The following is a 227,783-nucleotide window of genomic DNA, read 5'->3' as shown; positions in this document are numbered from 1 at the left end:
CGGGCGGCGCGAAATCTCGGATAAGTGGCTTGGGGTAGGGGTGCCCGCGCCCTACCCCAGGGTGCCGCCCACGCCCCCCACCTCCCGTACCCCCTGCATGAGTACCACCTAACAGCACGACATGACACAACGATCAAGAAAAGAACTTTAACTTCATCACTTTGAAGTCACAAAAACTCTCTTCAATCGTTCGAGGCTCACCAGGCTGAGAGCCCCTTAATGCATGGGGATGCAGATGGTCAGGAATGGGGGGAGGGGGTCCCCAAGATCATTGTGAAAACGACCCGACCCGACCTCGACCGCGTTTTTTCCCGCGCAACGAAAAAAGCTGGGATGGCTGCGTCCCTGGAGCCCTGGCCGGGTGGTCAAGACATCGTGCCGTCGTCGTCCAAGGCGGTCTGGGCTGCCTCAATGAACGCATCTACTGCCATATCCAGCTTTTGTAAGCGATCATTGGCGTGCTGAAACGCTGTCCTCAGAAAATCAACCCTATAGGGTGTGCCGACAATTGACGCCAATGAAGTGGCTAGCGCAAAAGAGTGGTTGCAGACTCTTCTGGCGGTTGTTGTTACATCTTTCGGGCCAGCGAGTTGGACCTTCGTTAGGGTTTTCATGACGTTGTTGTGGAGTCTGTAGCAATCCCCCAATAGGGAAGTGGTATCTCTGACGCCTGACGATTGGAAGTGTCGGCCCAGTTCATCTCCATCCTCTGGAGGGTCTTCCTCGAACAAGGGCGCGGCGTGCGCCATCTGCTCCCCGACCGTCGCTATGAACTCCTCATAGACTGTGTGCCGCGCATCTCGACGTTGCCGCCGATGCTCGCCTCGCGCCGCGATCTTCGCCTGCTCGCGTGCCGACCATCCGGTGGCGAACGCTGCCCCGGTCGTCGCGACCGCCCCCGCCAGCGCACCCAGTACTGCTGCCAACCCTGCATCCATGGAGGGGAGTTTGGCATCTAGGCAACTGCCAGGACCTCAGTCCAGGGCGTCGAGAGCGGCAGCAATCAGGGAACGTGCCGCAGCGCCCCGGACGGCGCTTGCCGACAGCCGATCAAAGGCGCGCGCATACAGAGTCACGGTGCTGGGCCGCACGTGCGTCGCGGCAGCGTCCAGGGAGTCGGCGTGCACTCGCGCGTCGTCGAAGACGGTGAACGTCGCCATGGGCCAGATGCCCCGCTCAGCCGCGAAGGGGATTACGCCGAGGGAGACGGACGGCAGCGCCATCACCGAGAGCAGGTGACCAAGCTGCGCGGCCATGGTTTCGGCGTCGCCGATCCGATGGCGGAGCACCGACTCTTCGAGGACGATCGCGAATCGGTGGTCGCCCTGGTGGATCACCGAGTTGCGGCGCATGCGAGCCTCCACGGCCTCTGTGACGTCGTCCGGCGTTCCCCGGAAGGTTGCGATGGACTTCAGGAGCGCCGTGGCGTATCCGGGCGTCTGGAGGAAGCCGGGGACGACGTCGGAGCAGTAGACGCGGAACTGACGGGTGCGCTCGTAGAGGTTCGCGCCGGACTCCTGCAAGCGGCGTAGGCCGGTGCGCTGGAGACGGCGCCACTCGACGTACATCTCCGCCGACTGGCGGTTCGCGGCAATCAGGTCTGGCGCCTGGTCGAATGCTTCGCACGCCTCGCACCACGCACGGATGTCCTCGTCGGATGGTGGTGTTCGGGCATTCTCGATGCGACCGGACTTCGACTCGTGCCAAGAACACCGGGCGGCCAGCTCACGTTTCGTGAGTCCAGCGTCCAGGCGGATCTCCCGCAAACGCGCGGCGAGTGCTTCGCGAGCCCGTTGGACGCTGGACGAGGGGTGTGGAGACATGAACTGGCCCTGGTGGTGCGTTAGTTCTCGGCGCCGGCGTTGCCAACGTCGTACACCTCGTGGGGTGTTGCGCGTTCCCATGCGGCTTCGAACGCGGCCGACAGGTGCTTGATCAGCGCAGGGTCCTCGGTGAACTCGTCCTCAACCACTGCGCCTGCACCGTCGAAGTGGTGCACGCGCGCCAAGCGATTCTCGAAGATCCAGAAGTCGTTGCCAGGAAGACACAAGTCGGTTGTCCGTCGCCGGGACAGCCAGCGCACGTCCTCACCGGCCTCGATCAGCTCGCGGGTCACGTAGTGCTCCCAGCGGATGTACTCGCTCACGGGCTCGGAGACCACCCGCGCCCGACGGATCACGACTCCTCGGTCGACGGTGTCGGCGATCGTCTGGAGGTAGGAGTCCCACCAGGAGTCGCGGTCCTCCCAGTTGATCCGCTCCCCACGCCTCCACGCTTCGAAGCGATCGGTCGGCGCGTAGCTATCCCTCAGCTCCAGATGTACGGCGGAGTGCTCGCAGCGGGCCAACAGCTCAGCGAAGCTGGGATTGCTCGACGGCATCGCATGCCTCCCTGATCAGCGGGATCATCCGTGCGGGAAGCCTGATGATCGCCTCGGTTTCCGGCACGGGACCGTTCGCGGGGCTGGACCCCTCGCAGGCGGTCTGTGTGGCCGCGTCCGGCTTCCATCCCTGCAACAAGATCTCCTGTGCTTCCGCGTCGGCCCACACCGTAGGGCAGTGGTCGCGGTCGGTGTCGGGGTCGATGCCCACGAACTGTACAGACATGCCGGGCTCCCTCGTCTGGGCACTTGCTCGGACTTGCACGAGCATCGCTGAACAGGTCAGAGAGCGTCAACAGTGCTATGTGGCCGCCGAATTGGCATGCAAGTTGATGCAAGTTCGTTGAGCCGTGCTCCCCGCCGTTCCTAGCGTCGCTGAACACGGAGCACAGCCAAGTCGGGGAGACACGATGGCAGTCACAAAACACAAGAGCACGCAGGAAGCACCAGTTGTGCTGCCGGTTGGTCTGACCGCATGGCTCCTGGACTGTGCCCCTGTGAGGGACTGCGAGACCTGCCAGTCCGAGTGGCAGCGCCTTCGCGCCGCGAAGGACCGGGGCGACATTACGCAGGCGAGCAAGCACGCAAGCAGGGTCCGCGACCATGCCGGGGGCGGGCACTGATGCCAATGGACATGCAGACCTACCGTGACGGCCGTAAGGCGGCCACGGACGCGGCGGAGGCCATCCGCGAGGCCCTGGCAGGGCTCGGCCTCCCCGAAAGCGTCTGGGGCAGCGTGCGCCCGATGGTGACCCACAGCGGCAAGCCGTACGTGCACCTCGGCATGGTGCGCGCGGACGTGGCCGAGCGGATGGCAGAGGCCATGCAGGCTCCGGCCGAGGCCGTTGAGTAGACGTGGCTCCGGACCAACTCCGTTTGTCAGTACGGGATGCCACAATCCTGTCATGGGCGAAGAGCTGCGTTCATTGGACGACATTCTGGAGAGTCCGAACCTGCCGGACGAGGAGTTCCATCGCATCCGCTGCGAGAAGGTACTCGGCACCACAGCGATCCTCTTGCATCAGCAGGGAACCACCCGCTCAGCCGAGTTGGCTGACATGCTCCTTGAGGTCACGTCCCTAGACCTCGACTACCAGGGCTCTGACTGGAACGTCCCCCAGTTCGCTGCCTACCTCGAAGTTGAGCCCCATCTCAGGTCGCGGTTCACCGACGACATCATCAGGGACATCTCCAAGGTCATGGATGACGCGGTGGCCAAGGACCCGTTCGCTATCCAGTCGCTTGAAGTGCGAGCGCTGGTGCCACGCATCGGCGCGGACTGGAGGCAGCAGCTCAAGGCCGCCAATGGTCAGCAACCGACCAATCAGGCCCGTCGCGTGCGGCTGGAGCCTCAGCATCCGACCGAAGATGGCCTTCACTTCACCAATGAGTGGGAGTGGAGGGTGTACAGGGTGCTGAAGGAGCGGCAGGCGGCTCTGCCAGACAATGACACGATCGGCATCCTCCCGCTCCCCGCGATGAAGGTCCTCAAGCCCGCCTGCGTCGAACCCGACTTCCTGATCACCTACCGTGGGCGGGCTGGGATCATCGAGGTGGACGGCCCTTACCACAAGGGCATGCGCTCGGATGATCACAGCCGGGAGCGGCTGTTGCGTAACGCGGGCATCAAGCAGATCGACCGCATCGACGTACGGGACACCACCAAGAAGGAGGACGTCGAGAAGTTTGTGATCGACTTCCTGAAGCACCTGGCGGGATGAAGCCGCTCAGCTGTGCCAGGGGTCGCCGACAAGCGTGCGTGTGACCGACGTGCGGGTCGATGCGGCGAGCCAGCCGCCACAGCCCCGCGTTCTCTGCGGGTCATGCTGATCACTTCTCCGAGGGTCGCCCCCTGCGCTTGTCACCCAACCGTACGCGCACTGAGCCCCGAAAGCCGCTGGTCGCAGGCTTGAAACTGGATCACGTCGGCGACGGGGCTTGAGTGCCGTGCAAGCTTGGCCAGCACCTTGTGAGGCGGGCCAGGAGACGCCAAGGATCTTCCAGCCGTCCTTGGCGGTGTGTGCCCTGAAAGTGCCCTGGGGCACCTGGTGCCGAGCTATCTGCCCAGGTCAGACTGCTTGCGAGTCCACTTTGCCTCGTACTGCATGCCCGGCGGGATCTTCGCCACCGACTTGGCGAGCATCGGCTTCACGGGCGGCATCACCGGAAGGTCCATGGTCCGATTCTGCTCGCATACGGCTGCCACCGCCCGGTGTGCGCGGCATGCCCGGTGCGCCTACCGTGGCTCGCATGGGCGAAGCGGTGGAACTGGAGGCGGGCGGCAGGACCGTGCGCCTCTCCAACCCGGGCAAGATCTTCTTCCCGGAGCGCGGCTTCACCAAGCTGGACCTCGCCCAGTACTACGTCGCCGTCGGCCCCGGCATCCTGCGCGCCCTGCGCGACCGCCCCACCACCCTGGAGCGCTACCCGGACGGCGTCACCGGCGAGTGGTTCTTCCAGAAACGGGCCCCCAAGAACATGCCCGACTGGATCCCCACCGCCCACATCACCTTCCCCAGCGGCCGCAGCGCCGACGAGATGTGCCCGACCGAGGAGGCCGCCGTCCTGTGGGCCGCCCAGTACGGCACGCTCACCTTCCACCCCTGGCCGGTGCGCCGCGACGACGTCGACCGCCCCGACGAACTCCGTATCGACCTCGACCCACAGCCCGGCACCGACTTCGACGACGCCGTCCGCGCCGCCCACGAACTGCGCGCCGTACTCGACGAGTTCGGCGGCCTGCGGGGCTGGCCCAAGACCTCCGGCGGCCGGGGCCTGCACGTCTTCGTGCCGATCGAGCCGCGCTGGACCTTCACCCAGGTCCGGCGCGCCGCCATCGCGGTGGGCCGGGAGCTGGAACGCCGGATGCCGGAGCAGGTCACGATCAAGTGGTGGAAGGAGGAGCGGGGCGAACGCATCTTCATCGACTACAACCAGACGGCCCGAGACCGCACCATCGCCTCCGCCTACTCGGTACGCCCCCGCCCGCACGCCCCGGTCTCCGCACCCCTGCGCTGGGACGAGGTCGGCGCGGTCCATCCCCAGGACTTCGACATCGCCACCATGCCGGCCCGCTTCGCCGAACTCGGCGACGTGCACGCCGACATGGACGACCACCGCTTCTCCCTGGACGCCCTCCTGGAACTGGCAAACAAGGACGAACGCGACCACGGGCTGGGCGATCTGCCATACCCGCCCGAGTACCCGAAGATGCCGGGCGAGCCCAAGCGGGTGCAGCCGAGCCGGGCCAAGAAGGCGGCGCCCCCCGAGGGGAAGGAAGGGGAGACGCCGCCCGAACCTACAGTTCCTTGATCCGGATGTCCCGGTACGAGATCACATCCGTCGTGCCGTGCACCTGGAGCCCGATGTAGCCGGAGGCGAACCGGCGCCCGTCCGTGCCCGGGTCGTCCGAGCGGGGCGGGACGAAGTCCTGGCCGCCGACGTTGTCGAACTCGTTGATCAGCACACCGTTGCGGTAGACCGAGTAGAGCTGGTCGACCACACGGATCTCGTAGTCGTTCCAGGTGCCCTTCTGCGTCACGCCCGCGCCGGCCAGGCCCACGCGGTCGAAGCCGTAGACCGAGCCCGTCTTGTACATGTCGCCGTCGGGCCGGTCGAGCACCTGCACCTCGTGCCCGTACTTGATGGCGACCCACTCCGGCCGGGACTCCTCGGGGTGGTCGTGGACCCACGGGAAGCGGACGAACACACCGGAGTTGGCGTTGCCGGTGCCCGGAGCGTCGTCGCGCCACTGGAGCTTGAGCGAGAAGTCGCCGTACTTCCGCTCGGGGAACCACAGCATGCCCAGCCCCGCCTTGCTGGTGCCGCTTGTGATCGAGCCGTCGCCGTTCGGCGCGAACGAACCGCCGCCCACGTGTTGCCACTTGGCGAACGACTCCGCGCTGCCGTCGAGGATCGTGCGGTAGCCCTCGGTCTGGCCGGGCCTGCCGATCCCGGACTGGCGGGCGGCCTTGCGGATGGCGTTGTACTCGCGCTGGTCGACGACCCCTTCCTGGAGAAGCCGGTCCAGGACCGTGGTCACGTGCTTGAGGAACAGCGCGTGGGACGTCCACTCCTTCTCGTCCTCGATCAGCTCGTTGATCCGGCACCGGCTGTTGGTGAGCCGGTTGGGGACACCCGAGTCGACCGTGCCGACGATCACCGTCAACCGTTCGTCGAATTCAGGGCAGTTGGGCGCCGGAACCTGGCTGGACACCACGGTGAACGTCACCGTGCGGGCCGTGGCGGTGTTGCCCGCCTTGTCGGTCGCCCGGTAGGCGAGGGTGTGCGTGCCGGCGCGGTCGACGAGCACCGGGGCGGTGTACGCCAGGTACGGCCCGCCGTCGATCGAGTACTCGATCCGGTCGACGCCCGAGCCGTGATGCTCGTCGGTCGCCGTGACGGTCACCTTGGCGTTGCCGACGTACGCCCCGGACGAGTTCTTCGTGCCCTCGACGGTCACACCGGTCACCGGCGCGGTGGTGTCCGGCTGGGGCGCCGCCACGACCGTGAACTGCACGCTCTTCTCGGCCGCGACGTTCCCCGCCTTGTCGGCGGCCCGGTAGCGCACCGTATGGGCCCCGACGTCGTGCACCATCACGGGCGCGGTGTACGGCTGCCACGCGCCGGAGCCGATCGCGTACTCGATGGTGTTGACGCCGGAACCCGTGTCGGAGGCGGACACCGTGACCGTCGCCATGTCGATGTACGTCCCGTCGGGGTTCTGCTCACCGCTGACCGTCGCCGACGTCTCCGGTGGGGTCGTGTCGTCGCTCTGCGGCGCGACCACCGTGAAGGTGACGCTCTTCTCCGCCGAGACGTTCCCCGCTTTGTCCAAGGCGCGATAGCGGATCTTGTGATCGCCGACCTGGTCGACCACGACCGGGGTGGTGTACGGCTGCCAGGCGCCCGCGTCGCCGACCGCGTACTCGACGCGGTCGACCCCGGAACCGCCCTCGTTGTCGGTGGCGTGGATCGCCACGCTCGCCGAACCGACGTACTGCCCCTGCGTGTTCTGCGTCCCGCTGACGTGCGCCGACGCCTCGGGTGCCGTGGTGTCCTCGCCGCCGCCCTCGGTCACCACCAGGATGCCCTGCATCTGGCCGTGCCCGGGGATCGTGCAGTAGTAGCGGTAGCGGCCGGGGGTGAGCGTGACCTCGGCGGTGTGTCGGCCGCCCTGGTCGTCGTTCGGGTTGGCGAGGATGTTGAGCTGGACGTCGTTGTTGAACTCGGGGTCGGAGGTGTCGAACGTCAACGTGTGCGGCATGCCGGTGGTGTTGCCGGTCGCCGTACTGTTCTCGAAGACGATCGTCGTCGTACCGGCGACCGCGGTCACGGGCGCCGACGTGTACTTGCTGATGTCGTCACCGGCGGTCCAGGTGAGCACCTGCGCCGCCGCGGCCGTCCCGGACGGGGTATCCGGCTGCCCGACCGCGGGCGTGGACTGCAGGCCCAGCATCACGAGCAACACGCCCAACAGGGCCGCCCAGACTCTTCGTCGAGGTGGTCTGCTGCGCATCACTGGGCTCCCCTCGCCAGCTGGTCGGCGGCCGGCGTGGGCCCGCCACCGGTGTAAGTGACCCGCCACAGCGCCGACTTGGCGTCCGAGGTGAAGAAGCCCCGGCCGTAGTCGAGCACATACAGCGCGCCGTCCGGACCGAACTTCCAGTCCATGAGGTTCTTGATGCCGTCGTTGCCGATCGGCACGATCTTCTTCAGTGACTCGGAGTGGACCGGCAGACCGCCGTCTCCGTGCGTCTTCGGGTCGGTGATCACCGCGTTGCGCGGCTGGTCGGCGTCGTAGAAGTCGCCGACGAACCACTTGCCGTCCCAGTAGGCCGGCCACTTGGTCCCGCTGGTGCTCGCCGCGTCGTACCGGTACACCGGCCCGTTCATCGCGGCCTGGCCGCCGCCCTTGAGCCACGGCAGCCCGAACGTGCCCTCCTCCTGCTTGTACGACGGCACACCGTTCGCGTCGCGCGGGAAGTCCGGGGCGCCGCCCTGGGGCGAGTACCAGATGTTGTTGCCGGTGACCGGCGGGAGGTTGACGAGGCCGTCGTTGTTCGGCGACTCGTTCTTCGGGTGGTCGCAGTCGTACCAGCCCAGCGGCTTCGTCGGGTCGGGCAGATTACGGTCCCGGTAGGGCTGCTTGTTGCCCATGCAGTACGGCCAGCCCCGGTTGCTCGCCTTGGTGATGACGGCGAACGTGTCGTACTTCGCCGGCCCCCAGGTCGTGGACGGCGCCGAGGCGTCCGGGCCGACCCAGCCCGCGTACAGGATGTCCGTCTTCTTGTCGACGAAGATCCGCGCCGGGTTCCTGACACCCATCACATAGATCTCGCCACGCGTCTTCCCGCCGCCCTCGTCGGTCTCCCGCCCCGTGAAGAGGTTGCCCTCGGGGAGTGTGTACGTCCCGTCCGGCTCCGGGTGGATGCGCAGGATCTTGCCGTTGAGGTTGTTGGTGTTGCCGGAGGTGCGCCGCGCGTCGGCGAAGGACACGCCCTTGTAGTTGGGCTCGGGGTTGTTGCCCGAGTAACCGTCGCTGAAGCGGCTGGAGTTGTTGTCGCCGGTCGCGATGTACAGGTTGCCCTTGGAGTCCCAGGCCATCCCGCCGCCCGCGTGGCAGCAACTGTGGATCTGCACCGGCCACTTGAGCAGCACCTTCTCACTGCTCAGGTCCAGCTTGTTCGTGGCCAGGTCGAGCGTGAAGCGGGAGACGCGCCGCTCGGCCATCCTGGTGTCGCGGTTGATCTGCGAATGCGGCGTGTAGTGGAGATACACCCAGCCGTTGTCCTCGAAGCGCGGGTCCAGCTCGATGCCGAGGAGGCCCTCCTCGACCTTGATCAGCTCATCCCCGCCGCCCTTGTTGCCGAAGACCGTCAACGCCCCGGCCAGTGTGACCTTCTTGGTCTTCGGGTCGTAGACATGGATCTCGCCCTTGCCCTTGCCGATGTCCGGGTTGTTCCAGTCGGTGACCACGGGCTGGGAGGAGTCGGCGCCGCCCCGGCCGATGTAGAGCACACGCCCGTCAGGGGCCGTGACCAGGCCGTGCGGCTCGCCGATCTGGTCGTTCTGCCCGGGCTGGTTGGGCTGGGTGAGACGCTCGGCCTTGTAGTTGCCGGTGATGGTGGCCTTGCAGTCGGCCTGCACGAGTCGGGTCGTCCAGAGCAGGGCGCCGCGCAGATGCGTACGGAAGTCGCTCTCGTCGTACGACGACACCGTGCCGCCCATGCCGGTGTAGAAGGAGCGGCCGCCGTCGTAGTCGCGGCACCAACTCACGGGATGATCCCAGCCGTTGGCGCTGGTACCCGGTTGGTAGCTCGACTCCCGTACCCGGGCGACGGTGTGCACCTGGCCGGACGGGTTCTTGGACCAGTTCAGCCACTTGTCCGGCCGTTTCCACTGCACCGGCAGTTCCTTGGCGGCCGGGTGCTGCCGGTCGCCGACCTCGACGACCGCCCGCTGTACCGCCGTCGGGCTCCCGGCCGCGGGGCGAGCGCCGACGAGGCCGGTGAACCAGTCCGAGTACGGCTCGGCGCGGGCCGCGTCATGGACGCCGACGAAACCGCCGCCGGCCTCCATGTAGGCCTCCAGGCCCGCCTCCTGCTCCGGGTCGAGGACGTCGCCGCCGCCGGTGAGGAAGACGAGGGAGTTGAATCGGCCCAGCTTGGTCTCATCGGTGAAGACCGAGGCGTCGTCGGTGGCCTCGACCTTGAAGCGCTGGCCGGCCGGGCCCGACAGGCCGATCTTCTCGATCGCCTCGATGCCGGCGTTCACCAGGGGCGACTCGTCGCCGGCGGCCGCGGACCCGTAGAAGATCAGCACACGCACATTGGCGCCGCCCGGGGGCGACTTGATGGACATCGTTGTCAGGGATGGTTCGGGGGCCGGGCGTGCGTCGGCCGCCGGGGCGGACATCAGTCCGGCCGCGACGATCCCGGCGGTCACGGTGGCCACCCAGGTCCGTCTTCTCGTGCTCAACCCTCGTAAGTGCATGGGCACCTCCACGGTCACAGCAACAGCGACAAGGAAGCTAGACCCCTTTGAACGACTCGCCAATACCTATGACCGGACTGGGACCAACTTTGTCCTGAGTGTGGATAAACGAGTGGGCGGCCGGTACCGTCTCACCGGTTCATCCCCGTAATTTCCGTACCGCCGTGGGGAGTTCGGCATGGACAGACGCAGCTACAACAGGCGTACCTTCAACAGACGTGTACTGCTGGGTGGCGCGACCGTCGCGACATCGTTGTCCTTGACCTCCGTACCCGAGGCCGTGAGCGCCGACACGCCGGCGAGGACCGCCCCGGCCGGCGGCGAGGTCAGGCACCTCAAGCTGTACGCCGAGAAGCTCGCCGACGGGCAGATGGGCTACGGCCTGGAGAAGGGCAAGGCGACCGTTCCCGGCCCGCTGATCGAGCTCAACGAGGGCGACACCCTGCACGTCGAGTTCGAGAACACGATGGACGTACCGGTGAGCCTGCACGTCCACGGCCTCGACTACGAGATCACCAGCGACGGCACGAAGCTGAACAGGAGCGACGTCGAGCCCGGCGGCACCCGCACCTACACCTGGCGCACCCACGCCCCCGGCCGCCGCAAGGACGGCACCTGGCGGGCGGGCAGCGCCGGCTACTGGCACTACCACGACCACGTCGTCGGCACGGAACACGGCACGGGCGGCATCCGCAAGGGCCTGTACGGGCCGGTGATCGTCCGGCGCAAGGGCGACATCCTCCCGGACGCGACCCACACGGTCGTCTTCAACGACATGCTCATCAACAACAAGCCGGCGCACAGCGGACCCGACTTCGAGGCCACGGTGGGCGACCGCGTCGAGTTCGTGGTGATCACGCACGGCGAGTACTACCACACCTTCCACATGCACGGTCACCGCTGGGCGGACAACCGCACGGGCATGCTGACCGGGCCCGACGACCCGAGCCAGGTCATCGACAACAAGATCGTCGGCCCGGCTGACTCGTTCGGCTTCCAGGTGATCGCGGGGGAGGGGGTCGGGGCGGGCGCGTGGATGTACCACTGCCATGTGCAGAGCCACTCGGACATGGGGATGGTGGGGTTGTTCCTGGTGAAGAAGGCGGACGGGACGATTCCCGGGTACGACCCGCACGAGCACTGACGGATCATGGACGGGTGACTCTTGTTCTGACGCGCAGTGACCTGGAAGCGGTGCTGGTCCCACGGGCCTGCCTCGACGCGCTGCGGGAGGGCTTCCTGCGCGCGCCGGACGCCGCCGTTGCGGGGCAGCGGGTGCGGACCGACCTGCCGTTCCCCGGAACGGCCACCGCCCTGATCCCCGGCGTACTGCCGGGCATCGAGGCCTACACCGTGAAGGTCAACGCCAAGTTCCCCGGCGCGCGGCCCGCCCTGCGCGGCGTGATCTGTCTGCACAGCGGGCGGGACGGGGAGTTGCTGGCCCTGCTGGACTCGGCCACGGTGACGGCATGGCGTACGGGGCTGGCGGCGGCGTTGGGGACACATGCGCTGGCCGGTCCGGGAGAGGTCCTCGGGGTGATCGGCGCGGGGGCTCAGGCCGAGCTGATGGTGCGGGGGCTGGCGGAGCTGCGGTCGTATCGCGACCTCGTCGTCCATGACACGGATGCCGATCGGGCCGAGGCGTTCTGCGGGCGGCACGCGGGCCGGGCGGTCGCCTCGGCACAGGAGGTCGCGGCGGCCGCCGACGCCGTACTGCTGGCGACCTGGGCTCGGTCGCCGTTGCTGCGGCTGGCGGACACACGGGAGGGCCAGCACTTCACGAGCCTGGGGGCGGATGAACCGGGCAAGCAGGAGCTGTCCGCAGATCTCCTGCGCGCCGCGCTGCTCGTCGTGGACGACCGTGAACTCGCCGCCGACGTGGGCGCGTTGGCGGCGGCCGACCTTCCGCCGACCGCCGCCGACGCCACGCTCACGGACGTGCTGCGGGGTGGGCGTCCGGGACGCGAGAGCGCCGAGGCCCGAACCGTCTACGCGCCGGTCGGGTTGCCGTGGCAGGACCTGGCGCTGACTTGGGCGGCCTATCGGGCGGCGGCGGGGGCGGGCTTGGGGCGAGGGGTGGATCTGCTGGCGTGACAAGCCGGTCGCCCTTGCCTCTCGCTCAGCAGACGTCGAGTGCGACCCAGTCCAGGCCGCAACCCTCCCGCACGTAGAGCCGCGGGCCGCGGGAGACCAAGCGACGGCGACCCGGCACGCAGCCGTCCGGACGGGTCAGTCCGCGCCTGCGCGACGGTCTCGGCTTTCGCGAGCTCGAGAGCGCTCTCACGCCCTCGATCGGCTCGGGGCTATCCTGATCCGCAACCGCCCAGGAGGAGCCGCGCAGTGACCGAGACCGCCCCGCGTCCCACTCTGGAAGCCGTGGCCGCACGTGCCGGGGTCTCGCGGGCCACCGTGTCACGGGTCGTCAACGGCGGGGACGGGGTGCGGGAGCCGCTCGTCGCGCGGGTGCGCAAGGCGGTGGAGGAACTCGGGTACGTGCCCAACCAGGCCGCCCGCAGCCTGGTGACCCGGCGGCACGACGCCGTCGCCGTCGTCGTGGCCGAACCGGAGACCCGCGTCTTCGCCGACCCCTTCTTCGCGCTGCAACTGCGCGGCATCAGCAAGGAGTTGACCGCCCACGACAACCAGCTGGTGCTGCTGCTGACCGAGGGCCGGGACGATCATGCCCGCGTCGGCCGCTACCTCGCCGGCGGGCACGTCGACGGCGCGCTCGTGTTCTCCCTGCACCTCGACGACCCGCTGCCCGAACTGATCCAACGCGCCGGAGTGCCCACCGTGTTCGGCGGACGGCCCGGCTGGAGCGGCGACCGGCGGGGCGTGGTGTACGTCGACAGCGACAACCGGGGCGGCGCGCGTGACGCCGTACGGCATCTCGTCGGCCTCGGCCGCAGCCGTATCGCGCACATCGCCGGCGCCCTCGACCAGACGTCGGCGGTGGACCGGCTCGACGGATACCGGGATGTCATGGTCGACGCCGATCCCCGGCTCATCGTCGAGGGTGACTTCACGCCCGCCGGCGGCGAACGGGCGATGCGCGAGCTGCTCGCACGCTGCCCCGACCTGGACGCCGTGTTCGCCGGCAACGATCTCACCGCGTCGGGGGCGCTGCGGGTGTTGCGCGAGTCGGGGCGGCGGGTGCCGGAGGATGTCGCCGTGGTCGGGTTCGACGACATGCTGCCGGTAGCGGAGCAGACCGACCCGCCGCTCACGACGGTCCGTCAGGACATCGAGGAGATGGGCCGGCTGATGGCGCTGCTGCTGCTGCGAGGGCTCGACCGGCACGCCGCCCAACAGGGCATCGGCCCGGCGCCGTCCAGCGTGGTACTGCCCACCACGCTGGTCCGGCGCGCTTCGGCCTAGGCCTGTCGTCAAATTCCCGCCTGCCCGGCGACGCCTGGCACGGGCACCCCCATCGAGGGCGGCTCCGGCGCCTTGCGATCGCACGCACCAGACGCCGCCGGGCCCGCCCTTCGGGCGGACGACGGGAATTTGACGACAGGGCCTGGTCGGCTCAGGGCGTGGACGCGCGCCGAACCCCTGCGTCGGTTCGGCCGCCGCGCAGTTCCAGCCGTTCCCCTGGGAACCGTTCGCGAAAGCCGCGATCGTGCGAGACCGCGACCACCGCACCCGGGTACGCCGCGAGCGCCGACTCCAGGTCCTCGACCAGGTCGAGCGCGACGTGGTTGGTCGGCTCGTCGAGTACGAGGAGGTCAGCGGGCCGGGTCACCAGGCGCGCGATCTGCAGCCGCCGCTGCTGGCCGGCGGACAGCACCGCGACCGGGACGTGCAGGTCCTCCTCGCGGAACAGGCCCAGCGTCAGCAACTGTTCCGCGTACTCGTCCGGCGGACCGGGTCGCCCGGCCGCGAAGGCGGCGAGCAGTGGCAGGCGCGTGGAGCGCGCGGGCAGTTCCTGCGGCAGGTAGCCGATCCGGGCCGGACGGCGCACCGCGCCCGCGTCCGGCTCCAGGTCACCGGCCAGGACCCGCAGCAGCGTCGTCTTGCCGGCCCCGTTCTCCCCCGTGACCAGCAGCCGCTGCCCGGGTGTGACGGCCAGCGTCCCCTCCAGCCGCAGCCGCTCGCCGACCGCCACGGCGTCGAGTTCGGCGAGCGGGCGGTCGACGGGATGCCCGCCGTCCGCGGTCGGCAGTGCCGCCGTGAACCGCAGGGGCTGTGGCGGCGCCGCCACCGGGTTGCGCCGCAGCTGGGCCAGCCGCTCCCGGACCGCGCGTACCTGCCCGCCGAGCTTCGCCTCGTGCGGGCGACGGTGCTTGCCGAAGCCCTGCCGTGGGTCCCGGCCGGTGGTGGCCAGCCGCTTCCCGGCGGCGTCGAGCAACTCCTCGGTACGGGCGACCTCCTCGAGCCAGTCCGCGTGTTCCTGCTCCGCGCGGCGTCGGGCGGCAGCCTTCGCGGCCCGGTAGCCGGCCCAGCCGTCGCCGTACCGGTGCACGGTGCGCGCGTCGCGGTCGACTTCGAGGATCGTGGTGGCGACGCGCTCCAGGAATCCGCGGTCGTGCGTGACCGCGACGACGGTGCCGCGGTGCGCGCGCAGATGATTTTCGAGCCAGCGCACGGCCGCCGCGTCGAGATGGTTCGTCGGCTCGTCGAGCAGCAGCAGTTCGGGGGCGGCGGCGAGCACGCAGGCGAGCGCGAGCCGTGACTGCTCGCCCCCGGAGAGCGAGCCGAGCACACGGTCGCGGGTGATGCCGGCGAGCCCGAGCCCGTGCATCGCGGCGTCGACACGGGCGTCCGCCTGGTAACCGCCGCGTTCCTGGTAAGCGATCAACAGCTCGCCGTACGCGGCGAGTTCGTCCTCCGAGGCATCGCCGAGGCGTTCCTCCGCGGTGCGCAGCCGGCGCTCCATGTCGCGCAGGTCGGCGAGGGCGAGGTCGACTGCGTCCCGCACGGTGCGGTCCGGGGCGAGGTCGAGGGTCTGGGCGAGGTGGCCGGTGCCGCCGGGAAAATCGACGGTGAGTTCGCCGGCGTCCGGCGTCTCGACGGCCGCGAGCAGGCGCAGCAGGGTGGACTTGCCGGAGCCGTTCTCACCGATGACGGCGGCCTTCTCGCCCGGGCGGACGGTGAAGGAGACGTGGTCGAGGACGAGCCGGGTGCCGTAGGACTTGGTGACGCCCTTGACGGACAGCTGCGCCACGGCGGCGGGCACGGAGGTATGGGCGCGTTCGCGCATGTGACTTTCCCTGAGAGTACGAAGGATCCACGGGCAGCGAAGACGGCGGCGTCGGCCGTGCCCGGACTCAGAGGAAGTAGTGGAAAGTCACGCGACCACCGTAGCAGAACGGTACGTCTCGTCTCTAGTCGTGCGCCCCGTTCGTTCAGCCCTGCGCCGGTGCGCTCCGGATCACCGCGAAGCGTGCCCCGTACGGGTCGGCGAGCTTGGCGATGCGGCCGACGTCCGGCAGGTCAGTGGCGGGCATCCGGACCGTGCCGCCCAGCTCCCGCGCCTTGGCCACCGTGGCGTCCGTGTCGGTGACCTCGAAGTACGGCAGCCAGTACGCGGGGCCCTGCGCCTCCGCCGGGTCGTCGGACTTGTCGACGACCCCGCCGAACATGGCGTCCTCCCCGGCGCCTCCGGGGCTGAACGTCGTGTACGTGCCGCCGTAGAAGTCGAGGGCGAACGTCTCCATGCCCAGCGTCGCGTTGTAGAAGCCCGCCGCGGCCGGCACGTCCGTGGTGTACAGCTCCAGCCAGCACAGCGAGCCGGGTTCCTGGACGACGTCGAGCCCCTTGTTGGTGCCGGGCTGCCACAGGCCGAAGGGTACGCCCGCCTTGTCGGCGAGGATGGCCATGCGGCCCAGGTCCATCACGTCCATGGGCTGCAGCCTCACCGAGCCGTGCGCCTGCTCGGCCGCCTTCGCCGTGGCGTCGGTGTCCGGTGTCTGGAAGTACACGGTCCAGGACGGCGGACCCTGCTCCTCGGTGGTCTGCATACCGCCGGCCACCGTCCTGCCGTCGAGCTGGAAGAGGCCGTAACCGCCGGTCTCGGGCCCGCCCGGCTCGAACCGCCAGCCGAACAGGCCGCCGTAGAAGGCGGTGGCGCCCTCGATGTCCGGTGTGCCGAGGTCGATCCAGTTCGGCGCGCCGGTGACGTAACGGGTGGTGAGCATCATCGCCCTCCTCGGAAGGGTCCCGTTGTCTGCTCTGCCGAGTCTTGCACCGCCCACTGACAATCGCTGCCGGAACCGCGCGGCCGGTGGAGGCGAAGACCGCGGTCACCCTCGGTGGCCGGCGCGGGTCTCCCCGATTTCAACCTTTCCCGCGCGCCGCCGTGCGTGGCACCTTGCGCGGGGGGACCATCGAGTCGGCCGGAGGCCCTGCGGGCGCGGCGTTGATCCCGCGTTGATCGAACGTTTTTCGCCCACCGGCACGATCCTGCCCATGCACATCGACACGATCACAACGATCACCTCGCCCGACCTGGCCTGGCAGCAGGAGGCGTTGTGCGCACAGACCGGGGCGGACTTCTTCTTCCCCGAGCCGGGCAGCTCCGTGCGAGAGGCGAAGCGGATCTGCGGCATGTGCCCGATCCGCTCCGCCTGCCTGGAGTACGCGCTGGACAACGACGAACGCTTCGGCGTCTGGGGCGGCCTCTCGGAGAAGGAGCGCCTGGAACTCAGGCGCACGTCACGCTGAGAAGCTGTGTCACATCTTCACTGTGAGTAGTTCGGGCTCGCATCGGCAGCCCAAGCCTCCCTCCGGATGTTGGGGGAGATCGGACCAGTGCCCCGCGGTCGCAAGCTCCTGCCCGATCTGCCGCCTCACGTCGGCCGCCGCGGCAGTCGAGCCGAGCACGCTGTCAGCTAGGTTGCAGAGCCCCTGCACCGAGTCGTGGTCGTCGAAGGCCAGACCGAAGGTCTCCAACAATCCGCAGCCGTAGCTCGGTGAAGCGCTCCGGGATTGGCGGAGGCTCCGGACTGCCCCGAGTTGGGTGGTGTCGAGCTACTTGGTTTCACGCTACCGGTGGGGTGCGGAGTTCGTACTCCACGGGGCTGAGCATGCCCAGCGCAGAGTGCCTGCGCCGCTGGTGGATTCAGCGCGCCCCCAGCACTTACGAGCTGCCCGGCAGACCCGACTACGCCGAGGTGACCAGCTCGTGCTGTTCCCTGGCGCTCAAGACTGCCGAGCAGGCGACGAACAGGCCGGCTTGGCCACCATCAGTAAGGGCGCCCGATGCCGTCAGTACGGCCGCTGAGTGGCCCCATGAAGTGCCCGTGCCCAGTCGGAGCTGTTCCAGGCTCTGCAGGAGGAGGCGTCCCGCACTGGCAACACGCCGCCTATGACGGCGACTTTGACCCCCTTGGACATGGTCCCCTCCACGTTTCGTCCACCGCACTGTAGGTGGCGTGAAGGATACCTGCGGTAGTTGTCTGCTTTTGTTGTCCGAATGAGTGACCGATTCTTGGCCGAACAGGGACATGGCGCCCTCTCCTGTCAAGTCCCGGAATGCAGTGCCGTGACGTGCGTCGACAGCCGGGGCGCAATTGAGGGACGGGTTCCACGAACGTGTGGGTCCCGCTCTCACTGAGGTCAGGAGTGGACGAGATGCCGAGTAACACCGAGCGGCCCTGGGTCCGGCGTGTGGTGCCGTCGGCCCTGCGTCAGCGCGTCGCAGCCCGCGCGTCGCTGCTATGGCTGATCACGACTGCCGCCTTCTTCGCGGTCTGCCTCACGTCGTTCCTGGTGTGGGCTGCGGACGACGGTGCCGTCACCGTCACTCCCAACAGGGGCGGCGGGGCGCATCAGAGTGCGCCACCTGATGATGCGGTGGATGAGGCGCCGGCTGAGGAGGAGCCGGTTGAGGAGGCGCCGGCTGAGGAGGCCCCGGCTGAGGAGGAGCCGGCTGAGGAGGTCCCGGCTGAAGGGGAGGGAGAGCTGGATACGGAGGCGTCGGCCGAGGAGAGCGCGCCGGCCGAGCCCAGCGTCCTGCCGATCGTGATCTCCGGGGCGTCCGGCTTCGGCGGGCTGCTCAGCGGTGTCGCGGCGATGATCACTGTGCGGCAGGCCTCCGACAAGGGAAGGCGGCAGTCGGCCCCGGATCAGCGACGGCCGCTGACAGCCGACGACGACTGTGACGGCGCGGCGGCAGCCGAGCCGGCACGGCGCGTCTGCCCGGCTACACCCACGCATCGAGCCACATCCGCGACCGCCAGTCGTCGACCGGGATCGCCGTGCCCGTGTGGATCGGCCAGAAGTAGATGAAGTTCCAGGCGATCAGCAGCACCAGTACGCCCGCACCCGCGGCCCCCACCACCCGCCTGGTGTCGTCGGCGCCCGGGCGGCCGATGATCGCGCCGAGGAGCATGGCCACGGCGAGGCAGAGGAAGGGGAGGAAGACGACGGCGTAGAAGAAGACAGTGCGTTCCTGGTAGAGGAACCAGGGGAGGTAGCCCGCCGCCACGCCGCAGGCGATCGCGCCGGCGCGCCATCTGAACCGCCATGGCCCGTGCGGGCGCCCCGGAGCCCACCGGCCCTGGGCGCCCGCAGCCACCCGGTCGGGGGAACCGCCGGTCAGCCCGCGGCCCGGGCCGCCATCCGGGCCTTGCGGGCCGCCAGCTTCTCGTCGAACTTCAGGGCCTCGGCGTCCAGCCCGCCCATGAAGAGCCCCAGCTCCTCCTGAGCCTTCTGCCCCTCCGGCCCGAGGCCGTCGATCTCCATGACCTTCAGGAAGCGCAGGACGGGCTGCAGGACGTCGTCGTGGTGGATGCGCATGTTGTAGACCTCGCCGATGGCCATCTGGGCGGCGGCGCGCTCGAAGCCGGGGATGCCGTGGCCGGGCATGCGGAAGTTGACCACCACGTCCCGGACCGCCTGCATGGTGAGGTCGGGGGCGAGCTCGAACGCGGCCTTCAGCAGGTTCCGGTAGAAGATCATGTGCAGGTTCTCGTCGGTCGCGATGCGCGCCAGCATGCGGTCGCAGATCGGGTCGCCGGACTGGTGGCCGGTGTTGCGGTGCGAGATGCGGGTCGCGAGCTCCTGGAAGGCGACGTAGGCGACCGAGTGCAGCATGGAGTGCCGGTTGTCCGACTCGAAACCCTCACTCATGTGGGCCATGCGGAACTGCTCGAGCTTGTCCGGGTCCACCGCGCGCGAGGTGAGCAGGTAGTCGCGCATCACGATGCCGTGCCGGCCCTCCTCCGCGGTCCAGCGGTGCACCCAGGTGCCCCAGGCGCCGTCACGGCCGAAGAGCGAGGCGATCTCGTGGTGGTAGCTGGGGAGGTTGTCCTCGGTCAGCAGGTTCACCACCAGCGCGATGCGGCCGATCTCGGTGACCTTCGAGTGCTCCTTCTCCCAGGCCTCGCCGTCCTCGAAGAAGCCGGGGAAGTTGCGGCCGTCCGTCCACGGCACGTACTCGTGCGGCATCCAGTCCTTGGCGACCTTCAGATGCCGGTTCAGTTCCGTCTCGACCACTTCCTCCAGCGCGTACAGCAGTCGGGCGTCGGTCCAGGCGGAGGACGGGCTGCCGAGGTGAGGGGAAGTGATCGTCACGGGAACTCCAGGGGGACGTACAACAAGGCAGGGTGACCGGCGAGCGGTTGCCGGAACCTACGGCATCGTAGGCTACGTATCCGTAGGTTACGAAGCCGTAGGTTAAGAGTGATGTAAAGACCGCTGATCAGCCGCCGTTCCGTCGCGCGTCGACCGGCATGCGAAAAAGCCCCGGGACCCGCAGGTCCCGGGGCTGGAAGAGTGTTGCGCTCAGGTGGTCAGGCGTACAGCTCCCGCATCCGGACCGAGAGACATGTCACACATCCTTCGAGCTTCTCGAACTCGCTGATGTCGACCAGGACGGGCTCATGGCCGAGGTCGGCGAGCAGCTCCGCCGTCTTCGGCGCGCTCGCGGCCATGAGCAGCTTCTCGCCGCCGAGCAGCACCACATGCGCCCCCGACTCCTCCGGCACCGGAAGGAAGCGCGGGAACAGCGAGGGGGCGTCCAGCTGCGGGATACGGCCCAGAATCGTTCCGTCGGGCAGCGCCGTGATCGCCGACTTCAGGTGCAGCACCTTGCTCACCGGCACGGCGACGACCCGCGCCCCCAGCGGCTCGAAGGCGGCCCGCAGTTGCTGGACGCCGGCCGCGTTGGTACGGCCGCCCCGGCCGACGTAGATCGTGTCGCCGACCTTGAGCACGTCGCCGCCGTCCAGCGTGCCCGGCTCCCAGATCCAGTTCACCGAGCAGCCGAGCGAGGCCACGGCCTCCTCGACGCCCTCGGTCTCGTCGCGCCGGGACTCGGCGCCGGGCCGGGTGATCAGCGCGACGTTGCGGTACATGACGACCGTGTCCTCGACGAACACCGAGTCGGGGCAGTCATCGGCCGGGTCCACCTCGATGGTCTCCCAGCCGTGCGTACGCAGTGCCTCGACGTACGCCTCCCATTGCTCGACCGCGAGATCGGCATCGACCTTCTCCCGCTCGATGTGCGTCACCAGCCCCTCGGCGAGGCGCGGGCTCGGGCGGCGGACGAGGGCCTTCTTGCTGGGCACGACGGGATCTCCGGATCGGTGGCAGGTTTCGGTGCCCCTGATGCATGGGGCACCGGTCCGCCATCATGCAGGTGTTACCCGCCCGTACAAAACCCTCGTGGTCAGGCTGTGGCCCTCCTGAGATACGTGGCGGTGAAGGAGTCGCGGGCCGCCAGCAGTTCCCTCGGTGTCCCTTCGAAGATCACCTGACCCCCGTCCCGGCCTCCGTCCGGCCCCAGGTCGATGATCCAGTCGGCGTGCGCCACCACGTCCAGGTTGTGCTCGACCACCACCACCGTGTTGCCCGCGTCGACCAGCCGGTCCAGCAGTCCGAGCAGCCCGTCGACGTCCGACATGTGCAGCCCGGTCGTCAGTTCGTCGAGGACGTACACCGCTCCGGTGCGGTGCAGCCGGGTCGCCAGCTTGATGCGCTGACGCTCACCGCCGGAGAGGGTGGAGAGGGGCTGCCCGAGCGTGAGGTACGTCAGCCCCACGTCCCGCAGGGCGCGCAGGCGCCGTCGTACGCCAGGGTCCTGGAAGAACTCCAGCGCCTGGCCGGCCGTCATCTCCAGTACGTCCGCGACGGAGTTGCCGTCGACGGTCAGCCGCAGCACCTCGTCCTTGAAGCGCCGCCCCTCGCAGTCGTGGCAGGTCGTGGTGACCGGGTCCATGAAGGCGAGGTCGGTGTAGATGATCCCGCGCCCCTCGCAGGTGCCGCACGCGCCCGAGGAGTTGAAGCTGAACAATCCCGGTTCGGTGCCCGTCTCGCGCGCGAAGATCTTCCGCACCGTGTCCATGACTCCCAGATATGTCGCCGGAGTCGACCGTGCCGAGATCCCGATCGACGACTGGTCCACGACGACGGCGTCGGCGTGAGCGGCGGTGAACTCCTTGACCAGCGTGCTCTTCCCGGACCCGGCGACCCCGGTGACCACGGTGAGCACCCCGGTCGGGAACTGGACCGTCACGTCCCGCAGATTGTGCCGGTCGGCCCCCTTCACCCAGAGCCCACCGCTCGCCGTCCGTACGTCCGCCTTGATCGCCGTACGACGGCCCAGGCACCGCCCGGTCACCGTCCCCGACCGGGCCAGCTCGCCCGGCGTCCCCTCGAACACCACCCGCCCGCCGCCCGCGCCGGCCGCCGGCCCCATGTCGACGACGTGGTCGGCGAGCGCGATGACGTCCGGGTCGTGCTCGACCACCAGCACGGTGTTGCCCTTGTCGCGCAGCCGCAGCAGCAGTTCGCCGAGGCGGCCGACGTCACGTGGGTGCAGTCCGACGCTGGGCTCGTCGAAGATGTACGTCATGCCGGTGAGGCTGGAGCCCAGGTGCCGTACGGTCTTCAGGCGCTGCCCCTCGCCGCCGGAGAGCGTGGACGTCTCGCGGTCGAGGCTGAGATAGCCGAGGCCGATGGCGTCGATGCGTTCGAGGGCGGTGACGGCGGCCCGGGCGATCGGTCCGGCGACCGGGTCGTCGACGTCCTTCAGTACGGCGATGAGATCCGTGACCTGCATACGCGCGCAGTCGGCGATGCTCAGGCCGCTGATGCGGGTCGCGAGCGCCGCCGCGTTGAGGCGGGCACCGTCGCAGGCCGGGCAGGTGCCCTCCGCCAGGAACTCGCGCACCAGATCGCGCGTCTTCTGGCTCATGGCCGACAGGTCCCGCTTCAGGTACAGCCGCTCGAAGCGGGTGGCGAGGCCCTCGTAGTCGGTGGTCCAGGTGCCGCCGGAGCCTTCCACGGTGACCTTGCTGCCGATGCGGCCGTGCATCAGGAACTCCCGTTCGGCGGCCGTGAAGAGGCGGACGGGCTTGTCCGGGTCGAGGTCGGCGCTGTTGGTGTACGCCTGCCCCTGCCAGGTGCCCGCGGCGAACGGCGGGAAGCGGACCGCCCCGTCGGCCAGCGAGCGGTCCGGGTCGAGGATGCGGTCCCAGTCCGGCCGTACCGTCCGGCCCAGGCCGTCGCACTCGGGGCACATGCCGGAGGGGTCGTTGAACGAGTACGCGGTCGCCGGCCCGGCGCTCGGGGTGCCGTGCCGGGAGAACAGCACCCTGATCACCGAGTAGATGTCGGTCATCGTGCCGACCGTGGACCGGGAGTGACCCCCGATCGGCCGCTGGTCGACGACGATCGCGGGGGAGAGGTCCGCCAGCTCCTCCGCGTGCGGGCGCTCGTACTTGGGCAGCCGGTTGCGCACGAACCACGTGAAGGTCTCGTTCAGCTGGCGCTGCGACTCCGCCGCGATCGTGTCGAAGACGATCGACGACTTCCCCGATCCCGAAACGCCGGTGAACACGGTCAGCCGGCCTTTCGGGATGCGGAGGGTGACGTCCTTGAGGTTGTTCTCCCTGGCTCCGGTGATGGTGATGAACTCGGGTGTGAAAGCGGCCATGCCCTCGAAGCTAGGCGGAATACCCGACAGCTTCTGGCGTGATTTCCTTGAGTTCTCCCTCCTCCACCATCAGCCAGCGCGTGATGCCGATCGACTCGAGGAACGGCAGGTCGTGGCTGGCCACGATCAGCGCCCCCTCGTACGACTCCAGGGCCGTGGTGAGCTGCCGTACGCTCGCCATGTCCAGGTTGTTCGTCGGTTCGTCCAGCATCAGCAGCTGCGGCGCGGGCTCCGCCAGCATCAGCGCGGCCAGTGCGGCCCGGAAGCGTTCGCCGCCGGACAGCGTCGCCGCCTTCTGGTCGGCGCGGGCGCCCCGGAACAGGAAGCGGGCCAGCCGCGCCCGGATCCGGTTGTTGGTGGCGTCCGGCGCGAACCGGGCCACGTTCTCGGCGACCGACAGCTCGCCGTCGAGGACGTCCAGCCGCTGCGGCAGGAACCGGAGCGGCACATGTGCCGTCGCCTCACCCGCCACCGGCGCCAGCTCCCCGGCGATGGTCCGCAGCAGCGTCGTCTTGCCCGATCCGTTGCGCCCGATCAGCGCGATCCGCTCCGGACCGTGCAGATCGAAGCCACCGGTCACGCGCGCGCCGTACACGAGCTCCAGATCGCGCAGGGTGAGCACGCCGCGGCCCGGCGGTACGGCGGTGTACGGCAGCTCGACGTGGATCTCGTCGTCGTCCCGTACGGCCTCCACCGCCTCGTCGAGCCGCTCCTTGGCCTCGGCGAGCTTCTCCTCGTGCATGATCCGGTGCTTGCCGGCGGACTCCTGCGCCGCCCGCTTGCGCGCACCCATCACGATCTTCGGCTCGCGCTTCTGGTCCCACATCTTCTGCCCGTACCGCTTGCGGCGGGCCAACTTGACCTGGGCGTCGACCAGTTCACGTTTCTGCTTCTTCAGGTCCGCCTCGGCGACCCGCACCATCCGCTCGGCCGCCTCCTGCTCGACGGCCAACGCCTCCTCGTAGGCCGAGTAGTTGCCGCCGTACCAGGTGATCTCCCCGGAGCGCAGATCGGCGATCTGGTCGACGAGGTCGAGGAGTTCACGGTCGTGGCTGACCACCACCATCACCCCCGGCCAGGACTCGACGGCCGCGTACAGCCGCCTGCGGGCGTACAGGTCGAGGTTGTTGGTGGGCTCGTCGAGCAGCAGGACGTCCGGGCGGCGCAGCAGCAGCGCGGCCAGGCGCAGCAGCACCGACTCGCCCCCCGACACCTCGCCGATCGTGCGGTCCAACTCGACGTGCCCGAGCCCGAGTTCGCCGAGGGTGGCGAGGGCGCGCTCCTCCACGTCCCAGTCGTCGCCGACGGTCTCGAAGTGCTCCTCGGCCACGTCGCCCGCCTCGATGGCGTGCAGCGCTGCCCGCCGGTCGGCGATGCCGAGGGCCTCGTCGACCTTCAGTGCGGTGTCGAGCGTGACGTTCTGCGGGAGATAGCCGACCTCACCCGCGACACGCGCGCTGCCGTCGGCCGGGGTGAGCTCACCGGCGATGAGCTTCAACAGGGTTGATTTTCCCGACCCGTTGACGCCGACGAGCCCGGTCCTGCCGGGGCCGAACGCGACATCGAGACCCTCGAAGACGGCGGTGCCGTCGGGCCAGGAGAAGGAAAGAGAGGTGCAGCTGATGGAAGTAGGCATGAGGGCGCCTCCGCGGTTGCTCGAAGTGATCAAGGGCAAACGCGTATCGAGACACCGGCGACCTACGGGCGGTGAGAGGCCCTGGGCATGAGAAATGCCCTGTTCCGTGAGGACGGCTCGAACGCCGAGGTCGCACGTTGCGCACACACCTCAGGTGTGACGCGGTGTCTCAGGACCTCAGACGAGCAACGTCCTTCTCCAATCGACGGCAACAGGACGTTGAACACCGTAGGAGGGGGCCAGGACGGTGTCAACGTAATTAATTCCGGGCGCGATCGGGTGGGGTGGGCGGAACGCCTCAGCAGGCGTCCCGCATCAGCTCCGCGAGGTCACGGTCCAGGTCGAGCTGGAGGTGCTCCAGGCCGAGGGGCACCAGCTCGCTGGTGGACTGCAGGAAGCGGCGCACCTCGTTCGTGCGGATGTGCACGACCGCGGTGCCTTCGGGAGCGTGGAACTCCAGGACCGTACGGTCGAAGCCGTACGGCCGCACCCGGACGTCGCCGTGACCCTCGGGTCCCTCCAGCCCGGCCAGGAGCAGCTCGCGACTGAAGGTCCAGCACACCTCCACGCCCTCCAGGGTGGCCGGGGCCGGGAAGGTCATGCGGACGGCGAACGGGTCGCGTCGGTCGTAGCGAAGGGTCGCCGGAATGCTCGGCATCCGCGGCGCGGCGGCGACGAGGCGGGCCTCAACGGGCTGCTCGATGACGGTGGACAACGCCTTGCTCCCTTGTGACGGCTGGACGAACATCCGGGCGTACGAGACCGGGCACTGGTAGAGACGACGGAATCAGCCAATCCGTGCACACGAATGTCGAGTGACCTGTGTCACCGTCGTCATGCATGGGAGTGGGGTGTTCGCCCTTCCGTGACGGGAAAGTCGCGTGTGATCTCCTGCGATCTCCTGTGACACCGTGGGGTTGGCATGGCCATCTGGACGACACCGTGGCGGTGGACTAGCTTCGCCCGCCATGAGGCGTTCGGGGAGCACGCGACGGTTGGGGATCGGTTTTCGGACAGCGGCCGCGGGGGTGGCGTGCGGGGCGGCGCTCGCCGCGCTGACGGTCGTACCCGCGCAGGCGCACGAGCCGGAACGCCGGGCGCCGCACTGGGAACTCAAGGACAGCGGCATGCCCGAGGTGCGGTTCCGAGGGCTGTCCGCGGTGAGCCGCGACACCGCCTGGCTGGCCGGGACCGCGGGCACCGTCCTGCGCACCACCGACGGCGGCGCGACCTGGCGGAACGTATCGCCGCCCGGCGCCGCCGAGCTGCAGTTCCGGGATGTCGAGGCCTTCGACTCGCGACGCGCCGTGGTGCTGGCCATCGGGGAGGGCGAGGCGTCCCGGGTGTACCGCACCGACGATGGCGGCGCGACCTGGACCGAGTCCTTCCGCAACACCGACGCGCGGGCCTTCTACGACTGCATGACCTTCTTCGACCGCCGCCACGGCCTGGCGATGAGCGACCCGGTCGACGGCCGGTTCCGCATCCTGTCGACCAGCGACGGCGGCCGTTCCTGGAACGTGCTGCCCAGCGACGGGATGCCCGCCGCACTGGAGGGCGAGGCCGGCTTCGCCGCGAGCGGGCAGTGCCTGGTCGCCTCCGGGCCGAAGGACGTCTGGCTGGCCACCGGCGGGGCCGCACGCGCGCGTGTGCTGCACTCCGCCGACCGAGGACTGACCTGGACGGCCACCGACACGTCGGTCCCCGCGGGCGACCCGGCCCGCGGCGTGTTCGCCCTCGCCTTCCGCGACCGCACGCACGGCCTCGCGGTCGGCGGCGACTACCGCCCCGAGCAGACCTCGCCGCGGGCTGCCGCGCGTACCGGCGACGGGGGCGCCACATGGCGGCCCGCCGCGACACCGGTGAACGCCTATCGCTCCGGCGTCGCCTGGCTTCCGCACAGCCGCACCTCCGCACTGGCGGTCGGCCCGACCGGCACCGACCTCACCACCGACGGCGGCCGCACCTGGCGGACCGTCGACACCGGCTCGTACGACACCGTGGACTGCACGCCGGACCTGGGCTGCTGGGCGGCGGGGGAGAAGGGCCGGGTCGCGCGGCTGGAGAGGTGAACCGGAATGTGGGTACTCGGACGCCGACTGCGAGAGGAGTGACTCACATGCCAGCCGGTTCGAGCTCGAAGCGGGAACGCCAGTACGAGCACATCAAGAAGAGCGCCCAGGACCGGGGCGAGAGCACCTCGCGCGCCAAGGAGATCGCGGCGCGGACGGTGAACAAGGAGCGCGCCCGCTCCGGTGAGTCGAAGACGGCCAGCCGCACGTCCACGCAGGACATGTCGTCCGGCAAGCGGGGCGGCCAGCGGTCCGGCAAGGGCTCCCAGGGCCCCACTTACGACCAGCTCTACGAGGAGGCCAAGCGGCGCAACATCCACGGCCGTTCGGACATGAACAAGAGCCAGCTCAAGCAGGCGCTGGGCGGGAAGTGACCGATCGGCTCAGCCGAGCGTCTCGCGGTACCGCTCCAGCGCCGGAGCCGTCTTCGTGGCGGCGAACTCGGTGATGCGGTACGCGCAGACCCCGGCGCCGACGAACGGATCGGTCGCGGTGATCGCCTCGATCCGAGCCCGGTCCCCCGCGACGGCGATGATGACCCCGCCGTCGCGGGGGTTCTTGCGTCCGGACGCGAGGAAGGTCCCGTTCTCGTACTGCTCGTCGAGCCACGCCACATGCGCCTCCAGCACGGCGTCGACGTCCTCGATCGGTGCGGTGTAGGTCAACTCCAGTACGAACATGATCGCGAGCCTACCCCTGGGCCCGCGGCGGCCGGCCCCGGCCCCGTACGCTCGTGCCCACCATGACGACCGTACGCATTCCCGCGGGCTGGCCCGCGACCGAGGAAGAGGCCCGCGCCGTCCAGGACGAACTGCGGGAGCGGGTGGTGCTCGACGAGGAGGGGCCGCCGCCCGGAGCGGGGCACGTGACCGGTGTGGACGTGGCGTACGACGACGAGCGGAACCTCGTCGCGGCCGCGGCGGTCGTCCTCGACGCGGCGACCCTGGACGTCGTCGCCGAGGGCACTGCGGTCGGCCGGATCTCCTTCCCGTACGTGCCCGGGCTGCTCGCGTTCCGCGAGATCCCCACGGTGCTGGCCGCCCTCGACGCCCTGCCCTGCCCACCCGGCCTGGTCGTCTGCGACGGCTACGGCCTCGCCCACCCCCGCCGCTTCGGCCTCGCCAGCCACCTCGGCGTCCTCACCGGCCTCCCGACGATCGGCGTCGCCAAGAACCCGTTCACCTTCACCTACGACGACCCGGACGCACCGCGCGGCTCCTCCGCCCCGCTGATGGCGGACGACGAGGAGGTCGGCCGGGCCCTGCGCACCCGCGACGCCGTCAAGCCGGTCTTCGTCTCGGTCGGCCACCGAATGACCCTCGACAACGCCTGCGCCCACGTCCTCGCCCTGACGCCGGACTACCGGCTGCCGGAGACGACACGCCGGGCGGACGCCTTGTGCCGGAAGGTGCTGAAGGAGGCTGCTCGTCCGAGGCCGGAACGCGCCGCCCGAGCGGCGGCTGACCCCACTCGGACGTGGGGGCGGTCCCTGTTCGAGCGCCAGCCCCTGCCCGTGAGTTGGGCGGGGCGGGTGCTCGCGGCAGCAGCGGAGGGCCTGGGCCGGACCCCGGAGATCGACGCCGCGGTGGAACTGGCGGGCGACCGAGACCGGTGGAGCCGGGGCAGGGAAGTGTTCGAGCTGGTCCGCGCGCGAGGGCTCGCGGCCTGGGAGCACCCGACGGACCAACAGCGGCTGCTGGTCCGTCTCGCGGAGCTGGTCGGCAAGGTCGCCCACAATGAGGCAGGGCCCTGTCCCTTCTTCGACCATCACGCGGGCTGGCAGATCGGCCCCATCGCCGTGCACCTCGCCACCTGCGCGCCCGATCCGTCCGTACGGGACCGGATCGCGGAGGCGCTGGGGGAGTGGCCTACGACCGACGAGGCCGACTGAGTACGTCCTCTGAGTACCTGTACGGATGTCGCCCACTGCGGCGCTCGGCAGGCTGGGCCCCATGACGACGCACCGTGCCCCGAAGCCCCTTGCCGATCCCAACCGTCCCGTCGAGCGTGCCGTGACGGCCGCGCTGGTTCTCGCCACGCTGGCCGGGCTGGGCTGGATCGTCGGGATGATCTACACCATCGCCGGATGGCCGCTCTAGGGTCGGGTAGCCGGGCCGGCGGCTGGCGCAGAATCGGTTCAGCGAGTGGCGGCCACCCGGAAGGTGATGCCCGCTGCGCGCAGTCGCTCGATCAGCGCGTCCCCCATCGCGACCGCCGTCGTGACCTGCCCGGCCGTGGGCGGCAGTTCGTCGAAGGCGAGGGACAGGGCCGACTCCGCGAACATCTTCGCCGTCTCGCCGTAGCCGGGGTCACCGCCCGCGACCTCGGTGAACACACGCCGGCCGCCGCCCTCGCTGACGAAGCGGACCGAGAACCAGCTCTTCGCGCGCTTCTCGGGGCCCGGCCCCTCACCGGGCTTGAGCCGGTCGGACAGCCAGCGCCGGGCGGGCGGCAGTTGGGCGGCCGTGAAGAGCGCGCTCATCGCCGCGACACCGCCGAGCGCGACGGGCAGATGCCGTACGGCGGCGTAGTGGCGGTAGCGGAAGTCGGGGCCGTAGCGCTCGAGGGCCCGCGCGGAGCGCTTGACGATCTGCGGGTCGATCGTCGGCAGCGGCACCGCCCAGGCGCCGATCTCCTTGGCGAACCGGGGAGTGCCCGTCGGTGCCAGCGCCCGGCGCCCCATCAGGCGCGGCTCGTGCCGGGCCCGGTCGCGTGCGGCGGCCAGCATCTGGCGCCCGCGCGAGAACTGGTTGAGCGCCGACGCGAACGTGCCGCCCGAGAAGGTGGCGTCGGCGGTCACGAACCCGTCCACCGTGAGCGGCACGCCCTGCGGCAACTGCTGGACCGTGAAGTACGCGCCCAGGTCGTGCGGGACGGAGTCGAAGCCGCAGGCGTGCACCAGCCGCGCGCCCGTCTCACGCGCGCGTGCGTCGTGCAGGACGTACGTCCGGTCCACGAACTCCGGCTCACCGGACAGGTCCAGATAGTCGGCGCCGGTGTCCGCGCAGGCGGCGACCAGGTCCCCGCCGTACGTCACATAGGGGCCCACCGTCGTGGCCACCACGCGGGCGTGCTCGGCGAGTCGGCGCATGGAGGCCGGATCGGCGACGTCCGCCTCCAGCACCCCGATTCCCTCGCCGCCCGGCAGCGACTCGCGCAGCCGCTCCAGCTTCGCCCCGCTGCGGCCGGCGATCGCCCAGCGCAGCCCCTCGGGTGCCTGCGCGGCGAGGTACTCCGCGGTGAGTGTCCCGACGAAGCCCGTCGCTCCGAAGAGCACGATGTCGTACGGACGGTCCGTCCTGCTCGGCCTGCTCATGACACCCCTCGGTTCCGCACCACGCGCCGTTGTCGGTGGCCGAGGCTAGCGTGAGGTGTGCGGAGCCCGACGACGAGCCCGGAGGTAAGCGGTGGCCGTGCCCAGGAATGCCCTGAAGAAGTGGGAGAAAGTGCGCGCGTTCGCGCTCGGGCTGCCCGGAGCCACCGAGGAGTTCCCGTGGGGCGAGACGGTCGCGAAGGTCAACAAGAAGGTGTTCGTCTTCCTCGGCGTGGACGACGGCAGCTACCCGCTGGGCATCACGTTGAAGCTCAAGGACGAGTCCGCGCACGCCCACGCCCTGACCTGCCCGGGCGCCGAGCCCGCCGGATACGGCCTGGGCAAGTCGGGCTGGGTGAGCATCCCGCTGGAGCAGAAGGGCGCGCCCGCGGCGGAGCTGCTGTGCGACTGGGTGGAGGAGAGCTACCGCACGATCGCGCCGAAACGGCTGATAGTGGAGCTGGACGGGCGCTGACAGCGCCGGGGCGGGTTCGCGGCCGGGCTTGCAGCGGGTAACTTCCTAAGCGCTTGCTCTTGTGTCCGGTGAGGCATCTTCTTAGCATCACTGGTGTTACAGCAGTTGTGTCACACCCCTGGGGGCAGGATGGCGACGACGCCAGGACAGGGCCCGCTCACCGGCGTGCGCGTGGTCGAGCTGGCCGGTATCGGACCGGGCCCGTTCGCGGCCATGCTCCTCGCCGACCTGGGGGCCGACGTCGTCCGCGTGGACCGGCCCGGCGGCACCGGACTCGCCATCGACACCGAATACGACATCACCAACCGCAACAAGCGCTCGGTGGTCATCGACCTGAAGTCTCCCGACGGCGCGGCCCGCGTCCTCGACCTCGCCGCACGCGCCGACATCCTCATCGAGGGCTACCGGCCCGGCGTCGCCGAGCGCCTCGGTGTCGGACCCGAGGCCTGCCACGCCCGCAACCCCGGGCTGGTCTACGGCCGCATGACCGGCTGGGGCCAGGAGGGGCCGCTCGCCCACCGGGCCGGCCACGACATCGCCTACATCGCCCTCACCGGCACCCTCGGCATGATCGGCAGCCCCGACGAACCGCCCGCCGTCCCCGCCAACCTGGTCGGCGACTACGCGGGCGGCTCCCTCTACCTCGTCGTCGGCGTCCTCGCCGCCCTCCACCACGCCCGCGCGACCGGCACCGGCCAGGTCGTCGACGCCGCCATCGTCGACGGCGCCTCCCACCTCGCCGCGATGATCCACGGCATGCTCGCCGCCGGCGGCTGGCAGGACCGGCGCGGCGCCAACCTGCTGGACGGTGGCTGCCCGTACTACGGCACCTATGAGACGGCCGACGGGAAGTACATGGCGGTCGGCGCGCTGGAACCGCAGTTCTACGCGGAGTTCCTGGAACTGCTCGACCTCCCGGAGTACGCGTCCGCCCGCAAGGACTGGACCCGCTGGAGCGAGCTGCGCGAAGCGGTGGCGGCCCGCTTCAAGTCCCGGACCAGGGACGAGTGGACGGCCGTCTTCGAGGGCTCCGACGCGTGCGTGGCCCCCGTGCTCTCCCTGCGCGAGGCCCCGCGGCACCCGCACCTCGCCGCCCGCGGCACCTTCACCGACCACGGCGGCATCACCCAGCCCGCGCCCGCACCGCGCTTCACCGCGACCCCGACGGCCGTGCGCAGCGGCCCTGCCCAGCCGGGCGCACACACCACCGACGTGGCCCGCGACTGGGACGTACCCGATCTCCTGAAGGGCCCCGACACGGTCGGCCCCGCGACGAAGGGCCTGGCATGAAACGGCAGATCTTCGCCCCCGAGCACGACGCGTTCCGCGAGACGGTGCGCAGCTTCCTGGCCAGGGAGGTGCTGCCGTACTACGAGCAGTGGGAGAAGGACGGCATCGTCTCCCGCGACGCCTGGCGCGCGGCCGGCAAGCAGGGCCTGCTCGGCTTCGCCGTGCCCGAGGAGCACGGAGGCGGCGGCACCCCCGACTTCCGTTACAGCGCCGTCCTCGCCGAGGAGTTCACGCGCGCGGGCGTACCCGGCCTCGCCCTCGGCCTGCACAACGACATCATCGGCCCGTACCTCACCTCGCTCGCCACCGACGAGCAGAAGCGCCGCTGGCTGCCCGGCTTCTGCGACGGCACGCTCATCACGGCGATCGCCATGACCGAGCCCGGCGCCGGCTCCGACCTCCAGGGCATCCGCACCCACGCCGAGGACCGCGGCGACCACTGGGTGCTCAACGGCTCCAAGACGTTCATCTCCAACGGCATCCTCGCCGACCTGGTGATCGTCGTCGCGAAGACGACACCCGAGGGCGGCGAGCACGGGCTGTCCCTGCTCGTCGTCGAGCGCGGCATGGACGGCTTCGAGCGCGGCCGCAACCTCGACAAGATCGGCCAGAAGGCGCAGGACACGGCCGAGCTGTTCTTCCACGACGTACGCGTGCCCAAGGACAACCTCCTCGGCGACCTCGACGGCGCCTTCGTCCACCTGATGACGAACCTCGCCCAGGAGCGCCTGAGCATCGCCGTCTCCGCGATCGCCGCCGCGGAACACCTGCTGGAGATCACCACCGAGTACGTCAAGGAGCGCGAGGCCTTCGGGCGGCCGCTCGCCACCAAGCAGCACATCCGGTTCGAGATAGCCGAGATGGCCACCGAGTGCGCCGTCACCCGTACCTTCCTCGACCGCTGCGTCGAGGATCACTCGAACGGGCAGCTCGACGCCGTCCACGCCTCGATGGCCAAATGGTGGGCGACCGAGCTGCAGAAGCGGGTCGCCGACCGCTGCCTGCAACTGCACGGCGGCTACGGCTACATGAGCGAATTCCCGGTCGCCCGTGCCTTCACCGACGGCCGTATCCAGACCATCTACGGCGGGACGACCGAGATCATGAAGGAGATCATCGGCCGTTCCCTGCTCGGCTGACGCCCTCCCGCCCGGCCGAGGCCCTGCTGCCGGGCCGACCCTCACCCCGAAAGGCTTCCCAGTGAGCACCGAAGCGTATGTGTACGACGCGATCCGCACCCCGCGCGGCCGCGGCAAGGCGAACGGCGCCCTGCACGGCACCAAGCCCATCGACCTGGTCGTCGGCCTCATCCACGAGATCCGCGACCGCTTCCCGAACCTCGACCCGGCCGCCGTCGACGACATCGTGCTCGGCGTCGTCGGCCCGGTCGGCGACCAGGGCTCCGACATCGCGCGCATCGCCGCCATCGCCGCCGGGCTGCCGGACACGGTGGCGGGCGTGCAGGAGAACCGCTTCTGCGCCTCGGGTCTGGAGGCCGTGAACATGGCCGCCGCCAAGGTCCGTTCGGGCTTCGAGGACCTCGTCCTCGCGGGCGGCGTGGAGTCCATGTCCCGGGTGCCGATGGCCTCGGACGGCGGCGCCTGGTTCAACGACCCGATGACCAACCTCGCGGTCAACTTCGTGCCGCAGGGCATCGGCGCCGACCTGATCGCCACGATCGAGGGCTTCTCGCGCCGGGACGTCGACGAGTACGCGGCGCTGTCCCAGGAGCGGGCGGCGACGGCCTGGAAGGAGGGCCGCTTCGACCGCTCCGTCGTCCCCGTCAAGGACCGCAGCGGCCTGGTCGTCCTCGACCACGACGAGCACATGCGTCCGGGCACCACCGCCGACTCGCTCGGCAAGCTGAAGCCGTCCTTCGCGGACATCGGCGACCTGGGCGGCTTCGACGCCGTGGCGCTGCAGAAGTACCACTGGGTCGAGAAGATCGACCACGTCCACCACGCGGGCAACTCCTCCGGCATCGTCGACGGCGCCTCGCTGGTCGCCATCGGCAACCAGGAGGTCGGCGAGCGCTACGGCCTCACCCCGCGCGCCCGCATCATCTCCGCCGCCGTCTCCGGCTCCGAGCCCACCATCATGCTCACCGGCCCCGCGCCCGCCACCCGCAAGGCGCTCGCCAAGGCCGGGCTGACCATCGACGACATCGACCTCGTCGAGATCAACGAGGCGTTCGCGGCGGTCGTCCTGCGCTTCGTACGGGACATGGGCCTGTCCCTGGACAAGGTCAACGTCAACGGTGGCGCCATCGCCCTCGGCCACCCCCTCGGCGCGACCGGCGCGATGATCCTCGGCTCGCTCGTCGACGAGCTGGAGCGCCAGGACAAGCGGTACGGCCTCGCCACGCTGTGCGTGGGCGGCGGCATGGGCATCGCCACCATCGTCGAGCGCATCTGACCCCCCTCCCGACGGATCACACGGAGCACCTCCACATGAGCACTCAGTCCACCACCATCCGCTGGGAGCAGGACCGCGAGGGCATCGTCACGCTCGTCCTCGACGACCCCAACCAGTCCGCGAACACCATGAACCAGGCGTTCCGCGACTCCCTCGCCGTGATCACCGACCGGCTGGAGGCGGAGAAGGACACCATCCGCGGTGTCATCATCACCTCCGCCAAGAAGACCTTCTTCGCGGGCGGCGACCTGCGCGACCTGATCCGGGTCACCCCGGAGACCGCGCAGGAGCTGTTCGACGGCGGCATGGCCATCAAGCGCAACCTGCGCCGCATCGAGACCCTGGGCAAGCCGGTCGTCGCCGCGATGAACGGCGCGGCCCTCGGCGGCGGTTACGAGATCGCGCTCGCCTGCCACCACCGCATCGCCCTCGACGCGCCCGGCTCCAAGATCGGCTGCCCCGAGGTCACCCTCGGCCTGCTCCCGGGCGGTGGCGGCGTCGTACGCACCGTCCGCCTCCTCGGCATCGCCGACGCCCTGCTGAAGGTCCTGCTCCAGGGCACGCAGTACAACCCGCGGCGCGCCCTGCAGAACGGCCTGGTCGACGACGTGGTCGCCACCCAGGAGGAACTGCTCGCCAAGGCCCGCGCCTTCATCGAGGCGAACCCCGAGTCGCAGCAGCCCTGGGACAGGCCGGGCTACAAGATCCCCGGCGGCACCCCCGCCAACCCCAAGTTCGCGGCGAACCTGCCCGCCTTCCCGGCCAACCTGCGCAAGCAGACGAACGGCGCGCCCTACCCGGCCCCGCGCAACATCCTCGCGGCCGCCGTCGAGGGCGCCCAGGTCGACTTCGAGACGGCGCAGGTCATCGAGGCCCGCTACTTCGTGGAGCTGGCGGCGGCGCAGACGTCCAAGAACATGATCCAGGCGTTCTTCTTCGACCTCCAGGCCGTCAACTCGGGCGCCAACCGGCCCAAGGGCATCGAACCGCGCAAGGTCCGCAAGGTCGCCGTGCTGGGTGCCGGGATGATGGGCGCGGGCATCGCCTACTCGTGCGCACGCGCCGGCATCGAGGTCGTCCTGAAGGACGTGTCGCTCGAAGCCGCCGTCAAGGGCAAGGGCTACTCGGAGAAGCTGTGCGCCAAGGCGGTCTCCCGGGGCCGTACGACACAGGAGAAGGCCGACGCGCTGCTGGCGCGCATCACGCCGACCGCCGACCCGCAGGACGTGGCCGGCTGTGACGCGGTCATCGAGGCGGTCTTCGAGAACCCCGAGCTCAAGCACAAGGTCTTCCAGGAGATCCAGAACATCGTCGAGCCGGACGCGCTGCTGTGCTCCAACACCTCGACGCTCCCGATCACCGCCCTCGCCGAAGGCGTGGACCGCCAGGCCGACTTCATCGGGCTGCACTTCTTCTCGCCCGTCGACAAGATGCCGCTCGTCGAGATCATCAAGGGCGAGCGGACGGGCGAGGAGGCGCTGGCCCGCGCCTTCGACCTGGTCCGGCAGATCAACAAGACGCCGATCGTGGTGAACGACTCGCGCGGCTTCTTCACCTCTCGGGTGATCGGCCACTTCATCAACGAGGGCGTGGCGATGGTCGGCGAGGGCATCGAGCCGGCGTCGGTCGAACAGGCGGCGGCGCAGGCGGGCTACCCCGCCAAGGTCCTCTCCCTGATGGACGAGCTGACGCTCACGCTGCCGCGCAAGATCCGCAACGAATCCAAGCGGGCCGTGGAGGAGGCGGGCGGCACCTGGACGTCGCACCCCGCCGAGGCCGTGATCGACCGCATGGTCGACGAGTTCGACCGTCCCGGCCGCAGCGGTGGCGCGGGCTTCTACGAGTACGGCGAGGACGGCAAGCGGGCCGGTCTGTGGCCGGGGCTGCGCGAGCACTTCACGCGCCCGGGGGCCGAGATCCCCTTCCGGGACATGCAGGAACGCATGCTCTTCTCCGAGGCCCTGGACACGGTCCGGCTCCTGGAGGAGGGCGTCCTGACGTCGGTCGCCGACGCCAACATCGGCTCGATCTTCGGCATCGGGTTCCCCGGGTGGACGGGTGGTGTGCTCCAGTACATCAACGGCTATGAGGGTGGGGTCGCCGGGTTCGTGGCGCGGGCGCGGGAGTTGGCGGAGAAGTACGGGGAGCGGTTCACGCCGCCGGCGCTGCTGGTGGAGAAGGGGGAGAAGGGGGAGCGCTTCGGGGACGCGTGACAGCGGGCGAGGGCGAGGGTTTCGCCCCCGCCAGGGGGGCTATGCCTCCTGCGTCCCCGCCCCTCGGACGCCGGAGGGCTGACTTGCTCAGCCCTCCGGCGTAGCACCACCGAACTCCCTTCCCTGGCCGCCCTGTCTGAGGTCGACGACGCCTCCGAGTACGTCCTCGGCGTCCACGAGGCGTCGTGCTCTCCACGGCCGACGGCCACGCGCACCGCACCGGCCCCCCGCCGGGGTGAAGGCGGCCTACGACACCCAGCACGCCCGCAGGACCGGTGTTCCGCTCCGCCCCGGGGACCTGCTCGGCGAGGACACCGACGAGGGGTCAGCAGCGACCGATGTCTTCAGGCAGGCGCTGCCCGGCCGGAGGGCGCGTCCGGCGCAGGCGCCAGGTTACGGGTGTGGAAGCTGTATCGGGCCAGATCGCCGCACCAGCGCCGGTAGTGCCCGACGGCGAGGGGGATGGCCTGTTCGGCCTCGAGTTTCCGCAGAACGGCCGGAAGTGCCTGTGCCAGACGCTCGTACGCAGGATGGCCTGCGGCGTCGTCCTCCAGGAGAGCGGTGAGCGGAAGGCCGTCGCCGGGGCAGGCCAGCAGGCGCCGGAAGAGTTCCTCCGCCGCGCGCGGGTCGCCCGCCAGCACGGCGAGGAGGATCTGCACGGCCTGGTACGGAGCAGGCCCGGAGCTGCTGGCGAAGGCCGGCAGGTCGGTGGCGGGGATACCGATGCGGACGAGCCGGTAGAGGTTCACCAGCCGCTTGGCGGCCCGCGGGGTCGGCAGCAACGCTCCGAGCTGGGCCATGAATGCGACTTCCCCCGCTCCGATGCGCAGCCCTTGGGGCAGCAGGTCCGCGTGCTCGGTGCGCTCCGCGGGTTGCGACCCTGTGGCGGGACCGCGCATGGCGATCGGCTCGGAGGTACTGGAGACCGTAGAAGGTGTGGTGCCACCGTCCGCCTCGGGCCGCGGCGATGTGCCGGCCTCGTCCAGCGCGCGCTCCTCGACGGGCGGGGACGCCTCGGTGAACGGACGCCCGGCCTCGGCGACATGCGGGTCCGGCAAGAGTGAGCGCAGGTATCGGCCCATCGTCTGGGGCGGCGGCGGAGTCAGGGCGTACGGGATCTGGAAGATCTTGTCAAGGTAGTCCACCGCGGTCGCCAGCCCCCCGACGTCCGGCGCGGTGTCAGCGGCATTGGTGTTCTCATGCTGGAAGAGGGCGTTGTGGTGATGGCGCAGCGAGTGGATCAGCCAGCGCGCGTCAACGGCGACGACCACGACGAACAGATCGAGGCCGAGCATCAGGTGCACGGCCTGGAGCACCTCGACGACACGGTCGGGCGGGCAGCGGTCGAGGTCGTCGACGTACAGGACGATGCGCTCCAGCGGCGGCGGGGAGCCGGCCTTCTCCGCCCGCCACTGGACGCGGGCGTCCTCGAGGTCGCGGCCGAGTTGCAGCAGATCGGCGTGAGCCTGGCCCAGCACACCCCGGTAAGGCTGATAGGCGGTGCCGTCAGCGCGTTCCTGGAGGAACTGGCCGAGTCGTGCGGCGGCGTCGACGAGGGCCAGCCTCTCCCGCAGTCCGCTGATCTCGGCCCGGAGAGCACGCTGCTGCGCGGCCAGCTCGCCGTACCGGCGTTCGGTGAAGCCGAGGAGCCCCTGCTGCGCCATGCGCAACTTCTGCAGCAAGGGGCGCAGCGGGGCGGCCGCCACGGCGATGGCCAGCAGACTGGTGAGCCATGCGGTGAGCGTGCCGCGCAGCAACCAGGCGCCGGTCGCGACCCCGGCCAGTACCAGCCACAGCGCCAGCACGCGCCGGCTGAACCGCAGGTCGTCGGCCGACTGGAGCAAGGTGGCCCGCAGCACCCGGTACGTCCTGATCGGCGACCCGAGTGCCGCGAACCGTCCCGGGGCGGGCGCCGCGTCGTCAGCGGTCGTCAGCCGTTCGGAGACCTGTCGTTCGGCCTCCTCCCGCTGGTTCAGCTTCTCGCGCAGCAATTCGCGGTCCCGCCTGGCCTGCTCGGGATCCGGAGCGGGGTTCGGTGCGTCGCCCGTGTCGTCGCCGGCGAGCGCGGTGAACAGGTGCGTGATCAGCCCGGTCCACACGTTTGTGTCGCTGTAGTGCCAGGCGTTGAACCGTACCTGCCGTACGGAGGAGACGAACGCACTCCGGCCCGGCCGCTCGCTCGACAGCTGTGCCAGCAGGTCGACCTGACGTTCGACCTGAAGCATCACGCTGGACTTGCCGGCGCCCCAGTTGCCGATGAGAGCGATGGAGAGCGGCGGACGCGTCTCGGCGGCGGCGATCAGCTCGGCGAGCACCTCCACGTCGCGGACCACGCCCAGGCGGTCCTCAGAGCTCGGGCCGTCGCCGTGGACACCGGCCAGGGGCCTGGTTCCGATCCGCGTGGTGAAGAAACCCGAGCCGTCGTCGGCCGGGTCCGAGTGACGCAGGAAGTAGTCGATGATCCGGTCCCGTACCCGCTCCAGTCGAGCCGCATCGACGACATCGTCGGCAACGGTGGTGGCGTAGTGACGGATCAGGTCGTGCATCTGCCACTGATCGTGTTGCGAGGTGTCTTCGATGAGGTGGGTTACGGACAGCTGCTCGAGGAGGTGTCGCACGCTGGGCACGTCGGTGTCCAGGCCGGCGGCGACGGCCGCGGTGGAAAACCTCCGGCCGACCGTCAGGGCGAGCATGACCAGCAACTGGGCCTGTTCCGGGGGGAGATGGCGGAAGGACAGCTCGATCGCGGCTGCGACGCTCCTCTCGCCGTCGTCGAGACGGTCCGTGCGGTCGTGCAAGCGGTCGGCCTCTGCTGCCAGCTCCTGCGCCACCCGCGCCAGGTCCAACGACGGATTTGTGGTCAGGCGTGCGGCGATGACAGCCAGGGCGAGGGGTAGGCCGCCCGTCCTCTCCACGATGATTTCGGCCGCCCGGAGGTCTTGGGCCACGCGGACGTCGCCCGGATGCGCCCTACGGACCGCCGCGTCCAGGAGTTGGATCCCTTCCTCGGTCGCCAGTGTGCCCAGGCTGATGGTGCGTGCCATGAGGGAGGGCAGGCGATGCCGTGAAGTGATCACGATCCGATGCCGCGGGTCGGCGGGCAGCAGTGGGCGCACCTGCTCGGCGTCGGCGGCGTTGTCGACCATCAGCAGGAGTGCCTCCCGCATGCCGGACAGCGCCGTGCGGTACAGGGCTGCCCGGCTGTCCACGTCGATCGGGATGTGCTCCGAGGGCACGCCCACGGACAGGAGGGCCGACGCCAGGGCCTCGGCGGGTGCGACAGGCTCGGTCCGGTCGTATCCGTGCAGGTCCAGATAGATGGTTCCGCCGGGGAACCAGCCCCGCTGCACGGCCTCATGGGCCGCTTGCAGGACCACTGCACTCTTGCCCACCCCGGCCATGCCTGTCACCAGGACGGGCGGGGGTACATGTTCGTGATCATCGGATGGCGCGAGCTGTGTCAGGAGGTCGTCCAGCTCACGACGTCGCCCTGTGAACGCCCCGATGTGACGAGGCAACTGGTGCGGCACCGTGAACGGCAGGGGAGGAGAGGCGAAGGTTACCTGGACACTGTCGCCGCTGATCGCCGTCACCGAGTGCGAACCACTGGCCACTGCCGAGCCGTGATCACCCGTGATCGCCTGAGAATCCCTCGTGGCCATGCGCCCTCGCCCCCGCCCTACGCAATCCCCTCGGCGAGGAGCGTAGGGCACAGGGCACACAGTCGGTTCCCTGTTGTGGAATGAGCGTGCGCAGCCGTCGACGGCGGCAGTTCGATTCGCCCCGCCTTCTCACTGCACCCACAAGCGGCCACCTCCACCCCATGACGGGCAGTCAGGCCACGAGGGCGGTCCTTGCGCGAGGGGTGCTGGTCCTCTGTGCCCGCGGCGACTACCGAATCGGGCTCGGCCCCGGGTGGGGCCGTGTCGTCAACACCGTCTCGGCGGCCATGTTCACCGCGCCGCCCACGATGGCTCCACTTGTCATGCGGTTCGGTCTTCCTCCGAAGCGGACCCGCCATCCTCCGAACCGGATCCGTAACCCTCCGACATGCCGCCGAGCCACTCCCGCAGATCCTCGCGCAGCGACCGCTGAAACGTCGTCAGCAGGGCCTGCACCACCACGGGTTGCATGTACGCGGAGAGTGACTTCACGTCCTGCGCCGCGCGCTCGTACACCTCGCCGCGGAAGAGCTGCGACAGTTCGTGCGCGGCGGCGCGTGAGTGCTCGATGAGTACATTGCGCGCCGCGAGGATCGCCTCGTGCGACAGCGGTACGTCCAACAGCCCCACCCCGAGCCGCAGCAGCCCAAGATCGACGCGGTACGCACTGTCGCCCGCCTCGACGACCCCCATCGCGGCCAGCCGCTCCACGTCGTCGTCGCCGAGCGCCCGCCCGGCCCGCCGCTCCAGCTCCGCCCGGGTCACCGTCTCGACGGCGTCCGGCGCCCAGGAGGCCACCACCGCCCGGTGAATGGCGAGGTCATGGGCGTCCAGGTCGGGCGGCAGCTGCTGCAGGTACCGCTCGATGGCCGCCAGGGTCATGCCCTGCTGCTGCAGCTCCTCGATGAGCGCCAGCCGGGCCAGGTGCTCGCGCCCGTAGTGCCCCACCCTGCGTGGACCGATCACCGGAGGCGGCAGCAGCCCCTTGGTGCCGTAGAACCGCACCGTGCGGACCGTCACACCCGCGCGCGCGGCCAGCTCATCGATCGTGAGGGTCGGTTCCTCGGTGCCGGTCGTCATGTGCAGCAGTATCGCTGTCTCACCAGTGCTGTGACACCTCCCGCGACCGGCGTGACAGCCGTGTGAGAAGTAACGCTCTGTGACGTACGCCACCGCGTGAGCCGCGCCCGCTGGGGGAAGGTGGCCCCTTGGTCTGTGCCTTTACGGAAGGCGCGGGCCATACGTACGTCCGGACACCCGAGCGCAATCCGCTCGGGCGCACCAGAGAGTGGTACCACCCGTGAGCAAGGACGCCGTGAACACGGCCGTGGCCGCACCCCACAACGACGCGGCCCAGGTGCCCGCGGACGCGGGCGACGCCGGTTACAGCAAGGACCTCAAGGCCCGCCACGTCAACATGATCGCCATCGGCGGGGCCATCGGCACCGGCCTCTTCCTCGGAGCGGGTGGCCGCCTCCACAACGCGGGCCCGGCCCTCGCCCTCGCGTACCTCGTCTGCGGCGTCTTCGCCTTCTTCGTGGTCCGGGCGCTGGGCGAGCTGGTCCTGTACCGCCCGTCCTCCGGCTCGTTCGTGTCGTACGCGCGCGAGTTCCTCGGTGAGAAGGGCGCCTACGTCGCGGGCTGGATGTACTTCCTGAACTGGTCGACGACCGGTATCGCCGACATCACGGCGATCGCGCTCTACACGCACTACTGGAGCCTGTTCACCGACATCCCGCAGTGGGTGCTGGCCCTGATCGCGCTGGCCGTGGTCCTCGCGGTCAACCTGATCTCGGTGAAGATCTTCGGCGAGATGGAGTTCTGGTTCGCGATCATCAAGGTCGCCACGCTGGTCGCCTTCATGTTCGTCGGCATCTTCCTGCTCGCCACGCAGCACGAGGTGGGCGGCCAGACCCCGGGCCTGAGCGTCGTCACCGACAACGGCGGCGTCTTCCCGCACGGCCTCATGCCCGTCGTCCTCGTCATGCAGGGCGTGATCTTCGCGTACGCCGCCCTGGAGCTGGTCGGCGTGGCCGCGGGCGAGACCGCGGAGCCGGAGAAGATCGTCCCGCGCGCGGTGAACTCGATCATGTGGCGCGTGGGCCTCTTCTACGTCGGCTCCGTCGTCCTGCTCGCCCTGCTGCTCCCCGGCTCGGTCTACTCGGCCGACGAGAGCCCCTTCGTCACGGTCCTGTCGAAGATCGGCGTCGAGGGTGCCGGTGACGTGATGAACCTGGTGGTGCTGACGGCCGCGATGTCGTCCCTGAACTCCGGTCTGTACTCCACGGGCCGCATCCTGCGCTCGATGGCGATGGCGGGCTCGGCCCCGAAGTTCACGGCCCGCATGAACCGCAGCCAGGTCCCCTACGGCGGCATCCTGCTCACCTGCGCGGTGTGCGTGCTCGGCGTCGGCCTGAACTACCTCATGCCCAGCCAGGCCTTCGAGATCGTGCTGAACGTCGCCTCCCTCGGCATCATCTCGACCTGGGTGATCATCATGGTCTGCCACCTGATCTTCGTCCGCCGCGCCAAGGCGGGCCTGCTGGCCCGGCCCTCCTTCCGCCTCCCCGGCAGCCCGGTCACGGAGATCGCCACGATCGTCTTCCTGCTGGCCTGCCTGGGCATGATGTGGAACGACCCCGAGGTCGGCCGCAAGACGCTGCTGCTGATCCCGGTGATCGCCGTGATGCTGGTCGGCGGCTGGTACGGGATCCGGCGCCGGGTCGCGAAGGCGGAGGACCAGGAGCTGGCCCAGCTCACGAAGTAGGTTCTGCGGGGCGAGCTCCCGCAGAAATCAGCGGCCGTTGTCAGTGGCGGCCTCTACGGTGGCGTCATGTCGGAGATCACTTACATTCGGGGTGACGCCACCGTTCCGTCGGTGAAGGGCGTCAAGGTGATCGCCCATGTCTGCAACGACATCGGGGGATGGGGGAAGGGCTTCGTCCTGGCCATATCGCGCCGCTGGCCCGAGCCGGAGAAGTCCTACCGCGCATGGCACCGCAAGCGAGCCTCGAACGACTTCGGGCTGGGCGCGGTCCAGTTCGTCCAGGTCGAGCCGTACGTCTGGGTGGCCAACATGGTCGGGCAACGCGGCACCCGCACCGGCAGCAAGGGCGTGCCCGTGCGCTACGAGGCGATCGACGCGGCGCTGGAGCGGCTCGGCGAGAAGGCGGTCGAGCTCGGCGCCTCCGTGCACATGCCACGGATAGGGTGTGGGCTGGCCGGGGGCAAGTGGTCCCGCGTCGAGCCGCTGATCATCGAGCGGCTGGTGCGGCGAGGGATCGCCGTCACCGTCTACGACCACGGGGAGGGCGGGAGTTGAGCCGCGACATCGACGTGCTCGTGCTGGGCGGTGCCGGGGTGGACACCATCGTGTACGTCCCCGCGCTGCCGCTTCCGTACGCCGACAGCTACATGATCGACTCGGGCATCCGCACCCGCGCCGGGCAGACCGGGGACTTCGTCGCCGTCGGCCTGAGCGCCCTGGGTCTGCGCACCCACCATGTCGACTTCCTCGGCGACGACCCCGAGGGCGACCTCGTCCGTGCCCTGCACGACGAGCACGGCATCGGCCTCACGGCCGTACCACAGCCGGCGGGCACCAAGCGCGCGGTCAACCTCGTCGGTCCCGACGGTCGCCGGCTGTCCCTGTACGACACGAGCCGCTCCCACCCCGACGACCGCTTCCCGGAGGCCACGGTGCGCGCCCTGGCGGAGGCGAGCCGCCACGTCCACGTCACCATCACCCAGCCCTGCGCCCACTCCCTGCCGCTACTGCGCGAGTCGGGCGCGACGCTGTCCACCGACCTGCACGACTGGGACGGCGAAAACCCGTACCACGAGCCGTTCGCGCAGGCCGCTGATGTCGTCTTCCTGTCCGCTGTCGCCCTGGCCGACCCCGAGCGGACGATGCGCCGGATCGCCGATCGTGGCCGGGCTGAGGTGGTTGTGGCCACAGCGGGTGCGAAGGGCGCATACGTACTGGCCGACGACGAGGTGACCCGCGTACCCGCCGTGACGCCGCCCGCGCCGGTGGTGGACTCCAACGGCGCGGGCGACGCCTTCGCCGCCGCGTTCCTCTATGCCTGGTTGAACCGCGAGACCCCCCGGCGCAGCGCCCTGTACGGCGCGGTGGCCGGTGCCCACGCGTGCACCGTGCCGTCGACGGAGACGGACGCGATAGGGCGCAACGAACTAATGGAGCGCACCGCAACGCCCTGAAGGGGCGCGGGGCTGTGTCGATATGCGGCTCCGCCGCGTGGGCGCGATCAACCACAACGCACCCGCAGACGCCCGACAACGTGACGCGGCACATCCACAGACGCACTCAGTGCCCGTGCTCGTGCACCTCATTGGTCGCAGCGATCTTCTTCCAAGACTTCGGCTGCCCAGGAACCCCGGCCACCTCACCGACCGACGCCGCCCGAGCCGCGGCAGCCCCCGGCTTCGACGGCTGGAACAGCCACGTATCGAACAGCGCAGCCAGCCGCTTCCCGGACACCTCCTCGGCGTACCGCTGGAAGTCGGCCACCGACGCGTTGCCATAGGCGTACTTCTGCGTCCAGCCCTTGAGGATCGCGAAGAACGCCTCGTCCCCGATCTCGTTGCGCAGCGCCTGCAGGGTCAACGCCCCCCGGTCGTAGACCGCGATGTGGAACTGGTTCTGCGGACCGGGGTCCCCGGGCTTGACCGTCCAGAACCGGTCGTCGGCCGCGCGCGAGGCGTACACGTAGTCGGCGATCTCCTGCGTCGTCCCCTCGCCCTCGTGCTCCGACCACAGCCACTGCGCGTACCGGGCGAAGCCCTCGTTGATCCAGATGTCCTTCCAGTCCTTCACGGACACCAGGTCGCCGTACCACTGATGGGCCAGCTCATGGACGACGACGGACGTGTTCGAACCGTTGGCGAAGTTCGCCGGGCTGTAGAATGGCCGGGTCTGCGTCTCCAGCGCGTACCCGGTGTCGGTGTTCGGCACATACCCGCCGAGCGCGTTGTACGGATACGGCCCGAAGTACTCGCTCAGCCAGTCGGCGATCTCCCCGGTCCGCTCGATGCTCGCCCGCGCCGCGCCGGAGTGCTCGCCCAGGTCCTTGCTGTAGGCGTTGATGACCGGAATACCGCTCTCGCTCGTCCCCGTGGTCACGTCGAACCTGCCCACCGCGAGCGTGGCGAGATATGTCGCCTGCGGCTTGTCGGAGCGCCAGTTGTAGCGGGTCCAGCCCAGCCGTGAACTCGTCGACCGCAAGGTGCCGTTGGAGATGGCCTGTGTGCCGTCCGGGACCAGCACCGAGACGTCGTACGTCGCCTTGTCGAGCGGGTGGTCGTTGCTGGGGAACCACCACCAGGCGGCCTCGGGCTCGTTCGCCCCGACACCGCCGTCCGGCGTACGGTGCCAGCTGGTGAAGCCGTACGCCTCCTTCGAGGACGGCACCCCTCGGTAGCGCACCACCACGGTGATGTCCGTGCCCTTGGCCAGCGGCTTCTTCGGCGTGATCTCCAGCTCGTGCTCGCCCGACGTCGCGAACGACGCCTTCGCGCCGTTGACCCGGACCTCGCTGACGTCCAGCAGAAAGTCCAGATTGAAGCGGGACAGATCCTGCGTGGTCTTCGCCAGCAGGGTCGCCGTACCCTCCAACTCGTCCGTGGCCGGCTGGTACTTCAGCCGCAGGTCGTAGTGGGAGACGTCGTATCCGCCGTTGCCGTAGGCCGGGTAGTAGGGGTCGCCGATGCCCGGAGCGCCGGGGACGCTGCTCGCGGCCGACGCCGGGATCACCAGCATCAAAGAGGCGGCTGCGAGCGCGCCCGGCGCCATGATTCTGCGGTGCACGAAAGCTCCAAGTCGTAGGGGCCCGAAGTCTGTCCGGAGCCTATTCACCACCTGTGCCCCCGGTGTGTCCATGACCACCGCTGTCACACGATCGCCATTCGGCCGACATGAGCCGACCCGCCTCAGGGGCGTTTATCGGCCACGCGGGTCTCATGTGTCATCAGCCGCCCTCTTCTGCACGGGAGTTGACCGATGTAACGTCCGCGCATGCCGAAACGCATGCGCTTCACGATCTGGAGACCGCTCGCGACGGCGGCCGCAGGCGCCCTGCTGGCCGCGTTCCTCTCACCCGCGACGGCACAAGCCGACCCGCGGGAGAGCAGGCCCGTCCACTCGTACGAGAACGCCATCCGCGAGGCCGTATGGGTGGACACCGGACTCGACCACGACCGCGACGGAAGGAACGACCGCGTCGCCGTCGACATCGTCCGGCCCCGCGAAGCGGCCGCGCAGGGCCGCAAGGTGCCCGTCATCATGGACGCCAGCCCGTACTACTCCTGCTGCGGGCGCGGCAACGAGAGCCAGAAGAAGACGTACGACGCGAGCGGCAACGTCGTCCAGATGCCGCTGTTCTACGACAACTACTTCGTGCCCCGCGGCTACGCCGTCGTCGGCGTCGACCTCGCCGGCACCAACCGCTCCGACGGCTGCGTGGACGTCGGGGGCCGCTCCGACATCCTCTCCGCGAAGGCCGTCGTCGACTGGCTGAACGGCCGAGCGAAGGCGTACACGACCCGCACCGGCACCACCAAGGCCACAGCGGCGTGGACCAACGGCCGCACCGGAATGATCGGCAAGAGCTGGGACGGCACCATCGCCAACGGCGTCGCCGCCACCGGGGTCGAGGGCCTGAAGACCATCGTGCCGATCAGCGCGATCTCCTCCTGGTACGACTACTACTTCCAGCAGGGCGCCCCGCTGTACGACTCCGGCCCCGACTGGCTGTCCAACTACGTCGACAGCCCCGACGCCCGCGCCAAGTGCGGCGCCGTCCAGCAGATGCTCGTCGACGGGGCCCCGCGCACCGGCGACTGGACGCCGCTGTGGAGCGAACGCGACTACGTGAAGGACGCGCGCAAGGTCAGGGCGAGCGTGTTCCTGATCCACGGCATGCAGGACCTCAACGTCCGTATGAAGCACGTCGGCCAGTGGTGGGACGCGCTCGCGACGAACGGCGTCGAGCGCAAGATATGGCTCTCCCAGACCGGCCACGTGGACCCGTTCGACTTCCGTCGCGCCGAATGGGTGGACACCCTGCACCGCTGGTTCGACCACGAACTCCTCGGCTACGACAACGGCATCGACCGCGAGCCGATGGCCGACATCGAGCGTCACCCCGACCAGTGGGTCACCTCCAAGGTCTGGCCGCCGCGCGGCACCGACACGACCACCCTGCGCCCGGCCAAGGGCACCCAGGCCGGCGTCGGCACCCTCGGCCTGCGCAAGGGCAAGGGCACCGAGACCTTCACCGACGACCCGCAGCACAGCGAGACCGACTGGGCCGCCCACATCGACCGGCCCACCCCCGACAAGGCCGGCTTCGTGACCAAGCCGCTCACCCGCGACCTGCGCCTGTCCGGCCCCTCCGAGGTCACCGTCACCGCGACCCCGACCACCTCGACCGCCCATCTGTCCGCCGTCCTGGTCGACCTCGGCCCCGACACCATCCGCGACTACGCGACGAGCGGCGAGGGCATCACCACGCTCACCGACCGCACCTGCTGGGGCGTCAGCACCACCGGCGACAGCGCCTGCTTCAGGGAGACCAAGGCCAAGACCGCCGACGTCGACTACACGGTCGTCAGCCGCGGCTGGGCCGACCTGGGCAATTACGCCTCGGACCTGAAGGGCGAACCGCTCACCCCGGGTAAGGCGTACACGATCACCCTCGACCTCGCGGCCACCGACCACGTGGTCCCGGCCGGACACCGCCTCGCCCTGATCGTCGCGGGCACGGACAAGGACCTGATCGATCCTCCTTCGACCACACCGACCCTCACCCTCGACCTCGCCCGCACCAAGGCCCGCCTCCCGCTCGTCGGCGGCGCCCAAGCCTTCGCACGCGCCACGGCGGGCTCCGTAGCCGCCGCCCCCGAGGCCACGCCTCTGGACGGCCTGACCGCACCCCGCACCATCCACCGCATCCCGGAGGGAGGCCAGTGACCGGCATCCGAGCCCTCACCCTGACCGCGGCGGCCCTCGCCGCATCCCTGGTCGGCGTACCGGCCCACGCCGCCGACTCCCCGCCCCGCACCGGCTTCGAACAGTCGAACGGCGCCAGATGGACCGGGGAGTCCGAGGAGCGGGCCTTCCTCACGGCCGTCGACAAGGCGAGCGACCGCGTCTCCGTCGCCCGCATCGGCACGACGAAACAGGGCCGCCCGCTCCAACTGGTCCGCATCGGCACCAGCCCCACCCCGAACAAGGTGCTGCTCATCTGCAGCCAGCACGGTGACGAACCCTCCGGCCGCGAGGCATGCCTGTCCACCATCCGTGACCTGGCCTACGCGACGGACCGGCAGACCCGGCGCTTCCTGGAGCGCACCACCCTGCTGGTCGTGCCCACCGCCAACCCCGACGGCCGGGTCGCCGACACCCGCGGCAACAGCGACGGCGTGGACATCAACCGCGACCACCTCGCGCTCCGGACCGCCGAGGGCCGGGCCATGGCCGCGGTCATCCGCGACCAACGCCCCGACGTGGTCTACGACCTGCACGAGTACGGCGCCACACCCCCGTACTACGACAAGGACCTGTTCGACCTGTGGCCGCGCAACCTCAACACCGACGCGCACGTCCACGACGAGGCCGAGGCCCTGTCGGAGTCGTACGTACGCCCCGCCGCCTCGGGCGCCGGCTACTCGACCGGCACCTACGGCATCTGGACCGACCCGGTCACCGGCGAACCGATCAAGCAGGTCGCCGGCGACGGCCAGGAACGCATCCTGCGGAACATGTCCGGCGTCAAGCATTCGGTCGGCCTGCTGATCGAGAGCCGGGTCGACCCTCTCACGGACGCGGAGAAGGCCGACGAGGCCCTCAACAACCGGCGCCGGGTGAGCTCCCAACTCGCCGCCCTCGACGGCCTGTTCGACTTCACGGACGCCCGTCGCGGCCAGGTCGAGGCGGCGACCGGTAGGGCCCGGGTGGCGGGCTACGCCGACACCGGGCCCGTGTACCTCGGTGGTGCCGACAACGACCCGGCCGAACCGGCCGAGGTGATTGCGGACCCGCCCTGCGGCTACCGGCTCACCGCCGACCAGTACGCGGAGGTGCAGGACGAACTCGCCCTGCACGGAGTGAAGACACGCGACACCTACGTCCCGCTCCGCCAGTCGCTGCGCGCCCTCGTCCCGCTGCTCCTCGACGAGCGCGCGCCGTACCACCTCACAGCCGCTGAGCCCGACACCGACTGCTGAAGCGGCTGCGATCGGCGGGATCTGTGGTAGGTCCTGGGAAACGACGTGGAGACCGGCGTATCCACCGTTTCCAGGGGAAGGTGCCGCAGATGACCGAGGATCTGAAGAACAGGGGCGGCCGGGGAGGCCCGCCGGACGTTTCCGGCCGCCCCACGGAACTGGTGGTGTTCGGCGTCACCGCCGCCATCACCGTGGCTTTCGTAATCTGGGGCTGGGCGGCCACGGACTCGCTGGAGAGCGTGTCCACGAAGATGCTCAACGGCCTGATCCACAACGGCGGCTGGGCCTTCATGCTGGCCGCCTCGTGCTTCGTGGTCTTCGCGCTGTGGCTCGCTGTCAGCCGCTACGGCCGCATCCACCTCGGCGCCGAGGGCGAGAAGCCGGAGTTCCGCACGGTCTCCTGGGTCGCGATGATGTTCAGCGCCGGCATGGGTATCGGCCTGATGTTCTACGGCGTCAGCGAGCCGCTCGCGCACTACACGACCCCACCACCGGGCACCGCCCCCGCCAACTCCGGCGAGCGCATGGAGACGGCGATGGCCACCACCCTCTTCCACTGGACGCTGCACCCCTGGGCGATCTACGCCGTGGTCGGACTGGGCATCGCCTACAGCACCTACCGCAAACGCCGGCGCCAGACCATCAGCGCGGTCTTCACCCCGTTGATCGGGGAGAAGCACGCGAACGGGGCCGGGGGCCGGGTGATCGACATCCTCGCGATCATCGCCACCGTCTTCGGCTCCGCGGCCTCCCTGGGCCTCGGCGCGCTCCAGATCGGCTCCGGCTTCCAGGAACTGGACTGGATGGACGACGTGAGCGAGGGCCTGCTCGTCGCCATCATCGCCGTCCTGACCCTGGCCTTCGTCGCCTCGGCCGTCTCCGGCATCGAGCGGGGCATCCAATGGCTGTCCAACACCAACATGGTGCTGGCCCTGATCCTCGCCCTCTTCGTGTTCATCGCGGGCCCCACGATCATCGTGCTCGACCTGCTGCCCACGTCGATCTTCGCCTACCTCGGCGACCTGCCACAGCTCGCCGGCCGCACCGAGGCCAGCGGCGGCGAGGGCGTCGCGGACTGGCTCGGCAGCTGGACGGTCTTCTACTGGGCCTGGTGGATCTCCTGGACGCCCTTCGTGGGCATGTTCATCGCCCGGATCAGCCGGGGCCGCACCATCCGGCAGTTCGTCGGCGGCGTCATCCTCGTGCCCAGCACGGTCAGCCTCGTCTGGTTCGCGATCTTCGGCGGTACGGCGATGAAGGTGAAGGAGGGCGGCGGGCTCGGCGGTGAGGAAACACCCGAGGGCCAGCTCTTCGGCCTCCTCCAGGAGTTCCCCATCGCGACCGTCACCAGCCTGCTCGTGATGATCCTGGTCGGCATCTTCTTCGTCTCCGGAGCCGACGCCGCCTCCATCGTGATGGGCACGCTCTCCCAGCGGGGCTCCCTGGAACCCGGCCGCTTCGTCGTCGTGTTCTGGGGTGTGGTGACCGGGGCCGTCGCCGCCATCATGCTGCTCGTCGGCAGCGGGCAGGGCGATGCGCTCACCGGCCTGCAGAACCTCACGATCCTGGCCGCCGCGCCGTTCGTCCTCGTGATGATCGGCATGTGTGTCGCCCTCATGCGCGATCTGCGCCGGGACCCGGTCACCGTGCGCGGCGAGATGGCCTCCGAGGCCGTCGAACTCGCGGTGATCGAGGGCCACAAGAGATACGACGGCGAGTTCGAGATCCAGGTCGGCCCGGGGCCCGGAACGGGAGCGGAGGGCGACCCGCTGGGCCACGACCACGACTGAACCGGCGCAGGCACGGCCTCGGCCACCTGTTCGTCCCCCATGCCGGACGTAGCGGAATATGTCATGCCGCGCTCATATCGGCCCCGTCCTGGGGATACTCACAGCATGTCTGCCGAGTACGCGACCTTCGGCCTGGCACCGGCGATGCGTGCCGGTGGCGTCCTCGCCAACGGTGACTTCCAGGTGCACCGGGACTTCGTGGACTTCATAGTCGACGGACGCCCGCTGCTGTTCCAGCTCTCCGACCTCGACGCCGTCTCCCCACTCGCCTCCGACGTCCCACCCGCCATCTTCACCGCACAGGTCCGCAGCCTGCTCCTGGAGGCGGAGGCCCCGCTTCCAGGCAGCCGGTATGTCATCTACGGCTGCCCCGAGTGCGCGGACCTCGCCTGCGGCGCCGTCACCGCGGTCATCGACAAGGACGGCGACGACTACATCTGGCGGGACTTCGCCTGGCAGACCGACGAACACGCCGACCTGGAGCTCAACGGCTACCACGGCATCGGACCCTTCCGCTTCCGGGGCGCCGACTACCGCGCGGCCCTCGGCTCCCTGCTCGACCACGACACCGAGGCGCCACGCCGCCGGGTGCTCCTCATCGGCGCCCGCGTCGCCCTCCTCGCCAAGCTCGCCGCCGCTCTGCGCACCATCGGGATCGGCGCGGACATCACCCATGACGTGGGCGGCGTCCCCGCCGACGAACTGCGCGGCTACGGTGCCGTCGCCTTCGGGCGCGCGGTGGGCGAGGAGCAGCGTGCCGCCGTACGCCGCACCTTCGCGGACGCCGGAGTCGACGTGGCCTACGTCGACGGCCTCGCGCCCATCGTGCCGTTGCTGGTCGCGCAGATCGAACACGCCCTGGACCGCAGCCCGGTCGAACAGCGCCGGCTGACCCGTCTGGTGGCCGCCGACGGCGAGGCGGGCATCGAGGTCACCTCACCCTGCCGGGTCCGCCTGACCGCGTACCGCCTCGACCGCCTCTACCGCACCCACACCCACGAGGTGTTCGACGGCATCCTGGAGGCGGGCCGCCATCGCATAGCGCTGGACGCGAAGGCGGTGAAGGGGGAGTCGTTCGTGGTGGCGCGGACGTCGGGGAGCGTGTTGGTGGAGGCGGTTGCGCTCCGCTAGGAGTGCCGCGACGAGGTGGGTGCCGCTGGGTTTCGGCGGTCGTCTGCGGGTGCGTTGTGGCTGGTCGAGCCCACGCGGCGGAGCCGCATATCGACACAGCCCCGCGCCCCCTTCAGGGGCGTTGCCCTCCCTGGCGATCTTGCGCGCCGGAAAACACCGACGCGTTCCGTGCGTGCCGGCCACTAGGATCGCCCCCTGTGACTGCCACCCTCGTCGTCAAGAACCTCGCCGCCGGTCATGGCGACCGTTCCCTGTTCAGTGGGCTCGATCTCGTTGTCGCGCCCGGAGACGTGATCGGCCTGGTCGGGGCCAACGGCGCGGGCAAGTCCACGCTGCTCCGGCTGCTCGCCGGGCTGCTCGCACCGGAGGAGGGCGAGCTGCGGCTGTCCCCGCCGGCCGCGACCGTCGGTCACCTTCCGCAGGAGCCGGAGCGGCGCGTCGGCGAGACCGTACGGCAGTTCCTGGCCCGCCGTACCGGAGTCGCCGAGGCCCAGCGCGCGATGGACGAGGCGACTCAGGCCCTCGTCGACGGGGCGCCGGGCGCGGACGACGCGTACGCCACGAGCCTGGAGCGCTGGCTGGACCTGGGCGGCGCCGACCTCGACGAGCGGGCGGAGGAGGTCGCCGACTCGCTGGGCCTGGCGGTGGACCTGGACCAGCCGATGACGTCCCTGTCGGGTGGCCAGGCCGCCCGCGCGGGGCTGGCCTCGCTCCTGTTGTCCCGCTACGACGTCTTCCTGCTGGACGAGCCGACGAACGATCTCGACCTCGACGGCCTGGAGCGCCTGGAGCGCTTTGTCAGCGGCCTGCGCGCCGGCACGGTCGTCGTCAGCCACGACCGCGAGTTCCTCGCCCGCACGGTCACCAAGGTCCTCGAACTCGACCTCGCCCAGGGGCAGATCAACCTCTACGGCGGCGGCTACGAGGCCTACCTCGAGGAGCGCGAGGTCGCCCGCCGACACGCCCGCGACGACTACGAGGAGTACGCCGACAAGAAGGCCGCCCTCCAGGACCGGGCCCAGATGCAGCGCTCCTGGATGGACAAGGGCGTCAAGAACGCCCGGCGCAAGGCGGGCAACGACAACGACAAGATCGGCCGCAAGTTCCGCAGCGAGGCCAGCGAGAAGCAGGCCGCGAAGGCCCGCCAGACCCAGCGGATGATCGAGCGCCTGGACGTCGTCGAGGAGCCGCGCAAGGAGTGGGAGCTGCGCATGGAGATCGCGTCGGCGCCCCGCTCGGGCGCGGTGGTGGCGACCCTGCGGGACGCCGAGGTGGGCCGCGGCGACTTCACCCTCGGCCCGGTGTCCCTGCAGATCGACTGGGCGGACCGGGTGGCGGTCACCGGCGCGAACGGCGCGGGCAAGTCGACGCTGCTGGGCGCCCTGCTGGGCCGTATCCCCCTGACGGCGGGCCAGGCGACGCTCGGCTCCGGCGTCCTGGTCGGCGAGGTCGACCAGGCCCGCAAGCTGTTCCACGGCGAGGAGTCGCTACTGGACGCCTTCTGCGCCGCGGTCCCGGACACCGAACCGGTCGAAGTACGCACCCTCCTGGCCAAGTTCGGGCTGAAGACCGACCACGTCCTGCGCTCGGCGGCCACCCTCTCCCCGGGCGAACGCACCCGCGCCGCCCTCGCCCTCCTCCAGGGCCGGGGCGTCAACCTGCTGGTCCTGGACGAGCCCACCAACCACCTCGACCTGCCTGCCATCGAGCAACTGGAGTCGGCCCTGGACGCCTACGAGGGCACGCTGCTCCTGGTCACCCACGACCGGCGCATGCTCGACGCGGTCCACGTCACCCGCCGCCTGGAGGTCGCCGACGGCAAGGTGACGGAGCGCTGAGGTGGCCGAACGCCGAGGAGTTCGGACGCCGAGTTGCCGAACGCCAGGGCGCGTGCGTCAGTGCCCGCGGCGCAGCAGCGCGCAGACGAAGTTCTCCTGCACGGCGCGCAGCTTCCGCAGCAGATCGGCATTCATGGCCTCGGTGATCTGGGTGGTCACCGAGAACGTCAGCGACCGGCGCCCGTCCGGCGTGGCGGCGATCAGCTGCGTGTAGCCGAGCGTGTTGCCGGTGTGCCCCAGCACCACACCGCACCGGGTCGTGTACCGGAAGAGGGCGAGGCCCGCGTCGTTGCGGCCCGGCCCGGCGGGCTCGGACGCCGCCCCGGGAATCCAGCGGCGCTGCTCCCGCACGAGATGGTGGCCGTACAGCCGGCCGCCGACGTAGCCGCGGACGAAGCGCGTCATGTCGATGGGCGTGGAGACGACGCCGCCCGACGCCCAGACCCCGGACATGCCGAGGACCTCGCTCACGTCCTCCGGCGGCGCGGGCGGGCTCACGTCGTAGCCGTGCAGGTAGGGCACCGGCATCAGATGGCCCTGCGGCAGGCTGGTGCGGAACAGTCCCAGTGGCCGGTACACCAGCTCGTCCAGGAGCCGTTCGTATCGGACGCCGGTCGCCGCCTCCGCCATCAGGGCGACGGCGATGTTGTCCGAGTTGGAGTACTGGTAGCGGGTGCCGGGCCGGAACAGCAGCGGCCGGTCGGCGACGTAGTCGAGCAGCCGGCGGGAGTCGAAGCGGTGCCGGGGATTCGCCTGCAGGGTCCGCGCGAACGCCGGGGCGCGCGAGTAGTCGGGCAGGCCACTGGTGTGGTTCAGCAACTGGCGCAGCGTCACGGAGCCCCAGGCCCGGGGCAGGCGCGGCAGCCGTTCACGCACGGTGTCGTCGAGACGCAGGTAGCGGCGGTCGACGAGGGACAACGCCACCGCGCCGCTGAACGCCTTGGCCGCACTGGCGATGCGCATGTGGTCTCCGGCTTCGGGTCTGCGCCCGGTGGCCAGGTTCGCGACGCCGGCCCGGACGACCCGGCTGCCCCGGCCGTCGCGGAGGACGGCGATGGCGCCGGGCGGGCCGCCCGGCGTGCGGACCAGGTCGTCCAGCTGCTGCTGGAGCGTGTCGTGAGGGTGCGGTCCGGGCCGCTGGGCGGCGCCCGCTCCGACAGAGGACAGCAGCACCAGACAGACGGTGATGAGGGACGCCGCCGCGAGGCGGGGGCCGAGTGGCGAACGGCGGCGAGGCGGTACGGGGGTCGGCATCGGCTCTCCCTGGGCGGGCGGCGGGCACACTAGTGGTCCGTCCAGCCATTCCCGCCCGGATCCCGGCAGCCGCGCCCGCTACTGCACATGGCCCAAGGCCGCGCCCTCAGGATCGGCCGAACCGCGTCGCCATCCCCGGGTAGTCCATGACGAATCCGTCGCCGTCGAAGGTGATGTCGCTGCGGAAGTCGCCGGAGACGAAGCGAACACGGCCCTGCCCCAGGTGCGTGTAGGTCTGCCGCGACGGCAGCACCGTCAGGTCCGGCACCGACACCCACGCCATCAGGAACTTCCGCTCCCCCGGCGACAGATGGAGTCCATGCCGCAGCACCGGCATGGTGTTGGTGAGGGGGCACAGGCCCAGGTCGCAGTCGAGGGCACCCTCGACGTCGGGCAGACGCTCACCGTTCGCCGTCCACCGGCCCGCACCGTCATGCCGTAGCTCGAGCGTGCGCACGCCGTCCGCGGACTCGGCGGTGACCCGCAGCCGACGCGTCACGAAGCCGTCGGCCGTGTCGAGTTCGTACGAGATCCAGTACGGCTGTGGCGATGTCCCGACCGCCCGGCCGCGGGTCCGCAGGGCGTCGGCGCCGAGCTCGGCCCATGCGGTCTCCAGGCCGTTGCTCGCGGACACCTCCCAGGTGATGACACGTGACGTCGCCATGTCGTCACCCTACGGGCGAACCGGCCCGAACCCTCCATGTGTATCCGGAGAGGCCGGGCCCGCGTGTCGCGTCGGCGCATGCCCGACGTATTCCGGCTCCGTGCTTGACCGGCGTTACTCCGTTCAGCGCTTGCCTCGCCTACGTCGGCTCAGCGCTTGCCCTGCTTCGGGTCGAGCAGACCCGCGCGGCGCAGTGCGTCCGCCATCGCGCTGTTGGCCGGGGGAGGCGCCTGGCGCGAGCCACCGCCGCCACCGCCGCCGCGTCCCTGTCGCTGCTGAGGCGGACGCCCGCCCCGCTGCCGGCGCTCGCCGCCGCCCCCGCCCTGCTGCTGCCCCTGCGGGGCCGCCTCGTCGTCGAGCCGCAGCGTCAGGGAGATCCGCTTGCGCGGGATGTCGACGTCGAGGACCTTCACCTTGACGATGTCACCGGGCTTCACCACGTCCCGGGGGTCCTTGACGAACGTCTTCGACAGCGCGGAGACGTGCGCCAGACCGTCCTGGTGGACACCGATGTCGATGAATGCCCCGAAGGCCGCCACGTTCGTCACGACGCCTTCCAGGACCATCCCGGACGACAGGTCGGAGATCTTCTCGACGCCCTCCTTGAAGGTGGCCGTCCTGAAGGCGGGACGCGGGTCGCGCCCGGGCTTCTCCAGCTCCTTGAGGATGTCCGTCACGGTCGGCAGACCGAACGTCTCGTCCACGAAGTCGGTCGGCTTCAGCGACCGCAGCACGCCCGTGTTGCCGATGAGCGAGGCCACCTCCTGGCCGGAGGTCTTCACCATGCGCCGGACGACCGGGTACGCCTCGGGGTGCACGCTGGAGGCGTCCAGCGGGTCGTCGCCGCCGCGGATGCGCAGGAAGCCCGCGCACTGCTCGTACGCCTTCGGGCCGAGCCGCGCCACGCCCTTCAGCTGGGTGCGCGACTTGAAGGGGCCGTTCGCGTCCCGGTGCGCCACGATGTTCTCGGCCAGCCCGGAGGTGATGCCGGAGACCCGGGCGAGCAGAGGCGCCGACGCCGTGTTGACGTCCACGCCCACGCCGTTCACACAGTCCTCGACCACCGCGTCCAGCGAGCGCGACAGCTTCACCTCGGACAGGTCGTGCTGGTACTGGCCGACGCCGATCGACTTCGGGTCGATCTTCACCAGCTCGGCCAGCGGGTCCTGCAGGCGGCGGGCGATCGACACCGCGCCGCGCAGCGACACGTCCATGTCGGGCAGCTCCTGCGAGGCGAACGCCGAGGCCGAGTACACCGAGGCGCCGGCCTCGGACACCATCACCTTGGTGAGCTTCAACTCGGGGTGCTTGGTGATGAGTTCACCGGCGAGCTTGTCGGTCTCGCGGGAGGCGGTGCCGTTGCCGATCGCGACCAGCTCCACCGCGTGCTCCTTCGCCAGCCGGGCCAGCTTGGCGATCGCCTCGTCCCACTTGTTCGCCGGGACGTGCGGGTAGATGACGTCGGTCGCGACGACCTTGCCGGTCGCGTCGACCACGGCCACCTTCACGCCCGTACGGAAACCCGGGTCCAGGCCCAGCGTCGCGCGCGTGCCGGCCGGGGCGGCGAGCAGCAGGTCGCGGAGGTTGGCCGCGAAGACGCCCACGGCCTCGTCCTCGGCGGCCGTGCGCAGGCGCAGCCGCAGGTCGATGCCGAGGTGGACGAGGATGCGGGTGCGCCAGGCCCAGCGGACCGTGTCCGTCAGCCACTTGTCGGCGGGACGGCCGCGGTCGGTGATCCCGAACCTGCCGGCGACGATCCCCTCGTACGAGGAGGGACCGTCCGTGGGCTCCTCCGGCTCCAGGACGAGGTCGAGGACCTCCTCCTTCTCGCCGCGGAGCATCGCCAGGATGCGGTGCGAGGGAAGCTCCGTGAACGGCTCGGCGAAGTCGAAGTAGTCGGCGAACTTCGCGCCCGCCTCCTCCTTGCCCTCCCGCACCTTGGCGGCCAGCCGCCCGCGCACCCACATGCGCTCGCGCAGCTCGCCGATCAGGTCGGCGTCCTCCGAGAACCGCTCGGTGAGGATCGCGCGGGCGCCGTCCAGCGCGGCCTGCGGATCGGCCACGCCCTTGTCGGCGTCGACGAAGGCGGCGGCAGCGGCGAGGGGCTCGACGCTCGGGTCGCCGAGCAGCCCCTCGGCGAGCGGCTCGAGACCGGCCTCGCGGGCGATCTGCGCCTTCGTCCTGCGCTTGGGCTTGTACGGCAGGTAGATGTCCTCCAGCCGCGCCTTGGTCTCGGCGCCGCGGATCTGCGCCTCCAGCTCCTCGGTCAGCTTGCCCTGCTCGCGCACCGAGTCGAGGATCGCCGTCCGCCGCTCCTCCAGCTCCCGCAGATAGCGCAGCCGTTCCTCGATCGTGCGCAACTGCGCGTCGTCGAGCATCTCGGTCGCTTCCTTGCGGTAGCGGGCGATGAAAGGCACCGTCGAACCGCCGTCGAGCAGCTCCACGGCAGCCTTCACCTGCCGCTCCCGTACGCCGAGCTCCGCGGCGATCCTGCCTTCGATGGACCCTACGAGGGGTGTCGTCACGATCCCGTCCCGCTTTCTCACTGAGGTTGCGCGGCAATTGTGGCAGGTGACACCGACAACCGGGGATCAGGGCGGCAACGCGGCCGGTCGCGGCGGGTCGGAATCAGACCCTGCGGCTGCGTGTGCTGCCGGAAGCGCCCCCGAAGAGCCGCGCGAGGGCCCGGAACGGCAAGGTCACGACGGTGGCGATGGCGCCGCCTATCTGGCGCAGAACATCTGCGATCGCTCGAAGCACGGTGGTTCACCTGTCCTTTCCCGGCCCCGATGGCCGGCCGAGGACCGGGTACCGCGGCTGAGGCCCGCCATGCAGCACGGGCCCTGTGCGCGCGTTCGGCGTGCGGCTCAGCCCTTGCCGATCAGATCCGCCGGAAACGCCCCCGCCATCGCGGCCGCCCGCGCGAACCCCGCGCCGAGCTCCGTCAGGCGTGCCACTCCCTCCGCCCCCAAGTGCTCGTACGGTGCCCGGTCGAGGCGGTCCGTCTCGGACTCGATCTCCTGGCGCAGGGCGACCCCGTCCGGCGTCAGCTCGCCCGCGCCGTCGAGAAGCCCCCGCTCGCGCAGTCGTGCGGACGCCGCGTCCCAGTCCTCCTGAGTCCAGCCACGCGTGGCGCACACCCACTTCGGCGTCATGCCCTTGCCGGTCGCGGTGTGGGTCACCACCGCCTCCAGGCCGTCGAGCCCCGCCGCCATGAGTACGGCGAGATGGCCGTCACCCCGGTGCTCGCGCAGCAGGGTGGCGGCGTGGAAGCAGGCGAGGTGCGGTTCCTCGGGGACCGGCAGGTCCGCGTGCGCCGAGTACAGGGGCCGCGCGCTGCGGGAACAGGCCTTGGTGGCGCGCAGCGCGAGCCGTGCGGCCTCCGCCATCTCCGCAGAGGTCACCGCCTCCTCGCCGAGCAGCCGCCGCAGCGTCGCGTCGACCGCACGCGCGCGTGCCGCCAGTACGTCCTCGGGGGAGGCGATCGCCCAGACCGCGGGTATGTGCCGGGCCACCAGGTCGTGCTTGTAGTTGTAGAACGTCGCCGTCACCGCACCCGCACCGACCGGCCCCAGCGCGGCCGCCCGCACCGCGAAGTTGACGGCCCTGGGATGGGTGACGCCGAGTGCGGCGAGTTCCGTGCCCAGCTCCGGGGCGAAGTAGGACGTCGCGTGCAGGGTGTTCAACACGCTCTGGCAGCGTCGGCCGGCACGGGACTCAAGGGCGGCAGTAGTCATGGCCCGGAGATTACCAACCGCTTGGTACGCCCTCCACGCGCGCGTGAAGCATGGCAGGAAAGGTGGGGGACACGTCATTGCGGCTGTCCGGACGGCACACGAAGAATCGGTGCCATGGCGCCGCGAACCGTTCTCTTCCTGCTCTTCGACGACGTGCAGAGCCTCGATGTCACCGGGCCGTTGGAGGTCTTCATGGGGGCCGAGACGCACACGCCGGGCACGTATCGCATCCGCACGGCTTCCCCGGACGGCGGTCCGGTCCGCACGTCCGGCGGCCTCACCGTCGTACCGGATCACGCCCTCGCCGACGCTCCCGACCCGCACACCCTCGTCGTCCCCGGCGGCAAGGGCACCCGCTGCCCGCAACCCGCCCTGACCGACTGGCTGCGTGGCCACGGCCCCCGTGCCGAGCGCCTGGTCTCCGTCTGCACCGGTGCGATCCTGCTCGCCGAGGCGGGTCTGCTCGACGGTCGCCGGGCCACGACCCACTGGGCGTACTGCGACAAGCTCGCCCGCGACCACCCGGCCGTCGACGTCGACCCGGACCCGATCTACGTACGCGACGGACATGTCGCCACTTCCGCCGGCGTGACCTCGGGCATCGACCTCGCCCTCGCCCTCGTCGAGGAGGACCTGGGCCGGGACGTCGCCCTCGGCATCGCCCGCCACCTGGTCGTCTTCCTGCGCCGGCCCGGAAACCAGGCCCAGTTCAGCGCCCAGCTCGCCGCCCAGACCGCGCGCCGCGAGCCCCTCAGGGAGGTCCAGCGCTGGATCACCGAACACCCCGACGCCGACCTCACGGTCGAGGCGCTGGCCGCCCGCGCGAGCCTGTCCCCGCGCCACTTCGCCCGCGCGTTCCAGCACGAGACCGGCATGACTCCGGGCCGGTACGTCGACCGGGTCCGCCTCGAACACGCCCGCCGCCTCCTGGAGGACACGCGCGACGGCGTCGAGGAGATCTCCCGCGCCTGTGGCTACGGCACCCCCGAGGCCATGCGGCGCGCCTTCGTCAAAAGCCTCGGGACGGCCCCGGTCGAGTACCGCCGCCGCTTCCGCCCCGTGGTCGTCCAGTGAGCCCGACGAGAACCGGGCCGAAGCCCGCCGGAAAGGGAAACCCGATGCAGATCGCGATGGTCCTGTACGACCGCTTCACCGCACTCGACATAGTGGGGCCCTACGAGGTCCTGAGCCGTCTCCCGGACGCGCGCGTCGACTTCGTCGCCGACCGGGCGGGCCCGGTACGCGCCGACACGGGGTTCCTCGGCCTCACCGCGGACAAGGCCCTGGCCGATGTGCCGTACCCGGATGTCGTGGTGGTGCCGGGCGGGCCCGGAACCTTCGCCGAGATCGAGAACGAGGCCCTCCTGGACTGGCTCAGGACCGCAGACGCCACAAGCACCTGGACGACCTCCGTCTGCAGCGGCTCGCTGCTCCTCGCCGCCGCGGGCCTGCTCGACGGCTGCCGTGCCACCTCGCACTGGCTCACCCTCGACTTCCTGCCGCAGTACGGCGCCGAGCCCACGGGTGAGCGGGTGGTGCCCGACGGGAAGTACATCACCGCGGCCGGTGTCTCCTCCGGCATCGACATGGGCCTGACCCTGGTCGGGAAGATCGCCGGTGACGAACACGCCCAGGCCGTACAGCTGTTGATCGAGTACGACCCGCAGCCGCCCTACGACGCCGGCTCCCCGCGGAAGGCCCCCGCCCACCTCGTCGAGGAGTTCCGCACGAACAGCCGCTTCAGTCTGACGTAGTCCAGGTGAAGCGCGGCTGCCTGCGCTCCAGGAACGCGGCGACGCCCTCCGCGGTGTCGCCGCTTGCGCGTGCCTGCTCCGCCCAGTGCTCGTCGCGGTCGGTGCGCCCGTTCGCGAACTCCTTCGCCGCGGCCTGCGTCAGCTGGGAGCGTGACACCAGGATCCGGGTGAACTCCGTGACCCGCTTGCCGAGTTCACCCTCGGGCAGCACCTCGTCCACCAAGCCGGTCCGCAGGGCCCGCCCCGCGTCGATCAACTCGCCCGAGAACAGCAGGAACTTGGCGGTGGCCGGTCCCACCAGCGACACCAACCGCCGCGTGGAGGACGCCGGATACACGATTCCCAGCTTCGCCGGCGTCACACCGAACAGCGACCCCTCCTCGGCGAACCGCAGATCACACGCCGCCGCCAGCTGCGACCCGCCGCCCACACAGTGCCCGCGGATCGCCGCCAGCGTCGGCTTCGGGAAGCCGGCCAGTGCCTCCTCCGCCGCCACGGCCAGATCCTGAGCCTCCTTGGACGACCCCCTGAGCGTGGAGATGTCGGCGCCCGCGCAGAAGGTCCCGCCCTCGCCGGCCAGCACCAGCGCCCGCACGGCAGGGTCGGCGGCCAGTGTGCCGAGCAGCGGCGGCAGTGCCCGCCACATCGCGGCCGTCATCGCGTTGCGCTTGGCCGGATGGTGGATGACGACGGTGGCGACCGAGTCGGTGACGCTGTGCAGCAGCTGGGGCTCCATGCGGCGGATGCTATCCGCTCGCGCCGAACGGCCGACGAGGAAGGCCGACGTCAAACCCGTACAACCCGAAGAGTTGCCCAAGTCGGCACGAGCGGGACAGGAGTGGTCCCACAACTGACCGTGTCATACGCCAACGATCAGAATCGTTCGATACCTGCTGACTTGTGTTCAGGTCGACGGTCCGGACCTGCGCGTTACCAACACTCGACGTGTGGTGACAATCGAGCGCGAGGGTGGCGACCGGACGATGGAGAACCATGGGCGCGGGTCCGGCCCACGCCCAGCAGGCGGCGCGGACGAGCCCCTCGGTCAGCGCCCGCCGAATCCCCTGCCGTACGAAGGCGTCTGGCGGTTCACCGCCCCCGCCGTCGAGGCCTCGGTCCCACAGGCGCGGCACGCCGTACGGGACCTGCTGTACCGCCAGGGCGTGCCGGTATCGGACGACCTGGTCCAGGGACTGCTGCTGATCGTTTCGGAGCTGGTCACGAACGCCGTCCGGCACGCGGCGCTACTTTCGCCGATGCTCGCCGTGGAGGTCGCCGTCGGCGCCGAGTGGCTCCGGGTGTCAGTGGAGGACAACCACCCCTACCGCCCGACCGCCCTGGAGGCGGACCACGGCCAGACCGGCGGCCGCGGCCTGCTCCTGGTGCGCGAGGTCACGCGGGAGGCGGGCGGCGTGTGCGACGTCGAGCACACGGCGAGCGGCGGCAAGGTGATCTGGGCCGCCGTCCCGCTGAAACCCGTGGTGCGCATGCCCTAGGTCGGCCGTTCGGAGCGCCCCGGCGTCGCGGGCCGCTCCGGCTGATCGGGTCCCGGCTCGTCACCAGCCGGCCGACGGGCCCGTCAGTTCCCTGATCGCGGGGCGGGCCGCGTCGAGCACGGTCATGAACCAGGACGAGAAGGTGTCCTTCGCATGGCGCTCCGCCAGCTCCGCCGACGTCACGAAGGCGGTCTCGCCGACCTCCTGCGGGTCGGGCCGCAGCGGGGACTGCACCATGCCGACGAACAGGTGGTTGTACTCCTGCTCCACCAGGCCCGAGTCCGGGTCCGGGTGGTTGTAGCGGACCGTGCCGGCCTCGGCGAGCAGTGACGGGGAGACGCCGAGCTCCTCGTACGTCCGCCGGGCCGCGGCCGCGAAGGGGGCTTCGCCGGGGTAGGGGTGACCGCAGCAGGTGTTGGACCACACGCCGGGGGAGTGGTACTTGGCGAGCGCCCGCTGCTGGAGCAGCAGCCGGCCGTGCTCGTCGAAGAGGAACACGGAGAAGGCGCGGTGCAGCTGCCCCGGCGGCTGATGGGCGGCGAGCTTCTCCGCGGTGCCGATCGTCACACCGTTCTCGTCGACCAGTTCCAGCAAAATCGCGTCTGCGGCGCCGTTCGACGGACTGTGCGTCGTGGTCGCAGGTGTGATCGGCATACCCATCCTTCGCTTCGGTCTTGCGCCCCAAGTGTGCCGTACGAATCCGGCACTCCCGGCAGTTGATCGTGCCCGGCGCGGCGGGCACGGAACCGTCAGCGGTGGCGCTGTGAGGGTGAGGACGCGGCCGACCACCGGATCGCTGCATTCCGCCCGTACTGGCGTTTTGTCGGACCGTACGGTTGTTTCAGTGACAGAGCCGGGCCTCGTGCTGGGCGTGACCGCTCGGCTCCAGCTGGAAGGTGCAGTGCTCCACGTCGAAGTGGTGGCCCAGACACCCCTGCAGCTCGTGCAGCATCTTCTCGTGGCCGATCGCGTTCAGGACGTCGGAGCGCACCACCACATGGGCCGACAGCACCGGCATGCCGGAGGTGATCGTCCAGGCGTGCAGGTCGTGGACGTCCTCGACGCCGTCCAGGGCGAGTATGTGAGCCCGCACCTCAGCCATGTCGACGTCCTTGGGGGCCGACTCCAGCAGCACGTCGAGGGTCTCGCGCAGCAGCTTGAAGGTGCGCGGCACGATCATCAGGCCGATGACCAGCGACGCGATCGGGTCGGCGGCCTGCCAGCCGGTGGCCAGGATCACCGCCGCCGAGATCAGCACCGCGAGCGAGCCCAGCGCGTCCGCGGCCACCTCGAGGAAGGCGCCGCGCACGTTCAGGCTCTCCTTCTGGCCGCGCATCAGCAGCGACAGCGAGATCATGTTCGCGACCAGGCCGATCGCGCCGAACACGATCATCAGGCCGCCCTCGGTGGCCGCGGGCGTGAGGAACCGCTGGATCGCCTCGTACAGGACATAGCCGCCGACGCCGAGCAGGAGCAGACAGTTGGCGAGGGCGGCGAGGATCTCCGCGCGGGCGTAGCCGAAGGTGCGTTTGTCGCTCGGCGGGCGGTTCGCGAAGTGGATGGCCAGCAGGGCCATGCCGAGGCCCAGCGCGTCCGTCGCCATGTGGGCCGCGTCCGCGATCAGGGCGAGCGAGTCGGCGACCACGCCACCGATGATCTCGACCACCATGACGCCGAGCGTGATCGACAGTGCGACGCGCAGTCTCCCGCGGTACGCGGCGGCCGCCGTGCCGCTCGTCGGCACATGCGAGTGCCCGTGATCGTGCCCAGCCCCCATGGGAAGAGCCGCCCTTCTGTGGTCCTTGGACGATCGGAAATTCGGTCCGGGATCACAGTGAACTACGGGTGGGGGGTATCGGGCAACGCGGCACTGAACACCGTTGTCATGTGCCCTGACCTGCGGAAACGATCCGCAGGTCAGGGCTTTGCGTATGATCGGACGCTTCGCGCGTGATCAGCCGCTCGATCGGCCGCCGTGATGCAGCAGCCACCCCCGCCACGCCGACTCGACCATCTCGCGCACCCCGCGCCGAGCCGCCCAGCCGAGTTCCTCGGCGGCGAGCGCGGCCGATGCGACCGCGCGCGGGGCGTCCCCGGGGCGCCGGGCCTCCACGACGGCCGCTCGCCGGTCGCCCGTCACCTCGCCGATCACGGTGATCAGCTCGCGGACGGAGACGCCCTCCCCGCGACCGATGTTGACCGTCAGATCCGTCGGATCACCGCTCGGGTCCGCCTCGGTGAGCCGCCGGGCCGCCGCCAGGTGCGCCTCGGCGAGGTCGGCCACATGGATGTAGTCGCGGATGCACGTACCGTCCGGCGTCGGATAGTCGTCGCCGAAGATCCGCGGGGCCTCGTCGCGGGTGAGCCGGTCGAAGACCATGGGGACGATGTTGAAGACGCCCGTGTCGGCCAGTTCGGGCGCGGCGGCGCCCGCGACGTTGAAATAGCGCAGGCACACCGTCGAGATGCCGTGCGCCCGGCCCGCCGCCCGCACCAGCCACTCCCCGGCGAGCTTGGTCTCGCCGTACGGGTTCACCGGTGCGCACGGTGTGTCCTCCGTGATGAGATCCACATCCGGGTTGCCGTAGACGGCGGCGGACGACGAGAACAGGAACCGCTTGACCCCGGCCTCGGCGACCGCCTCCAGGAGCGTGGCCAGGCCGCCCACGTTCTCCCGGTAGTAGCGCGTCGGCTGCGCCACCGACTCACCGACCTGCTTGCGCGCGGCGAGATGCACCACACCCGTCACCGCGTGCTCGGTGCACACCCGCTTCAGCAGGTCACCGTCCAGCGCCGAGCCCTCGACGAGCTCGACCTCCGCCGGCAGCCGCGCGGGAAACCCGGCCGAGAGATCGTCCAGTACGAGGACCCGCTCCCCGGCGTCGGTCATGGCCCGCGCCACATGTGCCCCGATGTAGCCGGCTCCGCCTGTGATCAGCCATGTCATGGTCGCCCACCCTATGCCGAAGCACCTTGGGTGCCTGCGGTGTCCCTGATGTCCCGGTCTGTCGGTGCGGGTTTGTGGGCGGGACCGGGGATCCCCGATGATGATCGCGGCAAAGCTCAGGGCAAACCACGTTGATCGCTCCGCCAAACGGCCGGTGAACGTTGGCTTCCAATCATCCGATAGCCTCTGCCGACACGCCGCCCGGCCCCCGCCAACGGGCGCCGCCACCCACGTACACGACCGGCGCGGACACGCCGGCACCCAGGGAGTGACTTCGGTTGTCGACCGCCATCCTCACCGGTCAGCCGGTCCCCGGATCGTCGATCGAGGGCGATCTGCGGTCCCTCGGCTACGACGTGCGGGTCGCCGCCGACCCGGCCGACGCCGAGACGCTCCTCGCCCAGGTGCCCGGTGATCAGCGCGTCGCCGTCGTCGACGCCCGCTTCGTCGGCCACCTGCACGCGCTGCGCCTCGGTCTCACCGACCCCCGCTTCCCGCTCGCCGCGATCGCGGGCGCCGTGACGGCCCAGCCCGCCGGCCGCCAGGCCCTGACCCGCGCGATGGCCCGCGAGACCTCCGCGGGGGGCGGTACGGCGCTCGCCGTCGACAGCCTCGCCGACCGCGTCGTCACCGCCCTCACCGACGATGGCACCGAGGTGCACCGCCCCGAGCTCGGCAGCCTGGTCGCCGCCGTCCCGGCCGACCCGCAGGCCCGCAACGAGGCACGGCAGGCCGTAGCCGCCGTCGACGACGAGGCCGTACGCCTCAAGTCGGCCGTGAAGGCCCGCGACGGCTTCTTCACCACCTTCTTCATCAGCCCGTACTCCCGCTACATCGCCCGCTGGTGCGCCCACCGGGGCCTGACCCCCAACCAGGTCACCACCGCCTCCCTGCTCACCGCCCTCATCGCGGCGGGCTGCGCGGCCACCGGCACCCGAGGCGGGTTCATCGCGGCCGGCCTGCTGCTGATCTTCTCGTTCGTGCTGGACTGCACCGACGGCCAGCTCGCCCGCTACTCCCTGCAGTACTCCACGCTCGGCGCCTGGCTGGACGCCACCTTCGACCGGGCCAAGGAGTACGCCTACTACGCGGGCCTCGCCCTGGGAGCCGCCCGTGGCGGCGAGGACGTGTGGGCCCTCGCCCTCGGCGCGATGGTCCTGCAGACCTGCCGGCACGTCGTGGACTTCTCCTTCAACGAGGCCAACCACGACGCCACCGCCAACACCAGCCCCACGGCCGCCCTCTCCGGCAAGCTCGACAGCGTCGGCTGGACGGTGTGGGTGCGCCGGATGATCGTGCTGCCCATCGGTGAGCGCTGGGCGATGATCGCGATCCTGACGGCGGCCACGACCCCGCGCATCACCTTCTACGCGCTGCTCATCGGCTGCGCCTTCGCCGCCACGTACACGACGGCGGGCCGTGTGCTGCGCTCGCTGACCCGCAAGGCCCGCCGCACCGACCGGGCGGCGACCGCGCTGGCCGACCTCGCGGACTCCGGGCCGCTCGCGCAGGGCTTCGCGGAGGCGCTGAAGAACCCCGCGCGGCGACTGCCCGGCTTCGCCGTCCCCGCCGTTGCCCTGCTCGGCGGCATCGCGCTCGTCGCCACGGCCGCACTCACCGACTTCGGCGGACCCTGGACCGTTCTCGCCGCGCTCGTGTACGCCGTGACCTCGGGCCTCGCCGTCGCCCGGCCCCTCAAGGGCGCCCTCGACTGGCTGGTTCCGCCGTTCTTCCGGGCGGCCGAATACGGCGCCGTCCTCGCGCTCGCAGTCAAAGCCGAGGTAAACGGAGCCCTTCCTGCGGCTTTCGGCCTGGTGGCCGCCGTCGCCTACCATCACTACGACACGGTGTACCGCATCCGCGGCAACGCCGGGGCGCCGCCGGCCTGGCTGGTGCGCGCCATCGGGGGGCACGAGGGACGGACGCTGCTCGTCACCGTCTTCGCCGCGGCGCTCTCCGCCGCGCAGTTCAAGGTCGCGCTCACGGCCCTCGCCGTGGCGGTGGCCCTCGTGGTGCTCGTCGAGAGCGTCCGTTTCTGGGTGTCCTCCGGGGCGCCCGCCGTACACGATGAAGGAGAACCCGCATGATCGGCCTCGTGCTGGCGGCCGGCGCCGGACGGCGTCTGCGCCCCTACACCGACAGCCTGCCCAAGGCTCTGGTGCCAGTGGGGCCCGCGGGTATAGAGGGCGAACCCACGGTTCTCGACCTCACCCTCGGCAACTTCGCCGAGATCGGGCTGACCGAGGTCGCGGTCATCGTCGGCTACCGCAAGGAGGCCGTGTACGCGCGCAAGGAGGCCCTCGAGCGGAAGTACGGCCTCAAGCTCACCCTCATCGACAACGACAAGGCCGAGGAGTGGAACAACGCCTACTCCCTGTGGTGCGGCCGTGACGCCCTCAAGGACGGCGTGATCCTCGCCAACGGCGACACCGTGCACCCGGTCTCCGTGGAGAAGACGCTGCTCGCCGCCCGCGGCGACGGCAAGAAGATCATCCTCGCCCTGGACACGGTCAAGGACCTGGCCGACGAGGAGATGAAGGTCGTCGTCGACCCCGAGCAGGGCATGACGAAGATCACCAAGCTGATGGACCCCGCCGAGGCCACCGGCGAGTACATCGGCGTCACCCTCATCGAGGGCGACGCCGCGCCCGAGCTGGCCGACGCCCTGAGGGCCGTGTGGGAGACCGACCCGCAGCAGTTCTACGAGCACGGCTACCAGGAGCTCGTGAACCGCGGCTTCCGCATCGACGTGGCGCCGATCGGCGACGTCAAGTGGGTGGAGATCGACAACCACGACGATCTCGCCCGCGGACGGGAGATCGCATGCCAGTACTGACCCGGCTGATCCCCTCGCCGGTCGTCGTCGACATCCGCCCGGGTGCCCTCGACGACCTGACCGGCGTACTCGCCGACGAGCGCATCTCGCACTCCGGCAAGCTGGCCGTCGCCGTCAGCAACGGTTCCGGCTCCAGGCTCAAGGAGCGGCTCGCTCCCGCGTTGCCCGGCGCCACCTGGTACGAGGTCGGCGGCGGCACCCTCGACGACGCGGTCCGGCTGGCCGGTGACATAAAGGCCGGCCACTACGACGCCGTCGTCGGGCTCGGCGGTGGCAAGATCATCGACTGCGCCAAGTTCGCCGCGGCGCGGGTCGGCCTGCCCCTGGTCGCCGTACCGACGAACCTCGCGCACGACGGCCTGTGCTCGCCGGTCGCCACCCTCGACAACGACGCCGGGCGCGGCTCCTACGGTGTGCCGAACCCGATCGCGGTCGTGATCGACCTCGACGTCATCCACGAGGCCCCGGCACGCTTCGTGCGCGCCGGCATCGGCGACGCCATCTCCAACATCTCCGCGATCGCGGACTGGGAGCTCGCCAACCGCGTCAACGGCGAGAAGATCGACGGCCTCGCCGCCGCGATCGCCCGGCAGGCGGGCGAGGCGGTGCTGCGGCACCCCGGCGGCATAGGGGACACCGGCTTCCTGCAGGTGCTGGCCGAGGCGCTGGTGCTCAGCGGTATCGCCATGTCGGTGTCGGGCGACTCCCGCCCCTCCTCCGGCGCGTGCCACGAGATCAACCACGCCTTCGACCTGCTGTACCCGAGGCGCGCCGCCGCCCATGGCGAGCAGTGCGGCCTTGGCGCGGCGTTCGCGATGTACCTGCGCGGAGCCCACGAGGAGTCGGCCTACATGGCCGAGGTGCTGCGTCGGCACGGGCTGCCGGTACTGCCGGAGGAGATCGGCTTCACGGACGACGAGTTCGTGCGCGCCGTGCACTTCGCCCCTCAGACCCGGCCCGGCCGCTACACGATCCTCGAACACCTCGACCTGACCACCGACCAGATCAAGGACATCTACGCCGACTATGTCAAGGCCATCGGTAGCTGAACTCCGCCCCGTCGTTCACCCCGCGGGGGTGAAGGACCGGCGCAGCGGTGAGCACTGGATGGGACGCCTCTACATGCGCGAGGTGTCCCTGCGGGTCGACCGCTACCTGGTGAACACCAGGGTCACGCCCAACCAGCTCACGTACCTGATGACCGTCTTCGGTGTGCTCGCGGCCCCTGCCCTGCTGGTGCCGGGGATCGCGGGTGCCGTGCTCGGCGTGGTGTGCGTCCAGCTGTATCTGCTGCTGGACTGCGTCGACGGCGAGATCGCGCGCTGGAAGAAGCAGTACTCGCTGAACGGCGTCTACCTGGACCGCGTCGGCGCCTACCTCACCGACGCCGCCGTGCTCGTCGGCTTCGGCCTGCGCGCCGCCGACCTGTGGGGCAGCGGCCGTATCGACTGGCTGTGGGCCTTCCTCGGGACGCTGGCCGCTCTCGGCGCCATCCTGATCAAGGCCGAGACCGACCTGGTCGGCGTCGCCCGGCACCAGGCCGGGAAGCCGCCGGTCAAGGAAGCCGCCTCCGAGATGCGCACCTCCGGCATGGCGCTGGCCCGCAAGGCCGCCGCCGCCCTCAAGTTCCACCGGCTGATCCTCGGCATCGAGGCGTCCCTGCTGATCCTGGCCCTGGCGATCGCCGACCAGATGCGCGGCGACCTGTTCTTCTCCCGGCTCGGCGTCGCGGTGCTGGCCGGCATCGCGCTGCTCCAGACCCTGCTGCACCTCGTCTCCATCCTGGCCTCGAGCAGGCTGAAGTGAGCGGCATGGGCAAGTCACCGGCATCCTCACCGAAGGTCGGCGCGGTCGTCATCACCATGGGTAACCGCCCCGACGAGCTGCGTGCCCTCCTCGACTCGGTCGCCAAGCAGGACGGCGAGCCGGTCGAGGTGGTCGTGGTCGGCAACGGCTCCCCGGTCCCGGACGTCCCCGAGGGCGTCCGCACGATCGAGCTGCCCGAGAACCTCGGCATCCCCGGCGGCCGCAACGTAGGCATAGAGGCCTTCGGCCCCAGCGGCCGGGACGTCGACATACTGCTGTTCCTCGACGACGACGGCCTCCTCGCCCACCACGACACCGCCGAGCTGTGCCGCGAGGCTTTCGAAGCCGACCAGAAGCTCGGCATCATCAGCTTCCGCATCGCCGACCCGGACACCGGTGTCACCCAGCGCCGCCACGTTCCCCGACTGCGCGCCTCGGACCCGATGCGCTCGTCCCGGGTCACCACCTTCCTCGGCGGCGCCAACGCCGTCCGCACTCAGGTCTTCGCCGAAGTCGGCGGACTGCCGGACGAGTTCTTCTACGCCCATGAGGAAACCGACCTGGCATGGCGGGCCCTCGACTCGGGCTGGATGATCGACTACCGGTCCGACATGGTGCTGTACCACCCCACGACCGCGCCCTCGCGGCACGCGGTCTACCACCGCATGGTCGCCCGCAACCGAGTCTGGCTCGCCCGCCGCAACCTCCCCGCCCCCCTCGTCCCGGTCTATCTGGGCGTCTGGATGCTGCTCACCCTCGCCCGCCGGCCCTCCCGCCCCGCCCTTCGGGCATGGTTCGGAGGTTTCCGGGAAGGCTGGACCTCCCCGTGCGGTCCCCGCAGGCCCATGAAGTGGCGTACGGTGTGGCGGCTGACTCGACTGGGCCGACCTCCCGTCATCTGACAAGCTCGGTCCTGAGAGCCCCCGGGCTGCAACCCGGCCCCAGGTTCATGCCATGCCCGCACAGGCTGCGCATCTCGAAGACGAAAGTTTCAACTGGTGAGTGAGACAACGCACGACGGAGGAGTCGCGGTGAGCGCGCCTCCGTCGCCCGACGAGGGACTCACGGCGGCCCAGCTCGCCGCCAAGTACGGGCTGGCCGTCAGCGGCGCCCGTCCCTCGCTGTTCGAGTACATCCGCCAGCTCTGGGACCGGCGGCACTTCATCCTCGCGTTCTCGCGGGCGAAGCTGACCGCCCAGTACAGCCAGGCGAAGCTCGGGCAGCTCTGGCAGGTGGCCACCCCGCTGCTCAACGCGGCCGTGTACTTCTTCATCTTCGGCCTGATCCTCGAGGCCGACCGGGGCATGAACCGCGAGGTGTACGTCCCGTTCCTGGTCACGGGCGTCTTCGTGTTCACCTTCACCCAGAGCTCGGTGATGGCCGGCGTCCGCGCGATCTCCGGCAACCTCGGCCTGGTCCGCGCCCTGCACTTCCCGCGCGCCTCACTGCCGATCTCCTTCGCGCTGCAGCAGCTCCAGCAGCTGCTGTACTCGATGATCGTGCTGTTCGCCGTGGCACTGATCTTCGGCAGCTACCCGGCCATGTCCTGGCTGCTGATCGTCCCCGTGCTGGTCCTGCAGTTCTTCTTCAACACCGGCCTGGCGATGATCATGGCCCGGGCGGGCGCCAAGACGCCGGACCTCGCGCAGCTCATGCCGTTCGTGATGCGTACGTGGATGTACGCGTCCGGCGTGATGTTCTCCATCCCGGTCATGCTCAAGGACAAGCCGGCGTGGATCGCCGACGTCCTGCAGTGGAACCCGGCCGCGGTCTACATGGACCTGATGCGCTTCGCGCTCATCGACGGCTACGGCTCCTCGAACCTCCCCGACCACGTCTGGGCGGTCGCGCTCGGCTGGGCCGTGCTGTTCGCGGCGGGCGGCTTCGTGTACTTCTGGAAGGCGGAGGAGAGGTACGGCCGTGGCTGAGCAGAACACCGACGCGCGCATTCCCACCGTCATCGCGGACGAGCTGCACATCGTCTACCGCGTCAACGGCGCCAAGACCGGCAAGGGCAGCGCCACCGCCGCCCTCAGCCGCATCCTCAAGCGGGGCGAGGAACGCGGGGTCCGCAAGGTGCACGCCGTCCGCGGGGTCTCCTTCGTCGCCTACCGCGGCGAGGCCATCGGCCTGATCGGCTCCAACGGCTCCGGCAAGTCCACCCTGCTGCGGGCCATCGCCGGTCTGCTCCCGCCGGAGAAGGGCAAGGTCTACACCGACGGCCAGCCCTCACTGCTGGGCGTGAACGCGGCGCTGATGAACGACCTGACCGGCGAGCGCAACGTCATATTGGGCGGGCTCGCCATGGGGATGTCCCGCGAGCAGATCAAGGAGCGCTACCAGGGGATCGTCGACTTCTCGGGCATCAACGAGAAGGGCGACTTCATCACCCTGCCGATGCGCACGTACTCCTCCGGCATGGCGGCCCGGCTGCGCTTCTCCATCGCCGCCGCCAAGGACCACGACGTCCTCATGATCGACGAGGCGCTGGCCACCGGCGACCGCAAGTTCCAGAAGCGCTCCGAGGAACGCATCCGCGAGCTGCGCAAGGAAGCCGGCACCGTGTTCCTCGTCAGTCACAACAACAAGTCGATCCGAGACACCTGCAACCGCGTCCTGTGGCTGGAACGTGGCGAGCTGCGCATGGACGGACCGACGGACGAGGTCCTCAAGGAGTACGAGAAGTTCACGGGCAAGTAGTCCACCCGGACATGGGCCGTCCGGCCCAGCACGCTTCCCCGGGCCCCGCCGGAACTGCCCCGGCGGGGCCCCGCGTCTGCAAAGGAAACGTCAACTCCGGTCGGTTTGAGGAATCTTGGCGCCAATCGGTGTGTTGTTGTGATGCGCAGGACACCCCCACAGGCCCGGCCTCGTTGTACAACGTAAGCTGTACCGGTACCGAAACGCGGCAAGTAGGGCGATAAGGAACGCCACCTTCCCTGGGGCCGCGGTGCGGGCGGCTGGGCGGCGTGTCCGAAATAGTATGCATTGGGTCGGCGGTGTAGAACGGGAGATGTGACGGCAATGGCTATGGAAACTCCCCAGGTCAACGCAGTAGCCTGTGCCGTCCCCGCCCCGGGCAGTCAACGGTGACGGGACCGGCCGGGGGCGCGGGTGACCCGGAGCGCGGCACGCTCGACAAGGCCGCCGCGGAGAACTTCCCCGTCGCGCCGTTCTTCCTGCCCAGGGCCTGGCGCGCCGACCTCATGGCCGTCTACGGCTTCGCCCGCCTCGTCGACGACATCGGTGACGGCGATCTCGCCCCCGGCGGCGCCGACGCCCGGCTGCTCGGCGTGTCGGCCGCGGACGCCGAGGACCGCCTGGTCCTGCTCGATGCCTTCGAGGCCGACCTGCGCCGGGTCTTCGACGGCACCCCGCGCCACCCGCTGCTCCGCCGCCTGCAGCCGACCGTCCGCCGCCGCTCGCTGACCCCCGAGCCCTTCCTCGGCCTGATCGCCGCCAACCGCCAGGACCAGCTCGTCGGGCGGTACGAGACCTACGACGATCTCCTTGCCTACTGCGAACTGTCCGCCAACCCCGTCGGCCGTCTCGTCCTCGCCGTCACCGGCACCGAGACCCCCGAGCGGATCCGCCGCTCCGACGCGGTGTGCACGGCACTTCAGATCGTCGAGCACCTTCAGGACATCGCCGAGGACCTCGGCCGTGACCGGATCTATCTGCCGGCCCAGGACATGAAGCGCTTTCACGTCCAGGAAACCGATCTGTCGGTGAAAACAGCGGGCGCATCGGTGCGCGCGCTGGTTGCATATGAAGCCGAACGTGCCCAAAGCCTCCTGAATGAAGGCACCCCCCTGGTGGGTAGCGTCCACGGCAGGCTCAAGCTGCTGCTCGCGGGTTTCGTGGCGGGGGGAAGGGCGGCGATCCGCGCGATCGCCGCCGCCGAATACGACGTACTTCCCGGCCCGCCCAAGGCGAGCAAGCTCCAACTGCTGCGCGAGGTGGGCGTGACTCTGCGAGGAGAGGGGTGATCCGGACCGTGGAGTCTGCACCACACGTGTCCGCACCGGTACTCGCCGCCTACAGCTACTGCGAGGCCGTCACCGGACGGCAGGCCCGTAACTTCGCCTACGGCATCCGCCTGCTGCCCACGCCCAAGCGCCGCGCGATGTCCGCGTTGTACGCGTTCTCGCGCCGCGTCGACGACATCGGCGACGGCGCGCTGACCGGCGAGGTCAAGGCCGCCAGACTCGAGGAAACCCGGGAGCTGCTGACCCGGGTCCGCGACCGGGCGGTCGACGAGGACGACATCGACCCCGTGGCCGTGGCCCTCGCCCACGCCGCCGGCACCTTCCCCATCCCGCTCGGCGGACTGGACGAGCTCATCGACGGTGTCCTGATGGACGTGCGCGGGGAGACCTACGAGACCTGGGACGATCTGAAGGTCTACTGCCGCTGTGTCGCCGGCGCCATCGGGCGCCTCTCGCTCGGTGTGTTCGGCACGGAACCGGGGGCGCGCGGCGCCGAGCGCGCGCCGGAGTATGCCGACACGCTCGGGCTCGCGCTGCAACTCACCAACATCCTGCGGGACGTCCGCGAGGACGCCGAGGGCGGGCGCGTCTATCTGCCCTCCGACGACCTCGCCAAATTCGGCTGCTCGTCAGGATTCAGCGGGCCGACACCACCGGAGGGCTCCGACTTCGCGGGCCTCGTGCACTTCGAAGTGCGTCGGGCCCGCGCCCTTTTCGCCGAGGGCTACCGGCTGCTCCCGATGCTCGACCGGCGCAGCGGTGCCTGTGTCGCCGCCATGGCCGGCATCTACCGCCGCCTCCTCGACCGCATCGAGCGCGACCCGGCGGCCGTGCTGCGCGGCCGGGTCTCCCTGCCCGGGCGCGAGAAGGCCTACGTCGCCGTGCGCGGTCTGAGCGGTCTGGACGCCCGGCATGCCGGCCGTCGTACCGTCAGGAGGCGCGCCTGATGGACATTCCGGTCCAAGGTGATGCCACCGGCGAAAAGTGGCGGGCAACCCTCCGCTGCCGGGCCGCGTCCCTGACTGAGACGGCCGGCCGTGCGGCGTTCGAGCACCGGCACCGCGGTCGCGCAGGGGAGGGTGCACGATGACCGACGGCATGCGGCCCGAAGAGTCGCTCGCGGACATCCCCGGACGCTCCGGGACCGCCGTCGTGGTCGGCGGCGGGCTCGCCGGCATCACCGCCGCGCTCGCGCTCGCCGACGCCGGGGTGCGCGTCACCCTGATCGAGGGTCGCCCGCGGCTTGGTGGCCTGGCCTTCTCCTTCCAGCGCGGCGAACTCACCGTCGACAACGGACAGCACGTGTACCTGCGCTGCTGCACCGCCTACCGCTGGTTCCTCGACCGCATCGAGGGGACGTCGCTGGCACCGTTGCAGGATCGCCTCGACGTGCCCGTGCTCGACCTGGCGCGGCCCGAGGGCCGACGGCTCGGCAGACTGCGGCGCGACGCGCTGCCCGTACCCCTGCACCTGGGCCGGAGCCTGGCGACGTACCCGCATCTGTCACTCGCCGAGCGTGCCAAGGTCGGTCGTGCCGCGCTCGCGCTCCAGGGGCTCGACCTCGCCGATCCGACCCTGGACACGCAGGACTTCGGCAGCTGGCTGACCACGCACGGTCAGTCGGCGCGTGCCATCGAGGCCCTGTGGGACCTGGTCGGGGTCGCCACCCTCAACGCGGTCGCGGGCGACGCCTCGCTGGGGCTCGCCGCGATGGTGTTCAAGACCGGTCTGCTGTCCGACCCGGGCGCGGCCGACATCGGCTGGGCGCGCGTCCCGCTGGGCGAACTGCACGACCGGCTGGCCCGCAAGGCGCTCGACTCGGCGGGCGTTCGTATCGAGGTCCGTACACGCGTCACCTCCATCTCCACTGACGAGAACGGACGTTGGAGCGTCCAGGTTCCCGGCGAGACGCTTCAGGCGGACGCCGTCGTGCTCGCCGTGGCGCAGCGCGAGGCGTACGACCTGCTGCCCGAGGGTGCGCTCGACGCGCCGGAGCAGCTCCTCGAGATCGGTACCGCGCCGATCCTCAACGTCCATGTCGTGTACGACCGCAAGGTCCTCAGCCGTCCGTTCTTCGCGGCCCTCGGCACCCCCGTGCAGTGGGTCTTCGACCGGACCGAGGCCTCCGGCCTGCGGGACGGCCAGTACCTCGCCCTGTCCCAGTCGGCGGCGCAGGACGAGATCGACGAACCCGTCGCCGAGCTGCGCGAGCGCTATCTGCCCGAACTGGAACGGCTGTTGCCCAGGGCACGCGGCGCGCAGGTGAGGGATTTCTTCGTGACCAGGGAGCGCACCGCGACGTTCGCCCCCACCCCCGGCGTCGGGCGGCTGCGGCCCGGCGCCCGTACCAAGGCCCCCGGCCTCTACCTGGCCGGAGCGTGGACCGCCACAGGGTGGCCCGCGACCATGGAGAGTGCGGTCCGCAGTGGCGTGAGTGCGGCGGGCGCCGCGCTGAGCGCCCTGGGCCGGCCCCGCCCGAGTCACCTCTTCGACGTGGAAGAGGCGGCCTGATGATCCATCAGCTCGGCGCGGCAGACCCCCGCACCCCCGGTACCGCAACAAGAGGAGAGACTGTGCCCACTGTGCCCCCGGCCGAGAAGGCCGCTCGAGAGACCGCGGTGGACGTGACCGCGCTCCTGGAGCGCGGTAGGACCCTGGCCACCCCGGTACTGCGGGCGGCGATCGACCGCCTGGCCCCTCCCATGGACACCGTTTCCGCCTACCACTTCGGCTGGATCGACGCCGACGGCAACCCCACGGCCGGCGACGGCGGCAAGGCCGTACGCCCCGCCCTCGCGGTGCTCTCCGCCGAGGTCACCGGCGCCGCGCCCGAGGTCGGCATCCCCGGTGCCGTCGCCGTCGAGCTGGTCCACAACTTCTCGTTGCTGCACGACGACCTGATGGACGGCGACGAACAGCGCCGCCACCGCGACACGGTCTGGAAGGTGCACGGCCCCGCCCAGGCCATCCTCGTCGGTGACGCTCTGTTCGCCCTGGCCAACGAGGTCCTGCTCGAACTCGGCACCGTCGAGGCCGGCCGCGCCACCCGCCGGCTGACCACCGCCACCCGGGCCCTGATCGACGGTCAGGCGCAGGACATCTCCTACGAGCACCGCGACCGGGTCAGCGTCGAGGAGTGCCTGGAGATGGAAGGCAACAAGACCGGTGCCCTGCTCGCCTGCGCCAGCTCCATCGGCGCGGTGCTCGGCGGCGCGGACGAGCGTACCGCCGACACCCTGGAGAAGTACGGCTACCACCTGGGCCTCGCCTTCCAGGCCGTCGACGACCTGCTCGGCATCTGGGGCGACCCGGTCTCCACCGGCAAGCAGACCTGGAGCGACCTGCGCCAGCGCAAGAAGTCCCTGCCGGTCGTGGCCGCCCTCGCGGCGGGCGGTTCCGCCTCCGAGCGGCTCGGCGAGATCCTCGCCGCCGACGCCAAGAGCAGCGACTTCGAGAACTTCTCCGAGGAGGAGTTCGCGGCCCGCGCCGCCCTCATCGAAGAGGCGGGCGGCCGTGAGTGGACCGCCGAAGAGGCGCGCCGTCAGCACGCCATCGCCGTCGAGGCCCTCGACGCCGTCGACATGCCCGAGCAGGTGCGGGACCGGTTCACGGCACTCGCCGACTTCGTCGTCGTACGAAAGAGATGATCCCCACCGGGCGAAAAGAGATGATCAGTATCGGTCGAATAGCCCTCGCGTAGTCGCCGGCCGGTGCCGCTGGAAGAAGTGCACCGGCCGACGGCGGACCCACAGCAGACGCACTACCTGTAGCACTGCACGAAGGGGAAGCCATGACAGCGACGACCGACGGAAGCGCCGGGGCACTGCCGCCCCGGGCAGCCGCGGCCAGCGACACCGACAGCGAAACCCCCGTGGCGGCCGGGGTTCACGAGGCCGCCGAACGCGCGGTACGGCGCGCCACCGACTTCCTGCTGGCGAAGCAGGACGCCCAGGGCTGGTGGAAGGGCGACCTCGAGACGAACGTCACGATGGACGCCGAAGACCTGCTGCTCCGTCAGTTCCTGGGGATCCGGGACGAGAAGACCACGCGGGCCGCCGCGCTCTTCATCCGCGGCGAGCAGCGCGAGGACGGCACCTGGGCCACCTTCTACGGCGGGCCCGGCGAACTCTCCACCACCGTCGAGGCGTACGTCGCCCTCCGCCTGGCCGGCGACGCGCCGGACGCCCCGCACATGGCCAAGGCCTCCGCCTGGATCCGCAAGCAGGGCGGCATCGCCGCATCCCGGGTCTTCACCCGGATCTGGCTGGCCCTGTTCGGCTGGTGGAAGTGGGAGGACCTGCCCGAACTCCCGCCGGAGCTCATCTACTTCCCCAAGTGGTTCCCGCTCAACATCTACGACTTCGGTTGCTGGGCCCGGCAGACCATCGTCCCGCTGACGATCGTCTCCGCGAAGCGCCCGGTACGGCCCGCGCCCTTCCCACTCGACGAACTGCACACCGACCCGGCCCAGCCGAACCCGCCCAAGCCCCTCGCTCCGGCGGCCAGTTGGGACGGTGCCTTCCAGCGGCTGGACAAGGCGCTGCACCGGCTGCGCAAGGTCGCTCCCCGCAAGCTGCGCAGAGCCGCCATGAACAGCGCGGCCCGCTGGATCATCGAGCGGCAGGAGAACGACGGCTGCTGGGGAGGCATCCAGCCGCCGGCCGTGTACTCGATCATCGCCCTCCACCTGCTCGGCTACGACCTCGAACACCCCGTCATGCGCGAGGGACTGGCGTCGCTGGACCGTTTCGCCGTGTGGCGTGAGGACGGGGCCCGGATGATCGAGGCGTGCCAGTCGCCGGTCTGGGACACGTGCCTGGCGACCATCGCGCTGATCGACGCGGGCGTGCCCGCCGACCATCCGCAGCTCGTCAGGGCCGCGGACTGGATGCTGGGAGAGGAGATCGTCCGGCCCGGCGACTGGACGGTCAAGCGCCCCCAACTGCCGCCCGGCGGCTGGGCGTTCGAGTTCCACAACGACAACTACCCTGACATCGACGACACCGCCGAGGTGGTCCTCGCACTGCGCCGCGTCGAGCACCACGACCCGGAGCGGGTGGAGAAGGCGATCGGTCGGGGCGTGCGCTGGAACCTCGGGATGCAGTCGAGGAACGGGGCCTGGGGCGCCTTCGACGTCGACAACACCAGCCCCTTCCCCAACCGGCTGCCGTTCTGCGACTTCGGCGAGGTCATCGACCCACCGTCGGCCGACGTCACCGCGCACGTCGTCGAGATGCTCGCGGTCGAGGGCCTGGCCCACGACCCGCGCACCCGGCGCGGCATCCAGTGGCTGCTCGCCGAGCAGGAGCCGGACGGCTCGTGGTTCGGACGCTGGGGCGTGAACTACGTCTACGGCACCGGATCGGTCGTACCCGCCCTCGTGGCCGCCGGTGTCCCGGGCTCGCACCCGGCGATCCGCCGTGCCGTCACCTGGCTGGAGTCCGTGCAGAACGACGACGGCGGCTGGGGCGAGGACCTGCGCTCCTACAAGTACGTCAAGGAGTGGAGCGGCAAGGGCGCCTCGACCGCCTCGCAGACCGCGTGGGCGCTGATGGCGCTGCTGGCCGCGGGAGAGAAGGACTCCAAGGCCGTCGAGCGCGGCGTCGAGTGGCTCGCGGTCACCCAGCGGGAGGACGGCTCCTGGGACGAGCCGTACTTCACCGGCACCGGGTTCCCCTGGGACTTCTCGATCAACTACCACCTCTACCGGCAGGTCTTCCCCCTCACCGCGCTCGGCCGGTACGTGCACGGCGAGCCCTTCGCCGAGCTGGCCGTGAAGAGCGGGGCGCCCGGGAAACCGCTGGCCGAGGCCAAGGGGGGCTGATGAGCCCACAGCCCGCTCCGGCCCCGCTGCTGATCGCCTGCGCGCTCGGCATTGAGCAGCTCGCGCTGCGCACGGGTGAGCGGGGCGGGGCCGGCGGGCCGGTCACCGTGCTCCGTACGGGCATGGGGCCCCGGGCGGCTGAACGCTCCGTCACCCGGATGCTGGCCGACCCGGCCCTCAGCGGGGCCGCCGTGCTCGCCACGGGCTTCTGCGCCGGGCTCGCTCCCGGGATGCACCCCGGTGATCTGGTGGTCGCCGAGGAGACCCGGGATCCGGCGGGAACCATTCCGTGCACCGGGACCGACCTACTCGTCAAAGAGCTTGTGCGGACCGTTCCCGGCCGCACCGTCCACACCGGACCACTCACCGGCTCCGATCACGTCATCCGTGGTCAGGAACGGTCCGACCTGCTCTCGACCGGCGCTATCGCGGTCGACATGGAGTCGGCGGCCACACTCCTGAGCGCCGTACGCACGGGCGAGCGCCCGGTTGCGGCCGTCCGGGTGGTCGTGGACGCTCCAGAACATGAACTCGTCCGGATCGGCACGTTGCGCGGTGGAATATCTGCTTTCCGCGTCCTTCGTTCCGTCCTGCCCGCTTTCTATGAATGGCACCGTTCTTTGCTGCTCCCCAGGAGGTGAGCCAGATGGCCATGCCGCTGCGTCAGTCCATCAAGGTCGCTACTTACTTGGCCGAACAGAAGCTCCGCAGGCGGGACAAGTTTCCCCTCATCGTCGAGCTGGAACCGCTCTATGCCTGCAACCTCAAGTGCGAGGGCTGCGGCAAGATCCAGCATCCCGCCGGAGTGCTGAAGCAGCGGATGCCCGTCGCTCAGGCCGTGGGAGCGGTGCTCGAATCCGGTGCGCCGATGGTGTCCATCGCTGGCGGCGAGCCCCTGATGCATCCTCAGATCGACGAGATCGTGCGCCAGTTGGTGGCCAGGCGGAAGTACGTCTTCCTGTGCACCAACGCCATGCTGCTGCGCAAGAAGATGGACAAGTTCAAGCCCTCGCCGTACTTCGCGTTCGCCGTGCACATCGACGGGCTGCGCGAGCGCCACGACGAGTCGGTGGCGAAGGAGGGGGTGTTCGACGAGGCGGTGGAGGCCATCAAGGAGGCCAAGAGGCGCGGCTTCCGGGTCACCACCAACTCGACCTTCTTCAACACCGACACCCCGCAGACCATCGTCGAGGTCCTCAACTACCTCAACGACGACCTCAAGGTCGACGAGATGATGATCTCGCCCGCCTACGCCTACGAGAAGGCCCCCGACCAGGAGCACTTCCTCGGCGTGGAGCAGACCCGCGAACTGTTCAGGAAGGCCTTCGCGGGCGGCAACCGGCGCCGCTGGCGGCTGAACCACTCGCCGCTGTTCCTCGACTTCCTCGAGGGCAAGGTGGACTTCCCGTGCACCGCGTGGGCGATCCCGAACTACTCCCTGTTCGGCTGGCAGCGCCCCTGCTACCTGATGGCCGACGGGTACGTCCCCACGTACCGCGAGCTCATCGAGGAGACCGACTGGGACAAGTACGGCCGCGGCAAGGACCCGCGCTGCGCCAACTGCATGGCGCACTGCGGCTACGAGCCCACCGCGGTCCTGGCCACCATGGGCTCGCTCAAGGAGTCGCTGCGCGCGATGCGCGAGACGGTCTCCGGAAACCGGGAGTGACACGATGACCGCCATCCCCTTGGGTGTCCCCGAGGTACCGGTCCGGCCGGTCGCCGAGCGGCGTGAGTCGCGGCGGATCCAGGTCGGTCCGGTGGCGGTCGGGGGCGGTGCCCCGGTGTCGGTGCAGTCGATGACGACGACCCGTACGTCCGACATCGGTGCCACCCTCCAGCAGATCGCCGAGCTGACGGCGTCCGGCTGCCAGATCGTGCGCGTGGCCTGCCCGACGCAGGACGACGCCGACGCCCTCGCGACCATCGCCCGCAAGTCCCAGATCCCGGTGATCGCGGACATCCACTTCCAGCCGAAGTACGTGTTCGCCGCCATCGAGGCGGGCTGTGCGGCCGTACGGGTGAACCCCGGCAACATCAAACAGTTCGACGACAAGGTCAAGGAGATCGCGCGGGCCGCCAAGGACCACGGCACGCCGATCCGCATCGGCGTCAACGCCGGCTCGCTCGACAAGCGGCTGCTGCGCAAGTACGGCAAGGCCACGCCGGAGGCGCTCGTGGAGAGCGCGCTGTGGGAGGCGTCGCTGTTCGAGGAGCACGATTTCCGGGACATCAAGATCTCGGTGAAGCACAACGACCCGGTCGTGATGATCGAGGCGTACCAGCAGCTCGCGGCCCAGTGCGACTACCCGCTGCACCTCGGGGTCACCGAGGCCGGTCCCGCCTTCCAGGGCACGATCAAGTCGGCCGTCGCCTTCGGCGCCCTGCTGTCGCGGGGGATCGGCGACACGATCCGGGTGTCCCTGAGCGCCCCGCCCGCCGAGGAGGTCAAGGTCGGCATCCAGATCCTGGAGTCGCTGAACCTCAGGCAGCGGCGCCTGGAGATCGTCTCCTGCCCGTCGTGCGGCCGCGCGCAGGTCGACGTCTACAAGCTGGCCGACGAGGTGACCGCCGGCCTGGAGGGCATGGAAGTGCCCTTGCGGGTAGCCGTCATGGGCTGTGTGGTCAACGGCCCGGGCGAGGCACGGGAGGCGGACCTCGGGGTCGCCTCCGGAAACGGCAAGGGGCAGATCTTCGTCAAGGGCGAGGTCATCAAGACCGTCCCCGAGTCCAGGATCGTCGAGACCCTGATCGAAGAGGCGATGAAGATCGCCGAGCAGATGGAACAGGACGGGGCCGCATCGGGCGCCCCCACCGTCACGGGGAAACCAGCAGTGACGGTGAGTTGAAGCAAGGCACGGACCGAGAGGGGGCCCGAGCGTGACGATTCTGGAGAGCATCCGGGGACCACGCGACCTGAAGGCGCTGTCCGAGGCGGAACTCGATGATCTGTCCCATGAAATCCGGGAGTTCCTGGTGCACGCGGTCGCCAGGACCGGCGGACACCTCGGGCCCAACCTGGGGGTGGTGGAACTCTCCATCGCGCTCCACCGGGTCTTCGAGTCACCGGTCGACCGCATTGTCTGGGACACCGGTCACCAGAGCTACGTACACAAGCTTTTGACGGGACGTCAGGACTTCTCCAAGCTGCGCGGCAAGGGCGGCCTGTCCGGCTACCCCTCGCGCGAGGAGTCCGAGCACGACATCGTCGAGAACAGCCACGCCTCCACCGCGCTCGGCTGGGCCGACGGGCTCGCCAAGGCCCGTCAGGTGCAGGGGGAGAAGGGGCACGTCGTCGCGGTGATCGGCGACGGGGCGCTGACCGGTGGCATGGCCTGGGAGGCGCTGAACAACATCGCGGCCGCCAAGGACCGGCCGCTGATCATCGTCGTCAACGACAACGAACGGTCGTACGCCCCGACCATCGGCGGCCTCGCCAACCATCTGGCCACCCTGCGCACGACCGACAGCTACGAGAGGGTCCTGGCCTGGGGGAAGGACGTACTGCTCAGGACCCCGCTGGTGGGCAACACGATCTACGAGTCCCTGCACGGGGCGAAGAAGGGGTTCAAGGACGCCTTCGCACCGCAGGGCATGTTCGAGGACCTAGGACTGAAGTACGTCGGACCGATCGACGGACACGACATCGGTGCCGTCGAGTCCGCGCTCAGGCGGGCCAAGCGCTTCCACGGGCCCGTGCTGATCCACTGCCTCACGGAGAAGGGACGCGGCTACGAACCCGCCCTCGCCCACGAGGAGGACCACTTCCACACCGTCGGCGTGATGGACCCGCTGACCTGCGAGCCGCTCGCGCCGTCGGGCGGGCCGTCCTGGACCTCGGTGTTCGGTGACGAGATCGTGCGGATCGGTCAGGAGCGGGAGGACGTCGTGGCGATCACGGCGGCCATGCTGCACCCCGTCGGGCTCGGCAAGTTCGCGGAGCGGTTCCCGGACCGGGTGTGGGACGTCGGGATCGCCGAGCAGCACGCGGCCGTGTCGGCGGCCGGGCTGGCGACCGGGGGGCTGCATCCCGTCGTCGCCGTCTACGCCACGTTCCTCAACCGTGCCTTCGACCAGCTGCTGATGGACGTCGCCCTGCACCGGTGCGGGGTGACCTTCGTGCTGGACCGGGCCGGCGTCACGGGCGCCGACGGGCCCTCCCACAACGGCATGTGGGACATGTCGATCCTGCAGGTCGTGCCCGGCCTGCGGATCGCCGCGCCGCGCGACGCCGACCAGTTGCGGGCGCAACTGCGCGAGGCCGTGGCCGTGGACGACGCGCCGACGCTCGTACGGTTCCCGAAGGAGTCGGTCGGGCCGTCGATCCCGGCGGTCGACCGAGTGGGCGGCCTGGACGTGCTGCACCGGGACGAGGACGAGCCGGACGTCCTCCTCGTCGCCGTCGGCGTGATGGCGCCGGTGTGCCTCCAGGCCGCCGATCTCCTGCGGGCGCGCGGCATCAACTGCACCGTCGTCGACCCGCGTTGGGTCAAGCCGGTCGACCCCGCGCTGGCCCCCCTCGCCGCACAGCACCGGCTGGTGGCCGTCGTCGAGGACAACAGCCGCTCGTCCGGGGTCGGCGCCGCCGTGGCACTGGCACTGAACGACGCCGAAGTCGATGTACCCGTACGGCGGTTCGGTATCCCGGAGCAGTTCCTCGCGCATGCCAAGCGGGGCGAGGTGCTCGCCGACATCGGGCTCACGCCCGTGGAGATCGCCGGTCGGATCAGCGCGAGCCTCGCCCTCAAGGAGGCCGAGGACACCCTGGCCGGCCCGGACCGGGGCGAGGGCGGCCATGACGGCCGTACCGTCGTGCCAGTCAAGGAGAAAGCCGAATGACCACGGAGTTCGACCTCGGCCACCTCCTCGCCGAGCGCGGAGCCGAGCGCTACGAGTTGCACGGCAGGCACCTCAACCACCAGCTCCCGCGCATGCTGCACACCATCGGCTTCGACAAGGTCTACGAGCGGGCCGAGGGCGCGTACTTCTGGGACGCGGACGGTGACGACTACCTGGACATGCTCGCCGGGTTCGGGGTGATGGGACTGGGGCGCCACCACCCCGTCGTCCGCAAGGCGCTGCACGACGTCCTCGACGCCGGCCTCGCCGACCTCACCCGCTTCGACTGCCAGCCGCTGCCCGGGCTGCTGGCCGAGAAGCTGCTCGCGCACAGTCCGCACCTGGACCGGGTGTTCTTCGCCAACAGCGGGACGGAGGCGGTGGAGACCGCGCTGAAGTTCGCGCGGTTCGTCACCGGCAAGCCGCGGATCCTGTACTGCGACCACGCCTTCCACGGGCTGACCACGGGCTCGCTGTCGGTGAACGGCGAGTCCGGCTTCCGGGACGGCTTCGCGCCCTTGCTGCCGGACACGGCCGTACCCCTGGGTGATGTCGACGTCCTCGCGCGGGAGTTGAAGAAGGGAGATGTGGCGGCGCTCATCGTCGAGCCGATCCAGGGCAAGGGCGTGCACGAGGCCCCGCCCGGCTACCTGCGGGCCGCCCAGGAACTGCTGCACAGGCACAAGGCGCTGCTCATCGCCGACGAGGTGCAGACGGGACTGGGCCGGACCGGCGACTTCTACGCCTACCAGCACGAGGACGGTGTCGGGCCGGACCTGGTGTGCGTGGCCAAGGCCCTCTCGGGTGGCTATGTGCCGGTCGGGGCCACCCTCGGCAAGGACTGGATCTTCAAGAAGGTCTACTCGTCCATGGACCGCGTCCTGGTCCATTCGGCGAGCTTCGGATCCAACGCGCAGGCCATGGCGGCCGGGCTCGCGGTCCTGTCCGTCATCGAGAACGAGCAGATCGTCGCGAACGCGCGCGCTACCGGGGAGCAGCTGAGGTCCCGGCTCGCGGCGCTGATCGACAAGTACGAGCTCCTCGCCGACGTCCGCGGCCGGGGCCTGATGATCGGCATCGAGTTCGGCAGGCCCGACTCGCTGAAGCTGCGGAGCCGTTGGGCCATGCTGCAGGCCGCGCGCAAGGGCCTGTTCGCGCAGATGGTCGTCGTACCGCTGCTGCGGCGGCACCGCATCCTCACCCAGGTCTCCGGCGACCACCTGGAGGTGATCAAGCTGATCCCCCCGCTGATCATCGGTGAGCGGGAGGTGGACCGGTTCGTCGACGCCTTCACGGAGGTGATGGACGACGCGCACAGTGGGGGCGGGCTGATGTGGGACTTCGGCAAGACATTGATCAAGCAGGCGGTTGCCAACCGGTGAGGGTATGAGGTTCCTGATGCCGGGCCGGTCGAGAGGCTTTTGCCTCTGAGGCAAGAAATTTGCCGCAGGGGCAAGCCTCCGGCTGAATTGAGCGCATGAGCTCTCCCGAGAACGAGCCCGAGGGCGATTCGACGGCGCCGGGCGAGGCCCTGCCCGTCGTCGCGCCTCAGCTCCGGGCCCTGCGCCGCCGGGCGGCACTCACCCTGGAGGCCGCGGCCCGCGCCGCCGGACTGTCGCCCGCCCACCTCTCCCGGCTGGAGACCGGGCAACGCCAGCCCTCACTGCCGATGCTGCTCGCACTCGCGCGCATCTACGGTACGACCGTCTCGGAGCTGCTCGGCGAGACGGTCGCAGACCGGGACGCCATCGTGCGGGCCGTCGACATGGAGCCGACAGCGGCCGGCGGCTGGACGTACTGGCAGGCGGGCGCTCCCGGGCGCGGGATGCAGGCCCTGCGCGTCCATGTGCCGTACGGATCGCAGGGCGACATCGTGCGCGTGCACCCCGGCGAGGAATGGCTCCACGTCCTCAAGGGGCGGCTGCGGCTGACCCTCGGGGACACCGCGCACCGGCTCGAGCCCGGCGACAGCGCGCACTTCGACTCGCTCACCCCGCACCGCATCGCCGCCCAGGACCAGGACGGGGTCGAGCTTCTCTTCGTCCACACCCTGCTGCAGAGCCCCACGGCCACCCTGTGCCTGGGCCCCACCCCTGGAGAGACGCCATGAGCGACATGGAGGAGAAGTTCCCGCGCGCCCTGTGGGTGCGGCTCATCATCTACATCGCGGTGGGTCATGTCTTCGCGGCCTTCATCTACCTGCTGTTCGAGGCCGGAGCGACGTAGGCGCGGGAGCAGGGCACAGGGCGGGAGGGTCGTCGAGGCCGGGAGGGCACGGTGGCCGGCGTCAGTCGAGCAGCCGCTCCCGCAGTCGCTCCCGGGCCTCCGGGGTGATCCCCAGCCCCTGCTCCAGGTAGGCGTCGACGCCGCCCCATGTCTCCTCGATGGTCTCGAAGGCCGCCGTCAGATATTCGGCGCGCGCGTCGAACAGTGGGTTCAGCAGCTCCATGACCTCGGGGGAGTAGGCCGCGGCGTCGCTGCCGCTGCGGCGCACCTTGTAGCGGCGGTGCTTGGCGTTGGACTCCAGGTAGTCGGCGACGATCGCTTCGCGCTCGACGCCGAGGGCGAGCAGCGTCACGGCGATGGACAGGCCGGCCCGGTCCTTGCCGGCCGCGCAGTGCATCAGGGCGGGGACGCTGTCCTCCGCGAGCGCGTGCAGCACCTGGGAGTGCTCGGCGGTGCGCTCCTTGATGATCGTGCGATACGAGGCGATCATCCGGTTCGCGGCCTTGCCGTCGGCGAGGATCTCCCGCAGCTGGTCGATGTTGCCGTCGCGGACCATCTTCCAGAATTCCGCGCCGTCCGCCGGATCGCTCAGCGGCAGGTTCACATTGCGCACCCCCGTCAGCTCGACGTCCGGCCCTTCGAGCTTCTGGTCGGCCGCGTTGCGGAAGTCGAAGATCGTGTGCAGGCCCAGGGAGCCGAGGAAGGCGGCGTCCTCCTCGGTCGCGTGCGCCAGGTGGCCGCTGCGGAACAGCACTCCGTATCGCACCCGCCGTCCGTCCACGGTCGGCAGGCCGCCCACGTCGCGGAAGTTGCGGACTCCGGCCAGCTCGGGCTCGGTCGACGGGATCTGCTGCGTCACGGGGGCTCCTCCCGGTCGGCCCCGCCGACGCGGCTCGGCGGTGCGGCCGACGGGGTGCGCTCTCGACCATACGACATGGATTCCTGGGGCAATGAGTTGTCCACAGGGCGTTGCAGCGGAGCCCCTCGACCTTGATGATGTTGGTGCTTGAGTGGACCTGTTCGAATATGTGAGGGCCTGATGCTGGAAATCTCCGACCGTGGACGCACCTGGGTTCTTTCCGGGCCGACCAGCAGTTACGCCCTCCATCTGACGGAGGCCGACGAACTGCTGCACCTGCACTGGGGCCCGCGGATCGCGCTCGCCGACGCCGAGGAGCTGGCCGCGCGCCCGCTCGCGGACTTCCGGGGCTTCGAGTCGCAACTCGACGGACGCGAGGAGTACCCGGTCGAGGGCGGTCCCCGTTTCGTGCGGCCGGCCCTGTCCGTGCGCACCGACGAACGGCGCGGCACCGAGTGGACCTTCGAGGCGTACGAGACCGACGGCGCGGAGGGCTCCGAGGGTGCGGAGCTGCGGCTGCGGTTCCGGGACGGCGGGCTGGGCATCACGCTGCACTACCGGATGCGCGACGACGTGGTGGAGCGCTGGGTGACCCTCGACAACCAGGGGCCCGACCTGGAGCTGCTGCGCGCCGACTCCGCGACCTGGACCCTGCCCGACCGCGAGGACTGGCGGCTGTCCCAGCTGCATGGGCGGTGGGCAGCGGAGTCCCGGCTGACGCGGTCGTCCCTCACCTACGGTGAGAAGGTCATCGGCAGCCGCCGCGGCCACACCGGGCACCCCCTCCTGCCATGGGTCGCGCTCGACACCGACGCCGGCGAGGAGCACGGCGAGGTCTACGGCTGCGCCCTCGGCTGGTCGGGCTCCTGGCGGATCTCGGTGGCCCAACTGCCGGACGCGCGCGTGCAGATCACCGGCGGGGTCGGATACGACGACTCGGGTCTGCTGCGGCTGGCGGCGGGGGAGTCGTTCGTGACGCCCGTCTTCGCCGGGCTGTGGAGCGACGGCGGCTTCGGGGGCGCGAGCCGTGCCTGGCACGCCTACCAGCGCGCCCATGTCATCCCCGACGCCGATCAGGACCGGCCGGTTCTCTTCAACTCCTGGGAGGCGACGGAGTTCGACATCTCCGAGGAGCAGCAGGGCACCCTCGCGCGACGGGCCGCCGCGATCGGCGTCGAGCTGTTCGTCGTCGACGACGGCTGGTTCGGGGCGCGCACCAGCGACCGCGCCGGGCTCGGCGACTGGACGCCCAACCCGGACCGCTTCCCGTCCGGCCTCAAGCCCCTCGCCGACTACGTGCACGCCCTCGGCATGCAGTTCGGCATCTGGGTCGAGCCGGAAATGGTCAATCCGGACAGCGAGCTCTACCGGGCCCACCCGGACTGGGTGCAGTATCAGACCGGACGAAAGCGGACGGAGTTCCGCAATCAGCTCGTATTGAACCTCGCGCGCGAAGACGTCCAGGAATACCTCTGGAACCGGCTCGACGAGCTCCTCTCCAGCGCTCCCGTCGACTATGTGAAGTGGGATTTCAACCGCTGCTTCAGCGACGCGGGCTGGCCCGGTGAGCCGTACCCGCAGCGGCTCTGGGTCGACCACGTCCGCGCCTTCTACGCCCTGTTGGACCGGCTCCGGGCCGCCCACCCGGGCGTCGCCTTCGAGTCCTGCTCGGGCGGGGGTGGCCGGATCGACCTCGGCGTGCTGAGTCGTACGGACCAGGTGTGGACGTCCGACAACACCGACCCGCTCGACCGGCTCGCCATCCAGCACGGCTTCAGTCAGATCCATCCGGCGCGGGTCATGGCCGCCTGGGTCACCGACAGCCCGAACAACCAGCTCAACGGCCGGGTCAGCTCGCTGCGGTTCCGCTTCGTGAGCGCCATGGCCGGGGTGCTCGGCGTCGGCGGAGACCTCACGCGGTGGACCGAGGAGGAGCTCGCCGAGGCGCGGGAGTGGGTGGAGGTCTACAAGGGGATCCGGCCCGTCGTGCAGCGTGGGGACCTCTACCGGCTGCGGCCCCCGCGCGGCGGGCTCAGCGCGGTGCAGTACGTGCTCGGGGCCGAGACGGTCGTCCTCGCCTGGCTCCAGGCGCAGAGCTACGGCGAGGCCGTACCGGCGCTGCGACTGCGCGGACTCGACCCGACAGCGTCGTACGAATGCCTCGAAACGGGCGAAGTGCACCGAGGTGCCGTATTGCTGCATCACGGACTGCGCACCGGCCTGCGCGGCGACCTCGATGCGGCAGTTATCCGTCTGCGTCGCATCTAGGGGTTCTGTCCGAATTGGCGCCTTCATTCCAACTCGCTCTGGCGTAAAGGAAGCTGGAGCGGAGTCACGTGAGGAGCGTCATATTCGTGACCGTGCGTCGCCCGTCATGTTCATGTAATTCACGTGCTTTTCAAGGGGTTTTGAGTCGGGCGACGTACCCATAATTCACGCAGGGTGACCGAGAATTCCCACAAGGGATCAACAGGAACGCATTCGGACGGAACCTCTCACTTGTTCCCGTGCGTCTTCCTCGCTTACGTTCGCCACCAATCCGGACGGACGCCGAATCCTGCCGCCGACCGGAGCCCGCACCGACTCACCCGACCATGGCAGGAGCGGGGGACCCACAGGTACAACGCCTGTTCCGGTCTCCGGAACAGGCTTGGGGTAAAGCCGCGTTTCAGCGCGGCCGGGCATCTCCAGCCCGCACCCGACAGCTCACCTCGCAGGCGCCGGAGAGGAATTCGCCATGCCCGCGAAGGGTAAGCACCGCCGCCCGAAGTCCCTGCGCTTCACCCGCTCCATAGCCGTCGCCGGAACCGGCGGAGCCGCTCTCGCCCTCCCGCTCATCGGGGCCACCGGCGCCCATGCCGCTCCCGCGCAGTCCGTTTCGGAAAAGGCCGTTCAGGCTCTTCCGGTCGCCGAGAAGAAGGCGGCCGAGAAGAAGGCCGCAGAGAAGAAGGACGCGGCTCAGAAGACGGATGTGCGGACCTATTCGGTGAGGGTCGGCGACTACCTTTCGAAGATCGCCGACGAGCAGAACGTCAGCGGTGGCTGGAAGAAGCTCTACGCCGACAACCGCGAGGTCGTCGGCTCGGACCCGTCGCTCATCCACCCCGGTCTGAAGCTCACGATCGGTGGCAAGAAGGCCGCGACGAGCACCCCCAAGACGTCGCCCTCTTCCTCGTCTTCCTCCTCGTCGCCCTCGAAGTCGTCGGATTCATCGGATTCTTCCGCCTCGAAGTCCTCCGCGACCAAGACGACCAAGGCTGCCCAGAGCGCCGAGACCACCAGCACCGCCAGTGGCTTCAGTGCCCCGCTGTCCTCGGCCGCCGTCGGCACCGCCTACAAGGTGGCGGGCAGCATGTGGTCCAGCGGCTACCACACCGGCGTCGACTTCTCCGCTCCGACCGGCACCTCGCTGAAGGCCGTCGGCGCGGGCACCGTGGTCTCCGCGGGCTGGGGCGGCGCGTACGGCAACCAGGTCGTCATCCAGCTCGCCGACGGCTATTACGCCCAGTACGCCCACCTGTCCTCGCTCTCCGTCTCGGCCGGCCAGACCGTGACCGCGGGCCAGCAGATCGGCCTCTCCGGCGCGACCGGCAATGTGACCGGCCCGCACCTGCACTTCGAGATCCGCACCACGCCGGACTACGGCTCGGACGTGGACCCGGTCGCCTACCTCCGCTCCAAGGGTGTCGCCATCGGTTGATCCCCCGCCGACCTCCCCCACTCTCGGTTTCGCTCGAGCGGGGGTACCCCCACCACCTGACACGCTGCCGAAGGCCGGACCCCGATCCCCGGGTCCGGCCTTCGGTGTGTTCCGGCTCGACAGGTCGTGATCGCCGCATTGCGGTCCTGTGGCGGGCGCGGCGAGAGGGTCGACGGAGAGGGAGGGGGAGGGGCACAGTGATCTACGCACCGCTGCAAGCGCTTTCCCTTGCCTCCCGGAAGGAGCCGTCCCTCGTGACGACCACGCGTAGAGCCGTCGGAGCCCTGGCCGTTGGCGCCACCGTAGCCGCCCTTGCCCCCGCGGGCACCGCCGCCGCGGCCCCGCGCCGTCGCAGGCTGATCGCCCACGACAACTTCCGTCATGGTCTCGGCCGGTGGGCCGTGGAACTGGAGAAGGGCGGCACCGTCACCGCCTCGCGCGGGGCCCTGGAGGTCGACGTGCCCGCGGGTGCGACGATCTGGTTCAGGAAGCGGCTGGAAGGCCCGTACGCCATCGAGTACACGGCCACGCCCATATCGGCAGGCGGCGCCAACGACCGCGTCTCCGACCTCAACAACTTCTGGAACGCCACCGACGTCCGTTGCCCGGACGACCTGTTCGCGACACGGCGAGGCGGGGCGCTGGCGGAGTACGACTACCTCAAGACGTACTACGTCGGCTACGGAGCCAACACGAACACCACCACACGGCTGCGCAGATACGTAGGTGAGGCCGGGGTCCGTCCGCTGGTCCACGACTACACCGAGCCGCTGCTCGTGGCGAACGAGCCCCACCGGGTCCGGATCGTCTCCGACGGCCCGACCGTGCGGTGGTGGAACAACGGGCGGCTCGTCTTCGACTTCACCGACCCGGAGCCGTACGACGGTGGGCACTTCGCCTTCCGGACGACCTGGAGCCACTTCCGGTTCAGCGAGTTCCGGGTGTGGCGGTTGAGCCCACAACACCCCTGATCAGAGGCTTATTCCAGATTTGGTCAACACTTGGGGAGTGGCTTATCTCACCGCCCGTCAACCCTTCCCTACGGTCGCGTAGGTCACATTCGAAGGTGAATCATGCCGGTGTGACAGGCGATTCGAAGAGTGACAGCAGATCAGTGATCGGGTCGTACGTCGCGGTGGGGGACAGCTTCACCGAGGGCGTCGGCGACCCCGGCCCCGACGGGGCGTTCGTCGGCTGGGCCGACCGCTTCGCGGTCCTGCTCGCGGACCGGCGGCCCGAGGGCCACTTCGACTACACCAACCTCGCCGTGCGCGGCAAACTGCTCGACCAGATCGTCGAGGACCAGCTCCCGAAAGCCGTGGAACTGGCCCCGGACCTGGTCTCGTTCTGCGCGGGCGGCAACGACATCATCCGGCCAGGCACCGACCCCGACGAGGTGGCCGAGCGCTTCGAGCGGGCGATCGTCCAGCTCACCTCCGCGGTCGGCACCGTCATGGTGACGACCGGCTTCGACACCCGTGGCGTGCCCGTGCTGAAGCATCTGCGCGGCAAGATCGCCACCTACAACGGCCATGTGCGGGCCATCGCCGACCGGTACGGCTGCCCGGTGCTCGACCTGTGGTCCCTGAAGACCATCCAGGACCGCCGGGCCTGGGACGACGACCGGCTCCACCTGTCTCCCGAGGGGCACACGCGCGTGGCGCTCCGCGCGGGCCAGGTCCTCGGTCTGGAGGTGCCGGCCGACCCGGACCAGCCCTGGCCGCCGCTCCCGCCCCGCGGCACCCTCGAGATCCGCCGGGACGACGTCCACTGGGCCCGTGAGTACCTGGTGCCGTGGATCGGTCGGCGCCTGCGCGGCGAGTCGTCGGGGGACCACGTGACGGCCAAGGGCGCGCTGTCGCCGGACGACATCAAGTCGCGGATCGAATGGGTGGCTTGAGGCCGGTGCCTTGAGGTCGGTGCCTGGAGGCTGTGCGTCAGCGGTGTGGGCCGTGCCCTCTTAGAGGGGGCGCGGCCCACGCGGCTGTCATGGGACGGTCCACGCGGCCGTCATGGGCGGGAAGGACCGACCGCTCGGCGTGCGGTCACCTCACCGCGCCGACGCGGTCAACGCCTCCCGCTCCAGCCCCAGTTCCCTGGCGAGCGTCTCGTCCACCCACTGCTGGGCACGCGCGCGTGACACCGCGCCGGGGTACGAGGTCAGCTGCACGGCGAGCCCGTCGAGGAGCGCCGTCAGGCGCAGGGCGGTGCCGGTGGGGTCCGGGCAGCGGAACTCGTTCGCGGCCACGCCCTCCGCTATGACCTCGGCGATGGCAGCCTTCCACTGCCGGTCGAGGTCCCGTGTGACCTCCCGCAGCGCGGGCTCGCGCAGCGCCGCCGCCCAGCCCTCGATCCACAGCCGCCAGCCCTTGGCCTGTCCGGTCGGCGCGTACCAGCGCACGGCGGCCCGCAGCCGTCGTAGCGCCGTCGTACGCCGGCCGAGAATCCTGCGCAGATGTCCCAGGTCGCCCTCGGCCGCATGGGCGAAGGCGGCGGCGACCAGTTTCTCCTTGGTGGCGAAGTGATAGAGCACCAGCGCGTTGCTCACCCCGAGCGCCGAGGCCACGTCGGCGATCCTGACCGCCGCCACGCCCCGTGCCTCTATCTGCTCGACGGCGGCCCGCAGCAACTCCTCACGCCGCTCCGCCACGCTCAACCGCACTCTTGTCACTCCGTCACCCTAAGGCCTCGGCACAGGCCGTTTCCTGGCCGCGGACAGGGCGGAGCCCCCTCCGTCAGCCGTCAGCCGTCAGCCGTCAGCCGTCATCCGACAGTCGTCACCGATGCCGGCCGAACCGCCCGCCGTCACCGATGCCGACCGAACCGCTCGGCGATCACCGGCAGCCGCTCCGCCGCGATGGCGTGCGCGGCGGCGCGGGGCGTCGTCCCGTCGGCCTCGGCGCGGGTCAGAGTGAGGTCGATCAGAGCGCGCATCGAGCGTCGCGTGTGGGCGAAGGCCTCGTCCGCGTCGGCGTCGATGTCGCCGAACAGCGTCCACCACCACCAGGCGTTCGTAGCCGAGTTGACCACGACGTCGGGCAGTACGGTGACGCCCCGCGCGGCCAGCAGATCCTCCGCCTCGGGCCGTACGGGCATGTTCGCCGCCTCGGCGATCCATCGGGCGGTGATCCGTTCCTGGTTCGTGCCGTCGATCGCGTACGAGACGGCCGCCGGCACCAGTACCTCCGCCTCGGTCGCCAGCCAGGCGTCGCCCGGCAGTTCGCGGTCGCCGGGGCGCAGCGCCGCGCGGTCGACCGTGCCGTACGCGTCGCGTGCCGCGAGCAGGGCATCGACGTCGAGGCCCGCCGGGTTGGCGATCGTGCCCTTGATGTCGGCGACCGCTACGACTGTCAGCCCCGCGCGCGCGAGGAAGCGCGCCGTGGCGCCGCCCATGGTCCCGAGGCCCTGCACGGCGACGCGCGTCCTCCAGTACGGCACACCGGCCCGGTCCAGCGCGGTGAGCACCGACTCGGCGACCCCGCATCCGCCGACGAGCTCGTCGAGCCCGATGCCGTCCACTTCGACCGCGAACGCGTCCGCGAGCCGCCGCCTGGCGCCGGCCTCGTCGTCGAGCAGCGGATACACGGCCTGGATGGACGAGAGGAGCCCCGCCTCGGCCGCCGCCCGGTCGACCACGTCCTTGGTGAGGCCGAGGTCCTCGCCCGTGGTCCAGAAGCTCTCGATGTACGGCCGCATGATCCGCAGGTAGCGCACCAGGAGCCCGTAGGCCTCCGGATCCCGCGGATCGCAGTCGATGCCCCCCTTGGCACCGCCCAGGGGCACGTACCGCGCCTCGGGGTCGTAGTGCAGGGCTTCCTTCATGCTCATGCCGCGGGCTAGCCCGGTGACCTCGTCCAGGGTGCAGCCCGGCCGCATCCGCAGCCCACCGCTGGACACGCCGCGCACCAGCCGGTCGACGACCAGGAAGCCCTGGCGGCCGGTGACGTGGTCGGTCCAGGTGAGCGACAGGAGTGGGATGGTCATGGGCTCTCCGGTGGGGGCGTGGGGGCCGCGTGCCGTGCACGGTTACTGAACGATGGGTCAGTATCAGAGGAGGGGTGGGGACATGTCAATGTACTGAATGGATCTGCAACGGCGGGCAGTTCGCGGAAACACGGGGGTCGTCGTCCGGAGGCATCCGAAGCGTCACCCGGGCGCAGTGGGAGACGTCTTCCGTGGCTCCGGGGAACTCATCGGGGCCGCCCGGGGTTGTCAGAGGTGCCGACCATAATGGGAGGCCTTACCGACTCCACCTGGAGGTAACCGTGGCCGGTTTCCGTTTCCCGAGCTCAGGGCTGCGCGCCCTGCGGCCCGAGGCCTTCGGCGTGGATCCGAGTGGTGAGCGCATGGCGCGTATCCGCAGATCGCCGCACTTCAGGGACGGGGTGTTCCAGAACCCCGGGGGCACCGCCCGGACCCGGCCCTCCGGGTCCATGCTGGAGTTCGCCAAGGTCTTCTTCGACAAGGACTCCCGGCCCCGCCGTGCGCCGAAGGGCAGCGTGCCGCTTCACCCCACCACATACGCCGACCTGGCCAAGCCGCCCGCCGGCGGGCTGCGCCTGACCTGGCTGGGGCACTCCAGCATCCTGGCGGAGATCGACGGCCGCCGGGTGCTCTTCGATCCCGTGTGGGGCGAGCGCTGCTCCCCGTTCCCCTTCGCCGGGCCCAAGCGGCTGCATCCCGTGCCGCTGCCGCTCGCCGCGCTCGGCCCGGTCGACGTCGTGGTCATCTCGCACGACCACTACGACCATCTCGACATGCCCACGATCAAGGCACTGGCCGGCACGGACACCGTTTTCGCCGTGCCGCTCGGCGTCGGCGCCCACCTCGAACACTGGGGCGTGTCCGCCGACCGGCTGCGCGAGCTGGACTGGCACGAGACCACGAAGATCGGCGGGCTCACCCTGACCGCCACCCCGGCCCGCCACTTCTGCGGCCGCGGACTGCGCAACACGCAGCACACCCTCTGGGCGTCCTGGGTCGTCGCCTCGGCGGAGCACCGGATCTACCACAGCGGTGACACCGGCTATTTCGAGGGCTTCAAGGACATCGGCGCCGACCACGGCCCGTTCGACGCCACGATGATCCAGGTCGGCGCCTATGCGGACTTCTGGCCCGACATCCACATGACACCGGACGAGGGCGTGCGGGCCCACCTCGACCTGCAGAACGGGGATCCGGCCGTGGGTGTCCTGCTGCCGATCCACTGGGGGACCTTCAACCTCGCCCCGCACCCGTGGGCGGAGCCGGGCGAGTGGATGATGCGGGCCACGCACAAGGCCGGGGTCACCTTGGCGGCTCCACTCTGCGGCGAGCCCTTCGAGCCTGCGTCGGTGTCGTCCGTGACGCCGTGGTGGCGTGAGGCCGCCGAGGCGCCCGCCGAGGGGTGGCCGACTTGGCCGCCGGTCGCGTCGGTCGCTGATGACACGGTGGTCGCCTAGAGGGACTTGATCTCGCGGCGGATCCGCAGCACCAGGGAACGCTGCGGGCGTTCGTCGGCTCCACCCGCCCTTCGGGACTGTTCACGCCGGTCGTACGGGAGCTCGCCGGGGCGCACTTGGAGTCATGTGCGCCCTCACGGCCGGTGACGTGCCGGGGGATGGAGACTGCGGCTTCGAGGTGCTGAATCGTCCTGTCAGGGGCGTTCGCGGACCGGGAAACGGGACGTCCGCTTGGGGCTGGGCGCATCGGGTGCCCCGCCCCTGACTTTTCTTCGTGACCACTTCTGACCAGGTCCGATCGTTCGAGTGCTCCATGTGGGCGAACGGTGGAGCTGGTTATCGGTCTGTCGTACGAGGGCTCATACCAGAGCGGGACGCTGCCTGCGGGACTTTGTCAACTGCCCACCGCACATGATGCGGAGGCGACTACTGTGAGTGTCCGTCGGGCGACACGGAGCCGAAATGTGTTGGGCTCTGTCGACCGACATCGCGATGGCGCATGCCCCGGGCCGCGCAGACCGCGCGTACACCCCCAGGCCCCGACCGACGGACCAGTACGAGGACCCCGATGTCTCAACTCCGCGCCCCGGCCACACGCGCAGACCGCCGTGAGGGCGGGCGGCACGGGCGCCCGGCCGCCCGCACCGCACCAGCGCTGCCCGAGACCCATTTAAGGCCCCAACTACTGCGTCTGGCCGTGCTGCCGCCCGTCGCGGTGGCCCTCAGTGCCTGCGCGGCCGTGCTGTTCGTCGTGCGCACCACCGGAGCACGGCCGGGCCTCACCCTGTGGGGCGTCCTGACCGGCGCGATCTCGGTGACCCTCGTCGGCATCCTGATCGCCGCCGTGGCCGCCAACCGCACCGCCAGGTCCGTGAGCGAGCGCATCGACGCCCTGCGCCGCAGCAGCGCGCGCGGCGAGGCCGACCTGCGGGCCCTGGTCGAGGCCCTGCGGCGCGGCGACGGCCCGCCTAAACGCAAGTCACGCAGCGGTGCGCCCGAGGGCGCCGACGATTTCGAACTGCTCGCCGCCGACCTGGCCCGCGCCCACGACGGGGCCGTCACCGCCGTCGTCCAGGCCTCCCAGCTCTCCAGCCAGGCGGGCAGCGAACAGAAGCTCGAGGTCTTCGTCAACCTCGCCCGGCGCCTTCAGTCACTCGTGCACCGCGAGATCTCGATCCTCGACGAGCTGGAGAACGAGATCGAGGACCCCGATCTGCTCAAGGGGCTCTTCCATGTGGACCATCTCGCCACCCGGATCCGCCGCCACGCCGAGAACCTCGCCGTGCTCGGCGGCGCCGTCTCCCGCCGGCAGTGGAGCAACCCGGTCTCCATGACCGAGGTGCTGCGCTCCGCCATCGCGGAGGTCGAGCAGTACTCACGGGTCAAGCTCGTGCCGCCCACCGACGGCACCCTGCGCGGGCACGCCGTCGCCGACGTCATCCACCTGCTGGCGGAACTCGTCGAGAACGCCACGGTGTTCTCCGCCCCGCACACCCAGGTGCTCCTTCGCGCCAACCTCGTGACCTCGGGCCTCGCCGTCGAGGTCGAGGACCGAGGGCTCGGCATGCCCGTCGCCGAGCAGAACCGTATGAACGCCCTGCTCGCCGACCCCGACCAGGTCAACGTCGCCAGCCTGCTGGCGGACGGGCGCATCGGCCTGTTCGTGGTCTCTCAGCTCGCCAAGCGGCACGGCATCCATGTGCGGCTCCAGACCAACATCTACGGCGGTGTCCAGGCCGTACTCGTCGTGCCGCAGGGGCTGTTGGGGACGGAGCCGTGGACGGGCGCCCCGGGCGGCGCGGGACGGGCGCCGGAGTCCCAGGGGCCGCAAGCGGCGGCGGGTACGGCCGTACCACCGCAGACCTCCTCGCAGGTCCGTCCGCAGCAGGCGCCGGTGCCGCCTCAGCAGCATCGGCAGCCCACGTCGACCGCCTCGGCGGGCGGGCAGCGGGGTGCGGCCGCAGCGGCGCCTGGTTCGCCTCGCCCACCGCGGCCGCAGACCGGAGGCAGGGGCGCCGCCGCATCGAGGCCCAGCGGCAACGGAACGGCACCGTTGCCGGTACGCGGTGCCGACGACGGGCGCGCCAACCCGGCGGACGCCGTGCCCGGCATCAGGCCCGGCGAGCGGCGGATCGTCGCGGAGAACACGGTCACGCCGCCGACTCCGCGCACCGGCACAGTCCGCGGCACCATGGGAAAGCCCCAACTACCCCGGCGCCGCGCCCAGGAGCACATCGCGCCTCAACTCCGGGACGCCCCCGCACCGCGCCAGGAACCCGACCACCTCGCCGGGCATGACCCGGGGCTCATGGCGGCGTTCCAGCGGGGCATCGGGCTTGCCGAGACGCAGCAGACCATGGAAGCGGCGCGCATGGACGCGACGCACATGGACGCCGGACAGCGGGAGGCCGGGCACCTGGACACTGGGCGCACGGATGCGGGGCGCACGGACGCCGGGCGCGCGGATGCCGTCCCTGTGGATACAGGGCCCATGGATGTCGGACATATGGACTCTGAGCACATGGGTGGCGGCCATATGGCCGGAGGGTCTCCGGAGTCGGGGCACAGGGAACCCGGACGTGTGGGTCCGGGGCACCTGGGCGGCGCGCACGTGGATGCCGGGCACATGGGCGTGGACCACATGGGCGTGGATCACATGGCCGTGGACCACATGGACACCCCGCACACATCGTCCGGCCACATGACGTACCCGGTGTCCGGCCACACGACCTCGAGCCACGCGGCCTCGGACCACATGGGCTTGGGCCACACGGACAAGGGCCACGGAGACCCCGGCTCCATGGACTCGGCCCGCACCCCCACCACGCCGACCACCACCGCGTATCCGACGATCTCCTCCTACACCCCCCAACCGCTCACGACCTCGGAGACAGCGTCGCGCACCCCGGATCCGACGCGTCCGGACCCCACCCCCGAGCCCACCCGCCTGGAGTCCGTACGCCCGGCATCGATCCGGCTGGAACCGACGAACCTCGACACAGGGCTCCCGCAGCCCACACGTCTGCGCCCGTCGTCCCTGGACGCGCTCCACACGGACGTGACCCCCCTGCCCACCCGGCCCCACATGGACGCAACACCCATGGACCCGGCCCATATGACCGAGACGCACCCCGGGTCCGCGCCCGGCACCGACCACACAACCCGGCACGACGGGAGCGCACCGGCCGGATGACCACGCCCCTGACCAGCTCGAAGTCCGCCTGGGAGGCCACCCCCACCCCCAGCGCTCCCGCAGACCTTCGTACCTCAAGGAGTCGATCCATCATGGCGAGCGAAGCGCCGACCGCTCATGTGTCCGATCTCGACTGGCTGATGAGCGGCCTCGTGCAGCGCGTACCGCACACGACCAGTGCGGTGCTCCTGTCCTGCGACGGGCTCGTGAAGTCGGTTCACGGCCTCGACCCGGACAGCGCCGACCACATGGCCGCCCTGGCCTCCGGCCTGTACTCCCTCGGCCGCAGCGCCGGCGTCCGCTTCGGCGACGGCGGGGACGTGCGCCAGGTCGTCGTCGAGCTCGACTCGACGCTGCTGTTCGTGACCACGGCCGGTTCGGGCACGTGCCTCGCCGTGCTGGCCGGCCGTGAGGCCGACGCGGCGGTGCTGGGCTACGAGATGGCCATGCTCGTCAAGAGTGTCCGCCCGTACCTGGTCACCGCACCCCGCCAGCACTCCGTCGAACCCCCGGCGATGAGGCCTTGAACGTGACGGCGGCCGGCGACGGGCCCTGGCTCGACGACGCGGCCGGACGGCTGGTGCGCCCTTTCACGGTCAGCAACGGCCGTACCAGGCCCACCATCGCGCTCGACCTCATGTCGCAGGTGATGGCCACCGGGGCGACCCCCTTCGGCTATCTCGGCCCCGAGCACGAGCAGGCGCTCGACCTGTGCCGTGCCCCCGTCTCGGTCGCCGAGGTCGCGGCCCACCTGAAGCTGCCGGCGGCGGTCACCAAGGTGCTGCTGTCGGACCTCGTCGACGGCGGGGCGCTCACCACCAAGCCCCCCGAGTTCCACCACAACCCGACTGACCGGGCTCTTCTGGAGGCAGTGCTCGATGGACTACGACGACAGCTCTGACCCCTTCCCCACCGCACTGAAGATCTTGGTGGCGGGAGGGTTCGGGGTCGGCAAGACGACCTTCGTGGGCGCGGTGAGCGAGATCGCGCCGCTCAGCACGGAGGAACTGCTCACCACGGTCAGCGCCGCGACCGACAGCCTCGAAGGCGTCGAGAACAAGGTCGAGACGACGGTGGCCATGGACTTCGGCCGCATCACACTCGACCCGGAACACGTCCTGTACCTGTTCGGCACGCCCGGACAGGAACGGTTCTGGTTCATGTGGGACGAACTCTCCGAGGGCGCGCTCGGCGCGGTCATCCTCGCCGACACCCGGCGGCTGGAGGACTGCTTCGCTGCCGTCGACTTCTTCGAACAGCGGGGCCTCGGTTTCATCGTCGCGATCAACGAGTTCGACGGTGCCTACCGGTACGACCCGGAGGAGGTCCGTGCCGCCATCGACCTCGACCCGGAGATCCCCGTCGTCCGCTGTGACGCCCGGATCTCCAGCTCCGGCGTGCAGACCCTGCTGACTCTCGTACGGCACCTCATCGCCCACACGCCGGCACCCGCGCCGAGCCACGGCGCACACATGTGACACCCGCACACACCAGGACGGAGCCGCATATGACTCACGCCCACAGCGACGGATTCCGCGCATGAGCTATGGCCCACCCCGCCCGGTCGCCCGCCTGCTGCTCACCCCCGAGGACAAGGAGGCCCCCGCCCGTGCAGGGCGACTGCTCCGACTGGGTCTGGGAGAACAACCGGACCCGGCCCTCGACGTCTTCGCGGATCATCTAGCCGGGCTCACCGGGGCGCCGTACGCCATGGTCAACTTCATCGGCGAGAACCGGCAGTTCTTCGCCGGCCTGCATGTGCGGCAGGCAGTGAGCCTGCAGCGCGCCGGTGAATCCAAGCCCCAGCTGGGCCGTCACATGGCGCGAGACCATGGGTTCTGCCCCCATGTGGTCGTCCGACACAAGGCGCTGGTGCTGGAGGATGTCCGCGACTATCCACGGTTCGCGGGGAACCCGATCGTCGACGAGTTCGGCATCCGCTCCTATCTGGGCGCCCCGCTCATCGACTCCACGGGGATGGCGCTGGGCACGGTGTGTGTCGTCGACGTGGAGCCGCGGCCGTGGGGGAGGGCCGGACTGGAGACGATCAAGGCCTCGGCGGCGGAACTGGTGGTGCGGCTTGAGCGGCGGGCGGCGGACGGGCTGCCGCTGTGAGTGTCAAGGTCCATGGGTAGCAGCGGAAGGGACACCATGACCGACCTGCGTCTCGGCGCCCTCGGCTTCGGCCTGCGCGGCTCCCTCGCCCGCACCGCACACCGCCCCGGCCGTGGCTCCCGAGTGACCGTCGTCGCCGACCCCGACCCGGCACGGCGGGACGATGCCGAGGCCCTTGTCCCCGGCGTGCGCACGGTCGACGACCACCGCAAGGTGATCGAGGACCGGGACGTGGACGCCGTGCTCGTCCTGACGCCGGATCACACCCACGCCGACATCGCCTGCGAGGTCCTCCGCGCGTGCAAGCCCGTCTTCGTCGAGAAGCCGCTGGACATCACCGTCGAGCGCTGCGACCGCATCCTGCGCACGGCACGAGAGACCGGCACCCGCCTCTACGTCGGTCACAACATGCGGCACATGCCGGTCGTCCGGCTGATGCGCGACATCGTCGCGCGCGGCGAGATCGGCGAGGTCAAGACGGTCTGGGTACGCCACTTCGTCGGCTACGGCGGCGACTGGTACTTCAAGGACTGGCACGCCGAACGCCGTTGCACCACGGGCCTGTTGCTGCAGAAGGGTGCGCACGACATCGACGTGGTGCACTGGCTCGCGGGCGGGTACACGCGCCGGGTGCAGGCGTTCGGCGATCTCATGGTGTACGGCGACAGCCCGCACCGACGGGCACCGGGCGAACCCAAGGCCGCCGACTGGTACACGAAGGACGGCCATTGGCCGCCGCGCACCCAGCGGGCGCTCAATCCAGTGATCGACGTCGAGGATGTGTCGCTGGTCAACATGTGCCTGGACAACGGGGTGTTGGCCGCCTACCAGCAGTGCCATTTCACCCCCGACTACTGGCGCAACTACACCGTCATCGGTGACGCGGGCCGTCTGGAGAACTTCGGGGACGGGCCCGGGGCGGTGGTGCGGGTGTGGAACTCGCGGCGCTCCGTGCATCGTGGACGGGCCGACGCGGAGTACTCGTTGCCGGATGCGGCGGACGACGCCGGGCACGGCGGCGCGGATCCGCTGGTCATCGCCGAGTTCCTGCGGTTCGTACGGGAGGGAGGGCGGACCGACACCTCGCCGGTGGCCGCGCGGATGGCGGTGGCGGCCGGGTTCGGGGCGACCGAGTCGCTGCGCGCGGGCGGTGTCGTCCATGAGGTGCCACCGCTCGATCCCGCGCTGATCGCGTACTTCGAATGCGGGCAGGGGGCGCCCGGGCCGAGGGCGTGAAGGAAAGCTGTGGCGCCGCTTAAGAAAACCTCGATGGACCAGGGCGGCGCCGTACGGCAGATTGCTACGCGATTCCACCCCTCTTCCCGGCCGCGGGTTTCCTCGGCATGCCCGCGGCCGGGACTCACCCTCAGGAGCCGTAGCGTTGAAAGCGCTGGTCAAGGAGAAGGCGGAGCCCGGGCTGTGGCTCGCGGACGTCCCGGAGCCGGCCGTCGGGCCGGGCGACGTGCTGATCAAGGTGCTGCGCACCGGCATCTGCGGCACCGATCTGCACATCCGGTCCTGGGACGGCTGGGCGCAGCAGGCGATCAGCACCCCGCTCGTGCTCGGGCACGAGTTCGTCGGCGAGGTCGTGGAGACCGGCCGGGACGTCGCGGACATCAAGCCGGGCGACCGGGTCAGCGGCGAGGGCCATCTGGTGTGCGGCAAGTGCCGTAACTGCCTGGCCGGACGGCGCCATCTGTGCCGTGCCACGGTGGGTCTCGGCGTCGGACGCGACGGTGCCTTCGCCGAGTACGTCGCGCTGCCCGCCGCCAATGTGTGGGTGCATCGCGTGCCCGTCGACCTCGACGTCGCCGCGATCTTCGACCCGTTCGGCAACGCCGTGCACACCGCGCTGTCGTTCCCGCTGGTCGGCGAGGACGTCCTGATCACCGGTGCCGGCCCGATCGGCCTGATGGCGGCGGCCGTGGCCCGGCACGCGGGGGCGCGCAACGTCGTGATCACCGATGTCAGCGAGGAGCGGCTGGAGCTGGCCCGCAAGATCGGCGTGAGCCTCGCGCTGAACGTGTCGCGGGCGAGTATCGCCGACGGGCAGCGCGAACTCGGCCTGCGCGAGGGCTTCGACATCGGTCTGGAGATGTCCGGCCGTCCCGAGGCCATGCGCGACATGATCGCCAACATGACGCACGGCGGCCGTATCGCCATGCTCGGCCTGCCCGCGCAGGAGTTCCCGGTCGACTGGGCCCGCATCGTCACCTCGATGATCACCATCAAGGGCATCTACGGCCGTGAGATGTTCGAGACCTGGTACGCGATGTCCGTGCTGCTCGAAGGCGGCCTCGACCTCGCGCCCGTGATCACCGGCCGGTACGGCTACCGCGACTTCGAGGCGGCGTTCGCCGACGCGGCGAGCGGCCGCGGCGGCAAGGTCATCCTCGACTGGACCGCGTGACTCCCTCAACCGCAAGCACCTTCAGGAGCCTTGACATGTTCGACTCCGTGCGCGACGACCTGCGCGCCACCCTCGACGAGATCCGCGCCGCCGGCCTGCACAAGCCCGAGCGCGTCATCGACACGCCACAGTCCGCGACCGTCAACGTCAGCGCGGGCGGCCGCCCCGGCGAGGTCCTCAACTTCTGCGCCAACAACTACCTCGGCCTCGCCGACCACCCCGAGGTGATCGCCGCCGCCCACCAGGCGCTGGACCGCTGGGGCTACGGCATGGCATCGGTCCGCTTCATCTGCGGCACGCAGGAGGTCCACAAGGAGCTGGAGGCCCGCCTGTCGGCGTTCCTCGGCCAGGAGGACACGATCCTGTACTCCTCCTGCTTCGACGCCAACGGCGGCGTCTTCGAGACGCTGCTCGGCCCGGAGGACGCGGTGATCTCCGACGCCCTCAACCACGCGTCGATCATCGACGGCATCCGCCTGTCCAAGGCCCGTCGCTTCCGGTACGCCAACCGGGATCTGGCCGATCTGGAAAGCCAGTTGAAGGAGGCCCAGTCGGCCAGGCGTCGGCTGATCGTCACGGACGGCGTCTTCTCCATGGACGGCTATGTGGCCCCGCTGCGGGAGATCTGCGACCTCGCCGACCGCTACGACGCCATGGTCATGGTCGACGACTCGCACGCCGTCGGCTTCGTCGGCCCCGGCGGCCGCGGCACCCCCGAGCTGCACGGCGTGATGGACCGCGTCGACATCATCACCGGCACCCTGGGCAAGGCCCTCGGCGGCGCCTCCGGCGGCTACGTCGCAGCCCGCGCCGAGATCGTCGCCCTGCTGCGCCAGCGCTCGCGGCCGTACCTCTTCTCCAACACCCTGGCCCCGGTGATCGCGGCGGCCTCCCTCAAGGTCCTCGACCTGCTGGAGTCGGCCGACGACCTGCGCGTCCGGCTGGCCGAGAACACGGCGCTGTTCCGTCGCCGGATGACCGAGGAGGGCTTCGAGATCCTCCCCGGCGACCACGCCATCGCGCCCGTGATGATCGGCGACGCCGCGAGGGCGGGCCGGCTGGCGGAGCTGCTGCTGGAGCGGGGTGTGTATGTGATCGGCTTCTCCTACCCGGTGGTGCCGCAGGGCCAGGCCCGGATCCGAGTCCAGCTGTCCGCCGCGCACTCCACGGACGACGTCAACCGCGCTGTGGACGCCTTCGTGGACGCTCGGGCGGAGCTGGAGGGCTGAGCCGGAGCCCACGGGGCATTTGAGACAATCGATCGCATGATCGAAGCGCGGCGGCTCCACATCCTCCGTGCGGTGGCCGACCACCGCACGGTGACGGCGGCTGCCGCCGCGCTGTACCTGACTCCCTCCGCGGTCTCCCAGCAGCTCGCGGCGCTGGAGCAGGAGACCGGTCACCGCCTGGTCGAGCGCAGCGCCAAGGGCGTACGGCTGACCCCGGCCGGCGAGATCCTGCTCAGCCACACCAACGCGGTCCTGGCCCAGCTGGAGCGGGCGGAGGCGGAGCTGGCGGCATACAGCTCCGGGGCGGCCGGCACGGTCACGGTCGCCTCCTTCGCGACCGGTATCGCCCAGGTCGTCGCCCCCGCGGTGGCCCGCCTCGCCGAGTCGGCGCCGGGTATCCGCATCCGGGTCCAGGACGCGGAGGGTGACGCGAGCCTGCCGATGGTGCTGGACCGGCAGGTGGACGTGGCGGTCGCCGTCGAGTACCGCGGGGCGCCGTCGGCCGACGATCCGCGTCTGACCCACGTACCGCTGTACGCCGAGCCCTTCGACGCGGTCGTCCCCGTCACCCACCGCCTGGCCGACACCGCCGAGGTCCCCCTCGCCGACCTGGCCAAGGACTCCTGGATCGGCCCGTACCCCGGCAACCCCTGTCATGACGTGGTCGTCCTGGCCTGCGAGAACGCCGGCTTCCAGCCCCGCCTCGAACACTCCTCGGACGATTTCCGTGCGGTCGTCGCCCTCGCCTCGGCCGACGCCGGCGTGGCACTCGTACCGCGCTCGGCGCTGCGGGGCATGGACCTCACAGGCGTCGTCGTACGGCCCGTGGACGGCGTGGCGCCCACGCGGCGGGTCTTCGCGGCCGTACGGAGAGGTGCGGAGGAGCATCCGCTGATCAGGCCGGTGCTGGAGGCGCTCGGGGAGGCGGCGGGGGAGTGAGCCGCCCGTAACACGGGCGTTTCATATATGGGATAGAGTCCCGGATATGAAACGCAAGAGTTCGGGCGGTGTCGAGGCCCCGGACCCGGTCGACGCCCGACTCGGCACCCGTCTGGCCGAGCTGCGGGCCGAACGCGGCTGGTCCCTCGGGGAGTTGGCGGACCGCAGCGGTGTGAGCCGCTCGACCCTCTCCCGGGCCGAGCGGGCGGAGATCAGCCCCACCGCCTCGCTGCTCAACCGCCTCTGCCATGTCTACGGCCGGACCATGTCCCAACTGCTCAGCGAGGTCGAGTCCGAGCCCGTGCTGCTGGTGCGGGCCGCGGATCAGCCGGTGTGGGAGGACCGTGACTCGGGGTTCGTACGGCGATCCGTGTCGCCGCCGCACACCGGGCTGCGCGGCGAGATCGTCGAGGGGCGACTCACCGCGGGCGCCGACATCGCCTACGACCGGCCGCCCGTGCCGGGGTTGGAGCAGCACATCTGGGTGCTGGAAGGGGAGCTCGACGTGACGGTGCAGGAGGTCGAGCACCATCTCGCTGCCGGGGACTGTCTGCGGATGCGGGTGTGGGGAGCGACGCGGTTCCGGTGCGCGGGGCCCGAGGCGGTGCGGTATGCGCTGGCGGTGGTGCTGCCGTGATCGTGACACGCCTGGATGAAACCCAACTGCGGGACAGGGTAGAAGAGTTGGCCGAGCTGTTGGTGGACACCGTGGAGGACGGTGCCTCCGTCGGATTCCTCGCACCCCTCGACCGTACGGCGGCCATCGCCTGGTGGGAGGAGCGCGCGGCCGCCGTGGCGGCCGGGCAGTTGGAGGTGTGGGCGGCCTGTGCGGGGGAGCGGACGGTCGGCACGGTCAGCCTGGCGTTCCCCGACAAACCCAACAGCCGCCACCGGGCCGAGCTCGTCAAGCTGATGGTGCACCGGGAGGCGCGGGGGCGTGGCCTCGGCCGCAGACTGCTCACGACCGCGGAAACGGCGGCGATCCGCGCGGGCGTCACCCTCCTTCACCTGGACACCGAGACCGACAGCCTCGCCGAGCGGCTCTACGCCTCCGCCGGGTGGACCCGGGCCGGGGTGATCCCCGACTTCGCGGCGAGCCCGGCCGGGGTTCTGCGGTCGACGACGATCTACTACAAGTACGTCGGGCGATCTGCCGCGAGTACGCCCGTGTAACCGCTCTCACCAGGTGATTGTCAGTGGCAGCCGCTACGGTGCCTTGCATGCCGGATGCCGAAGACGTACGCCGTATCGCCCTGTCTCTGCCGGACACGACGGAGAAGATCGCCTGGAGCATGCCCACGTTCCGGGTCGCGGGCAAGATGTTCGCCACGCTGCCCGAGGACGAGACCTCCATCGCGGTGCGCTGCCCCAAGGAGGAGCGCGACGAACTGGTCCTGGCCGAGCCGCGGAAGTTCTGGATCGCCGACCATGAGGCGCAGTTCGCCTGGGTGCGGGTCCGGCTCGCGTTCCTGGAGGACGAGGCCGAACTGCGCGACATCCTGGCCGACTCCTGGCGCCAGGCCGCCCCGACACGCCTGCTGGACGCCTACCCCGAGTTGGGCCTGCCGGCCGGGGAGTGATCACCTGCCCCGCGCGGCGGGATCATCCGCCGTACACGGGCGGATCACCCGCCACACATAAAGGAGTGCGCGACCACCACCCCGGGTGCGGTATTGTTTCCATGCGCGTTCGGCCGGGGGAAACCCCAGGTCAGACGGCATCGGGACGTGGCGCAGCTTGGTAGCGCACTTGACTGGGGGTCAAGGGGTCGCAGGTTCAAATCCTGTCGTCCCGACAACTGTAGGACATGGTTGTCGCAGGTCAGGGCCTTGGATCACATTATGTGAGACAGGGCCCTCGGTCGTTTCCAGGCTCTGGTCTCACAGTCTCTCACCGCGTGGCGGGTCGGTTCTTGTCTGCCGTCGGGCTCCCCGGGACCCCTCCCGGGCGTGTAGCCGCACCATGCGGGGACCGGAACCGTTCCGTGCCCGGGGGAGACCAGGATGAACGACCACACGCAAGCCGTACCCGCCATGCCGACCTCCGCGCCCGACACCGTCAGGGCACACGACCCGCTGGCCGTCGCCCTGGGCAACGCCTCGCTGCTCGGGGTCGGTTATCTGATGCTGCGGCGGCTCAGGCTCGCCCTGGCGGCCGTGGTCGTGACGGTCGTGCTGGTGTCCCGGCTCGTCGCGACGGCCGACGCGGCGTACGAAGTCGCCGTGCTCGTGTGGTGGGTGGCTGTCGTCGGCCACGGGTGGTTCCTGGCGCGCAGAGGCGGAGGCAGGGGTCCGGCGCGCGGTCGGCGACTGGTAGCGCTCGGCGTCACGCTGCCGGTGCTGCTGACCGTGGGGTTGCTGCGGTTCGACGCTGCGAGGATCGGGCAGAGCGTGACCGACGCCCGCGAACGCGGCGACTGCGCGGGGGTGTTGAGCGCACAGGACGAGGTGTGGTTCGGGCACCGTGTCGCCGACGCGCCACTGAGCGCCCGGGGCGACGACGTCGTACGGGCATGCGACCGGCTGCGCACGGCCCGAGCCGAGTTGGCCACCGCGCTGGCCGGGGACACCGAGGCCCTGAAGCGGGGCTTCGGCACACTCGCGTCGGTTCTCGCGGAACCCGGCAACGCGAAGACGGTCGAGACGACCCTCGACGGATTCCTGCGTGGCCTGCCCACCAAGGATCCCTGCGAGACGGTCACCGTCACCGACTGGCTCCACGGCCGAGTGCGCAGCGACGACGTACTGGACCGGTCCGCCGACACGGTCGAGCGGACCGCCCCCGCCGCGCTGGTCGGGTGCGGTGACGACCTCATGGCGAACGACAGCTGGGAGCCGGCCCGGACGCACTACGAGCAGCTCCTCGACCGGTACCCCGACCACGAACTCGCGGACCGGGCGCGGAAGGGAGCCAGGAAGGCCACGCTGAGCATCGAGCTCGCCAACGTCCGCAACCTGCTCTCCGCGGAAGCCGACACGCAGCCCGAGTACTGCACCCACCCGGCGAAGTACAGCGGCGCCAAGCCCGTCGGCAAGGGCACCAACCGTGCGCTGTTCTACGCCGCCGACGGATACAGCATCGCGGCCGACTACCCGAAGCGGTTCCCCGGCTCCTGGAAGGCGGGCGACGCGGCAGACGCCACGCTGGTGGTCTGCATGGGCGAGGAGAGGTTCGGCCCGTCCGTCGAGACGTGCCCGTACGAGAGCAGGTCCTCCGGCACCCTCTCGTACGTGAGCTTCCACAAGATCGAGATTCCGGTGAAGGTCTACGAGCTGCGCACCGGCAAGGTGGTCGCCGACCGCACCCTCCAGATCGGCGGCACGAGCTGCCCCTCGGTCGTCTACGCCGAGGAGGGCACCTCCCCGGGGCCGATGTTCGTCAAGGCGTCCAAGTCCGCCGTCAGCGCCGCCTTCCGGCCGCTGGTCGTGCGGTGAACGGCGGGAGCCGCGGTCCGGGAGGGCTCCCGCGTGAGGCGAGTGAGCATGACGTCGGCGAGCGCCGGGAGTTGACGGCGGCCGCTCCGGAAGCGCGGCCGAGGAAGGGGACGTTGGTGACACGGGAGGAACGGGTCATCGCCGGGCGCTACCGGCTGGGTCAGCGGCTGGGCTCGGGCGGCGGGGGAGATGTCTGGCTGGCCGAGGACGAGGAGCTCCGGGTCCGGGTCGCCGTCAAGGAGATCGACGTACCGCGCGAGCCGAGCGGATCCGGCGACGACCCCGCCGGGCGGGGCCGCAAGGAGGCCCTGAAGGCGGCGCAGTTGCGCGAGCACCCGAACGTGATCACGGTGTACGACGTGGTGGAGGAGGACGGCCGCCCGTGGATCGTGATGGAGTACCTGCAGGGCACGCGGGACCTGCGTGCCGTGGTGAAGGAGCGCGGTGCGCTGCCGAGCGACGAGGTCGCCGGGATCGGGGCGGCTGCCCTCGACGCCCTCTGCGCAGGACACCGGCTCGGCATCATCCACCGGGACGTGAAGCCTTCCAACATCCTGCTGGCGCCGGATCATTCGGGCGCCGCCGATCGCCGGGTCCTGCTCACGGACTACGGCATATCGCTGTGGCCCCGGGAGACCCGGGTCACCCAGAGCGGCATGGTGGTCGGCACCCCCGGCTTCCTGGCCCCGGAGCGGCTGTCCGGCGGCGAGGCGACGCCCGCGACCGACCTGTTCTCGCTCGGCGTCACCCTCTACTTCGCCGTCGAGGGCACCTCCCCGTTCGAACGGGACACGCTCGACGCGGCCCTCATGGCGGCGCTGACCGCGGAACCCGAGCCGCCGCGGCGGGCGAGCGATCCGCTGAGCCACGTGATCATGGGGCTGCGCGTCAAGGATCCGGACGGGCGCATGCAGCCTGCACGGGCGCGCGAACTGCTTGCCGAGGCCCTGGACAGCGAGGTCACGGGCAGCGGGGCCATGGGTCGTGGCGTTGCGGGAAGCGAAGTCGGCGCCGCGACGGAGCCCGCCCGTCCCCCGCGTTCCTGGAAGGAGCGCCTCGCCGCCGGCCGGCGCACCTCGGGTGCCGCTCGCCGCTCGCCCGCACTGCGCACCCCCGTCCTGCTGGCGCTCGCCGCCGTGCTGGCCGGGGGCGGCGGATTCGCGCTGGGCGCCGCCACCTACCACGACGGGCGGGCCGAGGCGAAGGGGCCGCAGCCCGGGACGAAGGTGGCCGCGACAACGTCCCCTTCCCCGACCGCCTCTCCGACCCGCTCCCCGACGGTGACCCGCGCCGCATATCCGTACGGCAGGCAGGCGGGGTTGCGTGACGGGCTCATGCCTGGGCAGTGCGTCGAGGCCGACTGGAAGGACGGGGAGTACCGGGGACGGCCCGCGATCAAGCTCGTCAGCTGCTACGACGACGATCCCGAGGGCCAGGTCATCGCGACCGTCGCGGCCGACGGCGCCGTGCGGGCTTCAGGCACGGAGTCGGTACGGGACGAGTGCACGCGCCGCACCGCCGAGTTGCGCGAGACCATGGCCGACCCGGTGCTGTACGTCCTCACACCCGAGACGGGGCAGAGCGACCCGCCGGAGTCGGCCTGCCTGCTCTTCCTGAGGCACGCCACCCTCGGCGGGCCGCTCGGCGGCTTCCGCAAGTTCGGCGACGAGGTGTACATCACACAGCAGGGCCCGGGTGACTGCATCACCTCCGAGGAGGACGAGGACGGCACGATCACCGACACCCTGGTGAGCTGCGAGAAGCCGCACCACGAACAGGTGGTCGGCTGGACCTGGGCCGCGGGCGACGGCTCGACGGACAGCGTCGACACGGATGGGCTCTGCGAGGACAAGTACGGCGTCAACTGGGCCCGCGGCAAGGGACACGAGATGCGGGGCTGGCAATCCTCCGACGAGGAGTGGGACGCCGGATTCCGCTACGTGCTGTGCAGCGTGGGCCGGGAGGACGGAGGGAAGCTCCCGGGAGGAGCGCTGAAGTCCGCGTACTGACCCCCGGCTCCTCGGCCGTACGGGAGGGGTCCCGCAGAGGAGGCGGAGAATCGTCGGTACGTCGTACGCCCACCGCGAGGCCTGCCGGCCACCGCGAAGCCCGCCGGCCGCCGCAAAGGCTGTCAGCCCGCCGCAAAGCCCATGAACCACCGAGCAGTTCACGAACCGAGGAGACCAGCGATGCCCCTCTCCGCCAGCCTCGCGCGTGGTGTCGCGCCCACCACGCCCGGGACCCTGCACGCCCGCACGGTCACCGGAGAGCTCAGCGCACCGCCCCACCAGGGACTGACGGTCCGCTTCGGGCGCGGTGAGAAGCCGGACGTGGACCTGGGGGTCGGCGTGGACGACCTGCGGGTGAGCCGACGGCACGGCGAGCTGACGTACCTTCAAGGGATGTGGTGGCTGCGCAACACCGGGCAGCAGCTCGTCCGACTGCCCCGCGGCCGGATGATGCACCTCACCACCGAGCCGATCCCGCTCGCCACCGGCTACACCCCGCTGTTCGTGAAGGGCTCCGGCTACCGTGAGCACCTGGTCGAGCTGTACGTGGCGGGCCACGACGACCAGGGGATGGTGTCGCGACGGCGTGCCGATACCGTACGACCGGAGACGTGGTCGCTGGACGACGACGAGCGGCTGCTACTGGTGGTCCTAGGGCAGCGGTACCTGCTGTACGAGGAGGACCCGCGCCCGCTGACGTACCGTCAGGCCGCTGAGCGGCTCGCCTACTTGCGTCCCGACGCCAAGTGGAACGAGCGCAGGATCGAGTTCCGCGTCGAGGCCGTACGCCGTCGGCTGCACGGCACCGGCTTCAAGTACCCGCTGCTGCACGACAAGTCGGAGGGCCGCCGCCCCGCCGACAACAGTCTGCTGCACAACCTGATCAGGGGGCTCGTGGAGTCCACGACTCTCGTGCCGCCGGACCTGGAACTGATGGAGGACGAGGAGAACTGGCCGGACTCCGCGCTCTGAGGACGGCCCCGGGGCGGGGCCCGTCCGTCACGGCTCGCGTGTCAACGCGCGCGGAGTTCGGCGGCGGCGGATGCCGCGAGGTCCCTGGCCATCGTGCAGAGCTTGTCCGTGGGCTGTTGCCCGCCCACCTCCAGACGCACCATCTCGGCGGCGGTCTCGGCGTCCTGGCCGCTGTACCTGCGGTACTCGACGAAGGCCGTACAGGTGTCGCCGTCGTCGTTCTGCTCGATGATCGTGCGGTATCCGCTGAGCGTGACGGCGGTGGCGCCGTCCTCCGCGGACTTGGGCTGATCGCGGAAGAAGCTCACCTCCGCGTCCAGTTCGTCGACGTCGCTCGACCACTCGCAGCTCCAGTCCGCGACGCCGACCTCCGGCACATCGGCCTTGAGGCCGGGAACGACGGACAGCGCCTTGGTGCCGAGCAGCTCGCAGGCGTTCGCCCAGGCAAGCGACGCGCGCGGGTACGCCGGTGAACGACGCTCGAGCCGACCGCGGTTGAGGACCTCGGCCGCGCTCGTGGCCGCCTTGTGGGCGACCGTGCACAGGGTCGCGTTGCCGCCGACCACGGAGCCCTTGCCCATGTTGACGCGGACCCCGACCAGGGTGTCCTCGGTGTCTGCGTCGGACGTCAGCAGCAGCTTGCACTCGTCGCTCTCGCCCTGCTCCTCCCGGATTCCGATCCGCCCGACGGTGCGGGAGGGCTTCGATCCCTCGGGCGGCGAGCCCCGCAGGAGACTGACCGACACATCGATCCGGGTCTTGTCGTCGATGCCCACGAGCACGTCGCAGCGGTCGAAGTTCCCGTAGTCCACGTCCACGCGGATGTCCCCGTCGCCGAACTGGTCGAGAGCGGCGGGGTCGGTCAGGGCGCATACATCGGCCGTGTGCGGGTCGCCGATCAGCGCCTGCGGTTCGCTGCCCGAGGCGTCCTTGCCCAGCGCGCTCTGGCCGGGCCCGGGTGCCTTCCCGTCGGCGCCGTCGTCGGGGACGAGGGCGAGCCCCAGGGCGAGCACGGCGGTGATGCCGAGCGCGGCCGCGATCAGTGGCCGGCGGCGTCGGCGACCGGTGACGGTGGTGGCCGAGGCGGCCCCGGAGGACTTCGGGTCGGATCCGGCGACCTCCTCCAGGAGCCGCTTGACCTCGACGGCGTCGGGGCGTTGCCGGGGGTCGCGTTGGAGCATGGCGGTGAGCACGGGGTACAGCGGCCCCACGGCGGCGGCGTCCAGCTCGACGACGCCCTGCTCGGCCTTCCAGTACCTCAGCCGCTCGGCTTCCTCTCCGTCGGTCCCCGTCCCGGCGGGGCCGGTGTCGTCGTCGGGGGCGTCACCGCGCGGCGGGGCGCCGGTGACCAGGGCGTGGAGGGTGGCGGCCAGGCAGAAGACGTCCGACGCCGGGCGGGGGACGTTGCCCCGGGCCAGCTCGGGGGCGGCGTAGTCCGGGGTGAAGCTGTACGGGCCGTTGACGGTGATGGTCTCGGAGCCGCCGGCTCGATAGGCGGCACCGAAGTCCAGTAACTTCGCGGCCCCGTGCCGGGTGAGGCCGATGTTCGCGGGCTTGACGTCGCAGTGGACGACGCCGGCCTCGTGCAGCGCGGCCAGCGCGTCGGCGAGCTGGGCGCCGATGCGGGCCGCCCGCTCGGGAGAGACCGTCGGCTGCCGGTCCAGGCCACCGCTGGGGACGTACTCCATGACGAACCAGTACGTCTGTGAATGGGCGCCGTCCTTCGGGCCGGCTCCGTGCTCCGGGCCGTCGCCGTCCTTCGAACGTGAACCGTCCTGTGGCACCGTCACGACGTCGTAGAGGGTCACCACGTGCGGATGATCGCGGAACTTGGCCAGGGCACGCGGTTCGCCGAGCAGCCGCCGCACCGCCGTCTCGCTCTCGCCGTCGGTCCGCTCCGGTTTGAGGGCGACGTCCTGGCCCACCACGGTGTCGTGGGCCTGCCACACATCGCCGCCTCGCCCCGTGCCGATGACTTCCTTGAGGACATAGCGGTCGGCGAACTGGTCTCCGGAACGCACGGATCTTCCCCCTCGGTCGAGCCCGGAACGCACGCGGCCCCCCGGCCGCGCGCATGGGTCGAACCTACTGCGTACGGCGGACCGTACGCAGTGTCTACCCAGACCCTCCATCAGTCGCACTCATGCGTAGAAGTGGTGAGATCGCGGGCCCACGGGACCCCTCCCGGCGAGGGCGCCTACGGTACGCCTCGGTAACGACCGAACACCCCCGACAGGAGACCTCCATGCCCAGAACGCGGACTCTTGTGCTGGCCGGCATCACCGCGGCCGTCTCGACCGCCACGTTCACGCTGTCCGCCCACGCCGGCGCCACGACGCCGAACGCGCGGGCGGCCGACCGGTGCACGCACCCCGCCGAGGCCCTCGACCTGACGAACTGGAAGCTCACCCTGCCCACCGGCGAGGACGAGGACCCCACCGAGGTCACCCAGCCCGAGCTCGCGACCTTCTCCGCCGATCCCTGGTTCCGCGTGGAGACCGACTGCGCCGCCGTCAGATTCCGGGCCGCCGTCAACGGCGTGACCACCGGGGGCTCCAGCTACCCGCGCGCCGAACTGCGGGAGATGACCGACGGCGGCGAGGACGAGGCCGAATGGTCCACCACGGACGGCACCCACACCCTCGTGGTCAGGGAGGCGTTCATGGCACTGCCCGAGGAACGGCCGTATGTGGTCGGCGCACAGGTCCACGGCGGGGACGACGACGTCACCGTCTTCCGCCTCGAAGGCAGCAAGCTCTACATCACCGAGGGCGACGACCGCCACCACCACCTCGTCACCGACGACTACGAGCTGGGCACCGAGTTCGAGGCCAAGTTCGTGGCCAAGGACGGGGAGATCGACGCGTACTACAACGGCCGGCTCCAGACCACGATCTCCCACGACGGCGACACCAACTACTTCAAGGCAGGCGCCTACACGCAGGCCAACTGCGGCAACTCCGAGCCGTGCGCCGACGACAACTACGGCGAGGTCCGCATCTCCCGCATCAAGGTCACCCACTCCTGACGGAGGGACGGAGGGAGGCCAAGTCGCCATAAGCAGGCTCCGGTTGGGAGAGGATGGCACCGGCGGCGAGCCCAGAGATACGGGGGACACCGATGGAGGCTGCGGACGTCATTGAGGCGCTGGACGGGCTGCGGGGCCCCAGGGCGGTTGTGGCGGAAGGGCGGGTCTGCGTGCATGTGCCCGCCATCGATGACACTGTGCGCATCGACGCCTCCCAGGTGAGGCGGTGCAGGCGTATCTGGGCCCCGAACGGCGACCCCGCCGTGGAGTTCGTGATGGAGGACGACGGGGGAGTGTGGCCGCTGATCGTCACCCCCGACGACGTCGTCTTCCAGCCGGTGGACACCGCAGCCGTGCTGAACTCCCCCATCGGGTACCGGATCACCGACGCCCCGCACCTCGTGGCGTACACCGAGATGGAGCGGGCGGCCGAAGACGTGGCCCTGCTCTGCGAGCAGCCGGGTCCGACCGAGTTGGATGGCGCGGGAGCAACCCTGCTGCTCGTGCGCTGCTTCATCGTCGCGGCAACTCTGACCGGGCTGCGGCCGGTGCGCAGCGTGGCGTGGTGGCAGCGTGGCTGGACCGCCCTCGGCGGAGACGTTCCGCTGCCGCCGTTCCGAGCCGACCCGGTGTGGGACGAGCTGACGCACGAGGCGTCTCAACTCACGCTGACGGCCTCGGTCCGGGGAGCAACCGACGGGCCCGAGGCCGCCGCCGGCGCGACCATCACGGACTTCCGTCGACTGGAGCCGGAGCTCGCCGCTGTGGCGCTCGACGATGAGTTCGTATCGTGCTGGCGAACCTCGATAGGGATCACGCCGGCACGGTTCGTCGAGACACTGCTGAGCGGCCTGGACATGGCGAGGGCCCATGTGGCCCTGTACCCGGGTGGCGGTGGGAGCGTCGACGTCGTGCTCGGTGAGGGCGGCGCACAGGCGCTGCTGCAGTTGAGCTGGTCCGACAAGCGCGCACTGCACGTCGACGAGATCCGGATCGCGGACGCCTTGGCGCACTCCGGTCTGTTCCAGCGGATGATGTTCAACACCGAGCGTCTCGCGGCCATGCTGGGGTTCTCGCAGGTGACGATGCTGGCCACCGGGGTCGGTTCGTATGCCTTCGCGGGGATGGGCTACCCGAGGGATCGTGAGCTGTATCAGGCGATGCGTCGTCGTCCCTAGCGTCCCTCACGGCAGGAGCGTGCGGCGGAGCCTGGCCATGGCCTCGGGCCCGACCGCTGTCTCGGTCGCTTCGCGCAGCGTCGAGCAGCAGTCCTTCGCGCGCGCCAGGTCGGCCCGCGCGGCCGCGATCTCCCCGCGCACCTGATCCCGCGCGCTCTGAGTGGCGAGGCGAATGTCGCGCACTTCCCGCGCGCGGGTGTGCCGGATGCTGTCGGCGACGGCCGCCACGTACGCGGTGCGGTCCACGCCCAGACCGTCGGGACGAGCACTTGCCCGGCCGGCCTCGAGGAGGCGCGTCAGGTCGTCGACAGGCAGGAAGAACAGGGTGGTTGTGGAGAACTCACTCAGTGACACCTGCCGTCCCCACCGGGTGAGCAGACCGGACTTCTGGTCGGCCATCGGTGCCAGATCCAGGTAGAGCTGGGCGTCGATGGTGGCCATCAGGTCCTTGGAGTCATCCAGGAGGGACCGCAGATCGGCCACCTCGCGCGCTTGCCGGCCGAGCATCCCGGTGAACTCCGCCGACGTCTCCGGCGTTCCCTCGCCGTCGACCAACTTCTCGGCCAGTACGAGGAGTTGCTCCCCGCGAACGCACAGGTCCTGCAGCGCCACGACCATGCGCACCAGGTGCCGGGCGACCTTCGCATCCCGGCTGATCTGTCTGCCGTCGAGCAACCTCCCCCAGTGCGAGGACAGGATCTCCGCCAGTGTCGAAATCAACCCGAACATTCCGCCCCTTCCCCTGTGGCAGCCGAGTTTAGTGAGCGGTGCCGCACTGATGCGGGGAGCTCTGAACGCGGCGGGCCGGCACCCGCCGTTCGGCCTTCTCAGCCGGCGTCCAGATCGGAGGGCAACGGCTGCTCGAACCACACCACCTTGCCGGTGCTCACCCTCGTGACGCCCCAGTGCCGCGCCAGCTGATCGACCAGGAACAGGCCGCGGCCACCCTCGTCGCTGAGGCGGGCGTGGCGCATCCTCGGGACGATCGGGGAGTCGTCCTCCACCTCGCAGCGCAGGACGTCCGTGCGCAGGAGACGCAGGACGATCGGTCGGGAGGCGAAGCGTACGGCGTTGGCGACCACCTCGCTGACCAGGAGCTCGGTGGACTCCACCAGGGCGTCGAGGCCCCAGTCGTGCAGGGTCCTGCGGGTCAGCCGGCGGGCCTGGCGGGCGGTCTGCGGACGCGGGGCCAGGTACCAGTACGCGACGGTCTCCGGCAGGAGGCCCTTGAAGCGGGCGGCGAGCAGCGCGACGTCGTCGTCCCGGTCGCCCGCCCCCAGCGTGCCGAGCGCCTGGTCGCAGAGCACCTCCAGCCCCGGGGGCGTGGACAGCGAGGCGGCTTCCCGCAGCCGTGTGCGCAGTCGCTCCACTCCGGTCAGCAGGTCAGAGTCGCGGGACTCGACCAGGCCGTCGGTGTACAGCAGCAGCGTCGCACCGGCCGGTGCGTGCATCTCGGTGGACTCGAAACCACCGCCGCCGACCCCGATCGGCGCTCCGGGCGGGACCTGCACGACCTCCGTGCCGCCGTCGGGGTGCAGGAGCACCGGCGGCAGATGGCCGGCGTTGGACACCAGCAACCGGTGCTGCACGGGGTCGTACATGGCGTACAGGCAGGTCGCCGTGTGCTCGCTGCCCAGACGCTCCGCCTGTTCGTCGAGGTGGTGCAGGATCTCGTCCGGCGGCAGGTCGAGCCCGGCCAGGGTCTGCACGATGGTGCGCAGCTGGCCCATGATCGCCGCCGAGGTCATGGAGTGGCCCATCACATCGCCGATGACCAGCGCGACTCGGTTGCCGGGGAGCGGGATCGCGTCGTACCAGTCGCCGCCGACCTGCGCGGTCCGCGAGGCCGGCAGATAGCGGCTGGCCAGCTGGACCCCGGCCGGCGTGGGCAGCGACGGCGGGAGCATCGTGCGCTGCAGCGCGTCGGCGACGGATGCCTCGCGCGCGTACAGCACCGCCTTGTCGATGCCCAGCGCGGTGTGCGTGGCGAGCTGCGAGGCGACGAGCAGATCGTCCGCGGTGAAGTCCGGACGGCCGGGTTCGCGCAGCAGGACGACCGTGCCCATGACGTGGTTGCGGCCGTGCAGCGGGGCGAGGATCAGGCGTCGTCCGGGCGGTACCGCCGGGGGAGGGGTGTCGGTCGCCAGGAGCTCCGCCGCCGCGGACGCGGTGTCCGGGGTGTTCGCGAACACCGGGCGCCCGGCGCGCAGCAGCTCGGTGAGCGGGCCGGTGGCGGACGGGTGTACGACCTCCGCCGCCCGGACGGGGTCGGGGGCGGGCGCGCCGGGTCCGGAGCCCTGCGCGGCGGACCGGCGCAGGGGTGCGTGGTCCGTGATGTGCAGCCGCAGGACGCCGGTGGCGGCATCCGTCTCGTCACCGACGGGAAGCGGAGCGTACAGATGGACGAACGCCGTGTCGGCGAATGCGGGTACGGCCGCCCGGCACAGTTCGCGCAGCGTCTCGTCGAGGTTCATCCCGCGCGCGATCTGCCGGGTCGCCGCGTCGAGGTACCGGAGTCGGTCGGTCCGCGACTCGGCGGCGTCCGGCCGGTCGCTCCCCGGGCGTCCGGCAGACCCCGAAGCGGACAGACGCTTCACGGCATGCGAGGGAGCGGCCGGCCCCCGCACCCCGGCCGCCTGCCCGCCGGCGCCTCCATCGGCGCCGAGGTCCTTCGTCACCCGTCTCCTTCCCGTGTCGTCAGGCGCGCCGCCTGCAGCGCAGGAAGATCTGCACCTCGGGCGGGACATCCACGCTGGCCGGGGCGTACGTGTACGACAACTCCTCGACGATCTCGAAGTCCGCCGCCTCGACGACCTCGCGCAGTTCGTCCCTCAGATAGCCGGAGACCCGGATGGTGCTTCCGATGAACGGGATCGAGAAGTCGTCCACGTCGGCCTCCACCATCGACAGCGCGAACAGGCCGCCCGGGGGCAGCAGGTGGTGGATGGTTCGCAGGGCGAGGGGTATCTCCGCGCGCGGCAGCATGAGCAGTGAGAAGAAGGCCGCCACCGCGTCGAAGCGGCCGAGGTCCCGCGGCCCGCCGGGTCGCAGATCCGCGATGTCCGCTTGGTGGAACTCCCCGGTGGGCACGTTCTCGCGGGCGAGCGTGACCATGCCGTCCGAAAGATCGACACCGACCACCCGCAATCCCGCCTCCGCCAACTGGAGCGCGGTCGGGGCCCCGGTGCCGCACCCCAGGTCCAGCACACGGGCCCCGGCCGGCAGCGACCGGATCAGCCACTCGGCGGACGTGACCTGCCCTTCCTTGTGCGGGAAGGCCTGGTCATAGCGGTCGCCGATGGCGTCGAAGGCCTCGGCCTGGCCGGTGCGGTCGAGCGGCATGCCCTCGTAGCCGAGCCTGTCGCCGGGAGTGCTCACGAGGAATCTCCTTTGAACCTTATGCGTGATTTTTTCACAGTTATACAGACTCGGGGAGTCGCCTGGGCGGGTGGTCGGGCGTCGCCGGAATGCGGCCACGGTACGGGGTGCGTCGACTGCCTGGTCCCCGGTTCGCGCTCACGAGCGGCGTGTTGCGAGATGTGAGTTACGTGCCGTGATGCGCAACATCGGCCAAGGGTGTGCCGCCACCGTCGGGTGAACGCCACCGGTCGGCGATGCTGCCGGTGCGGATCTGAGGGAGCCTCACCGTCGTTGTGCGTCCGGACGACCGCCCGCACTCCAGTGGGTCGTAGTCCGTCCGGAGTTCCGGATTGCTGCGTATGACGTCATCGGAATGCGCGCTCTGCGAGCGCGGCGGATGCTGGTGCTCCGCGGGACGACGGGACGACGGGCTAAGGAGAGATCCATGCAGTGCGTGCGGTTCAATTCTTCCGGCAGCGAGGCGGCGAAGGTTTCCTATACGGCTCGCCGCCTTGTCGAGCTGGGCTACGGAAGCCCCGGAACACTAGGGCTGAGAATGGGGGATGAGCCTCCACGGGCGGGCGACCTGGTGCTGTGCCGGGTCACCGAGATCGGCCAGCACAGATTCCTCGGGCAGGTGGACGGAAAGCGCAATCGGCTGTTCGTCGGCGACACGATCGTGGTGGCCTACGGCGCACGTTACGCCCCGGACCAGTTCGAGGCGGAGGTCCCCGGGGACCTCGGACCCTGTGACCTGGTCGCCGGAGGCGGCATAGCGGGACGGGTCGTGTCGTCCCACGCCAGGATGAAATCCCCCACCCAGGTGGAGCCGTTGGGCCTGGTGACCGACGAGCGGGGCGAAGTCATCAACCTCGCCCGCCTGGCCCGGCCCGTGGTGCCGGCCCTCGCTCCCCGTCCGCGCACCATCGCCGTACTCGGTACATCGATGAACGCGGGCAAGACGACCGTGGCCGCCGCCCTCATCCGCGGCCTCGGCCTGGCCGGCCACCGGGTCGGCGCGGCCAAGGTGACCGGCACCGGTGCCCCCGGCGATCCGACGCTCATGTCCGACGCCGGCGCCTCGCGGGTCATCGACTTCACCGACCTGGGCTTGCCCTCCACCTACCAGCAGCCGATGCCACAGGTGATCCGCATTCTGCGCGGCGCGATCACGGATCTGACGAGCCACCAGGCGGATGCCATCGTGCTGGAGGTCGCGGACGGGCTCCTGCAGCGTGAGACGGCCGCACTGATCCGGACGCCGGAATTCCGCGCCAGCGTGGACAGCATCGTGTTCGCAGCCGGTGAATCGGTCAGCGCGGTGGCGGGAGTACGGCTGCTGCGTGAGGAGGGACTTCCGGTCGTGGCGCTGAGCGGGGTGCTGACCTCCTCTCCGCTGGCCATGGCCGAAGCGGTGGCCGAGGTGTGCATCCCGGTATACAAAGCGGCCGCCATGTCCGACCCGTCCGTCGCCTGCCAACTGCTGGCGGGCACCGTCACAGGCGGCGTCGCCGTGGCGGAGGGCAGCGGGCTGGCGGAGGACGGCAGCCAACTGAGCGACCACGGCGGGCTGCCGCAGGAGCGCAGTCGGCTGACGGACTACAGCGGTCCCCTTACGGATTACAGCGGTCCTCTCACGGCCGAAACCGTGGCGTGACCGTGGCGGGACGGCGGCGGGTCAGGATGCCGCACACCCTCGGCGGTGTGCGGCGCCGACTGATGCTGCTGTTGGTTCTCGCCGGTTTCGGGCAGGCGGTCTGTGTGGTCGGATTCGCCCTCCTCGTGCATGGCGCGGCCTACCGCGTCACCCACGGCGGGGAGATCGAGTCCGGCCACGACCGCAGCGCCCTCTACACGCACATCGCCGGCTACGAGCCCACCGCACTGGCCGTCGGACTCGTCACGACCGCCTGTGCGACCGTGCTGCTCAAGGCGGTGGGTGAACCGCTCGCGGAACGGCTGGCCCAGAGTTATGTGCACAGCATCAGAATGCGTCTCTTCGACCATGTCGCCGGAAGCGAGGCGGGGGGACCGTACCGGCGCACGGTCGGCGTGACCGTGCTCCGCTTCACCGGTGACGCGTCCGCCCTCCGGCTGTGGATCAGCAGGGGTGTGGCACCGATTCTGGTGGACGGGGTGTTCGTGGCGTGCACGCTCGTCGTACTGGCCGTCATCGCGCCGGGCATCGGCGCGCTGTCGGCGGCGCTGGTCCTGCTCGCCGCGGCCGCCGTCGCGCTGTTCGGGCGGCGGCTGCGCGAACGCGTCCGCGAGACCAGACGGTACAACGGCAGGCTCGCCGCCTTCGTCAACGAACGGGTCACCCACACCGCCGTCATACAGTCCCTCGGACGGGTCGGACAGGAGCGCCGCGTCATGCGGCGGCACAGCCGTGAGTACGGTCGCGCCATGGTGCGCCAGGCCCGGCTCACCGGAGCGATGTCGGCGACGGCCGAGGCGTGTGGCATCGGGGTCCTGCTGATCGTGGTCACCATGGGCCTGATGGCCGGCATCACCTGGGAGGCCCTCGCCTCGCTGCTGACGGTGGCGAACTTCCTCGGCCGGCCCCTTTCCTCGCTGGTCCGCGTGCAGGAGTACTGGCAGCGGTCGCGCGTCGCGCGGCGGCGCATCGCCGAGGTCCTCGCGGCCCCGGCGCCGCTGCGCAGCACACGGGGAGCCGAGCCGCTGGCGAACGGGCCCGGGCATCTCGAACTCAAGGGGGTCCGTGTGGACGGTGTCCTGGAGGTGTCGGCCGTCGCCCTGCCCGGGCAGCGGATCGTGCTGCAGGGCCCCCCGGGCTCGGGAAAGTCGTTGCTGCTTCGCCTGATCGCGCGGCTGCAGGACCCGGACGCCGGCGCGGTTCTGCTCGACGGCCAGGACCTCGCCCGGCACGACCCCGAATCGGTACGGCGGATGATCAGGCTGACCAGCCCCGAACTGCCGTTGCTCCGCGGCAGCGTCGGCAAGAACCTGAAGGACGGCGAACCACCGGACGTGGACCGGGGGGCGGACAAGGAACACGTCAAGGCCCTGGCCGAGCTGCTGCCCAACGGTCTGCGCACCTGGGTGGGCGAGGGCGGGCACGGCCTCTCCATGGCCGCGCGCTACCAGGTGGCGATGGTACGGGCGCTGCGCAGCGGCCCCCGGGTGCTGCTGCTGGACGAGGCCAGGTCGGAAGGAGCGCCCGGTTCCGACCTGATGGAACGTCTCCTCGACCGGTATGAGGGCACGGTCATCTACGTCACCGACGAACCCGGGCTCGCCGCGCGTGCGGACGTGCTCTGGTACCTCCACGACGGCAGGCTGATGGTGCGTGAGCCGGATCGGGCCGTCATGGAGCGGGAGATGGACTAGCACGGTGCTCCAAGTGACCGTGCCTGGTGCGTCTATCGGTTCTCCGGGTCAGCCGTCCGTGCGGACGAAGACGGCCTTGAGGTGTTTCTCGGGCAGGGCGTCGGGGAGTTGCTCCCAGTCGATGACGTGGGAGACGACCCGTCGGGGGTCGACCTCGCCGGAGCGGGCGAGTTCGATGGCGTCGGGGATGTGGCCCCGGACGTTGTCACGTGCGATGCGCAGGGTGACGCCGGTGAGGTACATGTCGAGCAGTGGCAGTTCGCCGGGACGGAAGTGGTTGCCGGCGGACTCGCAGATGCCTTCCGGGGCAAGGGACTTGACGGCCAGGGCGAGCTGCTCGACGCGGCCCGTGGCCTCGACGGCGATGTCGAAGCCGTGCCGCACGGGTTCCAGCGTCTCGGCGGTGACGGCCGGGCCAGGTCGGAGACGAGCCCGCCCCAGTTGCCGCCGATCGGCGCGCCGTACATCGCCATGTGCGGTACGGCCGTGCAGTGGGCGGTCAGCCCGGCGCGACAGTGGTCGCAGGTGCCGCAGTTGATGGACCACGGGACCACCACCAGATCGCCGGGCGCCACGGTCGTCACGGCGTCGCCGGTCTCCACGACCCGGGCCACGCACTCATGGCCCAGGGCGAACGGCGGGATGGATGATGCCATGGCACGCCAAGATCGCCGAGTCGACGTCGCAGGAGGTCGCGGCCCCGGGGGCGACGATCGCCTCCTGGTCCGACCGGAGCTTCGGGTCGGGCGCCTCACGCCATTCGACCGTGTGCCGGGCGACATAGGTCAGTTCACGCATCGGCCCGCTGCCCCTTCGCCAGGGCCACGAGGTCGGCGTAGCGGATGACCGATCCGGCCGCGCCCCAGGTGCCGTCGGCCTGCTCGTGCACCAGCACCCACACCCGCAGGGCTTCTTCCTCGGAGAGCCCGGCGGCGCCGAGCACGGTCTTGGTGGCCTCCTCGACCAGGCCGGACTTGCGCCGTTCGGACAGCGCGCCGTGCGGGACCGTCACCTCGACCAGGAAGCGGGGTGCGTCGTCCTCGCCGGTGGTCTGCGCTCCCTCGGGCAGCTCGACGAGATAGCTCCACGCCTGGGCGCGGAAGAACGCCGTGTCGGGTGCCCCCTCCCAACGCAGCAGTACGGCGGCCAGGTCCCGCTGGACGGTGCCGCGGCCCTCCTCGGTCAGCGAACCGGGCGGGACGGTGAGTCGGATCATCGGCATGACGAATCTCCCTTCGTGCTCTGCGCGCTGTCGCGTGCTCCACACGACTGTCTATGACAGTCGTTATAAGAGGCGGTCAGGCTAGACTATGACGATCGTTATAGCCAGAGGGGAGCATGGTCTTGGCGAAATCCAGCGCGCCGTCACGTGACCGCATCGTGGCGGGGGCGGCCGACCTGATCAGCAGGCGTGGCCTGAACGCCGCGAGCATCCGGGAGGTCGCCAAGCACGCGAAGGCGCCGCTCGGCTCGACGTACCACTACTTCCCCGAAGGCAAGCAGCAACTGGCCACCGAGGCGGTGCGGTACGCGGGCACGGCGGTCGCCGGGATCCTGCGCCAGGAGCTGCACGCCGGCCCGGTCGCCGGCCTGCGCGCCTTCCTGGGCCTGTGGCGCGGCATCGTCGTCGACAGCGACTTCCGCGCAGGCTGCCCCGTGCTGGCGGTCTCCGTCGAGGAGCCCCCGGCCGACGAGACCCCGCCGGCCCTCGTCGCCGCCACCAAGGCCTTCCAGGAATGGGAGCGGCTGCTCGTCGAGACGCTGCGCGCGCACGGGGCCGACGCCGAGCAGGCGCCCGGGCTGGCGGCGCTGATCGTGGCGTCGGTGGAGGGCGCGATCGCGATGAGCCGGGCCGAGCGCAGTATGCGGCCGCTTGACCAGGTCGCGGGGCAGCTCGAAGCGCTGATCGTGGGGGCGGTGGGCCGTCCGGACTGAGCGGGAGAGCCGTCGGGATGTCCGGGACCGGATACGGGCGTTGAGGGCCGCCGACCTGACCGACCTGGACGTTGACCGCTGAGCCCGCCCACCGGGCGGTGCGCGTGACGACCACCGGGCCGCCTGCCGAACAAACCCGAACCGCCCCTCAGCCGCCGCCCCGCAGGATCCGCCCCTCCGGCCGGCAGCGGCGCAGCTCTTCCGCGCTCTCGCCGGTGACGAGTTCCTGGGCAACCAGCCGTCCGACCGTGGGTGCCAGAGTGACGGCCGAGTGCAGGACGGCCAAGTACACCGACCCGTCCGGGACGAGGTGACCGACCAGCGGCCCGTCGGCCGGCATCGGTCGCGCGCTGACGCGGGTGTCCAGGACGCGGCAGCCGTCCGCCCCGTGGAAGGAGGCCTGCAGCCGCCGCAGCGCCCTGTCCGCCGAGGACGTCGGCGGGACGGTCATCAGCAACCGTCCCTCCCGCACTTCGCGCACCTCGAACTCCGGCCCGGCGACGATGGCGCGCACCAGCCCGGACGGCGCCGTGAGCCGCACCAGGCGAGCGGGGGACGCCTCGATCGGCAGCTCGAGGCCCAGCGGCGTGAGCAGCCCGCGGACCCCGGTGCCCGCAGCGAGCACCACCGTCGACGCCGGATGGAAGCCGGCGGACGAGGTCACCCCGAGCACCCTCCCGTCGACGGTCTTGAGAGCCACGCCCGCCGCACCGAGGACCATCCGCGCGCCCAGCCCACGAGCAGCTCGTACCAGCGCGCCCGTGACCGCCACCGCATCCAGCCCGCCGTCCGACGGCGTGTGCACGGCCCACTCGGGAGGCTCGCGCAGTCCGGGCTCCAGCGCCCTGATCCCGTCGGCGCCCACCCGGAACCGGCCCTCGCCGGGCTCGGCCCCCACCGGAGCGCCGTCCCACCTCAGCGACCCGCTCCAGCGCACCGCGACATCCGGCAGTTCGGCCTCCAGGCGCCGGTGGTCCGCCAGGACCGAACCTCGCAGATCCTCGGCGCCGCCGGGCCAGTGGCCGCCGCGGCCGCCGATCCACGCGAAGGAGCCGCCGGTCGCTCCGGTCGCCGGTGCCGGGGCCCGGTCGATCAGCGTCACCGGCGCTCCACGGCGCGCCAGGTGGTACGCCACGGACGCGCCGACGATGCCGGCGCCGACCACGACGACGGACATGCCCGAGCCCCTCCGCGGGTCAGATCACGCAGCCCACATGCGCCAGCGCCTGCTTGAGCAGCACCCCGTGCCCGCCCGGCATCTCGCTCTGCACCGCCGGGGACAGCGCCTCCTGCGGGCTGAACCAGACCAGGTCGAGGGCGTCCTGGCGGGGGCGGCAGTCGCCGGTCACCGGGACGACGTAGGCGAGCGAGACCGCGTGCTGGCGCGGGTCGTGGTACGCCGTGACGCCCTGCGTCGGGAAGTACTCCGCGACGGTGAACGGCTGCAGGGAGGTCGGGACACGGGGGAGCGCCACCGGGCCGAGGTCCTTCTCCAGGTGGCGCAGGAGGGCGTCGCGGACGCGCTCGTGGTGCAGCACGCGGCCGGAGACCAGGGTCCGGCTGACCGTTCCGTCCGGTCCGATGCGCAGCAGGAGGCCGATGCTCGTGACCTCGCCGCTGTCGTCGACGCGCACGGGCACGGCCTCGACGTACAGGATCGGCATGCGCGCGCGTGCCATCTCCAGTTCGTCGGGGGTCAGCCAGCCGGGCGTGGTTTCGGTCATGTCAGACATTGCTTGATCATACTTTCCGGGAATTGCGAACGCTCAGTCGCGGTGCTGACGGGAGTCGGGAGCGGGGTAGGGGGACGGGGAGGGTTGTGTGGCGGGGAGTCCGTAGAGGCGGCGGGCGTTGTCGCCGGCCGTCCACGCCGCGATCCGCAGCGCGTCCGGCAGGCTCAGTTCGTCGGCGTCCACCCGGTCCTGGAGCAGGTCGCCCAGGCCGCGGCGGAACGCCAGCGCGCCGAGCCGGTAGAACTCGGCCAGACCATACGCGTCCGAGCTGTACAGCAGCTTGCGGAACGGGGTGATCTCCAGGGCCTCGGCCAGGATCGCCCGGGACCGGGCGGGGCCGACGTGGTGCAGGGTGAGGCCCACGTCCAGGTACACCTGCTCGAACACCGCCGCGAGATAGGCGGCCTGGCGCTGGTACGGCCAGCAGTGCAGGAGCAGGACGGGGATCGTGCCCTTGGTGAGGTGCAGCCAGTCCGTCAGAAGGGTGGGGTCCACCCGGTGCAGGCGGATGTCGTCGTCGCCGAACCCGGTGTGCAACTGGAGGGGCAGCCCCAGGTCCACCGCGGTCCACAGCAGGTGCCGTACCAGGACCGGGTCGGCCAGCCGGCCGCCCTCCGCCAGCCAGAGCCGGGCCGCCGCGGCGACGAGCGCCTGGGTGGGGCGCGCCGGGTCCAGGTCGAAGCCCGTGCGGTAAGCGGCCACGGACTTCACGGCCACCACGCCCGGACGCCGTACGGCCTTCTCGACGGCCGTGCGGAAGGCGGCGGCCCATGCCTCCGGCTCCACCCCCTCGGCCGCCACCGCTTCGGCGACCGCTTCCAGCCGTACGACCTCGTACGCCGTCCCGTCGGCGGCCTCCGCCAGTTCCCCCGGTGCGGTGATGCGGTGCGGGGTGTATCCGGTGTCGACGCAGAACACCTCCGTCGCGGCGGCCGCCAGGAACCGGCGGTTCGCCTCGCGAGCGCCCAGCTCCGCGCGCCGGGCCAGGTACGCGTCGGCCGGGGCGTGGCGCGGCAGATCGAGCAGGGGTGCGCAGTGGCGGCGTACGGCCACGCCCGCCGGGGTGTCGAAGGGCGAGATGCCGGGCCACGGCTCGCCCTCGGTGAGCAGGGACTCGAAGCCGTCGCGGTCCAGGTCGGCGGTGACCACTCCGTGGCAGTGGTGGTCCACCAGCGGCAGCGCCGCGAGCGCCTCGTGGACCGGGCCGGTGGCGCTCATCTCAGTACTTCCAGCGGTAGGCCGCCGCCACCTGATCGTCGTCCAGCCCGGCGACGGCGTGGAGCTCGCCTTCCCGTACGGCGATCACGGCGTCGGCGAGGACCGTGCCCAGGGCCGACCGCAGCCGCTCGTCCGCGCGGAACTCCTCGACGGCCTCGCCGAGCGTGGCCGGCAGCCTCCGCACACCCCGGGCGGCCGCCTCCTCCGCGCCCAGATGCGCCGGATCGCCGGTGATCTCCTCGGGCAACCGCGCGCCCGGCGTCAGTCCGTCCAGCCCGGCGGCGATCAGGCAGCCGAGGGCGAGGTACGGGTTGGCGGCCAGGTCCACCGGCTTGATCTCCAGGTTGGCCGCCCGGTCGCGGTGGCCCGCCGTGCCGGTGACGACGCGCAGGCCCGCCTCCCGCGTCTCCCGGCCCCAAGCGGTGAACACCCCGGCCCACTGCGAGGGTCTGAGCCGCAGATAGCTGGCGGGGCTCGGCGCGGTCACCGCCGTGAGGGCGGGGAGACGGGTGAGGACGCCGGCCGCGAAGGACTCGGCCTCGGGCCGCAGACCGTGGCGGCGGGCACCGCCCGCGTGCAGGTTGACGCCGTCGCGCCAGGCCGAGAGGTGGACATGGCCGCCGTTGCCGACGCCCTGCCCGAGGACCGCCGGGGCGAAGGACACCGCGAGGCCGTGGCGCCGCGTGACCGCGCGGATCGTCTGCCGGACCAGCACGCTGCGGTCGGCCGCCGCCACCGGGTCCAGCGCGGCCACCGACAGCTCGAACTGCCCGGCCGCGTACTCGGGATGGAGCTGGTCGACCTCCACGCCCTGCCGCGCGAGTGCCGCCAGCAGATCGGCCGTGCAGTCGCTCAGCTCGACCTGACGGGTGGCGCCGTACGCCGGACCCGTGACCGCAGGCACGAACTCCCCGTCGACGCCGGGCGGTTGGGCGACGGCCCACTCGATCTCGATGCTCGCCCTGAACGAGATCCCGTACCGCTCGGCGGCCTCCTGGACCGTCCGGCGCAGGAAGGTGCGGCCGCACCCGGGATGCCGATCGCCCTCCTGGGTGATCCGGTCGACCGGTGCCCAGGCCCAGCCGGGCTGCCCGGCCAGCTCCACCAGATGGTCCAGGTCGGGGTAGAGGCGCAGATCGCCGTCCGGGGAGCCGAGGACGTCGGTGGTGACGATGGAGTCGTTCGCGAGGAACGTGTCGAACACCGGCGACATCCCGACGCCCCAGGCCGCCGCCGAGGCGAGCTTCGCCGTCGGGATCGTCTTCACCCGGCCGATGCCCGCCGTGTCGACGTAGGCCAGGACGATCCCGTGCACACCCCGCCCGGACAGCTCCCCGCTCAGCGCCGTGGCCCGCTCGACGTCGCCGGGCCGCCCTCCCGGTACGGGGTCGGCAAGGGTGGTCATACGGTCTCCTCGACGAGCTCGGCCGGTCCGTGCCGGGTCGTTCCGGTTCGTGCGGTCCTGCTGGGCGTCAGGGTTTCACGGCCACCGCGCCGTACTGCGGCACCGGAGCGGGAGAGTCGGGGGCGCGCCACTGCGAACACGACACCATGCCCGGCTCCAGCAGCTCCAGGCCGTCGAAGAAGGCGGCGATGTCGGCGCCGCTGCGTGCCGTGATCGGCGGCGTGGCGTTCTCGTTCCAGAACTTCATCGCCGGGATCTGGCCCTCGCCGCCGAGCTCGGAGTCGAAGGTCGGGTGCGTCAGCACCAGCACGCTGCCGGAGGGGACCGCGGCCAGGACACGCCGTACGATCTCGCGGGCCTTGTCGTAGTCCAGGACGAAGTTGAGGATGCCCAGCATCATCACCGCGACCGGCTCGGTGAAGTCCAGGGTCTGCCCGGCCCGTTCGACGATGGCGTCCGGATCGTGCACGTCGGCGTCGATGTAGGCGGTGACGCCCTCGCGGGTGCCGGTCAGCAGCGTGCGGGCGTGCACGAGCACGATGGGGTCGTTGTCGACGTACACGATCCGTGAGTCGGGCGCGACACGCTGGGCGATCTCGTGGGTGTTCTCCGCCGTGGGCAGCCCGGTGCCGATGTCCAGGAACTGCCGCACGCCCCGCTCCTCGGCCACGAACCGCACCGCGCGGCCGAGGAACTCGCGGTCCGCGCGGGCGATGTCCCGGATGATCGGGAACATCCCGGCGACATGCTCGCCGACCTGCTGGTCGACCTCGTAGTTGTCCTTGCCGCCGATCCAGTAGTTCCACACGCGCGCGTTGTGCGCCACACCGGTGTTCAGCTTCGCCGACCCGCCCGACGGGGTGTGGCCATCACTCACGACTCGTCCTCTCCTCGCACGCACGACCGAAACCGGCCATCGCCGTCATTGTGCCGCTCCGTTGATCACGTTGTCCCGGGAATCGGCAGAGGAATCGGCACAGCGGGTACGGCCGTTGGCGTGCGGCGGGGGAGAGCCGCGAGGGAGAGCTGGGGAGATCCGCGGGGCCGGGTTACTCGATCTCGCTCGGACTGGCGGCCGGCGACCTCCCGGCCAGCACGTCGTGCAGGCGCTGGGTGCCCAGCTTCACCGCCTGCTCGACGGAGTCGTGCTCGTCGCCGTCGAGACCGCCCGCCGTGACGGTGATCGCGTCGTTTCCGACGCGTACGGCGGCGACGTCCAGGGTGAGCGTGGCCTGCTCGCCGCCGGTCGTGCCCCGCACCGTCACACGCAGGCCCTCACGGGCGTCGCCCACGTCGGGCAGCGACGTCTCGATGACCTGCACCGTGCGCTCCTCGCCGTCCTCGGTCATCGTGAACTGGTCGCACTCCTCCGGCAGTTTCGCCATCCAGTCCAGAGAGTCCTGCGGGTCGCTCCGGTCGTAGGAGGCGACCTGGTACAGCAGACGCGAGTCGTCCTGCGTGAAGCCGCGCAGCGCGTTGGCGCCCGACGGCCTGCCCAGCAGGTCGTCGTCGTAGAGCGAGTCCATGAGCCGCTGGCAGTCGGCGGCGTCGGCCTTCGCGGTGAGGAAGTCCGAGACGTCGACCGTGCCGATGAGCAGGGAGTCGTGCCAGGTCTCCGCCTCCGTGTCCTTGACCTGCGTCCAGTCGTCCTCGATGTCCGCCTCGGTGATCAGCGCGGTCTGCGCGCCCGACTCGGTGAGGGTGGCCGTCGGCGAGGGGGTCGGCTGCTTCCTGGCGGCGGGGGACGCGGTGACGCCCGACTCCCGGGACCCGTCCTTGTCGCCGTCGCCCGAGCAGGCGGCCGTGGTCAGCAGCGCGCCCGCCGCCAGGGCCGAGGAGAGAACGCGGGCGAGCCGGGACGTACGACGGGTCATCGCGAGTGCCTCCTGAGAACGTGACGCGTGTCCTCAGCGCACCATCGCGGCCGACGGCCCACCAGCGGCGCCGGACCGTTCGAGTGAGCCCCACCCGGGCCCCGGCGCCTCAACCGCCGGGCTGCGCGTGCCCGTGCTGCCAGGCCCAGGCCGCGATCTCGACGCGGTTCCGGGCGGCCAGTTTGAGCTGGACGCTGGACAGGTGGGTCTTGACCGTCGACAGGGAGACGTACAGCTCGGCGGCGATCTCGGCGTTCGTACGGCCGAGGGCGACCAGCCGGACCACGTCGAGCTCGCGGTCGGTCAACGGCTCCGTGAGCGGGGCGGGCTTCGCCGGAGCGGCGGGGGCGGGGTCGGCCTGCGGGGCGGTGACGTGCTTGAGCAGGCGGACCGTGACCGACGGCGACACCAGCGAGTCCCCGGCCGCGGCGGCGCGGACCGCCTCCGCAAAGAGGGCGGGCCCCGAGTCCTTCAGCAGGAATCCGCAGGCGCCGCCGCGCAGCGCCCCGTACACGTACTCGTCGAGGTCGAACGTGGTCACCACGACCACCCGCATCGGGTCCGCCACATCGGGCCCCGCCAGCAGCCGGGTCGCCTCGAGGCCGTCCAGCTTCGGCATCCGGATGTCCAGCAGGCACACGTCCGGCCGCTCCCGCCGGGCCAGCGCCACCGCTTCCTCGCCGTCGGCGGCCTCGGCGACCACGGTGATGTCGGGCTGGGCGTTGAGGAAGAAGCGGAAGCCGGTGCGGACCGACGCCGGGCGGTTGGAGGTGTCGGTGGCGGACGACGGGCGGGGCGGTACCCAGCTTCCGGCGGCGGCGCACGGGGGTGGATTCGGCCTCGTCGGGCTGAAGGAGCGGGTGACCGCACTGGGCGGCGAAGTGCATGCCGGCCCGCGGGGCGCGGTCGGGTGGGAGGTGCGGGCGGTGTTTCCGGTGGGCAACGGCTGACGTCGACGATTTCCGGTACCGATACCGTTCGGGCTTCTCTCGCTGTTCAATGAGAGCGAACGCTGCCCGTCCTGAGGCCTGAGAGGAGCCGCCCGTGCCTCCCGTCGCCGTCCCGCCCGTCGGTGCGCGCATCCGGCAGGCGCGCCTCGAACGCGGGACGAGCCTGCGGGCGCTCGCCCGTGAGATCGGCGTCTCGGCGAGCCTCATCTCGCAGATCGAGAACGGCAAGAGCCAGCCGTCGGTCAGCACCCTCTACGCCATCACGACCGCTCTGGGCATCTCCGTAGAGTCGCTCTTCGACGCGGGCGAAACGGCAGCGGCGTCCCCGGCGACGACAGCGCCCGGCACCGTCCTGCACGCCTTGGCCGCCTTCACCGCCGACCCCGGCCGCCGCATCGGCCCCCTGGTCACACCGGACGAGCGGGAGGCGCTGGAGCTGGACTCGGGTGTCGTATGGGAGCGTCTCGGCCATGTTCCCGGCACCGACGTCGACTTCCTGCTGGTGACCTACCGACCCGGAGGCGCCTCCTCCAGCTCGGACGGTCTCATGCGTCACACAGGCACCGAGTACGGCTACCTGACCTCGGGCGAACTGATCCTCACCCTCGGATTCGACGAGTACACGCTGCGCCCCGGCGACGCCGTCTGCTTCGAGTCGACGACCCCGCACCGCTACCGCAATGATGGTGACGTACCGGCCGTGGGCGTCTGGTGCGTGTTCAGTGACACTTGACACACACGGCCCGTGGTCGTTCACTCCGAGGTGGGGGTGGTCGCCATGGCGATCCGCACATTCGGACCCAACGCCGTCGACTGGGAAGAGCGCGTCGACCTGGACCGGCTGCGCAGGCAGCGGCTGGCCCGCCTCAACGAGACTCTGAACCGCTCCGCGCTGGGCGCCGTGCTCAGCTTCGACTTCGCCAACATCCGCTACATGACCGCCACGCACATCGGCACCTGGGCGATGGACAAGCTGATCCGCTTCGCCCTGCTGGTGCGCGGCGCCGAACCGGTGGTCTGGGACTTCGGTTCCGCGGCCCGTCACCACCAGCTCTACAACCCGTGGCTGGACTACAGCGACGGCAAGGAAGGCAGCCCGCCCACCGGCGCCCGCGCCGGCATCTCCACGCTCCGCGGCGCCTTCCACCCGGACGCCGGCATCGCCGAGGACGTCGCCGCGAAGATCGCCACGGAGCTGCGCGCCCACGGACTGGCCGGCGAGCCGCTCGGCATCGACGTCGCCGAGATGCCGATCCTCACCGCCCTGCGCGCCGAGGGCATCGACGTCGTCGACGGCCAGCAGGTCTTCCTGGAGGCCCGCCGACTGAAGACCCCGGACGAGATCTCCCTGCTCACCCAGGCCTGCGCGATGGTCGACGCGGCGTACGAGGAGCTGTACGGCTACTTGCGCCCCGGTGTGCGCGAGAACGAGTGCGTCGGCGTGGTCAGCAAGGTGCTGTACGACCTCGGCAGCGAGTACGTCGAGGGCGTCAACGCGATCTCCGGTGAGCGCTGTTCACCCCACCCGCACGTCTACAGCGACCGTCTGATCCGTCCCGGCGACCCCGCCTTCTTCGACATCCTGCACAGCCACCTCGGCTACCGCACCTGCTACTACCGCACCTTCGCCGTCGGCAGCGCCTCCCGCGCCCAGCGTGACGCGTACGTCCGCTGCCGCGAGTACATGGACCAGGCCATCGCCCTCGTCCGCCCGGGAGCCACCACCGCCGACATCGTGCAGGTCTGGCCCCGCGCCGAGGAGTTCGGCTTCGCCGACGAGACGGCCGCGTTCGCGTTGCAGTACGGCCATGGCGTGGGCCTGTCCATCTGGGAGAAGCCGATCTTCAGCCGGCTGGTCTCCCTCGACCACCCCGAGGTCCTCGAAGAGGGCATGGTGTTCGCCCTGGAGACCTACTGGCCCGCCGCCGACGGCTGGTCCGCCGCCCGCATCGAGGAGGAAGTGGTCGTCACCGACGACGGCTGCGAGGTCATCACCAAGTTCCCCGCGGAGGAACTGCTCGTGGCGGGCCGCAAGTACTGGACGGTGGGCGGCGAGCTGAACACCCGGCGCGAGTCGCAGTCCCACCTGAACACCGGGACGCCCTGATGGAACCCGCCGAACTCCTCGCCGCCTACGAGCAGATGGCCGTCATCCGCCGTACGGAGAAGGCCGCCCACGACCTGTTCCTGCAGGGCCTCGTCAAGGGCACCACCCACCTGGCCGCGGGCCACGAGGCCATCGCCGTCGGCGCGAGCGCCGCCCTGCGCCCCGACGACTACGTGTTCGCCACCTACCGAGGTCACCACCACGCCATGGCGCGGGGCGCCACGCCGGAGGAGTGCCTGGCCGAACTCATGAGCCGGGCAACGGGTTTGTGCAAGGCCAAGGGCGGCTCCATGCACCTGACCAAGGCTTCGACCGGCATGCTCGGCTCCTACGCCATCGTCGGCGCCCACCTCCCGATGGCCGTCGGCGCCGCCTGGTCGGCTCGGCTGCGCGGCACCGACCGGATCGCCGTCGCCTTCTTCGGCGACGGGGCCACCAACATCGGCGCCTTCCACGAGGCGCTGAACCTGGCCGCCGTATGGAAACTGCCGGTGCTGTTCGTCTGCGAGAACAACCTCTACATGGAGTACACGCCGATCGCCGACGTCACGGCGGTGGCCCGGCCCGCCGCCGACCGGGCGCCCGCGTACGGCATCCCGGGCGAGGTCGTGGACGGCAACGACGTCGTCGCCGTACAGGAGACCGTGGCCCGGCTCGCGGCGCGGGCCCGGGCAGGAGACGGGCCCGCGTTGCTGGAGGCGCGGACCTACCGGCACTTCGGGCACAGCCGCGCCGATCCGGCGACCTATCGTCCGGCCGAGGAGGTCGAACGCTGGCTGAAGCACGACCCGTTGGACCTGGCGCGTGGACGGCTGATCGAGTCGGGGGTGCCCGAGGCCGTCGTCCACGAGGCCGACGAGCGTGCGACGACCGCCGTGCAGAAGGCGGTTGAGGCCGCGAAAGCCGCCCCGGCGCCCGATCCCGACGAGGCGCTGACCGACGTATGGGCCGACGGAGGTGCGGCGTGGCGGACGTGATCAGCTACCGGGAGGCGGTCGCCGAGGGCATCGCGCGGGAGATGCGGCGCGATCCGAACGTGGTGTGCCTGGGCGAGGACATCGGCGAGGCGGGCGGGGTCTTCAAGACGACCGCGGGGCTGCTGAAGGAGTTCGGGCCCGAGCGGGTGTGGGACACACCCATCTCCGAACAGGCCATCGTGGGAGCCGCCATGGGCGCCGCGATGACCGGGATGCGGCCCGTCGCCGAGATCATGTTCTCCGACTTCCTGGCCTGTTGCTGGGACTACCTCGCCAACGAGATCCCGAAGGTGCGCTACATGACGGGCGGTCAGGTCACCGTCCCGCTCGTGGTGCGCACCGCCAACGGCGGCGGCCTCGGCTTCGGCGCCCAGCACTCCCAGGCCACCGAGAACTGGGCGTTCACGGTTCCCGGGCTGAAGATCGCCGCACCGGCGACCCCCGCCGACGTCATCGGGATGATGGCGGCGGCGATCCGCAGCGACGACCCGGTCGTCTTCTTCGAGCACAAGGGACTCCTCGCCGCCAAGGGCGCGCCTGTGCCGCCGGACCACGTCGTCGAGCTGGGCCGCGCCGCCGTCGTCCGCGAGGGCGTGGACGTCACTCTTGTCGCGCTCGCCTCGATGGTGCCGGTGGCGCTGAAGGCCGCCGAGCTGCTGTCCGGCGAGGGCGTGGAGGCCGAGGTCGTCGACCTGCGCTGTCTGGTGCCGCTCGACGTCAGCACCGTGCTGGCCTCGCTGGGACGGACCTCGCGGCTCGTCACCGTCGAGGAGAACCCGTACCAGGGCGGCTGGGGCGCGACCCTCGTCTCGGTCGTCGCCGACGAGGGGTTCGGCCTGCTGGACGCGCCGGTCCGGAGGGTGGCGGGGGAGTGCGTCCCGCTGCCGTTCGCCGACGCGCTGGAGGAGCGGGTGATCCCCACTGTCGAGAAGGTCGTGGCGGCCGTACGCGGCCTCGCCGCCTACTGAACACCCCAGAGGAGGAAGGGCGATGACCGATCGGATGCTCCTGCGCGCGGGGCACGTGCTGTCGATGGACCCCGGCATCGGGGACCTGCCACAGGGGGACGTCCTCATCGAGGACGGGAGGATCACGGCGGTGGAGCGGGAGATCAGCGCCGATGCCGAGGTGCTCGACATGACCGGCCGCATCGTGATCCCCGGGTTCGTCGACACCCACCGCCACACCTGGGAGGCGTCCATCCGCAACGTCGCCCCGGACGCCACCCTGGACGACTACTTCGTCGACATCCTCGACACCTTCGCACCGCTGTACACCCCGGAGGACGTGTACGCGGCCAACCTCGCGGGATCGCTGGAGTGCCTCAACGCCGGCATCACGACCCTGGTCGACTGGTCCCACATCAACAACACACCCGAACACCCGGACGCGGCGATCCAGGGCCTCGCGGAGAGCGGGATCCGCGCGCAGTACGCGTACGGCAGCGCCAACACCTCCCTCGCCGACTACTGGTTCGAGAGCAAGATCGCGATCCCCGGCGACGACGTACGGCGGATCCGAGGCAAGTACTTCGCCTCCGACGACGGCCTGCTCACCATGGCCCTCGCCACCCGCGGCCCCGGCTTCTGCGTCAACGACGTCGTCACCGCCGAGTGGGCCCTCGCCCGCGACCTGGACATCCCGATCACCGTGCACGTGGCGATGGGACGGCTGGCGGGCCGCTTCGGCATGGTCAGGCAACTGCACGACCTGGGGCTCCTCGGCGCCGACACCACCTACATCCACTGCTGCTACTTCCACGAGGACGAGTGGCGGATGGTCGCCGACAGCGGCGGCACGGTGTCGATCGCGCCGCAGGTCGAGGCGCAGATGGGGCACGGCTGGCCGCCGGTGATGAAGGCCATCGAGTACGGACTGCGGCCCTCCCTCAGCATCGACGTCGTCACCACCGTGCCCGGCGACATGTTCACCCAGATCCGCGCGGCGTTCGGCGCCGAGCGCGCCCGCGTCAACGCCGACTGCTGGAAGGCCAACCTGCCCGTTCCGGAGACCATGTTGACGGCACGTCAGATGCTGGAGATCGCGACGCGCAACGGTGCCCACGTCGCGGGCCTCGAGGACCGCACCGGATCGCTGACCCCCGGTAAGCGCGCCGACGTCGTCGCGATCGACGCCACCGCGCTGAACGTCGCGCCCGTGCACGACGCGGCCGCCGCGGTGACGCTGTCGGCGGACGTCTCCAATGTCGACACGGTCATCGTGGACGGCGTGATCCACAAGCGCGACGGCAGGCTGGTGGCCGACGTCGACCGGGCCCGGCGACTGGTCCAGGAGTCCCGCGACCGGCTCCTGGCCGCGAAGGAGGCGAAGAACGCCGCATGACCCGACACCTGGTGCGCCGTGCCGTCGACGCCCCGGAGCCGCCGTACGACGAACGCGGTTACCGGCGGCGGACGTTGGTCGGCGAGGACGACGGCAGTGTGCACACCGGCTTCGGCCTGTGCGGGGTACGGCCCGACGGCCGGGTCGCGGCCCATGTGCACTCGTACGAGGAGAGCTTCCATGTGCTCTACGGGGCTGTGATCCTCGATGTTCCCGACGGGTCGTACCGCCTCGAAGAGGGCGACTACGGGCTCCTTCCCATCGGCGTCCCGCACGCCTGGCGCGGCGCCGGGGACGTCGCCGGACGCTGGGCCGACATGCTCGCCCCCGTGCCGCGGGCCCGCTACGGCCACGACAACCAGGCGGTGCCCGCGCTGCCCGAGCGCGACCCCGTCCGCATCGACGTCCGCGACCCGCGCACGCGGTCCTTCGGCCACTTCGAACCCGCGCAGATGGACCCCGGCAAGCAGTCCCAGGACCTGCTCGCGGTGTCGGCGAGCATGCGTACCGCGCTGCTCGTGTACAGCGGGATCACCGTGAAGATGATGGTCGACGGCGATCTCGGCGCGGTCGCCTCGACGATGTTCATGGTGCAGTACGCCCCCGACGGCGTCGCGGGCACGCACGACCACCCCTTCGAGGAGACGTACCTGTTCCTCGAGGGCGTCGTGGACGCCACCTTCGACGCCGAGCGGTACCGGCTGGGGCCCGGTGACGTGGCTTGGGCGGGCGCGGGATGTGTGCACGGGTTCGCCAACGCGGGGGAGGGGCCGCTGCGTTGGCTCGAGACACAGGCGCCGCAGCCGCCGTCGCGCCACTCCTACCGGTTCACGCGGGACTGGGAGTACCTGAGGGAGGCCCTGGGGTCATGAGCGGTGTGGTGGTTGTGGGCGGGACGTCCGGGATCGGCCGCGAGTTCGCCCGCTTCCGTGCGGGCCGGGGTGACGAGGTGGTGCTCACGGGCAGGGACGCCCATCGCGCCGACACGGTGGCCAAGGAGGTCGGCGCCGCACGGGGCATCGCCCTCGATCTGGCGCAGCCGCGTGGGATCGCCGCCGCGCTGGCCGGCGTCGAGCGCGTGGACCACCTGGTGATCGCCGGGGTGTCACGGGACGACAACCGGGTCGCCGAGTACGACATCGACGCGGCCCTGCGTCTGGTCACCCTCAAGCTCGTCGGGTACACCGAGGTCGTGCACGCCCTGCGGCCCCGGCTGCACGACGACAGCGCGATCGTGCTGTTCGGCGGCCAGGCCAAGGAGCGCCCGTATGCGGGGGCGACGACGGTGGCGACCGTGAACGCGGGGGTCGGCGGGCTGGTGAACACCCTCGCGGTCGAGCTGGCCCCCGTCCGGGTCAACGCGGTGCATCCCGGAGTCGTGGGCGACAGCCCTTACTGGCTGGGCAAGCCCGAGGAAGTGCGGGCGGGGCTGCGGGCCAGAACACCCACCGGGCGGCTCGCCACGATGGGTGACGTGGTGGACGCCGTGGACTTCCTGCTGCGCAACCGGTCGGTCAACGCGGTCGAACTCGCCGTGGACGGGGGCTGGTTGCTCGGCTGAGCGGGCCAGGGGGCAGCGCCCTGTGCGGGAGTCAGCGCTTGCGGCCGACCGCGCCGTACAGCGAGACGGGCCCCACTTCCTCCCCGTTCCCGTCCTCGCCGGGCCGCCAGTCCGACAGCGACACGATGCCCGGCTCAAACAGCTCGAGCCCCTTGAAGAACCGGCCCATCTCGCCGTGCGAGCGGGCCACGAGCGTCACCCCGCTCGCCGTGTAGGCCGCGATACCCCGGTTGACGTTCTCCGGATCGAAGTCCGCCGTCATCGCCGACAGCACCAGACAGCTGTCCGGCGCCAGCGCGCCGACCAGGGTGTCCACGAGGTCATGGGCGCCGTCGTCGTCCGCGATGAAGTGCAGGAGCGCGATCATGGACAGGGCGACGGGCCGGCCGAGGTCCAGGACGGACGCGGCCCGTTCGAGAATCCGCTCCGGCTCGCGCGCGTCGGCCTGGACGTACTCGGTCGCGCCTTCCGCCGTGCCGTGCAGCAGCGCTTCCGCGTGAGCGAGGACGATCGGGTCGTTGTCGACGTACAGCACGCGCGCGTCCGGGACGACGGACTGGGCGATCTGGTGCAGGTTTGGCTCGGTCGGGATGCCGGAACCGACGTCGAGGAACTGGCGGATCCCCGTCTCCCGGACGACGGCACGCGTGGCCCGTTCCATGAACCGGCGGTTGGCACGGGCATGCCGCGGCGCGTCGCCCTGCATCGCGGTGATCTGTCGCCCGAGTTCCTCGTCGACCGGGTAGTTGTCCTTGCCGCCGAGGAACCAGTCGTAGACGCGGGCCGGGTGCGGCCTGCTCGTGTCGATCCTGGGTACGGCCGGCTCGGTCCCGGTCACACAGGTCTCCTCTGCTCGACGGCGTCTGCTTGACAGCGGCGTGCTGCGAGCAAGTCTTTCACGATCATGCGGCTCGGCGGAGGCTGTCTTCGGCCACCTCCTTGTCGAGCGAGGCCCGCACCAACGCGGCGGCGAGCACGGCCGGTTCGGTGTTCCCGGCCAGGTCGGCCAGCCGGTCCGCGTCCTCGGGCAGACCGAGCCGCCGCGCGCCTGAGAGCGCCTTGGCGTCGAGGTAGGGCGCCACTTCCGGCCAGACCCGCTGGGCCTCGCGCAGGAAGATGTCGGCGCCGGCCGGGCCGATGCCGGGGAACTCCTGGAGCAGGCGGCGCAGTTCGGCGATGTCGCCGTCCGCCTCCTTCCGCAGCCGCCGCAGGTCCCCGCCCCACCGGTCGGCCAACAGCTCAGCGGCGTCGCCGAGTTGGGTCGCGGTCCGCTCGTCGTAGCGCCGGTAGCCACCGCGGCCCAGCGCGTCCACGCGCTCCTGCCAGTCGGCGTCGGCCATCCGGCGCGGATCGCGCAGGCCCGCGTCGTACAGGGCGCGGGCGCTGTCGACGGCGATGGAGCCGCGGATCCTGGCGCTGAGCAGATGCGCCAGCACCAGCAGCCGGTACAGCGGTTGCGGGGTGTCTTTCAGCGGGATGCCCGCCTCTTCGGCGAACGTCTGCCCGTGCGCGTGGACGAGCTCCCGTACGACGCGCTTGTTGTCGCTCATGGCTTCAACGGGTCGTGGCCGATCGTCATCAGCTGATGCCGACGGCGGGTCTGTTCGGGTTCGGGTTCGTTCTCGAGGTCCGCCTCGGCGGTGACGGTGTCCACGACGTCGTACATCACCTGGATGTCGTCGTCCGTGAGGTCCGTGCGCCGCTTCTGGAGGATCGCGAGGACGTGCTGCCCGGTGGGCGTGCCGGCCTGGTCCGGCAGCGGCTCGGTCTCCTCGTCCGCGTCACTGACCCGCAGCCAGGCGGCCAGCTCCTGCGAGGTCATGTTCACCACACGGTGGAAGTCCTCCCACAACGTGTCGAGTTCGAGGGCGTCGGTCACGGTGTGCCCCTTCTCTCGGGTTCGGCTTCTCTTCGGGCGGTACGGCCGTGTCACTCGCCGCGCGGCCAGTTCTCCGCGTCGAACATCCAGCGCTGCTTCTCCAGCTCGCTCGTGATGCCGATCAGCAGGTCCTGCGTCACCGGGTCCGGCTCGGCGGTCGCGGCGACGCGTTCGCGGAGCCGTTCGATGGCCGCCTCCAGAGTGTCGACGATGAGCTGGACGACCTCGGTGTCGCGCACCCAGCCCTCCTTGGGGCCGGGCAGGGTGTAGGCCGCGGCGATCGTCTCCGGCCGTCCGTCGGGCGGGACGCCGAGTGCGGCGGAGCGCTCCGCGACCGTGTCGGCGAACGCGCGGGCCACGGACACCACGTCGTCGAGCTGGAGATGGATCGAGCGGAAGCGCGGGCCCACGATGTTCCAGTGCGCCTGCTTCCCGATCAGCGAGAGCCCGAGAAGATCGACGAGAGTGCTCTGCAACGCGTCCGCGGCCACGCGGCGGGCCGGTTCGGGGAGCGTGCTCTTGACCACAGTCATACCGAGCTCCTCCTTCTTCTGGCGGCTTGCTCCATGCGGGCGCGGGTGCCCAGGGCGAACCGGCGCAAACGCGACACGTCTCAGCGTGCGAGCACCTCGTCCAGGAAGTGGACGAGATCCGCGAACACCTCGCGCTTGTTCGTCTCGTGGAACACCTCGTGCCGGGCGCCCGCGTAAACGCGCTCGGTCAGCTCCTCCCCGCGCACCTCCTCGATGCCGGTGCGGCTGCCGGGGAGCGGGACGAGGCGATCGTCGCCGCCGTGCAGCCACAGCAGCGGCACATGCCTGATGCCGCCGCCCTTGGACACGGTGTCCAGCATCCGGGCGAACGCCTCCACCGTCGGCCGCTTCATCGGGCCGTGCCAGACCAGCGGATCCGCCGCGTACTCCAGGCCCACTTCGGGGTCGCGGGACAGCGCGGCCGGGTTGATGGGTGTGTCGGGGATCGCGTCCATGGCGAGCAGTCGCCGGGGCAGTTCCCAGTCGCCGATCACGGGCCCGGACAGGATGAGGGCGGCGAGCTCGTGGCCGTGGAGCTGTGCGTAACGGGCCGCGATCAGGCCGCCCATGGAGTGCCCGATCATGACGACCGGCACGCCCGGATGCGCGGCCCGGGCCAGGTCGGCGACGGCGTGCACGTCGGCGACCACGTCCTCGAAGTCCTCGATCACCACGCGCTCGCCCGCCGACCGCCCGTGCCCGGCGTGATCGGGGCCGAACACGGCCGCGCCGTGCGTGACCAGGAGGTCCGCCACCTCGGCGTACCGGCCGACATGCTCCCCGTAGCCATGGATCACCAGCGCCAGGCAGCGGGGTCGCGGGTTCGGCCATTCCCGTACGACGATCGTTCCCCGGCTTCCGTCGAGGACGTGCTCGCGGGTGTCGGCCATGGCTCCTCCGTCGGCGTCGGTGAGGGTTCCCGGGGATCTTCCCAGGGCGCGGCGGGTCGGTCTATAGTCCAAAACTAGCGGTGCTAATTAACAGGGTGCCGATCCATACCGCCCGGTCAGGAGATCTGTCGTGCGTCCCGTTCACTTCGCGGCCGCCCGCCGCACCCCCATCGGCAAACTCCGCGGCGCGCTGTCGTCGGTGCGGCCCGACGACCTCGCCGCGACCGTGATCCGGGGCGTCGTCGCGGATGTGCCCGCGCTGGATCCGGCCCGCGTCGACGACGTCTACTGGGGCGCCGCCAACCAGGCCGGCGAGGACAACCGCAACGTCGCCCGGATGGCCGCGCTGCTCGCCGGCCTGCCCGAGTCGGTCCCCGGCGCCACGGTCAACCGCCTGTGCGCGTCCGGCCTGGAGGCGGTGACGACGGCGGCCCGCACCATCGCGGCCGGCGAGGCCGACATCGTGCTCGCCGGCGGCTCCGAGTCCATGAGCCGCGCCCCCTTCGTCCTGCCCCGCCCCGACGAGGCGCTGCCCCACCGCATGGAGACCTTCGACACCCGGCTCGGCTGGCGTCTGGTCAACCCGGCGATGAAGGAGCTGCACGGCCTGCTGGCCATGGGCGAGACGGCCGAGGAGGTCGCCGAGCGGTACGGCGTCCCGCGTGAGCGGCAGGACGAGTTCGCGCTGCGCAGCCACCAACGGGCCGCCGACGCCCGCAAGAACGGCCACTTCGACGACGAGATCCTGCCCGTGCCGCGCCCGGACGGGGTGCTGGTCGACAGCGACGAGTGCATCCGCGAGGACACTTCGTACGAGAAGCTGTCGCGGCTGAAGCCGGTCTTCCGCGCGGGCGGCACCGTCACCGCGGGCAACGCCTCACCGATGAACGACGGCGCGGCCGGACTCCTCCTGGTCAGCGAGGAGGCCCTGAACGACCTGGGCCTGGAGTCCCTCGGCCGCTATGTGGCCGGCGCCTCGGCCGGCGTCCACCCCGACGTCATGGGCATCGGCCCCGTCCCCGCCACCCGCAAGGCCCTCGCCCGCGCCGACTGGACGGTCGCCGACCTCCAGGAGGCCGAGTTCAACGAGGCGTTCGCGGCCCAGGCGCTCGCGTGCGTGGACCAGCTCGGCATCGATCCCGAGCTGGTCAATCCGAGCGGCGGCGCGATCGCGCTGGGCCACCCGCTGGGCTGCTCCGGCGCACGGATCCTGACGACGCTGCTGCACCGGATGCGCCGGACGGGGGCGGAGCGGGGGCTGGCGACGATGTGTGTCGGCGTCGGGCAGGGGAGTGCGGTGCTGGTGGAGAGGCACTAGCGATCTCCCGACTGGCGAGACGGTCCTTACCCGTACCGGTTGTCCGGACATAGCATCGGTCTCCGCATGGACACGATGACTCTGTGGCACATCACCGGCTGGGAGTTCGCCGCGCTCGCCTTCGCGGCCCTGCTCGTCGGCTTCTCCAAGACGGCCGTGAGTGGGGCCAACACGGTCAGCCTCGCGATCTTCGCCGCCGTGCTGCCCGCCCGCGCCTCCACCGGCGTCCTGCTGCCGGTCCTGATCGCCGGGGACATGCTCGCCGTCCTCACCTACCGACGGCACGCCCACTGGCCCACGCTGTGGCGGCTGTTCCCCGCGGTCGCGGCCGGCGTCGTCTTCGGCACGGTGTTCCTGATGTGGGCGGACGACGGGATCGTGCGTACGTCGATCGGCGCGATCCTGCTGATGATGGCCGCCGTGACGGTCTGGCGCCGCCGCACGGCCGAGAAGGAGGACGAACCGGACTCGGTCGGCACGCGGGCCGGCCGCGTCAAGGCCCGCTCGTACGGCGTCCTCGGCGGCTTCACCACGATGGTCGCCAACGCGGGCGGCCCCGTGATGTCGATGTACCTGCTGTCGGCCGGCTTCCGGAAGCTCGGCTTCCTGGGAACCTCGGCCTTCTTCTTCCTCATCGTCAATGTCTCCAAGGTGCCCTTCAGCGTCGGCCTCGGCCTGATCGACGGCCCCTCACTGCTGCTGGACGCCGCGCTGGTGGTGTTCGTGGTGCCCGGTGCGCTTTTCGGCAAATGGGCTGTGAACCGAATCAACCAGCGACTGTTCGAGCAACTCGTGATAGCGGCGACGGTCGTGGGCGGCATACAGCTACTGCTGCGCTGACCGCTCCCGCAGGTCCGTCAGCAGCGCCGGCAGATCGGCGAAGGAGTCGATCACATGATCGGGCTCGCCGCTCGCGCCCCGGTGCGTCTCCGGCAGGTACTTGCCGGTCCTGACCAGTACTCCCGTGACGCCGGCCCGCTGCGCCGCCAGCACATCCGACTCGATGTCGTCACCGACCATCACCGCCTCGCGCGCGCCCACCCCCACATGCGCCAGCGCCGCCTCGAAGAACGCGGCCGACGGCTTCCCCGTGATCTCCGCCTCGACCCGCGCGGCCTTCTCCAGACCGACCAGGAACGCGCCGGTGTCGAGCTGCAACCCGTCGTCCGTACGCCAGTACAGATTCCGGTGCATGGCCACCAGCCGCGCCCCACGCTGCACCTGCCCGAAGGCCCGGTTGAGCACCGCGTAGCCGAACTCGGGCCCGGCGCCTCCGATGACCACGACGTCCGGAGCCTCGTGCTCCGTTTCCCCTTCCCCACCGACGAGAGTGATCCCGCCCAGATCCTCCTCGATGTCCCCGCTGTTCAGCAGTGCACACCGCGCCCCCGGACAGTGCTCGACGAGATACGCGGCGGTGACGGCCGGCGCGGTCAGGATGTCCTCGGCGGACACCGGGAACCCTGCCTCCACCAGCACCCGGGCGATCGACGCCCGCGTCCGCGACGTCGTGTTGGTCACCAGCGCGACACCGAGGCCGGCATCGCGGATCTCCCGCAGCGCCTCGACCGCCCCGGGCAGCGGCTGCCACGAGACGGTGAGGACCCCGTCGATGTCAATCAGGACAGCACGTACGGATCCCATACGAGGGACGATAGCCACCGACCGGCACGGCACCGCTCAGGGAGCGATCCCGACACCCGCGATCCTGCCCCAGGCCCGCTCCTGAGCCTGCGTCATGGCCGGCCACCGCAGCCTGCCCGGCCGCGGCTCGACACGCGAGGCGTACGGCGACGGGCGGTACTCCGGGTCGTAGAAGCAGCCGGTGCCATAGGTGAGGTCGAACGTCGCGCACGAGGCCTGGATCGACCGGACCGTGGGCCTCTCACCCGTCCGCACCCACGAGTCCAGCGCCGCCATGGAGGTGGCGGACTCGGCGTCGCTCAGCACACTGTGCTCACGCTCCCGCGTGAACGTCTGCACCAGGTTCTCGTCCCGGTCGGCCCCGCGCAGCGTGTCCCGGTACGCCGCCTGGTGCTCCACGAACACCGTCGGATCGTCGATCGCGTGCAGGGTCAGCACAGGGATCGAGACCTCGCCGGTGAGATCGCTGTCGTACGACAGATCGCGTACGGCCGTCGGGTCCGGGGCGAAGCGCTCGACGCCGGCGTTGAGCGCCTTGTCGTCGTGCGACCCGGAGTACCGGACGCCCTGGTTGCCGAACGGATTCCGGCCTCCGAGGCGGTGGTGCACGATGTCCCGGAAGGTGAAGGTCGACCACCGCAGATGCGACTCCAGCGTGCGCTCCGGGATCTTCGTGACGGCCAGGATGTCGTCGAGGTTGCGCTGCTGCAGAGCGGTCCGCTCCCGGGGCGGCGACGCGTAGCCGGTGCACTCCTGCAGCCGGGCGCGCAGATCGGCGGTCGTCATCGTCGAGTCGGCGCGCAGCCCCTGCCACAGCGGGTACTGCGGCTCGGTCGGGCGGGGGTGGTTGCCGCAGTAGTACTGGTAGACGACGCGCAGGTCGACGCGGTAGTCGTAGCCGCGCGAGCCACCGGCGAGGACGCCGTTGGTGAGCAGCGCCCCGTCGTACGCCCCCGGCCGCCTGCCGTAGGTCTCCACGACCTTCGCGGCGACGTTCCCGCCCCACGACTGGCCGTGCACATACGTCCGCCGCGGCGTGCCGAACTCCTCGACGAACAGCCGGCGCACGCTCTCGACGTCGGCGGCGGCCATGCGCGTCCCGTAGCCGCCCCGGCGATACGACGAACCCGCCCAGGCGTAGCCCTCCTTCACCATGACGGACCAGCGGCGCAGATCGTCGGGGCTGCGGGCGGGGTCGGAGCCCGCACCGAGATCGGGGCCGCCGTGGGCGTGCACGACGAGGGAGCCGTTCCAGTCGTCGGGCACGGCGATCGCGTAGTACGCACCGTTGGAGTCGCGTCCGGCGTAACAGGCGGCCTTGTCCTTCAGATCGGCCGGGCACTCGGCGCGAGACGGTCCCGCCGTCTCCCCCCGGGCGTTCGAGGCCCCGACGAGGATGCCGACGGTGAGGACTCCGGCCAGCACGGCGGCCAGCGTCGTACGCCGCCGCGGGGCCGGTGGAACAGACCTGCGGATCACTGCCTGCGTTCTCGTCCAGTCCAAGACGCTGCTCCTCGTCCTCGTCGGCGCGTCGTCGAGCCGTGCGCCGCGATGCTAGGGAGGGACGGGGTGCGGAACCACGATCTGATCGTTGTGTTCATAGTGTTCACGCGACCGGCCCAAGGCCGGGGCGAGGGCACGGCCGGCCTCGCCTCACCGCGCGCGTGCGGACCCGGCGCCCCGCTCCCCGCGCCGGACCTCGTACGCTCCCCCCATGTCCCCCCGCCACATCCTGATCCTCGGCGGCACCACCGAGGCCCGCGAACTCGCCGCCGCGCTCACGGCGCACCCGGGCGTGCGGGTCACGACCTCGCTCGCGGGGCGGGTGTCACGGCCCGGCGGGGTCGAGGGGGAGGTGCGGATCGGCGGCTTCGGCGGAGCGGAGGGCCTGGCCGGCTGGCTGCGCGCCGAGCAGGTCGACACCGTCGTCGACGCGACGCATCCCTTCGCCGAGTCGATCACGGCCAACGCGGCCCGCGCGGCGACGGCGACCGGCGTGCCGGCGGTGGTCCTGCGCCGCCCGGGATGGCGACCGGGCCCCGAGGACCACTGGCACGAGGTCGCGTCGCTCGGCGAAGCCGCCGCGGTGCTGCCGAGCCTCGGTCAACGGATCTTCCTGACCACGGGCCGCCTGGGCCTGGCGGCCTTCGCCCACCTGACGGACCTGCGCTTCCTCGTACGCTCCGTCGACCCGCCCGAGCCCCCGATGCCCCCGCACACCGAAGTGCTCCTGGCCCGCGGCCCGTTCACGGTGACCGACGAGACGGCCCTCCTGCGCCGGCACCGCATCGACGTCCTGGTCACCAAGGACAGCGGCGGAGCGGCGACCTCGGCCAAACTCACGGCCGCCCGCCGGCTCACCCTCCCGGTCGTCGTCGTACGACGCCCCCCGCTCCCGGCGGGCGTGGCGGCGGTCCCGGACGTGGCGGGGGTACTGGAACGGCTCGGCCTCACCCCGTGACGACCGAGGCACGCATGCGGTCGATGGCGCGCAGGACCTCGTCGCGGTTCTTCGCCTGCTTGATCCAGGCGGGCAGCCGTGCGACGTAGGTCATCTTCCGGCCGTGCTCGTACCAGGGCGGCCGCTCCCGCAGCGATGCGGCCACGAACGGCCTGAGCAGGTCCAGGTGTTCGAGGTTGTAGGCCCACACCTCTCCATGCCTGGTCTCGGTCCGCAACCACGGCACGGGGTGCACGCACCGCCCCTGGGCACACGGCGAGTTCCCTGCGAGGCCGCAGGACAGGCAGACCAGACGCCGCTGCGAGTACGTCGTGCCGTCGGCGTCCGGCGCGAAGGCGGGGCGCCTGTCGTAGCGGGCGATGCCGTCGCAGCGCGGGCAGCGCACCAGCATCGAGTCGGTGAACTGGTACAGCTCGCTGAGGGGATCGCGGAATCGCACCGGCGTGGCGGACATGCCGCGAGTATCACAGCGGACCACCACGCCCCGCACCCGGGTTTCAGCGTGACGGGCTCAGCGCCAGCTCCCTTGCCTCCGCCTCCGTGCGGCTTACCGATGAGCTCGGCCTCGCGGGCTCCCGCCGGGGTGGGCGAGGAGGGAGCCGTCGCGGGTGAGGTAGCCCTCGTCGATCACTGCCCCCGCGGTCGACTCCGCCCCCCGGCGGTCCACTGCCGCCCGCGTTCCGGCTACCGCTCCTTCGGGTTCCTGCGCAGCAGATACGTGTCCATGATCCAGCCCTTGCGCTCCCGCGCCTCGGCGCGCAGCCGCTCGATGCGGGGCGCGGCCTCGGCGATCGGGCCGGAGGCGAGGATCTCGTCAGGGGTGCCCAGGTACGCGCCCCAGTAGATGTCGATGTCCTGGCCGGCGTACTTCCGGAAGGCCTGGTGGGCGTCGAGCATCACGACCACGTCGTCCACGCCCTCCGGAAAGCCCTCGGCCAGCCGCCGACCGGTCGTGATCTGCACGGGCCGGGCGACCCGGTTGAGCCCCGTCCGATGCCTGGCGACGAGCGAGGACACACTGCTGATGCCGGGCACGACGTCGTACTCGAAGTCCACCGCGCCCTTGTCCAGGACCTCCTCCAGGATCCCGAGCGTGCTGTCGTACAGCGCGGGATCACCCCACACCAGGAACGCGCCCGTCTCCTCCTCGCGCAGCTCCTCCGCGATCAGCCGCTCGTAGATCCCGGCACGGGCACTGCGCCAGTCCCCGACGGCGGGAGAGTACGCGGTACCACCGGCCGAGCGGTCCCGCTCGGGATCCCGGGCCTCCACGACCCGATACGTCCCCTCAGGTATGTGCGCGTCCAGCATGTCCCGGCGCAGCCGCGTGAGGTCCGACTTCACCTCGCCCTTGTCGAGGATGAAGAACACGTCCGTACTCCGCAGTGCCCTGACCGCCTGGAGGGTCAGCTGCTCGGGGTCGCCCGCGCCGATACCGATGACATGAATCTTTCGCACGCCCTGAGTCTGCCGTACGGCACTGACAGGGAGGTCACCGCGTCCGAGGTCGCGGTACGTCCGAGGGCGCGCTGCCGCCCGGTCGGGGACAGGGCGGCGTACGGCCTCAGGCCCGAAGCCGCGGTGCCCGAGCCCCCGCGTCCACGGCCCCGGTACCCCGCTCCACATGCTCGGCCAGGGCCCGCGCCCACCCGGCGAGCCCGCCCAGGTCCATCCCGTACGGCTGCGCGCGCCCCGAGGCCGACGCCCACTCCTCGACCGCCCCGGCCCCGCGCCGCAGCAGCCGCGCCCCACCTGTCACATTGCCCCGGGCCGCGTGGGTGAGTCCCACCGCGAGCTGGGCGAGCCCCCGCCACAGGGCCCGCTCCTCCTCGGGCCCCGACTTCCAGGCGTCCTCGAAGACCTCGTGCGCGTGGAAGGGCTTCCCCGCGTCGAGCAGCTCCTGAGCCTCCGTGACGCTCTGCTCGGGGGTGCGTACGACTCCCTCGGGCTGTCGCTCCACACCCGCCGAGCCGTACGGCAGCGGCCGCCCGAGCCCGTCCCGCGGCCGGGCGTTGCGCGCCCGCCCCTCGTCGTCCCGGTCCCGCGCGCCGGCCGGCCGTCCTGAGGATGAGGATGTAGTGCCCATACGTCGATTGTCCCGCCCCGCCGGGCCGTCTTCGAAGCGGCCCGCTACGTGGGGTAAAGTGCTGTTCGCGCGATCACGCGGTTCACCGCGCGAGGCGCACCGGGACGTGGCGCAGCTTGGTAGCGCACTTGACTGGGGGTCAAGGGGTCGCAGGTTCAAATCCTGTCGTCCCGACTTTACGAAGTCGCACTGCGCAGAGGCCGCATCGGAGAGATCCGATGCGGCCTCTGTGTGAGGGGGACGGGGCGGGGGCTCGATGCGAACGATTCCGGTGACGGTGGCGTGTGTGCTCGTCGGGGTCGCGCTCACCGGATGCTCGGGCGGTGACGGCGGCGCGGAGAAGTCCGCGGCCGACCTGCTCGACGAGGCCAACGACACGATGCGCACGTTGCGTTCCGTGACCGTCGACATGAGCAACACCGCGGACAGCGGCACGGTGTCGATGCGCCTGCGGACCGATCTGAAGGACCGGTGCACGGCGAAGACCACCTGGGGCGAGAACGGCAGCCTCGACCAGATCAGGATCGGTGAGACGGACTACGTCCGCCCGGACGAGACGTACCTCGAGAACTGGAGCGGACGGACGATCGACGGTCTCGGGGTGAAGCGGTGGGCCAAGGTGCCCGCCGACGAGGCACAGCCCGGCGACGGACTGGCCGCGTGCACCTGGACGTTCGAGTCGTTCGGCAAGGCCAGGAAGGGCGCGGCAACCCGCGTCGACGACTGGGAGGCGGTGGCCGTGCACGTCACGGACAAGGCGGACAAGGAAGGGACGTACACCTTCTATGTGGCCACCGAGGGCGAGCCCCACCTGCTGAGGGTCGTCCACAAGGGCGGCGGAAACGTCACCACCACGTCGTTCAGCGCCTTCGACGAGCCGTTGGACATCCGGCCGCCCGCCTCGGCACAGGTGCTGGACAAGGCCGACGTCGAGGGCTGACACCCGGACGTCCCGCCCCCTCGACACCGGCCCGCGCGACGCGGGCCGGGTCCGGATGGTAGAAGCGGGCCATGACCAACACGCTCATCCACCCGGCCGTCCCCCGATGACCGCCGGCATCGACACCCCCGACCGCCGCGGCCGCACCGGACTGGACCAGGCCGGCCGGGACCTGACCGGCAACCCCCGCGTAAAGGTGCGGGACGTCAAGCTGCTCTCCAGCCACTGGTACGTGGAGCGCGCCACCACCTTCGACTTCCAGCACGCCGACGGCACCTGGAGCACCCAGCAGCGCGAGACGCACGACCGCGGCAACGGGGCCACGATGCTGCTGTACGACGCCGAACGCGAAACCGTCCTGCTCACGCGCCAGTTCCGCTTCCCGGTGTATGTCAACGGGCACCCCGACGGCATGCTCGTCGAGACGCCGGGCGGGCTGCTCGACGACGATGACGAGCACCCGGAGATCGCCGTGCGGCGCGAGGTGGTGGAAGAGACCGGGCACACCATCGGCGAGGTCCAGCATGTCTTCGACGTCTACATGAGCCCGGGCTCGGTCACTGAGCGCGTCAGCTTCTACGCCGCCGCCTACGGCCCCTCGACCCGCACGCACGAGGGCGGTGGGCTGGACGAGGAGGGCGAGGACATCGAGATCCTCGAACTGCCCTTCCGCCGGGCCCTGGAGATGATCCGGACCGGTGAGATCGCCGATGCCAAGACCATCATGCTGCTGCAATGGGCCGCGCTGGAGGGCCCGTTCGCCAAGTGACCGCCCGGTCCCGCAGCCCCTTGACTTGAAGTGCGCTTCAAGATGAAGACTCCCGTTCGTGCCCCAAAAGCGGGCGCACGAACGGGAGGGGACTCATCCATGAAGTACCGCACCATCGGCACCACCCCGAACAACCGCCGCGAGGTCAGCGTGCTCGCGCTCGGCGCGATGCTCTTCGGCTCGCAGACCGACGAGGAGACCTCCTTCGCCGTACTCGACCGCTATGTCGAGGCCGGCGGGAACTTCATCGACACGTCCGACAACTACGCCTTCTGGACCGACGGCGGCCAGGGCGGACAGAGCGAGGAACTGCTGGGCCGGTGGCGGCGCAGCCGCGGCGTCGGTGACGAGATCGTCATCGCCACCAAGCTCGGCGCCCGCCCCCTGGCCCCCGGCACCGGCTATGTCGACAACGCCGAGGGCCTGTCGGCGAAGGTGATCCGCGAGTCCGCCGAGCGCAGCCGTGACCGGCTCGGCGTCGCGAAGCTGGACCTGCTCTACGCCCACATCGAGGACCACAGGGTGCCGTTGCGGGAGACCGTCGAGGGGTTCGCCGAGCTGGTCGCCGAGGGCACCGTCGGTCTCCTCGGGGTCAGCAATCACGCGATCTGGCGGGTGGAGCGGGCTCGCGCCCTCGCCGCCGCGGCGGGCCTCGCCGGCTACGAGGTCCTCCAGTACGCCCACAGCCACCTGCGGCCCCGCTTCGACGTCCCTGATGGCGGCCTGTTCCCCGACGGCAGCCTCGGCCACGCCGGCCCGGAGCTGCTGAGCTATCTGCGCGCCGAGTCCGGCCTGACGCTGGTCGCCTACTCTCCGCTGCTCAAGGGCGCCTACACGCACCCCGACCGGCTGCCCGCGGACTTCGACCACCCGGGAACCCCGGCCCGGCTGAACGTCCTGCGCGAGGTGGCGAAGGAGACCGGGGCCACCCTCAACCAGGTCGTCCTGGCCTGGCAGATCGGTGCCGAGCTGCCGATCGTCCCGCTGGTCGGAGCGTCGTCCGTGGCCCAGCTGGAGGAGAGCCTGGCCGCCGTGGACCTGGAGCTGACCCCGGAGCAGCGGGCCCGGCTCGACGCGGCCCACTGACCACACCGGGAGTACGCTCCGAAGAGGAGCCGAAGGAGAGTGGGCCATGCCTCTGTTCCCCAACGAGCGGAACGTCCGTACGACCCCCGAAGGCCTCCTCTGGGAGCCCAGCGAACGCTGGGTGCGCGGCCGCAAGGGCGACGTCACCGTCGTCGACAGCCGGCACCCCGTCCTGGTCTGGGAACCCGATCTCCCGGTCCCGTGCTACGCGTTCCCGCGCGAGGAGGTCCGCACGGACCTCCTCCGCCCGGCCAAGAACCCGACGCCGGGCAAGCACACCGGGTCGCAGATCTTCTACGACCTCGAGTTCGACCGCGAGCTGGTGGAGAACGCGGCGTGGACCTTCCCCGCCGACGACCTCGCCGGGCACATCGCCTTCGAGTGGTTCCTGCGCTGGGGGAGCGGCCTCGACCACTGGTACGAGGAGGAGGAAGAGATCTTCATCCACCCGCGCGACCCGCACAAACGGGTGGACGCCATGCCCAGCAGCCGTCATGTCCAGGTCGAGATCGGCGGCACGGTCGTCGCGGACACCCACCGACCGGTGCTGCTGTTCGAGACGGGGCTGCCGACGCGGTACTACATCCCCCGCGAGGACGTCCGGCTCGACCTGTTCGAGCCCACCGACCACCGCACCGGGTGCCCGTACAAGGGCAGGGCGCAGTACTGGACGTGGAGCGGCGAGGGCGAGGTCCCCCGGAACATCCTGTGGAGCTACGCCGAGCCACTGCCCGCGGTGAGCCCCGTCAAGGGGCTTCTGGCCTTCTACAACGAGGCGGTGGACATCGTCGTGGACGGGGATCGGCTCCAGCGGCCCATCACGCCGTTCACGGCGAGCCTCAAGGCCTGACCAGCAGCTGGAAGTCGAACGCGTACCGGGACGCGCGGTAGATGTGCGTGCCGTACTCGACCGCCCGCCCGGTGTCGTCGTACGCCGTGCGCTGCATGGTCAGCAGCGCGGCGCCCTCCTTCTCGTCGAGCCGTTCGGCCTCCTCGGCGGTGGCGCAGCGGGCGCCGATGGTCTGGCGGGCGCTGTGCAGGGTGATGCCGGCGGCGCGCATCATCCGGTACAGGCCGGTCGACTCCAGCCGGGCCGTGCCCAGGTCGAGCAGGCTCCCCGGCAGGTAGTTGCACAGGATGGCCACGGGCTGGCCGTGGGTGCAGCGCAGCCGCTCCAGGAGCGTGACCTCCGTGCCCTCCGCGATACCGAGCGCGGCCGCGACGTCGGCGGTCGCCGGGACGCGCTCGTTGCGGACGACCTGAGTGGTCGGGCCCTGCCCTGCCGCCTCCAGGTCGTCGTAGAGGCTGCTGAGCTCCAGCCCGCGCTTCACCTGGCTGTGCACCACCTGGGTGCCCACCCCGCGCCGCCGGACCAGCAGCCCCTTGTCGACGAGGGACTGGATCGCCTGCCGGACGGTGGGCCGGGACAGGCCCAGCCGCACCGACAGGTCGACCTCGTTGCCGAGGAGATTGCCCGGGGCGAGGGCCCCGTGCTCGATCGCCGCCTCCAACTGCTGGGCGAGCTGGTAGTACAGCGGCACGGGACTGCCCCGGTCCAGGGCGAAGTCCAGCGAGTCCAGCGCGGAGGCGGACACGGCACGTGTGGAGCCGCGGGTCTTCGCCATGGGTCCCTCCCCTTGTTCGTCCCTGTGCGTCAGGAGTTGCTCGGGAAACCGAGGTTGATACCGCCGTCGGACGGGTCCGGCCAGCGCGTGGTGATCACCTTGCCCTGGGTGTAGAAGGCGATGCCGTCGTTGCCGTAGATGTGCAGGTCACCGAAGAGCGAGTCCTTCCAGCCACCGAAGGAGTGGTAGCCGACGGGCACCGGGATCGGCACGTTCACGCCGACCATGCCCGCCTTGACCTCCAGCTGGAAGCGGCGGGCGGCGCCGCCGTCCCGGGTGAAGATGGCGGTGCCGTTGCCCCAGCGGGAGTCGTTGATCAGCTTGATGGCCTCCTCGTACGTCTCCGCACGTACCACTGCCAGCACCGGGCCGAAGATCTCGTCGCGGTACGCGTCCGCCGTCAGCGGCACCCGGTCCAGCAGCGAGACACCGAGGAAGAAGCCGTCCTCGTGGCCCTCGACCGAGTAGCCGGTGCCGTCGACGACGACCTCGGCTCCCTGCTCGGCGGCGCTCGCCACGTAGGAGGCCACCTTGTCGCGGTGTTCGCGCGTGATCAGCGGGCCCATCTCGGAGGCCGGGTCGGTGCCGGGGCCGATGCGCAGGTTCTTCGCCCGCTCGGCGATCTTGCCGACCAGCTCGTCGCCCGTGTCGCCGACGGCGACCACGACCGACACGGCCATGCAGCGCTCGCCCGCCGAGCCGTACGCGGCGTTGATCGCCTGGTCGGCGGCGAAGTCCAGGTCGGCGTCCGGCAGGACCAGCATGTGGTTCTTGGCGCCGCCGAGGGCCTGCACGCGCTTGCCGTGCTCGACCGCCTTGAGCTGGATGTACTTCGCGATCGGTGTCGACCCGACGAAGGACACCGCCTCGATGTCCGGGTGCTCCAGGAGCCGGTCCACGGCCACCTTGTCGCCCTGGACGATGTTCAGCACGCCCTCCGGCAGACCCGCCTCGGAGGCCAGCTCGGCGAGCCGGTACGACGCCGACGGGTCCTTCTCGGACGGCTTCAACACGAAGGTGTTGCCGCACGCGATGGCCAGCGGGAACATCCACATCGGCACCATCGCCGGGAAGTTGAACGGCGTGATGCCCGCGACCACGCCCAGCGGCTGCCGGATCGAGGCCACGTCCACCCGGCTCGACACCTGCGTCGACAGCTCGCCCTTGAGCTGCACGCTGATGCCGCAGGCCAGCTCCACGATCTCCATGCCGCGCGCCACCTCGCCGAGCGCGTCGGAGTGCACCTTGCCGTGCTCGGCGGTGATCAGCTCGGCGATCTCGTCGCGGTGGGCGTCCAGCAGTTCGCGGTACTTGAACAGGATCTGCGTTCGCTTGGCCAGGGAGGACTGGCCCCAGCTCTCGAACGCGGCCTTGGCGGAGGCGACGGCGGCGTCCACCTCGTCGACGGTCGCGAACGCGACCTGCTTCTCCTGGGCGCCGGTCGCCGGGTTGTAGACGGGACCGAAGCGGCCGGAGGTGCCCTCGACGGGCTTGCCGTCGATCCAGTGGGTGATGGTCTTCATGGCGCGAAAGGGCCTTTCGTAAGGGGGAGTTCAGAGGTGGCGACGGCGTCCGGCGACGTGCTGGTCGTAGCGTTCACGGGCCTCGACGGCGGCCTCGCGGGAGGCGACCTCGGCGACGGGCACGTCCCACCAGGCCTCGGGGCCCGGCGAGGTCGGGTTCATGATGTCCGTCTCGACGTACACGCAGGTCGGCCGGTCGGAGGCACGGGCCGCGGCCAGCGCCTCGCGCAGCTCCCGCACCGTCTTGGCGCGCAGCACGTCCATGCCGAGGCTGGCCGCGTTGGCGGCGAGGTCGACCGGGAGCGGGGCGCCGGTGAAGGTGCCGTCGGCGGCCCGGTAGCGGTAGTCGGTGCCGAAGCGCTCGCCGCCGGTCTCGGACGACAGCCCGCCGATGGAGGCGTAGCCGTGGTTCTGGACCAGGACGATGTTGACCGGCAGGCCCTCCTGGACCGCGGTGACGATCTCCGTCGGCATCATCAGGTAGGTGCCGTCGCCGACCAGCGACCACACGGCGACGTCCGGGGCGGCCTGCTGGATGCCGATGCCGGCCGGGATCTCGTAGCCCATGCAGGAGTAGCCGTACTCCAGGTGGTACTGGCGCGGCGAGCGGGACCGCCACAGCTTGTGCAGGTCACCCGGGAGCGAACCGGCCGCGTTGATCACCACGTCGTCGTCGCCGACGACCGCGTCCAGCGCGCCGAGCACCTGCGTCTGGGTCGGTACGGCGCTCTCGTCGTCGGCGCGGTAGGCGGCCTCGACGACCGCGTCCCAACGCTCCTTGCCGGCGCGGTACTCGGCCTCGTACGCCTCGCTCACAAAGTGCCCGGCCAGCTCCTCCACCAGCTTTTCGAGCCCGGCCCGCGCATCGCAGACCAGCGTCCGCGCCGCCAGCTTGTGCGCGTCGAAGCCGGTGATGTTGAGGTTCAGGAAGCGCACGTCCGGGTTCTGGAAGAGGGTGCCGGAGGCGGTGGTGAAGTCCGTGTACCGGGTGCCGACGCCGATCACCAGGTCGGCGGCACGGGCGATGTCGTCGCTGACCGACGTGCCGGTGTGGCCGATGCCGCCTAGGTCGGCGGGGTGGTCGTACCGCAGCGAGCCCTTGCCCGCCTGGGTGGAGGAGACGGGGATGCCGGTGGCCTCGACGAAGGCCTTCAGCGCCGCCTCGGCCTCGCTGTGGTGGACGCCGCCGCCCGCGACGATCAGGGGGCGCTCGGAGGCCCGGATCGCCTCGACGGCCGCCGCCAGCTCGACCGGGTCCGGCGCGGGGCGCCGTACGTACCAGACGCGCTCGGCGAAGAACTCCTCCGGCCAGTCGTACGCCTCCGCCTGCACGTCCTGGGGGAGCGCCAGCGTCACCGCGCCGGTCTCGGCCGGGTCGGCGAGCACGCGCATGGCGTTCAACGCGGAGGGGATCAGGGCCTCGGGGCGGGTGATCCGGTCGAAGTACTTCGACACCGGACGCAGGGTGTCGTTGACCGACACGTCCGCCTCGGTCGGGTGCTCCAGCTGCTGGAGCAGCGGGTCGGGGGCGTGCGAGGCGAAGTAGTCGCCGGGGAGCAGGAGGACCGGGAGGCGGTTGATGGTGGCCAGGGCGGCACCGGTGACCAGGTTCGTCGCGCCGGGGCCGATCGACGTCGTCACCGCCTGCGCGGAGAGGCGGCCCAGCTGCCGGGCGTAGCCGACGGCCGCGTGCACCATGGACTGCTCGTTGCGGCCCTGGTGGTACGGCATGACGTCCTCGCCCGCCTGGAGGAGGGCCTGGCCGAGGCCGGCCACGTTGCCGTGGCCGAAGATGCCCCAGGTGCCGGCGATCAGCCGGTGCCGTACGCCGTCGCGCTCGGTGTACTGGGCAGACAGGAACCGCACCAGCGCCTGGGCGACGGTCAGGCGGACGGTGGATTGGCTCATCGGGGACCTCACTGGGACGGGGCGGTGTAGAGAGGGAGACGGGGGTCGACGGGCTGGTTCGGCCAGGTGCCGCGGATCCAGGCGTGGTCGGGGTGGTCGCAGATCAGCCAGGCGCGTTCGGCCTCGGGGCCGGCCATGACGTTGAGGTAGTACATGTGGTGGCCGGGTACGGCCATGGAGGGCCCGTGCCAGCCGTCGGGGATCAGTACGACGTCGCCGCCGCGCACCTCCGCCAGGACGTCGGTGTTCCGGCCGTGTCCGGAGGGGGAGACGCGCTGGTAGCCGAGGCCGGGGGTGCCCGCGTGGTCGGCGAACTCGAAGTAGTAGATCTCCTCGAGGACCGACTCCTCGCCGGGCCGGTGCTCGTCGTGCTTGTGCGGCGGGAAGGACGACCAGTTGCCGCCCGGCGTGATGACCTCGACCGCGATGAGCTTGTCGCATTCGAAGACCCCTGCCGCGCCGAAGTTGTTCACCTGGCGGCTGCTGTTGCCCGTGCCGCGCAGCTCCACCGGCACCGAGGACGCCGGCCCGTAGCGGGCGGGCAGCCGCCGGGAGCAGCGCGCGCCGGTCAGCGCGAAACGTCCGCCATCGGTGGACGAGACGGTCGTACGGGCGTCCCGCGGCACGTAGGCGAAGTCGCTGACACCGTTGAACACGCTGTCCCGGCCGGTGAGCCGGAAGGTGTCGTGGCCGAAATCGTCGGTCGTCTCGACCGTGCAGCCGCCGGTCAGCGAGAGCACGATCCACTCGCTCTCGCCGGTTTCGAAGGTGTGCGAGCCGCCGGGCGGCAGCTCCAGGACCTTCAGGCTGGAGTAGCCCCAGCCGGCCTTCTCGGGCGTGACGTCCACGACGTACGGGCCGCCGAGCGCCTTTCCCGCGGGAAGGTGATACGTCATCGTGTTCCTCCGCCTCGCAATCCTTGTCACAACAGGCCGACGGCCGTGTCCACCGCCGTCTCGACGCTGCCCTCGGCCGGGTAGAGCAGCGAGCGGCCGACGACCAGGCCCTGGACCGTGGGGAGCTGGAGCGCCTTGCGCCAGCGCTCGTACGCTCCCTCCTGGTCGTCCCCGACCTCGCCGCCGAGCAGGACGACGGGCAGCGTGGACGTCTCCAGAACCTCCGCCATGTCCTCGGGGTCATGGGTGACGGGCAGTTTCAGCCAGGTGTACGCAGAGGTGCCGCCCAGACCCGAGGCGATGGCGATCGACCTGGTGACAGCCTCGGCGGACAGGTCGTTGCGCACCTGGCCGTCGATCCGCCGGGAGATGAACGGCTCGACGAACAAGGGGAGCCTCAGCGCGGCCATGGCGTCGATGGCACGTGCCGTGGACTCCAGGGTGGTCAGCGAGCCCGGGTCGTCGTAGTCGATCCGGACCAGCAGCTTGCCCGCGTCGAAGCGCAGGCGGGCGATGTCCTCGGCGCGGTGGCCGGTGAAGCGGTCGTCCATCTCGAAGGACGCGCCGGCCAGGCCCCCGCGGTTCATGGAGCCCATGACAACCTTGTCGTCGAGGACGCCGAGGAGCAGCAGGTCCTCCAGGATGTCGGCGGTGGCCAGCACTCCGTCCACGCCGGGGCGCGACAGCGCGATGCAGAGGCGTTCCAGCAGCTCGGCCCGGTTGGCCATGGCCAGGCGCCGGTCGCCGACGCCGAGGGCGCCGCGGGCCGGATGGTCGGCGGCCACGATCATCAGGCGGCCGCTGTCGCCGATCAGCGGGCGGCGCACCCGGCGGGCCGCGGCCTCGGCGATCGCCTCGGGGTGCCGGGCTCTGACCGCGGTGAGGTCGGGGATGCTGATACTCAAGGAAAGCTCCGTTCAGGGTGGCTCGGTCGGCCGGGGTGCCGGCTACGACGCCCACGCGAGGAGGTCCTGGACCTCGGACTCGGTGGGCATCGCGGAGGAGCAGGCGAGGCGGGAGGCGACGAGGGCGCCGGCGGCGCCCGCGTACCGCATGGTTTCGGCCAGATCCCAGCCGGACAGCAGTCCGTGGACCAGGGAGCCGCCGAAGGCGTCGCCCGCGCCGAGGCCGTTGACGACCTCGACCGGCACCGGCGGCACCTCGGCCTCGCCGCCGTCGCGGTGCACCGCCAGCACGCCTTTGGGGCCCTGCTTGACGACCGCCAGCTCCACACCGGCCGCGAGCAGCGCCTCGGCGCAGGCGCGCGGCTCGCGGACGCCGGTGGCGACCTCGCACTCGTCGAGGTTGCCGACCGCGACCGTCGCGTGCCGCAGCGCCTCCGCGTAGTACGGGCGGGCCTCCTCGGGGTCACTCCAGAACATTGGGCGCCAGTCGAGGTCGAAGACCGTGGTGCCCGCCTTGTCGCGCGCCTTGAGGGCGGCGAGGGTGGCGGAGCGGCTCGGCTCCTCGCTCAGGCCGGTACCGGTGATCCAGAAGACCCGGGCCGAGCGGATCGCCCAGTAGTCCAGCTCGTCGGAATGTATCTCCAGGTCAGGAGCCTTAGGCTGCCGGTAGAAGTACAGCGGGAAGTCGTCCGGCGGGAAGATCTCGCAGAACGTCACCGGCGTCGGGTACGCCGCGACGGGCGTCACCCAGCGGTCGTCGACACCGAAGTCCTTCAGGGCCTCGTGCAGGTAGGCGCCGAAGGGATCGTCTCCGGTGCGGGTGATCACTGCGGTGCTCCGGCCGAGCCGGGCGGCGGCGACGGCGACGTTGGCGGCCGAGCCTCCGAGGAACTTGCCGAACGTCTCCACCTGCGTAAGAGGTAGGCCCGACTGCAGGGGGTAGAGATCGACTCCTATCCTTCCCATCGTGATCAAGTCGAAGGGCTTGGCTGACTCGGCCATGCGCAACGCTCCTAGAGCTGGGCTGGGGGTGGGGCCCCCAGGGGGCCTGCCGCCTCCCAGGTGTAGGACGTGGAGGCCGACGCTGTCAATACTTTGTACTTACATTCGGACCTGCTTGTGAAATGATGTCTTAACAAAGTATTGACAGCGGGCGCGTCCAGCGATTGGATCCCGTCCCAGCGCAACAGCGTGCTCCACGGCACACGACCCGGGCTTCTCCCACTGGTCCGGGCCCCAGAGATCACTCCCTTTCCCCCGTCGCAACACCCCGTCGCACAGTGAGGTGCTGGAAAGATGGACCGCTCTTACTCCCGTTCCCGCAGACTGGCCCCCGTAGTGGCCGTCGCCGCAGCGGCAGCGCTGACGCTCGCAGGCTGCTCCAGCAGCTCCGGCGGCAAGGAGGCCGAGGAGAGCGCGGAGGGCGCCTCCGCCGGCAAGGCAAGCACGCCCCGTATGACGGTCGCCCTGGTCACGCACCAGTCGGCCGGTGACACCTTCTGGGACATCGTCCGCAAGGGCGCCGAGGCCGCCGCCGCCAAGGACAACGTCAAGCTGATCTACTCCAACGACCCGAACGCGGGCAACCAGGCCAACCTGGTGCAGAACGCGATCGACCAGAAGGTCGACGGCATCGCGATCACCCTCGCCAAGCCCGACGCCATGAAGGACGTCGTGAGCAAGGCGAAGGCCGCCGGCATACCGGTGGTGGGCCTCAACTCCGGTGTGAGCGAGTGGCAGAAGCTCGGCCTGATGGAGTTCTTCGGCCAGGACGAGACCGTCGCGGGCGAGGCGCTCGGCAAGCGGCTCAACGAGGCCGGCGCCAAGAAGGCCGTCTGTGTCATCCAGGAGCAGGGCAACATCGGCCTGGAGCAGCGCTGTGCGGGGGTGAAGAAGACCTTCGAGGGCGACGTCGAGAACCTGAACGTCAACGGCACGGACATGCCGTCCGTGAAGTCGACGATCACCGCCAAGCTCAAGCAGGACAGCGACCTCGACTACGTCGTCACCCTCGGCGCCCCCTTCGCGCTTACCGCGGTGCAGTCGATCGGTGACGCCGGCGCCAAGGCGAAGGTCGCCACCTTCGACCTCAACAAGGAACTGACCGGAGCGATCAGCAAGGGCGACATTGAGTTCGCCGTCGACCAGCAGCCCTACCTCCAGGGCTACCTGGCGATCGACTCGCTGTGGCTCTACAAGAACAACGGCAACTACATGGGCGGCGGCGAGCAGCCGGTGCTGACCGGACCGGCCTTCGTCGACAAGACGAACGTCGAGACGATCGACAAGTACGCCGCGAAGGGCACTCGGTGATGAGCATGACCCAACAGGCTGAGCCGGCGGTGACCACACCGCCGGCCCCCGGCCCCGGTAAGGCAAAGGACGGGCGGACCACCGAACGCCCGCTTGCGCTGCGGCTGTTGGCCCGGCCCGAGGTGGGCGTCTTCCTCGGCGCGGTGGCGGTGCTGGTCTTCTTCCTGATCACGGCGCCGCCGGTACGCGACGGCAGCTCGATGGCCAACATCCTGTACCAGTCGTCGACGATCGGGATCATGGCACTGCCCGTGGCCCTGCTGATGATCGGCGGCGAGTTCGACCTGTCGGCCGGTGTCGCGGTGATCACCTCGGCGCTGACCGCCAGCATGATCAGTTACCAGCTCACGATGAACGTCTGGGTCGGCGTGATCGTCGCGCTCATCGTGTCGCTGGCGGTGGGCCTGTTCAACGGCTGGATGCTGGTCAAGACCGGTCTGCCGAGCTTCCTGGTCACGCTGGGCACCTTCCTGATCCTCCAGGGCGTCAACCTCGCGGTGACCAAGCTGATCACCGGCAACGTCGCCACCGACGACATCAGCGACATGGACGGCTTCGACCAGGCCAAGGCCCTCTTCGCCTCGACCTTCGAGGTCGGCGGGGTCAACGTGAAGATCACCGTCGTGTGGTGGCTGGTCTTCGCGGCCATCGCGACCTGGGTGCTGCTGCGCACCAAGTACGGCAACTGGATCTTCGCGGTCGGCGGCAATCAGCAGTCTGCCCGCGCGGTCGGCGTCCCGGTGACGTTCACGAAGATCTCCCTGTTCATGCTGGTCGGCTTCGGCGCCTGGTTCGTCGGTATGCACCAGCTGTTCTCGTTCAACACCGTGCAGTCCGGCGAGGGCGTCGGCCAGGAGCTGATCTACATCGCCGCGGCGGTCATCGGCGGCTGCCTCCTGACGGGTGGTGCCGGCTCCGCGATCGGCCCGGTCTTCGGTGCCTTCATGTTCGGCATGGTGCAGCAGGGCATCGTCTACGCCGGCTGGAACCCCGACTGGTTCAAGGCCTTCCTCGGCGTGATGCTCCTCGGCGCCGTCCTGATCAATCTGTACGTGCAGCGCACGGCGACTCGGAGGTGACCGACATGGCATCCACCAACGGAACCGGCACCCACGGCGCCGTCCTCGCCGACAAGGCCCCCGAGAAGGAGGGCCCGATCGTCGAACTGCGCAGCGCCGGCAAGTCGTACGGCAACATCCGCGCTCTGCACGGCGTCGACCTGAAGGTGTTCCCCAGCCAGGTCACCTGCGTGCTGGGCGACAACGGCGCCGGCAAGTCCACCCTCATCAAGATCATCTCCGGGCTGCACCAGCACACCGAGGGCGAGTTCCTCGTCGACGACGCACCGGTGCGGTTCTCCACCCCGCGCGAGGCGCTCGACAAGGGCATCGCCACGGTCTACCAGGACCTCGCCGTGGTCCCGCTGATGCCGGTGTGGCGCAACTTCTTCCTCGGCTCGGAGATGACCAAGGGCCCCTGGCCGCTGCGGCGCCTCGACATCGAGCAGATGAAGAAGACGGCCGACGAGGAACTGCGCAACATGGGCATCATCCTCGACGACCTCGAGCAGCCCATCGGCACCCTCTCCGGCGGTCAGCGCCAGTGCGTGGCCATCGCCCGCGCCGTCTACTTCGGCGCCCGCGTCCTGATCCTGGACGAGCCCACCGCCGCCCTCGGCGTCAAGCAGTCCGGCGTGGTGCTGAAGTACATCGCCGCCGCCCGCGACCGAGGCCTCGGCGTCATCTTCATCACCCACAACCCCCACCACGCCTACATGGTCGGCGACCACTTCAGCGTCCTGCGCCTCGGCACCATGGAGCTGAACGCCTCCCGCGACGAGGTCAGCCTCGAAGAGCTCACCAACCATATGGCCGGCGGCACCGAACTCGCCGCGCTGAAGCACGAATTGGCGCAGGTGCGCGGTGTGGACGTCGAGGAGCTCCCCGAAGAGGAAGACCTCACCGCACCCGTGGCCACCAGCGGCGAAGGGAAGTCCTGACATGCCCCCTGTGCTGGACCGCATCCGGGTCGGCTCGGCCCCGGACTCCTGGGGCGTCTGGTTCCCCGACGACCCCGTGCAGGTGCCCTGGGAACGCTTCCTCGACGAGGTAGCCGAGGCCGGCTACTCCTGGATCGAACTGGGCCCGTACGGCTACCTGCCGACCGACCCGGCCCGCCTCACCGACGAGGTGAACAAGCGGAACCTGAAGGTGTCCGCGGGCACCGTCTTCACCGGCATGCACCGCGGCCCCTCCGTCTGGGAGTCCACCTGGGAGCACGTCAGCCAGGTCGCCGCGCTCACCCAGGCGATGGGCGCGAAGCACCTGGTGGTGATCCCCTCCTTCTGGCGGGACGACAAGACCGCCGAGATCCTGGAGCCGCCGGAGCTCACCGGCGAGCAGTGGGCGCACCTGACGAAGGGCATGGAGCGGCTCGGACACGAGGTGAAGGAGGCGTACGGCCTCGACATCGTCGTGCACCCGCACGCCGACACTCACATCGACACCGAGGCCCACGTCGAGCGCTTCCTCGACTCGACCGACTCCGAGCTGGTCAACCTCTGCCTCGACACGGGTCACTACGCCTACTGCGGCGGCGACAGCGTCAAGCTGATCGAGACCTACGGCGAGCGCATCGGCTATCTGCACCTCAAGCAGGTGGACCCGGAGATCCTCGCCGACGTCGTCAAGAACGAGATCCCGTTCGGCCCCGCCGTGCAGCGCGGCGTGATGTGCGAACCCCCGTCCGGCGTACCGGAGTTGGGACCGGTCCTGGAGGCCGCGCAGAAGCTCAACGTGGACCTGTTCGCGATCGTCGAGCAGGACATGTACCCCTGTGAGCCGGACAAGCCGCTGCCCATCGCGGTGCGTACCCGGAAGTTCCTGAAGTCCTGCGGCGCCTGACGACCCGAAAGGACAGCCATGACTGAGCGCGCCACACTCGGAGTCGCAGTCATCGGTACCGGAAAGATGGGCGCCGACCATGTGCGCCGCATCCAGGAGGTCACCAGCGGGGCACGGGTGACCGCCGTCGTGGACGTCGACGCGGAGCGCGCCAAATCGGTCGCGACCCGCGTCGACGGCTGCACCGCCTTCACCGACCCGGCCGCCGCTATGAGTGCGGCCGACGTGGACGCGGTGATCGTCGCCTCCCCCGGCCCCGCCCACGAGGCGGCGCTGCTCACAGCATTCGAGCACGATCTGCCGGTGCTGTGCGAGAAACCCCTCACCCCCGACGCGGCGTCCGCGCTACGCGTCCTGGAGGCCGAGCAGAGGCTGGGCCGCCGCCGGGTCCAGGTCGGCTTCATGCGGCGCTACGACGCCGAGTACATGAAGCTCAAGTCCCTGCTGAAGACGGGCCAGTTGGGCCGTCCCCTCATGCTGCACAACCGGCACCGCAACGTCGCCAGCCCGCCCGGCTGGACCAGCGAGATGCTCATCAACGACTCGGTCACCCACGAGATGGACGTGACCCGCTGGCTGCTCGGTCAGGAGATCACGGCCGTCACCGTGCTGACCCCGGCGCCGTCCGGCAACGCGCCGGACGGCATCCGGGACCCGCAGCTCGTGCTCTTCGAGACCGACGGCGGCGCCGTCGTCGACGTCGAGATCTTCGTCAACTGCGGCTTCGGCTACCAGGTCCAGGCCGAGGTCGTCTGCGAACGCGGCACCGCCCGCGTCGGCGACGGCCACGCCATGGTCACCAACGCGGCCGGCCGCTGGGGCGGCATCATCGCGCAGGACTACATCGAGCGGTTCGCCGACGCCTACGACCGTGAGGTCCAGGCCTGGGTCGACGCCACCCGGCGCGGCGAGGTCACCGGACCGAGCGCCTGGGACGGCTACGCGGTCGCCGCGGTCTGCGAGGCGGGCGTACGGTCGCTGGAGGACGGCGGGCGGGTCGCGGTGGATCTGGTCGACAGGCCTGCGCTGTACCGGTGAGGCGTGAGGCTTCCGGATCTGCCTGCCGAACCTGGGTGGCGCTCCTTCGGCGGGCCTCCGGCCCTGCAACCGGGGTGTTGTCGGGCCTGCGGGCCGATTCGGCCAACGGCGACAGGACCCGGTGCTTTTGGGCAACCACGGGACGCCGGGTTCCGACCTCGGAGTAGGCCGTGCCGGACGGGCGCGGCGCGGCGCACGAGCGTTCAGCGGCTGGCGGCGAGCGCCGCGAGGACGGCGTGGGTGAGGCGGGTGACGTAGGCGTCGTCGGTGGGGCCGCCGACCGCGAGCATCCTGAAGTACAGCGGGGCGCCGAAGATGTCGACGGCCAGGCCCATGTCGATGTCGCCGGGCAACTCGCCGCGGTCCACCGCCTGGCGCAGGAGCGTCGCCACAGCCGCGCGCCGGGGACCGAGGACCGCCCGGTGCAGCGCGTCGCGCAGGGAAGGGTTGCGGGCCGACTCGGCCACCAGGTCGGGGATGATCCGGCCGGCGAGGGGATGCCGCAGGTCGGCCATGGTGTGCCGGATGAAGCGCTCGACGTCATCGTGCAGCGACCCGGAGTCGGCCGTCGCGGGAAGATGCGCGGCGGCGGCCTCCGAGACCAGCTCCACCACCATGGCCTCCTTGGCGGGCCAGCGGCGGTACAGGGCCGCCTTGCCGACCCGGGCCCGGCGGGTCACGGCCTCCATGGACATCCGGGCGTACCCGGTCTCGGCCAGTTCCTCGAAGACCGCCCGCCTGATCGTCTCGGTCACGGATTCCCGTAGCGCCGCGGAGCCGGTGGGTCTGCGGTCGAAGGTGTTCCGGCTGGTGGAGTCCACCGCGCGAGATTAACACCGGACGGAACGGTTGCGTTCCGTCCGGGCCGGGTGTACGTTCCGCGGCGAGACGGAACGGACCTGTTCCGTTCCGCCCCGGAGAAGTCCGGGAAAGGAGGTCACGATGAAGTTCCTCTTCGACGACGTGGCGTTCTCCTTCCAGGCTCTGCGCACCGCCGGGCACGCCGCCTACGCCGGCGCGGACCTCGGCGAGGTACTCGTCACCTGCCGGAACATCCCGGACGGCGACGAGCGGGCCTGGTACCGCGAGTGGACCGCCCTCGCCGAACGCCTCCACCGCATCGGCGACGAGACGCTCGCCGCAGGCCACCGGGTCAGCGCCCGCGAGGCACTGCTGCGGGCCTCGAACTACTACCGGACCGCGGACTTCTTCCGCGTCGAGAACCGCGACGCCGACACCGAGTCGGACCGGCTCGCCCGGTGCTCGCGCCAGACCTTCGCACGGGCCGCCGAACTCTTCGACGTGCCCGCGCTGCGCCTGGAGATCCCTTACGAGAGCACCACCCTGCCGGCATACCTGTTCCGCGCCGACGGAGCCGGCCGTGCGGCCCGCCCCCGGCCCACCGTGATCCATCACGGCGGCTACGACTCGACCCTGGAGGAGCTGTACTTCATGGTGGCGGGCGGTGCGTTGCGCCGCGGCTACCACATGCTCGCCTTCGAGGGACCCGGCCAGCAGTCCGTCCGGCGGGAGCAGGGACTCGTCTTCCGGCCGGACTGGGAACACGTGGTCGGCCCTGTGGTCGAGCACGCCCTGACCCGTCCGGAGGTGGACCCTGAAAGGCTCGTGTTGTGGGGCACCAGCTTCGGCGGGCTGCTGGCCGCCCGCGCGGCCGCGTTCGAAGACCGCCTCGCCGCGTGCGTCCTGCACAACGGGATCTACGACTTCTACGAACTCCCGCTCCGTGGTATTCCGCCCTACCTGGGCGAGTGGGTGGCGGAGGGCCGCGACGACGTGGCCGAGCCCGTGCTGGACGTCAGCATGGTGCAGAGCACGCGGGTGCGCTGGTTCCTGCGGCACGGCATGTGGGTCTTCGGGGCCAAGACACCCCCGGAGGCGCTGCGCGCCTGCGCGCCGTACAACCTCCACGGCGTGGCTGCGCACATCACCTGCCCGACGCTGGTCCTCGACGCGGAGAACGACGTGATCTGCCACGGCGAGGCCCGGCGGGTGCACGACGCGCTGCGCTGCCCCAAGGAGCTGATGGTGTTCACCGACGCCGAAGGGGCCGGTGAACACTGCCAGGAAGGCGCGGCGCTCCGCTTCCACCAGCGGGCGTTCGACTGGCTCGACGAACGGCTGTCCCCGGCATGACCGTCGAAGCGGACACCCGGCCGGACACCGCGGACGACACCCGGCGCCGCAGTCGCGTCGTACTGATCCTGCTCGCGCTGTTCATCGTGATCAACGCCGCCGACAAGGCCGTGCTCGGTCTGACCGCGGGCCCCATCAAGGACGATCTCGACCTCACGGCCACCGAGTTCGGCACCATCGCCAGCAGCTTCTACCTGTTGTTCAGCCTCTCGGCGGTCTCCGTCGGTTTCCTCGGCGACCGCATCCGCCCCCGGCCCCTGCTCGCCGTGCTCGCCCTGGTCTGGGCTGCGGCCCAGCTGCCGATTCTCCTCCCCGCGACCGGATTCGCAGCGCTCGTCGCCACCCGGGTGGTGCTCGGTGCCGGTGAGGGGCCGGGGTACCCCCTGGCCAACTACACGGCCTTCACCTGGTTCCCGGAGAAACGGCGTGCCCTGCCCTCGGCCGTCGTGGTCGCGGGTGCCGCCGGCGGCACCGTCCTGGCCGCCCCACTGGTCGTCCTGGTCAGCAGCACCCTCGGCTGGCGGGCCGCGTTCGCCCTGCTCGGGGCCGTCGGAGTGGTGTGGGCCCTCGTCTGGCTCAGGTTCGGCGGCGGCGGGCCGTACACCGCGCGCCTCGGCCCCGCACAGGACGAACCGTCCAGGGTGCCCAGGGAGCAGCCGTCCGTGCCGCTCTGGCGTGTCGTCACCACCGGCACCTGGCTGGGGGCCACGTTCTCCGCGTTCGCGGTCATGTGGACGCTCGCCCTGGGCTTCGCCTGGCTCCCGCTGTTCCTGGCGGAACAGGCCGGCTTCAGCGACACGGAGGTCAGCGGGATCGTCGGCCTGCCCGCCCTGGCGATGGCCGTCCTCGTACTCACCGCGGGAACCGTCGCGCACCGGTTGCTGCGGCGAGGGGTGACCGCCCGGGTCGCGCAGGGGCTGGTGGGCGCGTCACTTCCGCTCCTCGCCGGCGTCTGCCTGCTCCTGACGACCCGGGTCGGTCCCGCCGCCCTCCTGCTGCCGCTGCTCGTGCTGGCGTTCTCCGCCGGCAACGGACAGACCCCGCTGACCAACGCGGCGATCGCGGACATCTGCCCGCCGGGACGACGCAGTGCGGCTCTGGGACTGTCGTACGCCCTCGCCGCCCTCTCCAGCCTGCTCGCCCCCTACGTCACCGGGCGGATCATCGACGCCGCGCCCACCGAGGCCGTCGGCTACGGCCGGGCCTTCGACCTGACCGCCGGCCTGCTGATCACCGGTGCCGTCCTCTCGGCGTTCCTGATCCGTCCCGACCGCGACGCCCTCGCCCTGCTGCCCGAACCCCCCGTGGCGTCCCCCGCGTTCGGCACGGACGCGGAGCCCTCAGCGAAGGAGTGACCCCGATGCCCGTAGACATCGCCGTCGTCCACGGGGCCCGCACCCCGATCGGCCGGTACAAAGGCGCACTGCGCGCGGTGCCCGCCCATCGGCTCGGCGCCGTCGTGATCCGGGAGGCGGTCCGGCGCGGCGGACTGGAACCCGACGCCGTTGACGAAGTCGTCCTGGGCTGCGTGGGCCAGGTCGGCCCCGACGCGTTCAACGCCCGGCGCGCGGCGCTGCGTGCCGGGCTGCCCGTGCGCACCACCGCGTACAACGTCAACCGGCTGTGCGGATCCGGCCTCCAGGCGGTCTGGTCGGCCGCGCAGAGCCTCACCCTCGGTGCGACCGACGTCGTCGTGGCGGGCGGCAACGAGTCGATGACCCGTCAGCCGCTGCTCGACTACGGCGAATGGGCCTCCGGCGAACTGACCGAGGGCACGACCATCGACGGCACCCTTTCCCTGGTCACCGATCCCTTCGGGGACTACCCCATGGGCATGACGGGCGAGGTGGTGGCCGACCGGTACGGCATCTCGCGGCGGCGCCAGGACCGGTGGGCCGCCGAGAGCCAGCGGCGCACCGCCATCGCTGTTCAGGAGGGACGGTTCGAGGAGCAGATCGTGCCCGTCGCCACGGCGCACGGCATCGTCGAGCGGGACGAACACCCCCGGCCCGGTACGACGGAGGAGAAACTCGCAGGCCTGCGCCCCGTCTTCGCGGAGAACGGCACGATCACCGCCGGGAACTCCGCCGGCATCAACGACGGTGCCGCCGCGGTGCTCCTGATGCGCCCGGCCGACCTCGACTCCGGCAGTACCCCGCTGTGCCGGCTGCGGGATGTCGCCGTCACGGCGCTGGAGCCGGAGATCATGGGGGTCGCCCCCGCGGAGGCGATCCGCACCCTGCTGCGCCGCAACGACCTCACCGTGGACGAGATCGACGTGATCGAACTCAACGAGGCGTTCGCGGCCCAGGTCCTGGCCGTCGTGGACCAGCTCAAGCTCGAACCGGACCGGGTCAACCCGAACGGCGGGGCGATCGCCCTGGGCCATCCCATCGGCGCCACCGGATGCGTCCTGCTGCTCAAGGCGGCGCACGAACTGCGCCGCACCGGCGGCCGGCTGGCCGTGGTCGCCCTGTGCATCGGCGGCGGCCAGGGCATCGCCGCACTGATCGAGAATCCGAGCGCGGCCCGATGAGCGCGTACGCCTGGTATCCGACGCGGGAGTTCACCGAGCGGAGCAACATCACGGCGTTCTGCCGCAGGCACGGTGTCGACGGCGGCTACCGCGCGCTCCAGGCCAGGTCCGCGGCCGACCCCGAGTGGTTCTGGGCGCGGGCCGTGCAGGACATCGGCATTGTCTGGCACCGGCCGCCGCAGCGCGTGTGCGACGAGGCCGGGGGGATCGCGTTCACGCGCTGGTTCCCGGGCGCGTACACCAACCTCGTGGACTCCTGTCTGGAGCGCCGCGTGCGGCAGGGGAGCGGGCAGTCTCCGGCACTGCGCTGGGAGCGGGAGGACGGCACGCGCGGGGTGCTCACCTACGGTGAAGCGGCCGCGTACAGCGCCCGGGTGGCGGGCGGGCTGCGCGAGCTCGGTGTCGTGTCCGGGGACCGCGTGGCCGGCTGTCTGCCCCCCGGCCCCGAGGCGTTCGTCCTGCTCTTCGCGTGCGCGCGCATCGGTGCCGTACTGGTGCCGCTGTTCTCGGGGTTCGGTGCCGAGGCCATCGCGGTCCGGCTCGTCGACGCCGGCGCCCGGGTCCTGGTGACCGCCGCGGGCGCCGTCCGGCGGGGGCGGCGGCAGGACATGGAGGCGGTGGCCCGCGAGTCACTGAAGAGCGCCAAGTGCGTGCGCCATCTCGTCGTCGTGCGGGAGCCGGGCGGGCCACGGCACTCCTCCGACGCACCTGGTCCGCGCGCCCCGGCCGGGCCGGCCGGGCCGGCCGGGCCGGCCGGGCCGGGCGTGCCGTCCGGGACCGCCGAGCCGGAGGGGCGAACGGCGCCCTCAGGGGCCGGCGGCCGCGACCGCGCCGTGCTCGCCACGACGGACTGGCACCGGCTGGCCGCCGCCGACCCCGTCCCGGTCGTCTCGGTGCCCGTGACCGCCCCCTTCCTCCTGCTGCACACCTCCGGCACCACCGGCCGCCCGAAAGGCGCGGTCCACACCCACGGCGGCTTTCCGGCACAGGTCGGCAGCGAGACCCGTTACAACCTCGACCTGCGGCCGGACGACGTGGTCTTCTGGGTGACCGACCCCGGCTGGATCATGTTCCCGCTCATCGCCGTCGGCGGCACCCTCGCGGGCGCCTGCGTCCTGGCGTACGAGGGCGCGATCGACCACCCGGACGCCGCACGCCTGTGGCGGCTGCTCGACGACCACGAGGTCACCGTCTTCGGCAGTTCGCCCAGCCTGTCCCGCATGCTGATGGGCCGTGAGCCGCGCAACCCGGTCGTGCCCTCCCGGCTACGGGTCCTCGGCTCGACCGGGGAGCCGTGGACCGAGGACGCCTGGCGCTGGTACTTCGCCGAGTTCGGCGGCAAACGCTGCCCGGTGATCAACATCTGCGGCGGCACCGAGGTCGGCGGATCCCTGCTCGCCTCCGCGCCCACCCTGCCCCAGTCGCCGTGCGGCTTCGCGGGCCCCTGCCTGGGCATCGCCGCGGTCGTCGAGGACGACTCCGGCGCGCAGCCGCCCGAGGGGCAGGTCGGCGAGCTGGTCGTCCGGCGCTCCTGGCCGGGCATGACCCGGGGGCTGTGGCGGGCGCGCGAACGCTTCGCCCAGACCTACTTCGGCCGTAGGCCGGGCCGTTGGTCCCACGGCGACCTCGTCTCACGCACCGGCGACGAGTGGTTCGTCCACGGGCGGCTCGACGATGTCATCAAGGTGGCCGGCAAACGGCTCGGACCCGCCGAGGTCGAGGACGCCGTCGTCGGCGACCCGGCTGTCGCCGAGGCGGCCGCGGTCGGCATCCCGCACCCCGTCAAGGGGGAGGCGCTGTGGTGCTTCGCGGTCCCGTCCGACGGTCGGTCGCTGGGCGGGGCGGAGGCCGAGCGGATCCGTGCGCGGGTGGCCGGCGCGCTAGGCGCCGCGTTCCGCCCCGACCGGGTGATCGCCGTGCCGGAACTGCCCAGGACCCGCAACGGCAAGGTGATGCGGCGACTCGTCCGCGCTCTCGTCACCGGCGAGGCACCGGGCGACCTGTCCACCCTCGTCAACCCCGCCTGCCTCGACGCGATCCGCACCGCCCTGCAGGACCAGTGAAGCGCGATCCGCAGGTGATCAACCAGCCCACCGACCGAGGGAGTTCCATGCCGACGATCGACATCCTCCTGCCCGGCTTCGCCATCGACACCGACCAGGGCTATCCCGCCTTCTGCGGGGTGTTCCTGGTCCGCGGTCCGGACGCGGCCGGACGGGAGCGGAACATCATCGTCGACGCCGCCCACGTCGGCCGCCGCCCCTTCCTCCGGAACGCGCTCGCCCGACACGGCCTCACCGCCGAGCAGATCGACACCGTCGTCCTCACCCACGCCCACTGGGACCACGTCCAGAACATCGACCTGTTCCCACGGGCCACCCTCGTCCTGCACCCCGACGAACGCCGGTACGCGCACCTCCCGCACGCCAACGACTGGGCCACGCCCGCCTGGACGGGGCTGCTGCTGGAGCAGCTCCCCGTCCGCGAGGTCACCGACGGGGAGGAGATCATCCCGGGGGTCGGCGTCATCGGCCTGCCCGGCCACTCGCCGGGCAGCATCGGCATCATCGTGCAGACCGAGCATGGCCACGCCGCCATCACGGGTGACGCCCTGCACTTCGCGTACGTCGCCCGCACCAAACGCAACCCTCTGGTGTTCTGGGACGCCGACCAGGCCGCTCACAGCATCGAGCGGGTCCTGACGGTGTCCGATCTGGTCTACCCGGGCCACGACCGGCCGTTCCGTCTCACCGCGGCCGGCGACATCGAATACCTGGCGCCGTTCGAACTCACCGTGACCGGGCTGCGGCCCGACGACGACGGCCTCACGTTCGCCGACGCCTCGGCGCGGCCGCTGTGGGTGATGCCCGGCATCCAGGAGCAGCGCAGGCTGTACGAGAAGAGCGCCGACGACAGCCGGCGGCGGATCAGCCGGGTGCCGCGGGTGGTGCCGCGGACTCCGCGAGAAGCCGGGCCAGTGAACGGTTGAGCCGCTCGAAGAACGCGTCGGGCGCCTCGCGCGGGAAGAAGTGGCCGCCGGGGACCGGGGTCAGGCGGAAGCGGTGCACATACCGCCCCCAGGCCCGCACCGCGGCCGGGTCGACGAGCGGGTCGTCGGTGCCGGCGAATGCCTCGACGGTCAGCGGCAGCCGGGCCCGCTCGTCGTACGGGTCCGGCAGCCCCGCCCGCGGGTGACTCGCGCAGATCCGCAGGTCGTCGCGGAGGATCGGCAGCAGCACCCGCAGCCAGTCCGCCCGCCCCAGGAACCGCGGGTCCAGCCCGCCCAAGTCCACGAGCAGGCGGGCCAGTTCGCCGTCCTGGTACCGGTCGGGCGGCGGCAGCGTGGGCGTACGGTGCGGGGCCGCGTAAGCCCCGAGGAACAGCGCCTGCGGACCGCGACCGCCCGCGCGCAGCCGGGCCGCCGCCAGCGCGAAGGACAGCAGGGCGCCCATGCTGTGGCCGTACGCGGCCCACGGTCCTTCGTCGAGCCAGGGGGCGAGGTCGCGCCCGAGGGCCTCGACCACCTCCCCGGCGTCCTGGTACCGGGGCTCGCCGTAGCGCGCCTCGCGACCCGGCAGTTGCACCGGCAGGACGTCGACGCCCGACGGCACGCGCCGGGCCCAGGAACTGAAGAACGAGGCCCCGCCGCCCGCGTGGTGAAAGCAGAACAGCCGCAGCCGGGCGTCCGGACGGGGCGCCCGGCTCAGGCAGGAGGCCGAGGCACTCCTCGTCATGCGGGGTCTCCGGCCGACGTACGGGCGAGGCGGTGGCGGGCGCGCAGGACGCGGGCGCGGGCCGAGGCGGCCCGGCGTACGGCACCCGCCGTTCCGGTCATGCGCAGTGCCTGCGCCAGCAGCCACAGCCGGGTCTCGGCCGCCCGGTCGGGCCGGCCACCGAGGACGTCGTTCTCGACCAGGCGCAGGTGCGGCACGGTCCGCTCCAGCAACTCGGCGTCCGAGTGGGGCGCGATCTCGTCGTCGCGGCTCGCCGCGTAGGCGACCGGTGTGCGCAGCCGGGTGAGCCGCTCCTCGTCGAGCCCCCAGTCGGCGAGGGCGGCCGGAAGCCGGTCCACCGGTGTGCGCATGACGTGGGAGAGGGTCAGGTTCACCAGGCGCGGCAGCGGCGTGTGGTCCGCGGCGCGGACGAAGAAGTCGCGTACCGGGGCCCCGACGGTGGCCAGCCCCCGGATGCGGTCGTCCTCGAGGGCCTGGCGCAGCGCGAGATGCCCGCCGAAGCTGAGTCCCACGACACAGGTGCGGGAGGCGTCGGCGGCGCGGCCGAGCAGGTCGAGGAGGTAGGTGAGCATGCGTGTGCTGTCCGTTCCGTAGGTGAGGGTGTTCTCGCCGACGCCGGGCAGTTCCGTGACCACGACGGCCGCGCCGAGCCGGTCGGCTCCGGCGAGCACGGGGGCCCACTGCTCCTTGGTGCTGGTGATGCCGCCAAGGACGATGATGAGCGGGAGCCTGCTCCGGGTGGACAGGCCGGCGGCCCAGCACGCGAAGCCGTTCTCCTCAAAGGGCAGGTCGAGCCGGGAGATGCCGCGGACGCGTTTGCGCCAGCGGTCGAAGGCCTCGACGCCGGCGCTCTGCGCCGCCTTCCGCAACGGCCCGTCGACGTACGGGAAGCGGGCCATCGCGTAGCAGCGGACGGCGTCCAGGTCGCGGCCGCGTGCCTCGGCCGCCATACCGAGGGACGACCACTCGTGCACCCAGGCACCGGGGCCCTCGTCCCTGACGTCCGCGCTGAGGGTCCGCATCACCCGGTGGATGACATCCTCGGGGATGCCCTGGGCGTGTGCGTGCGGAAGGCCGAACCTCTGCAGCTCCGCGATGGGGATCATCGGGCCGCTCCTTTCTCTTCCGGGACCCGTTCCGCGGCATCGGGCGTTCCCTCGGCCGTCCGGCTGTCCCCGCGGCCGTTGACGAGGCGGGCGAGACCGGCGCTCACTCGCCTCACGAGGCCGGGGGAGAGGAACACGTCGAGCTGGGTGTCGAGGAACAGGGCGTGGAAGTGCATGCAGGTGCCGGGGTCGTCGGGGGCGAAGTCCGCACGGGAGGTGGTCACGGGCCCGCCACCACCTCGTACATCTGGCGGAACGTGCGTGCCTGGAGCACGTCGGCCACCGCGACGCGCCGGCCGACGACGTCCTCCACGACGGTGACGAGCCTGAGCAGCAGCACCGAGTCCCAGGCGGGGAAGTCGTCCAGCGGGCGGTCGAGGTCGTCGGCCCGGACACGCAGGCCGAGTTCCTCTTCCAGGAGCAGGCGGAACTCGGCGATGTCGGCGAGGGCGGTGGTCATGTCGGGTCTCCGTCGAACGGCCCGAATGCGGCGTGCAGCCGCAGATGGGCGGGGGCGGGGGCGATGCCGGTCAGCTCGTGCCGGAAGAAGACGGCCTCGGGATCGTCCGGGTCGGTGCCGACCGGGGCGAAGCCGTGGTCGGCGTAGAAGGAGGCGAAGGCCGCGTTGCGGGGCGAGGGAAGACAGCGGCCCGTCACGGCGCTCGCTCCGGTGTCCCGGGCGAACCGCAGCACCGCCGCCACACAGGCGCTCTCGATGCCCCGGGCGAACACCCGGCAGCTCAGGACGAAGTTGTCGATGCGCAGCACCTCTCCGTCTCGCCGCAGGAACAGCGCGCCGACCAGGCCGTGGTCGCCGAACCGGTCGCGTGCGCGTACAGCGAGCACATGGTGACCCGGGCGTTCCATCTGCGCCGACACCTGCGCCGCCTGAAGACGTTCGGTGGCCAGGTGGAACTGGTTGGTGCGCAGGGTGAGCTGGGAGACCCGGGCGATCTCGGACTCGTCCGGCGGCCGCAGGTCGACCTCCAGGCCGAGCCCGTCGAGATAGTCCTCGTAGGAGCCGACGTCCTCGCGGAACTCCTGTCGCCGCGCCTCGGTGCGGTAGCGGCCGGCCCGCTCCAGGTCGGCCTCGGTCAGCTCGAACAGGTCGAACCAGCCGTCGGCCAGCAGCGCCGCGGGGTGCAGTGCGGGCTCCTCGTCGACCCGGACCACGGCGACCTCGGGGAGCTGCTCGCCGACCAGCCCGCACTCGAAGGTGCTGTCGTCGACGAAGACGAAGCTGTCCAGGCCGAGCCCGAGCCGGTCGGCGATGTCGCGGAGGTTGTCGTGCTTGGCCTTCCAGTTGGCGTTGACGCGGACGAAGTCGTCCTCGCGCAGCACCATGCCCGGGTGGGTGCGCAGCGTCGTGCCGGCCAGCTCGGCGTCGTTCTTGCTGCTGACTGCGAGCAGCACACCCTGCGCGCCGAGCTGCCGCACCGTCCGCTGGAACTCCTGGAAGGCCTCACCGCGCAGCCCCGCGCCCAGCTCGATGCCACCGGGCCCGGCCTCGCCGAGCACCCCGCCCCACAGCGTGCCGTCCAGGTCCAGCACCAGGCACTTGCGGGTGCGGCCCAGGCGGGCGCGTACGACGTGGGCGGCCTCCCGGGCGTAGGCGGCCAGTAGCGCGTCGGAGAGGCGGGCCCGGGCGTACTGCGCGGCGCGCGGCTCGCACGCGACAACGCCTTCGGCGACCAGCGGATCGAGGTCCACGGTGACCACGCCCGGGTACTGCGCGGCCAGGGACAGCAGCCCGCTGTTGAACTCCCGCCACACCGCGCCGAGCCGGGCCCGCGAGCGCAGGTCGACCAGCTGGTGGGTGTGACGGCGGTGCAGCGGCACGGTGTTGAGAACGAGCAGGCCGCGGCCGGCCTCCTGGTGGGTGCGCACGGCGCCCGTCAGGAGCGCGAGCCCGGCCCGTGCGGCGGCTTCCACGTCCTCGGCTCGCCACGGCACCGTGACGTCGTCGAAGACGGTGTGCGCGTCGAGCAGGCAGAGCGTGAGCTGCGGCTGTTCCTCGCCGGCCGCGGCCGGGCGCATCAGATCCTGGAGGTAGGCGCCGTACGGCGAGACCTTCGCCTCCAGCAGCAGCCCGTGCCGGGCCAGTTCGGCGGTGAGGGGAGCGACCAGCGGAGCCACCGTCGAGTGGCCGGTGACCGTGACGGTGACCACCGGCACTTCCGCGTGGCGGCACACCTCCTTGGGATCGAGCCGGGCCAGCAGCTGGCCCGCTGCCGGGAGATCAGCAGCCGGCATGCGCGACAGCAGGGACCGTACCGAGCCGTACTCCGCGGGGAGCCTGCCCGCGCGGTGCAGGGCGCGCAGCGCGCTCAACGCCTCGGGGTCGTGCCAGCCGGCCGCCGGGTCCCGGGTGCTGTGGTTCGTGGTCGCCGTCATGAACGCTCCAGCGCGACACCGGACTTGATCCACTTGCTGGACTCGATGGCGACGGCGAGGGCGCGCCCGGGGCCGTCCCACTGCCGCAGCAGCTCCTCCAGCTGGAGGAAGGGCAGCGCGTTGCCGTTGTTGCCGACGTGGCGCACCACGTTGACGCGGCGGGCGTCCGGGGCGGGCATGCCGTCCGAGATGCGGTCGCTCATCCGGCCGGACAGCTGCGGGGGCAGCAGGAAGTCCAGCTCGTGCGTGCCCCAGCCCACGTCCTCCATGAGCTCCCAGAACATCTGCTGGGCCAGCACGGGCACCGCCTCCTCGATCGCCTTGTAGTCCTCGAAGACGGCGGTGCGGTCGGTGTGCCGGTCGCCGAGCCCGAACCAGTCGACGACCTGGCCCGGCTCCCGGCCCAGCCCCACCAGCCGGTTGAGCACCTGGCGGATCACGACGCGCTGCCCGAGCGCCTCGACGCTCAGCACGGCCGCGCCGGCACCGTCGCCGAAGAGCACGTAGTTGACCAGCTCGGCCGAGGTGCGCGACCCCGGGTCGAAATCCCTCTCCAGGTGCTTGGCGCACACGTCGCCGCCGATCACCAGCACCGTGCCGCAGCGCTCGGCGAGCAGCAGCGTGCGGGCCACGTCGAGGGCCTGCACGGCGCCGGCGCAGCCGGACTGGAGCTGATACGTGGGGACGTTGTCGATGCCGAGCCGGTCCGCCACCAGGTTGACCGTGGCGGGCATCAGCTGGTCCGGTGTGGCCGTGCCCAAGACCAGGCAGTCGATGTCGTACGGCTCCAGACCGGCCTCCGCCAGTGCCCGGCCGGCGGCGGTCGCGGCGATGTCGGCCAGCGTGTGCCGTACCTCACCGGTCGGAAGGTCGACGGTGAAGTGCCGGGTGGTGTTGCCGATGAACATCTCGGCCCAGGTCTCGTCGACACCGACGAGTTTGGCCAGGGTCGCATTGTCCACGGGGTCACCGGGCAGACAGGTGCCGACCGAGGCCAGATGGACGGTGGGTGCGGTCATCACCGGGTTCCTTCCGGGGTTGTGGGAACAGGAGCCGCGGCGCCGTGGCGGTCGCGCAGGAATCCGACGAGGTCACCCACGGTGCGCAGGCCTGCGAGCAGGTCCTCGATCGGGAGCGTGCCGAGTCGCGGGAGCGCGTCCTCGATCCGGGCCTTGAGCTCCATCACCCGGATCGAGTCGAAGCCCAGGTCCTCGTGCAGCCGGTCGTGGTCGTGCACGTGCTCGGGGTCGTGCCCGCCGACCCGGCACACCAGTTGGCGTGTCAGGACGGCGAGAGGGTCCGGCAGGTCACCCGCCGGGGCCGGCGGGCACGATTCCCCGCGGTCCGCACCCCTACGGACCGCGGTGTCCGCGTCAGGGGGGCCGGGCGCGGACAGTTCCGGGAGGCCCGGGGCGGTGCCGGTGCGCCAGGCGCGGAACGAGTCGTCGAACACGTACGGCGGCAGCCGGCGGGGCACCCGGTCGGCCTCGGCGTACAGCACGTCCCACTCCGGTGCGAGCCCGGCGCACCACAGTTCGCCGAACAGCTGCTGGGGCCGGTGGTCCGGGGCGTGCTCGCCCGGGTGGGCGGCGTGCAGGCTCACCGGGTGACCGGTGTCCGGCTCGAGCCGGGCCAGCAGTGGGGTCAGCACCGCACGCGGGCCGATCTCCACCACGTGGGTCACGCCTGCGGCCAGCAGCGCACTCGCGGCATCGGCGAACCGCACCGGCGCGGTGATCTGCCGTGCCCAGTAGCCGGCGTTCATGGGTTCCTCACCGGTGAGTCGATGGCCGTTCACCGTGGAGAAGACCGGGATGCGTGGCCCCCGGGCGGGCACGTCCGCGCACTCCCGGCGGAACTCCTCGACCACGGGTGCCATCAGCGGCGAGTGGAAGGCATGGGAGACGGAGAGCCGCCGGGCGGCCACTCCGCGCTCGTCCAACTCCTGTTCCAGTGACGCCAGTTCACCGAGGTCCCCGGCGACCACCGTGCTGCGCGGCCCATTGACGGCGGCCAGACCGAGCCGCTGCCGCCCCACCAGCAGCGGCTCGACCTCCGCGGCGCCCATGCTCACCGCGAGCATCCCGCCGTCCCCGGGCAGCGCCTCCATCAGCGCCCCGCGCCGGGCGACCAGCCGGGCGGCGTCCGGCACGTCCAGCGCACCGGCCAGGCAGGCGGCGGCGAACTCGCCGATGCTGTGCCCGAGGACGTACGACGGGCCGATCCCGGACTCGACGAGGGCGGCGGCCATCGCGTACCCCACGGCGAACAGCGCCGGCTGGGCCCAGCGCGTCCGGTGGACCTCCGGATCGCCGTCGAGGACCAGGTCGCGCACCGACCGTCCGGTGTGCGGGGCGAGCACTTTGTCGATCTCGTCGAAGTGCCGTGCGTAGGCGGGCCACCATCGGTACCAGGACGCGGCCATGCGCGGGTGCTGGGCACCCTGCCCGGTGAAGGCGAACGCCACCGACGCCGCCGCGCGTCGCCCGCCGTCCAACCGGGTGGCCTCCTCGGGGTGCTCCGCGGCCTTGCGTAAACCGGCGGCCAGCGTGGGCAGATCGGCGGCGGCGACGGCCGCCCGGTACGGCAGGCGGGACTTGACGCGATTGCTGGTCCAGCACAGCTGCGCCAGCTGGTTCTCCGGGCGCCGGGTCAGGACGTCGGCCTGCGCCAGCAGATTGGCGCGCAGCCGCTCGGGGGAGCGGGCGGAGACCGTGAACACCCCGGGCGCCCGGTCGCGGCCGCGGTGCACCGTGCGGGGAGCGGAGGCGAGCACCGCGTGGGCGTTGCTGCCGCCCATGCCGAAGCTGCTGACCGCGGCGTGCACGGTGCCGGACGGCAGCCTGAGCGGTGCCTTGAGCAGGGACAGCCGGCGCCCTGACAGGTCCAGCCTCGGGTTCGCGTCGGCCGCGAACCGGCTGGGCGGCACCGTGCGGTGGTGGAGCGCCAGTACGGCCTTGATCAGCCCGGCGATCCCGGCCGCGCCCTCGGCGTGCCCGAAGTTGCTCTTGACCGAGCCCAGTCCGACGCTGCCGCCGCTGCGGCCGCTGGTCAGCTCGCCGAGCGCCTGCGCCTCGATGAAGTCGCCCAGCAGGGTGCCGGTGCCGTGTGCCTCGACGAACCGGATGTCGTCGGCGGTGACGCCGGCCCGCTGCCAGACGGACTCGATCAGCCGCTGCTGCGCCCAGCGGTTGGGCGCGGTGATGCCGTTGCTGCGTCCGTCCTGGTTGATGCCGGTCTCCTTCAGCAGGGCGTACACCTGCTGACGGTCCGCCAGGGCGTCGCTGAGCCTGCGCAGCACCAGCACCGCAACGCCCTCGGCCCGTCCGATGCCGTCGGCCGAGGCGCTGAACGGCTTGCAGCGACCGTCGGGCGCCGAGAGGCCGGCCTGGGTGTAGAAGATGTTGATGACCGGCGTCATGATCAGGTTGGTCCCGGCCGCCAGCGCGTAGTCGCACTCACCGGAGCGCAGTGAGCCCGACGCGAGGTGGACGGCGAAGAGCGAGGAGGAGCAGGCGGTGTCCACGGCCAGACTGGGGCCCTTGAGGTCGAGGTGGTACGACACCCGGTTCGCGCCCATGAAGTAGCCGTTGCCGGAGCCGTAACGGGCGGTGATCCGGTCGTAGTCGGCGAGCTGGAGATACGCCCACTCGTTGGCCATCACCCCGACGAACACGCCGGTGTCTGTGCCGGCCAGGTCCTGCGGGGCGACGCCCGCGTCCTCGATGGCCCGCCACGAGCACTGCAGCAGCAGCCGCTGCTGCGGGTCCATGGCGGCGGCCTCCCGCGGGGAGATCCCGAAGAAGCCCGGGTCGAACGCGTCCGGGTCCTGGATGAACCCGCCGCGCACGGTGTTGCTGCGGCCCGGCGGCCGGGCTTCGGAGGCGCTCTGCGGTGCGGAGGGCGACGCGGCGTGATAGCGGTCGGCGTCCCAGCGCTGGCTGGGAACCCGGTCCGTGCCGTCGCGTCCGTCCATGAGGAGCGACCAGTACTCGCGGGCGTCGCGGGCGCCGGGGAAGCGGCAGTCCAGACCGACGACGGCGATCGGTGCGCGCTCGGTCATGACGGGTCCCCGGAGGCCAGTCGCTCGGCGAGGTGGTCGCTGATCGCGTGGACGGTCGGGAAGTCGTAGGCGATGGTGGGGGAGACCGCGAGCTGGAAGTGCGCCTCGATCTCGCCGCAGATGCTGATCGCCGCGACCGAGTCGATGCCGTAGTCGGCCAGCGGGGTGTCCGGGTCGATCTCCTCGGGGGTCCGGCGCAGATGGAAGGCCACCCGCTCGGTCAGCCACCCTTCGAGGTCCGGGGAGCCGGGCTGCGGGGCGCCGGGGTGCGGCGACGGCTGGTCCACGGGGGCGGCGCCGACGGCGGCGGTGGACTGGTCGGTGATGCTCATGGCGTGCTTCTCTCTTCCGGATCTCAGCTGCGGGAGGAAACAGCGGCGGTGGGCTCGGTCGCCGGTGCCGGAGTGGGGAGCAGGGCGGCGACCGGTTCCTGGAGGCGCTGGTGCAGCACGGGCAGGGCGCCGTCGAGGAACAACTGCCGCATGAGCGTGCGCTGGGTCTTCCCGCTGGTCGTCTTGCGGATCACTCCAGGGCGAACGAGCACCACGCTCACGCCGGGCAACTGGAACTGCCGGCTGAGCAACGCCTGGACGGAGGCGGCGAGGCCGGCCAGATCCTCCTCGCCCCCGCCCGCGCGGGCCTTGAGTTCCTGCACCACGACCACATGGGAGCGGTCGGACGCCTCGTCGGTGACGCTGAATACCGCGCCGCCGCCGCGCCGGAACACCTCCCCAGACTCCTGGACGGCCTGCTCGATGTCCTGCGGGTAGAGATTGCGGCCGTGCTGGATGAGCATCTCCTTGATCCGGCCGGTGACGTAGAGCTCCCCGCCGAGCAGGGCGCCGAGGTCGCCGGTGCGGAAGCAGCCGGCCCGGCCGTCGGCCGTGACCGCCTGGAACGTCTCGGCGGTGAGCTCGCGCCGGTTCCAGTAGCCGGCGGCCACCGAGGGGCCGCGCAGCCAGATCTCGCCGATCCGGCGGTCGGGCAGCACCTGACGGGTCGTCGGGTCCACGATCAGGACCTCGGTGTCCGTCGGCCGGCCGCAGCCCACGAGGGTCCGGGCCGGGCGGTCGCTGCGCACGGGCCGCAGCTCGTCCCGCTCCAACGCGACGGCGTCCACGGTGAGCTCGAGGTGCGGCGCCTCGGTGTCGCCGCCGGAGACCAGCAGGGTGTTCTCGGCCAGGCCGTAGCAGGGCAGCAGGGACTCGGCGCGCAGCCCGTTGCCGGCGAAACGCCGGACGAAGGCGCGCAGGGTGTCGGCGCGCACCGGCTCGGCCCCGTTGAGCGCCACCCGCAGGCTGGACAGGTCCAGCCCCGCCGACTGCTCCTCGGTGACGCGCCGGACGCACAGGTCGTAGCCGAAGTTGGGCGAGGCGGTGCCCTCGACGCGATAGTCGTGGATCATGCGGAGCCAGCGGTGCGGTTGCTTGATGAAGGAGACCGGTGACATCTGCACGCTGGTGCCGCCCACCCACAGGGGCTGGAGGGTCATCCCGATGAGCCCCATGTCGTGATAGAGGGGCAGCCAGCTGCCCGCCACGACACCCTCAGGGGTCCGCATCGCGGTGCGGATGGCCTCCTGGTTGGCGGCCAGATTGGCGTGCGTGACCATGACGCCCTTGGGTTCGCTGGTCGAGCCCGAGCTGTACTGGAGGAAGGCCACGTCGGTGTCGCGTACTACGGGCGGTACCCACAGATCGGGATCGGCACCGTCCTGGTCGTCCGGACCGGTCGACAGGCACACCACGTCCCCCTCTCCGGCGGCGGCCAGCCAGGCTCCGATGGCCTGCCGGTACTCGGGGAGCGTCAGCACCGCCCCCACCTTCGCGTCCCGCAGGATGCCGCTGACCCGGGCCAGCCGCTCGCCCGGCTCGTCGGGCAGGGGCGCGGGAATGGCCGTACGCCCGGCGTAGAAGCAGCCGAGGAAGGCCGTCACGAAGTCGAGGGTCGGCGGATAGAGCAACAGGACCGGGCGCGAGGGATCGCCCTTGGACGCGTGGTGCAGCCGGGCGGCGACGAGGCGCGCCCGCCGGTCCAGTTCGGCGTAGCCGATCTCTTCCGGCCGCATGGCCGGGCCGTCCTCGTGCAGATACACGAACGCGGCACGTTCTGGATGGCGGTCCACGCCGGCGCGTACGGCGTCGGTCAACGTTCGGTGCTGGTGCGGCACAGGCTGTCCTTTCCGCGGTCGGTGACCGGTGCGGTGTGGAACATCCCGGAGGCACCGAGTGCCATCCGGTGCCTCTCAGCCTCCGTGTGCCGTGAAAAGGCGGCGTAAAGGGGAAATTGGCGTGCACGTCAAGGGTTTGGGGTTGTGCGGACGGCGCCCGCTGGAGCCGGTACAACGGGGGGTGCACGAGGCGGCACGTTTCAGTCCTGGCACGGGGTGCCGGTCAAAGGGTGGGCAGAAGGGGTTGTCATGGCAGAACCGGACGCTCTTCCGGTGGGGGGCGAACCCCTCCCTGTCGGTCCGCTGCCCGCGGTGGGGTGGCATGCGGTCCAGGGGGCCGCGCGGCGGCATGGTTACGCGGTCTGCCACGGCCGGCCGGTGGACTGGGGGCGACAGCCCGGCCCCGGCACGCGTGAACTGCTCGGGCCGGACTGGTCGCGGTACTGCGCGGCACGCGAACCCCTCGTGCGGGCACGGCTGCTGGGCTCGCGACTGCTGCTGCGCCACACCGTGGCCGCCGTGGCCGGTGTGGAGCCGGATCGCGTCGTGCTGGGCCGCGACGGCCGGGGGCGGCCGGTCCTGTACGAGCCCGACGGGCTGGACGTGGCCATCAGCCATACGGCCGGAATGCTGGTGGTCGGGGCCGCCCGCGGCCGTCCGATCGGAGTGGACGTGGAGGCGTCGGACCGCCCTCTGCTGACGCCCGGACTGGCCGAGAGGTTCTGCCATCCGCGGGAGCTGGCGCAGCTGTCCGGGCTGGCGCCGGCCGAGCGGAATCAGCAGCTGGTGCGGCTTTGGACGCTCAAGGAGGCCTGTACGAAGGCACAAGGCGTCGGGCTGGCACGGGACTTCGCACGACTGTGCCCCCGCCCGGGACCGCACGGCGACGGCTGGTGGTCTCTTGAGACGGAGCCCGGCTGGCGACTGCGCTGCGATCGGGTGGCGGGGCGGTTCCTCGTCGCCGGGGCGCTGGGTCCGGACGGTCTGTAACTGCCGCTTCCCGAGGGCGGGTTCCGGTGGGTGTGCAGCAACCGGCAATCTAGTCAGGGTTGTTTCGATACACCGTTGACTCGATTGGTCGCCGGGTCTAGCGTCGGCGGTACACGGCACGAGAACGGCACTCAGCTCACGCACCCCCCTCTTACCGAGGAGCGGAATCCGTGACTTCTCAGCCTCACCTCAGGCCCGCCGAGCGGACCCCGTCGGCCGCGCACCCGCACCGGTGGCGCGTGCTGGCGGTCCTGCTGGTCGGCCTCCTGCTCGTCGTCCTGGACACCTCGATCCTGAACGTGGCCCTGAAGACACTCGCCGAGCCGGCACCCGTCGGCCTGGGGGCCACGCAGAGCGAGCTGCAATGGTCGATCGACTCCTACACGCTCGTCTTCGCCGCCCTGCTCTTCACCACCGGTGTGCTCGCCGATCGCTGGGGACGCAAGCGGACGCTGCTGGCCGGGCTCGTCGTGTTCGGCGGCTGTTCCCTGTGGTCCGCCCACGCGCACAGTGCCGGCGAACTCGTCGTCGCCCGGGCGGGGCTGGGCGTGGGAGGCGCCCTCGTGCTGCCCGCCACTCTGGCGATCATCATGGCCGTCTTCCCGCCCGCCGAACGGGCCAAGGCCATAGGTGTCTGGGCGGGCGCCGCCGGACTCGCCGTGGCGCTGGGCCCCGTCACCGGTGGCCTGCTGCTGGAGCACTTCTGGTGGGGCTCGGTGTTCCTGATCAACCTGCCCATCGTGCTGATCGGCGCCGCCGCCGTGCTGTTCGTCGTGCCCGAGTCCCGGGATGCCGGACGCGGAGGCCTCGACCCGCTCGGCGTCGCCCTGTCCGTCGTCGGCCTGACCGCCCTGGTGTACGGGGTGATCAACGGGGGTGAGTCCGACGACTGGGCGGACCCCGCCGTCTGGGGGCCGATGCTCGGCGGCCTCGCCGTCCTGAGCCTGTTCGCCGTCTGGGAACACCGCAGCCGGTGTCCCGCGCTGGACCTCTCCCTGTTCACCGACCGACGCTTCAGCGCCGCCGTGACCGTCATCGGGCTGGTCTTCTTCAGCCTGCTCGGCGCCACCTTCTTCCTGGTCTTCTACCTCCAGAGCGTGCGCGGCTGGACCCCGCTGGAGGCCGGCCTCCTGCTACTGCCCCTGGCGGTGGCCCAGCTGGCGTTCGCACCGGCCGCGACGCTCACCGCCAAGCGGATCGGGGTCCGGCCGGTGTGTGTCGGTGGGATGCTGCTCACCTCGCTCGGCTTTCTCGTGGTGGCCACAGTCGACGAGGGGACCGAGGTCTGGGTCCTGGAGTCCGTCCTGTTCCTCATGGGCGTCGGCATCGCCTGCGTGATGCCCCCGGCGACCTCCGCCGCCATGTCCGCCGTCGGCCAGAGCCGGTCCGGTACCGGAGCGGCGGTCAGCACCACCTTCCGGCAGGTGGGCGGCGCCCTCGGCGTCGCGGTCCTGGGCTCGGTGCTCTCCGTGGCCTACCGCTCCCGGATCGAGGACCACCTGGCGCCGCTGCCCGCCGCGGTCCGCGACCCGGCGGAGGAATCCGTCGCCGCCACCCTCACCGCTGCCCGGGAACTGGGCCCGCGCGGCGCCGCCGTCGAGGCCGGCGCGGTGGAAGCCTTCGTCTCGGCCATGCACCTCACGTCCCTCGTCGCCGTGGGCGTCACGCTCCTCGGCGCCCTCGCCGCCCTGCTGCTCCTGCCCTCCCGTACGGCCGCAGGCAGGACCGGCGCTGAAAAGACGATCGCCGAAGAGCCCTACACCGCGGAGGTCTGAACCCGTATGCCGCCACACGTCGACCAGTCGGCGGCCGCCCCGGGACGCACGGCCCGGGGCGGCCGCCAGCGCGACCCCGCCGCCGACCGCGCGATCCTGGACGGCACCCTCGCCCTGCTCAGCGAGGGCTGCAGCTTCGGCGACCTGTCCATGGACCTGGTCGCCCAGCGTGCCGGGGTGGCCCGCGCCACCATCTACCGCCGCTGGCGCAACAAGGAGGAGCTGGTGCTCGCCGCGCTGAGCACCCTTGACCTTCCCGTGCCGCCGCTGACCGGACTGAGCCTGCGGGACAAGCTGGTGACCCTCGTGGACCAGCTGCGCCACCGCGGCCAGGACACCCCGCTGCACCGGCTGATCGGCAGCCTGCTCGGCGAGGCGGTGCGCCGCCCGCAACTGGTGGAGCGATTCGAGGAGACCGTCACCGCCGCCCGGCACGAGGCCCTGCTGGCGACGCTGCGCGAAGGCGTCGACGGGGGCGAGCTACGTGCCGACCTCGACCTGGAGGATGCGGTCGAGATCCTGACCGGACCGATGGCCGCCCGTCTGATCCTGCGTCAACGCACTGTCGAGTCAAGCGCGTTCGCCGAGTCGATCGTCGACACGTTCTTGAACGGAACCCGCACGACCCCTGCCGGAGCGCGACCCGGCACAGCATCGGAGCACTCCCCACCACCACAGGAGCCGCAGCCATGAAATTCCTCTTCGACGACCCCGCCTTCGACTACCAGGCGCTGCGCACCGCTGGTTACGCCGATTACGGCGGTGCGCAGCTGGGCGAGGTCGTCGCGGTCGCCTCGCTCATCCCGAACGGCGACACCGAAGCCTGGCGGCACGAGTGGGCCTCCCTCGCCGAACGGGCCCACCGGATGGGCGCCGCCGCCAGGGGCGAGGGCCGCCGCGACGACGCGCGCGCCGCACTGCTGCGGGCACACAACTACTACCGGACTGCCGAGTTCTTCCAGCGCGACGACCCCCAGGGCCCGGAGGCCCTCCGGCTGATGCGGCTGTCCCGGGAGACCTTCGCCGACGCCGCCGAACTCATGGACCGGCCACCGGAGTTCGTGCGCATCCCCTACGAGGACACCTCACTGCCCGGCTACCTCTACCGGGCGGACGACTCCGACGGGCCGAGGCCGTTGGTCATCCACCACGGCGGCCTGGACTCCACCCTCGAGGAGGGCTATTTCTTCGTGGCGGCCGCGGCGATCGCCCACGGCTACGACTGCCTATGCTTCGAAGGGCCGGGTCAGGGCTCGGTCCTTCGCGACCAGGGCCTGGCCTTCAGGCCCGACTGGGAGAGCGTGGTCACGCCGGTGGTGGACCACGCGCTGTCCCTGCCGGGTGTGGACCCCGACCGCGTGGTACTGGTCGGGACCAGCCTCGGCGGCCTGCTCGCCGTGCGCGCCGCCGCGTTCGAGCACCGGCTCGCCTGCTGCGTCGCCCACGACGCGGTCTGGCAGCTGGGCGATGTCGTGGCGCTGCCACCGTTCGTGCTGGAGTGGGTCGAGCAGGGCCACGACGACTTCGCCAATCCGGTGATGTGGGGAATCGCCGCGCAGCAGACCTTCACCCGCTGGCTGCTGCGGCACGCCCTGTGGACCTTCGACGCCGACACCCCCGCCCAACTGCTGCGTCGGCTACCGGCGTTCGCCCTGTCCGACGTGATCGGTCAGGTGCGCTGTCCCGTGCTCGTCCTCGACGCGGAGGAGGACCTGTTCTTCACCGGGCTGGAGCACGCGAAGAAGGTGTACACGGGCCTGAACTCGCCCAAGACGCTCCACGTCTTCACGGCCGACGAGGGCGGCGGGGCGCACTGCCACTCCGGTGCCATGCGCCTGTTCCATGACCGGCTCTTCTCATGGCTGCTCGAGACTCTCGGGGCGGACCGGTCGGCGGCGGCCTGACCGGCGGCGGCCGGTCCGCGGCACATCCAGCCCGAAGCAGCCCGGCCCGCTCCCCGCGGGCCGGGCTGCTCGGCTCTCAGCCGTCCGGCGGTTCCTGTGAGGCGGCTGATTTCTTTCCGGCTGCCTGTCGCCGGACCGTCGAATTTCATTCTCCTTAATAACCGTGTAACGAGCGAGACTGGTATCGAAGAACAAGCTCGCATATGCTGCACGCCATAGCGAGGAAATCGCTGAGCATTTGGCGCCCCAGACCAGGGGTGAACGGGGGATCCGAAATATAGTTGAATGCGTTCCACGCATTCGGGGGGTTGCCGTGTCCCTGTCCCCTTTAGTGGCTGACCAAACTCTGCACTATGCGCTACTGGGGCGGCTGCGGGTGTCCCGCGGCGGCGCCGATCTCACACCCGAGCCGCCCAAACTCGCCAAGCTCCTCGCCCTATTGCTGGTCAGGGCGGGTGAGACGGTGCCGGGGGAAAAGCTCATGGCGGAACTGTGGGAGCGGGAGCCGCCGCGCTGCGCGTCTACGAGCCTGCGTGTGTACGTCTCGCAGCTGCGGAAATTGTTGAATGGCGATCAGCAAGCATCCCCGATCGTCACGACCCCGCCCGGGTACATTCTCGATGTAAGCGGCGCGGTGACCGATTTTCATGAATTCGAAACGCTCTACAGTCGTGGCCGAGAACAGTACTGCGCGGAGGATTTCCAGCACGCATCCGAGCTCCTGCACAGGGCACTGTCCCTGTGGCGAGGGCCTGTTCTGGAGGGTATTCCGGGGTCGCTGGACATCGACTCGTTCGCGGCTGTGCAGGAGGAGAAGCGGCTGAACTGCGCCGAGCTGAGCATCGACTCCTCGCTGGCACTCGGCCGGCATCATGAAGTGTGCGAGCGGCTGAAGGGCCTTCTCGTGCAGCATCCCCTGCGGGAGCCCTTCTACCGTCAGCTGATGGTCGCCCTGTACCGGGTGGGCCGCCAGGGAGACGCGCTGCAGGTCTACCGCCGCGCGCGCCGGGTGCTCAAGGAGGAACTCGGGGTCGAGCCGGGGCCGGCACTGCGGCTTGCCCAGGAGGCCATCCTGCGGGCGGATCCGAAGCGGCTCGAGGCCTCCGGGATGATCCCGTCCGTTCCCTGACCGTCCGGGCCGTCCGGCCGGTCGGCGCCGTCCCGCTGAGCCGGGCCGAACCGCCGACCGGCCCTGACGTGCTCGCCGTCATGTGCCCCGCACGGCGCCTGCTTTATCCGGCCTTTGCGGCCCCTTAACTCCTCGCCCATAGTGTGCGATTGATCCCGCATGAGCGGGAGAGCTGAGCTGTCGTGCTCGTCCGTGCGCAGCGGCCACCGCCTCGTCGCGGTGGCGGGCACGGGCCACGGTGCCGTGGCCGTGGTCCCTGCCTACGCCGCTTTGCGAGGGCCGTTGCCCGCTCAACCTTCTGGGACGGCCGAGACTTTGCCCCTTCCGGAAACGACGGCGGACGGACGGCTGCCGAGCGGATGCTTCGCAAGCCGACCCGTCCGGGCACGGTCGGATCCCCCGGCTCGGGCGTCAACCGACCGTCGTGCGCGGCCGCGGCTCGAACCCCGCCGCCCGGTAGGCCTCGTCGATCAGCTCCATCGTCGCCAGCGCGTCCTCGGCATCCAGCGGCAGCGGAGCGCCCCTGCGTATGTGCGCGGCGAACGCCTCCAGTTGGTAGGTGTACGACGAGCGCGTGCCCAGCCGCTCCGTCCGCTCGCCGCGCGCCGTACGCACCACGACCCGGTCGTCGCGGTGCGGCAGCACGAAGTTCGGCGCGAGCGCCTCGCCCTCCGTGCCGACGATCCGGCAGCTCATCTCCAGCTCGCCGTACGCCATGTGGCAGCGCGCGGACGCGGTTGCCCCGCCCGGGAACTCCAGCTCGGCGTCCAGCCACTCGTCGACGCCCGGCGCGCCCGCCCGCTCCCCGCCCCGCGCGGACAGGAGGCGCGGCGCACCGCCCGCCCATGGCGCGAGCATCCGCACCGCGTGCAGGCTGTAGCAGCCGAGGTCCATCACGGCGCCGCCCGCGAGCGGCAGCGACCAGCGCGGGTCGGAGTCACCGGGGGCAGGGATCGCCACCAGCGTCTCCACCCGCTGCAGCTCGCCGAGTTCACCGCTCGCCAGGAGCTCGTGCAGACGCCGGGTGACCGGATGGAAGAGGTAGTGGAACGCCTCCATGAAGACGGTCCCGGACTTGCCGGCCGCCTCCCGGACCTCGGCCGCCTCCTCGGCGTTGCTCGCCGAAGGCTTCTCCGACAGGACGTGCTTGCCGGCCGCGAGCGCGGCGAGGTTCCACGGCCCGTGCAGGCCGTTGGCGAGCGGGTTGTAGACCACCTCCACCTCGGGATCGGCGAGCAGGTCGGTGTAGGAGTCCACCACCCGCTCCACGTCGTGCTCGTCGGCGAACGCCTCGGCGCGGGACCGGTCGCGCGCGGCCACCGCCACGAGGCGGTGGCCGGTCGTCCGGGCCGGGCCGACGAGGGAGAGCTCGGTGATGCGTGCCGCGCCCAGTACTCCGATGCGCAGCGGTTCCGGGCTCGAGTCGTTCATCCCTGCCGTACCTCCTCGATCGTCACCGGACGGTGCTCGTGCAGCGACAGGGTGCACGCCTCGGCGATCCAGCCCGCCTCCAGCGCGTCCTCGATGGTGCACGGCGACGGCCGGGTACCCGCCACGACCTCGGTGAACGCGGTGAGTTCGGCGCGGTAGGCCGCGGTGAAGCGGTCCATGAAGAAGTTGTGCGGGGTGCCGGACGGGAAGGTCACACCGGGCTCGACCGAGCGCAGCGGCAGCTTGTCCTCCAGGCCGACCGCGATGGAGTCCTCGAAGCCGTGGATCTCCATGCGGACGTCGTGCCCCCGGGCGTTGTGGCGGGAGTTGGAGACCACCGCGATCGTGCCGTCGTCCAGGGTCAGGATGGCGCCGGTGGTGTCGGCGTCGCCCGCCTCCTTGATGTAGTCGGCGCCCTTGTTGCCGCCGACGGCGTACACCTCGGTCACCTCGTGGCCGGTCACCCAGCGGATGATGTCGAAGTCGTGCACCGAGCAGTCCCGGAAGATGCCACCGGAGGCGGCGACGTACGCGGCGGGCGGCGGCGCCGGGTCCAGCGTGGTCGACCGTACGGTGTGCAGCTTGCCCAGCTCACCGGCCTGCACGGCGGCCCGTGCGGCGACGAACCCGGCGTCGAAGCGGCGGTTGTAGCCGATCTGGATCGGCACGTCCTTGCCCTGGACCGCCTTCAGCACCTCGACGCCCTCGCTCATGGTCTTGGCTACGGGCTTCTCACAGAAGACGGGGATGCCTGCCTCGACGCCGGCCAGGATCAGCGCGGGGTGGGCGTCCGTCGCGGCGGCGACGACGATGCCGTCCACCCCGGCGGCCAGGAGGGCCTCGGGCGAGTCCACGACCTCGGCGCCGAACCGCTCCGCGGCGGCCTTGGCGGCGTCCGCGAACGGGTCGGTGACGACGAGGGAGTCGACCGCGTCGAGTCCGGAGAGGGTCTCGGCGTGGAAGGCGCCGATGCGGCCGAGGCCGAGGATTCCGATACGCATGAGCTCCGCTGCTTTCTTGGTGTGTGGTTGCTGTTCGTTGCCGGGGCTCCGCCCCGGACCCCGATCGCCCTTCGGGCTCGTCCTCGATCGCCGGACGGGCTGAATCAGTCCAGGCCGCCCAGAACGTTCTGGTCCCAGTCGATCACCGAACCGGTGACCACCCCGGACCGGTCCGAGAGCAGGAAGACCACGAAGTCGGCGATCTCGTCCGGCTGGCCCAGCTTGCCCATCGGCAGCTTCGCGGCAGCCTCCTCCCGCCAGTCGTCGCCGGCCCCGTGAAACGCCCTCTGCGTCGCGTCCTCACCCTCCGTCGCCGTCCAGCCGATGTTCAGGCCGTTGATCCGGACCCGGTCGAAGCGGTGGGCGTGCGCGGCGTTGCGGGTCAGCCCGATGAGGCCGGCCTTGGCGGAGACGTACGGCGCGAGGAACGGCTGCCCGCCGTGCGCCGAGGACGTGATGATGTTGACGATCGTGCCGGGTGCCTTGCGCGCGACCATGTCCGTCACAGCGGCCTGCATGGCGAAGAACGGGGCCTTGAGGTTGATCGCGATGTGCTGGTCGAACAGCTCGGGGCTGGTGTCGAGGAGCGTGCCCCGGGACGTCAGCCCCGCCGAGTTGACCAGACAGTCGATCCGCCCGTACGCGTCCACGACCTCGGCGACGGACGCCTTCGCCTGCTCCGCGTCCGACAGGTCGGCCCGTACGAACATGGCCTTGCCCCCGTCGGCGGCCAGCTCGGCCACCAGTGCCTCACCGGGCTCGGCGCGCCGCCCGGTGACGGCCACGACCGCGCCCTCCCGCACGGCGGCACGCGCGATCGCGGCGCCGACGCCCTGGCTGCCGCCGTTGACGAGGACGACCTTGTCGTCGAGAAGTCCCATGGGTGTTCCGGGTCCTTTCAGCTCTGGCGCCGCTCGGCGCCGGCCCGCAGCTCGTCCCGCAGAGCCTCGGGAGTCCATGTCTCGCGCAGTGCGCGCCGTACGAGGTCCGCCTGCGAGGGCGGGGCGAGCCCGGCCACCGGCGGATCGCTGTCGAGGTTCGTGGGGAAGGGGTATCCCTCCGCGCTCGCGGCGATGACGTGCTCCAGCCACGCCTCGTCCGCGCCCTCGGACCGGCGCTTCAGCAGCACCGGGTACACGGCGCCCGCCACCGCCTCGCGGTCCACCGTCTCCATCGCCCGCCCGAACGCGGAGGACACCTGGAGCAGGTTCGCCATGCGCCGGATGTCCGCCGACCGGTTGGTGCCGGCCGCGTGGAACAGCGCCGGGTTGAAGAAGGCGGCGTCGCCCTTGGCGAGGGGGAGCTGGACGTGGTTCGCCTCGAAGTAGGCCTGGAACTCGGGCAGTCGCCAGGCGAGGTAGCCCGGCTCGTACGTCTGCGAGTGCGGCAGGTACATCGTCGGCCCGGACTCGACCGGCATGTCGCAGTGCGCGACCGCGCCCTGCAGGGTGAGCACGGGGGAGAGGGCGTGGACGTGGGCCGGGTAGGCGGCCGCGACCTCGTTGGAGAGGAACCCCAGATGGTAGTCGCGGTGCACGGTCTGGGCGGCGCCGCCCGGGTTGACCACGTTCACCTGCGAGGTCACCTGGTAGCCCGGGCCGAGCCACGCGGTGGAGACGAGCGCCAGGATGTCGTTGGCGTAATAGTCGGCGAATGCTTCCGGGTCGTGGAGCGCCGCCTTCTCCAGCGCGTTCCACACCCGGTCGTTGGCGCCCGGCTTGGCGAAGTGGTCCCCGGCGTTCGCGCCCGAGGCGCGCTGATCGGCGATCAGGGCGTCGAAGACGGCGCCGAGCCGGTCGACGATCACCGGGTCGGGAAAGGCCCGCCGGCAGACCACGATGCCCGGGCCGTCGGTGAGGGCGCGGACCAGCTCGGCCCGGACCCCGCGCGAGTCCTCGGCCTTGGGCAGGCGGTCGCTGTCGTAGACGAGGACACCCTGCTCCACGGCGGAGGCGTACGGGTAGTCGGCGAGGTCGGTGGTCCGCTCGACGAGTTCACGGAAGGCGGCGAGGTCGCAGTCCTGCTCGGACAGCCACGCACGGCGTTGCACGGAGGCGTAGGACATCGGCGTCCTCTCGGTGACAGGGGCGACTCAGCGCTGCCATTCTTGTCATGACAATCCCGTCGAACAACCAGCAGACGACCATCAAAAACCCCTCAAGGAGCCGTCGTATGGGTCACCCGTTCCCGATTCGGGAGATCGCACGTCAGGCGGGTCTGAGCGAGGCCACGGTCGACCGGGTTCTGAACGGGCGGGGAGGGGTGCGGGAGAGCACCGCGCGCGAGGTCCGCCAGGCGATAGCCGACCTGGACCGGCAGCGCACCCAGGTCCGGCTGGTGGGCCGTACCTTCATGATCGACATCGTGATGCAGACGCCGGAGCGGTTCTCCACCGCCGTGCGTGCCGCCCTGGAGGCCGAGCTGCCTGGTCTGCACCCGGCCGTGGTGCGTTCGCGGTTCCATTTCCGGGAGACGGGCCCGGTGGAGGAGCTGACGAGGACCCTGGACCGGATCGCGCGGCGCGGTTCGCAGGGCGTGATCCTCAAGGCGCCGGACGTCCCCGAGGTCACCGCCGCCGTCGCGCGGCTCGCGGAGGCGGGCATACCGGTGGTGACCCTGGTGACCGACCTGCCGTCCACGCCACGCCTCGCCTACGTCGGCATCGACAACCGGGCCGCCGGTGCGACGGCCGCGTACCTCATGGGCCAGTGGCTCGGCGAGCGGCCCGGTCATGTCCTCACCAGCCTCAGCAGCGGCTTCTTCCGTAACGAGGAGGAGCGCGAGATGGGCTTCCGCAGCGCCATGCGCGCCCGGCATCCCGCGCGCACACTGGTCGAACTGGCCGAGGGACAGGGCCTGGACGCCACCCAGTACGACCTCGTCCGCGCCGCCCTGGAGCGCGACCCGGAGATCCGCGCGGTCTACTCGATCGGCGGCGGCAACATCGCGACGCTGCGGGCCTTCGAGGACCTGGGCCGTGAATGCGCGGTGTTCGTCGCGCACGACCTCGACCACGACAACACCCGCCTGCTGCGCGAGCACCGCCTGTCCGCCGTCCTCCACCACGACCTGCGTCAGGACATGCGCGAGGCCTGTCACATCGTCATGCGGGCGCACGGTGCGCTGCCGCCGGCGGGGCCCACGCTGCCGTCCGCGATCCAGGTGGTGACGCCGTACAACATGCCCACGCCCATCGGGTGAGCATCCCCGGGGGTGTCCCTGGCGTGTACGCCCGCTCGACGGACCGCTGCTGCCTACCGTCGTGCGCATGTGGAAATCGAACCCGGACGGCGGGCCCGAGCGGCTGGTGGCGCTCGCCGACGGAGTGTTCGCGATCGCCATCACGCTGCTGGTCCTGGACTTCTACGTGCCCCGGGGACTCGACGACGAGCACTACGAAGACGCCCTGCACGAACTCATCCCGAACCTCGGCGCCTACGCGCTCACCGTGCTGGTGCTCGGCGCCTTCTGGCGCGAGCACCGCCGCATCTTCCGCCTCGTCCGGCAGATCGACGGACAGGTGATCGCACTGACCGTCCTGGGACTCGGCGTCGCGGCCCTCCTGCCCTTCCCCACCAAACTCATCGCCGAGTACGGCAGCGAGCCCGCGTCGGTCGCCGCCTACGCGGCGGCGGTGGCTGCCCTCGGCGCCGCCCACCTCGCGCTCGTGCTCCTCCTGGCCGGGCGCCCCTGGCTGCGCGACGAGGCGGCGCCACCGGAGGGCTTCCGCCTCTTCGCGCTGGACCTCGGGGTGACGGTGCTGGTGTTCGCCCTCAGCATCCCGCTCGCCCTGGCCGTCGGCTCCGCGGCCATATGGCTCTGGCTCGCCCTGGCCCCGGTCAAGATCGCCCTCGGCCGGCGAGCCGCCCGGGGACGCTGACCCGGGCCGTCACGCCCCTGAGGCCACGTCCACCCACGCGCCGCTCTCCGCCGAGCGCCCCATCGCCTCGAGTACGGCGGCGCTGTGCACGGCGTCCTGGAGGGTGGCCCCGTGCGGGACGCCCTCGGCGATCGAGCGCAGGAAGCGGTACGCCTCGATGACCTTCAGGTCGTCGTAGCCCATGGCGTTCGCCGCACCCGGCTGGAAGGCGCCGAACTCGCCGGCGCCGGGGCCGACGTAGACCGTGCTGACGGGCTGGTCCTGGTACGTGGTGCCACGGCTGATGCCGAGCTCGTTCATCCGGCGGAAGTCCCAGAAGACGGCGCCCTTGGTGCCGTGTACCTCGAAGCCGTAGTTGTTCTGCTCGCCGACGGAGACGCGGCAGGCCTCCAGGACCCCGCGGGCGCCGGAGGCGAACCGCAGCAGGCAGTTGACGTAGTCCTCGTTCTCGACGGGGCCGAGTTCGCCGCCGGTGGCCAGGCTGTGGCCGGCGGTGGCGCCGGTCGGCCGGGCGCGCTCGGGGATGAAGACGGCCGTGTCGGCGGTGAGGGAGGCGATGTCGCCGAGCAGGTGGCGCGCGAGATCGGCGCCGTGCGAGGCCAGGTCGCCGAGGACGCCGCTGCCGCCGCGCTCCTTCTCGTACCGCCAGGTCAGGGCGCCGTCGGGGTGGGCGGCGTAGTCGCTGAAGAGGCGCACGCGGACGTGGGTGACGGTGCCGATCTCGCCGGAGGCGATGAGCTCGCGGGCGGCCTCGACGGCGGGCGCGTTGCGGTAGTTGAAGCCGACCGCGCCCTGCACACCGGCCTTGGCGACGGCGTCGGCCACCGCTTGGGCGTCGGCGACCGACAGGCCCACCGGCTTCTCGATCCAGATGTGCTTGCCGGCCTCGGCCATCGCGACGCCGATCTCGCGGTGCAGGAAGTTCGGGGCGGTGATGGAGACGGCCCGCACCCGCGGATCGGCGGCCACCTCGCGCCAGTCGCGGCTCGTCGAGGCGAACCCGAACTGCGCGGCGGCCTCCTCCGCCCGGCCCGGCACGTCCTCGGCGACGGCCACCAGCTCCGGCCGGACCGCCAGCCGCGGATAGTGGTGCAGGACACGGGCGTACGCCTGGGTGTGCACCCGGCCCATCCAGCCGAACCCGACGACGGCGACACCGAGCGATTCCACCATGACAGCCCTTCTTTGGACCGGTCCACTACTTGTCCAGGCCACCTTGGGTGCCGTTTCCGCCCGGTGTCAACCCTTTGACAAGCCGAGCAAGGTCATGGAACGGTCCATCTCATGAGACCGCCGACGATCCGCGACGTGGCCGACCGGGCCGGTGTCTCCAAGTCCCTGGTCTCGCTGGTGCTGCGCGGCTCCGACCAGGTACGCCCGGAGAAACGGGACGCCGTACTGCGGGCTGTGCGCGAACTCGGCTACCGGCCCAACGCCGCCGCGCGCAGCCTCAGTGAGCGGCGCACCCGCACGGTGGGCGTCCTCCTGAACGACCTGCGCAACCCCTGGTTCGTCGACATGCTCGACGGCCTCAACTCGCTGCTGCACGACAACGGCCTGCACATGCTGCTCGCCGACGCCCGCCTCAACCGCCGCACCGGCCAGGACCCGGCGGGCCCGCTGCTGGACCTGCGGGTCGACGGCCTGGTCGTGGTCGGCACCCTGCCCGACCCGGCCGCGCTCGGCGCGGTGGCCGAGCGGATCCCGGTCGTGGTGGCCGGTGCCCGGGAGCCGGTGCCTCCCGGCGTCGACGTCGTGGCCAACGACGACGAGCAGGGCGCCCGTCTGGTCGCCGAGCACCTCATCGGCCTCGGACACCGGCGCATCGCGCACATCGCCGGATACGGGGCGGTGGGCGAGCTGCGGCGGCGGAGCTTCGAGGCGACGATGCGGGAGCATGGCCTCGCGGACGAGGCGGTGGTCGAGCCCAGCGACATGACCGAGGAGGGCGGTTACCGCACCACCGTCCGGCTGCTCAGCCGCGCCGAGCGGCCCACGGCCGTCTTCGCCGTCAACGACATCGCGGCCATCGGCGCACTCTCCGCGGCCGAGGAACTCGGGCTGCGGATCCCGCGCGACCTGTCCGTCGTCGGCTACGACAACACGAGCATCGCCCGCCTGCGCCACGTGTGGCTCACCACGGTCGACAACACCAGCCACGAGGTGGGCCGCCGCGCCGCCCGCTGTCTGCTCGACCGGTTCGAGGGCGCGGCGGGACCGGGCGAGGTCCATCTCGCGCCGCCGACGCTGGAGATCCGCGGCTCGACGGCGCGCCCGCTCACAGGTTGATCGCGTACGCCTTGCGCAGCGTCTCGTGCACCGTCCACGTCGTACGGTCGCCCTCGCGCAGCACGGCCATGTCGCCGGGCCCCACCCGCAGCGTCGGCCCGCCCTCGACCTCGATGGTGGCCGACCCGCTGAGCACGACGAACAGTTCGTCGGCCTCGGTGTCGGTGACCACGCCGGGTGTGATCTGCCAGATGCCCCGTACCTGACGTCCGTCCTCCGACTCCCAGACCACCTTGCCGGTCACCTCGGGCGTCCCGGAGACGATCTGTTCCGGGGCGAGGGGCTCGGGTTCGAGGTCGGCGCCGGGGATGTTCAGTACAAAGCTGTGCGTCATGTGGGGACCCTAGCCGCGGGAGGTGGGGGAGAGGCCTCGACAGAGTGTGCGGTGTCCGACGGAGCGGGCGGACACTTCGTCGGCCGGACCTCCGGCATGGGCCGCTTCGGCGCGGTCTTCGGCCCGTGGCATTGCGGCACTGCGCGGCTCGCGCCGTGCCGACCGCAGCGACAGCGAGCAAGAACTGATCGGCGCCCACTGATTGGCGTCCGTCATATGTACCGATGAGCCGAATTGGGTTATACGACGGTCTCGCCTATTGTTGCGTCATATGCCTGCTGGGACGCGGGCGACTCTCGGTGCGCCGGGGGCAGGGGAGTTGAACGGCTTAGGGGGAACAGGGACGTGACGGCATTTCTCGCGTTGGTGGCCGTCGTCGGGTACATGGCCACCGCCCACCTGCCGTGGTGGGTGGTGGTGGCCGTGGCCCTGCTGATGGCGGGATTCGCCGCGGGGAGGTCGTGGAGCCCGGCGAGGGGTGCGGTGCGCAGCCCGGAGGTCCGGCGGTGCGTCCGAGGCCCGGGGCCCGTGGAGCAGCAGCGCGGGGGGCTGTGCGAGGAGCCGGAGGCGGCCCAGGGCGGGCAGCCGGCGGAGCAGGCCGAGCTCACGGGCTCATCGGCGTTCAACGGCCTTCCGTAGCCGCCGGGCGATGATCGCGTAGACCTCACGGGCCTTCTCGTCGTCCTGGCCGTCGTACCCGTGGTCGGCGCCGCGCACGTCATGGTGCTCGACCAGCGCATCCGCCTCCCGAAGCCGCTCGGCATAGCGCAGGCCCTCGGCCCGGAGCAGGTCGTACTCGGCGGTGATCAGCAGCGCCGGCGCGATGCCCTTCAGGTCCGCGGTGTCCGACGGGTGCGCGGGGGACACGAGAGGGTCGAGGCGCTGCCGCACGTCAGGGACGTACGACGTGTCGAAGACGTCGGCCATCCAGGGCCGCAGCATCGGCTTGGCGATGGCGGCGCGCTTGTTCCGGGCGCCCGTCGCCAGGTCGAGCGGCGGATAGTGCAGCACCTGGAGCGCGATCGAGGGCCCGCCCTCTTCCAGTGCCTGCCGTGCCACGGCCGCCGCGAGCCCGCCGCCCGCGCTCTGCCCGCCCACGGTGAGCCGCTCACCGTCCCAGCCCTCTTCGGCGCCGTGCTCCGCGACCCACCGGACGATCTCGTACGCCTGTCGGGGCGGTGCCGGGAACGGATGCTGGGGTGCGACGGCGTAGTCAACGTTGATCACGACCGCCCCCGCCTCGGCGGCGAGGAACCGGCACAGCGGGTCGTCGAGTTCGGTCAGCGTCATGACGTAACCGCCGCCGTGGAAGTTGACGTGCACCGGGGGCGCGGGATCGTCGCTCGCCGGCAGATACACGGTGGCCCGGGCCGGGGCGATCGAGGTCGGGATCGTCAACTCGCGTACTTTGCGCGGGTATTCGGGGAACCGGGCATGCGAAGCGGCGGCGGAGCCGCGCCCGCCGGAGCGGCGGTCCGCCATGACGGTCACCCGCTGCATGGCCTTGGCGACGAAGGTGGCCAACGCGGGCCGGGTCAGGAGAGACATGTGGCTCCGTTCGATCGCGGGCCGTGAGGCTTGCCCGGCAAGCATTCTGTTGAGCTTGGCAATTATAGGTGCCGACAATTATTGGTCAAGGGGTCAGGTCGTTCGAGCCTCAGGCGTGTATGGGGTAGGGTTGACCTGCATGATCACGCGGTTCACCGCGCGGCAGGCACCGGGACGTGGCGCAGCTTGGTAGCGCACTTGACTGGGGGTCAAGGGGTCGCAGGTTCAAATCCTGTCGTCCCGACTACTACAGGACTACGTAGTCGCAGGTCAGGGCCTTGGATCACTTCGGTGAGACGAGGCTCTTGATCGTTTCCGAGGCTCTCGTCTCGCAATTTCTCACAGATGCCTCGGCGGCGGGGCTACTTCGCCGCTGTCACTCGATTGACTCATGCTGCGCTGTACAGGCAGTGCTGATGCGGTGTCCTGAGCGGATAGAACTTCCGTCCAGGGAGGCCTTGATGTACGAGACGTATCCCGCTTTCAACGAGCACGGCATCGCCGTGGTGTGGCACATGAAGGCCAAACAGAGCACTGAGGCACTGTGCGGCCATGTGCTCATCGAACGCATCGAACGCATCGAGCGCAACAACGGCACGAACACCATGCAAGCGGAAACGGTCCCCCACTGTCGACCATGCATGACCTCTTTCGCGCAACTGGTGAACCAGGACAGCTAGAAGAGCAGGCGTCATGCAGACGAGACATGACGTGCGCCATGGAGGCGAACTCGATCACTAACCCCGGCGTGCCACTAGGACATATTGGATCTTTTCGTATTAATCTCCGGTCGCCTACGCAGTCGATCTGTCACGGATCGCACACCACTCCAAGTCACCGGAGATACACATGCACAAGCTTCGCAAGGCGGCCGTCGTGGTCGTCGCCCTCGGCAGCGTCGGACTTCTGACCGCGGGCACCGCCAGTGCGCACAGCAAGGACGATCACGGCCACAAGAAAGATGGAGACAAGGTCAGCGTCCTGCAGAGCTCCAGCTGTAAGTCGCACGACCTGAACCTCGACATCCTCGGCCAGGTCGGCATCCTCAACGGCCTGCTGGGCAACGCGCTCAACGGCGAGGGCAACGCCGGTGGGCAGAGCAAGCACATCGGCTCGACCATGGGCTGCAACAACAGCGCCTTCTAAGGCGTACTACGAGCTGCTGTTCGGTATCAGGTTGGCCGTTCGGCATGGTCACGGGCGGCCAACCGAAATAAGGAGACCGTAAGCGATCCACCCCCCTAACCGAGCAGCTCACTCAGCTTCTCCGAGGCGGCCTTGAGGCTCTGCGGGGCCGGATGCACGTAGACCCCCTTGGTGAAGGACGGGTCGCTGTGCCCGGCCCAAGCCGAGACGACCGTATCGGGCACACCGTTGTTGGCCATCCAGGAGAGACAGGCGTGACGTGCGTCGTACAGACGAACTCTGCGTACACCTGCTGCCTCCATCAGCTTCTACGCCTCGCGCCGCAGCTTGTCGGTCTTGAACGGACGGCCCAGCTCATCGACCACGACGTAGCCGGAGTCCTCATGGGCCTCGCCTGCTTGCTCCTTCTCCTTCGCCTGAAGAGCGCGTAGCACCACGAGCGCGCTATAGACAGGCTTGGGCAGCGGCAAGACCCGCTTGCCATTTACGGTCTTGGGCTGTTTCTCCACTACCTTGTTTCGTAGACCTCGCTCCTGGTCTCGGTCGTAGACGATGGTTCGGGTATTGCCAACGGCAATAGTCCCCGAGCCTTCGAGGTCAACATCCTCGTTCCAGCGTGCACCACACACTTCTGCGGGACGCTCGGCGATAAGGGTCAGGAGCAGTGGGCCAAAGAGCCGATGGTCCTTGCTCGCCTCGATGAAGGCCTTCACCTCGGTCTCATCCCAGGGGCGCCGCTCGGGCGCATTCTGGGCAGCCCTGGTTCGAGCCTCCCGGGATATTCGAACGTGCTCGGCGACGTTTCGAACCACCCAACCTCGGCGGACTGCCAAATTCAGCGCCGAGCGGAAACGGCCAAGCGTCAGCTGTAATAGGGCGGTGCGGCGGGGCGACCTCCGACATCGTCGACGGAATCACCTGGGCCTCCGGTGGGAAGGTCGAGGGCGTCGCTGACAACAAGACCCCCGCCAAGGTCATCAACATGAGCCTGGGCGGTCCGGGCGCCTGCGACCAGGCTACGCAGAGCGCCATAGACGATGCTGTTCAGCGCGGTACTACGGTCGTCGTTTCCGCAGGCAACAAGGGCAATGCGCCTGCGCCGCGGGATGCCGCCGAGTTCACACCGGCCAACTGCCGGAACGTCATCACCGTCGCCGCCACCGATCGCGAGGGCAACAGGGCCGAGTACTCCAACTTCGGCAGCGTGGACATCGCCGCCCCCGGCGGTGACACGAGGACGAACGACGGGGACGGCATCCTCTCCACGTTCAATTCCGGCCCCGACGGACCCGAATCCGAGGAACTCGTCTTCGAAGTAGGCACCAGCCAGGCCGCCGCGCCCGCCTCCGGTCTCGCCGCCCTGATGATCTCAGCGGACCCCGCGCTGACGCCGGCGGAGATCGAGCAGGCCATCAAGGACAACGCACGTCCCCTGCCCGGTGCGTGCGAGGGCGGCTGCGGCGCCGGGCTCGCCGATGCCGCCAAGACCGTCGAGAGCGTCTCGAAGGGCGCCGCACCCCCGTCGACCGGCTCGCCTTCGGCGCCGCCCGCGGACCCCTCGGCGCCGACTGCGGATCCTTCGGCGCCGGCCGGGACCGGACAGCCGACGGACGGTACGGACCTCGGCGCGTGCCTCGACAACGCCTGTGAGGTCGAGGTGAAGGGCGGAGACACGATCCAGCTCGACGGTACGAAGGGTGTCGACGAACTCAGCATCGACAGTGTTGCCGACAACGCGCTGACCATGACCGGCTCATCAGGCAGCGGTGCTCAGCCGTCCACCGCCAGTCAGACCGCCCCGGGCCAGTCGACGATCAACGACCTCGTCGTCGACCTCGTCAGCGTCGATGGCGACCGAGCGGTCATCCGTCTTTCCTGATTCGGCTCGCTGCGGGGAGACACCACGGTGACGTACGGAAATCCGCCTCTGTTCCTGGCCATTGAAGGGGGCACACGGAAACTCCGCCCTTGCCAGGACCTACACCGTGGGTCGTGATCCCGCGTCGGACGTGGTGTCCAGGAAGCCGTCGTTTCCTGGCGTCATGCCCGCATCTACTGGGGCCGAACGAAACGGGTTCTGCAAGACCTGGACAGCACCAATGGCATCTATGGCCTCGGTCGGCGTATCTCGCCGGCCGAGGTCGGCCCTCATGGTGTGTTCACGCTCGGCCACGCCGTGCGGGGGCCGCAGCTTCGCTTCACCGGCCAACCGGCGCCGCCGAAGGACATGGTCGGGCTAGGTTCTCTTCTGATGGGCGCAGGACGGCGGCGCGCGTGAGGTCGCCGGGTGGAATTGCGTACCGCCGCCCGGCTCCGGGTTGTTCAGCTCAGCGGGACGTCGAGGATGGCCTTGCGGTGGCTGAACGTCTCGAGGGAATAGCGGCCGTGGTAGTTGCCCATGCCGCTTTCGCCGACGCCACCGAAGGGCAGGGATGGTACGGCGAGGTGGCGCATCGGCAGGCCGAAGTTGAGGCCGCCCGAGGAGGTCTCGGCGGCGAGGCGGCGCTTTGTGGTGTCGTTCTCGGTGAAGGCGTACAGGGCGAGCGGCTTGTCGCGCTCGTTGATGAACGCGATCGCCTCGTCCAGGTTCGCCACGGTCAGGACGGGCAGGACGGGGCCGAAGATCTCCTCCTGCATCACGGGTTCGTCGGGCCGGACATCGGCCAGCACGGTCGGGGCGATGTACTTGTCCGAGCGGTCGCTCTGCCCGCCGGTGACCGTGCGGCCGGAGCCCAGCAGCGTGGACAGCCGGTCGAAGTGCCGCTCGTTGATGATGCGTCCGTAGGCGTCGGAGGTCTGCGGGTCCGCACCGAACAGCCCCTTGATCGCGACGACCAGCGCCGCCTCCAGCTCGGTCGCGGTCTCCGGGTCGGTCAGGACGTAGTCGGGGGCGACGCAGGTCTGTCCGGCGTTGGCGAACTTCGTCTGCGCCAGGCGCTGCGCGACCGTGGCGATGTCGACGTCCCGGTCCACGAACACCGGTGACTTGCCGCCGAGTTCGAGGACGACGGGGGTGAGGTTCTTCGCGGCGGCGGTCATCACGATGCGGCCGACCGCGCCGTTGCCGGTGTAGAAGATGTGGTCGAAGTGCTGCCCCAGCAGCACGGTGGTCTCCGGTGCGCCGCCCTCGACGACCGCGGTGGCGCCGGTGTCGAGATACGCGGGCAGCAGCTCGGCCAGCAGCGCCGAGGTGCGCGCGGCGTACTCGGCGGGCTTGATGACGACCGCGTTCCCCGCGGCGAGCGCGCCCGCGACGGGCACCAGCAGCAGATTGACCGGGTAGTTCCACGCCGAGATGACCAGCGCGACGCCCAGGGGGTCGAACTCGGTGCGGGCGGTGCTGCCGGGGATTCCGCGCACCGTCACGGGAGCGGGCTGCGGGGTGGTCCACTCCTCCAGGTGCTCCAGGTAGTCGTCGATCTCGGCGATCGTGAGGTCGATCTCCATGGCGTCGGCCTCGGCGCGGTTCTTGCGCAGGTCGGCGTAGAGGGCGTCGGCTATCACCGTGCGGTTGTCGGTGAGCAGCTCACGCAGGCGGGTCAGCTGCTGCCGGCGCCAGGCCAGGGGTTTGGTGCGGCCGGTGCGGAAGGTGGCGCGCAGCCGGTCCACCAGCTCGGTGGCTTCGGCGGCGGTGAAGGTGTCGTCGAGGGTGAAGGCCGCCTTGGTCTCAGTCACAGTCGTGTCCTGTTCGTATCGAAGGAGAAAAGCCGTCGGCATTCGGGAGGAAGGAAAGGTGAAGGAAGGTCGCGGCTGTGCGGCTGTTGCGGTCAGGCAGTGACGGCTGTGCGGGCGCGTGCGGGCTCGGTTGCGCCGTCACGCGACGGGGCCGGCGTGTCGATGACGGGCGAGGGGGACCTGCGGCGGATCGCCAAGCCGACCATGGCCACCGCTATGACCAGCACGAACGCCATGCCGGCGAGGGCGAAGCCCAGGGTGTACTGGCTCTCGGCGGGCAGCGCGGGCGCGCCGGCGGGCAGGTTGTCGAGCGTCTTGGAGGCGAGGATCGAGGTGATGACCGCACTGCCGATCGCGCTGCCGGTGGAGCGGGAGATGGAGTTGATGCCGTTGGCGATGCCGGTCTGGTGGTGGGGAACGCCGGCCACGATCAGGGCGGGCATCGCGGCGTAGCCGAAGCTGATGGCGACGCTGACGACCATGCCGGCCAGGATCACCGACGCGGTGGTGTCGTGGGCAAGCGTCAGCCAGGCGAAGCCGACGACGCCGAAGGCGGCACCGGCGGCGAGGGTGAGACGCGCGCCGATGCGGCGCACCAGCACGCCTCCGAACTGGGCGGCCACCAGCGAGACGAGGGCGGCGGGCAGCAGGTATAGGACGGAGGCGCGCAGGATGGAGGCGCCGAAGCCGTAGCCGGCGATCTCGGAAGGCGTCTGGACGAGGTAGGAGACGCCGATGAACTGCGTGAACATGGCGAATCCGACGAGCAGTCCGGCGACGTTGGTGAACAGCACCGGCCGGTGGACGAACATCTTCATGTCGACCAGGGGGTCGCTGACCCTGCGTTCGACCAGGGCCCAGAAGACCGCCGTGACAGCGGCACCGGCGAACAGGGTGAGCGTGCGGGCCGAGGTCCAGCCCCAGGTGTGCCCCTGCGATATCGGCAGCAGAAGCAGCACGAGCAGCAGGGCGAGACCGGCGGCGCCCAGCCAATCGGTGCGCCCGCCCGTCCGGGTGCGGGGAGCGGGGACGGCGACCGCGACCGCGATCAGGGCGGCGACGGCGAGCGCGGCGGCCAGCCAGAAGACCTGGTGGTAGTCGGGGTTGGCACCCGTGGTCAACAGGCCGGCGCTCACCAGGGCCAGGCCGCTGCCGAACCCGAGTGTCCCGCTGACCATGGCCATGGCGCCCGGCAGCCGCGCGGGCTCGACTTCCGCACGCAGCACGGACAGCGCGAGCGGGAAGATCGCGGTGGCCGCGCCCTGCATCACCCGGGCCACGATGAGCCACAGCATCGAACTCGTGGCCGCGGCGAGCACGGATCCCGCGACCATCACCACCAGCACAGCGAGCAGAGTCGGCTTCGTGCCGCGCTGGTCGCCGAGGCGGCCCAGCAGCGGGGTGAAGACCGCGGCCGACAGCAGAGTGGCGGTGGTGACCCAGCTGACCTGGGCCGTGGTGGCGCCGAGGTTGTTCTGGATGATGCCGAGGATCGGGATGACCAGGGTCTGCATCATCGACACGACCATGGCGGCGAGGCCCAGGACCAGGACCAGGCTGAGGCTGCCGGTTCGGCGCTCTGGCGCGGGGGCAGGGGAGGACTTCACGGTCTTCTTTCCGGTCGAGGGTGGCCCGAAGGTGGGATGCATCGATGGTCGAGGTGGCAAACCATTGAGGTACTCGATGCTTGAAGACATCAAACAATAGGAGATGGTGGATGTCAAAGTTTGAGATGTTCAAGCTTTGCGCGCTACTCTCGACCCATGCCGTCCATCCCGTCCAAAGCCCAGCTCATGGAGCTGCTCGCCCATTCGGTCAGCACGCACTACGCCGACTTCACGACCGCCGCCGCCGACATGGGCCTCACCTCCAGTCAGGCAAAGACCCTCACGGTGCTGCGCCGCGCGCCCGCCTCGATGCGCTCGCTCGCGGTCACCCTCGCCTGCGACGCGTCGAACATGACCGGGATCATCGACCGGCTCGAGAAGCGCGACCTCGTCCGCCGTGAAGTCAGCGCAACCGATCGCCGCGTGAAGAATGTCGCCCTCACCGAGACGGGCGAGAAGGCGATCGACACGATCCGCGAGCGGATGGAGCAGACGCAGACCGGCCTGGACAGCCTGTCCGACGAGGAGCGCGCCGAGCTCTTCCGCCTGCTGACGGTCGTCTTCCCGCGCTGATGCAGGCAGGCGTCGATCTGCCGGGCAGCTGAGCGACGCCCTGCGACACAAGAGCCTCGTCAACGGCCTGGAGATACGGTCGGACGCGACCGACGGCCCCTTCGGCCATCGGACGCGCCTCCGTTCGCAGACCAGGTACCCGGCTCCGCCGAGATCGCCGACGCGGCAACGTCCGACCACGGCCGCCACCTGGTCACTGCACGTACGGCATCCCTGGTCGTCCGCAAGCACGCGGCTTCCTCAGCATCCTCGGGACGAGGCCCCCGGGAGCATCCTCGGCGCGAGGCCCCCCGGGTGCGGGGGCGCTCAAGTATCAGGGAACGTCGGTGTTGCTACGCGTCCCCCGGCGACTCCACCCCATCGACCTCACCCGGCCGGCGCGCTGATCTCTCTCTTGAGGATCTTGCCGCTGGGGCCGGTCGGCAGTGTGTCCACCAGCCACACCCGGCGCGGGTACTTGTACGCCGCCACGCGGTCCTTGACGAACTGCCTCAGCTCGTCGGGCGTGGCCTGCGCCTTCGGGCGCAGCACCACCGCGGCCGCGATCTCCTCGCCCAGATGCGCGTCCGCCACGCCCACCACCGCGGCCAGTGCAACGGCCGGGTGCTCGTGGAGCACCTCCTCGATCTCGCGCGGGTAGACGTTGTAGCCGCCGCGGATGATCATGTCCTTCTTGCGGTCGACGATGTACAGATAGCCGTCCTCATCCTGGCGCGCGAGGTCGCCGCTGCGCAGCCAGCCGTCCGGGATGGTGGCCGCCGTCTCCTCCGGGCGGTTCCAGTACCCCTTCATCACGTTCGGCCCGCGCACGGCCAGTTCACCGATCTCGCCGGGAGCCACGTCCTGGCCCTTGTCGTCGAGGAGCCGCACCTCCACGTCCTTGATCGGCGTACCGATGGAGCCCGCCTTGCGGGGCCGGTCGGGGTGGTTGAAGGTGACGACCGGACTGGTCTCGGACATGCCGAAGCCTTCCAATACGACGCAGCCGAAGCGCCGCTCGAAGCCGTGCAGGATCTCCACCGGCAGCGAGGCCCCGCCGGAGACGCACATCCGCAGCGTGGAGACGTCGGCCTCCGACGGGTGCTGGAGCAGCGCGGCATACATGGTCGGTACGCCCTCGAAGATCGTCGCCCCGTCGCGGGCGATGGCGTCCAGGACGGCCTGCGGGTCGAAGCGGGGGATCAGGGTGAGCGAGGCACCGGCACGGACGGTCACGCTCATCGTGCAGATCTGGCCGAAGATGTGGAACAGCGGCAGACAGCCCACGACCACGTCGTCGGCCGTCATCCGCTGTACGTGGACCGCGTTGACGTCGGTGTTGTGCCGCAGCCCGGTGTGGGTGAGCGTGGCGCCCTTGGGGCGGCCGGTGGTGCCGGAGGTATACAGCAGCACGGCCACGTCCTCGCCGCCCGGCTCGCTCACCTCCGCCAGCGGCTCGTGACCGGCCAGCAGACCCGCGAAGGCGGCCGGCTCGACGGCCATGTGCCGCACGTCGGCGGCGGCAGCGCCCTGCGCGCCCTCGCCCGGCGCCTGATGCCACTCGAAGAGCATCCGCGCCCCCGAGTCACGCAGGTGGTACTCGGTCTCCCGGGTCTTCAGCAACGGGTTCAGCGGTACGACGACCGCCCCGGCGCGCAGCACGCCGTAGTACAGGACGACGAACTCGACAACGTTGGGCAGCATCACAGCGACCCGGTCTCCCGGCCGTACTCCCTCGGCGCGCAGCAGGGCGGCGGCGCGGGCGCTGCGCTCGTCGAGCTGCGCATAGCTGATGACCTGGTCCCCCAAGCGCAGCGCGGGGCGTTCCGGCTGCCGCTGCGCCGTCTCCACCAGGAATGAAGCCAAATTGGCCATGACCGCCTCCACGAATGTCGCCGTCGAAATCCGCCGTTCACGTTGACGACATCGTGCAGATGGGCGTGGCGACGGCCTATGTGCTCTATGACAGCGTCTGCGCTCCAGGATTGTTCCCGAGAACAAAACAGGGGCGTTAAGCTGCGAGAATGGACATCTCCGGGGTGGTCTCGGCGCTCCACGCCAGGCTGCCGGAACTCGGTGAGCGGATGGCGCAGCGCATCCGCTCGGACGTCGACGCCTACCAGGACGAGTCGCTGATCCCCTTCGACTCGCTGCGCCGCTCGTGCACCGCCAACGCGGACCTGCTCCTGGAACAGCTCGGCCGCGCGGGCGCGCAGGATCCGAGCCCGGCCCGGGAGACCGGCCGCATCCGCGCCGAGCAGGGCGTGCCGCTGGCGGACACCCTGCACGCGTACCGGATCGGCTTCGAACTCCTGTGGACGGACATCCTCGCCGAGGCACGCACCCATCCCGAGGTCACCGACGCCCAACTGGTCTCCCAGTCCGCGGAGATCTGGGCCCTGTTCGGCCGCTACGCGGAGGCGGTGGCAGCGGCCTACCGGGAGACGACCGCCGAGCTGACCTCGCGGCGTCAGGCGCGCCGCTCGGCACTGGTGGAGGCGCTGTTCGCCGGCGTCATCGCCGACCGCACGCTGTGGGAAGCAGCCCGCGAGCTGGGTCTGCCCGACCGCGGACCCTACGTGGTCGTCGCGGCGGCGGCCGACGCTCCCGGCGAGGAGCCGCTGGCGGGCACGGAAGCGGCGCTGCGGCAGGCCCAGGTCCACTTCGCCTGGCGGCTGCTGCCCGACCAGCAGATCGGTCTGGCCGCCCTGCCCACGGCGACGGCGGAGAGCACGGAGAGCACCTGTCTGCGCATCCTGCGCCGGGCCGGCGCCCGCGTAGGTGTCAGCCCGTGCTTCCACTCGTTGCGGGACACCCCGCGGGCTCTGCGCTTCGCCCGGCTGGCTCTGGCCGGCCTTCAGGGCGCCGCCCCCGGCGTCGCGCGGTTCGACGACAGCCCGCTGGCCATGGTCCTCGCCGCCGCCCCGGCCGAGGCGGCACACCTCGTGGAGGTGGTCCTCCAGCCCCTGCTCGACCTCCCGGCCGTGGAGCGTGCCCGCCTCCTGGACACCCTGGAGCACTGGTACGCCGCCGCCGGCTCCGCCACGGACGCGGCGCGGAGTCTGTTCGTCCACCCCAACACCGTCCGCTACCGGCTGCGCCGCGTCGAGGAACTGGTGGGCCGCTCCCTGTCCGATCCGCGAGCGGCGGCGGACATCGGCGCCGCACTCTTGGCGGTCCGCCGGACGGGACCGTCACTCAGTGACTCGACTGGGTAGTCCTACTGGCGGGCCGCGTCGCGGTGGGCCGGTAAAGCTCGGCGGACCGCGTGGCCGAGAATTGCCGAGGCAGCTCGCCGCTGCGGGAGTCGACAGCCGATCCATCTAAGCTCTGTTCCAGGGATCACCTTCGTCGGAGGCTGCGGATCCAGATCACGGCACCGCGTCGGTGGGAGCCGCGAGGACGCTGTTGCGGTACTTGTACAGGTCCAGATCGTGACCGGCCGAGTGGCCGCCGCGAGAACCCTTCTTCCTGTGGGCGGCGGCCCGGCTCGACCAACTCCCACTCGGCATCCGAGAGATCACCTCGCGCCATCCCCGACAACTACCAGGCCGGCTGCCCGCTACCGGCGAATCCTCAAACCAATGATCCGAATCTGGAACAGGCCCTGGTAGGGATCTGTGTCGCACCAGGGTCTCCGCCCAGGCGGAGGCGTCGTACTTTTGGCCGGGCGCACGGTGATGCAGATCTCGTCGCCCGAGCACGAGCCGTTGATCGTGTTGGTGGCGTTGCGCTCGCGCTGCCTCCCTCCGCCTTGTCGCCGTTCGTGGGGTACTCGCCGCCCTTGGAACCCGTTTTCCTTCTTGTCCTGCCCGTTCTTCCCGTCGGACGTCCTGGACGGTGAATCGCTGGGCGTCACAGGCGAGTTACTGTCATCCGCATGGGACTCACGCTGCTGTTCGGCGCCTGGCCCCGATCGCTGCTCCAGGACTGGAGCAGCGACCCTCGTGATTCCACCGACGGGGAGGACGACGACCACGGGCGGCTCGGACCGAGGGTCGAATGAGCTCCTTGCCCTCGTACTGGAATCCGGGTGGACACACGGCTGCGGAGAGTTGCCCCAGAGGCTGAACGCCGGAAGCCGCGAATTCGTATGGTGGCCACGGCATTTGGCGGCAAGGGCAACGGCTCTGTCTCACTCACGCGTCCCTCACGGTACGGACGCCGAACCGGCAGGAGGCTTGATGGGGGCAGTGCAAGCGGGGATGGTCCGGCCCGTGCCGGAGTTGCTCGCCGAGAACGCGGAACGCCAGGGCGGGAAGGTCGCGTTCGCCGACGACCGGCGCGGGGTGAGCTGGGCCGAACTGGAGCGCCGGACCGCCCGGTTGGCGGGTGGGCTCGGTGTCGGTCGCGGTGAGCGGGTGGCGTTCTGCCTGGACAACGGCGTGGAACTGGTCGAGGGTCTCCTCGCCACGGTCCGGGCCGCCGCCGTCGGAGTGCCGCTGAGCACGCGCGGCACCGACGCGGAGCTCGCGGCGCTGCTGGCCGACTGCGCTCCGTCCGTGCTCGTGACCGACCTCAGGCAGCTGCCGCGAATCGCTCGGCTGACCGCCGGGCGCGGGCCGCGCCTGGTGGTGACCGGCGAGGGCACGGTCCCCGACGATGCCATCGGCTTCGAGGACGACGTCACCCGCTTCGAGGATCTCGTCGCCGGGCAACACTCGCCCGCGCCGCGCGACGACCTCGGGCTGGACGAGCCCGCATGGCTGCTCTACACGTCCGGCACTTCCGGGACGCCCAGTGGCGCGGTGTCGAGTCAGCGGTCCGCGCTCTGGTCGCCGGTCGCCTGCTATGTGCCGCGACTGGGACTGTCGGAGGCGGACCGGCTGCTGTGGCCGTTGCCGCTGGCGCACACGTACGCCCACTCGCTGTGCGTGCTGGGCACAACCGTGGCCGGGGCGAGCGCGCGGATCACCGCGGCGGCGGATCCGGCCGAACTGGTGCGGCTCATCGGCGAGTTCGGACCCACCGTGCTGGCCGGTGTGCCGCTCACCTACCGCCGGCTGCTCGACGCCGGCCTCGGCGCGGTGCCCTCGCTGCGGCTCTGCGTCACCGCGGGCGCGCCCAGCGGACCGGACCTGCGGGAAGAGGTCGAGACGCGGTTCGGCGCCCCGCTCCTCGACGGCTACGGCAGTACCGAGACCTGCGGCAAGATCGCCATGGAGACCCTGCGCGGGCCGAGGGTGCGCGGCAGCAGCGGACCGCTCGTCCCCGGCATGGAGGTCCGGCTCGTCGATCCCGACACCGGCCGGGACACCGACCGCGCGGAGGGGGAGATCTGGGTGCGCGGTCCCGGCGTCATGCTGGGCTACCACAACCGGCCCGAGGCGACCGCCGATGCCGTACGCGACGGCTGGTACCGCACCGGCGACCTGGGCCGGTTCGGTGAGCACGGCTGTCTGAGCGTCACCGGCCGGATGAACGACCGGATCGTGCGCGGCGGCGAGAACGTCGACCCGGCCGAGGTCGAGCAAGTGCTGCGTGGCCTGCCAGGGGTGCGCGACGCGGCCGTGGTGGCGCGGCCCCATCCGCTGCTCGGCGAGGTCCCGGTGGCGTTCGTCGTCCCGGCGGAACGGACGCTCGACCCGGCCGGTCTGTTACGGGCCTGCGCCGCGGTGCTGTCCGCGCACAAGGTGCCGGAGGAGGTCCTGTTCACGCCGGCGATTCCGCGCACCGCCGGGGGCAAGCCGCGACGGGCGGTCCTGCGTGAGGCGCTCGCCGAACGCCCGCCCGAGCCGACGCTCGCGGCGCTGTCCGGCCGGACACCCGGCGAGCGGCGCGCCGCGCTGACCGACCTTGTGTGCGCGGAGACCGCGGCGATCCGCGGGACGGCCGCCGATCCCGGCACGGCGTTCGCCGATCTGGGCCTGACCTCCATGGACGCGATGACGCTGTGGCACCGCCTCGGCCTGCGCACCGGCCTGCGCCTGCCGGCCACGCTGGTCTGGGACCATCCGACCCCGGCCGCGGTCGCGGTCCACCTCGACGCCCGGCTGCACGGCGACGCCCCGGTGACGGTACTCGCGCGCCGCGGACCGGCAGCCGAACCGGTGGCGGTCGTGGCCGTCGGCTGCCGCTACCCGGGCGCGGTGACCTCTCCTGAGGAACTGTGGCGGCTGGTGTCCGACGGAGTGGACGCCACCGGCGAGTTCCCCACCGACCGCGGCTGGGACATCGACGCCCTGCACGATCCCGACCCCGACCGGATCGGTACCACGTACACGCGCCGTGGCGGTTTCCTGCACGACGCGGCGGACTTCGACCCGCTGTTCTTCGGCATCTCGCCGCGCGAGGCCCTGGCCACGGACCCGCAACAACGGCTGCTGCTGGAAGTCGCCTGGGAAACGTTGGAACGCGCGGGCATTCCGGCGCCGTCGCTGCGCGGCAGCAGCACCGGCGTGTTCGTCGGCCTGATGCACGCCGGCTACGGCAGCGGGGTGGCGCCGCATGAACTGGAGTCGCACATCGGCATCGGCTCGGCGGGCAGTGTGGCGTCCGGACGGATCTCCTACGTCCTGGGGCTGCGTGGCCCCACCATGACCGTGGACACGGCCTGTTCGTCCTCGCTGGTCGCGATGGACCTGGCCGCCGCGGCCCTGCGGGCGGGGGACTGCACGCTGGCGCTGGCCGGCGGGGTGACGGTGCTGTCGAGCCCGCAGCCGTTCATCGCCTTCAGCCGCCAGCGGGCGCTGTCGCCGGACGGCCGGTGCCGGTCGTTCGCGGCGGGCGCGGACGGTACGGCGTGGGGAGAGGGCGTCGGCCTGGTCCTGCTGGAGAAGCTGTCGGACGCGCGGCGCAACGGCCATCCGGTGCTGGCCGTGCTGCGCGGCTCGGCGGTGAACTCCGACGGCGCGTCGAACGGGCTGACCGCCCCCAACGGCGAGGCGCAGCGGGAACTGATCCGCCTGGCGCTGGCCGACGCCGGACTGCGCGCCGCCGACGTGGACGTGGTCGAGGGGCACGGTACGGGCACGGCGCTCGGTGACCCGATCGAGGCGGGCGCCCTGCTGGCCACGTACGGGCAGGACCGCGATCCGGCCGACCCGGTGTGGCTGGGGTCGGTCAAGTCGAACCTGGGTCACACCCAGGCCGCGGCCGGTGTGGCGGGCGTGATCAAGATGATCGAGGCGATGCGGCACGGCGTACTGCCCGCCTCGCTGTACGCGGACCAGCCGTCGCCGCACGTCGACTGGTCCACCGGGGCGGTACGGCTGCTCGACCGGGAGCGGCCGTGGCCGCAACGAGAACGGGACAGGCCGCGCCGGGCGGCGATCTCCTCGTTCGGCATCGGTGGCACCAACGCACACGTGATCATCGAGGAGCCGTCGGACGCCGACGCCGGTGCCGAGCGCGGCGCCGGGTCCCCTGGCGATGACACGGCCGTGGCCCGGCGCCCCTGGCCGGTCGCCCCGTGGCTGGTCGGCGGCAGCGACGAGGCCGGTCTGCGCGCCCACGGCGGGAGGCTGGCGGCCGCGCTGGCCGACGTGAGCGACGAGTCGGCGCTGGACATTGCGTACTCCCTGGCGACCACCAGAGCGCCCCTGCCCCGCCGCGCGGCCGTGATGGCCACCGACGTCGCCGGCCTTCTCGCCGGACTGCGCGACCTGGCAGCCGGTGCCGACAGCCCGGGGCTGCACCGCGGCACCGCGCGCGCCAACCCGAGGATGGCGCTGCTCTGCTCCGGCCAGGGCGCGCAGCGGCCCGGAATGGGCCGCGAACTGGCCGCCGCCTTCCCCGTGTTCGACGAGGCCTTCACCGAGCTGTGCGAGGAGTTCACGCCGTGGCTGGACCGGCCGCTGCGGGAGGTGATCGACGCCCCGGACGGCGGCCTGCTGGACCGCACCGACTACGCGCAGCCCGCGCTGTTCGCCTTCGAGGTCGCCCTGCACACGCTGCTGTCCGAGTGGGGCGTACGACCGGACTACCTGGTCGGCCACTCGGTCGGGGAGCTGGCCGCCGCACACATCGCCGGGGTCCTCACCCGGGCCGACGCCGTGCGTCTGGTGGCAGCGCGCGGCCGTCTGATGGCCGCCCTGCCCGCCGGCGGTGCGATGATCGCGGTGCGGGCGCCGCTGTCCGAAGTACGGCCCCTGCTCGACGAGTCCGGGGAGGCGGGCCGGGTCGCGGTGGCCGCGGTCAACGGGCCGGAGTCGGTCGTGCTGTCGGGCGACGAGGACGCGGTGACGGAGCTGGCCACCCGCATCGGCCGCCCCGCCACCCGGCTGCGGGTGAGCCACGCCTTCCATTCGCCGCTGCTGGATCCGATGCTGGCCGAGTTCCGCGCGGTCGCCGAATCGGTGGCCTACCGGCGCCCGTCCGTCCCCGTGGTGTCCACGCTGACCGGCCGCCCCGAGTCGGACGCGCTCGCCACGGCCGACCACTGGGTACGGCAGGCCCGTGAGACGGTCCGCTTCTCCGATGCGATGCGCCGGTTGACGGACGCGGGCGTGACGGCGTTCGTCGAGGCCGGCCCCTCACGCGCGCTCACCGTGTCGGCCGAGGAGTGCGTCGCTCCGGACGCGGGCGCGCTGTTCGCATCGTGCCTTGGCGCAGACGGAACTCTGACGACGCTGGCCGCCCTTCACGTGCACGGTGTGCCGGTGGACTGGCCGTCGGTGTACGCGGGCAGCGGGGCCCGCCGCCGCCCGCTGCCCACGTACCCGTTCCAGCGGCAGCGCTACTGGCTGGACGCCGTCCGCCATCGAGTTCCGGCCGGCCACCCGCTGGTGGGGGAGCCGCGGCCGGATGCCGACGGTCCCGGGATCCGGCACACCGGCGTGCTCTCCACCGCTCGCGAGCCCTGGCTCGCCGACCACGTCATCGGCGACCGGGTGCTGGCGCCCGCGGCGCTCTTCGCCGAGCTGGCCTTCTGCGCGGCCGGTACCGCCGGCGCCGTACGCCTTGCCGAACTGGCCTTCGTGGAGCCGCTGTTGCTCTCCGCAGCGGATCCGGTGCAGGTCCAAGTCGTCGCCGGTGCCGCGGATCAGTCAGGGCGGCGCCCGGTCACGATGTGGGCCCGTACGGCCGACACCACGGGGCCGTGGACCCGCCATGCCACCGCGACGACAGCCCCGCCCGGTGCGCCGCCCGCTCCCGAACCCGGGGCGTGGCCGCCCGAGGGTGCCGAGGAGATCCCGGTCGACTACGCGCGGCTGTCCGCGTACGGCCATCACTACGGCCCGGCGTTCCGTGGCGTGACCGGACTGTGGCGGCGGGATACGGAACTCTTCGCCGAGCTGACCCTCCCGCCCAGGGAAGCGGCGGCCGCCGGCTCGTACGTCCTGCACCCCGCGCTGCTCGACGCCGCCCTGCACGCCGCCCTCCTGGCCGAGCAACCCGACGCCCCGCGCGCCCCCCTCGCCTGCACCGGCGTGACCGTGTACGCGACCGGGGCCACCGCCGCACGGGCACATCTGCGGCGGCTCGGCCCGGAAGAACTCCGCGTAACCCTCACGGACATGACCGGCCGTCCACTGGCAGCCGTCGAGTCGGTGATCACCCGGCCGCTCCCGGAGCCGCCCGCGCCCGGCGCCAGGCCGTACCGACCGGCCTGGCGGGCCGCCACCCCGGCCGGCGACATGGACACGGCTCACGAACTGCTCGACGTGGCACACCTGTCCGCCGCCCTGCCCGACGGCGCCGACCTGCCGGGCCGCGTCCGGGAACTGGTCACGGCTGTGCTGGAACGGGTGCGGGAGTGGACCTCGCACGCCAAGCCGGGCCGGCTGCTGGTGCTCACACACAACGCCACCGGGGAGGATCCCGACCTGGCCGAGGCCGCCGTGGCCGGACTCGTGCGCAGCGCCCAGTCCGAGCACCCCGGCCGGATCGTGCTGGTCGACCGCCGCGGCGGCCCGGCCTCGTCGGCGGCCCTGGACGCGGCGCTGCGCACCGGCGAACCACAGGTCGCGCTGCGGGACGGGGTCGTTCTGGTACCGAGATTGACCACCGCGGATCCGCCGTCCGCAGCGGCGCCGGCCCTGGATCCCGAGGGGACGGTGCTGATCACCGGTGGCACCGGCGCGCTCGCCGCGAGCCTCGCCCGGTACCTCGTGGCCGAACAGGGGGCCCGGCACCTGGTGCTGGCCGGCCGCAGCGGCCGTATGCCGGCGTGGGCGGCGGAACTGCCGGCGAAGGTGCGGGTGGTCGCCTGCGACGTCAGCGACCGGACCGCCGTCGATGCCCTGGTCGGGGGCTGTCGACCGGCGCTGACCGCAGTGTTCCACCTCGCCGGGGTGGTCGCCGACGGCGTGGTGGACGGTATGACGCCGCAGCGGGTGGCGAGCGTGCTGGCGCCGAAGGCGGACGGTGCCTGGCATCTGCACGAGGCGACCGGCGGCCTCGACCTGTCCGCGTTCGTGCTGTACTCCTCGGCCGCCGGTGTGCTGGGCCGGCCCGGGCAGGCGAACTACGCCGCCGCGAACGGGTTCCTCGACGCGCTCGCCCGGCACCGGGTGGCGCGCGGGTTGCCGGCGCAGGCGTTGGCCTGGGGGCCGTGGGCCACCGAGGACGACGACGGGATGGCGGGGCGGGTCGCCCCGCACCGTCTCAGTGGGGGTGGCGTCGGCACGGTCACCGAGCGGGAGGGCATCGACCTGCTGGACACCGCGCTCCGCACACCCGAGCCGGTGCTCGTGCCGATCCCGCTGGACCCGACGAACGCGGGCGGCCCGACCGCACCGCCGGTCCTCGCGGATCTGCTGCCAGCGCGATCGGCCTGGGCCGGACGGCCTGCCGCCGCAGCTCCGCCTATCCAGCAGATGCCCATCCAGCAGACGCCCGGCGGCTGGCGCGACCGGCTGGCCGCCGTTCCGGCGCAGCGGCGCGAGACCGAGCTGGCCGAGCTGATCCGCGCCGAGTTGGCCGCCGTGCTGGGCTTTCCGGACGCGGCCTCGTTTCCCACCGACCGCGAATTCACCGAGCTCGGCTTCGACTCACTCACGGCCGTACAAGTCCGCAACCGGCTCAGCGCGTTCACGCGGGTGCGGCTGGCACCGACGGTCGTACTGGAACACCCGACGCTGCCCGCGCTGGCCGCGCACGTGCACGCCGCCCTGCGCGATGCCGGCGGCCTGCCGCGGACCGGGACCGAAGCGGAGGACCGGTCCGCGGGCGAGAGTGACTCGGAGGACCGGACCGCGGGCGAGAGCGGCCCGCAGGACGGCACTCCGCCGTCGCCCTACCGGTTCAGCACCGTCTACCATCGCGTGCTGCGCGAGCAGGGGCCGTTCGAGGCGATGGCGCTGCGCCACTTCGCGTCGTACGCGCTCCCGTCCTTCTCCACGGCCGACCACGCCCGGTACGCCGTCGCGCCGGCCCGGCTCGCCCACGGCGACGGCGTCGCACTGGCCTACTTCCCGGACTACCTCACGTCGTCGCAGCGTCTCCCGGGCGGCCTGGCCAAGCAGTTCGACGGCGAACGGGACCTGTTCCTGCTGGAGCACCCCGGTCTCGGCACCCACCGGGCCGTCCCGGACAGCGTGGCCACGCTGGTGCGGGCGCACGCCGGCACGGTACGCGACCTGTTCACCGGACGACCGGTCGTCCTCGTCGGCTACTGCGCGGGCGGAGCGGTCGCACACGCGGTGGCCCGGCACCTCGCTGCGGACGGGCAGTCGCCGGCCGGCGTGGTGCTGCTCGACTCCCACGTCGGTGTCCTGCGCCGTGACGACGCACGGGGGCTGGCCCTGATGGCCGCCGCTGCCGCACTGCCGGACGACGTCGTCGACGAGTTCGACGACTCGTTGCTGATGGTGGGCGGCGGATATGCGCGAGTGATGGAGCAGTGGCGACCCGAACCGTCACCGGTCCCCACGCTGCTGCTGTGCGGCCGGCCGACCGCACAGATGCGGCGGATCGACCCGGAGCGGGACTGGCAGCCGCATTGGCCCCTCCCGCACGACAGCGCCGACGTGCCCGGTGACCACTACTCCGTCGTTCACCACGACGCCGCCACCACGGCCGCGGCGATCCGCGGCTGGCTGACCGCGCGGGAATCAGGAGGCGCTGAATGAACAACCCGGACTACGACCTGATCGTCGTCGGCGGCGGACCGGCCGGCTCGACCGCGGCGACCGTCGTGGCCATGCACGGGCATCGGGTGCTGCTGCTGGAGCGGGAGACCTTCCCCAGGTACCAGATCGGCGAGTCGCTGCTGCCCGCCACCGTGCACGGCGTGTGCCGCCTCCTCGGCGTCGCCGACGAGGTCGCCAGGGCGGGCTTCACGCTCAAACGCGGCGGCACCCTGCGCTGGGGACGCGACCCCGAGCCGTGGCAGTTCTCCTTCGCCATGACTCCCCGCCTGCCGGATCCCACGTCCACCGCCTTCCAGGTGGAGCGCTCCCGGTTCGACGAGATCCTGCTGCGCAACGCCGGCAAGGCGGGCGTCGAGATCCGCGAGGGCACCCCGGTGCGGCGCGTTCTCGCCGACGGCGAGCGGGTGCGCGGCGTCGAGTACACCGACCCCGACGGGACCGTACGGACCGTGCACGCCCGGCACGTCATCGACGCGTCCGGCAACACCAGCCGGATCCACGGCCAGGTCGGCGGAGCGCGCGTGTACTCCGACTTCTTCCGCAACCTCGCCGTGTTCGGCTACCACGCGGGCGGCAGGCGGCTCCCGGAACCGAACAGCGGCAACATCTTCTGCGCCGCCTTCGACGCCGGCTGGCTCTGGTACATCCCGCTGCGCGACGACCTCACCAGCGTCGGTGCGGTGATCTCGCCCGAGCACATCCCCGCGGTGCAACGCGATCCGCGCGCCGCCTGGCAGGACATGATCCGGGCCTGCCCGGACGTCGGCCGGCTCCTGACGGGCGTGCCGGTCGCGACCGAGCCGCCCTACGACCGGGTCCGGGTGCGCAAGGACTACTCGTACTGGAAGAAGTCCTTCTGGACCCCCGGCCTGGCCCTGGTCGGCGACGCCGCGTGCTTCGTGGACCCGGTGCTGTCCTCCGGCGTGCACCTGGCCACCTACGGCGCTCTGCTGGCCGCCCGCGCGGTCAACTCCGCGCTGGACGGCAGCGTGCCCGAGGAGCGCGGTTTCGCCGAGTTCGAGGCCCGCTACCGGCGCGAGTACGCCGTGTTCTACGAGTTCCTCATCGCCTTCTACGACATGGAGCAGAGCGAGAGCTCGTACTTCTGGTCGGCGAAGAAGGTCACCAAGGTGGACCTGGGCGAGGCGGCCGCCTTCGCCGAACTGGCCGGTGGGCTGGTGTCCGGCGACGCGGCGGTGCGGGAACCCGAGAAGCTCGGCGCGCACTGGCGCGCCGCGGCGGCCGAGCTGGACGATGCGGTGGGCCGGCTGGCGGCCGCGGACGACCGAGTCAACCCGCTGCTGTCGTCCCGGGTCGTCGGCGAGACCTTCCGCACCGGCAACGACCTCCAGGAACAGGCCCTCTACGGCGGTCCGCTCGACGACCCGGCCCCGGCCGCCCCCGACGCACTCGCCGTCGCCGGAGACGGCCTGTCCTGGACCCTCGCGTGAGCACCCGCCGGTGTGTCAGACGGCGGGCCGGGGCTCGCCGGGATAAGTACCGAAGGACCACTTGTTGCCCTCCGGGTCGGCGATGGCGAACTCACGGTTGCCGTAGGGCTCGTCCACGATCTCGCGAATGATCTTCACGTCCGCGTCCTTCAGGCGCCGGTAGAGATCGTCGACGTGCTCGGTGACGACGTACGCCCCGAAGGTGCCCGGCCGCAGGGACCAGGTCTCGCCGTCCGGCTTGTGCGAGCCGAGCATGACGCCGCCCCCCTCGGGCCAGTCGAGCTGGGCGTGCGCGACCCGGTCGCCGTCCTCGTACACGGCGGTGCGCAGGAAGCCGACCGTGCCGACGAGGAAGTCGATCAGCGCGGGAGCGTCGTGGGCCTGCAGCGTCGGCCAGACACCGGGGGCGCGCCGGGCCTGCGTGGTGGTCGTGGTGTTCGTGGTGTTTGCGGCATTCGTGGTGGTGTTCATGCCTCACACTCTCCGCCGTCGCGGTGGCCGCCCGCTTGGATATTCCGGCACTCTTCGGCCAGCCAGCCGGTGGGGCTCAGGCCGGTGTACTGCCTGAAGTCGCGCACGAGGTGGGAGTGGTCGTAGTAGCCGCACTCGGCGGCCACCCGTGCCAGGTCGGGTGCGCAGCCCGTGGCGACGGCCCGGACGACGGCGTCGCGTGCGTGCTGGAACCGCATCAGCCGGGCGGTCTGCTTGGGGCTGAGGCCGGTCTCGGCCCGGAACAGGGTGGTCAGGCGGCGGGGGCTGAGTGCCACATGCGCGGCCAGGCCGTCCAGGGTGCCGGCGCCCCGATGCCGGGCGAGCCAGGCCCAGGCCTCGGCGACCTCGGGCCGTACCCCGGCAGTGCGCCCGGCCTCCGCGACGCGCCGCTGGAGGTAGTCGGTGAGGAGGGCGAAACGCCGGCTCCACCCCGTCTCCCCGCACAACCGCTCGTGGATCTCGCCCGCGGCGCTTCCCAGGACGTCCGTACCCTCGGTGACGAGCACGTCGGCGAGTTCCCCGGCGGGCATGCCGAGCAGTCGCCGGGCCGCCAGGGGATGCACGGACAGCTGGATCCCGGCTTCGTGCTCCGGCTGCGCCACGAACGCCGGACGCTGATGCAGCCCGCCCACCACGATGTCGGTCCGTACGGCGTCGGTGCCGTACGCCTGCTCGGGGGTGCTGCCGCTGACGACGGGCCCGTCGATCGAGAAGATCAGCGTCAGGTACGGGGAGGGCAGCCCTCGATGGAGGGCGGGTCGCAGGCCGGCGGAACGGTAGCCGACCGCGGAGACCACCATGCCGTCCAGTCGCGGCGTGGCTCGCACGAACTCGCGGACTTCCACGGGCGGCTCGCATGCGCGGCTGGTGGGGGAGCCCATGGGGCCAGTATGCGGCCCTCCGGCCGCCGATCGCTCCCTGCGGGTGACGCCCGGCGACCATCCGGACGCGAGCCGGTGTGGCGGGCGCCCGGATGGTGGTCCGCTGATAGTCGCGTCGGAAATCCCGAACGGTACAGGTGAAGGAGACAACCGCATGTTCGGACAGTCGAAGGCGTTCAGCGGCTTCTCGGTCGACGACCTCGGCAAGGCCCGCGAGTTCTACGGCGAGACCCTCGGCCTCCAGGTGGGGGAGAGCGGGCAGGGCGACATGAGGATGCTCACGATCAAGCTGGGCAGCGGCGCGAGCGTCTTTGTCTACCCCAAGGACAACCACACGCCCGCGAGCTTCACGATCCTGAACTTCCCCGTGGACGACATCGACGCGGCCGTCGACGAGCTGGCGCAGCGGGGCGTGCGCATGGAGCGCTACCCGGAGTTCGAGGCCGACGACAAGGGCATCGTCCGGGGCCCCGACGGCCCGGCGGGGATCGCCTGGTTCACGGACCCGGCGGGCAACGTCCTGTCGGTGCTCCAGGAGGACTGATCTCAGAGCGACCGGTGTCCGGGCGGCGCAGCCGACGAGAGCACGTTCGGTTGCGGGCAGACGGCTCCTGGAGCCTGGTGGGGCGTGTCCGTGGCGAACTGCAACTCCGCCCACCGGCTGGTCTCGCCGGCGTGCACATGAACACCACACCGGGACGCCAGTGCCGTGACGATGCTGAGGCCCCGGCCGTGCTCGTCCGGGTCGAGAGCGGAGCCCGTCGGGGCCGCGGGCCCCATGTCGGTCACTTCGACGCGTACCGCTCCGGACCTGTCCGCCCGGCTCAGCGAGAGCGTCAGGGTGGTCGGGGGCAGTGCGTGGACGATCGCGTTGGTGAGCAGTTCCGAGACCACCAGCAGTGTCTCTTCGGTGACGTCCGTGGCCAGTCCCCAATCGGCGAGGATCTCGCGTATGCGCCGACGGATCCCCGACACCGCCCCCGGGGTGTGGGGCAGGGAAAAGACGTGCTCCACGTCCTCTGCGGCCTCCCCGCGAGGCGCGGCGTGGAGCTGCGCAGTGGTCATGTGTCCTCCTCCTCGGGGAAGCGCGGTTGCCCGCAGTCAGGGCGTGTAGGCACGCTAAAGAGGGACAAGTAGCCGGTCAACGAACATCGGTCGGCATTACCGAACGAGAGTCCCTAATCGGGAAAAGTCGGACTACGATCGCTTCATGGCCGGCCCAGTCCAGTCGATAGAGCGGGCAGCGGCGATTCTGCGTCTGCTCGCCGGCGGATCCCGTCGGCTGGGTCTGGGAGAGGTGGCGTCGTCACTGGGGCTGGCCAAAGGCACCGCCCATGGAATCCTGCGCACCCTGCAACACGTGGACTTCGTGGAACAGGACCCGGCGACCGGCAAATACCAGCTCGGGGCGGCGCTGCTGCACCTCGGCACCAGCTACCTCGATGTCAACGAACTGCGTTCGCGCTCCATCAACTGGGCCGACGCCCTGGCCGCCCGCAGCGGGGAGGCCGTCCGGCTGGGCACCCCCCTGGAGGGCAGGGTGCTCGTCATCCACCATGTCTTCCGGCCGGACGACACCCTCCAGAGTCTGGACGTCGGCGCACTGCTGCCCCTGCACGCCTCCTCGCTGGGCAAGGTCCTCCTGGCCTTCGGGGCGACGCCTCTGGACGCCCTGCTGGAGGACGAGCCGGAGGCGTACACCCGGCACACCCTGGTCCACCCCGAGCAGCTGGGCCGAGCGCTCGGCGAGATACGGGATCTGGGCTGGGGCGCCGAGGTGCAGGAGATGAGCATGGGCGAGGCCGGTATCGCCGCGCCGATCCGGGGACAGGGCGGTCTCGTGGTGGGCGCGATCGGAGTGTCCGGCGCCGTCGAGCGGATCTGCGACACCAAAGGCCGGCCGCTGCCGGCCCTGATCACCGTGCTGCGGGAGGCGGCACGCGCGATCTCCAGAGACCTGGGCGCGGCCCGCTGGTAGGGCACCGGCACCTCCGCGACACATCGGAAGGCAGGGCCGATCATGGTTGAGCGGTATGTGATGTCCATCGACCAGGGCACCACCTCCACCCGATGCATCCTGTTCGACCACGGCGGACGGCTGGCGTCGGTCTCCCAGCGGGAACACCAGCAGTACTTCCCCCGGCCCGGCTGGGTCGAGCACGACGCGGTCGAGATCTGGCGCAACCTCCAGCGCGTCGTCCCCGAGGCGCTGTCGAACGCCGGCATCGACGCCGGCCAGATCTCGGCGATCGGGATCGCCAACCAGCGCGAGACGACCGTGCTCTGGGACCGGGCCACCGGGGTACCGCTGGGTCGGGCGATCGTCTGGCAGGACACCCGCACCGCCCCGCTCGTCGAGCGGCTGAGAGCGGACCCGGGAGACGAGTTCTTCCTCGACCGCTGCCGCCTGCCGCCGTCGACCTACTTCTCCGCGCCCCGTATCCGCTGGCTGTTCGACAACGTCGACGGGCTGGAGCGGCGTGCCCGCAACAGCGAGGTGCTGTTCGGCACCATCGAGAGCTGGCTGATCTGGAACCTGACCGGCGGCACGGACGGCGGCGTGCACATCACGGACGCCACCAACGCCAGCCGCACCATGCTCATGGACATCGGGACGCTGACCTGGGACGAAGAGCTCATGAACTTCTTCGGGGTGCCCCGCACGATGCTCCCGGAGATCCGCTCCTCGGCGGAGAGCTACGGCGAGGCCACCGCCCTGCTGCCCGGCGTGCGCATCACGGCGGCCCTCGGCGACCAGCAGGCGGCACTGTTCGGACAGACCTGCTTCTCGCCCGGCGAGGCGAAGTGCACCTACGGGACCGGCAGCTTCCTGGTGATGAACACCGGCACCGACCTCGTACGGTCCGAGCACGGGCTCCTCACCACGGTCGCGTACAAGATCGGGGACCAGCCCGCCGTCTACGCTCTGGAGGGCCCGATCGCCGTCACCGGCTCGCTCGTCCAGTGGTTCCGCGACCGGCTGGGACTGATCCACAGCGCCCCCGAGATCGAGACGCTGGCGCGCACCGTTGAGGACAACGGCGGCTGCTACATCGTCCCCGCGTTCTCCGGCCTGTTCGCGCCTCACTGGCGCAGCGATGCCCGCGGTGTCATCGTCGGCCTCACGTCGTACATCACGAAGGGCCACCTGGCCCGCGCCGTCCTGGAGGCCACCGGCTGGCAGACCCGGGAGGTCGTCGACGCCATGAACGCGGACTCAGCGCTCGCTCTGACCCAGCTCAAGGTGGACGGCGGCATGACGTCCGACCATCTGCTCATGCAGATCCTGGCCGACGTGCTCGACGTTCCCGTCGTACGGCCCCTCGTCGCCGAGACGGTGTCGCTGGGCGCCGCCTACGCCGCCGGCCTCGCAGCCGGCTACTGGCCGGACCTCCAGGTCCTGCGCCGCAACTGGCACCGGGCCGCTCAGTGGCTGCCGGACATGGACGCCGAACGGCGGGAGTGGGAGTACGACTGCTGGAAACGAGCCGTCGAACGGTCGCTGGGGTGGATCCAGCCGTCGCAGGGCTCGTGACGTGCCGGTCCGTGGCTGCCGGGTGACCTCGACGGACGACTCGCCGCCCGCCGCGCGTGGGCCGGGGGCGGGCAACTGCCCTGTCTGCCGTTACGGCGACCCCCGGCGCCGTTCAGCGGGTGACCAGCAGGCCGCGGCTGCGCAGTACCGCCCGTTCCAGTGGGCTGAAGACGAGCAGGTCGATGGCGATGCCGACGATCAGGATGAGGAGGATGGCGAAGA

Annotated in this window: 199 protein-coding genes, 3 tRNA genes, 5 pseudogenes and 1 riboswitch; of the genes and pseudogenes, 120 read left to right on the top strand and 87 right to left on the bottom strand. The window is 70.9% G+C overall.

Going from position 1 to position 227,783, the window contains the following annotated elements; genetic code table 11:
* Positions 1-365 precede the first annotated feature (365 nt).
* From IF78_RS48365 to IF78_RS0112410, 4 genes are read right to left on the bottom strand one after another with little or no spacing between them, the layout of a single operon-like run.
* The gene (locus IF78_RS48365) at positions 366-938 is read right to left on the bottom strand and encodes a hypothetical protein (RefSeq protein ID WP_158751344.1); all 573 of its coding nucleotides are present in this window, start codon (positions 936-938) and stop codon (positions 366-368) included.
* A 36-nt stretch (positions 939-974) separates the two neighbouring features.
* Positions 975-1,823, bottom strand: a complete 849-nt coding sequence (locus IF78_RS0112420; protein WP_031480960.1) for a helix-turn-helix domain-containing protein — start codon at positions 1,821-1,823, stop codon at positions 975-977.
* A gap of 20 nt (positions 1,824-1,843) precedes the next feature.
* The gene (locus IF78_RS0112415) at positions 1,844-2,380 is read right to left on the bottom strand and encodes a DUF6879 family protein (protein WP_031480962.1); all 537 of its coding nucleotides are present in this window, start codon (positions 2,378-2,380) and stop codon (positions 1,844-1,846) included.
* Complete coding sequence (locus tag IF78_RS0112410; RefSeq protein WP_031480964.1) at positions 2,352-2,606, bottom strand: hypothetical protein; 255 nt, start codon at positions 2,604-2,606, stop codon at positions 2,352-2,354. Before IF78_RS0112410 ends, IF78_RS0112415 begins: the two co-directional genes overlap by 29 nt.
* Positions 2,607-3,014: 408 nt before the next feature.
* On the opposite strand from IF78_RS0112410, the gene IF78_RS0112400 reads away from it, so the two are divergent.
* The 3 genes from IF78_RS0112400 (at position 3,015) to ligD (ending at position 5,692) form a co-directional block, all read left to right on the top strand.
* Positions 3,015-3,233 carry a hypothetical protein gene (locus IF78_RS0112400; protein ID WP_234439804.1) on the top strand — a complete coding sequence of 73 codons (219 nt, stop codon included), beginning with the start codon at positions 3,015-3,017 and terminating at the stop codon, positions 3,231-3,233.
* Positions 3,234-3,285: 52 nt separating this feature from the next.
* Positions 3,286-4,101 (top strand): hypothetical protein, encoded by an 816-nt coding sequence (locus tag IF78_RS0112395; RefSeq protein WP_031480970.1) that lies wholly within the window; start codon positions 3,286-3,288, stop codon positions 4,099-4,101.
* A 529-nt stretch (positions 4,102-4,630) separates the two neighbouring features.
* On the top strand, positions 4,631-5,692 hold the full coding sequence (ligD, locus tag IF78_RS0112385; protein WP_031480972.1) for a non-homologous end-joining DNA ligase: 1,062 nt from the start codon (positions 4,631-4,633) through the stop codon (positions 5,690-5,692).
* Here the strand turns inward: ligD and IF78_RS0112380 are convergent.
* Both IF78_RS0112380 and IF78_RS0112375 read right to left on the bottom strand, forming a co-directional pair.
* The gene (locus tag IF78_RS0112380) at positions 5,679-7,898 is read right to left on the bottom strand and encodes an OmpL47-type beta-barrel domain-containing protein (protein ID WP_031480974.1); all 2,220 of its coding nucleotides are present in this window, start codon (positions 7,896-7,898) and stop codon (positions 5,679-5,681) included. The two genes, ligD and IF78_RS0112380, sit on opposite strands and share 14 nt — an antisense overlap.
* The gene (locus IF78_RS0112375; RefSeq protein WP_199921394.1) at positions 7,898-10,375 is read right to left on the bottom strand and encodes a ThuA domain-containing protein; all 2,478 of its coding nucleotides are present in this window, start codon (positions 10,373-10,375) and stop codon (positions 7,898-7,900) included. Before IF78_RS0112375 ends, IF78_RS0112380 begins: the two co-directional genes overlap by 1 nt.
* Positions 10,376-10,553: 178 nt before the next feature.
* Here IF78_RS0112375 and IF78_RS0112370 point away from each other — a divergent pair, with 178 nt between their 5' ends.
* From IF78_RS0112370 to IF78_RS0112360, 3 genes are all read left to right on the top strand, one after another.
* Positions 10,554-11,519, top strand: coding sequence for a multicopper oxidase domain-containing protein (locus IF78_RS0112370; RefSeq protein ID WP_031480978.1), 966 nt, complete (start codon positions 10,554-10,556; stop codon positions 11,517-11,519).
* Positions 11,520-11,533: 14 nt separating this feature from the next.
* Positions 11,534-12,469 carry an ornithine cyclodeaminase family protein gene (locus IF78_RS0112365; protein ID WP_031480980.1) on the top strand — a complete coding sequence of 312 codons (936 nt, stop codon included), beginning with the start codon at positions 11,534-11,536 and terminating at the stop codon, positions 12,467-12,469.
* Between the two features lie 246 nt (positions 12,470-12,715).
* The gene (locus tag IF78_RS0112360; RefSeq protein ID WP_031480982.1) at positions 12,716-13,753 is read left to right on the top strand and encodes a LacI family DNA-binding transcriptional regulator; all 1,038 of its coding nucleotides are present in this window, start codon (positions 12,716-12,718) and stop codon (positions 13,751-13,753) included.
* Between the two features lie 151 nt (positions 13,754-13,904).
* Here the strand turns inward: IF78_RS0112360 and abc-f are convergent, their stop codons facing one another.
* Complete coding sequence (abc-f, locus tag IF78_RS0112355; RefSeq protein WP_051827746.1) at positions 13,905-15,578, bottom strand: ribosomal protection-like ABC-F family protein; 1,674 nt, start codon at positions 15,576-15,578, stop codon at positions 13,905-13,907.
* Between the two features lie 145 nt (positions 15,579-15,723).
* On the bottom strand, positions 15,724-16,515 hold the full coding sequence (locus tag IF78_RS0112350) for a VOC family protein (protein WP_031480986.1): 792 nt from the start codon (positions 16,513-16,515) through the stop codon (positions 15,724-15,726).
* A 271-nt stretch (positions 16,516-16,786) separates the two neighbouring features.
* Between IF78_RS0112350 and IF78_RS0112345 the strand changes: the two genes are divergently transcribed.
* A complete protein-coding gene (locus IF78_RS0112345) occupies positions 16,787-17,041 on the top strand; it encodes a WhiB family transcriptional regulator (RefSeq protein WP_031480988.1) in 255 nt (84 codons plus the stop codon).
* A gap of 1,480 nt (positions 17,042-18,521) precedes the next feature.
* Here the strand turns inward: IF78_RS0112345 and IF78_RS0112335 are convergent.
* From IF78_RS0112335 to ssgD, 6 genes and pseudogenes are all read right to left on the bottom strand, one after another.
* Positions 18,522-18,845: pseudogene (locus IF78_RS0112335) on the bottom strand (phospholipid carrier-dependent glycosyltransferase); the annotation flags it as partial.
* 71 nt (positions 18,846-18,916) lie between these two features.
* Complete coding sequence (locus tag IF78_RS0112330; protein ID WP_031480994.1) at positions 18,917-19,894, bottom strand: acyl-ACP desaturase; 978 nt, start codon at positions 19,892-19,894, stop codon at positions 18,917-18,919.
* 218 nt (positions 19,895-20,112) lie between these two features.
* Positions 20,113-20,889 carry a dimethylargininase gene (gene ddaH, locus IF78_RS0112325; RefSeq protein ID WP_031480996.1) on the bottom strand — a complete coding sequence of 259 codons (777 nt, stop codon included), beginning with the start codon at positions 20,887-20,889 and terminating at the stop codon, positions 20,113-20,115.
* A 101-nt stretch (positions 20,890-20,990) separates the two neighbouring features.
* On the bottom strand, positions 20,991-23,258 hold the full coding sequence (locus tag IF78_RS0112320) for an ATP-binding cassette domain-containing protein (RefSeq protein WP_031480998.1): 2,268 nt from the start codon (positions 23,256-23,258) through the stop codon (positions 20,991-20,993).
* Between the two features lie 10 nt (positions 23,259-23,268).
* Positions 23,269-24,894, bottom strand: coding sequence for an ABC-F family ATP-binding cassette domain-containing protein (locus tag IF78_RS0112315; RefSeq protein ID WP_031481000.1), 1,626 nt, complete (start codon positions 24,892-24,894; stop codon positions 23,269-23,271).
* A gap of 298 nt (positions 24,895-25,192) precedes the next feature.
* Positions 25,193-25,609, bottom strand: coding sequence for a spore wall synthesis regulator SsgD (gene ssgD / locus IF78_RS0112310; protein WP_031481002.1), 417 nt, complete (start codon positions 25,607-25,609; stop codon positions 25,193-25,195).
* Positions 25,610-25,862: 253 nt separating this feature from the next.
* Between ssgD and IF78_RS0112305 the strand changes: the two genes are divergently transcribed.
* Together IF78_RS0112305 and IF78_RS0112300 are read left to right on the top strand one after the other, a co-directional pair.
* Positions 25,863-26,966 (top strand): WD40/YVTN/BNR-like repeat-containing protein, encoded by a 1,104-nt coding sequence (locus IF78_RS0112305; protein ID WP_051827744.1) that lies wholly within the window; start codon positions 25,863-25,865, stop codon positions 26,964-26,966.
* Between the two features lie 47 nt (positions 26,967-27,013).
* The gene (locus IF78_RS0112300) at positions 27,014-27,340 is read left to right on the top strand and encodes a hypothetical protein (RefSeq protein WP_031481006.1); all 327 of its coding nucleotides are present in this window, start codon (positions 27,014-27,016) and stop codon (positions 27,338-27,340) included.
* A gap of 9 nt (positions 27,341-27,349) precedes the next feature.
* Here IF78_RS0112300 and IF78_RS0112295 read toward each other — a convergent pair whose 3' ends face one another.
* The gene (locus tag IF78_RS0112295) at positions 27,350-27,646 is read right to left on the bottom strand and encodes a YciI family protein (RefSeq protein ID WP_031481008.1); all 297 of its coding nucleotides are present in this window, start codon (positions 27,644-27,646) and stop codon (positions 27,350-27,352) included.
* 62 nt (positions 27,647-27,708) lie between these two features.
* Here IF78_RS0112295 and IF78_RS0112290 point away from each other — a divergent pair.
* Both IF78_RS0112290 and mmpA read left to right on the top strand, forming a co-directional pair.
* Positions 27,709-28,389, top strand: a pseudogene (locus tag IF78_RS0112290) (endonuclease V); the annotation flags it as partial.
* 529 nt (positions 28,390-28,918) lie between these two features.
* Entirely contained in the window at positions 28,919-29,065 is a 147-nt protein-coding gene (mmpA, locus tag IF78_RS43570; RefSeq protein ID WP_199921395.1) for a morphogenic membrane protein MmpA, read from the top strand.
* Between the two features lie 38 nt (positions 29,066-29,103).
* On the opposite strand, the gene IF78_RS0112280 is transcribed toward mmpA, so the two are convergent.
* Positions 29,104-30,282, bottom strand: coding sequence for a saccharopine dehydrogenase family protein (locus tag IF78_RS0112280; protein WP_031481012.1), 1,179 nt, complete (start codon positions 30,280-30,282; stop codon positions 29,104-29,106).
* A gap of 91 nt (positions 30,283-30,373) precedes the next feature.
* On the opposite strand from IF78_RS0112280, the gene IF78_RS0112275 reads away from it, so the two are divergent.
* From IF78_RS0112275 to IF78_RS0112255, 5 genes are all read left to right on the top strand, one after another.
* The gene (locus tag IF78_RS0112275; protein WP_031481014.1) at positions 30,374-30,754 is read left to right on the top strand and encodes an MmcQ/YjbR family DNA-binding protein; all 381 of its coding nucleotides are present in this window, start codon (positions 30,374-30,376) and stop codon (positions 30,752-30,754) included.
* Between the two features lie 129 nt (positions 30,755-30,883).
* Positions 30,884-32,044 (top strand): CaiB/BaiF CoA transferase family protein, encoded by a 1,161-nt coding sequence (locus IF78_RS0112270; RefSeq protein ID WP_031498246.1) that lies wholly within the window; start codon positions 30,884-30,886, stop codon positions 32,042-32,044.
* On the top strand, positions 32,041-33,183 hold the full coding sequence (locus IF78_RS0112265) for an acyl-CoA dehydrogenase family protein (RefSeq protein ID WP_031481018.1): 1,143 nt from the start codon (positions 32,041-32,043) through the stop codon (positions 33,181-33,183). The genes IF78_RS0112270 and IF78_RS0112265 overlap by 4 nt, the downstream gene beginning before the upstream one ends.
* A gap of 61 nt (positions 33,184-33,244) precedes the next feature.
* Positions 33,245-34,459, top strand: coding sequence for an acetyl-CoA C-acetyltransferase (locus IF78_RS0112260; protein WP_031481020.1), 1,215 nt, complete (start codon positions 33,245-33,247; stop codon positions 34,457-34,459).
* Between the two features lie 35 nt (positions 34,460-34,494).
* The gene (locus tag IF78_RS0112255; RefSeq protein ID WP_031481022.1) at positions 34,495-36,672 is read left to right on the top strand and encodes a 3-hydroxyacyl-CoA dehydrogenase NAD-binding domain-containing protein; all 2,178 of its coding nucleotides are present in this window, start codon (positions 34,495-34,497) and stop codon (positions 36,670-36,672) included.
* A gap of 344 nt (positions 36,673-37,016) precedes the next feature.
* Here the strand turns inward: IF78_RS0112255 and IF78_RS44960 are convergent, their stop codons facing one another.
* Both IF78_RS44960 and IF78_RS0112245 read right to left on the bottom strand, forming a co-directional pair.
* Complete coding sequence (locus IF78_RS44960; RefSeq protein WP_078662417.1) at positions 37,017-40,334, bottom strand: P-loop NTPase fold protein; 3,318 nt, start codon at positions 40,332-40,334, stop codon at positions 37,017-37,019.
* Between the two features lie 321 nt (positions 40,335-40,655).
* Complete coding sequence (locus IF78_RS0112245) at positions 40,656-41,414, bottom strand: MerR family transcriptional regulator (RefSeq protein WP_051827741.1); 759 nt, start codon at positions 41,412-41,414, stop codon at positions 40,656-40,658.
* Positions 41,415-41,634: 220 nt separating this feature from the next.
* Here IF78_RS0112245 and IF78_RS0112240 point away from each other — a divergent pair, with 220 nt between their 5' ends.
* From IF78_RS0112240 to IF78_RS0112230, 3 genes are all read left to right on the top strand, one after another.
* The gene (locus tag IF78_RS0112240; RefSeq protein ID WP_031481028.1) at positions 41,635-43,101 is read left to right on the top strand and encodes an amino acid permease; all 1,467 of its coding nucleotides are present in this window, start codon (positions 41,635-41,637) and stop codon (positions 43,099-43,101) included.
* 66 nt (positions 43,102-43,167) lie between these two features.
* Positions 43,168-43,656: a macro domain-containing protein gene (locus tag IF78_RS0112235; protein WP_031481030.1), complete on the top strand. Its 489-nt coding sequence runs from the start codon at positions 43,168-43,170 to the stop codon at positions 43,654-43,656.
* Positions 43,653-44,555 (top strand): PfkB family carbohydrate kinase, encoded by a 903-nt coding sequence (locus IF78_RS0112230; RefSeq protein ID WP_031481032.1) that lies wholly within the window; start codon positions 43,653-43,655, stop codon positions 44,553-44,555. The genes IF78_RS0112235 and IF78_RS0112230 overlap by 4 nt, the downstream gene beginning before the upstream one ends.
* A gap of 106 nt (positions 44,556-44,661) precedes the next feature.
* Here the strand turns inward: IF78_RS0112230 and IF78_RS0112225 are convergent, their stop codons facing one another.
* Positions 44,662-46,161: a M1 family metallopeptidase gene (locus tag IF78_RS0112225; RefSeq protein ID WP_031481034.1), complete on the bottom strand. Its 1,500-nt coding sequence runs from the start codon at positions 46,159-46,161 to the stop codon at positions 44,662-44,664.
* Between the two features lie 207 nt (positions 46,162-46,368).
* On the opposite strand from IF78_RS0112225, the gene IF78_RS0112220 reads away from it, so the two are divergent.
* The 5 genes from IF78_RS0112220 to IF78_RS0112200 all read left to right on the top strand — a co-directional run bounded on the left by IF78_RS0112220 (position 46,369) and on the right by IF78_RS0112200 (position 54,339).
* Positions 46,369-48,324 carry a Xaa-Pro dipeptidyl-peptidase gene (locus IF78_RS0112220; protein WP_031481036.1) on the top strand — a complete coding sequence of 652 codons (1,956 nt, stop codon included), beginning with the start codon at positions 46,369-46,371 and terminating at the stop codon, positions 48,322-48,324.
* Positions 48,321-49,580 (top strand): M14 family metallopeptidase, encoded by a 1,260-nt coding sequence (locus tag IF78_RS0112215; RefSeq protein ID WP_031481038.1) that lies wholly within the window; start codon positions 48,321-48,323, stop codon positions 49,578-49,580. The genes IF78_RS0112220 and IF78_RS0112215 overlap by 4 nt, the downstream gene beginning before the upstream one ends.
* A gap of 89 nt (positions 49,581-49,669) precedes the next feature.
* Complete coding sequence (locus IF78_RS0112210) at positions 49,670-51,370, top strand: BCCT family transporter (protein ID WP_031481040.1); 1,701 nt, start codon at positions 49,670-49,672, stop codon at positions 51,368-51,370.
* Between the two features lie 105 nt (positions 51,371-51,475).
* Entirely contained in the window at positions 51,476-52,501 is a 1,026-nt protein-coding gene (locus IF78_RS0112205) for a hypothetical protein (protein ID WP_031481042.1), read from the top strand.
* A gap of 197 nt (positions 52,502-52,698) precedes the next feature.
* Complete coding sequence (locus IF78_RS0112200; protein WP_031481044.1) at positions 52,699-54,339, top strand: ABC-F family ATP-binding cassette domain-containing protein; 1,641 nt, start codon at positions 52,699-52,701, stop codon at positions 54,337-54,339.
* A gap of 57 nt (positions 54,340-54,396) precedes the next feature.
* On the opposite strand, the gene IF78_RS0112195 is transcribed toward IF78_RS0112200, so the two are convergent.
* The 5 genes from IF78_RS0112195 to IF78_RS0112180 form a co-directional block, all read right to left on the bottom strand.
* Positions 54,397-55,593, bottom strand: a complete 1,197-nt coding sequence (locus tag IF78_RS0112195; RefSeq protein ID WP_031481046.1) for a serine hydrolase domain-containing protein — start codon at positions 55,591-55,593, stop codon at positions 54,397-54,399.
* A 106-nt stretch (positions 55,594-55,699) separates the two neighbouring features.
* Complete coding sequence (locus IF78_RS0112190) at positions 55,700-56,257, bottom strand: putative glycolipid-binding domain-containing protein (protein WP_031481048.1); 558 nt, start codon at positions 56,255-56,257, stop codon at positions 55,700-55,702.
* Between the two features lie 149 nt (positions 56,258-56,406).
* The gene (locus IF78_RS0112185; protein WP_031481050.1) at positions 56,407-58,782 is read right to left on the bottom strand and encodes a Tex family protein; all 2,376 of its coding nucleotides are present in this window, start codon (positions 58,780-58,782) and stop codon (positions 56,407-56,409) included.
* A gap of 103 nt (positions 58,783-58,885) precedes the next feature.
* The gene (locus tag IF78_RS50410) at positions 58,886-59,017 is read right to left on the bottom strand and encodes an LPFR motif small protein (RefSeq protein WP_267882952.1); all 132 of its coding nucleotides are present in this window, start codon (positions 59,015-59,017) and stop codon (positions 58,886-58,888) included.
* 107 nt (positions 59,018-59,124) lie between these two features.
* Complete coding sequence (locus tag IF78_RS0112180) at positions 59,125-59,994, bottom strand: SCO6745 family protein (protein ID WP_031481052.1); 870 nt, start codon at positions 59,992-59,994, stop codon at positions 59,125-59,127.
* A gap of 114 nt (positions 59,995-60,108) precedes the next feature.
* On the opposite strand from IF78_RS0112180, the gene IF78_RS0112175 reads away from it, so the two are divergent.
* Together IF78_RS0112175 and IF78_RS0112170 are read left to right on the top strand one after the other, a co-directional pair.
* Entirely contained in the window at positions 60,109-61,068 is a 960-nt protein-coding gene (locus tag IF78_RS0112175; RefSeq protein ID WP_031481054.1) for a GlxA family transcriptional regulator, read from the top strand.
* A 44-nt stretch (positions 61,069-61,112) separates the two neighbouring features.
* Positions 61,113-61,748 (top strand): DJ-1/PfpI family protein, encoded by a 636-nt coding sequence (locus tag IF78_RS0112170; protein WP_031481056.1) that lies wholly within the window; start codon positions 61,113-61,115, stop codon positions 61,746-61,748.
* Here the strand turns inward: IF78_RS0112170 and IF78_RS0112165 are convergent.
* Positions 61,735-62,484 (bottom strand): enoyl-CoA hydratase/isomerase family protein, encoded by a 750-nt coding sequence (locus IF78_RS0112165; protein ID WP_031481058.1) that lies wholly within the window; start codon positions 62,482-62,484, stop codon positions 61,735-61,737. The two genes, IF78_RS0112170 and IF78_RS0112165, sit on opposite strands and share 14 nt — an antisense overlap.
* 247 nt (positions 62,485-62,731) lie before the next feature.
* Between IF78_RS0112165 and IF78_RS0112160 the strand changes: the two genes are divergently transcribed.
* The gene (locus IF78_RS0112160; RefSeq protein ID WP_051827781.1) at positions 62,732-63,244 is read left to right on the top strand and encodes an ATP-binding protein; all 513 of its coding nucleotides are present in this window, start codon (positions 62,732-62,734) and stop codon (positions 63,242-63,244) included.
* Between the two features lie 60 nt (positions 63,245-63,304).
* Here IF78_RS0112160 and idi read toward each other — a convergent pair whose 3' ends face one another.
* From idi to galE, 3 genes are all read right to left on the bottom strand, one after another.
* On the bottom strand, positions 63,305-63,898 hold the full coding sequence (gene idi / locus IF78_RS0112155; protein WP_031481062.1) for an isopentenyl-diphosphate Delta-isomerase: 594 nt from the start codon (positions 63,896-63,898) through the stop codon (positions 63,305-63,307).
* A 187-nt stretch (positions 63,899-64,085) separates the two neighbouring features.
* Entirely contained in the window at positions 64,086-65,021 is a 936-nt protein-coding gene (locus IF78_RS0112150; RefSeq protein ID WP_031481064.1) for a cation diffusion facilitator family transporter, read from the bottom strand.
* Positions 65,022-65,198: 177 nt separating this feature from the next.
* Positions 65,199-66,191: a UDP-glucose 4-epimerase GalE gene (gene galE / locus IF78_RS0112145; protein ID WP_031481066.1), complete on the bottom strand. Its 993-nt coding sequence runs from the start codon at positions 66,189-66,191 to the stop codon at positions 65,199-65,201.
* A gap of 278 nt (positions 66,192-66,469) precedes the next feature.
* Between galE and IF78_RS0112140 the strand changes: the two genes are divergently transcribed.
* The 20 genes from IF78_RS0112140 to IF78_RS43565 all read left to right on the top strand — a co-directional run bounded on the left by IF78_RS0112140 (position 66,470) and on the right by IF78_RS43565 (position 87,711).
* On the top strand, positions 66,470-68,278 hold the full coding sequence (locus tag IF78_RS0112140) for a DUF5941 domain-containing protein (protein ID WP_031481068.1): 1,809 nt from the start codon (positions 66,470-66,472) through the stop codon (positions 68,276-68,278).
* Positions 68,275-69,027, top strand: a complete 753-nt coding sequence (locus IF78_RS0112135) for a phosphocholine cytidylyltransferase family protein (RefSeq protein ID WP_031481070.1) — start codon at positions 68,275-68,277, stop codon at positions 69,025-69,027. The genes IF78_RS0112140 and IF78_RS0112135 overlap by 4 nt, the downstream gene beginning before the upstream one ends.
* Positions 69,015-70,076, top strand: coding sequence for an iron-containing alcohol dehydrogenase family protein (locus IF78_RS0112130; protein ID WP_031481072.1), 1,062 nt, complete (start codon positions 69,015-69,017; stop codon positions 70,074-70,076). Before IF78_RS0112135 ends, IF78_RS0112130 begins: the two co-directional genes overlap by 13 nt.
* Positions 70,054-70,833, top strand: coding sequence for a CDP-alcohol phosphatidyltransferase family protein (locus tag IF78_RS0112125; RefSeq protein WP_078662415.1), 780 nt, complete (start codon positions 70,054-70,056; stop codon positions 70,831-70,833). The genes IF78_RS0112130 and IF78_RS0112125 overlap by 23 nt, the downstream gene beginning before the upstream one ends.
* Positions 70,834-70,838: 5 nt before the next feature.
* A complete protein-coding gene (locus tag IF78_RS0112120) occupies positions 70,839-71,735 on the top strand; it encodes a glycosyltransferase family 2 protein (RefSeq protein WP_031481076.1) in 897 nt (298 codons plus the stop codon).
* 96 nt (positions 71,736-71,831) lie between these two features.
* On the top strand, positions 71,832-72,761 hold the full coding sequence (locus IF78_RS0112115) for an ABC transporter permease (protein ID WP_031481078.1): 930 nt from the start codon (positions 71,832-71,834) through the stop codon (positions 72,759-72,761).
* On the top strand, positions 72,754-73,533 hold the full coding sequence (locus tag IF78_RS0112110; RefSeq protein ID WP_031481080.1) for an ABC transporter ATP-binding protein: 780 nt from the start codon (positions 72,754-72,756) through the stop codon (positions 73,531-73,533). Before IF78_RS0112115 ends, IF78_RS0112110 begins: the two co-directional genes overlap by 8 nt.
* A gap of 389 nt (positions 73,534-73,922) precedes the next feature.
* Complete coding sequence (gene hpnC / locus IF78_RS0112105) at positions 73,923-74,822, top strand: squalene synthase HpnC (protein ID WP_031481082.1); 900 nt, start codon at positions 73,923-73,925, stop codon at positions 74,820-74,822.
* Entirely contained in the window at positions 74,819-75,769 is a 951-nt protein-coding gene (gene hpnD / locus IF78_RS0112100) for a presqualene diphosphate synthase HpnD (protein WP_031481084.1), read from the top strand. The genes hpnC and hpnD overlap by 4 nt, the downstream gene beginning before the upstream one ends.
* The gene (locus IF78_RS50845; protein WP_369122747.1) at positions 75,769-75,912 is read left to right on the top strand and encodes a DUF6380 family protein; all 144 of its coding nucleotides are present in this window, start codon (positions 75,769-75,771) and stop codon (positions 75,910-75,912) included. Before hpnD ends, IF78_RS50845 begins: the two co-directional genes overlap by 1 nt.
* Positions 75,909-77,333, top strand: a complete 1,425-nt coding sequence (gene hpnE, locus IF78_RS0112095) for a hydroxysqualene dehydroxylase HpnE (RefSeq protein WP_031481085.1) — start codon at positions 75,909-75,911, stop codon at positions 77,331-77,333. The genes IF78_RS50845 and hpnE overlap by 4 nt, the downstream gene beginning before the upstream one ends.
* A 71-nt stretch (positions 77,334-77,404) precedes the next feature.
* Entirely contained in the window at positions 77,405-78,469 is a 1,065-nt protein-coding gene (locus IF78_RS0112090; RefSeq protein WP_031481086.1) for a polyprenyl synthetase family protein, read from the top strand.
* Between the two features lie 143 nt (positions 78,470-78,612).
* On the top strand, positions 78,613-80,646 hold the full coding sequence (shc, locus tag IF78_RS0112085) for a squalene--hopene cyclase (protein ID WP_031498244.1): 2,034 nt from the start codon (positions 78,613-78,615) through the stop codon (positions 80,644-80,646).
* Positions 80,646-81,287, top strand: a complete 642-nt coding sequence (locus IF78_RS0112080; protein WP_031481088.1) for a 5'-methylthioadenosine/S-adenosylhomocysteine nucleosidase family protein — start codon at positions 80,646-80,648, stop codon at positions 81,285-81,287. The genes shc and IF78_RS0112080 overlap by 1 nt, the downstream gene beginning before the upstream one ends.
* 5 nt (positions 81,288-81,292) lie before the next feature.
* Positions 81,293-82,315, top strand: coding sequence for an adenosyl-hopene transferase HpnH (gene hpnH, locus IF78_RS0112075; protein WP_031481089.1), 1,023 nt, complete (start codon positions 81,293-81,295; stop codon positions 82,313-82,315).
* Positions 82,316-82,319: 4 nt separating this feature from the next.
* Positions 82,320-83,495 (top strand): flavodoxin-dependent (E)-4-hydroxy-3-methylbut-2-enyl-diphosphate synthase, encoded by a 1,176-nt coding sequence (gene ispG, locus IF78_RS0112070; RefSeq protein ID WP_031481090.1) that lies wholly within the window; start codon positions 82,320-82,322, stop codon positions 83,493-83,495.
* Between the two features lie 31 nt (positions 83,496-83,526).
* Entirely contained in the window at positions 83,527-85,485 is a 1,959-nt protein-coding gene (gene dxs, locus IF78_RS0112065) for a 1-deoxy-D-xylulose-5-phosphate synthase (protein ID WP_031481091.1), read from the top strand.
* On the top strand, positions 85,482-86,867 hold the full coding sequence (locus IF78_RS0112060) for an aspartate aminotransferase family protein (RefSeq protein WP_031481092.1): 1,386 nt from the start codon (positions 85,482-85,484) through the stop codon (positions 86,865-86,867). Before dxs ends, IF78_RS0112060 begins: the two co-directional genes overlap by 4 nt.
* 95 nt (positions 86,868-86,962) lie before the next feature.
* Positions 86,963-87,595: a helix-turn-helix domain-containing protein gene (locus IF78_RS0112055; protein ID WP_031481093.1), complete on the top strand. Its 633-nt coding sequence runs from the start codon at positions 86,963-86,965 to the stop codon at positions 87,593-87,595.
* Positions 87,592-87,711, top strand: coding sequence for a DUF6126 family protein (locus IF78_RS43565; protein ID WP_037640273.1), 120 nt, complete (start codon positions 87,592-87,594; stop codon positions 87,709-87,711). The genes IF78_RS0112055 and IF78_RS43565 overlap by 4 nt, the downstream gene beginning before the upstream one ends.
* Positions 87,712-87,772: 61 nt before the next feature.
* Here IF78_RS43565 and IF78_RS0112045 read toward each other — a convergent pair whose 3' ends face one another.
* Positions 87,773-88,570 carry a tyrosine-protein phosphatase gene (locus tag IF78_RS0112045; RefSeq protein ID WP_031481094.1) on the bottom strand — a complete coding sequence of 266 codons (798 nt, stop codon included), beginning with the start codon at positions 88,568-88,570 and terminating at the stop codon, positions 87,773-87,775.
* Between the two features lie 180 nt (positions 88,571-88,750).
* On the opposite strand from IF78_RS0112045, the gene IF78_RS0112040 reads away from it, so the two are divergent.
* The 4 genes from IF78_RS0112040 to IF78_RS0112025 all read left to right on the top strand — a co-directional run bounded on the left by IF78_RS0112040 (position 88,751) and on the right by IF78_RS0112025 (position 94,170).
* A complete protein-coding gene (locus IF78_RS0112040) occupies positions 88,751-90,838 on the top strand; it encodes an alpha-galactosidase (RefSeq protein ID WP_031481095.1) in 2,088 nt (695 codons plus the stop codon).
* A 307-nt stretch (positions 90,839-91,145) separates the two neighbouring features.
* A riboswitch (cyclic di-AMP (ydaO/yuaA leader) is annotated at positions 91,146-91,303 on the top strand.
* 4 nt (positions 91,304-91,307) lie between these two features.
* Positions 91,308-92,270: a LysM peptidoglycan-binding domain-containing M23 family metallopeptidase gene (locus IF78_RS0112035; protein ID WP_031481096.1), complete on the top strand. Its 963-nt coding sequence runs from the start codon at positions 91,308-91,310 to the stop codon at positions 92,268-92,270.
* A gap of 254 nt (positions 92,271-92,524) precedes the next feature.
* A complete protein-coding gene (locus tag IF78_RS0112030) occupies positions 92,525-93,241 on the top strand; it encodes a DUF6250 domain-containing protein (RefSeq protein ID WP_031481097.1) in 717 nt (238 codons plus the stop codon).
* 143 nt (positions 93,242-93,384) lie between these two features.
* Positions 93,385-94,170, top strand: a complete 786-nt coding sequence (locus IF78_RS0112025; protein ID WP_031481098.1) for an SGNH/GDSL hydrolase family protein — start codon at positions 93,385-93,387, stop codon at positions 94,168-94,170.
* A 150-nt stretch (positions 94,171-94,320) separates the two neighbouring features.
* Here IF78_RS0112025 and IF78_RS0112020 read toward each other — a convergent pair whose 3' ends face one another.
* Both IF78_RS0112020 and IF78_RS0112015 read right to left on the bottom strand, forming a co-directional pair.
* Positions 94,321-94,941 (bottom strand): TetR/AcrR family transcriptional regulator, encoded by a 621-nt coding sequence (locus IF78_RS0112020; protein WP_199921396.1) that lies wholly within the window; start codon positions 94,939-94,941, stop codon positions 94,321-94,323.
* 134 nt (positions 94,942-95,075) lie between these two features.
* Positions 95,076-96,254, bottom strand: a complete 1,179-nt coding sequence (locus IF78_RS0112015) for a Glu/Leu/Phe/Val dehydrogenase dimerization domain-containing protein (RefSeq protein WP_031481100.1) — start codon at positions 96,252-96,254, stop codon at positions 95,076-95,078.
* Between the two features lie 281 nt (positions 96,255-96,535).
* Here IF78_RS0112015 and IF78_RS0112010 point away from each other — a divergent pair, with 281 nt between their 5' ends.
* From IF78_RS0112010 to IF78_RS0111925, 17 genes are all read left to right on the top strand, one after another.
* Positions 96,536-97,711: an MBL fold metallo-hydrolase gene (locus tag IF78_RS0112010; RefSeq protein WP_031481101.1), complete on the top strand. Its 1,176-nt coding sequence runs from the start codon at positions 96,536-96,538 to the stop codon at positions 97,709-97,711.
* A 568-nt stretch (positions 97,712-98,279) separates the two neighbouring features.
* Complete coding sequence (locus IF78_RS51090) at positions 98,280-100,904, top strand: sensor histidine kinase (protein WP_234439805.1); 2,625 nt, start codon at positions 98,280-98,282, stop codon at positions 100,902-100,904.
* A 92-nt stretch (positions 100,905-100,996) separates the two neighbouring features.
* Entirely contained in the window at positions 100,997-101,431 is a 435-nt protein-coding gene (locus IF78_RS0111995; RefSeq protein ID WP_031481103.1) for a roadblock/LC7 domain-containing protein, read from the top strand.
* A gap of 2 nt (positions 101,432-101,433) precedes the next feature.
* Complete coding sequence (locus IF78_RS0111990) at positions 101,434-101,805, top strand: DUF742 domain-containing protein (RefSeq protein WP_031481104.1); 372 nt, start codon at positions 101,434-101,436, stop codon at positions 101,803-101,805.
* Entirely contained in the window at positions 101,783-102,382 is a 600-nt protein-coding gene (locus IF78_RS0111985) for a GTP-binding protein (RefSeq protein ID WP_031481105.1), read from the top strand. Before IF78_RS0111990 ends, IF78_RS0111985 begins: the two co-directional genes overlap by 23 nt.
* A gap of 61 nt (positions 102,383-102,443) precedes the next feature.
* On the top strand, positions 102,444-103,019 hold the full coding sequence (locus IF78_RS0111980; RefSeq protein ID WP_031481106.1) for a GAF domain-containing protein: 576 nt from the start codon (positions 102,444-102,446) through the stop codon (positions 103,017-103,019).
* Positions 103,020-103,055: 36 nt separating this feature from the next.
* Positions 103,056-104,255 carry a Gfo/Idh/MocA family protein gene (locus IF78_RS0111975; protein ID WP_031481107.1) on the top strand — a complete coding sequence of 400 codons (1,200 nt, stop codon included), beginning with the start codon at positions 103,056-103,058 and terminating at the stop codon, positions 104,253-104,255.
* A 145-nt stretch (positions 104,256-104,400) separates the two neighbouring features.
* On the top strand, positions 104,401-105,429 hold the full coding sequence (tdh, locus tag IF78_RS0111970) for an L-threonine 3-dehydrogenase (protein ID WP_031481108.1): 1,029 nt from the start codon (positions 104,401-104,403) through the stop codon (positions 105,427-105,429).
* Between the two features lie 35 nt (positions 105,430-105,464).
* Positions 105,465-106,658 carry a glycine C-acetyltransferase gene (locus tag IF78_RS0111965; RefSeq protein WP_031481109.1) on the top strand — a complete coding sequence of 398 codons (1,194 nt, stop codon included), beginning with the start codon at positions 105,465-105,467 and terminating at the stop codon, positions 106,656-106,658.
* A 36-nt stretch (positions 106,659-106,694) separates the two neighbouring features.
* On the top strand, positions 106,695-107,597 hold the full coding sequence (locus IF78_RS0111960) for a LysR family transcriptional regulator (RefSeq protein ID WP_031481110.1): 903 nt from the start codon (positions 106,695-106,697) through the stop codon (positions 107,595-107,597).
* 46 nt (positions 107,598-107,643) lie between these two features.
* Positions 107,644-108,234, top strand: coding sequence for a helix-turn-helix domain-containing protein (locus tag IF78_RS0111955; protein ID WP_031481111.1), 591 nt, complete (start codon positions 107,644-107,646; stop codon positions 108,232-108,234).
* The gene (locus IF78_RS0111950) at positions 108,231-108,770 is read left to right on the top strand and encodes a GNAT family N-acetyltransferase (protein WP_031481112.1); all 540 of its coding nucleotides are present in this window, start codon (positions 108,231-108,233) and stop codon (positions 108,768-108,770) included. Before IF78_RS0111955 ends, IF78_RS0111950 begins: the two co-directional genes overlap by 4 nt.
* A 47-nt stretch (positions 108,771-108,817) precedes the next feature.
* Positions 108,818-109,177, top strand: a complete 360-nt coding sequence (locus IF78_RS0111945) for an MmcQ/YjbR family DNA-binding protein (RefSeq protein ID WP_031481113.1) — start codon at positions 108,818-108,820, stop codon at positions 109,175-109,177.
* A 141-nt stretch (positions 109,178-109,318) separates the two neighbouring features.
* Positions 109,319-109,392: transfer RNA gene (locus IF78_RS0111940), tRNA-Pro, on the top strand.
* A 208-nt stretch (positions 109,393-109,600) separates the two neighbouring features.
* Positions 109,601-111,031 (top strand): tetratricopeptide repeat protein, encoded by a 1,431-nt coding sequence (locus IF78_RS45400; RefSeq protein WP_107049924.1) that lies wholly within the window; start codon positions 109,601-109,603, stop codon positions 111,029-111,031.
* A gap of 116 nt (positions 111,032-111,147) precedes the next feature.
* Positions 111,148-113,040: a serine/threonine-protein kinase gene (locus IF78_RS0111930; protein WP_031481115.1), complete on the top strand. Its 1,893-nt coding sequence runs from the start codon at positions 111,148-111,150 to the stop codon at positions 113,038-113,040.
* Between the two features lie 180 nt (positions 113,041-113,220).
* Positions 113,221-114,012: an FHA domain-containing protein gene (locus IF78_RS0111925; protein ID WP_031481116.1), complete on the top strand. Its 792-nt coding sequence runs from the start codon at positions 113,221-113,223 to the stop codon at positions 114,010-114,012.
* Between the two features lie 41 nt (positions 114,013-114,053).
* Here the strand turns inward: IF78_RS0111925 and IF78_RS0111920 are convergent, their stop codons facing one another.
* Complete coding sequence (locus tag IF78_RS0111920) at positions 114,054-116,033, bottom strand: serine/threonine-protein kinase (RefSeq protein WP_031481117.1); 1,980 nt, start codon at positions 116,031-116,033, stop codon at positions 114,054-114,056.
* 224 nt (positions 116,034-116,257) lie between these two features.
* On the opposite strand from IF78_RS0111920, the gene IF78_RS0111915 reads away from it, so the two are divergent.
* Positions 116,258-117,040: a polysaccharide lyase family 7 protein gene (locus IF78_RS0111915; protein ID WP_031481118.1), complete on the top strand. Its 783-nt coding sequence runs from the start codon at positions 116,258-116,260 to the stop codon at positions 117,038-117,040.
* Between the two features lie 92 nt (positions 117,041-117,132).
* A complete protein-coding gene (locus IF78_RS0111910) occupies positions 117,133-118,218 on the top strand; it encodes a hypothetical protein (RefSeq protein WP_031481119.1) in 1,086 nt (361 codons plus the stop codon).
* A 6-nt stretch (positions 118,219-118,224) separates the two neighbouring features.
* Here IF78_RS0111910 and IF78_RS0111905 read toward each other — a convergent pair whose 3' ends face one another.
* From IF78_RS0111905 to IF78_RS0111895, 3 genes are all read right to left on the bottom strand, one after another.
* Positions 118,225-118,947 (bottom strand): hypothetical protein, encoded by a 723-nt coding sequence (locus IF78_RS0111905; RefSeq protein ID WP_031481120.1) that lies wholly within the window; start codon positions 118,945-118,947, stop codon positions 118,225-118,227.
* A 98-nt stretch (positions 118,948-119,045) separates the two neighbouring features.
* Positions 119,046-120,896: an ATP-binding SpoIIE family protein phosphatase gene (locus IF78_RS0111900; RefSeq protein WP_425314611.1), complete on the bottom strand. Its 1,851-nt coding sequence runs from the start codon at positions 120,894-120,896 to the stop codon at positions 119,046-119,048.
* Positions 120,897-120,915: 19 nt separating this feature from the next.
* Positions 120,916-121,560, bottom strand: a complete 645-nt coding sequence (locus IF78_RS0111895; RefSeq protein ID WP_051827777.1) for a class I SAM-dependent DNA methyltransferase — start codon at positions 121,558-121,560, stop codon at positions 120,916-120,918.
* A gap of 574 nt (positions 121,561-122,134) precedes the next feature.
* Here IF78_RS0111895 and IF78_RS43560 point away from each other — a divergent pair.
* Both IF78_RS43560 and IF78_RS0111885 read left to right on the top strand, forming a co-directional pair.
* Positions 122,135-123,235 (top strand): P-loop NTPase family protein, encoded by a 1,101-nt coding sequence (locus IF78_RS43560; RefSeq protein WP_031498234.1) that lies wholly within the window; start codon positions 122,135-122,137, stop codon positions 123,233-123,235.
* Positions 123,236-123,261: 26 nt separating this feature from the next.
* Entirely contained in the window at positions 123,262-124,929 is a 1,668-nt protein-coding gene (locus IF78_RS0111885; RefSeq protein WP_158751339.1) for an ATP-binding cassette domain-containing protein, read from the top strand.
* 48 nt (positions 124,930-124,977) lie between these two features.
* On the opposite strand, the pseudogene IF78_RS43555 reads toward IF78_RS0111885, so the two are convergent.
* Positions 124,978-125,727 (bottom strand): annotated as a pseudogene (locus IF78_RS43555) (alcohol dehydrogenase catalytic domain-containing protein).
* Positions 125,720-126,151, bottom strand: coding sequence for a tautomerase family protein (locus IF78_RS0111875; RefSeq protein ID WP_031481125.1), 432 nt, complete (start codon positions 126,149-126,151; stop codon positions 125,720-125,722). The pseudogene IF78_RS43555 and the gene IF78_RS0111875 overlap by 8 nt, the downstream one beginning before the upstream one ends.
* A 122-nt stretch (positions 126,152-126,273) precedes the next feature.
* Here IF78_RS0111875 and IF78_RS0111870 point away from each other — a divergent pair, with 122 nt between their 5' ends.
* Positions 126,274-126,864 carry a TetR/AcrR family transcriptional regulator gene (locus IF78_RS0111870; RefSeq protein ID WP_031498232.1) on the top strand — a complete coding sequence of 197 codons (591 nt, stop codon included), beginning with the start codon at positions 126,274-126,276 and terminating at the stop codon, positions 126,862-126,864.
* Positions 126,865-127,012: 148 nt separating this feature from the next.
* Here IF78_RS0111870 and IF78_RS0111865 read toward each other — a convergent pair whose 3' ends face one another.
* The 7 genes from IF78_RS0111865 to IF78_RS0111835 all read right to left on the bottom strand — a co-directional run bounded on the left by IF78_RS0111865 (position 127,013) and on the right by IF78_RS0111835 (position 134,037).
* Complete coding sequence (locus tag IF78_RS0111865; RefSeq protein WP_031481127.1) at positions 127,013-128,041, bottom strand: NAD(P)/FAD-dependent oxidoreductase; 1,029 nt, start codon at positions 128,039-128,041, stop codon at positions 127,013-127,015.
* A gap of 19 nt (positions 128,042-128,060) precedes the next feature.
* Complete coding sequence (locus tag IF78_RS0111860) at positions 128,061-128,588, bottom strand: NUDIX hydrolase family protein (protein ID WP_031481128.1); 528 nt, start codon at positions 128,586-128,588, stop codon at positions 128,061-128,063.
* Positions 128,589-128,630: 42 nt separating this feature from the next.
* Positions 128,631-129,815, bottom strand: a complete 1,185-nt coding sequence (locus IF78_RS0111855) for an amidohydrolase family protein (protein ID WP_051827735.1) — start codon at positions 129,813-129,815, stop codon at positions 128,631-128,633.
* Between the two features lies 1 nt (position 129,816).
* Positions 129,817-131,220, bottom strand: coding sequence for a type I glutamate--ammonia ligase (locus tag IF78_RS0111850; protein WP_031481130.1), 1,404 nt, complete (start codon positions 131,218-131,220; stop codon positions 129,817-129,819).
* A gap of 67 nt (positions 131,221-131,287) precedes the next feature.
* Positions 131,288-132,097 (bottom strand): SAM-dependent methyltransferase, encoded by an 810-nt coding sequence (locus IF78_RS0111845; RefSeq protein WP_031481131.1) that lies wholly within the window; start codon positions 132,095-132,097, stop codon positions 131,288-131,290.
* Between the two features lie 172 nt (positions 132,098-132,269).
* The gene (locus IF78_RS0111840) at positions 132,270-133,094 is read right to left on the bottom strand and encodes a hypothetical protein (RefSeq protein WP_031481132.1); all 825 of its coding nucleotides are present in this window, start codon (positions 133,092-133,094) and stop codon (positions 132,270-132,272) included.
* 109 nt (positions 133,095-133,203) lie between these two features.
* A complete protein-coding gene (locus IF78_RS0111835) occupies positions 133,204-134,037 on the bottom strand; it encodes a response regulator transcription factor (protein ID WP_234439806.1) in 834 nt (277 codons plus the stop codon).
* A 101-nt stretch (positions 134,038-134,138) separates the two neighbouring features.
* On the opposite strand from IF78_RS0111835, the gene IF78_RS0111830 reads away from it, so the two are divergent.
* The 7 genes from IF78_RS0111830 to IF78_RS0111800 are packed head-to-tail and all read left to right on the top strand — an operon-like array spanning position 134,139 to position 141,032.
* Positions 134,139-134,777 carry a helix-turn-helix domain-containing protein gene (locus tag IF78_RS0111830; protein ID WP_037640267.1) on the top strand — a complete coding sequence of 213 codons (639 nt, stop codon included), beginning with the start codon at positions 134,139-134,141 and terminating at the stop codon, positions 134,775-134,777.
* A 45-nt stretch (positions 134,778-134,822) separates the two neighbouring features.
* The gene (locus tag IF78_RS0111825) at positions 134,823-136,151 is read left to right on the top strand and encodes a M24 family metallopeptidase (RefSeq protein WP_031481135.1); all 1,329 of its coding nucleotides are present in this window, start codon (positions 134,823-134,825) and stop codon (positions 136,149-136,151) included.
* A complete protein-coding gene (locus IF78_RS0111820) occupies positions 136,151-137,128 on the top strand; it encodes a thiamine pyrophosphate-dependent dehydrogenase E1 component subunit alpha (protein ID WP_031481136.1) in 978 nt (325 codons plus the stop codon). The genes IF78_RS0111825 and IF78_RS0111820 overlap by 1 nt, the downstream gene beginning before the upstream one ends.
* Positions 137,116-138,096 carry an alpha-ketoacid dehydrogenase subunit beta gene (locus IF78_RS0111815; protein WP_031481137.1) on the top strand — a complete coding sequence of 327 codons (981 nt, stop codon included), beginning with the start codon at positions 137,116-137,118 and terminating at the stop codon, positions 138,094-138,096. Before IF78_RS0111820 ends, IF78_RS0111815 begins: the two co-directional genes overlap by 13 nt.
* Positions 138,097-138,118: 22 nt before the next feature.
* The gene (locus tag IF78_RS0111810) at positions 138,119-139,471 is read left to right on the top strand and encodes an amidohydrolase family protein (protein WP_031481138.1); all 1,353 of its coding nucleotides are present in this window, start codon (positions 138,119-138,121) and stop codon (positions 139,469-139,471) included.
* Positions 139,468-140,343 carry a cupin domain-containing protein gene (locus IF78_RS0111805; RefSeq protein WP_031481139.1) on the top strand — a complete coding sequence of 292 codons (876 nt, stop codon included), beginning with the start codon at positions 139,468-139,470 and terminating at the stop codon, positions 140,341-140,343. Before IF78_RS0111810 ends, IF78_RS0111805 begins: the two co-directional genes overlap by 4 nt.
* Positions 140,340-141,032: an SDR family oxidoreductase gene (locus IF78_RS0111800; protein ID WP_031481140.1), complete on the top strand. Its 693-nt coding sequence runs from the start codon at positions 140,340-140,342 to the stop codon at positions 141,030-141,032. Before IF78_RS0111805 ends, IF78_RS0111800 begins: the two co-directional genes overlap by 4 nt.
* Before the next feature lie 31 nt (positions 141,033-141,063).
* Here IF78_RS0111800 and IF78_RS0111795 read toward each other — a convergent pair whose 3' ends face one another.
* The 5 genes from IF78_RS0111795 to IF78_RS0111775 form a co-directional block, all read right to left on the bottom strand.
* A complete protein-coding gene (locus IF78_RS0111795) occupies positions 141,064-141,870 on the bottom strand; it encodes an SAM-dependent methyltransferase (RefSeq protein ID WP_031481141.1) in 807 nt (268 codons plus the stop codon).
* 64 nt (positions 141,871-141,934) lie between these two features.
* Positions 141,935-142,582 carry an HhH-GDP family DNA glycosylase gene (locus IF78_RS0111790; protein ID WP_031481142.1) on the bottom strand — a complete coding sequence of 216 codons (648 nt, stop codon included), beginning with the start codon at positions 142,580-142,582 and terminating at the stop codon, positions 141,935-141,937.
* A complete protein-coding gene (locus IF78_RS0111785; RefSeq protein WP_031481143.1) occupies positions 142,579-142,911 on the bottom strand; it encodes a DUF3140 domain-containing protein in 333 nt (110 codons plus the stop codon). The genes IF78_RS0111790 and IF78_RS0111785 overlap by 4 nt, the downstream gene beginning before the upstream one ends.
* 50 nt (positions 142,912-142,961) lie before the next feature.
* Positions 142,962-143,444: a Dps family protein gene (locus IF78_RS0111780; protein WP_031481144.1), complete on the bottom strand. Its 483-nt coding sequence runs from the start codon at positions 143,442-143,444 to the stop codon at positions 142,962-142,964.
* A gap of 80 nt (positions 143,445-143,524) precedes the next feature.
* Positions 143,525-144,334, bottom strand: coding sequence for an alpha/beta hydrolase (locus IF78_RS0111775; RefSeq protein WP_031481145.1), 810 nt, complete (start codon positions 144,332-144,334; stop codon positions 143,525-143,527).
* A 130-nt stretch (positions 144,335-144,464) separates the two neighbouring features.
* On the opposite strand from IF78_RS0111775, the gene IF78_RS0111770 reads away from it, so the two are divergent.
* Positions 144,465-145,652 carry a thiolase family protein gene (locus IF78_RS0111770; RefSeq protein ID WP_031481146.1) on the top strand — a complete coding sequence of 396 codons (1,188 nt, stop codon included), beginning with the start codon at positions 144,465-144,467 and terminating at the stop codon, positions 145,650-145,652.
* 66 nt (positions 145,653-145,718) lie between these two features.
* Positions 145,719-146,492 carry a sulfite exporter TauE/SafE family protein gene (locus tag IF78_RS0111765; protein ID WP_031481147.1) on the top strand — a complete coding sequence of 258 codons (774 nt, stop codon included), beginning with the start codon at positions 145,719-145,721 and terminating at the stop codon, positions 146,490-146,492.
* On the opposite strand, the gene IF78_RS0111760 is transcribed toward IF78_RS0111765, so the two are convergent.
* Positions 146,478-147,296, bottom strand: a complete 819-nt coding sequence (locus tag IF78_RS0111760; protein WP_031481148.1) for an HAD-IIA family hydrolase — start codon at positions 147,294-147,296, stop codon at positions 146,478-146,480. The two genes, IF78_RS0111765 and IF78_RS0111760, sit on opposite strands and share 15 nt — an antisense overlap.
* Positions 147,297-147,332: 36 nt before the next feature.
* Positions 147,333-148,799 carry an alpha/beta hydrolase family protein gene (locus IF78_RS0111755; RefSeq protein ID WP_031481149.1) on the bottom strand — a complete coding sequence of 489 codons (1,467 nt, stop codon included), beginning with the start codon at positions 148,797-148,799 and terminating at the stop codon, positions 147,333-147,335.
* A gap of 211 nt (positions 148,800-149,010) precedes the next feature.
* Here IF78_RS0111755 and IF78_RS0111750 point away from each other — a divergent pair, with 211 nt between their 5' ends.
* A complete protein-coding gene (locus IF78_RS0111750) occupies positions 149,011-149,757 on the top strand; it encodes a cobalt-precorrin-6A reductase (protein ID WP_031481150.1) in 747 nt (248 codons plus the stop codon).
* Here IF78_RS0111750 and IF78_RS0111745 read toward each other — a convergent pair.
* The 3 genes from IF78_RS0111745 to IF78_RS0111735 all read right to left on the bottom strand — a co-directional run bounded on the left by IF78_RS0111745 (position 149,747) and on the right by IF78_RS0111735 (position 151,843).
* Complete coding sequence (locus IF78_RS0111745) at positions 149,747-150,211, bottom strand: hypothetical protein (RefSeq protein WP_031481151.1); 465 nt, start codon at positions 150,209-150,211, stop codon at positions 149,747-149,749. The genes IF78_RS0111750 and IF78_RS0111745 overlap by 11 nt on opposite strands.
* 230 nt (positions 150,212-150,441) lie before the next feature.
* Positions 150,442-151,215 carry a precorrin-6A synthase (deacetylating) gene (cobF, locus tag IF78_RS0111740; RefSeq protein ID WP_031481152.1) on the bottom strand — a complete coding sequence of 258 codons (774 nt, stop codon included), beginning with the start codon at positions 151,213-151,215 and terminating at the stop codon, positions 150,442-150,444.
* 106 nt (positions 151,216-151,321) lie between these two features.
* Positions 151,322-151,843 (bottom strand): DUF309 domain-containing protein, encoded by a 522-nt coding sequence (locus IF78_RS0111735; protein WP_031481153.1) that lies wholly within the window; start codon positions 151,841-151,843, stop codon positions 151,322-151,324.
* 100 nt (positions 151,844-151,943) lie between these two features.
* On the opposite strand from IF78_RS0111735, the gene IF78_RS0111730 reads away from it, so the two are divergent.
* From IF78_RS0111730 to IF78_RS0111710, 5 genes are all read left to right on the top strand, one after another.
* Positions 151,944-152,017: transfer RNA gene (locus IF78_RS0111730), tRNA-Pro, on the top strand.
* An 82-nt stretch (positions 152,018-152,099) separates the two neighbouring features.
* Positions 152,100-152,783, top strand: a complete 684-nt coding sequence (locus tag IF78_RS0111725) for a hypothetical protein (RefSeq protein ID WP_031481154.1) — start codon at positions 152,100-152,102, stop codon at positions 152,781-152,783.
* Between the two features lie 106 nt (positions 152,784-152,889).
* Positions 152,890-153,552, top strand: coding sequence for an NUDIX domain-containing protein (locus tag IF78_RS0111720; protein ID WP_031481155.1), 663 nt, complete (start codon positions 152,890-152,892; stop codon positions 153,550-153,552).
* Between the two features lie 99 nt (positions 153,553-153,651).
* Positions 153,652-154,638 (top strand): aldo/keto reductase, encoded by a 987-nt coding sequence (locus IF78_RS0111715; RefSeq protein WP_031481156.1) that lies wholly within the window; start codon positions 153,652-153,654, stop codon positions 154,636-154,638.
* A gap of 46 nt (positions 154,639-154,684) precedes the next feature.
* On the top strand, positions 154,685-155,488 hold the full coding sequence (locus tag IF78_RS0111710; RefSeq protein ID WP_031481157.1) for a DUF427 domain-containing protein: 804 nt from the start codon (positions 154,685-154,687) through the stop codon (positions 155,486-155,488).
* Here the strand turns inward: IF78_RS0111710 and IF78_RS0111705 are convergent.
* The 6 genes from IF78_RS0111705 to iolC are packed head-to-tail and all read right to left on the bottom strand — an operon-like array spanning position 155,478 to position 162,497.
* Positions 155,478-156,263, bottom strand: coding sequence for a GntR family transcriptional regulator (locus tag IF78_RS0111705; RefSeq protein ID WP_031481158.1), 786 nt, complete (start codon positions 156,261-156,263; stop codon positions 155,478-155,480). The two genes, IF78_RS0111710 and IF78_RS0111705, sit on opposite strands and share 11 nt — an antisense overlap.
* A 29-nt stretch (positions 156,264-156,292) precedes the next feature.
* Positions 156,293-157,786 carry a CoA-acylating methylmalonate-semialdehyde dehydrogenase gene (locus IF78_RS0111700; protein ID WP_031481159.1) on the bottom strand — a complete coding sequence of 498 codons (1,494 nt, stop codon included), beginning with the start codon at positions 157,784-157,786 and terminating at the stop codon, positions 156,293-156,295.
* 30 nt (positions 157,787-157,816) lie between these two features.
* Positions 157,817-159,694: a 3D-(3,5/4)-trihydroxycyclohexane-1,2-dione acylhydrolase (decyclizing) gene (gene iolD / locus IF78_RS0111695; RefSeq protein ID WP_031481160.1), complete on the bottom strand. Its 1,878-nt coding sequence runs from the start codon at positions 159,692-159,694 to the stop codon at positions 157,817-157,819.
* An 8-nt stretch (positions 159,695-159,702) separates the two neighbouring features.
* The gene (iolB, locus tag IF78_RS0111690) at positions 159,703-160,590 is read right to left on the bottom strand and encodes a 5-deoxy-glucuronate isomerase (RefSeq protein ID WP_031481161.1); all 888 of its coding nucleotides are present in this window, start codon (positions 160,588-160,590) and stop codon (positions 159,703-159,705) included.
* 26 nt (positions 160,591-160,616) lie between these two features.
* On the bottom strand, positions 160,617-161,495 hold the full coding sequence (locus IF78_RS0111685) for a Cgl0159 family (beta/alpha)8-fold protein (RefSeq protein WP_031481162.1): 879 nt from the start codon (positions 161,493-161,495) through the stop codon (positions 160,617-160,619).
* Positions 161,496-161,537: 42 nt separating this feature from the next.
* Positions 161,538-162,497: a 5-dehydro-2-deoxygluconokinase gene (gene iolC / locus IF78_RS0111680; protein ID WP_031481163.1), complete on the bottom strand. Its 960-nt coding sequence runs from the start codon at positions 162,495-162,497 to the stop codon at positions 161,538-161,540.
* 294 nt (positions 162,498-162,791) lie between these two features.
* Between iolC and IF78_RS0111675 the strand changes: the two genes are divergently transcribed.
* Genes IF78_RS0111675 through IF78_RS0111655 form a run of 5 tightly spaced genes read left to right on the top strand, consistent with a single transcriptional unit; the run spans position 162,792 to position 167,749 of the window.
* Positions 162,792-163,808: a sugar ABC transporter substrate-binding protein gene (locus tag IF78_RS0111675; RefSeq protein ID WP_031481164.1), complete on the top strand. Its 1,017-nt coding sequence runs from the start codon at positions 162,792-162,794 to the stop codon at positions 163,806-163,808.
* Positions 163,808-164,887, top strand: coding sequence for an ABC transporter permease (locus IF78_RS0111670; protein ID WP_031481165.1), 1,080 nt, complete (start codon positions 163,808-163,810; stop codon positions 164,885-164,887). Before IF78_RS0111675 ends, IF78_RS0111670 begins: the two co-directional genes overlap by 1 nt.
* Before the next feature lie 5 nt (positions 164,888-164,892).
* The gene (locus tag IF78_RS0111665; protein ID WP_031481166.1) at positions 164,893-165,807 is read left to right on the top strand and encodes an ATP-binding cassette domain-containing protein; all 915 of its coding nucleotides are present in this window, start codon (positions 164,893-164,895) and stop codon (positions 165,805-165,807) included.
* A gap of 1 nt (position 165,808) precedes the next feature.
* Positions 165,809-166,711, top strand: a complete 903-nt coding sequence (locus IF78_RS0111660) for a sugar phosphate isomerase/epimerase family protein (protein ID WP_031481167.1) — start codon at positions 165,809-165,811, stop codon at positions 166,709-166,711.
* An 18-nt stretch (positions 166,712-166,729) separates the two neighbouring features.
* Positions 166,730-167,749 (top strand): Gfo/Idh/MocA family protein, encoded by a 1,020-nt coding sequence (locus IF78_RS0111655; protein WP_031481168.1) that lies wholly within the window; start codon positions 166,730-166,732, stop codon positions 167,747-167,749.
* A gap of 203 nt (positions 167,750-167,952) precedes the next feature.
* Here IF78_RS0111655 and IF78_RS0111650 read toward each other — a convergent pair whose 3' ends face one another.
* Positions 167,953-168,570, bottom strand: a complete 618-nt coding sequence (locus IF78_RS0111650; RefSeq protein ID WP_031481169.1) for a TetR/AcrR family transcriptional regulator — start codon at positions 168,568-168,570, stop codon at positions 167,953-167,955.
* Positions 168,571-168,691: 121 nt separating this feature from the next.
* On the opposite strand from IF78_RS0111650, the gene IF78_RS0111645 reads away from it, so the two are divergent.
* Genes IF78_RS0111645 through IF78_RS0111625 form a run of 5 tightly spaced genes read left to right on the top strand, consistent with a single transcriptional unit; the run spans position 168,692 to position 175,428 of the window.
* Positions 168,692-169,903: an alpha/beta hydrolase family protein gene (locus tag IF78_RS0111645; RefSeq protein WP_031481170.1), complete on the top strand. Its 1,212-nt coding sequence runs from the start codon at positions 168,692-168,694 to the stop codon at positions 169,901-169,903.
* On the top strand, positions 169,900-171,258 hold the full coding sequence (locus IF78_RS0111640; RefSeq protein ID WP_031481171.1) for an MFS transporter: 1,359 nt from the start codon (positions 169,900-169,902) through the stop codon (positions 171,256-171,258). The genes IF78_RS0111645 and IF78_RS0111640 overlap by 4 nt, the downstream gene beginning before the upstream one ends.
* Positions 171,259-171,263: 5 nt before the next feature.
* A complete protein-coding gene (locus IF78_RS0111635; protein ID WP_031481172.1) occupies positions 171,264-172,439 on the top strand; it encodes a thiolase family protein in 1,176 nt (391 codons plus the stop codon).
* Positions 172,436-174,502, top strand: a complete 2,067-nt coding sequence (locus IF78_RS0111630) for an AMP-binding protein (RefSeq protein ID WP_031481173.1) — start codon at positions 172,436-172,438, stop codon at positions 174,500-174,502. Before IF78_RS0111635 ends, IF78_RS0111630 begins: the two co-directional genes overlap by 4 nt.
* Before the next feature lie 47 nt (positions 174,503-174,549).
* Positions 174,550-175,428: an MBL fold metallo-hydrolase gene (locus IF78_RS0111625; RefSeq protein WP_158751337.1), complete on the top strand. Its 879-nt coding sequence runs from the start codon at positions 174,550-174,552 to the stop codon at positions 175,426-175,428.
* Here the strand turns inward: IF78_RS0111625 and IF78_RS43550 are convergent.
* From IF78_RS43550 to IF78_RS0111580, 9 genes are read right to left on the bottom strand one after another with little or no spacing between them, the layout of a single operon-like run.
* A complete protein-coding gene (locus IF78_RS43550) occupies positions 175,367-176,173 on the bottom strand; it encodes a thioesterase II family protein (RefSeq protein WP_051827731.1) in 807 nt (268 codons plus the stop codon). The two genes, IF78_RS0111625 and IF78_RS43550, sit on opposite strands and share 62 nt — an antisense overlap.
* Positions 176,170-177,279 carry an alpha/beta fold hydrolase gene (locus tag IF78_RS0111615; RefSeq protein ID WP_031481176.1) on the bottom strand — a complete coding sequence of 370 codons (1,110 nt, stop codon included), beginning with the start codon at positions 177,277-177,279 and terminating at the stop codon, positions 176,170-176,172. Before IF78_RS0111615 ends, IF78_RS43550 begins: the two co-directional genes overlap by 4 nt.
* Entirely contained in the window at positions 177,276-177,503 is a 228-nt protein-coding gene (locus IF78_RS0111610) for a hypothetical protein (protein ID WP_031481177.1), read from the bottom strand. Before IF78_RS0111610 ends, IF78_RS0111615 begins: the two co-directional genes overlap by 4 nt.
* Positions 177,500-177,739, bottom strand: a complete 240-nt coding sequence (locus IF78_RS0111605; RefSeq protein WP_031481178.1) for a phosphopantetheine-binding protein — start codon at positions 177,737-177,739, stop codon at positions 177,500-177,502. The genes IF78_RS0111610 and IF78_RS0111605 overlap by 4 nt, the downstream gene beginning before the upstream one ends.
* A complete protein-coding gene (locus IF78_RS0111600) occupies positions 177,736-179,673 on the bottom strand; it encodes an HAD-IIIC family phosphatase (RefSeq protein ID WP_031481179.1) in 1,938 nt (645 codons plus the stop codon). The genes IF78_RS0111605 and IF78_RS0111600 overlap by 4 nt, the downstream gene beginning before the upstream one ends.
* Positions 179,670-180,692, bottom strand: a complete 1,023-nt coding sequence (locus IF78_RS0111595) for a 3-oxoacyl-ACP synthase III family protein (protein WP_031481180.1) — start codon at positions 180,690-180,692, stop codon at positions 179,670-179,672. The genes IF78_RS0111600 and IF78_RS0111595 overlap by 4 nt, the downstream gene beginning before the upstream one ends.
* Positions 180,692-183,736 (bottom strand): type I polyketide synthase, encoded by a 3,045-nt coding sequence (locus IF78_RS0111590; protein ID WP_051827730.1) that lies wholly within the window; start codon positions 183,734-183,736, stop codon positions 180,692-180,694. Before IF78_RS0111590 ends, IF78_RS0111595 begins: the two co-directional genes overlap by 1 nt.
* Positions 183,733-184,068 carry an acyl carrier protein gene (locus IF78_RS0111585; RefSeq protein ID WP_078662420.1) on the bottom strand — a complete coding sequence of 112 codons (336 nt, stop codon included), beginning with the start codon at positions 184,066-184,068 and terminating at the stop codon, positions 183,733-183,735. Before IF78_RS0111585 ends, IF78_RS0111590 begins: the two co-directional genes overlap by 4 nt.
* A 23-nt stretch (positions 184,069-184,091) precedes the next feature.
* A complete protein-coding gene (locus tag IF78_RS0111580; RefSeq protein WP_078662412.1) occupies positions 184,092-185,906 on the bottom strand; it encodes a fatty acyl-AMP ligase in 1,815 nt (604 codons plus the stop codon).
* Between the two features lie 249 nt (positions 185,907-186,155).
* Between IF78_RS0111580 and IF78_RS0111570 the strand changes: the two genes are divergently transcribed.
* The 5 genes from IF78_RS0111570 to IF78_RS0111550 all read left to right on the top strand — a co-directional run bounded on the left by IF78_RS0111570 (position 186,156) and on the right by IF78_RS0111550 (position 191,704).
* Positions 186,156-186,896 carry a 4'-phosphopantetheinyl transferase family protein gene (locus tag IF78_RS0111570; protein ID WP_078662411.1) on the top strand — a complete coding sequence of 247 codons (741 nt, stop codon included), beginning with the start codon at positions 186,156-186,158 and terminating at the stop codon, positions 186,894-186,896.
* A gap of 170 nt (positions 186,897-187,066) precedes the next feature.
* A complete protein-coding gene (locus tag IF78_RS0111565) occupies positions 187,067-188,671 on the top strand; it encodes a DHA2 family efflux MFS transporter permease subunit (RefSeq protein ID WP_051827724.1) in 1,605 nt (534 codons plus the stop codon).
* Between the two features lie 6 nt (positions 188,672-188,677).
* On the top strand, positions 188,678-189,364 hold the full coding sequence (locus IF78_RS0111560; protein WP_051827722.1) for a TetR/AcrR family transcriptional regulator: 687 nt from the start codon (positions 188,678-188,680) through the stop codon (positions 189,362-189,364).
* Positions 189,361-190,575 carry an alpha/beta hydrolase family protein gene (locus IF78_RS0111555; protein ID WP_031481187.1) on the top strand — a complete coding sequence of 405 codons (1,215 nt, stop codon included), beginning with the start codon at positions 189,361-189,363 and terminating at the stop codon, positions 190,573-190,575. Before IF78_RS0111560 ends, IF78_RS0111555 begins: the two co-directional genes overlap by 4 nt.
* Positions 190,576-190,888: 313 nt before the next feature.
* A complete protein-coding gene (locus IF78_RS0111550; protein ID WP_051827721.1) occupies positions 190,889-191,704 on the top strand; it encodes an AfsR/SARP family transcriptional regulator in 816 nt (271 codons plus the stop codon).
* A 411-nt stretch (positions 191,705-192,115) separates the two neighbouring features.
* Here the strand turns inward: IF78_RS0111550 and IF78_RS0111545 are convergent, their stop codons facing one another.
* The 4 genes from IF78_RS0111545 to IF78_RS0111530 all read right to left on the bottom strand — a co-directional run bounded on the left by IF78_RS0111545 (position 192,116) and on the right by IF78_RS0111530 (position 196,201).
* Positions 192,116-193,135 carry a Gfo/Idh/MocA family protein gene (locus IF78_RS0111545; protein WP_031481189.1) on the bottom strand — a complete coding sequence of 340 codons (1,020 nt, stop codon included), beginning with the start codon at positions 193,133-193,135 and terminating at the stop codon, positions 192,116-192,118.
* Positions 193,132-194,136, bottom strand: a complete 1,005-nt coding sequence (locus IF78_RS0111540) for a Gfo/Idh/MocA family protein (RefSeq protein ID WP_031481190.1) — start codon at positions 194,134-194,136, stop codon at positions 193,132-193,134. Before IF78_RS0111540 ends, IF78_RS0111545 begins: the two co-directional genes overlap by 4 nt.
* Before the next feature lie 104 nt (positions 194,137-194,240).
* Positions 194,241-195,017, bottom strand: coding sequence for an SDR family oxidoreductase (locus tag IF78_RS0111535; RefSeq protein WP_031481191.1), 777 nt, complete (start codon positions 195,015-195,017; stop codon positions 194,241-194,243).
* A 17-nt stretch (positions 195,018-195,034) separates the two neighbouring features.
* Positions 195,035-196,201: a phytanoyl-CoA dioxygenase family protein gene (locus IF78_RS0111530; protein ID WP_031481192.1), complete on the bottom strand. Its 1,167-nt coding sequence runs from the start codon at positions 196,199-196,201 to the stop codon at positions 195,035-195,037.
* Between the two features lie 107 nt (positions 196,202-196,308).
* Here IF78_RS0111530 and IF78_RS0111525 point away from each other — a divergent pair, with 107 nt between their 5' ends.
* Entirely contained in the window at positions 196,309-197,337 is a 1,029-nt protein-coding gene (locus IF78_RS0111525; protein ID WP_031481193.1) for a LacI family DNA-binding transcriptional regulator, read from the top strand.
* 67 nt (positions 197,338-197,404) lie between these two features.
* Positions 197,405-198,016: a TMEM175 family protein gene (locus tag IF78_RS0111520; RefSeq protein ID WP_199921397.1), complete on the top strand. Its 612-nt coding sequence runs from the start codon at positions 197,405-197,407 to the stop codon at positions 198,014-198,016.
* Between the two features lie 9 nt (positions 198,017-198,025).
* On the opposite strand, the gene IF78_RS0111515 is transcribed toward IF78_RS0111520, so the two are convergent.
* Entirely contained in the window at positions 198,026-199,189 is a 1,164-nt protein-coding gene (locus IF78_RS0111515) for a Gfo/Idh/MocA family protein (protein ID WP_031481195.1), read from the bottom strand.
* 111 nt (positions 199,190-199,300) lie between these two features.
* On the opposite strand from IF78_RS0111515, the gene IF78_RS0111510 reads away from it, so the two are divergent.
* Entirely contained in the window at positions 199,301-200,305 is a 1,005-nt protein-coding gene (locus IF78_RS0111510) for a LacI family DNA-binding transcriptional regulator (RefSeq protein WP_031481196.1), read from the top strand.
* Here the strand turns inward: IF78_RS0111510 and IF78_RS0111505 are convergent.
* The gene (locus tag IF78_RS0111505) at positions 200,295-200,639 is read right to left on the bottom strand and encodes a cupin domain-containing protein (protein ID WP_031481197.1); all 345 of its coding nucleotides are present in this window, start codon (positions 200,637-200,639) and stop codon (positions 200,295-200,297) included. The two genes, IF78_RS0111510 and IF78_RS0111505, sit on opposite strands and share 11 nt — an antisense overlap.
* 345 nt (positions 200,640-200,984) lie before the next feature.
* On the opposite strand from IF78_RS0111505, the gene IF78_RS0111500 reads away from it, so the two are divergent.
* The gene (locus tag IF78_RS0111500; RefSeq protein WP_031481198.1) at positions 200,985-201,278 is read left to right on the top strand and encodes a hypothetical protein; all 294 of its coding nucleotides are present in this window, start codon (positions 200,985-200,987) and stop codon (positions 201,276-201,278) included.
* Here the strand turns inward: IF78_RS0111500 and IF78_RS0111495 are convergent.
* Entirely contained in the window at positions 201,252-202,187 is a 936-nt protein-coding gene (locus IF78_RS0111495; protein WP_031481199.1) for an alpha/beta hydrolase, read from the bottom strand. The two genes, IF78_RS0111500 and IF78_RS0111495, sit on opposite strands and share 27 nt — an antisense overlap.
* 170 nt (positions 202,188-202,357) lie before the next feature.
* Between IF78_RS0111495 and IF78_RS0111490 the strand changes: the two genes are divergently transcribed.
* The 3 genes from IF78_RS0111490 (at position 202,358) to IF78_RS0111480 (ending at position 203,333) form a co-directional block, all read left to right on the top strand.
* Positions 202,358-202,431: transfer RNA gene (locus tag IF78_RS0111490), tRNA-Pro, on the top strand.
* Positions 202,432-202,648: 217 nt separating this feature from the next.
* Positions 202,649-202,867, top strand: a complete 219-nt coding sequence (locus tag IF78_RS0111485) for a hypothetical protein (protein WP_031481200.1) — start codon at positions 202,649-202,651, stop codon at positions 202,865-202,867.
* Between the two features lie 169 nt (positions 202,868-203,036).
* The gene (locus IF78_RS0111480) at positions 203,037-203,333 is read left to right on the top strand and encodes a hypothetical protein (protein WP_031481201.1); all 297 of its coding nucleotides are present in this window, start codon (positions 203,037-203,039) and stop codon (positions 203,331-203,333) included.
* Positions 203,334-203,428: 95 nt separating this feature from the next.
* Here the strand turns inward: IF78_RS0111480 and IF78_RS49130 are convergent, their stop codons facing one another.
* Together IF78_RS49130 and IF78_RS49125 are read right to left on the bottom strand one after the other, a co-directional pair.
* Complete coding sequence (locus tag IF78_RS49130) at positions 203,429-203,635, bottom strand: tyrosine-type recombinase/integrase (protein WP_199921398.1); 207 nt, start codon at positions 203,633-203,635, stop codon at positions 203,429-203,431.
* A gap of 6 nt (positions 203,636-203,641) precedes the next feature.
* Positions 203,642-204,046, bottom strand: a complete 405-nt coding sequence (locus IF78_RS49125; RefSeq protein ID WP_051827719.1) for a site-specific integrase — start codon at positions 204,044-204,046, stop codon at positions 203,642-203,644.
* Positions 204,047-204,111: 65 nt separating this feature from the next.
* On the opposite strand from IF78_RS49125, the gene IF78_RS50840 reads away from it, so the two are divergent.
* Positions 204,112-205,212, top strand: coding sequence for a S8 family serine peptidase (locus IF78_RS50840; protein ID WP_078662409.1), 1,101 nt, complete (start codon positions 204,112-204,114; stop codon positions 205,210-205,212).
* Positions 205,213-205,362: 150 nt separating this feature from the next.
* Positions 205,363-205,611: pseudogene (locus tag IF78_RS50835) on the top strand (FHA domain-containing protein); the annotation flags it as partial.
* A gap of 44 nt (positions 205,612-205,655) precedes the next feature.
* Here the strand turns inward: IF78_RS50835 and IF78_RS0111465 are convergent.
* Positions 205,656-207,008, bottom strand: coding sequence for an aldehyde dehydrogenase family protein (locus tag IF78_RS0111465; protein ID WP_051827717.1), 1,353 nt, complete (start codon positions 207,006-207,008; stop codon positions 205,656-205,658).
* A gap of 92 nt (positions 207,009-207,100) precedes the next feature.
* The gene (locus IF78_RS0111460; protein ID WP_051827714.1) at positions 207,101-208,657 is read right to left on the bottom strand and encodes an MFS transporter; all 1,557 of its coding nucleotides are present in this window, start codon (positions 208,655-208,657) and stop codon (positions 207,101-207,103) included.
* A 144-nt stretch (positions 208,658-208,801) separates the two neighbouring features.
* Here IF78_RS0111460 and IF78_RS0111455 point away from each other — a divergent pair, with 144 nt between their 5' ends.
* On the top strand, positions 208,802-209,188 hold the full coding sequence (locus tag IF78_RS0111455; protein WP_051827775.1) for a MarR family winged helix-turn-helix transcriptional regulator: 387 nt from the start codon (positions 208,802-208,804) through the stop codon (positions 209,186-209,188).
* 366 nt (positions 209,189-209,554) lie between these two features.
* Here the strand turns inward: IF78_RS0111455 and IF78_RS0111450 are convergent, their stop codons facing one another.
* Positions 209,555-211,042, bottom strand: coding sequence for a long-chain-fatty-acid--CoA ligase (locus IF78_RS0111450; protein ID WP_031481206.1), 1,488 nt, complete (start codon positions 211,040-211,042; stop codon positions 209,555-209,557).
* A gap of 149 nt (positions 211,043-211,191) precedes the next feature.
* Here IF78_RS0111450 and IF78_RS0111445 point away from each other — a divergent pair, with 149 nt between their 5' ends.
* Positions 211,192-212,385, top strand: coding sequence for a PucR family transcriptional regulator (locus tag IF78_RS0111445; RefSeq protein ID WP_425314610.1), 1,194 nt, complete (start codon positions 211,192-211,194; stop codon positions 212,383-212,385).
* 153 nt (positions 212,386-212,538) lie between these two features.
* Here IF78_RS0111445 and IF78_RS48360 read toward each other — a convergent pair whose 3' ends face one another.
* The gene (locus IF78_RS48360) at positions 212,539-212,679 is read right to left on the bottom strand and encodes a hypothetical protein (RefSeq protein ID WP_158751335.1); all 141 of its coding nucleotides are present in this window, start codon (positions 212,677-212,679) and stop codon (positions 212,539-212,541) included.
* A 368-nt stretch (positions 212,680-213,047) separates the two neighbouring features.
* On the opposite strand from IF78_RS48360, the gene IF78_RS50405 reads away from it, so the two are divergent.
* The 3 genes from IF78_RS50405 to IF78_RS0111430 all read left to right on the top strand — a co-directional run bounded on the left by IF78_RS50405 (position 213,048) and on the right by IF78_RS0111430 (position 222,653).
* A complete protein-coding gene (locus IF78_RS50405) occupies positions 213,048-213,173 on the top strand; it encodes a hypothetical protein (protein WP_267882953.1) in 126 nt (41 codons plus the stop codon).
* Positions 213,174-213,351: 178 nt separating this feature from the next.
* The gene (locus tag IF78_RS0111435; protein ID WP_031498215.1) at positions 213,352-221,181 is read left to right on the top strand and encodes a type I polyketide synthase; all 7,830 of its coding nucleotides are present in this window, start codon (positions 213,352-213,354) and stop codon (positions 221,179-221,181) included.
* Positions 221,178-222,653, top strand: coding sequence for a tryptophan 7-halogenase (locus tag IF78_RS0111430; protein WP_031481209.1), 1,476 nt, complete (start codon positions 221,178-221,180; stop codon positions 222,651-222,653). The genes IF78_RS0111435 and IF78_RS0111430 overlap by 4 nt, the downstream gene beginning before the upstream one ends.
* Positions 222,654-222,668: 15 nt before the next feature.
* Here the strand turns inward: IF78_RS0111430 and IF78_RS0111425 are convergent, their stop codons facing one another.
* Positions 222,669-223,124: a VOC family protein gene (locus IF78_RS0111425; protein ID WP_031481210.1), complete on the bottom strand. Its 456-nt coding sequence runs from the start codon at positions 223,122-223,124 to the stop codon at positions 222,669-222,671.
* Positions 223,121-224,026 (bottom strand): helix-turn-helix transcriptional regulator, encoded by a 906-nt coding sequence (locus IF78_RS0111420; RefSeq protein ID WP_051827711.1) that lies wholly within the window; start codon positions 224,024-224,026, stop codon positions 223,121-223,123. The genes IF78_RS0111425 and IF78_RS0111420 overlap by 4 nt, the downstream gene beginning before the upstream one ends.
* Positions 224,027-224,180: 154 nt before the next feature.
* On the opposite strand from IF78_RS0111420, the gene IF78_RS0111415 reads away from it, so the two are divergent.
* Positions 224,181-224,570 (top strand): VOC family protein, encoded by a 390-nt coding sequence (locus IF78_RS0111415; protein WP_031481212.1) that lies wholly within the window; start codon positions 224,181-224,183, stop codon positions 224,568-224,570.
* 2 nt (positions 224,571-224,572) lie between these two features.
* On the opposite strand, the gene IF78_RS0111410 is transcribed toward IF78_RS0111415, so the two are convergent.
* Positions 224,573-225,091, bottom strand: coding sequence for an ATP-binding protein (locus IF78_RS0111410; protein WP_078662407.1), 519 nt, complete (start codon positions 225,089-225,091; stop codon positions 224,573-224,575).
* Positions 225,092-225,236: 145 nt separating this feature from the next.
* Here IF78_RS0111410 and IF78_RS0111405 point away from each other — a divergent pair, with 145 nt between their 5' ends.
* Positions 225,237-226,004: an IclR family transcriptional regulator gene (locus tag IF78_RS0111405; RefSeq protein WP_031481214.1), complete on the top strand. Its 768-nt coding sequence runs from the start codon at positions 225,237-225,239 to the stop codon at positions 226,002-226,004.
* Positions 226,005-226,046: 42 nt separating this feature from the next.
* Positions 226,047-227,561: a glycerol kinase GlpK gene (gene glpK, locus IF78_RS0111400; RefSeq protein ID WP_031481215.1), complete on the top strand. Its 1,515-nt coding sequence runs from the start codon at positions 226,047-226,049 to the stop codon at positions 227,559-227,561.
* Between the two features lie 112 nt (positions 227,562-227,673).
* On the opposite strand, the pseudogene IF78_RS49630 reads toward glpK, so the two are convergent.
* Positions 227,674-227,783, bottom strand: a pseudogene (locus IF78_RS49630) (ABC transporter permease); the annotation flags it as partial.

It is taken from the genome of Streptomyces bicolor, assembly GCF_000719285.1.
Lineage (GTDB): Bacteria > Actinomycetota > Actinomycetes > Streptomycetales > Streptomycetaceae > Streptomyces > Streptomyces bicolor.
The sequence above is the reverse complement of the archived record's forward strand: the minus strand, read 5'-3'. Positions and strand labels throughout refer to the sequence as shown.

Coding starts and splice junctions, on each gene's coding strand:
- IF78_RS0112125 (WP_078662415.1), top strand. CDS start 70,054: ATGTCAAGGCCATCGGTAGCTGAACTCCGCCCCGTCGTTCACCCCGCG.
- idi (WP_031481062.1), bottom strand. CDS start 63,898: ATGCCGATCACACCTGCGACCACGACGCACAGTCCGTCGAACGGCGCC.
- IF78_RS45400 (WP_107049924.1), top strand. CDS start 109,601: ATGAACGACCACACGCAAGCCGTACCCGCCATGCCGACCTCCGCGCCC.
- IF78_RS0111760 (WP_031481148.1), bottom strand. CDS start 147,296: ATGGGATCCGTACGTGCTGTCCTGATTGACATCGACGGGGTCCTCACC.
- IF78_RS0112420 (WP_031480960.1), bottom strand. CDS start 1,823: ATGTCTCCACACCCCTCGTCCAGCGTCCAACGGGCTCGCGAAGCACTC.
- IF78_RS0112175 (WP_031481054.1), top strand. CDS start 60,109: ATGGCGCCGCGAACCGTTCTCTTCCTGCTCTTCGACGACGTGCAGAGC.
- IF78_RS0112180 (WP_031481052.1), bottom strand. CDS start 59,994: ATGACTACTGCCGCCCTTGAGTCCCGTGCCGGCCGACGCTGCCAGAGC.
- IF78_RS0111545 (WP_031481189.1), bottom strand. CDS start 193,135: ATGAACGACTCGAGCCCGGAACCGCTGCGCATCGGAGTACTGGGCGCG.
- hpnH (WP_031481089.1), top strand. CDS start 81,293: ATGGCCATGCCGCTGCGTCAGTCCATCAAGGTCGCTACTTACTTGGCC.
- IF78_RS43565 (WP_037640273.1), top strand. CDS start 87,592: ATGAGCGACATGGAGGAGAAGTTCCCGCGCGCCCTGTGGGTGCGGCTC.
- IF78_RS0112205 (WP_031481042.1), top strand. CDS start 51,476: ATGTCTGCCGAGTACGCGACCTTCGGCCTGGCACCGGCGATGCGTGCC.
- IF78_RS0111615 (WP_031481176.1), bottom strand. CDS start 177,279: ATGATCCCCATCGCGGAGCTGCAGAGGTTCGGCCTTCCGCACGCACAC.
- IF78_RS0112190 (WP_031481048.1), bottom strand. CDS start 56,257: ATGGCGACGTCACGTGTCATCACCTGGGAGGTGTCCGCGAGCAACGGC.
- IF78_RS0111460 (WP_051827714.1), bottom strand. CDS start 208,657: ATGCATCCCACCTTCGGGCCACCCTCGACCGGAAAGAAGACCGTGAAG.
- IF78_RS0112245 (WP_051827741.1), bottom strand. CDS start 41,414: ATGACGACCGGCACCGAGGAACCGACCCTCACGATCGATGAGCTGGCC.
- IF78_RS0111715 (WP_031481156.1), top strand. CDS start 153,652: ATGAAGTACCGCACCATCGGCACCACCCCGAACAACCGCCGCGAGGTC.
- IF78_RS0111520 (WP_199921397.1), top strand. CDS start 197,405: ATGTGGAAATCGAACCCGGACGGCGGGCCCGAGCGGCTGGTGGCGCTC.
- IF78_RS0111960 (WP_031481110.1), top strand. CDS start 106,695: ATGATCGAAGCGCGGCGGCTCCACATCCTCCGTGCGGTGGCCGACCAC.
- IF78_RS0112400 (WP_234439804.1), top strand. CDS start 3,015: ATGCAGACCTACCGTGACGGCCGTAAGGCGGCCACGGACGCGGCGGAG.
- IF78_RS0112170 (WP_031481056.1), top strand. CDS start 61,113: ATGCAGATCGCGATGGTCCTGTACGACCGCTTCACCGCACTCGACATA.
- hpnE (WP_031481085.1), top strand. CDS start 75,909: ATGACCGACGGCATGCGGCCCGAAGAGTCGCTCGCGGACATCCCCGGA.
- IF78_RS0111875 (WP_031481125.1), bottom strand. CDS start 126,151: ATGCCGATGATCCGACTCACCGTCCCGCCCGGTTCGCTGACCGAGGAG.
- IF78_RS0111405 (WP_031481214.1), top strand. CDS start 225,237: ATGGCCGGCCCAGTCCAGTCGATAGAGCGGGCAGCGGCGATTCTGCGT.
- IF78_RS0111705 (WP_031481158.1), bottom strand. CDS start 156,263: ATGGCGAAGACCCGCGGCTCCACACGTGCCGTGTCCGCCTCCGCGCTG.
- IF78_RS0111885 (WP_158751339.1), top strand. CDS start 123,262: ATGCCGCACACCCTCGGCGGTGTGCGGCGCCGACTGATGCTGCTGTTG.
- IF78_RS0111915 (WP_031481118.1), top strand. CDS start 116,258: ATGCCCAGAACGCGGACTCTTGTGCTGGCCGGCATCACCGCGGCCGTC.
- IF78_RS0111895 (WP_051827777.1), bottom strand. CDS start 121,560: ATGCCGCTCGACCGCACCGGCCAGGCCGAGGCCTTCGACGCCATCGGC.
- IF78_RS0111535 (WP_031481191.1), bottom strand. CDS start 195,017: ATGGGACTTCTCGACGACAAGGTCGTCCTCGTCAACGGCGGCAGCCAG.
- IF78_RS51090 (WP_234439805.1), top strand. CDS start 98,280: ATGTCTCAACTCCGCGCCCCGGCCACACGCGCAGACCGCCGTGAGGGC.
- IF78_RS0111980 (WP_031481106.1), top strand. CDS start 102,444: ATGAGCTATGGCCCACCCCGCCCGGTCGCCCGCCTGCTGCTCACCCCC.
- IF78_RS0111925 (WP_031481116.1), top strand. CDS start 113,221: ATGCCCCTCTCCGCCAGCCTCGCGCGTGGTGTCGCGCCCACCACGCCC.
- IF78_RS0111725 (WP_031481154.1), top strand. CDS start 152,100: ATGCGAACGATTCCGGTGACGGTGGCGTGTGTGCTCGTCGGGGTCGCG.
- IF78_RS0111435 (WP_031498215.1), top strand. CDS start 213,352: ATGGGGGCAGTGCAAGCGGGGATGGTCCGGCCCGTGCCGGAGTTGCTC.
- IF78_RS0111675 (WP_031481164.1), top strand. CDS start 162,792: ATGGACCGCTCTTACTCCCGTTCCCGCAGACTGGCCCCCGTAGTGGCC.
- IF78_RS0112350 (WP_031480986.1), bottom strand. CDS start 16,515: ATGCTCACCACCCGTTACGTCACCGGCGCGCCGAACTGGATCGACCTC.
- shc (WP_031498244.1), top strand. CDS start 78,613: ATGACAGCGACGACCGACGGAAGCGCCGGGGCACTGCCGCCCCGGGCA.
- IF78_RS0111505 (WP_031481197.1), bottom strand. CDS start 200,639: ATGACGCACAGCTTTGTACTGAACATCCCCGGCGCCGACCTCGAACCC.
- IF78_RS0111625 (WP_158751337.1), top strand. CDS start 174,550: ATGCCGACGATCGACATCCTCCTGCCCGGCTTCGCCATCGACACCGAC.
- IF78_RS0112035 (WP_031481096.1), top strand. CDS start 91,308: ATGCCCGCGAAGGGTAAGCACCGCCGCCCGAAGTCCCTGCGCTTCACC.
- IF78_RS0111820 (WP_031481136.1), top strand. CDS start 136,151: ATGGAACCCGCCGAACTCCTCGCCGCCTACGAGCAGATGGCCGTCATC.
- IF78_RS0111645 (WP_031481170.1), top strand. CDS start 168,692: ATGAAGTTCCTCTTCGACGACGTGGCGTTCTCCTTCCAGGCTCTGCGC.
- IF78_RS0112235 (WP_031481030.1), top strand. CDS start 43,168: ATGTCGGAGATCACTTACATTCGGGGTGACGCCACCGTTCCGTCGGTG.
- IF78_RS0111420 (WP_051827711.1), bottom strand. CDS start 224,026: ATGGGCTCCCCCACCAGCCGCGCATGCGAGCCGCCCGTGGAAGTCCGC.
- IF78_RS48365 (WP_158751344.1), bottom strand. CDS start 938: ATGGATGCAGGGTTGGCAGCAGTACTGGGTGCGCTGGCGGGGGCGGTC.
- IF78_RS0111855 (WP_051827735.1), bottom strand. CDS start 129,815: ATGAGCGCCACCGGCCCGGTCCACGAGGCGCTCGCGGCGCTGCCGCTG.
- IF78_RS0112165 (WP_031481058.1), bottom strand. CDS start 62,484: ATGGAGCCCCAGCTGCTGCACAGCGTCACCGACTCGGTCGCCACCGTC.
- IF78_RS0111840 (WP_031481132.1), bottom strand. CDS start 133,094: ATGACCCGTCGTACGTCCCGGCTCGCCCGCGTTCTCTCCTCGGCCCTG.
- IF78_RS0112255 (WP_031481022.1), top strand. CDS start 34,495: ATGAGCACTCAGTCCACCACCATCCGCTGGGAGCAGGACCGCGAGGGC.
- IF78_RS0111640 (WP_031481171.1), top strand. CDS start 169,900: ATGACCGTCGAAGCGGACACCCGGCCGGACACCGCGGACGACACCCGG.
- IF78_RS0111905 (WP_031481120.1), bottom strand. CDS start 118,947: ATGTTCGGGTTGATTTCGACACTGGCGGAGATCCTGTCCTCGCACTGG.
- IF78_RS0111780 (WP_031481144.1), bottom strand. CDS start 143,444: ATGACTGTGGTCAAGAGCACGCTCCCCGAACCGGCCCGCCGCGTGGCC.
- IF78_RS50845 (WP_369122747.1), top strand. CDS start 75,769: ATGGACATTCCGGTCCAAGGTGATGCCACCGGCGAAAAGTGGCGGGCA.
- IF78_RS0112150 (WP_031481064.1), bottom strand. CDS start 65,021: ATGGGGGCTGGGCACGATCACGGGCACTCGCATGTGCCGACGAGCGGC.
- glpK (WP_031481215.1), top strand. CDS start 226,047: ATGGTTGAGCGGTATGTGATGTCCATCGACCAGGGCACCACCTCCACC.
- mmpA (WP_199921395.1), top strand. CDS start 28,919: ATGACGACGCACCGTGCCCCGAAGCCCCTTGCCGATCCCAACCGTCCC.
- IF78_RS0112210 (WP_031481040.1), top strand. CDS start 49,670: ATGACCGAGGATCTGAAGAACAGGGGCGGCCGGGGAGGCCCGCCGGAC.
- IF78_RS0111810 (WP_031481138.1), top strand. CDS start 138,119: ATGACCGATCGGATGCTCCTGCGCGCGGGGCACGTGCTGTCGATGGAC.
- IF78_RS0112345 (WP_031480988.1), top strand. CDS start 16,787: ATGCACATCGACACGATCACAACGATCACCTCGCCCGACCTGGCCTGG.
- ispG (WP_031481090.1), top strand. CDS start 82,320: ATGACCGCCATCCCCTTGGGTGTCCCCGAGGTACCGGTCCGGCCGGTC.
- IF78_RS0112395 (WP_031480970.1), top strand. CDS start 3,286: ATGGGCGAAGAGCTGCGTTCATTGGACGACATTCTGGAGAGTCCGAAC.
- ligD (WP_031480972.1), top strand. CDS start 4,631: ATGGGCGAAGCGGTGGAACTGGAGGCGGGCGGCAGGACCGTGCGCCTC.
- IF78_RS0112060 (WP_031481092.1), top strand. CDS start 85,482: ATGACCACGGAGTTCGACCTCGGCCACCTCCTCGCCGAGCGCGGAGCC.
- IF78_RS0111410 (WP_078662407.1), bottom strand. CDS start 225,091: ATGACCACTGCGCAGCTCCACGCCGCGCCTCGCGGGGAGGCCGCAGAG.
- IF78_RS0112300 (WP_031481006.1), top strand. CDS start 27,014: ATGCCAGCCGGTTCGAGCTCGAAGCGGGAACGCCAGTACGAGCACATC.
- IF78_RS0111735 (WP_031481153.1), bottom strand. CDS start 151,843: ATGGGCACTACATCCTCATCCTCAGGACGGCCGGCCGGCGCGCGGGAC.
- IF78_RS0112040 (WP_031481095.1), top strand. CDS start 88,751: ATGCTGGAAATCTCCGACCGTGGACGCACCTGGGTTCTTTCCGGGCCG.
- IF78_RS0111540 (WP_031481190.1), bottom strand. CDS start 194,136: ATGCGTATCGGAATCCTCGGCCTCGGCCGCATCGGCGCCTTCCACGCC.
- IF78_RS0112195 (WP_031481046.1), bottom strand. CDS start 55,593: ATGCCGACCCCCGTACCGCCTCGCCGCCGTTCGCCACTCGGCCCCCGC.
- IF78_RS0111660 (WP_031481167.1), top strand. CDS start 165,809: ATGCCCCCTGTGCTGGACCGCATCCGGGTCGGCTCGGCCCCGGACTCC.
- galE (WP_031481066.1), bottom strand. CDS start 66,191: ATGACATGGCTGATCACAGGCGGAGCCGGCTACATCGGGGCACATGTG.
- IF78_RS0111800 (WP_031481140.1), top strand. CDS start 140,340: ATGAGCGGTGTGGTGGTTGTGGGCGGGACGTCCGGGATCGGCCGCGAG.
- IF78_RS0111995 (WP_031481103.1), top strand. CDS start 100,997: ATGGCGAGCGAAGCGCCGACCGCTCATGTGTCCGATCTCGACTGGCTG.
- IF78_RS0112270 (WP_031498246.1), top strand. CDS start 30,884: ATGGCGACGACGCCAGGACAGGGCCCGCTCACCGGCGTGCGCGTGGTC.
- IF78_RS0111865 (WP_031481127.1), bottom strand. CDS start 128,041: ATGTCCGTCGTCGTGGTCGGCGCCGGCATCGTCGGCGCGTCCGTGGCG.
- IF78_RS0112130 (WP_031481072.1), top strand. CDS start 69,015: ATGCCAGTACTGACCCGGCTGATCCCCTCGCCGGTCGTCGTCGACATC.
- iolB (WP_031481161.1), bottom strand. CDS start 160,590: ATGACGTATCACCTTCCCGCGGGAAAGGCGCTCGGCGGCCCGTACGTC.
- IF78_RS0111985 (WP_031481105.1), top strand. CDS start 101,783: ATGGACTACGACGACAGCTCTGACCCCTTCCCCACCGCACTGAAGATC.
- IF78_RS0112370 (WP_031480978.1), top strand. CDS start 10,554: ATGGACAGACGCAGCTACAACAGGCGTACCTTCAACAGACGTGTACTG.
- IF78_RS50405 (WP_267882953.1), top strand. CDS start 213,048: ATGGGACTCACGCTGCTGTTCGGCGCCTGGCCCCGATCGCTGCTCCAG.
- IF78_RS0111555 (WP_031481187.1), top strand. CDS start 189,361: ATGAAATTCCTCTTCGACGACCCCGCCTTCGACTACCAGGCGCTGCGC.
- IF78_RS0111665 (WP_031481166.1), top strand. CDS start 164,893: ATGGCATCCACCAACGGAACCGGCACCCACGGCGCCGTCCTCGCCGAC.
- IF78_RS0111570 (WP_078662411.1), top strand. CDS start 186,156: ATGGCAGAACCGGACGCTCTTCCGGTGGGGGGCGAACCCCTCCCTGTC.
- IF78_RS0111805 (WP_031481139.1), top strand. CDS start 139,468: ATGACCCGACACCTGGTGCGCCGTGCCGTCGACGCCCCGGAGCCGCCG.
- IF78_RS0112055 (WP_031481093.1), top strand. CDS start 86,963: ATGAGCTCTCCCGAGAACGAGCCCGAGGGCGATTCGACGGCGCCGGGC.
- IF78_RS0111445 (WP_425314610.1), top strand. CDS start 211,192: ATGGACATCTCCGGGGTGGTCTCGGCGCTCCACGCCAGGCTGCCGGAA.
- IF78_RS0111945 (WP_031481113.1), top strand. CDS start 108,818: ATGCCGGATGCCGAAGACGTACGCCGTATCGCCCTGTCTCTGCCGGAC.
- IF78_RS0112320 (WP_031480998.1), bottom strand. CDS start 23,258: ATGGCCGCTTTCACACCCGAGTTCATCACCATCACCGGAGCCAGGGAG.
- IF78_RS44960 (WP_078662417.1), bottom strand. CDS start 40,334: ATGGCCACGAGGGATTCTCAGGCGATCACGGGTGATCACGGCTCGGCA.
- IF78_RS0111655 (WP_031481168.1), top strand. CDS start 166,730: ATGACTGAGCGCGCCACACTCGGAGTCGCAGTCATCGGTACCGGAAAG.
- IF78_RS43550 (WP_051827731.1), bottom strand. CDS start 176,173: ATGACGAGGAGTGCCTCGGCCTCCTGCCTGAGCCGGGCGCCCCGTCCG.
- IF78_RS0111670 (WP_031481165.1), top strand. CDS start 163,808: ATGAGCATGACCCAACAGGCTGAGCCGGCGGTGACCACACCGCCGGCC.
- IF78_RS0111700 (WP_031481159.1), bottom strand. CDS start 157,786: ATGAAGACCATCACCCACTGGATCGACGGCAAGCCCGTCGAGGGCACC.
- IF78_RS0111600 (WP_031481179.1), bottom strand. CDS start 179,673: ATGACGGCGACCACGAACCACAGCACCCGGGACCCGGCGGCCGGCTGG.
- IF78_RS0112135 (WP_031481070.1), top strand. CDS start 68,275: ATGATCGGCCTCGTGCTGGCGGCCGGCGCCGGACGGCGTCTGCGCCCC.
- IF78_RS0112295 (WP_031481008.1), bottom strand. CDS start 27,646: ATGTTCGTACTGGAGTTGACCTACACCGCACCGATCGAGGACGTCGAC.
- IF78_RS0111750 (WP_031481150.1), top strand. CDS start 149,011: ATGTCCCCCCGCCACATCCTGATCCTCGGCGGCACCACCGAGGCCCGC.
- IF78_RS0111495 (WP_031481199.1), bottom strand. CDS start 202,187: ATGTCTCTCCTGACCCGGCCCGCGTTGGCCACCTTCGTCGCCAAGGCC.
- IF78_RS0112265 (WP_031481018.1), top strand. CDS start 32,041: ATGAAACGGCAGATCTTCGCCCCCGAGCACGACGCGTTCCGCGAGACG.
- IF78_RS0112315 (WP_031481000.1), bottom strand. CDS start 24,894: ATGCCTACTTCCATCAGCTGCACCTCTCTTTCCTTCTCCTGGCCCGAC.
- IF78_RS0111710 (WP_031481157.1), top strand. CDS start 154,685: ATGCCTCTGTTCCCCAACGAGCGGAACGTCCGTACGACCCCCGAAGGC.
- IF78_RS0112220 (WP_031481036.1), top strand. CDS start 46,369: ATGCCGAAACGCATGCGCTTCACGATCTGGAGACCGCTCGCGACGGCG.
- IF78_RS0112160 (WP_051827781.1), top strand. CDS start 62,732: ATGGAGAACCATGGGCGCGGGTCCGGCCCACGCCCAGCAGGCGGCGCG.
- IF78_RS0112305 (WP_051827744.1), top strand. CDS start 25,863: ATGAGGCGTTCGGGGAGCACGCGACGGTTGGGGATCGGTTTTCGGACA.
- IF78_RS0112375 (WP_199921394.1), bottom strand. CDS start 10,375: ATGCACTTACGAGGGTTGAGCACGAGAAGACGGACCTGGGTGGCCACC.
- IF78_RS0111765 (WP_031481147.1), top strand. CDS start 145,719: ATGGACACGATGACTCTGTGGCACATCACCGGCTGGGAGTTCGCCGCG.
- IF78_RS0112120 (WP_031481076.1), top strand. CDS start 70,839: ATGGGCAAGTCACCGGCATCCTCACCGAAGGTCGGCGCGGTCGTCATC.
- IF78_RS0111560 (WP_051827722.1), top strand. CDS start 188,678: ATGCCGCCACACGTCGACCAGTCGGCGGCCGCCCCGGGACGCACGGCC.
- IF78_RS0111850 (WP_031481130.1), bottom strand. CDS start 131,220: ATGACCACCCTTGCCGACCCCGTACCGGGAGGGCGGCCCGGCGACGTC.
- IF78_RS0111595 (WP_031481180.1), bottom strand. CDS start 180,692: ATGACCGCACCCACCGTCCATCTGGCCTCGGTCGGCACCTGTCTGCCC.
- IF78_RS0111455 (WP_051827775.1), top strand. CDS start 208,802: ATGGAGCTGCTCGCCCATTCGGTCAGCACGCACTACGCCGACTTCACG.
- iolC (WP_031481163.1), bottom strand. CDS start 162,497: ATGGCCGAGTCAGCCAAGCCCTTCGACTTGATCACGATGGGAAGGATA.
- IF78_RS0111525 (WP_031481193.1), top strand. CDS start 196,309: ATGGGTCACCCGTTCCCGATTCGGGAGATCGCACGTCAGGCGGGTCTG.
- IF78_RS0111860 (WP_031481128.1), bottom strand. CDS start 128,588: ATGACCGAAACCACGCCCGGCTGGCTGACCCCCGACGAACTGGAGATG.
- IF78_RS0111485 (WP_031481200.1), top strand. CDS start 202,649: ATGTACGAGACGTATCCCGCTTTCAACGAGCACGGCATCGCCGTGGTG.
- IF78_RS0112080 (WP_031481088.1), top strand. CDS start 80,646: ATGAGCCCACAGCCCGCTCCGGCCCCGCTGCTGATCGCCTGCGCGCTC.
- IF78_RS0111605 (WP_031481178.1), bottom strand. CDS start 177,739: ATGACCACCGCCCTCGCCGACATCGCCGAGTTCCGCCTGCTCCTGGAA.
- IF78_RS0111510 (WP_031481196.1), top strand. CDS start 199,301: ATGAGACCGCCGACGATCCGCGACGTGGCCGACCGGGCCGGTGTCTCC.
- IF78_RS0111790 (WP_031481142.1), bottom strand. CDS start 142,582: ATGAGCGACAACAAGCGCGTCGTACGGGAGCTCGTCCACGCGCACGGG.
- IF78_RS0112380 (WP_031480974.1), bottom strand. CDS start 7,898: ATGCGCAGCAGACCACCTCGACGAAGAGTCTGGGCGGCCCTGTTGGGC.
- IF78_RS0111955 (WP_031481111.1), top strand. CDS start 107,644: ATGAAACGCAAGAGTTCGGGCGGTGTCGAGGCCCCGGACCCGGTCGAC.
- IF78_RS0111430 (WP_031481209.1), top strand. CDS start 221,178: ATGAACAACCCGGACTACGACCTGATCGTCGTCGGCGGCGGACCGGCC.
- IF78_RS0112015 (WP_031481100.1), bottom strand. CDS start 96,254: ATGACCATCCCACTCCTGTCGCTCACCTGGACCGACCACGTCACCGGC.
- IF78_RS49130 (WP_199921398.1), bottom strand. CDS start 203,635: ATGGAGGCAGCAGGTGTACGCAGAGTTCGTCTGTACGACGCACGTCAC.
- IF78_RS48360 (WP_158751335.1), bottom strand. CDS start 212,679: ATGCCGAGTGGGAGTTGGTCGAGCCGGGCCGCCGCCCACAGGAAGAAG.
- IF78_RS0111775 (WP_031481145.1), bottom strand. CDS start 144,334: ATGGCCGACACCCGCGAGCACGTCCTCGACGGAAGCCGGGGAACGATC.
- IF78_RS0111530 (WP_031481192.1), bottom strand. CDS start 196,201: ATGTCCTACGCCTCCGTGCAACGCCGTGCGTGGCTGTCCGAGCAGGAC.
- IF78_RS0111965 (WP_031481109.1), top strand. CDS start 105,465: ATGTTCGACTCCGTGCGCGACGACCTGCGCGCCACCCTCGACGAGATC.
- IF78_RS0112280 (WP_031481012.1), bottom strand. CDS start 30,282: ATGAGCAGGCCGAGCAGGACGGACCGTCCGTACGACATCGTGCTCTTC.
- IF78_RS0111630 (WP_031481173.1), top strand. CDS start 172,436: ATGAGCGCGTACGCCTGGTATCCGACGCGGGAGTTCACCGAGCGGAGC.
- IF78_RS0111975 (WP_031481107.1), top strand. CDS start 103,056: ATGACCGACCTGCGTCTCGGCGCCCTCGGCTTCGGCCTGCGCGGCTCC.
- IF78_RS0111910 (WP_031481119.1), top strand. CDS start 117,133: ATGGAGGCTGCGGACGTCATTGAGGCGCTGGACGGGCTGCGGGGCCCC.
- IF78_RS0111450 (WP_031481206.1), bottom strand. CDS start 211,042: ATGGCCAATTTGGCTTCATTCCTGGTGGAGACGGCGCAGCGGCAGCCG.
- IF78_RS0111415 (WP_031481212.1), top strand. CDS start 224,181: ATGTTCGGACAGTCGAAGGCGTTCAGCGGCTTCTCGGTCGACGACCTC.
- abc-f (WP_051827746.1), bottom strand. CDS start 15,578: ATGCGCGAACGCGCCCATACCTCCGTGCCCGCCGCCGTGGCGCAGCTG.
- IF78_RS0111585 (WP_078662420.1), bottom strand. CDS start 184,068: ATGAGCATCACCGACCAGTCCACCGCCGCCGTCGGCGCCGCCCCCGTG.
- IF78_RS0111480 (WP_031481201.1), top strand. CDS start 203,037: ATGCACAAGCTTCGCAAGGCGGCCGTCGTGGTCGTCGCCCTCGGCAGC.
- IF78_RS0111720 (WP_031481155.1), top strand. CDS start 152,890: ATGACCGCCGGCATCGACACCCCCGACCGCCGCGGCCGCACCGGACTG.
- IF78_RS0111425 (WP_031481210.1), bottom strand. CDS start 223,124: ATGAACACCACCACGAATGCCGCAAACACCACGAACACCACGACCACC.
- IF78_RS0112415 (WP_031480962.1), bottom strand. CDS start 2,380: ATGCCGTCGAGCAATCCCAGCTTCGCTGAGCTGTTGGCCCGCTGCGAG.
- IF78_RS0111745 (WP_031481151.1), bottom strand. CDS start 150,211: ATGTCCGCCACGCCGGTGCGATTCCGCGATCCCCTCAGCGAGCTGTAC.
- IF78_RS0111635 (WP_031481172.1), top strand. CDS start 171,264: ATGCCCGTAGACATCGCCGTCGTCCACGGGGCCCGCACCCCGATCGGC.
- IF78_RS0112410 (WP_031480964.1), bottom strand. CDS start 2,606: ATGTCTGTACAGTTCGTGGGCATCGACCCCGACACCGACCGCGACCAC.
- IF78_RS43560 (WP_031498234.1), top strand. CDS start 122,135: ATGGGGGATGAGCCTCCACGGGCGGGCGACCTGGTGCTGTGCCGGGTC.
- IF78_RS0111515 (WP_031481195.1), bottom strand. CDS start 199,189: ATGGTGGAATCGCTCGGTGTCGCCGTCGTCGGGTTCGGCTGGATGGGC.
- IF78_RS0111590 (WP_051827730.1), bottom strand. CDS start 183,736: ATGACCGAGCGCGCACCGATCGCCGTCGTCGGTCTGGACTGCCGCTTC.
- iolD (WP_031481160.1), bottom strand. CDS start 159,694: ATGAGCCAATCCACCGTCCGCCTGACCGTCGCCCAGGCGCTGGTGCGG.
- IF78_RS0111825 (WP_031481135.1), top strand. CDS start 134,823: ATGGCGATCCGCACATTCGGACCCAACGCCGTCGACTGGGAAGAGCGC.